This is a genomic window from Shewanella carassii, assembly GCF_002777975.1.
Classification (GTDB): domain Bacteria; phylum Pseudomonadota; class Gammaproteobacteria; order Enterobacterales; family Shewanellaceae; genus Shewanella; species Shewanella carassii.
Genome location: NZ_NGVS01000006.1, coordinates 115,344 through 346,029, shown reverse-complemented (window position 1 = coordinate 346,029; position 230,686 = coordinate 115,344). Strand labels below are relative to the sequence as shown.

The window sequence follows — 230,686 nt, the reverse complement described above, 5'->3', positions numbered from 1 at the left end:
GATATTCGCCCATAAAAAAACCCGCCATCAAGGCGGGTTTTTCAGGATTAATTATCCTTACTTCTTGGCAGCGTTACGTGCCTTGGTTTCAGCGATAACAGTCTCAGCCACGTTGGCAGGACATGGAGCATAGTGAGAGAACTCCATGGAGAACTGACCACGACCAGAAGTCATAGTACGCAGGTGACCGATGTAACCGAACATTTCTGCCAGTGGTACGTCAGCCTTAACGCGTACGCCAGTCAGACCGGCTTCCTGATCCTTGATCATACCGCGACGACGGTTCAGGTCACCGATAACGTCACCAACGTGATCGTCTGGAGTGAACACGTCAACCTTCATCACAGGCTCAAGCAGCTGAGGCTTGGCTTTAGGCATAGACTGACGGAATGCACCCTTGGCAGCGATTTCAAACGCGATCGCTGAGGAGTCAACTGCGTGGTAACCACCGTCAAACAGTTCAACTTCAACGTCCAGTACTGGGAAGCCAGCCAGAGGACCTTCGTTCATCATGTCTTCGAAGCCGCTTTCAACTGCTGGCCAGAATTCACGAGGTACGTTACCACCAACAACGCTGGAGGTGAACTTGAAGCCACTACCAGCTTCGCCTGGACGGATGCGGTAGTCGATCTTACCGAACTGACCAGAACCACCAGACTGCTTCTTGTGAGTGTAGCTGTCTTCAACGGCTTGAGTGATGGTTTCACGGTAAGCTACCTGTGGAGCACCAACAGTCAGTTCAACACCGTGAGTACGCTTCAGGATGTCTACTTTGATGTCCAGGTGCAATTCACCCATACCCTTAAGGATGGTTTCACCGGTTTCTTGGTCGGTTTCAACCTGGAATGATGGATCTTCTGCAACCATCTTACCCAGAGCAACACCCAGCTTCTCAGAAGCGCCTTTGTCCTTAGGAGTTACAGCGATAGAGATCACTGGATCAGGGAAGATCATAGGTTCAAGAGTACATTCGTGCTTAGGATCACACAGAGTGTGACCAGTCTGAACGTTCTTCATACCCACAACGGCGATGATGTCACCGGCTTGGGCAAAGTCGATCTCTTTACGATCGTTAGCGTGCATCTCAACCATACGGCCGATACGCTCGGTCTTACCGGTAGCACTATTCAGGATAGTGTCACCTTTCTTCATCTTACCAGAGTAGATACGGATAAAGGTCAGGGCGCCGAAACGGTCATCCATGATCTTGAACGCCAGCGCGCGCAGTGGCTCGTCGGCAGATACAGTAGCGACTTCACCGGTTTCTTCACCAGTTTCTGGGTCAGTCAGAGGCTGAGGCTCAACTTCTGTTGGAGATGGCAGGTAGTCAACAACCGCATCCAGAACCAGCTGCATACCCTTGTTACGGTAAGCAGAACCACAGTATGTGGGGAAGAATGACAGGTTGATGGTACCCTTACGGATACAACGCTTCAGGTCTTCGATAGAAGGCTCTTCACCTTCCATGTAGGCTTCCATCAGGTCGTCGTCCTGCTCAACGGCAGTCTCAACCAGTTGCTCACGGTATTCTTCAACCAGATCAACCATGTCTTCTGGAACTTCTTCTACAGAGTAGTTTTCTGGCAGACCAGAATCATCCCATACATAGGCTTTACGGTTCAGAACGTCAACAACGCCCTTGAACTCGTCTTCTACGCCGATAGGCAGAGTCATAACCAGTGGAGTCGCAGCCAGAACGCGCTTGATCTGACCTACAACACGCAAGAAGTCAGCACCCATGCGGTCCAACTTGTTTACGAAGATGATACGAGCAACTTCAGATTCGTTAGCATAACGCCAGTTGGTTTCGGACTGAGGCTCAACACCACCGGAACCACAGAATACGCCAATACCGCCGTCCAGAACTTTCAGAGAACGATATACTTCAACGGTGAAGTCAACGTGTCCGGGTGTGTCGATGACGTTGAAACGGTGATCTTTCCAGAAGCAACTTACCGCAGCAGACTGAATGGTAATACCGCGCTCGGCTTCCTGCTCCATGAAGTCAGTAGTAGTGGTACCGTCGTGGCTGTCACCCATCTTGTGGATTTTGCCGGTCAGTTTCAGGATACGTTCTGTGGTAGTGGTTTTACCCGCGTCAACGTGAGCAAAAATACCAATGTTTCTGTATTTTGATAAGTCAGTCATGATTCAACTTCAAATGATTAGTTAATAGGAGACGGAGTATGCCACTTCAAAGCTGCGACAGACGGAACCCCATAAATAAGGCGCGTATTATAACACCGAAACCCCCATAGGCTGCAATCAGCAGTTTCAATTTTCACCAGTTTGTCATCACAGACAGACGTAAAAAATAAAAATCATTTAATTCAAGTTCTTACATATCAATATTTTCAGTATTCGAGTGGTTAACGTCGAAATTGACTGTATAAAAGCGCCTCTCTAACTTGAAACTGATGAATTTAAGCTGATTTTATCCTTCATTTAGATTCGGGATCGCAGCAGATCCTATTTCGGCCCTCCGACTTAGCCCGATAAAGCGCCAGATCCGCCCGGTCAAACGCGCTCCAGATCGATTCACCGGCTTTAAGTTCTGTCAGGCCAAAACTGCAACTCAGGCTGACACCGGCAGAGAAAGGAAACTGTTTCATTGCAGACGCCAGACGCTCACACAAACGCCCCGCCTGCACACAGTCGGTATCCGGGCAGATGATCATAAATTCCTCTCCCCCCCAGCGAGCCACTAAATCATTTTCACGGGCCCCCTCCTTGAGCAGAGTGGCCAGCTCGCTGAGAATCGAATCCCCCACACTGTGGCCATGACGATCATTGATATTTTTGAAAAAATCTATGTCTATCACTATCAATGAAGTATGCCCTTGGGCCGTTTTACTGCGATGTTCGGCGGCGAAGTGTCGGTGGAAATAGTGACGGTTATACAGCTTGGTCAATGGATCGTGGGTCGAAATGAACTCCAGTTCTCTATTGGTTTCCAGCAACTGATTGCGCAATTGTTCCAGTTGTTGATTCTTGGCCGTCAGTTCGCAGTTGTATTTACTGATCCAGCGATTACGAGCCAGCAAGGCACCGAAAATCAATGTTGCCACCGTCAACAATTGCCAGAACATTCGGTAGTCAGTCTGTTCCAACACCGCCATATGGCTCCACTGCCGATATAGTCTGGCCCTGTGCTCATCGGAAACCTGTGCCAACAGTCGATTGAGCTCGGGCAGCATCCATTTGCTATTCTCAGTCACCGCCATCCGGAATTGATCCTCTGGCCCGGCCCAACCGGCGATTTTGAGATTGAACAACCCACTCTGCTGAATGCGGGCGTTGATGGAATACATGGAGCCGATAAACAGATCCGCCTCACCGCTGGAGACCATCTCCAGTCCCTGCTGCTCTGTCTCGGCCAGCATAATGCGGATCTTGGGATAGTTCTGGCGCACATAATCCAGTAAGCGGTAGCCTCTGGGGATCACCAGGCTTCTATCACCGACCTGTTCCATACTTTGCAGAAAGGGTTGTTCACGGCGGGAAACCAATACATTGGGAGAGCGACTATAGATTTCGCTGAAGTATAAGAATTCGGCGCGCCTTGGGGTGTAGTTGAGCATGGGAGTGAATACGCAGCGTTGCTGCTTCAAGTAGGCTAATGTCTGTTGCCAGCTCTCGGTGGGCACCAGCTGAAACTGCCAATCTGTCTGCCGATCGATAAGCTCAAGAAAGCCGGAAGAGATCCCCACATGCTTGCCTTGGTCTATGCCTTCATAGGGCATCCAGTCGGGGTCGACACAATAGGGAATCGTGACAGCATTGACTGCGGCCGTTGCCAGTAAAAGGCTGCCAAACAATATGGGCCGCAAAAATCTCAACAATCTGTCTGCTCCGCCAATTCTGGGTACATTCAATATTAGTTCAAAAACATCGCCCCCAGATGGCGAACACTGTCAGAGAGGAACCCAGCCGTTAAAAGCAAAAGACCCGCACGAAGCGGGTCTTTGGATCACAGGCAATCAGCCTCAGTCTTCCACAGGGGAGACCACAAACAGCAGATCGCCTTGGGACACCTGTTGGCCATTGCTGTTGAGGATCCGCTCGATACGGTATTTCTTATCCTCTGGATACAGCTCGGCGCCTTTGCGGTTAAAGCCTGCCAGTGTCACCTGAGAGAACATCTTCATCGCTTCGGTCAGTGCCAGCGTCTGATCAACAGTCACTATGTCGCCTTCCTTGACGAAGTCGGCTTCGCCCGGCGCCGGAGAGGTATAGAAGATACCCGCGCCCTGAGCCAACACCTTGAGCTCATTGGACTCACCCACACGCAGCGATTCGGTATCCACACCTTGAGTTTCGGCAGCGGCTTCCATTTCGGCGATCAGGGCTGGGATATCCAGCTCGGCCATCAGGCGCGGCAGATAGTTGGTGTCATACACGCCTTCACGGAAGGTCTCGTCGGCCAGGATCCGCTTCAGCAGCGGAATGTTGGTGGCAATACCCTTGATAACCACCTGATCCAGATAGTCATACATCTTGGCAATCACATCGTCCCGGCTTTCACCGCGAATGATGATCTGAGCAATCAGGCTGTCGTAGTATGGCGACACTTCTTTGCCATCGGCCGCGATAGAGATGATTTCCACATCATCGCGCTCAGGCATCACGCACTCAGTGATAAGCCCCGGGTTTGGCACCAACTGCAGAACGCCCTGGCTGTCCAGCGCCGCCTTCTCGGCTGTCACCCGCACTTCCATCGCATAGCCGATTTCCTGCGGCTGCAGATCTTCAATGGAGCGACCTGCTGCCACATCGAATTGGGCGCTGACGATATCAATACCGGAAGTCGCTTCGGTTACCGGGTGCTCTACCTGCAGGCGGGTATTCATCTCCATAAAGTAGACTTCGTTGGCATCCAGGTTATAGATGAACTCAACGGTACCTGCGCCCATATAGTCGGTGGCATCACCCAGAGCACGGGTGTATTCCATCACCTTCTGCTTGAGTTCTTCAGGCAGCATGGTGGAACCGGACTCTTCAATCACCTTCTGGTTGTTACGCTGCACCGAGCAGTCACGCAGACCCAGTACCTTGGTGTTGCCGAACTTGTCACGCAGCAGCTGAACTTCAATGTGACGCAGTGAAGTCACATATTTTTCCAGGTACAGGTCACCGTTACCAAAGGCAGCAGCCGCTTCGGTGGAGGTTTTCTGGAACAGGCCAATCATATCCTCGGGGCGCTTAACCACTTGGATACCCTTACCGCCACCACCTTGTACCGCTTTGAGCAGTACTGGGTAGCCGATTTCGTTGGCCACGTTCACCGCTTGCTCGGCGTTGGTCAGAATACCGTGAGAGCCGGGTACCACGGGCACATTCTGTGCCTGAGAGGTCTTGATGGCGTTGGACTTGTTACCCATGGTTGTCATCGAATGCACACTTGGGCCAACAAAGTTCACCCCGTTGTTCACACACAGGGCGGCGAACTGTGGGCTTTCCGACAGGAAGCCGATACCTGGGTGCAGCGCGTCTACCTGCTCATACTCAGCCACTTTCAGCACTGAGTATGCGTTCAGGTAAGACTCGTCGGAAGTATTACCGCCGAGACAAACCAGCTTGTCGTTTTCCTTGAGCATGTCGGCAGGAACCGACGTCATATCAGGATCGGACGCCACCAGTACCACATTGATGCCATTGTCGTGCGCCTTGCGGATCAGTTTCACCGCTGTACAGCCTCGGGCATGTACCAGCACCTTATCGATAGGCTTCATCAGGGCACGAGGATCGTCCTGAACTATCTCTTCGCTGACCTCTTCTACTTCAACCACCAGAGTCGACAGCGCGTTGGTCAACACGTCACCTATCTCGGCGTTAGGCATAGGCATCAGTGGATCTATGCTCTTGAGCTGTTCATCGAGTTGACTGCTGAATGGGTTGTTGACCAGACCACTCATTGCCCCCGGCACCTTGGACAGGTAGTTGGACAGAGTAGAGGTAGATGGCAGGTAAGCCGGTACCACCATCTGACCGGCAAACGGCATATTGGTACCGGACAGGTAATAGGTTTGCACCAGAGGATGAGTCACGAAGGATGCCTGGGCACCACCGGTACAGTCACCAAAACCGAACATCAGCACAGGCAGTTCGTTGTCACGCACGAAACGGGTAATACGGTCGTTCACCACGGCCATGGAGAACAACGCAGCAGCACCCTCTTTGGTCTGCATACCGCCAGAGCTGATAAAGCAGATCACCGGCAGCTTGCGCTTGGCACACTCAATAAGCAGCGCGGAGAACTTCTCGGCACTGGCCATATCGAAGGCACCGGCCTGGAAGGCGGTGTTGGATACGGCAACCCCAACACGCAGCGCCTTGCCACCATGTTCAAAGTCGGCCAGACCCGTAATCAAACCACAGGGGCGAATGCCCTTGTCGAGTGCATCTTCAATAGAGAGACGGAAACCTGGGAAGTTGAGCAGGTTGGCCGACATCTTGTCGCCATTGAGCTCATCGAAGTTCTTGAAGAACTTAGCGATGATATTTTCCCAGGTCATATTGCCGGCTTTCTTCTCTTCACGCAGCACCTTTTGGATCAGCAGATCCTGGTACCCCATGGTCAAACGGTTCCAGAAGTCCTTACGACGACCGATACGCACCGGGTTGATGGCACCTGTATACTTGCCCTTATCCTCTTCACTGTCGAAGTATTCCGGCAGCAGACGTTCGAAGAAGTAAGTCAAGATCACGAACAGCGAATCGTTCAGTTGTGGGAAACCCACACTCTTCCACTGCTCTGTCTTGGTCAGCAGTTCGGCGCGATTGGACTGCGACATGAAGTACTTCAGCCACTTATAGAACTTGCTCTTATCGTTGGCCGTATCCTGAGTGGAAATCGCCCGGTCGATAGACTTGTGCAACAGACCATCCACAGACTGACGCGACAAGCTCTTGCTCATCATGGCTTCCTTGGCGATAGAGGCCAGGTTACCCACGACATTGTCGTACAGCGCGTTAAAGATCAGGATGTTGTAACACTGCCAAATGAAGTCTTCACGCAGCTCTTCATTGACCACGACGTCCAGTACTGTCAGTTGGTTCAGTTCAGGCCAAGGCGCCTGAGTCACTTCCGCTGGCAGAGTTTCCAGGTAGTGAATAAGCCCCTTGAAGTTGTTGGCGGCATTACTCTTCCAACGGTGATACAGAGACCAACCTATGTTGAACAGCAGCGCCTTACGGGCCTTCTTATAATTCTCTTTCGGCTCACCCAAGATCAGACGGGTCAGCATGTTACGTTCGGTGGAAACGTCTTCACGCTTGGAGATGAAGTTACTCCACAGCTTGTTGAGTTCCTCGTCGTAAACCAGCTTGTCAGGGCTGGACAGCCAAGCCTGGAATACCTTTTCCTGCTCTTTCTGGATCCGGGCCAACAGATCCCCTTCGGGCACACTCACCTTGGACAGACGGCCATACTGATCCATAGAGATGGAGTGAATACGGCTGCGCAAGGTCAAATAACGCAGGTAACGGTAGGCGCTGCCGAACAGGTTAAGGTGCATGGTCGGACTGATGGCAATCGACATTTCCGCATTGGATTCCAGTGCCTTGAGGTTCTTGGAAGGCTCGAGGAAACGCTTGAGGCTGCGATCATAGTGTTCGCGCAGGTCATCTGACTCTTTTACAAACTGCACCGCGGCGCGTTCGATGGCCTCGATGGCGCTGATAATAGCGCGGCGCAGGTTGTGCTGACGCTCATCGCGATCATAAGGAGAGAAATCCACAATGCCGTCGATACAACCCGAGGTGTAGAGCTCTTCCGGAGACACGCCCACGGACTTGGCACACTCCTGCCATGAAAGGTTGTACTTGCGGGCGATGCTCTGCAGGCCCTGAGGCTGAATGGTGTTGAAAATACCATCACGCAGCGACAGCAGTATATTGGCCGCCGCCAGTGGAATAGCCCCGCCCGAATAACCGGCGCCAATCACGATACCCAGAGTCGGCACATCGACGTTGGCACTCTCGGCAATCGCCTTGGAAATAGAATGCGCCTGGTTATGGCTGTTGGCCACCTCACCAGCATCGGCTCCGGGGGTATCAATCAGGTAAACAATGGGCATGGACAATTCGGCGAAATGACGAATCGCCTCACAGGCCTGCAGGTGATGTTCCGGCATCCAGGCACCGTTAGCCGTGGTGCGCTCCTGGGCGATAAAGCCGATGCGACGGTTACGACCACCAAAGTTCAACTCTATTTCGGCACTATAGAAGGGGCCATTGTGGCTCTCGGCGATCATCTTGCCTTTTAGATCGGCAATGATCCTTTTGGCCCCTGGGCGGTTCTTGTCCTGGGTAGGCTGGATAACTTTGGCAACATAGCCATCCACATCCAACTGCGCCAATGACTTTAAGTTACTCTGGATGGCATCGTCATCCAACAGACCCTTTATCTCTTCTGAAAGGCTCTGTTTGCTGTGTTCTGGAAACAGCGAAAAATCCTTAGCCAAATGCTCCGCCTGCAAAAACAGGGGATCCGGAGTCTGGGCTTGAGTCGTGTTTGTGGGCTGCTTTTTGCTGGTCATCTATCGATCCTCTGCTAAGCCTCTGAAATTTTTTAGCCAGTAAATATACCTTTGTTATCCCGTCAAATGCCATTAAACTGCCTTAGACACTTTGTTCCATTTTTGAGACAGTATTAAAAACATGCCAGATTTGAATGGGATGCTCCTATTTGCAGCAGTGGTCAGAGCAGAAGGCTTCTCTCAGGCGGCCCGCAATACCGGCCTGCCAAAGTCAACCATTAGTCGAAAAATCGCCCAACTGGAACAACAGCTTGGGGTACGCCTGCTGCAACGAAATACCCGCTCAATAAGCCTCACTCAGGTGGGTGCGCTCTTTTACCAACACTGTGACAGTATCTGCAACGAAGTGGAAGCGGCCAAGGCCACAATTGAGAATACTCATAATGATGTTTCCGGCTCTTTGCGGATTGCGATTCCGGTTTCCTTTAGCCAAGAGTTAATCGCCAATCTCTGCAGTGGCTTTATGCGTCTCTACCCCGGGGTCGAACTGGATGTTCAGTTTACCGATGCCGATGTGGGCTTGGTGGGCGAAGGTTATGACATCGCCATCAAGTATGGTCCGCTGCAACCTTCTGAACTTGTCGCCCGATTACTTTTTGAACGTCAGCCAATTCTGGTGGCCGGTCCCGGCTATCTCAAGGCCAAAGGGACCCCGGCAACCCCAGGAGATCTGGCCCAACACGATGGCATCTTGCTGGGTACCTCACGCTCGGCCCCCATTTGGCCGCTGGGCAAGGGTAGCCGCAAAACCATGGCCAGCTTCAGGCGTCGCACTCGGGTCAACAGTGCCATCATGGTCAAGCAACTGGCGCTGGATGACTTTGGCATCGCCATGTTGTCCCATTCGGTATGCAAGAACGAATTAGCCAGTGGCGCCCTGGTGCCACTACTGCCGGAATGGCCCATAGAACCCTTCAAGGTCTATGGCGTCTATTCCTCCCGTCGACAACTGGCGACCAATATCAGCGTGTTCCTGGACTTCTTCACCAAACGCTTCAGCAGCCAAGAGTCGCTGCAATCTTTGATGATGTAGCCAATCTTTGCAGATGAACGAAGGCTGAGAAATCAATAACACAGCACACAAGTTGGCCTTCTCTGACTCATTTCTTGGCTCACTAGTACCCTTCATGCTCAAGGCAGCAGTTGTTCCTGCTTGAGCACCTGTTTCACCAGTTGTTGGCGCAACGGTAACTGGCTGGCCGAGGCCAGATCCAGATTAATGGCGAAATAGACAGTGTTGTCGTCCAACTCCAACCAACCGACCCACCAACCTATGGCCGGCGTACGCCGCACACCATAGCCTGTCTTGGCGCGAATGATATAGTCAGTACTCGCTTCGGTCAGCATCATCTGTTTGACAATTCGCTGGCTGCGCTCGGACACAGGCAACTTGTTGCCATGCAGTTGCTGCAGAAAATCCACTTGTTGAAACGCCGTTATCCTAAGCTGGCCGTCGAGCCAGAAACTGTCCGCTTGACCGCCGATATCCTGATTGCCATATTGCAACTGCCGCACCATAGCCGCCATCACTTTGGGGCCTATCTCCCTGGCCAACTGCTGATACACAGGCACCACAGAATACTTCATTGCGGTGCGAAAACTCTGGTCCCGGTTCCAGGCAGCTATTTCACGAACCTTTCCGTCCCAGCTAAAACGACTGGTTTCATCGCGCACCGCCCCGGTTTCCAACGCAATAAGGCTCGAGGGGATCTTGAAGGTAGAAGCCGGAATAAAGCCTTCGGCGGCGCGACTTAAATTGTTGGAGAGCCCCAAAGAACGCTTTTGATCCCAAAGCAACAAACAGCCTTTAACACCTGCGGATTCGAACAGCTTGTCCCAGCGGCGTACCTCTTGCCACCCCTCGGCCGTGGCCTCAGAGCCGACGTCACTGACCTTGGTCTGCTCAGCTGCCACAGCCTGCGTTTGTTGAGCCAATAAACACAGCAACATGGGCAGCAGCAAACGCTTACTCAGGCGCTTTCGGTGCAAACCTTTATTCATCTCATTCCCGTTTTAATCCCGGCGGTCAAAGCAACGAGCATACAGCCCTGGGATGAATAATGGTCTGGCAAAGCCCTGCTCAATTGTGGCGACAATCTGGCAAGGCAACAGATAGCTTTCCAGTTGCTGGCGAGTGTTGCATACTTAACAAACGCATTACTTTACAACTCTATAAGCGAAAGGAACTGCCATGTTTAAGCCCAGCCTGGCCATAACCCTGCTATCGGGAACTCTGGTTTCTCTGTCGGCTCAGGCCGGTGTCGAAGAGGATCGCCTGCCTACCGCCAATGAAAAGATGCCTCAAGTCGTCCAGCGCTATCAGGCATTGACTGATGATTTGTTAACAAAATACCGCCAACATACCGATGAGCTCAAGGTGACCCAAATGGTAGCACACCAGGGGCAACGCCTATGGCAACAGGCGGTCAGAGATGTGCAGTCGGGTCACAGCGACGATCGCTCCCTTTACTGGAGCCGGTTGCAGATGCGCGCAGAGCTGGACAAACAGTCGCCCAAGTTCAATATCGCCTCCTGGCAACGGCAGATACTCACCAAGGCGGTGGAAAAGTCATCTCGAGGTTTCAGCGATATCGACTTTAAGGATGATGCCAGCATCAAGATACTGCTGACCGGATTCGACCCCTTCTTTCTCGATCGTAATATAGAGCAGAGCAACCCTTCAGGCCTAGTCGCCCTGGCATTGGATGGTTACCGCTTTTCGATTAACGGCCGTCAGGCGCAGATAGAGACAGTGATGATACCGGTGCGTTTCGCCGACTTCGATGAGGGAATCATAGAGTCGCTGTTGACCCCGGTTTACCGCGACAAGAGTGTCGACATGGTGGTCACTGTCAGTATGGGGCGCAGCGACTTCGATCTGGAGCGCTTCCCGGGCCGCAACCGCAGCGCCGAAGCCCCGGACAACCGCAATATTTTCACCGGCGCCAGTATACAGCGCCCTCTGCCCCCTAAGCTGGAAAACGATACCCTCAATGGCCCTGAGTTTGTCGAGTTCTCCCTACCGGTAGCGGCCATGCAGAGTGTAAATGGCCGCTGGAAGGTCAACGACAACCATAGCGTCAGCACTCTTTCCCGCGGCGAGTTTCAGGCAAGTAGCCTGAGCGAACTGCAAAACAGCATTTCGGTGGAAGGCTCTGGCGGCGGTTACCTGTCCAACGAGATCTCCTACCGGGCTATCCTGCTGCAGAATCAACTCGGCAGCCGCATTCCCACCGGGCATATTCACACCCCGAGCATTGCCGGTTTTGAAGCCGATACCGAAACGGCAATTGTCGAGCAGGTCAAAGCCATGCTGACAGCAGCGGCCAAAAGTTTATAATCCCTGATTCAACAGAGGCGCGGTTGCGCCTCTGTTTATTTGCCGTCAATTCATACCAATTCGAGTTTCTCATGCTGAGTCAGTTGTTCAGATCCCTTAAAAGCGCCAGCACAGCTGAATACCATCAAGCGTCTGAACCGCAGCCTGAAGCTGCTGCTAGTGAAGCGCAGCAGGCGGTGCTCGATGCAATAGAACTTTGCTATCTCAAGGCGGAGGCCGCGCTGGGGCATGCACTAAAGCGCCCCTCGGTCAGCTTTGCCCTGCGAGGCCGCAGCGCCGGTACTGCGCATCCAACCGAGAACCGCTTGCGTTTCAATCCAGTACTGCTGGAGCAAAACCTGCACACCTTCACCCATGAGGTGGTTCCGCACGAGATCTGTCACCTGCTCTGCTTCCAACTGCATGGCAAGACCCGACCTCATGGCAAGGAGTGGCAGAGCCTGATGCGGCGAATTTACGGCTTGGCGCCGCGTACCACTCACTCGATGGATATCAGTTCGGTCAAACCCAGGACCCTACCCTATCAGTGTGGCTGCGGCGTGGTGGAGCTAAGCATCCGCCGCCATAACAAGGTCATGCGGGGTCAGGCTAAATATCAATGCCGCCGCTGCGGCCAACTGCTAAGCCCTCAGCCATCCTGAGCCAAGTTGCCAAGCCTGGCGGCTTCTTTTACTATCTGCAGCAACAATTCCAAGTCTGACACCTGAAGTATCGGCTGTCGGCATCCTTAGTTATGATTTTAGGGAACAGCGTGATTTCATTCCTTCAGCGGCCGCTTGTGGCCCTGCCGCTGCTTTTGGCAGCCTCTTCTGTGCTGGCTTCGCCCAGTCATCCAAGCAGTTTTTCCGAAGCAAAAAAACGCGCCAGGACTATCTACAGCCAAAACCTGCCGGCGGTCAGTTTCTACTGTGGCTGCGCCATCAAAATGGAAGGCAAGAAATGGCAGCCTGACTTGGAAAGCTGCGGCTATCAAATCCGCAAACAAGAGACCCGCGCCAACCGCATCGAATGGGAGCACATAGTGCCTGCCTGGGAGTTTGGCCATCAGTTACAGTGCTGGCAAAACGGCGGTCGCAAGAACTGCAGCCGTAACGATGAAACCTTTAAGCGCATGGAAGCCGACCTGCATAATCTGGTGCCGGCCGTAGGAGAGGTCAATGGCGACAGATCCAACTTCAGGTTCAGCCAGTGGAACGCCAAGCCAAACCAGTATGGCCAATGCCAAATGACCATCGACTTCAAGGGCCGTAAGGCAGAGCCACCGGCGCAGGCAAGAGGACGCATCGCCCGAACCTACCTTTATATGCAGCAAACCTATGGGCTCAAGATAGCCTCCAGCCAATTAAAGTTGTTCAAGGCGTGGGACAAAAGCTATCCAGTTGATACTATTGAATGCCAACGAGATCAGGCGATTGCCGCCTCTCAGGGCAATCACAATCCATGGGTGCAGGCTGCCTGCAGCCAAAGTGCCTTCAGTGGCAGAACACATTAAGCCTAAGGAACACAGAGCATGAGAGTGCCGAGAATTTATCACCCAGGTCCAATAACCACGGGGCAAGTCCTGTCATTGGATGATGATGCCAGCGCCCATGTCGGCCGAGTACTGCGGATGTCCAGCGGCGAGCAGATAAACCTGTTCAACGGTGATGGCAAAGACTATCCAGCCACTATCGTCAGCGCCGGAAAGAAAGCCGTGGATGTACACGTGCTGTCTGCCATGGACAATCCCTCTGAATCACCACTGGATCTGCACCTGGGGCAAGTGATCTCCCGCGGCGATCGCATGGACTTCACCTTGCAAAAATCGGTAGAGTTGGGGGTTAACACCATCACGCCACTGTTTTCAGAGCGTTGCGGCGTTAAACTCAGCGGCGATAGGTTAGAAAAGAAACTGCAGCAGTGGCAAAAAATTGTTATCAGCGCCTGTGAGCAATCCGGCCGTAGCCGGGTTCCTGAAGTGAGACCCGTCATGGAGCTGGCCGCTTGGTGCGCCGAGCCAACGATGGCATTGAAACTCAATCTGCATCCCAGAGCCGCTCACGGCATCAATGGCCTTGAGCTGCCAAACAACAAGGTGCGTCTCTTGATAGGTCCGGAAGGCGGCCTGTCGGAGCAGGAAATTGCCATGACAGAAACCCAGGCATTTACCGAAGTTCTGCTCGGCCCCAGAGTACTGCGCACCGAAACCGCGGCGCTAACCGCCATTACCGCATTGCAACTCAGATTCGGCGATCTGGGTTAACCATTTTCCGCCCTGTGGGCGTAACGAATAAAGGAAAGGCATCATGATCAAGCTCGGCATAGTGATGGACCCCATCAAGGATATCAACATCAAGAAAGACTCCAGCTTCGCCATGTTGTTGGCGGCGCAGTCTCGCGGCTATGAGCTCTTCTATATGGAGATGCAGGATCTGGCGCTGCTGCAGGGTGAAGCCTGGGCCAAGATGCGGCCACTCAAGGTTCAGGAAGATCCCACTGATTGGTATCAGTTGGGTGAAGCGACCGACACACCGCTCAAGGAGCTGGATGTGATTCTGATGCGTAAGGACCCACCGTTCGATACCGAATATATCTACGCCACTTACATGCTGGAGCGCGCCGAAGAGGCCGGGGTACTGATAGTCAACAAGCCACAGAGCCTGCGTGATGCCAATGAAAAGCTGTTTACCGCCTGGTTCAGCCAATTTACCCCCACCACACTGGTCAGTAGCGATCCGCAGCGGTTACGCGCTTTCCATGCTCAGCATGGCGATGTGATCCTCAAGCCGCTTGACGGCATGGGCGGCACATCTATATTCAGGGTCAAGCAGGATGACCCCAACCTGGGGGTTATTATAGAAACCCTGACAGATTACGGCCAAAACTATGCCATGGCGCAGGTATTTATTCCTGAGATCACCAAGGGTGACAAGCGGATTCTGGTCATCGACGGCGAGCCTGTGCCCTACTGTTTGGCGCGGATCCCCAAGAAGGGTGAAACCCGCGGTAACCTGGCAGCCGGTGGCAGCGGTGTTGCCCAGCCTCTGTCAGAAAGTGACTGGGCCATTGCCAGAGCCCTGGGCCCAGAGCTTAAAAAGCGCGGCCTGATCTTCGTCGGTCTGGATGTGATCGGGGATAAGCTCACCGAAATCAATGTCACCAGCCCCACTTGCATCAAAGAGATTGAAGCGGCTTTCGATGTCAATATCACCGGCATGCTGATGAATGCCATTGAGCAAAGACTGCAACAAAAACAACAAGGATGAGACTCTGATGAAACTGAGCCAACTCACGGGCGCATTACTGGGACTGTCATTGTTGCTGCCACTGGCAGCCGATGCCAATCAGTTGCCCAATCCCGCCCCTTCCAGACCCCAAAATATCGTGATCATGGTCGGTGATGGCATGGGGCCGGCTTATACCAGCGCCTACCGGTATTTCAACGACAACCCGGATACCGAAGAGATAGAACAGACGGTATTCGATCGCCTGTTGGTCGGTATGGCCAGTACCTACCCCGCCAGAGTCAGCGGCTATGTCACCGACTCCGCCGCCGCAGCAACTGCGCTGGCAACCGGGGTAAAAAGCTATAACGGTGCTATCTCGGTCGACACCCAGAAGCAGCCGATCCCGACCATAATGGAAAAGGCCAAGCAGCGGGGCATGAGCACGGGAGTGGCGGTCACTTCCCAGATAAATCACGCCACACCGGCGGCCTTTTTGTCTCATAGCGAAAGTCGCAAGCACTATGTCGAGCTGGCCAACAAGTATCTGGAGACGGATGCCGATGTAATGTTGGGGGGCGGCCAGAAATACTTTGATCAGGAACTGCTGGCCAAGTTTGATGCCAAGGGCTATCAAATTTTGCAGGAGTTCAGCGCGCTTGAAAGCATCAAACAGCCCAAGGTAATGGGCCTGTTTGCCGAAGTGCAACTGCCCTGGGTGCTGGACGACAAGGACGGCCATCGCCTCAGCGCCATGACAGGCAAGGCACTGGAGCTCTTGTCACAAAACAACAACGGCTTTGTATTGCTGGTCGAAGGCAGTCTGATCGACTGGGCCGGTCACAACAACGACATAGCCGCCGCCATGGCGGAGATGGATGAATTTGCCCGTACCATGGAAGTGGTCGAACAGTTCGTGCGCCAAAACCCCAATACCCTGATGGTGGCCACCGCAGATCACAATACCGGTGGTCTCTCCATCGGCAGCAAGGGCAAATATGCCTGGAACCCAGAGGTGCTCAAGGGGCTGTCTGCCAGTATTGATACCCTGGCCGCCGCGGCGTTGACCGCAGAAGACTGGCAAGCGCCGCTGGCTCAAGGCCTGGGTTTTGAGCTGGAACCCGCGTTGCTGGAGCAGTTGACCAAGGCCAGAATGCAAGGCAAAGAGACGCTGGCCAGCGCTATCAAACAGGAAGTGGATCGCCGCTCCAACACAGGCTGGACCACCGGCGGCCATACAGGCACAGATGTGCAGGTGTTTGCTGCGGGCCCGGGCGCCGAGCTGTTTATCGGCAATCAGGACAACACAGATATCGCCTCCAAACTGATAAGCTTGTTGCCCAAGGGACAACACACAACTCAATAGCCTAAGCGAATAAAAGGTTGGAACCGGGCTATCTAGCCCGGCCATGACAGCTATAAGATAAAAACAACCCGGCACTTGCCGGGTTGTTAATTTTCGGGAAATCGCAACCTAACTCTCGACGCCAGATTATTCACAGCGAACTCGTCCAAGCCGAGTGCCATCCAGGGTGTCAAGCGTTAGAGTACACCCTCAAAGCCTGTTAGCTTTTGGCCTCTTCCGGGCAGAAGTTGTCCATCACCAACGCACAAGCGGCATCACCGGTAATATTCAATGAAGTACGTATCATGTCGAATACCCGATCCAGGGCAAATAATAGTGGCAATCCATCAATAGGGATCTTGGCCGCCAACAACACGGCCACAACCAGGAACGAAGGCCCAGGCACCCCGGCCTGGCCAATAGCGCCCAGAGTAGAGGTGAAGATAATCGCCGCATAGGCACCAAGACTCAGATCCACGCCGTACAATTGCGCAAAGAACATGGCGACCAAACCATAGTAAATAGCATTACCGCTCATATTGATGGTAGCGCCAAGGGGCAGCACAAAGGCGGCCGTGGCCTTGGAAACCTTTAACTCCTCCTCACAGGTTTCCATATTTACCGGCAATGCGGCCATAGAAGAGGCAGTGGAGAGCGCCATGACCTGTGGCTTTTTCATCGCACTAATAAATTGTAAGGCAGACACCTTGGAAAACAGTTGCACCACCAAGGGGAAGAAAATAAATCCATAGATCAGGATTGCGACTAAGAATACAACAAACAGGCTAAATACAGATTTCAAAGACCCAAAACCGAAAGTACCAACGGAGTCGGCCATCAAGCCAAATACACCAATCGGAGCCACCAGCATCACACAATTGATCATCCATACCAAGGCTTCTGTAACGGCATTGAGCGCGCCGAGGATCGGCTTGGCACCATCGCCCTTGACCTTGGTCAGTGCTATGCCAAAGAAAATACTGAACACCAGAATTTGCAGAATATTGCCACCGGTCAGCGACTCAAACACATTGGTTGGGATCATGCCGATGAAAGTGTCCATCACCCCTGGCAATTTGCCCTGCTCTTTGGTCACTTCCATCAAATTGGTCACGCCATGGTCGCTAATATCGACCCCCATGCCGGGTTGGAACCAGTTACCTAGGAACAGCGCCAGCGCCACCGCAATACCGGAAGTCACCAAAAAGAAGCCAAAAGTGCCCAAACCTATCTTACCCGCCGAAGGCGTATCCCCCAGGCTGGCGGCGCCAGAAATGATGGCCACGAGCACCAAAGGAATGACCAACATCTTGATCAAATGGATAAAAATAGTCCCTAATGGAGCAAACATGCTGGCATCTTGCCCCAACCACCAGCCGACCCCTGCTCCCAAAAACATGGCGATAACGACTTGTACGCCGATATTGCCAATCCAGTGCTTATTATTCATTTAACTGTCCCCGCCGCCAGAAGGCGTCATCTTGTTGAAAATTTCAAAGCGGGCAAAGGTACCACAATCAACCCTGTTGCTTCCTTGAGTTTTCTCGTTTCAGGCTCAACAATTAGTCAAAAATGGCAAAAGATGCAAAGAGAATTAGAAATATTCAATTCTCTTCACTTAAAAATGAATAAAGCTCAAAAACAACCGAGTTTTACTGCTTGAAAATATAGATCTTTCAAAAATTAAAGCTGGGTCGATACAATCAAGGCCACGGCCAATGCCAGCAGCACTATCCAGACAATGGCACTGCCGCTGCCTGGATCCCTGTCGCTCAACTCCAATTCCGGGTGCCCCTGCAAATAGTCTTCCACCTTCCTTTTGGCCTCTTTTAGGCTCAAATTCTCACTTTTACGCAGGTGTTTAATTGCAAGAATCTTTTGTTTGTCTTCCAGCAAACTGATCACTTCCAGATCCAAGGAGCTTTCTTTGGTGGGGTTCATAGTATCTTCCTGATAGATAGTGGACGTCATTGTCAAAGCACTTTCACTTATCGAGTAACTCTAGCCATAAAAGTATCTATCGCCAAGTAGTAACTTCTTCTCTTTTTTAACTATTCAGTTGTTTTTGGCAAGATATCATGCCAAGCCCAGGCTCAGAAAAATCTCCCTTTGCGACGAGTCTCAATTTGTCAGTTCATCGCCTTCAGTGCAAAGGTGATATCCCATAACAGCTTCATAAAAAAGTAGTTTTACCCGAGTATTTTTACAGTCACCCGTTCTTAATTAACGGCCCAACCTTATTATTAACAAACTTTAATTCCGCCCTCATCTTGACCTCATCTGTAGTTGTTTATTCTGCCGCCGTTTTCAAAATCCCCCGAACTCCAAGGAGAATAAAATGCAAAGAAGCATCTGGCTCATCCCCCTCGTTGCAGGACTGAGTGCCTGTGGAGGTTCTGACTCCAATGAACAAGGCAATCCACAGCCACCGATAACCAATTTAGCCAAGACGATTCAAGGTACTCTGAAAACGGTTGATACCGATACACTTATAGTCAACGATCTAACGATCCCAGCAGCACAGGCTCGTATTGAGATCAATAAAACCAAGGCTAACATTGCCGAGCTGAAACCCGGCATGTTGCTGAGCATTAAGACCGATGGTCGCAGCGCGACAGAAGTCAGCTATGACCCCGTGTTGGTTTCCCCTGTGACTGCTATCAATGGCGAGCAGCTGATGGTCGCCGGTTACCAGGTAACTGGACAGGACTTCGGCAAGATAAAAGCCGGAGATATAGTCGAGATCAGTGGATATAACTTGGGTGATAATCAACTCAAAGCAACTTACTTTGCCATCGACAACGACCGTCAGGAAATGGAAGTTGAAGGCCGGATAAGCAAGCTGGACACTCACCTGAAACAATTCTATCTAGGTAGCATACAGGTAGATTATGGTGCCAACGCCGCTCAGGTAGAGGGGACTCTGGCCAACGGCGCCTGGGTGGAGGTTGAAGGTCAATATCAAGGCGAGGTTCTGTTGGCCTCCGAATTGGAAGTGGATTCAGCTCCGGATGTGGATAATGACAGCGAAGTTGAGTTGGAAGGTCAGGTGACTTGGGTTAACGATCTCAAGACTCGCTTCACGTTGAATCAACAATGGCAGGTCACTCTGGATAGCAATACAGCGTTCAAAGATGGCAAACTGGCACAGTTGCAACCTGGCGCACTCGTTGATGTTGAGGGGCTGTGGCAGGAAGATACCCAAGAGCTGAAGGCCACCGAGATTGACTTTGAAAAACAGAGTCACCCCCCCGTACTGGGCAGCCACAGCTTTGAAGTTGAAGGTAAGGCGGTGTATCAAGCCAATGAATTCAGTATCAATGGCATAACACTGACACTCACACCTCAGACCCGTTTTGATGAAGGTTTGACTGAGGTTAGCCTCAATGGCACCTGGGTACAGGTTGAAGGCTCAGAACAAAATGGCCAATTCCTGGTGATGGAAATCGAACCGGAACTTCAGGAAGCGGGTATTGAGCTTGAAGGTCTGGTCAACGATGATGGCCAAGGCGCCAGCCTCTGGGGCTATAAGGCCAGTGATGACAGCCTTAATCCTCATATCGGTAAGTGGGTTGAGCTCGAATGCCAATTCAACTCACAACTCTTGAGTCAGTGCCGTCTCGATGACTAATTAGTGCCAAATTGCTGAAGATAACAAAACGCCGATCCATCTGATCGGCGTTTTTCATTAGCAGAGCCCATTACAACGGCCTGAAACCACCATAGCTCAATTTCTGCTGACTTGTGCTGACAGGTTTAAGCGAGGATTTTGCCTGGTTATGCCCTCCGCAACCTTTGCTCCCACAGCCAGCTGCAGAGTCATGATCATGACCATGGCAACCACAGCCGCCACCACAACCGCCTTTGGCTTGATGCTTGAGTGATGGGCGTCCGGCCGCAGCACTGGTCAGCCGTAACTGAATATCACTGGCCGCAACCAGCAAAGCCGCGATATCGCTGCTCTCTTTGCCGGGCCGACAAACGCTGATGCCACCATCGAGCAGCTTACCCAACATTCGCTCGCCGATTTGATCCACCAACACAATGCGGCCGCCTTTGTCCTTGATAAGTTGCAGCATCGCCTTTTTGGCGGCGCAATTGCCGCCTGCGGCTGCCGGATTATCCAGGGTAAAACAGTGGTTGTGCTCGTTATCATAAAAGGCCAGCTCTTTGGCCTTGGTAAAATGCCCGGCCAAGCGGCCCCGGCTCATGGGTATCACTATCATCTCTGTTCCTCAGTGTGGGGCAACTCCAGCATCTGCCCCTCTATCAGGGCCTTGGCCAGTTTATGGCGTGCCTGCTTAATCAAGTTGCCAAAGGTCTGCCTGGATATCCCCATCTGCTCGGCGGCCTCTTGTTGCGCCAGACCGCGAAAGTCGGCCAACGCCAGGGCCTCAAACTCATCGGCCGCTAAGGCGACTGCCTCCAGGGCTGAGGCCGGAATGCCGTTGGGTTTGTAGAAGCGGCAGGGCGTGCCATGCTGCAGGCGGCGGCATTTTCTGGGTCTGGGCATGGGAGTATCCTTATTAGTTATTGGCATATGCCAATAACTCTATTCTGACTTTGAACCCGTATGGGATCTGTGATCCAGGCGAGAATTTAGCGCTTTTAAAAGAAAAAGGGATGCTGAGCATCCCTTTGAATAAGTCTAACTTGAGCCTCTTTTTGAGTATCTTCTTGAGCCTCTTCTTGAGTCTCTTTTTGAACCTCTGGGGCTCAGTGTAACCTCTGATACAGGGCGCTGTAGGCGGTCGACTCCTGCAGCAGTTGCTCATGGCTGCCGCTGGCCACTATCTTGCCTTCATCCAACAGGTGAATGGCATCCATCTGCGCCATACCGGTTAAGCGATGGCTTATCATCACCAGCGTCTTATCTTTGGCAAACTGCAACAGCAACTTGAGGATCTCCTGTTCGGTGCGCCGATCAAGCCCCTCGGTGGGTTCATCAAGCAGCAGCAGCGGCGCATCCCGCAGCAGCGCCCGAGCCACGCCGATCCGGCGCTGCTCGCCACCGGATAGCTGACGCCCGCCCTCACCTATCCAGGCATTGAGCCCCTCGCCGTCAAGCAGCCCCTCCAGCCCAACCTGGCGCAGCACCTCGGCTAGCGTGTCATCGGTGACTTTTTCCGGCAAGGCCAGCTGCAGGTTATCTCTGAGACTGGCGCTGAGCAATTGTACCCGCTGACTGACTACTGTCATGGAAGCCCGCAAGGTCTTTTCATCCAGAGAGGCCACAGGTACGCCGCCCAGCAATATCTCCCCCTGCTGCGGCTGCCACTGACGGGTTATCAAGGCCAGCAGACTGGACTTACCCGAGCCGGTTTTACCCAGGAGCGCCACCTTGCTGCCCGCCGAGACCTGCAGCGACAAGCCTTGCAGCACTGGCTGGGTGTCCGTGTAACCGAAATGCAGATCTTTGATGATAAGGGCGCCGCTCTTGGGCACGGTTGCCGAGACGGCAGGAAATTCAATGTCGGAGCGCTGCTCTGTCAACTCGGACACCCGCTTGGCGGCCAAGAGCACAGAAGACAGATGTTGAAAGGCGCCGGCCAGCGGCATCATCATCTCGATACAGGCCAGAGTGGCAAACAAGACCATGGCCAGCAAAGGCCCGGGAGGCACGGCCGGCCCAACACCAGCGGCGGCAAACCAGAGCAACAGCAACACCAACAAGCCGTGACAGAGGATCAACATTGCCTGGCTCAGGCCGGTGATCGCCGCCATCGCCTTCTGACTGGCAAACCAGCTCTGCTCGGCGCGGTCGAGTTCCGCCCGAAAGCTTTGAGCAGCGCCGCCTTTGGCATCGGAAAACAAACTCAGCTCTGCCTGGCCGGACAACCACTCCAGCAGCCGTACCCGGTAGCTGCGCCGCGCTTCAATCAACTCGCGCCCGGGCTGCCTGCCAAGCAGATAAAACACACTCGGCAACAACAACCAACTGAGCAAGAGGCCAGTACAAAGCAGGATAGCCAAGTTGAGATCAAACCAACCAATAAAGGTGGTCAATGCCAGCAGCATCAGCAAGAAGGCCGTCAGCGGCGTCAACAACCTCAGATACAGGTGATCCAGCGTGTCGATATCGGCCACCAAACGGTTGAGCAGATCGCCGCGGCGCATCCCGGATAGATTACGTTCACTCAAAGGCAGCAAAGAGCGCCAGGCCCACAACCTGAGATCGGTCAGGATCCTGAAGGTTGCCTCATGGGTAGCCAGCCTTTCACCGTAGCGGCTTGCCGTGCGGGCAATGGAGAGGAAACGCACCCCGCCCGCCGGAGTAAAGTAGTTGAAGGCTTCCGCCGTCACCAAAGCCAGACCGGCCACTGCGGTAGCAGATAAGAACCAACCGGAGAGCGACAGCAGGCCAATACCGGCCATTAGAGTCGTGACTGTCAGCAACAAGCCGACAAACATCATCAAAGACTGGCGGCGGAACAGCCGGATAAAGGGCAGTAACAGCTTCATCTCAACGCTCCTCCCCTGACTCTGACTTTGACTCTGGTTTTGATTCTGACTTTAACTCGGGCACAGCTTCCGCCTCAGCACTCGCGGCAATCGGCGGCGCCGATGCCTTTGGCGCATCATCGAGGGAAACCGCCAGCGGCAGCTCATCCAGCATCTGTGCCAGTAAGCCCGGCTGCGCTTTGAGTTCGGCAAAGGTGCCCTGCTGCACCAGTTTTCCCTGATCCAGCACCAGAACTCTGTCCATCCGATCCAGTTGATCCAATCTGTGGGTCACCATAAGGCAGCTCTTGCCAGCCATCGTCTGCCACAGCGCGCTAAGCACCAATTGTTCACTCTGGCTGTCGAGGCTGGCGCTGGGCTCATCGAGCACAAACAGCTGCGCCTGACGCCCAAGGGCACGGGCCAACGCCAGCCGCTGCGCTTGACCCACAGACAGGCCACCGCTGTATTCATCCAATTGGTGTGCCAGCCCATCCGGCAAGGCGCGAACATAGTCGGCCACCTTGGCCTGTTGCAGATAATCCCACAATTGCGCCTCGGTCAGTTCGGGCTGGCCGAGACGCAGATTATCGGCGATAGAGCCGTGAAACAGCTGCGGATTCTGGCCAAGCCAGGCGATACGGCTGCGACAGGCGGCAGGATCCAGCTCGGCCAGTTCAATACCATTGAGCTTTAAGCTGCCCTCATAGGGCAGAAACCCCAGCAGAGCGTTGAGCAAGCTGGTTTTACCGGCGCCACTCGGGCCCACCAAGGCCAGCTTCTCGCCCGCCGCTAAGCTAAAACTCAACGGCCCCAGTAAAGGCACGCCGTCTATGCTCAATACCTTGAGATCCCGGGCCTGCAGTTCAATGCTCTCACCGGGGAGGGGCTGTTCGCCACGCTTGAGCGGCTCAGGCAACTCCAGCAGTGCCATCAAGGATTCGGCAGCGCCCACCGCCTGGGCCTTGGCATGGTAGTGAGTGCCCATGTCGCGCAGCGGCTGATAAAACTCAGGTGCAAGAATCAGCACAAACATCCCGGTAAACAGGCTGATACCCATGCCGTAATGACCAAAGTCCAGGTGCCCCAGATAACTGAAGCCGAAATATACCGCCAAAATGGCGATGGATACCGCGGCGAAGAACTCCAGCACGGCGGAGCTGAGAAACGCCATTCTGAGCACTGCCATGGTACGCTCACGAAAATCTTCCGAGGCCTTGCCTATGGCGCGCTGCTCCGCTTCGGCGCGATAGAAAAGCTTGAGTGTCGGCAAAGCCTTGAGGCGATCCATAAAGTGGCCACTCAATTGCTGCAGCGCACCGAAATGCTTGCGGTTGGCATCGGCGGCACCCATGCCGACCAAGACCATAAACAGTGGAATAAGGGGAGCGGTGCCGAGCAAAATCAGGCCACCGGCCCAGTTGATGGGGAACACACATACCAAGATGATCAGCGGAATAAAGGCCGCCAGGCTCATCTGCGGCAGGTAACGGCCATAGAAATCCTGCAAATCTTCTATCTGTTCCAGCACTATACTGGCCCAGCTGCCGACAGGCTTGCCATTGACAAAGGCCGGCCCCAGGCGTTCAAGTTTATTGAGCACGGCGGCGCGCATCTGCTCTCTGAGGCGTCTGCCGGCCTCGAAGCTGACCCGCTCTCTGAGCCAAGCGATAACTGCTCGCAGCAACACCAGAGTCGCAAAGACCAACATATGCGGAATAAATGCCTGCCTATCAAGCTCGTCGATGATCAGCCCCTGCAGCACAGTGGCCAGCACCCAGGCCTGGCCCACCAGCGCCAAGCCGTTGAGCACGCCCAACAACACTGAGAGTTTAAGGAAGGGGCCACAGGCAGATTGTTGCGCTTTGAGCCAGCGACCGAGTTGTTTCTCTAAGGATTTGTCCATGGGATCCTACTGCAAAATCAGCTAATGACGCTATTGCTGCCAAAGCAGCATTGTAATAGCTTGACCTAAGGCGAATCGTTCGGTAGGCAAGCAGTATCGCAGGCATTGCCAAGGGAAGAAACCCGTTGCCCAGGAACTGTTACCGGACTCACAAAATTTGCGCCAGATCAAAAAAACGCACCATAAGCCAAGCAGATTAACCCCAGGTTAACGCCATCCCCACAATCTACTTAATGTTTAGAAGTTCGCTTCGATGGCGCAGCTACCGCTGTGAGCACACAGTGCATACTCACGGCTAATCCCCGCTCAATCGAGACGACCGACCAGAGATGGAGTGCCCTCAGTGGCTGTGACCAAAACGCACCAGCACATGCCACAGCAACTTGAGCTGCTGCTTGAGCTCGGTTTCATTGCCAAGCATGCGCCACTGCTGCGGATCTTTGTGCAGTGCCAGCGCCGCTTCCCCTATCAGACGGGCATCGAGCAGACCATCCGGTGCCACCAAGGCGGCGAGCTTGGGCATGGCGGCGCCGCGAAAGTCCGGCGGCACCTCATCAACCGGCATTTGATAACCCTGATGCCAACACAACTGCAGTCGGTACTTGTCACACAAGCGCTGCATCAGAATCTCCATCTCTGTGCCTTTGAATGCCGGATCGGCCACCAAGTGAGTCAGGTCTTCAGCTATCACCAGCTCACCATGGCATTGAGCCTCAATGTAATGATCCAGGTCACCGCTCATGGGGCGCTCAAACCTGGCTGCCACCCCCAAAGGCAAGGCATCAACCAGATAATCGACCAAGGCCGCCGGGCGCAACTGACCTACGCCCAATGCCGAACTACGTTCAAAGCACTCGTTGAACAGTGCGGCAAAAATATCTTCAAAGCAGGCCGCAGTGCCTTTTTCCCTGGGCTCTCGGCAGGAGTCCAGATAGCTGAATGTGCAGCGATGCAGCAACGCAGGAGATGACAACAGATAACAACTGCCGAAACGAGCCGAAGGGCCGTTTTGATGCATGCCCAAATCCAGGGCGCCGTATTTGGGGCGCCCTCTGGCGCCGCGATAACAGTCACCGAACAGCTGATTTTCCCAATGATCTCGCGGACCACCGACCTGAGGCGAGAGTTTGCCGTTGGATACCCGGGTTTCAAACTGGGTCTTGTAAATACCATCGGCCAGCATACCGGCCAACACAGGCCAGCCGCGGGAGTCGATTCTGTCCGGGTGGAAATGAAAGGCGATACGGCCATGTTGAGCCAGCATATTCAGCCCGAGAGAGAGCCGTGCCGTGTCGATGGCGGACATCGACTGCACATTCTTGATCACGCTCAGGGCATGCTCCCTGCGATGCAGGGCCTGCGCCTGTATATGCTCTAATGCCCCCATACACCTCACCGAGTCGAGGCCTGAATTTGGCTCTTGCTTTTCCAAGATAGGTTAAGCGGCTGCTTTGCAACAGTAAAAGTTAAGACAAGCGTAAAATAAAAGGGTTCAAGTTGGCTGCAATTAGCACTTTAGCCGCAAATGCTGTAAGCTTGCCGCCTTCGCCGCAACGCTGTGCATTGCGGCTCCCATATCTCAGCTCCGCGCTGTCAATTGAGAAGATTGCATGAGTTTTGCCTCCCTGGGCCTGTCGGCCCCGATTTTGAACGCTGTCGCCGAACAAGGTTACTCCACTCCATCCCCCATTCAAGCCCAGGCCATTCCCGCAGTATTGCAGGGACGGGATGTGATGGCTGCCGCCCAGACAGGGACAGGCAAAACCGCCGGCTTTACCTTGCCTTTGCTGGAGCGTCTCAATGGTGGTATTCGTCCGCGGGGCAACCATATCCGCGCTTTGGTGCTGACCCCCACCCGTGAGCTGGCCGCTCAGGTGGCCGAAAGCGTCAGTCTCTATGGCAAGCATCTGGATCTGCGTAGCTCTGTGGTCTTTGGCGGTGTTTCCATTAACCCACAGATGCAGACCTTGAGAAAAGGGGTCGATATTCTGGTGGCCACGCCTGGACGCCTATTGGATCTGTACCAACAAAATGCCGTCAAGTTCGGCCAGCTGGAAGTGCTGGTGCTGGACGAGGCCGACCGCATGCTGGATATGGGCTTTATTCACGACATCAAAAAAATTCTGGCTTTGCTGCCGGCCAAGCGGCAAAACCTGATGTTCAGTGCCACTTTCTCTGACGACATTCGCCGCCTGGCAAAGGGCTTGGTGCACGATCCCGCCGAGATCTCAGTGGCTCCGGCCAATAGCACCGCCGAGCGGGTGAGCCAGAAGTTGCACCCGGTAGACAAGTCAAAGAAATCGGCGCTGCTGACCTCGCTTATCAAAGAGTACAAGTGGCAACAGGTACTGGTGTTTACCCGCACCAAACACGGTGCCAACCGTCTGGCCAAGCACCTGGATGGCAAAGGAATTGGCGCGGCGGCCATCCACGGCAACAAGAGCCAGGGTGCCAGAACCAAGGCACTGGCCGATTTCAAGAGTGGCAAGGTTAAGGTGTTGGTTGCCACAGATATTGCCGCCCGCGGCCTGGATATAGATCAGTTGCCGCAAGTGGTTAACTTCGATCTGCCCAATGTGGCCGAAGACTATGTGCACCGCATCGGCCGTACCGGCCGCGCCGGTGCCAGTGGTCAGGCAGTGTCTCTGGTGAGTGCGGAAGAATTCAAGCAACTCAAAGACATAGAGCAGCTTATCGGCAAGACTATCGAGCGTGAAATCGTCAATGGCTTTGAACCTCAGGAAGCCTTGCCGGAATCGCGGCTCAACCCGAACAAGATAGGCCCGAAAAAGCCCAAGAAGCCGAAAAAGCCCAAAGAGGGACATCAGGATGGCCAGCGCAGCGGCAACCTGGATAAAGGTAATGGCAACAAGCCGGCCAATGCTGAAAACCGCCATCGTCGTCCGGCCCAGGGTGCCAAGACCGAGGGTTCAAGTGCAAGACGCAGGCCCGCAAACGCCAAGCCTCAGGGCGGTCGCTCCCAAGAGAGTAAGCCGCAAGGCACCGGCAAGGGCAATAACGGCTCAGGCCAGCAGCGCAATAACCAGGGCCGGGCATCACAGCAACGCGACTCACAAGCGCGCGGCTCCCGGCAAAGAAATGAGCGCTAAGCTCAATCAAGCCTGAGATTGAAAGCCCACCCGAGTGGGCTTTTTCAATGCTGCAAGATTAGTCTGCCTAAAAACCATCCCCGCCTGTTACAATACCCCTTTACCATTTTTGCTCCATTTGCGAGCCCATAGGACACAGCTTGAGTGATTTACCCTTTTCTAGCCTGCCGTTGAAACCCGCGCTGCTGGCCACCCTGAACGATCTTGGTTTCACTGCCATGACCCAGGTTCAAGCCGCCAGCCTGCCGGCCATTATTGAGGGCCGCGACGTACTGGCTCAGGCAAAAACCGGCTCGGGCAAAACGGCGGCCTTCGGTCTTGGGCTGTTGAATCGACTCAATGTGAAACGTTTTCGGGTGCAGTCCCTGGTGCTCTGCCCCACCCGGGAGCTGGCCGATCAGGTGGCCAAGGAGCTGCGCCGTTTTGCCCGCGGCATTCACAACATCAAGATCCTGACCCTGTGCGGCGGCGTGCCTGTGGGGCCACAGATAGGCTCACTGGAACATGGCGCGCATATTATAGTTGGCACACCGGGACGGGTACTGGACCACCTACAGAAGGGGCGTCTGGATCTGGGCGAATTGCAGCAACTTGTGTTGGATGAAGCCGACCGCATGTTGGAGATGGGCTTTGCCGATGCACTGGAGCAGATAAGCGCCTATATGCCGGACAAGCGCCAGAGTTTGCTGTTCAGCGCTACCTTCCCGGAGCCGATTGCCGAATTGGCCCGCGCCATGATGGATAAGCCGCTCAGCATCAAGTTGGAGCAGCAACATGATCAACTCAGCATAGCGCAGCAGTTTATCGAAGTGACAGACACCACCTCCAGGCTGCAAGCGGTGGAAGCATTGCTACTGGCCCACAGGCCTGAGAGCGCCGTGATATTTTGCAATACCAAAAGAGAAACCCAGGAGCTGGCCGATAGCCTGGAGCAGCAGGGCTTCAGCGTGCGGGCACTCCATGGCGATCTGGATCAGCGCGAGCGCGATCAGGCGCTGGTGCAGTTTGCCCTCAAGAGCGTGGTGGTGTTGGTAGCCACAGATGTTGCCGCCAGGGGGCTGGATATCGAAGCCCTGGATCTGGTGATCAACTATCAACTGGCATTCGATCCCGAAGTGCATGTGCACAGGGTCGGTCGTACCGGCCGCGCCGGTGCCTCGGGCCAGGCCATCAGCCTGGTAGGCCCAAAGGATGGCATGCGAATGGCGCTGCTGGAGGATATTTTCGGTCCGCAAACCATGAGCGAACTGCCACAGCCCGGCAGTTTTTCCTCTGCGCCGATAAGAGCGGCCATGCGCTGCATCCGCATTGAAGGCGGCAAGAAGCATAAACTGCGCCCGGGGGATATTCTCGGCGCAATTACAGCCGACAACCGCCTGACCGGCGCCGATGTGGGCAAAATACAAATTCAGGATATCTGGTCTTATGTAGCGGTGCGCAGCGAGTGCGCCAATACCGCGGTCAAATTACTGAGCGAACGCAAGCTCAAAGGCAAGTCATTCCGCGCCTGGGCGATGAAACCTTAAACCGAAACCCTCAATACCGCCAAAGGCGGTGGTTTAAGGATGATAAAAATGCCTGCATCAATTGCAGGCATTTTTATGCTTATCCACACAGCGGCAGTCTGCTGATGCCGCCAGCCAAATAGCGTTAGGCAAAAACCATCAGCAAGCCTCTGTCATTAGTCAGCAAGTTGGCCGCGTTCAACCGTATTTTAGCGCGTGGAGGCCAAACTCTGTTCGCTAGTGAGATTCAGGCTCTCAAGTCCGGCATTAATATCCCGCGCCAGCTTTTCAAGCCCCTGGGAGAGGCTCTCGACCAGCGCAGGGTATCCGTCTGAAGCCAGGGGCACGTCATAATGAAAGTCGGCCTGCAGTACTTGTTCACCGGAAGAGTTACTGATGCGCCAATCGCCCCCAATCAAAGCATCGCCGCTGTATCGTCCGTGAAACTCGTTGAAACCTAAAGTCAGGGTTAATGGCTGCTGCGCCGGTATATCGACCGAGGCCTCATGCGGGCATTCATGGGCCAACAAAGACGCCATCTTGACCTTTATCTGCTCACTGATATCACCGGCCCACAGATGTTGACGGGCGATAGCCAATTCATGGTTTGAAACCTGATAAACCAAACCATTGCCCGCCAGAAAGTCGGCCATTTCCACCCCGGCGAGGCGCCATTGGCACTGGCGTAGAGGGGGGTTTACTCTCGCTTCAGAAGTTGCCTGCGGCGCTTTACCCAAGAAGTAAGTGGTTACCTGGGGTTGGCTGGAGCAGCCGGCCAATACCAGCAGTAGAGAAAACAGCATAATTCGCATATCAATCGGCCTTTTTCGGTGTCGGATCGGCGGCAGTATCTGCCCCCATGATCAAGAGGTTGGGTTTTTCATTCAGTTGCCGTGACAAGGGTTGCAACTCCCGCATCACAGCCTTGAGCTGTTTCAGGCTGGATTGCAATTCAGCGTACATGGCCGAGTCCTGGCCATAGTCCTGCGCCATCCCTTGAAATTCCCGCAGCGTGTTTTGCAGCTCACCCGGTAACGCCTGCATCTCCTGTTGTTTGAGCAACTGCTCCAATTTTTGCCCCACCTTGTCCCATTGCGCCAAGGCGGCACTGGTGTTTTCCAGGGTATGGTTAACCCCCTGGAAAGTGCTCTCCAGTGGTAAGTTATTTAATTTGCTGATCAGTTGCCCCACCTGCTTTTGTATTTCGGCCACTCCGGCACGCTTGGTGGGAAACAGTGGATACTCCATAAAAGTCCCAGCTTGGTATGGCTCGGCATCCGGATACAGATCCAAGTCGATGAACAGCGCGCCGGTTAACAGACTCCCTGTCTTGAGGCTCGCTCTCAGGCCCGCCCCCAAATCTCTGTCTATTTCTGCGCGCAGCTGCTCAAGCCCAGTCGACTCGGCGTTTTCAAATACCCGTGCCAGCTCAATTCTGACCAATACCGGAATGGTGCCATTGCTGAGTCCTGCACCATGGACACCATACTGCTGCAACGTCAGTGGCGCCTTGACCACTTTACCTATGGTAATACCGCGGAATTCGACGCTGGCGCCTTCATGCAGCCCCCGCACCGACTCATCAAACAACATGACATATTCCAAATACTGGTTGTAAAGACTCTGACTGGCCAGCTCCTGCGAATCATAGAGAGGGAAATTGTCCTCACCATCCTCAACCTTTTCCCCGGCCAAACGCCCCTCAGGCAAGCCAAAGCTGACGCCTCCTCTGAGCAATGACTCCAATGAACCCACTTGCAGATCCAGCCCCTTGGCAGACAGCTGCATATTCAGCCCCGAAGCCAGCCAAAATTGGCTGTTGCTGCGCACCAATTCATCATAGGGTTTATTGATAAACAGCTGGTAAAACGCCTGGCGTTTATCGGTATCAAAGCCGGTGCTTTCCACTCTGCCGACTGTGAAGCCTTCGTAGAGTACAGGGTCGCCAACGCCAAGCTTGCCCGCCTGACGGCTATTGAGCACTACCCTGATGCCCTGTTCATCGGCCGAGGCCACCGGAGGGTTCTCCAGTACATTGAACTCATAGTGGCCGACGGCCGTTCTTCCCGGCTCCAACTCTATGTAGGCACCGGACAACAAGGTATCGAGCCCTGTTATCCCCTCTTTGCCGATCCTGGGCTTCACCACCCAGAAGCGGGCGTCTGTGGTCAGCATTCTCTCGGCGTCCGGGGACACTCTTGCCGTCGCAATAATCGCGCTGTAATCATCACTCAATTTAATGCTCTCAATCACGCCGACATTGACATTACGCGACTTGATAAAGGTTTTGCCTACCTCTATGCCTTCGGCGGTCTTGAGGTGTAGCTTGATCTCACTGCCGAGGTGATTGAAGTAGTCGTAAAGCATCCAGCAACCGATGAGTAATGCAACTATAGGTATCAGCCAAACGGCAGACACCTTGGCGCTGGGGGACTCTTCGGCCCGGACAAATTCGTCATTTAACATAGATTCACTCATATTATTCATGGGCACGCTTTTTGAGCCCTGACTGACTCCAGAGCACCCTGGAGTCAAAACTAATGGCGGACAGCATGGTCAGGATCACCACCATGGCGAAGGAGAGTGCCGCAGGTCCCGGCTTGATGGCCATAAGCTCATCCAACTGAACCAGAGCGGTCAACAAAGCCACCACAAAGATATCTATCATGGACCAGCGGCCGATGAATTCGGTTACCCGGTACAGCGACTGATTGAGACTCTCTTTGCCCTTAACCCGCCCTTTGCCCGCCTGGCGAAACAGATAAGCCAGAGACAGGATCTTGGCGGTAGGGATCACTATGCTGGCCAGAAAAATCACCGAAGCCACGGGATAGGAACCCAGATGCCAAAGCAAAACCACACCGCTGATAATGGTTGAGGCCTCAGTCTGCCCAACGCTGGTGGTATACATGATGGGGTAGAAATTGGCCGGTATATAAAACACCACGGCGGCCAGCAAAAAAGCCCAGGCCGTCTGCATACTTTGCAGTGGAATATAGGGCTGAACCCCAGCGCCGCAGCGGCAGCAGTTTTTACTCGACACCAGATTTAATTGGCCACAGATATGGCAGGAATCATGGTTGTGATTCAGATGGCTGTCACCGCTATGAACCTGGGCAATCTCTTCTCTGGGTGACAAGCGATCCCAGATCCACGAGCTGTCGATGACGGAGACAAACTTCACCAATAGCAGGCTGTAAACGCAAAAAGCCCAGAAAGATGGTCCAAAACCAACATCCGCCAAGGCGATGATCTTCACCATGGCCACCAAGATCCCCACCAGAAACACATCGGCCATCAACCAGGATTCAAACTTGAAAACAAGCTTGCTGCCCACTCGGGCCCAACCTAAAGACACAGCCTTGCCTTGGCTCGCCAGATAACCCAAGCGATAGATGCACATGGCAAAAAGGATATAGATCAGCGGCAAGATCACCACGCACAGTAAGATCACCAGCGCCAATATGCTGTTGCTGGCGTAATGCATGCTGACCAAGGCGCCCCAGAGGCTGACCTTTTGCGACAAGCCCTGGACACTGAAAGACAGAAAGGGAAATCCCAGGCTCAAGGCCAACAGAATAAGGGTCGCCAAACCATAGGCCCAAACCTGCTGAAACGGTGCCTTCAAGGCTGACTGTAAACCGTGATGACAGCGAGGACAGCTCACCTTATTGCCGGGTTTGGGCTCGTTAAAAGCACTCACCAAACCGCACTCTTCACAGGCCTGCAGCTGGGTATTTTGCCCTTGGCGGCCAGCATCTTCCGGCGGGGTATTTAACGGCTTCACAATAACTCCTGTGATTCTCAGTATGACCAGACTCAGCGGTTTACTCTGGAAAAAGCGGGTGCAGGGATAGACTCATCCAAAGCCCCTGCACCTAAGATCAACGCCTTATCGTTGCGACTGGGGTTGCTCCAAGCTCCAGTCGCCCCCGAGCGCCTTATACAGAGTGACGACAGTAGAGGCGGTATTGAGCCTGGCCACCACTTCGGCATCCTGAATGTTGTTTTTGACGTTCTGGGCATTCAACACACTCAAGTGGTTCTCAAGCCCGGCCCGATACAGTGAAGTGGCCTTGGTCACCGCCGTCTCGGCCTGGGCCTCGGCTTTGACTATATGCTTATGATATTCCTGACTATTACCGTAGAGTCTCAGTACAGTTTCCACCTCATTGATGGCATTATTGACCGTCTGTTGGTAACTCATCACGGCAGTCTTGAAGCCACTCTCCTGGATATCGACCATGGCTTGAGTCCGACCGGCATCGAAGATATTCCAGTTGAACCCCGCCGCCAGCGCCCAAGTGGTGGAGCCAGAGGAGAAGAGATCGTCAAAGTGATCTGCCGATATCCCCGGGGCGCCGGTCAGATAAAAGCTGGGGTACTTGGCGGCAATGGCGGCCCCCAACTCCTGGTTCTTGGCGGCAATTTCCCGCTCGGCCAAAGCGATATCCAAACGCCGGGTCAACAATTCAGAAGGCACACCGGTCGGGATCAACTGCTGCATCTGCGGCAATGCGGCATCAGTCAAACGCGCCTGGGTTTGGTTGATATTCTCCCCAAGCAGCAACGCCAGCCGATGCAGATGTGCCTGCTTGGCCGAGTCCAGCATGGGCAGCATCGCCTTGGTCGTCGCCAGCGCAGCCTTGGCATTGGCTACATCCAGGCTGGAGCCATAACCATGGCGCTCCAGCGATTCCACCAGTGCCAACACCTCTGTCTGCTCATTGATATTCTTGGCCGCGATCAGCATCCGCTCCTCGGCGCCGCGATATTGCAGATAGTTATCTATGACTTCGGCCGTCATCAGGGTGGTGAGGTTGGCTTTCAGTATTCTTGCCTGCTCAACCCGAATTTCGGCGGCCCGGCTCAGGCTATCTATACGACCAAACAGATCGGCCTCCCAGGCTATCGTCGCCCCGAGAAAGCTGCTATTGGGGTCTCTGTCCATCAGTTTGACGCTGCCGCCACCGAGGGCGTCGGGCAGGTCGACGCCGGAAACGGCGCCCCCCATCATGGGATCGTTCTCACTGATCCGCAGATCCATATACCCACCACCCAGAGAAACCGAAGGCAACTTCAAAGATGACACTGCCGTTTCATAGGCCTGAGCCGAACGGATCCGCTCGGCGGCGATTTTCAGGTTGATGTTTTGCTGCTGCGCCGCGGCTACCAAGGCATCCAATTGCGGATCATTGAACTGCCGCCACCACTCTTGATAGTCAAGGGCCTGAGCCGCCACACCTTGGGTATCGGCATTGAAATACAGCTCACTGACCTTCACGCTTGGCAACTGATAGTCAGGTGCCATGCTGCAACCACTGACCAGGGTTACGCCGACAATGGCAGCCAAAATATGCTTCTTCATTACTTCACCTCTTTGACTGTCAATACAGGCTGTGATGGGGCTGCCGGCTCAATTTGTTCGGCTTCTCTTTGTTCATCCCTGTGATAAAACAGACGATAAAGAGCCGGCATTACAAACAGTGACAGCACAGATGCCGCTGTGAGACCGCCAATAATGGTGGCCGCCATCTGATCAAACAGGCGATCGGTAAGCAGAGGGATCATCCCCAGCGCCGTAGTCAACGCCGCCATTGAGATCGCCATGGTTCGATTCAAGGTCGCAGCCTTGATCGCCTCGGCGATGCCCAAACCGTTACGACGCTCAAGCTCTATCTGATCCATCAAGACAATACCGTTTTTGATGATCATGCCCGAGAGGCAGATCATGCCGACTATTGCCATAAAGCCGAAGGGTTTATCCAGCAACAACAGGCTCCAGACAATGCCGATGGAGGCCAGCGGCAAGGTGATCATGATGATCAGAGGCTGGCGGAAGGCATTGAACATGGCGACCAGAATGATCAGCATCAACAGGGTGGCCTTGGGATTTTGTTCCAGCAAGTCATCAATGGAGCGCTGCTCGTCATAGTATTCCCCGCCCCACTCCATCTTGTAGCCGGCCGGCAAAGCAATGGCTTCAATCTCGGCGGCAATCTGCTGACGAACATTGGATGCGGTGTCGCCGCTAACTCCGGCCTGAACCGTAATAGCCGGCAGCCGGTTGCGACGCCAGATCATGCTTTCTTCACCCTTGATCTCTATGCTCTCAACCACTTGCCCCATAGGCACGCTGTGAGTGCCCAGCAAAGAGCGCACCGGAATATTCTCAAAGTGCTCCAGAGTCGCGTTGGCACTGCGCAGCTTAATAGGAATAAGGTCATCCCCATGCCTCATGGTGCCCACCTGGCTGCCTTCAGTCACCCGATTGATGGCATTGGCAATATCGGTTCGGGTCACGCCGGCGAGGCGCGCCGCATGCAGGTCCACCATAGGCGTCATCACCTTGCTTTCCTGACGCCAGTCGTCGCGAATATATTTGAGATTGGGGTGTGCTGCCATCACAGCCTTTGCCTCATCGGCCAGGCGATGCAGCACCTCGGGATCCGGGCCGATAAAGCGCGCTTCAACCGAATACTTATCCTTGGTCGCCAGTTTGAGATCCCTGAATCTCGGTTCGGCATAGGGGAATTGCGCCTTTAACCAGGCATCACCACGACTGACCAGGGGTTCAATATCCTCATAGCTGCGGGTGTTGATCAGTATCTGACCATAGCTGGAGTCCAGCGGCTCGGGTTCAACTGTCACCGAAAAGCGCGGCGCACTCTCGCCGACTGAGCTGGAGATACTTTCCACCTCTGGCTGCTGCAATAACCAGGCTTCCACCTTGCGCATATCGGCCGAGGTCTGCTCTATGCGACCGCCATTGGGCAACCAGTAATCCAGAAACACTATCGCCCGGTCCGATGACGGCATGAAGTTCACCTTCAGCAGCGGTGCGGCCAACAGGGTGCCGACCAGTAAAGGGATGACATACAGTAAGGTTTTCTTGGGGTTTTCCACGACCCAATCAACTGCATTTTGATACATCAGCCAATAACGAGAAGGGGCTTTCGCCTTGTCTTGCTCAGCGACCTTACCGAGGAAGAACCAGCACATCAGCGGCGTGACTATCATGGCGATTACCCAGGAAAGCAGCAGTGAACTGCACAGCACCTGGACGATGGACAAGGAGAACTCGGCCGAGTCGGTTTGTGATAGCAATACCGGCGCCGTGCCCATGGCGGCAATCACAGTCGCCGCCAGCAGCGGAACCGCCATCTCCTTGATGCTGTCGACAACCGCCTGAGTGCGCTCTATCCCTTGTTTAATCTTGGCCTGGAACAGATCCACTATCACAATGGCGTTATCCACCAGCATTCCCAAGGCCAGCACAAATGAACCCAGGGAGACCCGCTGCAGATCCACATTGGTCAAATTCATATAAACCAGGGTAAAGAGAATCGTCAGCAGTAAACTGGCGCCGACAATCGAAGCACTGCGCCAGCCCATAAAGATCAGCAACACAACCACAACAATCACAATACTTTCAATAAGATTGCTGATGAAGTTATTGACCGACTTCTGCACCTCTTCCGGCTGATAAGCGATAACCCCGATACCGGCACCCGCAGGCAATTCGGCCTGGTAATCCGCCAGCACCTGTTTGAGGGTGTCGCCTATGCTGACCACATTGATACCGTTGACCGGGCTCACAGCCAGAGTAACCGCCTGTTGGCCATTGAAGCGGCTCAAAGTAGTGGCGGGATCCTGATAATCCATGCTGATATCGGCGATATCGCCCATGCGGATCACCGCCGAGTTCAAACCATTGATCCCGGTTTGAATACTGACGTTACGAATATCATCCACGGTTTGGAAACTGCCGCCCTGCTCTACCCGCAGGTTTTCAATCCCCAGATCAAAATCACCTGTGGTCACTGGCATATTCTGGCTCTGCAACTGATCGATCAGTTGCAGCATGGTCAGGCCGGTTTCGCTCAGACGTTCTTCCGAGATGCGGATATTGACCACCTGCTCGTGAATGCCGTGCAGCTGCACTTTTTTCACGCCCTCAACCGCCTTGATCCGCCGCTGCAACTCCCTGGCGTGGTCTTTCATCTCCGCCATACTCATGTTGTCGCCATAAACCGCAAACAACATGCCGTAGACTTCGGAAAACTCATCCTGGACTATGCTGATCTGCGCCTGCATCGGCAGTTCCAGCTTCACATCTTCCACCTTGCGGCGCAGTAAGTCCCACTGCTGTGGCAGTTCGTCAGAGTTCACCTTCTCTTTGAGATCGACAAAGATCATCGAGCTACCGGGACGGGACAATGAGCGCAGTTTCCACAGCGACTCCATCTCCTCCAGCTTGGTCTCAACCTTATCGGTCACCAACTGTTCCACTTCCTTGGCATCGGCTCCCGGATAGAGAGTCACGATAACCGCGCTTTTAACCGTAAATGAAGGGTCTTCCAACTTCCCCAGATCAAAATAGGAGTAGATCCCGGCAATCATCCCCAGGACAGTGAAAAAAATGACAAAGGTTTTTTGTCTCAGTGCAAAGGTAGACAGACTCATGACTTAACCTGCGCCTCGCCCAATACCGCCACCTTGTGCCCTTCCTCCACAAAGGCGCCACCGGCCAAAATAATGCGTTCGCCCTGCTGGAGTTCACCGGAAACACAGATAGAGTCATCGGTTTGGCTCACGGCTTTGACCGCTACCGCTCTGGCATGCTCATCAACCACCCGATTGACATACAGCTGAGTCTTTTGGCTGGATACCGCCATCGCCGGAATACAAAACACCGGCTTTTGACTGGCGTAAGGCAAGCTTACCGCCACATTGACCGCCTTTCCGGCAACCAACTGCTTAGGCGCTTGTTTCAGGGCAAAGGTCACTTCATAGGTGCGTTTGAGCCTATCGGGGACACTGGCAATCTGGGTGATCTCGGCCGCAACCGAACCTTCAGCATTGAACCAGGAGACTTCACCGTTTGCGCCCTGGCGTAGATTCCAAATTTGGCTTTCAGAGACATCGACCACGGCATTGAGCCTAGTGGGTTGATGTATGGTCACTATCTGGGTGCCGACATCCACCAGCTCATATCGGTCGATGAAGCGCTTACCTATGACGCCGTCATAGGGGGCTTTGAGAGAGGTATAGGCCAGGGAATCCTGGGCCTTTTTCAAAGATTGCTTCAGCAGCTCGACACCGGCATTGGCGCGGGCTTCGGCGCTGATCGCCCGATCCAGCTTGACCCCGGCTATCGCCTTGTCATTCATGGCGGCGCGAACCCGCTTAAGCTCAATGGCTGCCAAGCGATGTGCAGCCTCGGCCTCGCTGAGCCTGGCCTCAAGCTCCATCACACTGACCCGGAAGTCATGGGGATCCAAACGGGCGATGACCTGGCCCTTTTTGACCTCACTGCCTTCATCGGCCAAGATCTGCTCCAGTGTGCCCGGCACCCGAAAAGACAGCTCGGCCGTCTTGTCCGACTCCAGAATGCCACTGAACTGATGCACTCTGTCACTGACAGGAGCCGGAAGCTCCATCACCTGCACCAGAGGAAGCGCGGCCGAGGAGACCTGTGGCTGCTCACTGTTGCCACAACCCCACAGCATGAATACCATGCTACTGCAAAGCAGGCTCACCTTTAGCCCGGTCGGTTTTACTCTTGTCACTGCAATTTCCTAACTACTTGAATCAATTGCGGCACAGAGTAATGCCGGGCTATATCTAAAACAATGGCATATATTTACACATCAATGTCATGAAATTCGTGACAATCTATAGATCCAACTTACGTGCTTCCTCAATAATACTGTCGATCAATAACCTGGCGGCATGGGTCATCCCCTTGCGACTGGGATAAACCAACCAAACATCATCAACATAAACTTCACACTCTGGCAGTACTTCTACCAACTCACCCGATTTAACATGTTCTGCAGCGCTCAGCTCAGCCAACAAACTGATACCGGCCCCATTCATAACTGCATGTTTTACGTAGGAACTATTGTTGGAGATCAGTCGGCTATGGGTGCGGTACTCGCCCTGGTTAAAAGTCCATTTATCTTCCAGCTCGCCGTTAGCCAAACGGTGAATGATCAAAGCATGATTATCCAGATCATCAATCGATGCGGGCATGCCATGCTGCGCGATATAATCCGGGCTGGCATAGAGTTTTCGTAATCCTCTCATCAAGGGACGGGCCACAAAGGAGCTGTCTTTCATCTCACCGATATGAACACAGGCATCCAGGCCATAGGTCAAAATATCGTGGTATCCCAGGTTACTGACATGAGTTTCCAAAGTGATCAACGGATAGGTTCGAAGAAATTCCTGCAACAGGTTGTGGGCGACAATATCGGCATCGCCAATTAAACCCAGTTTTACCGAGCCCGTTGGCATATTCCTTTGGTTCTTTATCGACTCATTTAACGACTCCAATCTGGGAATAATCTCCAGCAACTGCTGATAGTAGATTTCCCCGGTTGGCGTCAGAGTCAGCTTACGTGTGGTTCTGGTAAAGAGTTTGCTGCCTAAATCGGCCTCCAACTCGCCGATACGGCGACTGACAAAAGCCCTTGGAACCCCTATGGAGCCTGCAGCAGCGGCGAAACTGCCCAGATCCACAACCGATAAAAACAATCTGAGATCGTCAATTTTCACTGTTTTCTTCTCGTGCCAAACACAGGTTACACACTATGCCTCTGAAGAGACCAATATGACAAATGCCAAGGCTCAATCATTCATATCGTGCTGAATACGACTCAATGCAGCCTGCCACAAACTTACCAATCTCATTGTAAATCATTAACTCATAAAAAGAGTTATTAAATTCAGACAAAATCCACAGTAAAAAAACAATTCAGCATCAATGAAAACAAAATAATCACAACAATCGACCTCAATAGTCATCACAAATTATAAACCGGAAATAATACTTCCCACATAAAAAATACAACTTTAAATTCTCAAGACCACAATCACATTATTAAATTAAAAAATGAAACCGGCTTAAAAGTTAATGACCCCGGCAATAAAATAAAAACAACTACAAATAAAAGGATGTAACTATGAAAAAAAGCATCATTTCAGCACTAATCATTGCCAGCTTTTCATTGATTGGTGGGTGTCAATCTACCGGGGAAGAGTTCCGTTCAGATTCGTATACAACAGAACAAGTCAACACGGCTATCGAAGCTAGAACGGTCGAAATTATCACCACAATCCCGGCTAAAGTGGCTGTCGACAATACGGAAGGTCAAAAACAAGCAAAATCGGCAGGCATGTTGTTGGGAGCCATTGTCGGAGCGGCTATAGGTTCAACTAATGACAGTCAAAGTGCCGCTATTGGTGGTTTAGCCGGGGGCGCCGCTGGCCATGTTTCAGGCAATTTAGTTGATAACAAGGTCATGGTCGATGGCGTACAAATAACATACAGACAAGAAGTGATAGAAGACTTAGAAGATGTTGTTGATGGCAAGCGAGTCACCCAAGCCGTAAAACATATGAAAACCTTTATCTCGGCCCAAGTTGGACGCTCTTGTGAATATCAACCCGGGGTCGCATTATTGGTTCAAACTGTAAAAGGCAATACTCGAATCCAACCCAATGCAGCCTGTCCAAAACCTAAAGAGGGATAATTGATGAAAAAATCAATGGGTATTGCCCTTTTTGCAATGTTGTTTCAACCTGCATTCGCCAACCCTTTATTAGAGATACAGCAGGCAGAAAAACTCGAAAAAGAAAAAGTTGAATCAGAAATAAATTCACTGCATCTAGAAAAGGAAAAAGAAAAACAAGCTAAGGAAATGGCCGCACTAAAAGCGCAAAAAGAATTAGAAATGGCTAAGTTAAAAGCTAAAGAAATAAAAGCTCAGAATCAAAAAGCCCTAACCTACGAACGCTTGGCGGATAAACATCGCGATCAACAGTACGAAGATGAGCTAAGAGCCCTGGAACTTGAAGAACGCAAAATGATGTTGGCCGAGAAGAAAGCAATGGCGGAAGCCAGAGCCAAAAGGGCGGCAGATTTTGCCAACAACCAGGTCAATGCTGAAAAAGCCGTTATCAGTGAAACAACCGCTACTGCAGATCTGATCCAGTCAAAAGCGGATGCTACCCGAATAAAGGCAGAGAGCAATGCCGAGTTACAGAAAAAGCAGGGCGAGGCCATAGTCATAGATGCCAAGGGTGATGCAACGTTCAAGTCAAAAATTGGAGACGCCGCCATCAAAGAATCAGATAAGTTATTCTAAGAGCCATTAAGCTGTATTAGCTCAGTACACATAATCTCGGACCTGAATTTCTCTCCAGAAAGCAAAGCCCCGCTGGATAGAGCCAGGTCTGAGATTTATCCCCCCTATGGCGCATGCTTGTTTTTGTACTCCCCACATCGGCTCACCAGCCCTCTGGCACCTCAAGCCTGATCTGTTAAAATCGGTTCATTTGAAACGATGAATGCCAGAGAGGATCCACCATGAATCCGATTATTGCCCTGTTAAAAGAGCACAATATCAGCGACGAACAAATAAACAGCCTGTTCCAGAGCCTGACCGAAAATCCCCTGATGGCCATGGGTACTCTGGGTCAGTTGGGATTGCCACCGGAAAAGCTGCAAAGCTTGATGATGCAAGTGATGCAGAATCCGGCGCTGATCAAAGAAGCCGTGGAACAGCTGGGACTGGATTTTTCCAAAGTAGAAGCCGCTAAAAAGCAACTGTCTCCCTCAGCTTGATTCAACTTAGAGATAGCCTGAGTGAATATTCAGGCTATCTCTAACGCATGATCTGCGCCACTACCCAAAAGAAAGGTTTAATACTTACAGCCCCGAACCTTTGTTATTGCCTCCGCCCGAAGCGTTTAAGGCAGCTCCACACTCTGCGCCACAAAGAGGCCTCCCAAAGCAGCAAACGTACTACCCAAGTCGGCATTCCCAAGTCTTCAGCTTGCCGAGCCGACTCAGTAGTCGCGGCAAGTCCGGAAAAGGCCGCACGATATATCTGGGCAACTAATTTGATTTCAAATAAAACCAGAACTATCCCCCCCAAATAACGCACCACCACCAACTCATTCAATAGATTATGCTGCTCTTTCGGGACAAAGTATCCGGCAAGCCAAATCCCAGCACAGCTCAGCGCAATAGCCTTCAATACCGCAGCCTTCCGCCGTTGCCTGTAACAACACCAATAAAGCAGGGGGATAACCAAGACCAGATCAATAATCCAGATAATTTCCAACCAACCTGCAGTTGACAAGTCATGATCAACAAATGTCAAACCATCGCCGATCAACACCAGAGCCACAGCGATAAAAAACCAGTGACGTTGCCAAAAAGGGAGTTCAGATCGAGCAAACGTGTCCATAGCACTCCTTGCTAAATATGAGTATCTTCTCATGCCACCAAACCAACCTCGGGCCAGTAAAGCTTTGAGAGTTGTGGGTTAATTATTAAACACTAAGTATTGAATACTGTCGAACGCAGTGTTGCCTCAGCAACTATTATCGGCTGAAATAGCAAAAACAGGGCATAAGTCACAGTTCCCCTATCATGAATGACAGGCTCTGCTATAATTTGTGCCCAAAATTTTCAGGCATTTCCAGACGAGCGGTAAGTCATGTCCACTACAGGTGTTGAACTCTTTAATCCCGGCCAACAGACACAAGCCCCTGCTGCGGCCCCAAAGCAAATGGTGCAACTGGCCGATAACAAGCTGGAGCTGATGGCGCCGGCCAAGAATGCCGATTTCGGTATTGAGGCCATTCGCCACGGGGCGGATGCCGTCTATATTGGCGGCCCGGCATTTGGTGCCCGTCATACCGCCGGCAACAGCATTGAGGACATTACTCGCCTGTGTCAGTTTGCCCATAGATATCACGCCCAGGTATTTGTCACCATCAACACCATATTGCTGGACGATGAACTGGAAGAAGCCAGACGCCTGATCTGGGCCGTGTACGAGGCCGGTGCCGATGCCATTATCGTGCAGGACTTGGGGTTGCTTGAGCTGGACTTGCCACCTATTGCACTGCACGCCAGTACCCAGATGGATAATCGGGTTCCGGCCAAAGTCGCCTTTCTTGAGCATGTGGGCTTTTCCCAGGTGGTGTTGGCGCGGGAGCTGAGTCTGAGCCAAATTCGCGCCGTGGCCGCCGAGACCAAGATGCGACTTGAGTTCTTTATCCATGGCGCCCTGTGCGTGGCCTACAGCGGCCAATGCTATATCAGTGAAGCCTACACAGACCGCAGTGCCAACCGCGGCGAATGCTCACAACAATGCCGGATGCCGGGTAATCTCAAGACCCGCCAGGGCGACATCATTGCCAGCAACGACCATATGCTGTCGCTGAAGGACAACAACCAGACAGATAACCTCGAAGCGCTGATCGACGCCGGGATCCGCTCCTTCAAGATAGAGGGCCGACTCAAGGACCTCAGCTACGTCAAGAATGTTACCGCTCACTACCGCCAGCAACTGGATGCTATCATGGCGCGTCGGCCCGAGTTTGAACCCTCGTCCCACGGCTGCTGCAGCTACAGCTTCACCCCGGATCCTGACAAGAGCTTTAACCGCGGCAAGACGGACTACTTTGTCAATGAGCGCAAGGCGGACATCGGCGACTTCCGCACTCCGAAATACTTGGGAATAGAGGTCGGCAAAGTCAGCAAGATAGGCAAAGACTTCATCCAGGTCGACTCGGATACCGAGTTCCACAACGGTGATGGCCTGGGCTTCTTCGCCGCCAATTATCAAAAGGCCAGATTGTCGGATGACAAGCTGACAGGTTTTCGGGTCAACCGCGCCGAGGGCAACACCCTGTATCTAAAAAACATGCCGAAAGATCTCTATGTCGGTGCCACCTTGTATCGCAACAAAGATCAAGCCTTTGAAGCCCTGCTGGCCAAAGAGTCTGCCGAGCGCACCCTGTTGGTGGACTTCAGCCTCAGCAATACCCAGACAGGTCTGGCGCTGACCGCCGCCGACCGTCATGGTCATCAGGCGACAGTGACCGCTGACTTCGAAAAACAGCAGGCCAAGGATATTGGCCGCAACCGTGAATCACTCGGCAAGCATCTCGCCAAGCTGGGCAATACCGATTTTCGCCTCGGACAAGTGGATTTGGGCGATGCCGAAGCCGTGTTTGTACCGGCATCCATCATCAATGGCCTGCGCCGTGATGCCGTTGCAGCCCTGGACGAAGCGCGCATTCAGGGGTATCAAAGACCCACGCCCTGGGTACGGGACGACAGCGCCCGCTTCCCGCAGCGCAGCCTGACCTATCTTGGCAATGTGGCCAACCAAAAAGCCAAGGACTTCTATACCCGTCACGGGGTGGTATCCATCCGCGATGCCTATGAAGTGCGGCCGGTGAAAGGCGATGCGCCTTTGATGATCACCAAACACTGCATACGTTACAGCTACAACATGTGCCCCAAAGAAGTGCCGGGGATCAAGGCAGAGCCGCTGGAAATGGAGCTGGGTGGCAAGCAGTTCAAGCTGGTGTTCGATTGCCATAAGTGTGAAATGCTGTTGGTGGGTTAAGGAGAAAAACATGGGTTTTTTGAACGCCTTGATGGGCAACGCCAGTGAAGTGGATCTGGATAAACTCAACGAAGAACTGGCGCCGATTATGGCCGACAGCGAACAGTTGCAGCTGGCCTATAAACTGGTTCGCGACATGTTTGTCTTCACCAACAAGCGCCTGATCTTGATAGATAAACAAGGCATGACCGGCAAGAAAGTGAGTTATCACTCCATCCCCTACAAGGCGATAGTGCACTTTGAAGTGGAAACCGCCGGGCGCTTCGACATGGATGCCGAGCTAAAGCTGTGGATCTCAGGCCAGGCAGAGCCCCTGGTCAAAGAGCTCAAGCGCGGCACTGATGTGGTGGGTATTCAAAAGACCATAGCCAAATTCACGCTCTGAGGTTAAAAAAGTCTAAGATCCGCTATTTGACAGGGAAAGCGCTTCTTCAATGCCGGTCTGCGCCACAAACTCCTCATCGTGACTGACCAGAATAAAAGCGCCAGGGTATGCTGCCAGCGCCGCGGCCAGACGCGCTTTCGATTCAATATCCAGATGATTGTCAGGCTCATCCAGCAGCAGTAAGGGATTGCCCCGCTGATGACTGACATAAAGCATGGCCAGCTTCATCTTTTCACCGCCGCTGAGACAAGCCACAGTGCGGTGCACCTGCTCGGCGCGAAAGCCTATCTGGGCCAGCAGAGTGCGGCGCTGACTGTCATCCATCAGGCTGGGATTCACCTGGTTATGATCAATCGGGCTGCTATCAACTTGAGCACAGCGCTGCAGGGTTTCCAACAGTGTCCACTCTGGCTTGAGTAAGCTGAAATGCTGATCCAGATAGACACTGTGGCCATTGAGTTGCACTTGCCCAGCGCTCAACACCAACCTAGCTTGCAAGACCCGAAGCAAGCTGGACTTACCACTGCCATTGGCCCCCGCCAGACGCAGTTTATCGCCACTGCTGAGGGTTAAATTGATAGGCTCTCGACTGCCATAGGGCAAGACAGCATCCAATAGCCGTACCAGCGTCTGCTTCGCCACTGGCTGGCCAAGGGTTTCACGCCCCAGAGTCAGGTTTTGCCTACGCCTTTGCTCACACTGCTGTTTCAGCCCGGCAAGCTCAGAGTCCAGCAGTCGCTGATGTTGCCGCTCCCGGGTCGCCATGGCCGCCGCATTGGCACCGGCCCGCTCTTTTTGATGGTCGAGCAACACCTTGGCCTGGCTGCCACTGCGCGCCAATTTCTCCCCTTTGGCTGCTCTCTGTTGTGCCCGCTCCCGGCTCAACTGTGCCTGCTTTCTTGCCTGACGCTGTGCCTTGACGGCATTCTCCAACCTGCGTTCAAGCGCTTGCTGTGCCAGGGTGTGCTGATGCCAATAGCTGTCATAGTTGCCGCCATAGGAACCGAGCCCCAAGCTGTTGAGCTCCCAGATTTCATCCATCTGTCGTAGCAGATCTATGTCGTGGCTTATCAGCAGGATCTGCCCTGAAAATGCCGACATCCGCTGCCGCAGCCACTGTCTGCCGCCTCTGTCCAAATGATTGGAAGGCTCATCGAGCAGCAACCAGTCGGCCTCGCTTTGAAACAAACGCCACAGTTTCAACTTGGCCTGCTGGCCACCACTGAGGCGTTCGAACTCAAGCTCGGGCTCTGCCGGCAACCCCAGCTCCCGGCAGAGTTCGCAAAAGGTTTGCCGCACCTGCCAGTCGTCATTGAGCTGCTCAAACCAATGACTGTCACAACAGCCCTGCTCTATTTGTGTCAGCGCCTGTAATCTGGTCGCCAAGCCCAGACATTGGCTCAGACAGCTTCCGGTTTGCATTGTCGGCACTTGGGACGAGGAGCCATCAACCCGGCTTGCTGCGGCCGTTAGCAGCTTGGGTTCTTGCTGCTGCCGGTATATACCGCAAATTCCCCGGCGCTCAACCGTGCCGCTATCCGGCGCTCTCAAACCGCAGAATATTTCGCCCAGCAGACTCTTGCCTATGCCGTTGCGGCCAATGAGGCCGGTCATTCTAGCGCTCAGGCTACAGCTGATATCGGCAAACAATGGTTCAAGGCCATGGGTATAGAGTGAGATTTGTCTTGCACGAAATGCCTGCATCTTGCCTCCTGCAGACAGGGAGGCACGGCGAGATCCGATCCGGGTTTAAGCAGTCATTATATGGCGAATGAGCGCCAACTGACTGCAACAATAAAGACTTGAGCGAACACGCCGACCGACCCTGCCAATCTAATAATGGAAAAGTAAAAAAGATTGGTGATCAGGTGTCAGTTGTTCATTTGGGCGTGAGCTCCAATAGGCGAGGATGGCGGAATTATAACCGTCTGAGACAACAAAGATCCAGCTTGCCCCTTTTGGGGTTGAGAGCACGAGTTAAAAAAGGATGCCGAAGCATCCTTTTTATCAAGCCGATAGCCGGGGCTAACTTATTGCTGCTCGGCCGCTTGGTTTTCCGTGGTTTGCTTCAATAGCCGACTGGTCATGGTACCGGCGGTCATGGAACCGGATACGTTCAAGGCGGTACGCGCCATATCAATCAGCGGTTCGATGGAGATCAACAGCGCCACAATGGCCACCGGCAGCCCCATGGCAGGCAGGACGATCAGCGCCGCAAATGTTGCACCGCCACCAACACCGGCTATCCCGAAGGAGCTGATGGTCACTATGGCAATCAAGGACAGCATGAAATGCAAGTCCAGTGGATCTATGCCCATGCTGGGCGCCACCATCACAGCCAACATGGCAGGATAGATACCGGCGCAGCCGTTCTGGCCGATAGTGGCACCGAACGAGGCCGCCAGATTGGCAATGGCCGGCGGCACATTCAGCTGGGTCACCTGAGCCTCGACATTCAACGGAATAGTCGCCGCCGAACTGCGCGACGAGAAGGCAAAGGTCAGCACGGGCCAAATTTTACGGAAGTAGTCCAGTGGGCTAACACCCACCATGGCCACCAGCATGCCGTGAACAACAAACATCAGCAGGATGGCGACGTAAGAGGCCAGAATAAAACCCAACAGGTTGAGCATGTCAGCAGCGCTGGAAGAGGCGACCACCTTGGCCATCAGCGCGGCAATACCATAGGGAGTCAGCGCCATAATCATCTTCACCAGGCGCATAACAATCGCCTGCGCACCTTCAACAAAGGTCCGTATGGGGGATTCCAGTTGCTCTTTCTCATGCATCACTTTGCGGGCCGCTATCCCGAGGAGGATACCGAAAATCACCACGGCAATGATGGAAGTGGAACGGGTACCGGCCAGATCGGCAAAAGGATTTACCGGAATAAAGCTCAGCAGCATTTGCGGTACAGTCAGATCGGCAATCGAAGCCGCCTTGGTATCCAATACTGCCATTTGCGCCGTTTCCCGGCTACCGGCTATCAGCCCCTCGGCAGAAATCCCTGAGATGGAAGTGACCAGAATACCTATCAAAGCCGCTACGGCCGTGGTCGCCATCAGAATAAATATGGTCAGGGAGGAGATCTTGCCGAGCGAGCCGCCCTTATCCAACTTGACCACTGCCGCGACCATGGACACCAACACCAAGGGCATGATCACCATCTTCAGCAAGGCTACATAACCACCGCCGACTATGGCTATCCAACTGAGCGCCTCTGCTGTGACCTGGCTGTCCACGCCAAAGTAAGACTGCATCAGGAAACCATAGGCACTGCCGAGGATTAAGCCGATCAGCACCAGACGGGATAATTTGTGCTCTTTTTGCTGTTGGAGAAACAGAATAAACAGAACACCGAGAAATACCGCAATGGCTGCGATAACTGCAATAGACATATGGAACCTTATACGGGAAACGGTATATAGAGAGAGAATCTAACGCATAATAGGCGCTTGTTTAAGCACGACAAAATATTAAGTTATTATTCTTTATAGCTTCTAATTATAAATAACTCGGCGAGGAACAAGGTTGAAATCCCCTCCAAGGCTCTGGGTTCAATCAATATTCCTCTGACATCATTCACAGAAAGTTACACAAAATAATCCCATCAAATCCAGCCCGGATAAGCTTGTTTTCATCATCCGGGGATATACTCCCGAGGCAGCCTCAGCTGCCGAATATAATAACTATCTGTATCTAAAGGAGACTTTCCGTGAAGAAGGTTGGAATTCTGTTGCTCTGCCTCTTGATGCCACTGGCATCGGCGTGGGCAGAGTCGGGCAAGCCCTTGTCGGTTGAGCTATTGTGGCAACTCAAGCGTATCGGCAGCCCGGTAGTATCGCCAGGCGGCGAGCATATCATCGCCCCCGTGACCGAGTATGATGTCAAGGCCGACAAAGGGTTGACCCAACTTTGGTACTTTGATGCCGATGGCAAACATCAACGCCCACTGACTGCTGCCGGACTCAAGGTGAGCAACCCGGTATTTTCTCCCGATGGCAACACTCTGGCCTTTGTCAGCCAGCGCAATGAAGACGATGCCGGGCAGATCTATCTGCTGCCAATGAATGGCCCGGGTGAAGCCCAGCGGCTGACAGAGGTGCCTACCGGCGTGTACGGCATCAAATGGGTAGGTAAACATCTCTATTTCATCAGCAACATCTTCCCCGGGCAGGACTGGAAGCAGATGCAAGAGCAGCTGAAAGCCGACAAGGACAACAAGACCTCGGCCAAGCAGTGGAATGCCCTGCCTTATGCCCAGTTCGATCACTGGCTGGATGAACGTCGTCAGGCGCATGTGTTCCGAATTCCCGCCAAGGGCGGCGAGATAGAAGCCATTACTCAAACGCTGGGCCATGAGCTGCCTCGTTCGAGTCAAAGTGCCGGCAGCTATGATGTGTCTGCCGATGAGAAACTGATCGCCTTCAACGCCTACGGCTCCGACAACCGGGTCGATCCCAAGCTGGACATCTTCCTCGGCAAGATAGGCTCAGACAAGGCAGAAAACCTGACGCCGGACAACGAAGCGCCCGATAGCCGCCCCAGCTTCAGCCCCGACGGCAAGACGCTGGCCTTCACTCGCCAGAAGATCCCGGGTTTCTATGCCGACACCTCTAGGCTGATGCTGCTGGATATCCACAGCCGTAAGCTCAAGACTCTGACCGCCAATTGGGACAGATCTGTGTCTCAGTTCAGCTGGACGCCGGATGGTAAAGGCTTCTACGCCGCCATTGATGATGCCGCCACCAGCCGTATCTATCATATCGATGCCAAGAGCGGCAAAGTGAAGGCGATCACCAAGGACACCAACTATGGTCAGCCGCAGATAGGCAAGAAAGGCACCCTGATAGCCCTCAACGACAGCTTCCTTTATCCGGCGCGACTGCTGGCGATCAATCCCAAAAACGGCAAGGGCCAAAGGCTGGAGCAGTTCAATGACGAACTGCTCAAGGATGTGGATCTGGGCAGCTATGAGTCTGTGACCTACAAGGGTTACAACAACCAAGATATCCAGATGTGGGTGCACTACCCACCGGGTTTCGATCGCAGCAAGAAGTACCCGCTGTTTATGCTGGTACACGGCGGCCCACACAACGCCATCAGTGATGGTTTCCACTATCGCTGGAACGCCCAGACTTTCGCCTCCTGGGGTTATGTCACCGCCTGGCCCAATTTCCACGGTTCCAGCGGCTTCGGCCAGGACTTTGCCGATGCCATCAACCCGGACTGGAAAAACAAGTCTCTGGATGATGTCCTCAAGGCGGCCGACTGGTTTGAACAAAAGAGCTGGATCGACAGCGATCGCATGGTGGCCGGTGGTGCCAGCTACGGCGGCTATCTGACCTCCATCATCCTCGGGCAGAAACATCCGTTCAAGGCGCTGTTGATCCATGCCGCCGTGTACGACATGTACTCCCAGATGGCTTCCGACTTCGCCGTGCACAGCACCCGTTTCGGCCACTACTGGGAAAACCCGGAGATCTACCAGTCGATTTCACCCCATTACTTTGCCGCCGGTTTCAATACCCCGACGCTGGTGAGCCATGGTCAGCTGGACTACCGGGTACCCGTAGGTCAAGGTTTTGAGCTGTTCCGCACCCTGCAAAGCCGTGGAGTGGAATCGCGGATGATCTATTTCCCCGATGAAAACCACTGGATCATGAAGCCCAACAACTCCATCTATTGGTATAACCAGGTCAAAGACTGGATGACCCATTATGCCGAGCCGGGCCCACGTTAAGCGCCGATAATCGGCATCCAAGCAAGAAGGCGACTCAGGGTCGCCTTTTTTAGTGTCCCAAATGAGCCTAAATATAAGCTGCAACATCTAAATGAGGCGCCATCAACCCACCACTCTACAATTTGCCCAACTGCAAGATACTGTCATTCAAACAAGAAACCGCATAACAAGCGGTAATGCTGGCGACACTTTTTATCCTTGGGTACCATTGAACAATAAAGAGGCGCTTGGACATGCCAACGCCGGGGAAGATGGATACTTAAATGGAATTAAGATACATGCTGTTATGCATGTTTTTGCTGCTGGCCAGCCTAACGTCTGTTGCAAAAGAACAGGCTAGCCTTCCGGTCATTGACATAGAACACAACAGTGTTGCACTCGAAGAGTTCAAAATTGGCTATTTTATTGATGACAGCCAAAACCTTGGTTTTGAGCAGGCACGCCAGAAGCCTTTCGGCGTAACCGATAATGTCACCACCTTGGGTACCAGTGCCAGAGTCACTTGGTTCAAGCTGAACCTGCACAATAGGCTCTCGCAGGCAAAGCCGCTGTTTTTGCACCTGCCTCATGCTTACCATGTGCAGCAAATCGATATCTATGAAGAAAGCGGTCAACAACTGCAGCGACACGAGCGGTTGGATCTCGAACAGGCCGCCGACAACCCACTCATGTATCGGGGCGCTGTCGTCTACCCACTGACTCTGGCGTCAGATCAGATAACAACCCTGTATATTCGTAGCCATGTTTACTCCCATCAATGGTTTGCCATGACACTGATGGATGAAGACAATTCGCGAAGAGCTCTGGTAAGCACCCATTATGATATTGCGATCATGGTGGGTATGTTGCTGGCATTAGTGTTCTACAACGGCCTGCTGTATTTCGCCAGCAGCAAGAAAGAGAACATCTACTATTCGCTGTATCTGATCTCCGGTCTGGTGTGGATAGCCCTGTCCTATGGTCTAGTCGCCAGCGTATTCAACGCCTACGGTTCGAGCGTCTTTATGCTCAACCTGTCGCTGCTCACCATGCCGATTTTCTTGCTGTTGTTTATGATGGCCATCTTCGAAACCAAGCAATTCTATCCCTCAGAACACAAGGTGTTGCAATTGCTGTTGTTGCTGCTATTTGCCTTTCTGATTTGGGGGCTGTTTGATATCTCTGCGGCACTCAAACCCGCCAGCAGTATGGCGGCAGTCATGATGCTGGTGACCTTCTCTGTGAGTATCTCCCTCTATCTCAAGGGCAATCCTCTGGTGAAGTACTTTCTGGTGGGCCACAGCTTTTTCGTTATCTTCAATGGCATAGCCGTGCTCTTCTACAAGGGCTTGATCTCTCCGAGCTACCTCAGCAGTCATGGAGTCGGTATCGGCATTATGCTGGAAGGCCTAACCCTGGCGTTTATCATCTCCTATAGGATCAAAATTCTTGAAGATATCCGCGCCTCGCAGGAAGAGCTCAAGCGCCAGGCGGCCACAGACCCTCTGACCAAACTCTATAACCGGCGTTATTTCTATTCCGAAGCCGACTATCAACTTAAGCTGGCCGGCCGCAATGGCGAGGCTATCTCTGTACTTATTCTGGATATAGACAACTTTAAACAGATCAACGACAACTTTGGTCATCACTGGGGCGACAGGGTCATAGTCGCCCTGGCCAAACTATTGAAGCAACACTGTCAAGGAGCCGAAATGGCGGCCCGTTTCGGCGGCGAAGAGTTCGTGCTCTTGTTGCCGGGATCCCCCCTAAACCAAGCCTTGCAACGCGCCGAACAGCTACGCTTGGCCATCGAAATGATGCTGATTAACACAGATGAGGGAGACGGGCTCAGTTGCACTGTCAGCATAGGCGTAGCCGAGGTCGAAATTGGCTCGGAGTCGATAGAAGCGGCCGTCAAACGGGCCGACGGCGCGCTTTATCAAGCCAAAAACAGTGGCCGCAATCGGGTCGTTGCCAATTCAAGCGCTAGCGACCAAGAATTAGATACCGGCGTTGAAATCAATCCAGGTCTTTAAGCATTTGCCGTCCCAATTGCCGCATCTGCTGCTGGATCCAGTCGGCGCGGCGGTTCATGTAAGCACTGGGGGGATTGATTTGATATTGCCAGGGATTGGGCAACAAGGCGGCCAGCAAGGCGGCCTCGCGGGACGACAACTGCGCGGCGCTCTTATGAAAGTAGTGCTGTGCCGCCGCTTCGACGCCGTAGATCCCCGGGCCGAATTCGACAATATTCAGATACAACTCAAGGATCCTGGGCTTATCCAACACTAGCTCCAGAAGCAGGGTGAACCAGGCTTCAGCTCCCTTGCGAATAAAGCTGCGCGAAGACCACATAAACAGGTTCTTGGCGGTTTGCTGGCTCAAGGTGCTGGCGCCTCTGAGGCGCTCCCCCTGAAGCTTATCTTCTATGGCATTCTGAATCGCCTTGAGATCAAAACCGGAATGAAGGGCAAAACGCTGATCTTCACTGGCGATCACCGCCAGTTGCATATTGGCAGATATCTGAGTCAGCGGCTGCCACTGGTGTTGCACCTGGCGCTGTACCTGTGTGACCGGCGCCGGCGGAAACCAATAGCGTTCAATCCGCCAGCTCCACAGCGGCGGGTTAACAAACTTAAGGGCAATCACCATCAGCAGGGACAGTATCATCAGCCCCAACAGCAGTTTTATCAGCCAGGCTGTCAGTCGCCTAAACCATCCCTTTTTCGCGGCCAAATTCGCTCCTGATAAATAAGCTCACCTAAAACTGAGTGCACCTGAAACTGAGTGAGCCTGGAAACCCTCAGTGAATAATAATTGAGTATTTTGCCAGGTGCGAACCCGGCCCGGAATGACAATCTGTAGCTTATCCGGAGCATCCGAGCGACTCAGCGGCACTTTTCTTAGCCCCTTAGTCAGGGCCGAAGCGGCCGCGCTCAAGAAAGGCCTGTACCGCTGCCAGCGTATCCTGATGCCAATGTATGGCCTTATGGCACAGGGGCAACACCATCCAATCACTGGCATCATCACAACGGGTAGAAGCTAGGGGTACCCGGCCATCGGACTCGCCGTCAATCAAGGCGCCCAAGGGATCCTGAGTCCCACTGCCGGCGATGATCCCAAGATGAGCCTGACTATCTTCGCGCCAACTTGCCCAGCGCTGCCCCGGCAGCAAAGATTGCAGCGGCTGAAATAACCTGGAATATCCCGGAAGCTTATCGGCCAGGCTCGCCAGCGGAGAACCATCATGGGGCGTGGCAATAAACACACTGTGGCCCAAATTGCCGGGCGGCTGCTCTGCCAGCAGTTGCCTAACGATTAAGCCTCCCATGCTGTGAGCCACAAAGTGCACCCTGGGATACTGCTGCCATTTCTGCTCATCCAGCGCCTGGCGTAAGGTCACTACCGCTTGTTGCAGTGAGCCGAAACGGGTGGGCAATCTGGGGCACAGGATACTGTATTGCCGGGACAAGCCTTGGGCCAAAAATCCCATGTCACGCTCATCTTTGTTGAAGCCATGCACCAGCACTACCAGAGCTTTGTTGTTATCCAGCCTCAAGCAGGCTGGCTCTTGAGCCACTGCTGAAATGCCTGTTTGGGCATGGCACCGGCCTGCTGGGCTATCACTCGGCCATTTTTGAACAGCATTATGGTCGGAATGGAGCGGATCCCATACTGGGCCGCCAGCGCTTGCTGAGCCTCGGTATCCAGCTTGCCGAACCGAAACTCCGGCTCCAGTTCGGCAGCGCTCTGCTCGAATATGGGAGCAAACTGTTTGCAGGGGCCACACCAGCTGGCCCAGAAATCCACCACCAGCGGCAGCTCTGACTTATGGGCATGGTTAGCAAAGTTGGCATCAGTCAATTCTACTGGAAGGCCCTGAAACAAAGGTTGCTTACAGTGGCCGCACTTAGGGCCTTGAGACAGGCGTTCTTCCGGTACCCGGTTCATTCCAGCGCACTGGGGACATGCAATCAACATAGGATTCTCCTCTCAAGCGGCGTTATCGCCGCACACTGTGAAATAGGGGGACGGCATTAAACCGACTCAAGCCAGATGAGGCCGCAACGCAGCCAATACCTGGGGATAATCAGCCTGATTATCCAAGGTCAGACTCAGATAGCCATCGCCGCGAAAGGCCCGGTCCAGTTCCAGCAAGATATGGGTTTGTTCGCCATCGGGAACCAGGGTAAGCTCCACTTCACGCAAAAGGCGGATCCCACGCCCTGTTGGCACAAACTCCAACTCCTGATAGCAGCCTGAGCCACTGCGAAAATCAGCGGTGTTGATATAGCCTTGCTCAACATCGGCTTTTTTAAGGACAAAGCCCAACTCCTCCATGGCCTGCAGCAGGTGCAGCAACAGCTGGGTAGGCTGGATCTGCAGCAGATCCTGATCGCCCGGATCTATGGCGTAATCTATCGCCAGCCCGGTTTGCAGCCAGACCCGGCATTGATTGTTACGCACCGGCAACTGGGTAAATGGGGTCTCAGGGTGCAACTGACCAATGAAAGGCAGTTCTCTCATCTCTCCGGCCTGAAGTTCAAAGCCTTCGCTGATACGCCAGCTGGCCAGACAATGATTGATAAAGTGGCTGCTGTCGCCGTCACTGACCTTGACCCGGGTCATTAAGGCCAGCTCCAGGCCGGCAATATCCTGGCTTACCTCGCCGCCCTTGAGCACAATTCGGGCTTCGAAGGTTTGCCCAGGTTGCAGGCTGGCATTGAGCAAACGAGTATCGACACTGGCGCCGCCAACGCCAACTGCCGCGAGCAATTTCTTAAACATCCTCTGTTCCTGTTTATGTAAAGGCTTTGCCGCATTTAAGCCCCTTTTCTTCGGCGAGTAAAGGGCGAGCACATCGGCTGTAAATTCCCAACCCCAACAAGCAGGCAGCAACAAAACTCATTCTGAGCCAGTTAAAAACCAGAAGCCGGCAAAATCATCGACCTAATCAGGGATGGCGTAAACGGACTTCTGCCAAAATCGGTGTATGGTCGCTCGCCTGGGCATCCAGCTCAAACTGCGGCCGCAGTAGGTGCCTGTCATAGACCCGATAATCCACCACTTCTGCCAGGCTATGCTGGCTACGGGCATCAAACTCCTGACTCAACAACAGATAGTCGACCACACTGCCTTGAGAGCCGTGAAAATGGGTCACGGGGCGAGTCACTGTCATTCGCTCGCCCGTTTGCTCAGAAGCTTCTCGCCAGAGCTGCCAGGCGTCAAACAGTTGAAAATGTGCCAGCTGCAGTTTCAGCCTTTCATCAGGCAGGCCGTAAAGACCCGCAGCGCGAATATCCCCGTTGTAGAGCTGTCCGGCGCCCACCAATAGACCCTTGAGTTCACTGGAATCTATGCCGGCGTTGAAATCCCCCATCAGCACCACAGCGTTGCCGCTTTGCTGGCGCCGCTTGAGTATCGCCTGATACAGCAGCATCGCCTCACTGCCACGCTGCAAAGTGGCTGACCAGCGTCCCAGCGCACTCTCGGCAAGCAGCCCCGCGGCACCTTGCTGCTCGACCGCGCCCTTGGGCAACTTGTTACGAGGTGATTTGAAATGCACCACATAGGTATCACAGTGGCCGAGCCCAGGCAGCATCAAGGTGGCTCTCAGTATCTGACGACTGCTTTGAAACTCATCCTTAAGCCCTAGAGTAAGTGCCAGTTCGGTATCCAGCGCCACCGCCGCCAAAGAAACGATTGGATAACGGCTTGCCAGTGCCACCACACTCTTACGGGCAACAAAACCTTCTATGACAGGCGAATCCACCAGCGCAAAGTGGGCAAGACCGGCTGCCTGACACAATTCGCGTAGCGGCTCGGGGCTGAATACCTCCTGCCAGCCCACCAGATCTGGCTGCGCCTGCTGCAACCAGCGGGCTATCCAGTCACACTTTTGTTGCCACTGTCCTTGGGTATAGATGTTGTTGAACTCATGAAACGCCAGCGGCGGCATGGCAAAGTTGAACAGATTCAGGCTGGCGATGCGGATATTGGAAGACATGAAAAACGCTGCGGCTCCGGTAACTCTGCTGAGTGATAGTGTTGATATTAAGCCGGTGAGGAGATTTGTCCAATAACGCCCACCAACAACCTTCCGGCCACCCATTTCACCCAGATACGGCCCAGCGATTCAACAAAGAGGTAACATAAAACCGCTGTTTTTGACCCCAACACCTTGTTTGACACCCTTTTTCAATCTCCCGCTTGACTTGTTTGCTTGCGACCATACAATCGCCGCTGAATTAACCATACGGAGACCCACTGTGGACACACACATAGGTGACAGTAGATGTCCTGTCAGTCAGACAGGATTATTTGCCCGGCACTAGTCTGCAGCTTCGCAAACTACTGCCGAGCCTGGCAGTAGCGTATTAAAGAATCCTTTTTCCGTTACTCCCCATAAAACCTTGTTGAGCTTGACATGCTCACGCATGCCGCAGTGTTCTCCTGTGGCTGCAAACTAATGCAACCACAAAGGTTTTTACTTAGGACAGCCTTGCTGCCCCATCTACGACCTTGAGTGTTCCCCCACACAGGAGGAACAAGCATGAAACTCAGATATACCAATGCGCTGCTGCTGGGCGGCCTGCTCTGGCATGGACAACTGCATGCTGGCATTCAGTTGCTGGAAGAGCCCGATATTGCCGCTGCCACAGAACTCGCTGTCGACTGGCAACGACAAGCGGGCAACAACGGCTTTGCCCTGGGGCTCAACCAAACCGTCTTTGGCAGCGAATTGGCGCTGGAACTGCAAACAGACAACCGGGATGCTCTCTGGGACAGGCATGAGAGCCGCGGCTGGCAACTCGGCTACAAACAACCGCTGGCCACAAACGGCTTATCCCAGGTTCAGACTCAGGCTCTGGCACTGGAGCTAGGGCGTCATCACAGAGATGGCTGGCAGGGTCACGCCCTAGTCAGTAGCGATCTGCCGATTGCCACCCAGGGCTTCTTTGTGCGCAACAACTTGGGGCTGAGCCTGGAGTCGGGTGAAGGCCCGGCAATGATTTTTGGCCTGGGAGCCGGCTTCAAAGTTCAGCAGCAAACCCTGCTGTTTGAAAACCAGTATCTGGGCCAAGGCGACTATGGCTACCAGCTACTCTGGCAAAACCAGCCCAACGCCCATTGGCAGTGGCAATTGGGCTATGGCAATCAGTATGGCGGTGGCGCCCGCCAATTTGGCGCCGGCATACAATTTTTCTTTTCTTGATAGCTCATTGGGAGAATGACCTATGAACAGCAACAACATCATACTCAACCTGCACCTTATTCTGGCCAACAAAGACGCCAAGGCGATGCAGATGCTGGCATCCGAGCTGCACCCGGCGGACATAGCCGCCGTGCTGCCGGCCTTCGACAGCCAGCAAACGGCCTCAATACTGACCCTGTGCCAGCCCAAAACCGCAGCGGCGCTGCTGCGGTATCTGTCCCATCAGCAGCAAAAGCTGCAGGCGGAAGCACTGGATCATCAAACCCTTGGGAAAATTATCATGGAGATGGCGGCGGACGAACGCGCCGACCTCTACAACGAGTTGGATATTGAGCAACAAGCCCTGCTGCTGCCGACACTGGCCAAGGCGGAGCGCGAGGACATGCGTACCCTGGCGGCCTATGATGACTCCAAGGTCGGCTCCATTATGACCTCCGACTATGCCCTGCTGCGGGTCAATCAAACCGCAGAAGAGGCCATAGACAGCCTGAGGAAAGTGGCAGCGGATCTGGAAACCATCTACCAGACCTATGTGGTGGATGAGCGCGGCCGCCTGATAGGCAATGTGTCGCTGCGTCAGCTCATCATCGCGCCGCCCAAGGCGTTGGTGAAAGACTTTATGAAAGAGCAAACCATTGCCATAGAAGCGGAAGCCCTCAAAGAAGAAGCGGCGCAGATGATAGCCCACTATGATCTGCTGGCGCTGCCGGTGGTCAACAGCAACGACCAACTGGTCGGCATAGTCACTTATGATGATGCCATGGATGTAGCCAGTGCCCAGGCCGATGCTGAATTCAACAAACACGGAGCTGTGGGGCAGTTGGCATGCTCTTTCAAGGAAGCCAGCATTGGCATGCTTTATCGTAAGCGAGTCTTTTGGCTGGTGTTGCTGGTGTTCGGCAATGTGTTATCCGGCACAGGGATCGCCTACTTTGAAGATACCATCACAGCCTATGTTGCTCTGGTGTTCTTCTTGCCACTGCTCATCGGCAGTAGCGGTAACGCCGGTTCGCAGTCTGCCACCTTGATGGTCAGGGCGCTGGCTACCGGGGAGGTCGTCCTCAAAGACTGGCTGTCGCTGCTGGCCAAAGAGCTGTTTGTCGCCGGCTTGCTGGGGGCCACCATGGCCATTGCGGTATTTACCCTGGGTTATTGGCGCGGCGGTGATATCGCCTTGGTGGTGGCTCTGACCATGCAACTTGTGGTGATTATCGGCAGCCTGATAGGCATGTCCCTGCCCTTCTTGCTGAGCAAGTTCAAGTTGGATCCGGCCTCGGCCAGCGCGCCGCTGGTGACTTCGATAGCCGATATCATAGGTGTCATCGTCTACTTCAATGTCGCCACCGCTATTTTGGATTTTCCGCCTGTCAGTGGTTAATTGACCTGGGCACAACCTATGCGAAAACCAAGCTAGGTTGTGCCATCCCCAAACGGCCTAATCCCACTCTTCGATGATCTTAACGCCATGTTTTTCGGCTGCCGCAATAAAACCTGCGCTCAGGTTGTTAAGGTCAGTGGTGGTGATCAATTTAAGATTGGGAAGCAGGCTTAAGTCTTCAGCCGCGATATCCTTCACCGCTAATATGCTGTCGCCGCATCCGAGATCCCAATAAGGATTGATATTGTAATAGACCTCAGCCCCACCGGATAAACCATCGTCCTGATAGAGCTCGGTTACCTTTGCCAGTTCCGTATCGGCGATATCCAGCGCCTGATAAAAATCTATCACCTGTGGTATCTCCCCGGCATCATTGCGCTCAATTTCGCCACCACAATACTCTGCGGCAAACTCCGCCAATGAAAACTTGGGCGAAAGCGAGTCTTGTTTATACATAAGTTCTTCAATAACCAGCAACTTCAACCCGAAATCTTTAAAACTATTCACCGCAGTTGACGCGGGGGCAAACTTTTTCGGGCCGTTGGCAAAGCGATTGGCCTCGAGCAGTAGCTCAGACAGCTGTCTGGCCTTGTCATTGATGGCAGCATATTGCCCGGCAACGCGGCAAGCAAAATCATAAAACTTCCGGGACACAGCCAACTTGCGAGCTGCCTCCTGGCGATTGAGGCTAATAAACTCCGGATAATGATGCTCAATATACTCGGCCTGTTGCTTATAATATTTTTTGTCCGACTTGTTCTTGAACAACTTGGCAAGCCTATGATTCGATTCAATTAACTCTGCCTGGCTGCGCATTTCCAAATCAAGAGGCTCAATGAGCAAACGTTCAATAAGATAGCCGAGTTCAGATGCATCCCAGCTCTCTTTGAAGGAGATAACTTTCTCAAAGACTTTCAAAGAGTGCTTATACAAAAAGCCTTTGTATTCACCGGCCGCCAGCATATCTCTGGCAATATCGGCTATTGCAGGACAACGCCGATAGATGTCACGATTGAGCATACAGGCATATATCACCCTCGCATAAAGGCTCTCGGCTTGCGGATGACAGGAGAGACACCCCAGCGCCAGGGAACAATCAAGGTTAGGGTACAACTCCAGCATTTTTACCACAGTCGGAGCTATCGAGGCGCGGGTCTGCGGGTCTGAATAAGCATGATAGAAATAAAGCTGGCACAGGGTCAGGGCCAGCTCTACCGAGCTGAAGTTAGATTTGGGATCAGCGATAAGCTCACACTCCCCTCGATCCAGAAGAGTATTGGTAACGGCGATAATATCGGGGGATTTGGCAGAGATGATACTTGAAGCAATGGATATTTTTGATGAACACAAGGCAACGGCAACCTTGGCACACAATTCGGCTTCAGCGTGATTGCTCCAATCAGTCGTTTTCAATAGAAAAACAAACTTATCCAGGCAAGGCCTTACATTGTTCCCCGACCAGATTTTTCTGGCTCTATCCAGGGCAGACTTGTTACGGAACTTGGCCTCGGCTACTAACTTGAAACCTTCCTCTATTGCTTCCATGCGCACCACACTGCCTCCCATACTCGTGTGAAAAAGACGAAATAACGGCACAGATGCCTGCATCGGCAAGCTCTGTCACCGCGAGATGTTACCGGAAACCTTGTCAGTGTGGAAATCGAGTAAACAACGGGCTACCTCAAATATTTTCCCTAACAAACTTTGCCAAAAAGCCTGCCAATGGAATAATCTCCGGCGACCATTTCGTTGACAAGCTCAATCTAGGCAGACTCGGCGAAATAACGCTCAGGACAGGCCTCAAGGCCGCCATGACAGGGAAATATATGCAAGGTATTGCACAGTGGCAAAGCGCCCAACCCACCGACGAAGTACAACGCTATCTCAATCGACTCGACGACTATGACGCTCCTTATATGCTGATTATCCAGCTGAATACTGAGGTGGCCGCATCAATCGAGATACTCAATACACTCATTACTGAATTTGAGCTCGACGCCGAATGTGTCGAAAAGCTCAGCGATTCAATGCTTTTCTTAGCGCTTGAGTATTTATCCGGCGACGATGAAGCCGGGCAGATACAGGCATTTGCCCGGGAGTTTCAGACCCGGCTCACAGCCCTTGGCATACTCAGCCACGGCGCCATAGTGCACCACAACTGTCTGGGCCAAGCAGAGCAGAGCTTTCGCGACTGTTTGTCACTGGTCAAACGCATCATTGACGGTGCGGCAAACCAAAGCGAGCTGGCCATCATGGATTTCGGTGATAACAGCCCCAGGTTCATAAAGTAAAAACGACTCCAAATGGCGCTAGTGATAGGGGCAATCTCTCACACTTGCTGTCCCTTTTGTCCGGTTTATCAATGGACTTAGACCCTTTAGTGTAATCACGCCCGCAAGGCGGTGATGCAGTTACAACATCAAGAGACTAATCAATGGAACATTTCACGGAAGACAGCCGCAGCTTAGGCGGTGCGCTCAAGGATCACATTCTCAACCAGGATCTGGTGGCTATCAGCCAAATTGTCAGCACAGACAATGTCGATCACAGCCTGGTTCAGGACGGACTTCGCCAATGTAGGCCACTGGACTTTGTGCTGGAACAGGCCGATCCCAAGTTTGACAGAGTCGTCCAGCACCTATTAAAACTGGGCGCTGGTATTCGTCACTTGTTGGATAAAGAGCGTAAACCCAATCATCTGCTGCAACGAGCGCTGCGCTCGGCAGAGATGGTGCAGATGCTCAGCGAGCAAGAGGTTAATCTCAATATCCTGTGGCAGGGTGAATTTAACCTCTTGTCATTGGCCGCCTGCCGCGGTGACTATCGTATGGTCAAGGCGGTGTTGGAACAGCAACTGCCGCTTTTGGATGATGAATGTTTCTTCTGGCACTGCTTCAGTCGTAACCCGGCGCTGGAGCAACAAACTGTGCAGTTACTGTTGTCTCACGGCATTGAATATCAAGGCAGTGAAGAGCGCGAATATTGTGATTCACTGCTGTTTCAGCTGTTCAACTCTCCCATGCCAGAACTGAAAATACTCTCCATTTTCAATATGTTGATCGAACAGCAATACGACTGTGACTTAGAGCGACGTTACTCTGGTAACACCTTGCTGGCGATGACGATAAAGAATGGTCAACGCCTGTTGTTGACTCGCCTGGTAGAACTGGGAGCGGATATCAGCCACCATCAGCCGGAAGTGGCGCGCATGCTGCTGAACAAGGAGAAGCTGCAGTCCCGTCTGGTACTGGATGACAGCCTGGATCTGTTTTCTGCCGATGCCGCCGAGGTTGAGCGTTATCTGACAACCCAAGCAAATTTCACTGGCAAGTCGGTTATCGGCCCTATCCTGTGTCACACCAACCTGTCATCCAGCCAACGCTGCCGATTTGCCGAGTTGGCCATTGCCAAGGGCGCCGATGTCAACCAGGCATTCGCTTTCACCACAGCCGGTGGCACCGAACTCTTCTGCACGCCTCTTTATGCCTTGTGTTCCATGGAGCAGGACAGACTGGATGAAGTCGCCATGTTGCTGCGCCACGGCGCCGTGGATCCCGTTGAGAATCGCAGTGCCCTGTTTCTGACTATCAGCCAGGCCAGGCTCGAACTGCTCAAGGTATTGTTGCAAGGTGGCATCAACCCCAACTTTGCTCTGCGCGGCGAGCCGGTGAATGAAAACTGCCGTATGGATGATGAAATGTGGGTAAGCCATTTCTATCCAAGCCATCTCAGGGTTAAGCCCAACCCGGCGCAAAAGCGTGCCATGTTCAGCATGCTGCAGGAGGCAGGGCTCAGCAGCCTGCTGCAGACAGATTCCGCATGGACCGCTCTGGATATCGCCTTGCTTCGCAGAGATCATGAGTTTGTGCAGCAGATGCTGGGCGAAGGTTTCCAGCCGCCCTTGAGCCCAAATACCCTTAACTGGGCGTTCGAATACTGCAGTGACCTGGCCACGCTGGAAACCTTAATTGCCTTGAGTGATACCCAGGTTGAAGTCACAAAGGAGATGGTCTCAGGTTATTTCCACTGTTTCGCCAACAAACCCGAGGAAACCTCTCAGGATCGCGAAGCCATTTTTGAACTCTTGCTGCGTCTGGGATTGGATCTGCAACGGCAATATGACGGAGGTTCACTGCTGGGGCTGGCGATACGCACCCGCAACGAACCTGTAATACGGCGCCTGCTGCAGCTGAGACAACAATTCCAGATCCCGGCCGATGCGGTCGCCTGGGCGATACACTCACTGCAAAGTCCGCAACTTGTGGGCGATATCGTTGCCCTGTTCCCGGATTTTGAACTGGCCGATGTGCATCAGAGCTTCTCTGGCAACCACAAAGCCCCGGCGACGGCAATTACCCTGGCACTGCATAAGAAACGCTGGTCTTTGGCGCAATATCTGTTGCAACGTTTCCCGACAATGCGCGCCTGGACCGAGGTACGTTGGCTGACCGAAGATGTACTGTGGGAGCTTGAAGAGGACGGCCTGGAACTATTCCGGCTTCTGATAGAGCGCGAACAGGATCTGGATCGCCTCTGTTTGGATGGCAATGATGCCTGTCGTTGGAGCCTGTTGTATTTCCTCTGTTTCCGCTACGCCAAGCTCAAACAACACAAACAACTCTATCTCAGTGCGGTGGAAATTCTGCTGGAGGCGGGAGCCGCTGTGGATCAGCCCTACTCCCTGGATGTGGAGCGCACGCCAACCAAACCGGATATCACCCATATTTTCTCCTGCATTCTTTACGATGCGGAAAACGACTTTGAATACTGCCGTCCCATGTTTGATCTGCTGATCGACTATGGTGTCGACCCGACAGTGCCCGTGGGACAGTTCCACGAATCCGGGGTGATGAGCACGGTTCAGAGATATCATTCTATTATCAACGAAGAAACCAGTCTCAAGTTTGTCCGCTATCTGTGGCAAAGAACCGGATTCAACATCCATGAAGTCAACAATCTGGGCAATAACCTGATCTTTGCCGCCGCCATGCCGGGACGCTCGGAACTGCTGCGCTGGTTTGCCGAGCACGGTGCTGACATTCATCATGTCGGCGGCTTCGATCATTCCAATGCCATGCATAAATGTTTGTCCAACTATTCGGACATCAATCCAATCGATCGCGCCAAGACTGTGGCTGCCCTGTTGGATCTCGGAATGGACATAGAGGTACTGGATCCGGATCCCGACTCCAGGGCAACGCCGCTGATGACGGCCTGCACCTTTGGTATTCAATCCTGTATCGACCTTTTGTTGAGCCGCGGGGCCAATATCAATGCCGTCTCGCCTTTGGGCGACACCCCACTGCTGGCGGCCATCACCAGCCAGTACTGTTACGATGCCCACTCTTCTGTCGAAGCCAGCAAGAAGGGGCTGGTCACTCAACTGGTGCAACAGGGAGCCAAGATCAATCAACTGACGCCCGGGCGTAGCCATCCCTTGCTCGAGGCCGCCTTCGCCGATCGCCCCGGGATCTTCGAGTGTTTGCTGGAACTGGGGGCCGATCCCTGGATGCTGGATCCGAATCTCAAGTCAGAATCCTCGGGCAGCATAGGCTTTGTCAAACCGCAAACCCCAGATGCCGATGGCATGAATCCATTGGGCTTTCTGTTGATGCATGGTGAAAAGGCCAGACAATATCTACAAATAATTGCCCGTTACTATGGTGATGACGTCATAGTCTCGGCGATTGCAGACCTTGAGGCCATGCGGCCACCGGTATGCCCGGCGCAGGCAGCGACCAAACTGGCAGAGCTTCAGCAGCCAAAACCACAGCCATCCCAAACACCTCAGGCGCCGGGGGCCGAAATTGAGCCAAGTGTTACCTTTAAAGATAACAAAACCCGGCTCAAATTCCGTCGCATCATCCGCCAATCGGTTACCTTGCAGGGTATCAGCTTTCGCCTGGATCTGGCGTTTGAGGAAACCCGCGCCCTGGGCGCGGCCATCGAGGCCCAGTGCCCTGGTGCCAATATGGATAATCCCGTCAACTGGCAACGCTTTATCTGTGCCGTGTTCAATCAAAGAGCACCTGAGCTGGCGCAAGCGCTGCAGGCCCAGGATGATGAAGGTCTATGTGTCTTCGAGGTAGAGCCCGCCAAGGTATCAAGCCTGACTCAGGTGCAGGCCTTGGGGCAGTTGTTCCGTGAACTGTTTGCCACCCCGAGAGCTGTGCTGGGCGCCCTCGAGGAAGTACAGCATGAGATTGAATGGCAAGCCGTCAGCGCCGCAACTTCAGCCGAGGACAAGACCACAGAAGATTCTGCACAAGCCCCTGATGAGGCCGTACCGTTGGATCTTCGCGATCTGTACCAGATCATGGCCAACTTCGGTTTTGTCAACGTGATCTTCAAGCTGGACTCGACCACTATGAAACAGCTGGCCGCCAGTGTGCAAAGCCTGCTGCCACTGGAGATGAACGCCGAAGACTGGAGCAGGATCATCCAGGCCATCTGCCAAAGCCAATTTGGCGAACAGACAGATCTCATCTCCTTTGAGGCCATAGGCAACTACTTCCGGGTGGTGCTTGAGGATGAACCCGGGGTCAAACATGAGCTGGTGAAAAACTTCCGTCAACTGCTGCGGCAACTGTTCCACACAGAGCAGAGCTTCATGCAACAGGTAATGGCCGTACGTCAGCATCTACCGACCGAGGCCTGACTTGAAGGCCATCAACTGGCTGCTGTATGCCCTGCTGATATTGCTTAGCTTGCCGGTAGTTGCACGCTACTACTTGCCGGCCAAACTGGCAGGGCTCAAAGCTACCTGGGTTTGTCGGCGCCATTTCGGCGCCGACCTCAGAGTGAGTGACTGCCGCCCCTTTTCTGTCGGCGGCGAGTTGGTGCCCCGTAAGGGGCGCTACAATCTGGAGCTCTACAGCCAAACCCTGGGTGAATACCTGAATCTGTACCAGCTTAAACGCGAAGAGATATCGGTTGAGCGCTTGTCGCAGGCGCTGGCAAAGCAGCGGCAGCAGGCCCAAGCCGAGCGGGCGAGGCTCAAAGAGCTGTCCGATCTGCTCGGCGGCCCACTGTGGCTGTTTCGTCATCTGCGCGCCAACGAGCTCCACCAGCAGCAACTCTTGCTGGTGATGCCACCAGAAGACCGCGAGCCCCTGACGCCTTGGCTGCAACGCTTGACCCGTCTACTGCTGGATAACCCGGATTGCTGCGCTTATTTGATCCCCAAGGAGCGGCAAGCCAACTTAGCAAGCGAGTTGGCGCCGACGTTGCTGCCTGAGCGGCTCGGGGACAATGTCCGCCTCAAGTTAGGCCTCAAGGAGCGCAAATTAAATTCGGCTCTGGCGCCATATCAACTGTTTGAGGCCCGGGCTTGCCTCAAAATCTATCGACCAAGGAAGTTTGGCAAGCTGCAGCCGGAAACACAGGGCATAGTGCTTCAAGCGCTGTCTTTGGACAGCGAGCTTCTGAGCCGGGCCTTTCCCTCACTGGTCTTCAGGCCACTGTCGCAAAGCCGCCAAGAAAATTGAATTTAACCATCAATAACTTACACCAACCAAGAGGGACCTATGCCGACAACCTTTATATCCAGTCACAGACTGGGCAATGAAGCTTGCCCCGAAGATTTGGCCTTCCTGCTTAAACATTGCCGAGACTGGTTTGAAAGCGAGCTGTTCGTCCGCTTTCCTGAAGATGAAGATTGGGCGCCGTGGGAGGATACCAGTTACCTGAATGAAGATGACTGGGCCGACCCCGAAGTAGCTGCCAACGTTAAAGCCATTAGTGATACCTGCAAGCACATCGCCTTTGTGGCCGAACTGCCCTATGGTGAGTACCTGGGTTACTGGCGCGGTGAAGCCAAGCGCCCGATAGCCGAGAGCCCGCTGGTCAAATACAGCAATGACGGCTGCTTCAGCCTCTGGGGCACGAGTATGCTGCAGGCATTGCATTTCGACATGGAAGAAGCATTCTTGGATAAACTGCGGGAAATCGCCGAGCGAGCAGGATGGCAACTGAGCCAAGCCCACTTGAGCGACTACTGCGAGAGCGAAGCGCCGGACAGCCCGGATGAGTTCCATCAGGCCAGATATCAATTCCATCGGCAGCATCCCTGAGCAGGGAAATGACTTTTAGTTCTGCCTGGAACCCAAAAAGAATCGAAAAAACAAGGACAGCCCTGAGCTGTAGTGTCTCAGTCCTGAGCTGTCCTTGTTGTTATCTCAAGCGGTTAGAGGCTTATGTCTTTAGCTTATCGACACTTGAAGCAATAGTCAGCCAAGCAAGATCCCCGGCTTTCCATCCAAAGAGCGGGCAATGGCACGGCGCTCCTCTGCTTCAGTGAAATCTTTGCTCAGAATGCTATCCACGTAGAACCACTCGCTGACCACCTCTTCGCTGCTGAAGGTCAGCGTCATATAACCCCGGTTCAACAGGTTGGCGTATTTAAGGTCATCCACCAGCCCTACAACGGCCGCCTCTGTCGCCGGGATCTGCTCTGGTGGCAGGTTGAGGTAGTACTCAAGCCCAGGAGAAGAAACCGAGCTGGTGGCAAACTCAACCCCAACCATGTTGCCATCTTTGTCCTTGAGATCATTGGCCCAGGCATTGTGAGTATCACCGGCAATCACCACCAGGTTTTTACCCGAGGCCCGGGCAGTGGCCAGCACGACTTCACGCTCATAGGCATAGCCATCCCAGGCATCCAGGTTGTAAGGGATTGACGGCAGTTGCAACAGTGCCAGCACTTCCGGCGTCAGTTTGGCCTGGTTGGCAGCCAGATAGGTCAGCTCCGCTTGGGTCAGAGTCGGATCGCCAGCCTGAGCACGAGCCGCCAGCTGGGCCAATGCCGCCAACTCGGCAAACTGCGGAATAGACAGCTGCTGAGTGGCTATCGCCGCCGGCAACATCATCCGCCCCATCAGAATCTGCTGCCCCAAAAGCTGCCACTTGGCGCTGGATTGCAACAGTTTCCCCTGCAGCCACAGCAGTTGGGTTTGGCCGAGAAGCGTACGCTGAGTATCGGTCACGTCGGCGAGAAACTGCTTATCGTTGAAAGCGCCGGTAGCCGGATCCAGATAGTTGCCATAGTCCAACTGTTTGTCACGGGCCAACACCCGGGTATCCAGCATATGCAGATCCAGCAGATCGCCGAAGCTGAAACTGCGGTAGATCTCTTCATGATTGCCCTCGCGCCATGGGCGGATAGGCAACCATTCGAAGTAGGCCTGCAATGCCGCCTGTTTACGGGCGTCGAAGTCCCCTTCCCCTTGGTTATGGTTTTCGGCGCCATCCTTCCAGGTGTCGTTGGCCACTTCGTGATCGTCCCAGACGGTAATAAACGGCAGCTTGGCGTGCAGCTTCTGCAAACTGGCATCGCCGCGATACTGGCCATAGCGGCTACGGTAATCGCTCAAGGACAGCAGCTCTCCCGCCGGCAACACCTCACGGCCCAGCTCGGCGGCATGTTCACTGGCATAACCACCACGGCCATATTCATAGATATAGTCGCCCAAGTGCAGCATGGCGTCGAGATCGTCCCGCTGCGCCGCCAATTCATAGACATTGAAGTAACCGGCCGGGAAATTGGCGCAGGACATCACCGCCAGTTTGACCGAATCGACCGCGCCCTCGGGCAGGGTCTTGGTCATACCGACTGTGGATGTCTTATCACCCGTCATAAAACGATAGAAGTAGCGGCTGCCGCTCTCCAGCCTCATGGCATCGACTTTAACCGTGTAGTCACGCTCGGCATTGGTCACCATTTCACCTGTGGTCACCAAGTCGCTGAAGGCACCATCACGGGACACCTGCCAGGATACTCTGACATCCCCCGCCGTTTGCGGTGTAACCCGGGTCCAGATAATCACGGCATCCTGAGTGGGATCACCGCTGGCGACACCATGAAGAAAATCGGCGGCGACAGTATTGTCATCATTGTCACTGGAGCAGCCCATCAGGCCATATGAAAGTACCGCGGCGCCAACACCTTTGGCTGAGAGGGCAAGAAAGTCACGACGGGAGAAGTTGCGGGTCATTGTTATTATTCCTTTAAAAACGCTTCATCATGCTGGTATGAGGTCGGATGTCCAGATTGTGAAGTCAAACTATTACACAATTGTGACAATACGGTAAACACTTGTTGGTGTTCAAACGAATTCAGTCAGTTAAACAAAATGGCGTCCGCTTTAAGTCCCTTAACTTGCAGATACTGATAACAGGGGGCAAAATGCCTTACAGGACAGTGAATTACCCCATAGAGGGGCCAGATAAAGGAACAAGACAATGAAAGTCAAAGACATCATGAGTACCCAAGTGGTGTGTATCAGTGACGGCGCCAGCGTCAAGGACGCCCACCAACTGATGCATTCCCGCGGCGTGCGCCATCTGCCGGTGATCTCAGAAACCAGCGGCACTCTGGTAGGAATACTCACCCATAAGAAGATGATTGCCACAGTAGTCAATCTGCTGACCCGCTACGGTCAGGGAGCATTGGAACGAAAGGAACGCGGTACCCTGATAGCCGATCTGATTGAAACCGACTTTGAACCCCTCATGGCCGATGCGCCGCTGACTCAAGTGGTGGATTATTTTATCGCCAACAAACATGGCTGTCTGCCGGTTGTGGACGAGCACAACAAGGTGCAGGGCATAGTCACCTCTTCAGACTTCGTCAAACTGTGCCGGGAATTGCTCAAGGCCTGAACCCATCAAAAAAGCGTGCTTAGAGCACGCTTTTTTGGACAGAGCTTTTGCTTTTGGCGCAAGCTGAACCTATTGAATGAACCGGGTCTTAGAGCTTAATTCTTAGTCCTTAGGCCTCTGGCTCTATCTTATTGATACTGCCCTTATAGCCGGTTTCATCCACCGCCTTTATCAGCGCATCCATATCAAAGCCTTCAGGCACTATCACTCTGGCCTGCTGGGTCTTGAGCGAGGACTTGGCCTTAATCACGCCCTCTGTCTTGCGCAGCGCCTTGTTGATTACCGTGACACACAAAGGGCAGGTCATGCCTTTAACATCCAGGGTGACCACCAGATTGCCCGCCCAGGCAAACGGCGTGCACAGCAGCAGTAAAACCAGTAACAAGCTTCTCATTCAAACACCTCTAACAGCCAAGGTAATACAAAAGGGTAAAGCTGAAACGCCAAGACCACAGGCACCGCCAGCCAATAAAGCAGTAACATACTGGTACGGCTCATGGTTGCGGTGCACAGAGGCTTTTTGGAAAAATACAAACGCCAAAAGCCCAGCAGGATCAACAGCGTCGACAGTGCCAGCATGGGCACTTGCAGCCAGCCCAACTGTTCAACACCCGACAGCGAGGCCGCCGATACCCCAAACACCAGATAGATCAGCGGCCCAATACAGCACAGACTGGAGGCGACCGCGGCAACAACTGCAGCCGCCAGTGTCGCCAAAAACCCCTTAGAGCTGTTCTGTTGACTGGAAATCATAGGCGAAAACTTTAGGATCATAGTAATTCACAGGGTCACCATCCACTTCGGCATAAGGATAGCCAAAGTTGTTCAGCGGCGTCTGTTCGGCCATGGGCGCCAGATCAAAGTCACGACCGAAGTTGAAACCAACCCAGTTCATCTCCCAGTTACCGAACAGATAGTCGTTGACCGCCTGCACATCGGGATCCTGGTGTTGCTTGTTCTCGGTCAAACGCATCTTGGTCACATCCGCAGGGTCGGCCGGCAACCAACCGTAACCCGCCAGATAGAACATGGCGCGGCAGTGCTGACCACCACTGACCTTGGCCAGGCCATTGGCATCACTGCTGCCGAAGGCTTTCTTGGAGTATTTGCCCATCTTAATAGCCTGTCCGACCCGGATCCCGAACATCTCCCGGGCAGGTATGCCAGCGGCGCGAGCCAAGGCCACAAATACCGAGTTGATATCAGTACACTTGCCACCCAGTTTGCCGCTCTCGAGAATAGTGGCCACATCACCCGTGCCGCAGCCGATAACGTCGTTGTCGCGGAACATATTGGCGCTGACCCAGTTGTAGATGAGGCTGGCTTTTTTCAGCGGATCGGTTTCCTTGCCAACAATCTTGTCTGCCGTCTGCTTCACTATGCCATCAATGGGCATATGCTTGGTGGGCAGCAGATAGTGCTCCACATCCACCGGGTACTGGATGGTTTCAGGGGCGCGATAATGTTCGAGTTCACCGTTTTTCAGCGGTTCCCAGTCGAGGGTTTCCAGCTCCATCACCAACTGCAGTTCCATCTTGCCTTTGGCATCAGGCCAGGTGGCAAACAGTGTCTTGGCGCCATAGCTGTTAGCGGCAGTGATATAGGCATCCTGGAAATTGCCTTTGAAGTTCAGCTTACGAACTTGCTGAAACTGAGTGTCTTCCACCAGCGGGATCCACAACTTGACCACGCCCTCTGAGCCCTCGGGTGCGATCAGTTGGTAATCTTGAGTCAGGGTGAAGTGTCTGCGGCCATCGGCGGAATAATGCTCAACGGCCTTGGTCTTCGATGCGGCCGCCATCACAGGGCTGGTGATACCGGCTGTCGACAAAATAGCCGCCGTTTTTAAAAAATCGCGTCTCTGCATTATTCTATTCCTTACGCATGAACAACAAATAAGATACAAAAGTGCCCCGTCAATCGGACGAGGCATTATAGGTGTCGCCCCTTGGCACCGCAACAAAGTCGCAGCTCACAGTCCTGAACTGGCCGAGTCATGGAAGGGGGGGAATCGAGAGAATAGTTAACAAGTTTTCGAGACAAAACAACCATATTGGTCATTTTGTCTCGTTTGAAGTTTTACAAATGTAAAGTTGCGACTGCTGATGGGAAAAACGGTGTTTGCTCACATTATCGCCAGCCTGGTCTATCTCAACCCCACTTCCACATCGCGGATAATGAAGTTCCCCGAATAAAGCGGATGAGGCTCACCCAAAGGTTCCAGGGCAAAGAAGCGTTTGTGCTCTTCACTGAGCCCCTCAAAACCGCCTATCACCTGATAGAGCCAGCTTTCCGGATCCCAGGACAGCTGTTGCTGCTGCAGATATTCCAGCGCCGAAGTGTTGCGGCCCGAGTCAATGACGGCGCAGAAGTACTCATCCACCGCCTCTTTGAGCGGGTTATCCGGCATATCAAAGTCTTCCTGAGGACTAACCGCAACCGGCACATCGTGCTCCTGCAATCTCTTGGGCAGATGGTCACGACTGATAGCCTTGATACGAGCTACCATCTCCATCAGTTGCAGTTCCTGACCGCTGTTGTTCACATCCACAGATGCCGGTGCCAGCAAGGGCTCGGCATGATTGAACAGCACGGGCACCTGCTTGTGCGCCACATGGTCGGCCACCTGATAGTCGGGGTGCAAATCTGTATACAGCAACCAGCCTTTAAGCAAACGGGTACGACCGCGGATCTGCCTGAAGCGTCCCAGCAATTCCAGCAGACGCCCCTGCACCACGCTCAGCTCCTGGGTGCAATCACTGAGAGTGTCCTGCAGCATGGTCACCAGCAGGCGGCGCAGCTCACGGATATCACCGGCAATTTCGCCAAGCTCGGTAAACTCAAACAGCTCCAGGCCGTTAAGCAGTTCCGATACCTGGCTCTGGGCCAGCTCGTTTTCACGGATCTTGGCGTTAATTGAACCCACATAACCGAACTCGTTATTGATCCGGCCCCAGAGCACACGAATGGAGTAACGCAGGCTCTCGGTGAAGCTGAATACGTGTTCGGTCAAGTCCGCCAGATAGGCTTCGGCGGCGCTGTAATCCACACTGGCGCGCGCCTCACGGTAGTGATTGGCCAAGGTCTTGATGGTGGCCAGAGCCGAACCGACGTTGGCGTTGATCTGGCGGTTACGCTCATCCTTGAGGCCCTCTTCCAGCAGGGCCCTGACATTACGCGACAACCTGAGCGGTTCGTCCGGCTCGGGACGCCAGAGAATGCCGTTGTCGGTAAGCTTCTTCAGCAGCGCGGGTTCCTGCTGGGTCTCATCCAAGCTACCGGAAAGATAGGCGTCCATCACCAGTTCGGCGTTACGCCCAAGCAACCTCAGCAGCTTGACCCCGGCCTGATGCAGGTTGCTGCTCATATCAGATCCCTCTGGGTGGCGGTTTCAGCCTGAGCCTCCAGACTGAGGCCCTCGGTTTCATCGATAAAACGGATCACTTCGTAGAGGTAATCCAGCTTGCCGGTGGCGATATAGATCTGTTTTTCCGGATTCGGCCGCACCAGATAACCCAGCTCCTGCAAGCGCTTGAAAACCAGTTTGATCTGGCCATCGACACTGCTTGAGCTGGAGCCGAACAAGCGATACTGGCTCAGCTTGGCCAGTTGCTCGCGAAACGCCGGCGTATCCTCAATGCGGCTCTGCAATTCGGTAAGCCGCACCGCCGCGCCTTCGGTCAGGGGCGCGTCCTGGCCGCTGGCTTCCTGCACCAACACCAACCATTCCACCATGGGGATCAACGCCTGGCAGATATCGCGAAACTGCGCCGAAATCACTTTACGCTCGTCCTCCCCCAACTGCAGATAACCACAGAAAAAGACTTCGCCCTCGGCGGCCTGGGCCACAGTGCGGTTGATTTGGTTGAGATAGGCCTCGACTCTGTCACGGGTGGCCGGGCTCTTGAGTGAGCGCCAGCCTTCCTCATCCGTGGTGCGGCAGATAAATTCACCCTTGAGCAGGCGCTCAATCAGGGCGCCTGAGCCGACGATAGTGCTTTGCAGTTCGCTCATTACACCGCCTCCTTGGCCAAGCGCTCAGAGAGCTTTTGCGCTATGGGATCGACCTTGGGTTTAACCACCTGCAGCCGCTTGGTCTGCTTGTTGATGATGTAGCGGTTGGCAAACAAATTCAGTACCTCGGACTCAGGGTTGGGGAAAGCACCCAACACGCTGATATTGTTGTTTTCACAGGCATCGAAGATCTTCTTCACGTTAGCGTGGTGCAAGGTGCCCAGCTCATCAATCGGCCAGTGCACAGTGACATCCGCCTTGCCCCGCAGCAAGCGGGTAAAGGCCAGCAGGAACTTACAGAGGATCAGATAAGCCATACCATGACTGGATGACTCGTTGAGCTGACGGTCGGTGCGGATCACCAGATCCGAGTTGCCCTCCTTGAGGCGCAGCTCAATCTCCAGCAACTTGGCGATGCCGCCGGTCAGGGCCGAGCGGCCTATGATATCCAGTGCCCGGCGCATGCTGTTGGTATAGTGCTCATCCGGCAGACCGGTGAAGCCTTCGGCCTTCCAGGCACGGAACGCCTTGACGAACAGCTCCAGCTCAGGCCAGAACTCCAGTTCGCTGATCCGCGAGCGGATCCTGACCGCAGATTCAGAGACGCCGTCGAGGAACAGCTCCTCCCCGACTTCGCGGGTAATACGGGCGCTCTGGGAGGCAATACGGCGGTCGATATCGGCCAATACATCGTAGAAGGCGGTCAGGTCGACACCGAAGATCCGGCCCTGTTCACGCAGCGCGGTAATCGACTGCGGCACCATCACATTGAGCAGTTGGGCCAGATGCGGCACCAACTTGCGGTAATCCAGCAGGCGAATGCCCTTGTCATTGATTGAGCTGGACTCCTCACGGGCCTTTTCCCAGAACTCGGATAGGCTGGAGCCTGACTTGCTGGCAATCACCTGATCGAAATGATCCACATACTGCCTGACCGAACCCAGCAGATGCTCGCGTTTGAGCAACAGCTCCTCGCCCTGACGCAGACGTTCACCTAGGCTGCCCTGAGGCTCTTCATCGTTACGCGGCAATTTCAGCTCGGCCAGCTTACGCAGCAAGGCGCGCAACTTGGTGAGGTTTTCCGAGGCCTCTACCTGCGCGGCATCGGACTGGCGCCTTTGTAGCTCCAGTTGCTGGCGGGCATGTTTGACTTCGTTGGCCTTGGTCTTCAATTGCTGATCCAACTCGGAAGCGGCGCGCTTGACTTCGCCCAGGTCGGTCACCAACTTGGGTTTACGCACCAGCCAGGTATGCTGATACCAGTCGTCATAGCGCAGCACTTCACTGCGACGCTGCTCGGCAGCGGCAATAGCACCTTCCAGCTCACGGATTTCCCGCTTGAGGGCGAGAATTTTGTCTTCATCCACCCCACGGGACTTGAGCTCGTTCTTGTACCACTGCTCGCAGGCTTTTTGCTCCTCTTTGGCACGACTGCGGCGCTGATTGATGCTCTCTTTGAGCTGCTCCAGATGCTGCTCCAGCGCGCCGACCACTTCCTGCCAGTAGGCGTTCTTTTCCATTCTGGCATCCAGTGCCTGCTCTTTGAGTTCCTCCAGCCATTCCAGGTGCTGGTTGCGCAGCTGTTTCATCTCCTGATCCAGCAGCGTCAGGCGTTTACCGGCCTGCGCCTTACGCTCAGCCAACGCCTTGTTAATCTGCTCCTGCACAGTGCGGCGCTCCTCGAACAGACGCCGCAAATCGTCACGCAAATTCTTGTATGCCGTGCGGGCAAAGGTCAGCTCACGGCTCAGTTTATCCAGCGCTTCGTTGGCCTGCACCAGTCGCTCTTCCGTTTCTTCCTGCAGCCCATAGGCGTTTTGCAGCGCGTCTTCCGCCTTGGCCAGCTTGGCCCTCAGCTCAGGCTCTGAACTGGCGTATTCGGGGATCTCCAGCGCCTTGAGATCCAATGAGATCCCGAAAAGGCTGTCGCTTTCGGCGCCGACATTGGGGTGCAAGTCGGTGCGGTGCAGCAAGTCGGGATGTACCACCTTACCCAGGTGCTGCTCCCAACCCGGCACTTCTTTTCGCAGGAACTCCAGTAAGGTATGAGACTGGGGGAACAGCATGTGTTTGAGATCGTCCAGCTCGCCCTGGCGCTCCGTGACTCTGAGCGCGGCAATTCTGAGAGATTCGCTGGCCTGATCCCTGAGAGAGCGCTGCTTGCGCTCTTCGCTCATCAGCCGCTCTACCTTGGCGTTGGCGGCCTCCTGCTCGGCATCGGCACGGTCGATACGCTCGTCGAACACCGCCAGGCTGAGCTTCTCCTCCTCGGTATAAGTCACGCTGTCGACCTGCAGCTTGAGCTCGGCCGCATTGAGCTTGAGCTGGTACTCCTGCTCCTGGAATTTGGCCTTGCCGTTTTCCTGCTGCTCACGGAATTCGGCATCGAGGCGCGCCAAGTCTTCTCGGGCCACTTCACGCTGCTTGTCGCGGGCCTCGCGTTGCTTATCCAGCTCCTGCTGCAGCTTTTCCAGCTCCTTATTGAGCTGTTCGCCAATCTTGCTGCGGCGGGCGTTATAGGCGGCTTCTATGTCCTGGTGCTTCTCTGTCTGCAGCTTGTGTCTTTCGCTGAGGTTCTCAAGGTCGCTGCGCCACAGCGGCAGCTGTTCCAGATTGGCCTTGGCCTGTTCGATATCGGCATCGAGAAACGCCGCATGCTGGTTTTCGATGGCGTCGAGTTCATATTCCAGCTTGGCGACATCGCCCTTGGCGGCAGACAGCTCCTGGTTAAGCTCGTCGCGCTGCTCTTTCCACTCATCATCCAATGCTTTGAGACGGAAGTTCAGCTCCCGCGACAGGGTCTGATTTTGCTCCTGACGCTGGGCCTCCAGCACTTCGTCATTGCGATAGCCCTTGGCCAGGCTGCCAAGACGCAGTTCGGCCGACAGCAGCTCGTTGAACTCCTGCTCCAGCTTGTCAAATTCGGGACGGATCTGCTCGAACCCAGCGATCAGCTGGCTCTCGCGGATCCAGGCCTCGACTCGTTGTGGATTGAGCCTTGATGCCGGCGGGTTAACGCCATCCTCTTCCAAAATGGCGGCGATCATCGACTTGACCGTTTCCATTTTGCCTTCTTTGGAATGCACCGCCTTGGCCAGTTTTTCGATATGGCGCAGTGAATGGTCGGCCTCGCACAGAGAGAACAAACGGGCATAGCTGCGCAGCTCGGTGCGGCTGGTGCCTGTGTTGAGCAAGGTGCGGTCATTCTGGATGATGGCGCGAAACTCTCGGGTATTCAAAAGCTTGGTATGGTTCACTCCGGCGCGTTTCATCTCGCGGCCCAGTTCGGCCATGGTATGGCATAAAATAGTGTCGCCGTTTTGGGACTTGATATAGTCTTCCAGTTCAAATCCCTTGGCGATAAAGCGATAGTTGACCCCTTTGCCGTCGCCGGCCGAGGCCAGCACCGCCTGATACAGCAAGCCATCACTCTTTTGGTATTCGTAAATGATATAGCTGGATTCTCTTGGCAGATACCAGCGCTCGAAGCTGTCACGGGTCGAAGGCACGACCCGGCTGGGGTATTCACCGTAAAATACAGGCACCAGACGCTGCAACGTGGTCTTGCCCGAGGCGTTGGTACCACAGATATTGGTATGTCCATCGAGCTTCAGCTCCACCACGCCCGGCAGATGGGTGTCGATCAGCACTATTCGAATCAAGCTTGGCATATAAATCCTTATGCAGACAGCAAGCGCCAAAAGGCCAGAGGCACCGGCACTCGCGGCAACAGGCGGGCAAACCGCCTCAATACAGCAAAACCCTTAAATTAATGGAAAGCCCCACCCTTGGCAATTGAAGGGCCGGTAAAGAAAGCGGGATCCGCTGCGGGTTTTAAAGAATATTATTCAGGTTTGAACAGGCCTATCACTTCACCGGTCGCCTTGTCACTGACCTTGTCATCGGTCTGCTGCTCGCGGTAATCACACTCGACACACTCGACCGTTTCTATGCCGTTCTCCTTGAACAGCACTATGCTGTCCTGAGCCTGACATTTGGGGCATTTGGCACCGGCCACAAAGCGTTTCTTGATCCTGTTCATCTTCTGAGTCTAGTTGATAAGCAATGGCGCTATTTTGCCATATCTGTAGCCGCTGTGGCGCATTTTAAACAGCATTAGGACAATGTTTGCGCCAAGGTGCTGGAAAAGCGGGGGGATCCCTGTGCCGGATGATGACGTTAGCAAAACGGGCCTACTGGTATCCGAAAGCCAAAGTTATAATGAAAATATCTGGCTATCGGGTACAATCGCCTGCTGTAGCGCGGATAGGGAAATCAATAATGGATCTTATTATCAAGCATGACTGGAATATTAGCGAAGTAGAAGCTCTGGCTTTACAAAAAGAGCTGGCAGCCAAAGTCGTAAAGACAGATCAGTTTAATGAAATCAAACTGATCGCTGGTGTTGACGTTGCCTATAAAAAAGATAACGACAACTTAGTAGCTGCTGTTGTTGTTCTCGATGCCAATAGTTTAGAGATTGTTGAAACAGCAACCGCAGAAGACAAGGTTCAATTTCCATATATTCCAGGACTGTTTTCCTTCCGAGAACTACCACCATTAATTCAAGCATTCGCAAAACTTCAGCACTCACCGGATTTGGTCGTGTGTGACGGACAAGGTTATGCACATCCCCGTCGTTTTGGCTTGGCTTGTCATCTTGGCGTTATTTTTGATATCCCCACCATTGGCTGTGGTAAAACACGATTACTCGGCGAACATCAAGATTTAAGTCCAATAAGAGGGGCTATTGCACCTCTTATTGACCACAATGAAGTAATTGGTAATGTGTTGAGAACTCAGACCAGGATCAATCCTATCTACGTTTCAATTGGTCACCGCATTTCATTATCAACTGCTTGTGATTGGATTCTGAAACTTTCACCTAAATATCGTTTACCAGAAACGACTAGGCAAGCAGATCAACTTGTGAACTCTACTATCAAGCAGCTAAGCTAATACATCCTCTCGATTGAACTCGACATAACAATCTGGCTTATCAGATTTAAATAACTTTACGTCATCCAAGTTTATAAAAAATCAAGTCACCCATGATAAAACAATGAATTGCCACTGATTTCTTTCCTAGACACCTTTTAGTTAGATAAACTAGCTAGAAATCATCTTCAACAGAAATAATTCCTGCATTAACCAATGCGTTCTGAGTATTTCTCAATAGATTAACGACTTCAGAATCATTAACACCAATTAAGCGTTCAATTACCTCCAACTGACAACCATTAGCTAGATTACTAATTATGACATCACTAGGTATAGACTGGCTGTTGACTGTAGAACTCACGTATGAAATCCAACCGACACTATTGTCAAACTCCATATCAGGATCTATTTTGCAAGCCAAATCATGAGACGTGAACACTGCAAATTCTGGATTACATTGTGTAACTAAAAACCTCCAAACTTGCCTAAAAAACTGCAATTCATTAACTCTACTTTCAACAGGAGAATCTAGTTTACATACAACAGAATTTCCCGGGCTAGCAGTACCATATGCTCCCGAACTCACTATAATAAAAAAAACTGGCCCACAGTCCAATTTAACTTTCCACTGCGATGTGAACCCCAAAGGGGACAATAGGGAAACGGTCGAATCTTCTTGAACAACTTCTGTATATGCGACATCAGGGTCAAGCACTAAACTAATAATTTTACTCTTTTGTTCGAGAAAATCATCTGGCATCACATCTAGTTTTAGTCCCTTTGAGAGTATTTCAAATGAGCACGGGCGTTCTACCGCTGCCTCAATACCTATGAGTAAATCAATGATGAAAGATAAGTATTCATCTAGGCACTGTTGCCTGTCTTGCCAATAGAATCCCATGTATTCTTTTGCTCTAATCATTATTGACCACCCTTAGGCGTATAAATTGGTTTAATATGTTTAACTTTATTCTCTCTTAACAACTGACTTACAAGATCAAACTTTTCTTGATTAGGTATATGCCACTCGACTTTCGTTTTCACCTGTGATGCTACAGCTGACTGCTTTCTCGCATCTCGCAAAACAACATCAAGCGACCAAGCCTCATCTTTGGGCCATTTATTAAAATCCTTAGCATCAATTAAAACTCCACGTTCAGGGTTGAATCCATCAAATTTGATTTCACCGCTTTTCATTAAATCCGTCTTTACAACATACTCTGTATGCCGTGGAGCACCCGTGACTTCAATTTGATATGCAGCGCCTTTTTCTGGTGTATGTCGACTAGCCCACACACCAAGGCCTCCATCACTTTGCCCATGAAGATATATAGGACATCCTAAACACTTTCTGAGCTATAAGATATATAGGACATCCTAAACACTTTCTGAGCTATAAGGAAAAGGAAAAGCTCACTGCAGAGTGTCAGTCTCTGATAAATAACGACGTATTTTTGGAAATGAGACTCTCCGAGATGAGTAATTTGCATGCTTCATACAAAAACTGCGGTTGTCAGGCATGCCAAAGGCAGGCTTAAGCCTGTTTCTGCAAAATCACCAAGGGGTTAAGGTTAATGGGGATGTATTGCTTGGCTTTGTTGCTTACCCCGGCACCATTTACCGCCATATTTGGCCTTCATGGCACACATTGTATCCCATCGGCCACTCATGCCACTGTACTGACGGCGAAACTCCTTGGCGGAAGTTATCCAGGCATCGTCACTGATACCAAGCTCAAGCAGTAGTTTTGGCCTGGAACAGGCAATAAAGCCACGCTTGTCTTCCCGCACCGCCCGGCCTGTCCAATCAATCAGCTCCAGATAGTCGGCAAAGTGAAACGGAATCCCGACTTGTTCGGCGGCAGTTGCTGCACCATCAAATTGCAGCAGAGGCTTAACTGAAGCGTTGGCAGATGCAGGCTCAGCAACTTCTTCTATGCGCTCCTGAATGGATGTGTAATCAGAAGTTTGCAGTGAATCTGCAATACCGGCGCGAATGGGATTTAAATCCACGTACATCATGCAGGCCAGCAGCGCCTGTTCATCGAGCAGCGCCTGCGACTTAAAGCGCCCTTCCCAGAATACGCCCTTGCAACCATCTTCTCGATTGGCCTTGCGGGCGATATCTTCGTTTAAACAGCGCATAAACCAACTGATACTGCCAAGGCGTTCCTGCCAATCGCTAATCAGCGTATCCAACAGTATTCGCTCACCTTCTGAGAGACTATCGCCCTTGAGGAACTTTGCCGCCACAGGATTGCCACTAAAGAGCTCTGTCCAACGCTCAATGACTTCAAATGGCGACAACGCTTGTTGTGCAGCAAGGTCGATTTTGAGCACCAAATGGTAGTGATTACTCATGACCGCATAAGCGCAAACATCGATGCAGAATATTGACGACAACTGCCGGATTTTATCCACTATCCAGCCACGTCTATGCTCGTAACTGCGCCCCGACAGTTCGTCTTCACCACACAAAAATGCCCTTCTCACGCAACGGTTAATCACGTGGTAAAAGGGCGTACTTTCAGCATCTATCAACTGGCGACGGGCTGTGGTCATAACCAACCTCGACTGAGCTTTGATGGGTATTTCAAAGCCTAGTCAAAGCTGGGCGAAACATCAAAAAGATATGGCTGTCCTGTATTTCGCCGCTTTGTTCGGCGGCAGTGGCTGCACCATCAAATTGCAGCAGCGGCTTAAGTGAAGCGTTGGCAGTTGCTGGCTCAGCAACTTCCTCTATGCGCTCCTGAATGGATGTGTAATCAGAAGTTTGCAGCGAATCGNCAATAAAGCCACGCTTGTCTTCCCGCACCGCCCGGCCTGTCCAATCAATCAGCTCCAGATAGTCGGCAAAGTGAAACGGAATCCCGACTTGTTCGGCGGCAGTTGCTGCACCATCAAATTGCAGCAGAGGCTTAACTGAAGCGTTGGCAGATGCAGGCTCAGCAACTTCTTCTATGCGCTCCTGAATGGATGTGTAATCAGAAGTTTGCAGTGAATCTGCAATACCGGCGCGAATGGGATTTAAATCCACATACATCATGCAGGCCAGCAGCGCCTGTTCATCGAGCAGCGCCTGCGACTTAAAGCGCCCTTCCCAGAATACGCCCTTGCAACCATCTTCTCGATTGGCCTTGCGGGCGATATCTTCGTTTAAACAGCGCATAAACCAACTGATACTGCCAAGGCGTTCCTGCCAATCACCAATCAGCGTATCCAACAATATTCGCTCACCTTCTGAGAGACTATCGCCCTTGAGGAACTTTGCCGCCACAGGATTGCCGCTAAAGAGCAATGTCCAACGTTCAATGACTTCAAATGGCGACAACGCTTTTTGCCTAGCAAGGTCGATTTTGAGCACCAAATGGTAGTGATTACTCATGACCGCATAAGCGCAAACGTCGATGCAGAATATTGACGACAACTGCCTGATTTTATCCACAATCCAGCCACGTCTATGCTCGTAACTGCGCCCCGACAGTGCATCTTCACCACACAAAAATGCCCTTCTCACGCAACGGTTAATCACGTGATAAAAGGGCGTACTTTCAGCATCTATCAACTGGCGACGGGCAGTGGTCATAACCAACCTCGACTGAGCTTTGATGGGTATTTCAAAGCCTAGTCAAGCCTGGGCGAAACATCAAAAAGATATGGCTGTCCTGTATTTCTCCAATAAAGCTCCTGGGCGAAACATCAAAAAGATATGGCTGTCCTATAAAGCTTCTAAGAAAGCTTCTAAGCGTCCCTTGGAGCCCATGTTAGATACTTTTTGCCAACATGGCGATAGCACTTGAAAAGCCATCCCCATGACCAACCCTTGATATCTCAATTCGTTCATTTAACCCTGTATCACTTGTGAAGTTCAAGTCTTCGTATAGGGCTATTGGCAATTCACAATTATCTTTGAAGCGTTTATCTGGACCGCCTCGTTTATTAACATACTTCCAAGTTCTATCAACAACCTTTGCATCTCTAGGTACACTTCCATCTTCAATGAACCGTGTGCTTTCCACCGATATTCGAAGATTCGGATAACTCACGGCTCCAACACCATTTGGCTCAAAAATAAGCACCTTATCAGGAAAGAAATATAAGGTTTGCTTACCAACCGGTATAAATGGAATTGATACATTGGTTTTTACATACGGTGGATTCCCTATACCCAGTGATATTGAGGTTCGTTTGATTACACTCGTTGCACCAGCATTACGTTTTCTGTCTTTGACAGCTCCCTCCGCCTCTACATGCCATTTGCTCGACGATGATGAAAGCTGCTCGAAAGCATCATGCAGTTTCTGATAAAGTGCTTCTATTTCGGGTTCAAGTTCAAAGAATAAAACCGTTGTTTTTCTTAAACTATCCTTGACCGATGCAAAAACAGTGAGCGCGATTGAAACGACTGCTATAACAAGTGCAAGAGTTGAAGTTTCTGAACTCTTAAAGGCAATGAAGGTTAAAATAGCGCCAAGCACTGCGATAAACGGCCAGATTCTTACCTTCTTTCTATTGGCATTCATTTCAGCGACAAGATCAGCCGATGATGAGTCAACCATCTGTGTGATATGCGCGCTCTCTATTTCTCTTAATGGTTCATGCTCAATCTCGGTGTTACCTTGCTGCAATTCAGGGCTATTTGGAGTTTGATTTCTCCCAGTGGAACCAGAGGGCAAAGTTTTTCTGTAATACAAACCTCCGCTTCCCATATGGACGTAGTTGCCCCGAGGCCCAGTTCCAAAACGTAACCCTTTGACTCCAGCTGATACGCCAACGCCGGATTTCGATAAATTGAACCTGAAGGGTCCGACGCTAATTGCTTTGCGAATATAAAATCCCATCTATGGAACTCCCTTCTTTTGCATCTAACTGCTGTATCGTGCGCACGCACGTATTGGTCCTCGGATGAGTGTAAACGCACATCGCTATCTTTTTGTATTAGCTAGATATAATAGAATTTACCCCAAATATCCCTTACAGCGAACCGCGCAACCCCACACCTACCGCACAAGTCCAAACTCTGCTCATTCCTGAATTCCGCTGAAAACGGAAAAATACCACTGCCGCCGACTTTGAGTTTAAGGAAGTGCTAAAGCTAAGCGGTTGAATTAGTTATACAATACCCAGTACTGAATGTTAAAACAATTAGCCAAAGGTCAAGTTTTTGACAAAGGCCACAAAACCCTGATTTGGCTGATTTTTGCAACAGAATTGACTGACTTTTAAGGCTTGAATAACTTTCCCTGTTATTGGGCCTGATTCGGCCGCGCTGGCTGGTGTCGAGCACACTGGTATTATGGCCTGGAACTTTAGCCTTTGAGCCCGATACGGGCGAAATAGATGGCGGTTTTGCCCTCATGGCTTGAGTAGTACACCAGCTTGAGTTCATCGCCGTCCAGCTCGATACCGGCGTAGCTGGTATCTCCGCCGGATGGCAAGGTTAAGAGCTCGGTGACCTTGGCTGTGGCGCTATCGATTTCCACCAGCGAGGTGCGCACCTTATTATCATAGAGGCGCACCACGGCCAGCAGGCGGTCGTTATAGAAAAAGGCTACCGGGCCACCGATACGGCAACTGAGCTGCTGCCATTGCCAAGTTTTGAAAGGTGCCAGGGCTTTGCCGAGCAGCCCGGTTTCTTGTGCGTCCCACACAGGATCGCGCCTTAGCAGGCAAAGCGCTTCTGTGTTTGAAGAGGTTTGATTAGAGCGACTCTGCTCGCCGCCCCGAAACACTCGAAACAACAGTGATGATTCGTTGACATAACCGTCATTTTGCAAGGGGGCGACCCAGGGCGTAAATTGCAGTTTACCAGTTTGTGATGCTTGCAAGCGCTCACTACGATAGAGCCTGACATCACCATCGGCGCCGGGGCGATAGCCCACGCCATAGAGGCCATCTTCGGCCTCGGTCACCCGCCAGAGCCAGTATCCAGTGTCGACAACTTTTTCGGGGGCCGACCAGTTGATGCCATCCAGCGAGTGCCACATCAAGGACTGCAGCGGCGCCTTGCCATGTTTGGAGGCTGCGCCAAAAAGCCATAAACGGCCAGCATGGGCGAGCAGTTTGCCGTCGCGCAGATCGCCAAGCGCACTTTGAATAAGCGCCTCGGCTTGCCAGCTTTGGCCATCGTCGCTGGATTTAAGCACTCTCAGCGCACCGTCATCAGACACATGGGCTTGGCCCTCCCGAAAGACACAGTAGAGCGCCCCCTGCCAGCGGCATAGATCGCAAAAGGCGTTGTGTTCGCCTTGGTCCCAAATTTTTGTGTGTGAGATCAGCTGCATGCCTTGGCTCCCTGAGTTGCTGTTCCTTTATCTTATACCATGACTTAACTGCGCCAAGGTAAGTGGACTTTTTACGGTAAAAAGTGATGGCAAAAAACTTTGGTAAAAAGCTATGGCAAAAACGACGACAAAAACTATGCAAAAAAAGCAGCGAGAAACAGTGGCAAAAAGCTTAGAAAAACAGCAACAAAAAAGGCCGCCGCGGCGACCTTTCATTGCATTGGAATCACATCTTTAGATGGGATTAGACAGGCTATAGACAAGCTTTAACACACTGCCGAAAGCCTTAGCCGTATCAGCTGCGCTGCCGGGTTGGCTTGGGCTTACCCGCCGCCGTCTTGTGTTTACGCACGGCGCGGCGCACCTTGGCACTGCGCACCTTGTTGCGGGCCACGCTGTGTTTGTCGGCGCCCAGCATGGAGCGGGTTTCCGGATCCATGCCCGCCAATTGGCGCAGGTAGTTAACCTGCTCCAGCGGCAGTTCGACCCAGCCACCACGAGGCAGGCTCTTGGGCAGTTCTATCATGCCGTAACGCACCCGAATAAGGCGGCTCACCTGCACTTCCTGGGATTCCCACAGACGACGCACTTCACGGTTACGCCCTTCACGCAGGGTAACGTGCCACCATTGGTTGATGCCTTCGCCACCGGCGGCCTTGATGTGATCAAACTGGGCCGGGCCATCTTCCAGCATAACGCCGCTGCGCAGACGCTGCAGCGCCGCTTCCGGCACTTCACCGAAGGTACGCACGGCGTACTCACGCTCCACTTCATTGGAGGGGTGCATCAGGCGGTTGGCCAGTTCACCGTCTGAGGTGAACAGCAGCAAACCCGAGGTGTTGATATCCAAACGTCCCACTGCGACCCAGCGGCTGTCGCGGGTGCGGGGCAGACGATCGAATACTGTGGGCCGGCCTTCGGGATCTTTGCGCGAGCAGATCTCCCCTTCCGGCTTGTGGTAGGCCAGTACCCGGCAGATCACATCATCGGCAGATTTCAGCGATACCGCACGGCCATCGATACGTACCTTGGCGTCGGCTTCGATGCGATCACCCAGTTTGGCGATTTCTCCGTCAATACTCACGCGACCTGCAGCAATCCATGCCTCCATCTCACGACGGGAGCCATGGCCTGCACGGGCCAAGACTTTCTGCAATTTTTCGCTCATTCAAGTTGACTCTTCTAAGGGTTCCAGCGGTGTTTTCATCCCCGAAAATACCGCCTCTAATGATTCGGCGTCAGACAGAGGCGGCAGATCCGCTATGCTGTCCAGACCGAAGTAAGCCAGAAACTCTGTAGTGGTGGCGTATAACGAAGGCCTTCCCGGCACCTCTTTGTGCCCCACAACGCGGATCCAGCGTCTGTCTGTTAAATTCTTGATAATCTGGCTGCCGACAGCCACCCCTCTGACCAGCTCAATTTCGCCGCGGGTCACAGGCTGACGGTAGGCGATAACCGCCAGGGTTTCCAATGTTGCCCTGGAATACTTGGGCGCCTGCTCCTGCCACAGAGGTTGCAGCAAGGGGCTAAGGCTGTCGCGGGTCTGAAACCGATAACCACCGGCAACCTTGACCAGTTGTACTCCGCGCTCCTGATAATCCAGGGTCAATTCATCCACCGCGGCGCGAATACGCTCGCGGGAGACACTGAAATCGGCCAGCACGGTTTCTCTCAGCGCCTTCAAGGTCATGGGCTTGGCCAGCACAAACAGGCTAGCCTCGATCAGTTGTTTCAGCTGAAGGTCGTTAATCTTCGCCAAGTCGGCTCCCGTCAGTACGCCTTGAGATAAATTCGCGATAAAGGTTCAGCCTGGATCAGTTCCACCAGCAGTTCCTTTACCAATTCCATCAACGCCAGAAAGCTGACCACCACTCCGGCGCGCCCCTCTTCCACCTTGAACAGGGCTTCAAAAGGGGTGTAATGCTCACTGGAGAGCATGGCCAGAATTTGGCTCATCCGCTCCCGGGTAGAGAGCTGCTCGCGCTGCACCTGGTGAGAAGTGCCGGCTTCCACCCGCTTGAGCACTTCGCCAAAGGCCCGGGCCAGTTCGGCCAAAGACACATCCGGCGGCACCAGCAAGGGCTTGATATCCGGCGCCTTGCCCGCTTTGGCCTGGAATACATCCCGCTCGAGCCTTGGCAGTTCATCCAGCCGCACCGCGGCCTCTTTGATGGCTTCATAAGCCTTGAGTTGGCGGATCAGCACGGCTCTGGGGTCTTCCTCTTCCTCGACTTCCAGCTCCGGCCTTGGCAACAGCAAACGCGACTTGATTTCCGCCAATGTTGCCGCCATCACCAGATAGTCGGCCGCCAGCTCTACCCTGGCGCCCTGCAGCAGCTCGATATATTCAAGATACTGGGCGGTGATCCTGTGGATGGGCAGATCTACCACATCCATTTTTTGCTTGCGGATCAGGTAAAGTAGCAAGTCGAGCGGCCCTTCAAACGCCTCAAGAAACACCTCAAGCGCCTCGGGAGGAATAAAGAGATCGGCAGGCAGCTCTCTAAGCGCCTCACCCCGCACTACGGCAAGCGGCAGACTCTGTTGAACGCCTTCACTCAAGCCGTTTTCTCTCCTCTGGCAGCATCCTTAAGGCGGCATAGGCCGACCAAACGCGCGATTATACCTTTATTGAGCGGTTAAAGAAATGGGCTGATATCGCCACTGCCTTCACGGACTATGACCATTTCGCCTTCAGACATGTCTATCACTGTGGTGGGCTTTTCGCCCAGGTAACCGCCGTGGAGAATGGCATCTACCTGATGTTCGAGAATATCGCGGATATGCTCGGGATCCGACTCGGTAAAGTCGTTGCCGGGCAGAATAAGACTGGTGGACATCAAGGGTTCACCCAGAGCTTCCAGCAGCGCCAGGGCGATAACATTGTTCGGTACCCGAATGCCTATGGTGCGTTTCTTTTCATTCTGCAGCCTTCTTGGCACCTCTTTTGTGGCCTTGAAGATGAAGGTGTAACAACCCGGTGTGTTGTTCTTCAGAATGCGAAACGCCTGATTATCGACTCTGGCATAGGTCGACAGCTCAGATAAGTCGCGACACATCAGCGAAAAGTTATGATCATTGTCTATCTGGCGAATTCTGGCGATACGGCTCATGGCGTCTTTATCACCAATCATACAACCCAGCGCATAGCCGGAATCTGTGGGGTAAACTATGACCCCGCCGCTTTTCAGAATGCTCACCGCCTGGCTTATCAGACGGGTTTGAGGATTCACCTCATGTACGTAGAAAAATTGACTCATTTAGTTATTGTCCATTGCTTGCATTGCCAGACCCAGTTCAATCCCTGGGGCCGATACAGATTCTTGCCCAGTTCCAGCCAGCGGCCGGGAAAGTGGAAATCGGATCCCACCGAGGCGTAGAGGCCGTTGAGAGTGGCCAGCGCCCCTAAATTATTTCTGTCGTCTGTGGTTTGCTGCCCAAGCACCACCTCCATGGCATCACCACCGGCGGCCTTGAATTCGCGCACCAGGCGTTTGAGCCACTTGGCCGACAGTTGATAGCCACTGGGGTGGGCCAACACGGCCACGCCACCTGCGTTGTGAATTACCTCTATGGCCGTCGCCATCTCGCCCCAGTTGTTGGGCACATAGCCTGTTTTGCCGCGGCCGAGAAACTTCTTGAACACGCTGGCGCTGTCCGGCGCGTGCCCCTGCTCGGCCAGGAAACGGGCGTAATGGCCACGGCTCAGTGCCGCATCACCGGCGAGCGCCCTGGCGCCTTCGTAGGCCCCTGGAATACCGGCCTTTTCAAGCCTTGCGCCTATTTCGCGAGCCCGCTCTTCCCTGAGCTCACGTTGACGCTCGAGAAAGACAAGCAGGTTTTCGTCGTGGCGGTCGATATCCAGCGCCACGATATGAATATCATAGGCGTGCCAACGGGTAGAGATCTCAACCCCGTCCACCAAAGTCAAAGGCGCGCTCTGCCCGGCATTGAAGGCATGGGCCTCATCCAGCCCGGCGACTGTGTCATGATCGGTAATCGCCAGCAGCTCAACCCCCTTTTCCAGGGCGCGCTCGAGCAGCAAAGACGGTGTCAGTTGGCCATCTGAGGCTGTAGTATGGCTGTGAAGATCGGCCAAAGTATTTTCAGTTATCATAGCGCTATTGTACTTGGTTTTGTTGGCAAAATGCGATTTATCTCCGCTGGGCGACGGCAAATTGGCATAAATTTGCATAAATTAAAAATATTCAATTGACATTGGCGGGCAGCTGGGTTTTTCTATAGGTCAAACGTCGAGAGGACAAATTTTCAATGACACACTTCAACGCTTCACTCAACATCATCTGGTGGTGGCACTTCCCTTAACGCGGGTAGTGTGAAGCGCTGTGCACGATTGAAAATAACGCAGCTAAATTCAACAAAAAGCCCGCAAGAGATTGCGGGCTTTTTTGTGCTTAACGGTCAGGAAAACTCCGCAGCCAGGCTAAACAGCGGAACAACAGGAAGAACAGATGAACAGAATCGAGCCAATCGCCAGAGTACACCGCCAGACGCGGTCACTGCCCTATTACGACGATCCCCTGAAACTGTATCAGCAACTGACGCGGGACAAGCCTCACAGCATGTTGCTGGAGTCGGCTGAAATCGACAGCAAGGATCACCTGAAAAGCATTATCCTCAGCCACGCGGCGCTGGCCATTCGCTGTGACGGGTCGACCTTAAGCTTCGAGGCTTTAACAGACAACGGCGCCGGACTGCTGCCCGCCATTCACGACTTCTTTAACTCGCGCGGTGAGGTCAGCCTGGAGCAGCAGAGTCTCAAGGTCCTGCTGCGCCCCATCACTGCCGAACTGGATGAAGATGCCAGACTCAAGGCAGGCTCGCCGCTCGATGGCCTGAGATTACTGCAGCAGGGTCTGGTTGATGAAAACGAGAGCCAGTTTGAAACCGGATTTCTGGGCGGCGTTTTAGGGTACGACCTTATAGCCAGCACAGAGCCGCTGCCAAGCGTAAGCCAGGGCGCCAACCACTGCCCCGACTATCTGTTTTATCTAGCTGAAACCCTGATAACGGTAGATCACCAAAAGGGCTGCGCCGAAGCCGTGGTGATGGAGTTTAATGGCAACAGCGAGGTGCAGGCCGAACTTGACGCCAGACTGGATGCCATAGAAACCAACTGCCAGCTGCTGGAAGATGTCGCCCCTTTGAGCGGCGTACATGCCGAGGCCAGCGTCAATATCAGCGACGCCGATTTTTGCCGCCAGGTGAGCCGCCTCAAGGAGCATATCTGCGCCGGTGATATCTTTCAGGTTGTGCCATCACGCAGTTTCAGCCTGCCCTGCCCCAATACTCTGGGCGCCTATCGGGCACTGAGACTGACCAACCCCAGCCCCTATATGTTTTACCTGCGCAGCGCCGACTTCACCCTGTTTGGCGCCTCTCCGGAAAGCGCCCTCAAGTATGAAGCCGAGGGCAATCAGGTTGAGGTTTACCCCATCGCCGGTACCCGCAAACGCGGCAAGACCCCAGATGGCGAGATAGATTTCGATCTCGACAGCCGCATAGAGCTGGAGCTGAGACTAGATAAGAAAGAGTTGTCGGAGCACATCATGTTGGTGGACTTGGCCCGCAACGATATCGCCCGCATCAGCCAGAGTGGCAGTCGTAAAGTGGCCGAGCTGCTGAAGGTAGACAGATACTCCCATGTGATGCATCTGGTCAGCCGGGTAACCGGGCAGCTTAGGGAAGATCTCGACGCCCTGCACGCCTATCAGGCCTGCATGAACATGGGCACCCTGGTGGGCGCCCCCAAGGTGCGCGCCGCCCAACTCATTCGTGAAACCGAGCAGCAACGCCGCGGCAGCTATGGCGGAGCCGTAGGTTATCTCAACGCCCTTGGCGATATGGACACTTGCATAGTGATCCGCTCCGCCTTCGTCAGCGAAGGCATGGCGCACATCCAGGCCGGGGCCGGAGTGGTCTATGATTCAGATCCCCAGGCCGAGGCCGACGAGACCGCGCAAAAAGCGCAGGCAGTGATCAGTGCAATCAAGATGGGAGGTGGCCTGTGAAACTCTATCTATTGGATAACTTCGACTCCTTCACCTACAACCTGGTGGATCAGTTCCGCAGCCTGGGCTTTGAAGTGCTGGTGTACCGCAATAATGTCAGTGCCCAGTTGCTCGCCGAGCGGATGCTGGCGGAGCCGGGTCAGGCGGCGCTTATTTTGTCTCCCGGCCCGGGCGCCCCCAGAGAAGCCGGTTGCATGATGGAGCTTATTGCGCTGCTGGCCGGCAAACTGCCGATTCTCGGTATCTGCCTTGGTCACCAGGCCCTGGTTGAACATTACGGCGGCAAGGTTGAACGTGCCCCCCAAGTGGTACACGGTAAGGCCAGCCCGGTAGAGCACAACTGCGATGGCCTGTTTGCCAACCTGCCATCTCCCTTGCCTGTGGCCCGCTATCATTCACTGGTGGCAACCAAGGTGCCCGACTGCCTGGAGGTGATTGCCACTACAGAAGGCATGCCTATGGCCATCAGCCATCGCTGTGATGCCGCCGTCGGCTTCCAGTTCCACCCCGAATCGATTCTCACCACCCTCGGCAGCACCTTGCTGGTGCAAACACTGCAATACCTGACCATGAGCCGCGAGGAAACCTGCCATGACTGAACTGCAACCTCTGTTCGACCGCCTGTACCGGGGCGAGTCTTTGAGCCGTAGCCAGGCCGCCAGCCTGTTTGCCGAACTTATCGACGGTAAGCTCAGTGAAAGCCAGATGGCAGCCATGCTGATCGCGCTCAAGCTCAAGGGCGAAACCATAGACGAGATCAGCGGCGCCGCCGATGCCCTGCTGGCCGCCGCCAAGCCGTTTCCGCACCAATGTCAAAGGGTAGTGGATATTGTCGGCACCGGCGGTGACGGCCACAACACCATCAATATCTCTACCACGGCCGCCTTTGTTGCCGCCGCAGCCGGGGTCAATGTTGCCAAACATGGCAACCGCGGAGTATCCAGTAAGTCGGGTTCTTCCGATCTGCTGGCACAGTTCGGCATAGACTTGACCATGTCGCCCGAGTGCGCCGCCAAACACCTTGCAGACAACGGCCTGTGTTTTCTGTTTGCACCCCATTATCACGGTGGAGTGCGGCACGCTGTGCCTGTACGCCAGGCGCTCAAGACCCGCACCCTGTTCAATGTACTCGGCCCGCTGATTAATCCGGCTCGCCCCGACTATATGCTGCTTGGGGTCTACAGCCCGAGCTTGGTTCGCCCCATCGCCGAGGTGTTGCGGGCCCTTGGCGTCAAAGGCGCCATGGTCGTTCACGGCAGCGGCCTGGATGAAGTGGCGCTGCACGGCGAAACTCAGGTGGCCGAACTCAAGGGTGAAGAGATAGTGGAATATCGACTCAGCCCGGCAGACTTTGGCGTGCCCCAAGCGACGCTGGCCGAGCTGGAAGGCGGCACCCCGGCAGAAAACGCCCTTATTACCCAAGCACTGTTCGCCGGTAAAGGCAGCGCCGCCCAGCGTCATGCCGTGGCTATCAATGCCGCCTGCGTGCTCTATCTCGCCGGCAAGGCTGATAATCTCAAGCAGGCCACCCAACTGGCACTGGCCACCCTGGATGATGGCCGCGCCTGCGCCAAACTCAACGCCCTGGCGGACAAGGCCCACCAAACCCAGACTGAAAACAATGACGCCAACTCACCACAACCCAGCAAGGCAGGAGCTATATCATGAGTAACGTGCTTGAGCGTATCGTCGCCACCAAGCAGCAGCATATTGAAGCCCTCAAGCTGCGTTTTCCCGAAGAGAGCCTGACGCCCAAGACGTCGGATCGCAGCCTGTATCAGGCACTCAGTGCAAAAGGCGCCGGCTTTATTCTGGAATGCAAGAAGGCCAGCCCCTCCAAAGGGCTTATCCGCAAAGACTTCGATCCGGTTGCCATTGCCGATGTTTACAGCCGCTACGCCTCCGCGGTGTCGGTACTGACAGACGAGGCCTTCTTTCAGGGTGACTTTCGCTATTTGCCCAAAGTGCGGGCCAGAATCAAACAGCCGGTATTGTGCAAAGACTTTTTTGTTTCGCCTTATCAGGTTAAGTTAGCGGCCCATCAGGGCGCCGATGCCATCTTGCTGATGCTGTCGGTACTGAGCGATGAGCAGTATAGATTGCTGGCGAGCGAAGCCGAACAATATGCCCTCGACACCCTCACCGAAGTTTCCAACGAGGAAGAGCTCAAGCGGGCGCTGGCTCTGGGCGCGCCGATTATTGGCATCAACAACCGCAACCTCAGGGATCTGAGTACAGATCTGGCGATGACAGAATACTTAGCTCCCAAGATCCCCGAGGGGACACTGATCATCAGCGAATCCGGGATCTACAGCCGTGAGGATGTACGCCGCCTCAGCCCGCTGGTCGACGGCTTTTTGGTGGGCAGCTCGCTGATGGCCGAGGCCGATTTGGATCTGGCCTGTCGCCGCCTTATCTATGGCAACAACAAGGTGTGTGGCCTGACCCGGGAGCAGGATCTGCTGGATGCGGCAAAATCCGGCGCCGTCTATGGCGGCCTTATCTTCGCCGCCAAGTCCCCCCGTTGTGTCAGCCGTGCCCACGCCGCCGAGCTGTGCCGTTATAACGCCGAGCAGCCGCGTAAACTGGCGATGGTGGGGGTATTTGTCAATGAATCACCGACTCAGATGGCCGAGCTGGCCAATGAGCTGAAACTGAGCGCGCTGCAGCTTCATGGCAGTGAATCAAGCGAAGATATTGCCAAGCTCAAGCAGCTGCTTGAGCAAAATGGGCACCAGGCCGAGATCTGGAAGGCTGTTCCGGTCAATGTCGACGGCGGCGAGCTGCCGACCTTGCCGGAAGGCGCCGACCGCTATCTCTATGACAGTAAAAGCGGCGACAGCTTTGGTGGTACCGGCAAACATTTCGATTGGCAGCAAGGGCTTGCCCAGCGTGAGCGTGCCATGCTTGCCGGTGGCCTGAGTCCGGACAACGCCGCCTTGGCTGCCACCCAGGGCTTTTTCGGGCTGGACTTTAACTCAGGGGTGGAAAGCGCCCCCGGCATCAAAGACAGAGCAGCACTGCAGGCGGTGTTTAAGCAGCTCAAAGCCTGACAAGAACAACAGTATTTGCCTGTCAGACAGGCGCAACAAGTATCCTAAGGAAAGCAGTATGAGCGAGTTAAAACTCAACCCTTATTTCGGGGAATACGGTGGCATGTATGTGCCGCAGATTTTGATGCCGGCGCTGAAGCAGTTGGAAAGTGCCTTTGTCGAGGCCCAGAATGATCCCGCCTTTCAGGCCGAGTTCACCGAGCTTTTGAAAAACTATGCCGGGCGTCCCACCGCCTTGACCCTGACCCGTAACCTGTCGCCCAATGACAAGGTAAAAATCTACCTCAAGCGGGAAGATCTGCTGCATGGCGGCGCCCACAAGACCAACCAGGTGCTGGGGCAGGCGCTACTGGCCAAGCGCATGGGTAAAAAAGAGATCATCGCCGAAACCGGCGCCGGTCAACACGGGGTTGCCACCGCCCTGGCCTGCGCCCTGCTGGGCCTTAAGTGTAAAATTTACATGGGCGCCAAAGATGTGGAGCGCCAAAGCCCTAATGTGTTCCGCATGCGTTTGATGGGCGCCGAGGTCATTCCTGTCACCTCAGGCTCTGCCACTCTCAAAGATGCCTGCAACGAGGCGATGCGCGACTGGTCCGGCAGCTATGACAAGGCGCACTACCTGCTAGGTACCGCCGCCGGGCCTCACCCCTTCCCCACCATAGTCAGGGAGTTCCAGCGCATGATAGGGGCCGAAACCAAGGCGCAGATCCTTGAGCGTGAAGGCCGACTGCCGGACGCCGTCATTGCCTGTGTCGGCGGCGGCTCCAACGCCATAGGTATGTTTGCCGACTTCATAGATGAAGCCTCAGTGCGCCTCATAGGCGTTGAGCCGGCCGGAAAAGGCATAGATACGCCGATGCACGGCGCGCCGCTGCGGCACGGCAAGACTGGCATATTTTTTGGCATGAAGGCGCCCTTGATGCAGGACAGCAACGGCCAGATAGAAGAGTCTTACTCCATCTCTGCCGGGTTGGATTTCCCCTCTGTCGGCCCGCAACACGCCCACCTCAACGCCACCGGACGCGCCACCTATGAGTCGGCCACCGATGAAGAGGCGCTGGAGGCCTTCCAGTTATTGGCCCGTAGCGAAGGGATTATTCCGGCGCTGGAGTCGGCCCACGCGCTGGCCTATGCCATCAGGCTGGCCAAAGAGTGCCGCGAAGAAACCATACTGGTGGTTAACCTCTCCGGCCGCGGCGATAAAGACATATTTACCGTTTCCGATATCCTGGCAGAGCGCCAGGCTGCATCTGCATCCGAATCTGAGCCATCACATAAGCCACAGGAGTCACAGGCATGAGTACACGTTATCAAACCACTTTTGCCCGGCTGCAGGCCGAAGGCCGCGGCGCCTTTGTTCCCTTTGTGACACTGGGCGATCCCGGCCCTGAGCTGTCGCTGCAGATTATCGACACCCTGATTGCCCATGGTGCCGACGCCCTTGAGCTGGGCTTCCCCTTTTCCGATCCGTTGGCCGATGGCCCGGTGATCCAGGGCGCCAACTTACGGGCGCTGGCTGCCGGCACTACTCCAGCCAAGTGCTTCGAGCTTATCGCCGAGGTACGCAGCCGTTATCCCGAGTTGCCCATCGGCCTGCTGTTGTACGCCAATCTGGTGTACGCCAACGGCATCGACAACTTCTATCGCCGCGCCGCCGAGGCCGGGGTGGATTCAGTGCTGATAGCCGACGTGCCGGTTGAGGAAGCCGCACTTTTTATAGAAGCCGCCAAGGCCCATGCCATAGCGCCTATCTTTATTGCGCCACCCAATGCCGATGATGATACCCTCAAGGCGGTGAGTGAAGCCGCTGAAGGCTACACCTATCTGCTGTCCCGCGCCGGGGTAACTGGCGCCGACAATAAGGCAGGTATGCCGGTGGATGAGGTACTGGCCAAGCTCAAAGCCTTCGATGCGCCGCCTCCACTGTTGGGATTCGGTATTGCCGAGCCGGCTCAGGTCAGCGCCGCAATTGCCGCCGGCGCCGCCGGTGCCATCTCGGGCTCTGCCGTGGTCAGGATCATTGAGCAACACCAAAATGCACCCGATATGCTACTGAGCACTCTGGCCGACTTTACCCGTGCCATGAAGGACGCCAGCTAATCTCAGCCTTCTTTAATCCTCCAGCCAGGGTATTCCCTGGCTTTTTTATGCTTGCCTTACAATGACTTTGCGCTTGTTGCTTGTGTTGGCACAGGGTAACAAGATACCCTTGAATCATTCTCTATGCGGTTGCAAAGAGAAGCATGTAAAACCGAGATCCTTGTATCAAGCTAATCATCTCGGTTTCCGGGACTTTCGGCCATGTGGTAACCATTGTCTTATAAACTTTTTAAAATACTGTTTTAAAACAATATTTACCAGTAGTACCTTCAAAAGTAATCGCGACTCCAAACGCTTTGCCAGTCGTTTGAAAATCAGCACTCTGGCCGCCTCTTTCACACCAAGGAAATCGGTATGCAGATTGACCTTTTACAGCAAGTTGATGATGACCTGCAAAATGAGCTTATCGACAAGCTCAGAACCTATAATCACGAGTATATGGGCAAGGAGACCAGTCAACCTCTGGCCGCCATCGCCCGCGACTCCAAGGGGCAACTCATTGGTGGCGTGAGTGGCCGCAGCATCTATCGCCAGTTGCTGATTGAGGTGGTTTGGGTCGCGAAGGAGCATAGAGGTTCAGGTCTTGGCAGCCGCTTAATGGCTCTGTGCGAGCAAGAGGCAATCAAACGAGGGTGCCTGGCTGCGCAGCTCGACACTTTGTCGTTTCAGGCGCCGGCATTTTATGCCAAACAAGGGTTTGAAGTTGTCGGCTCGGTCAGCGGAATTCCCGGCAGTCCGGACAGGTATTTTATGTGTAAACGCTTCAATGACTGAAGGCCTGGCTACGACATGCCCCTCCCCTTCAACAAAACGTCGACTGAAGCCGGTATTATCATGCTCCCCCCCAAAATGACAGAGGACGCCATGACACTGACACAACTCAAGAAACTGTTGCAGCAATGCCCCAACGCCACTGCCGACTATCCTTTTGGTCCTGAGGCCAGAGTCTATAAGGTCATGGGTAAGATGTTTGCCCTGCTGGCCGAGCAGGAAACGCCCCCTAGGGTGACACTCAAGGCCAAACCTGCCGACGTGCAGGCACTGATCGATAGCTTTGAGGCGATAGTGCCCGGCTATTACATGAATAAGCAGCATTGGTTCACGCTAACCTTGAATGGTGAGGTCAGCGAGGATATGCTCCGTGACCTGATTGAGGCATCCTACGCCCTAGTTGTCAGTAAACTGACCCAGGCGCAACAAGCCCAGTTGCAACAGCAAAACACCTAAAAATGACTTTTCAGATTGAGGGAACAATCAAGATGCGTGCCAGCCTGCGACAAAAAGTTATCCATGTCTGCCAGCAAAAAATCGCCCAGAAGGGCGAGAATGTTGGCGTCTCCTTCTATGCCTTCTTTGCCAACAAGAATGATGATCCCGAGTTGCTCATGGAGGCCGCTAGCTGGTGGATCCAGACCCACAAACTGGATCACTTTGAGAAGGCCCGCAAAATTCTGCAAATGGTGCAAGCCGGGCAATAACCTATAGTGACAGGATCCTACCGGCATAGAAGCTTTAAACAGATCTCCCGTTCGGCACTCGATGCCATGGGTAAGCCCTTCCCTATTTTGCATCTGTCGCTTGATACCTCAAAAGGATAACTGATTGATGTCCAAGGAAGATGAGTTAAACAAAAAATATCGCGCTCTGCCCCGTGGCGCTCGTTGGCACTTAAAGCTGGATGCCGATGGGCGAGCCTACTTTATTGGCAGACAGCAAACCCTGGCTACAATCTGGGGCTTTATCATGCTGGTTCCCCTGTCGGCCTCAAGTTTAATGGCTGTGGTGCTGACAGGTAAATCACAGGCATTTCATGCCATCTCGGCCTTGCTGTTGTTAACCCTGGCAATTGGCTGTTTGGGGGTAAGAAGGCGTTGGCTGTTTAACCCCAAAAGCGCTGAGATTCAAGAATACACCGGCTGGTGGCGTATAAAAGCCAAGCCCCGCAAAACCCTGCCCTACAGTCAACTCTCTATTCATATTACCCCACTGGCGCAAACGCCAAATGGGGTACAGCTGGTGCTGCTCGGACAGCGCCACACCCTGACAGATATGGCCGAGGCGCTGGCATTGATAAGCTTTTTGCGCGGCTGCGCCGGCCCGCTTGCAGTCAATGAACTTGAAGTTTATGAACTTGAAGTCTATGAAAAAGTCACTGCCTGGCCCGAGTTGAAAGCCGTGCCCTTTGACACAGCTCCAAGCGATTCGGCGCCGGAGGCCGAGAGCCAGGCCGCAACATCCCCCCATACCGAAACCAAGCCTCTGAAAGCCGCGACGCAAACTGGCCAATCCATCAGTCAGTACCGGCCCATTTGGGAGCAACACCTGATGTGGAAACTGGCACTGCCGCTGCCGCTTTTTACCCTGCTCGGACTGCTGATGACACGCTTAGGGAGCTGAGCCATGGCGCACTGGAACAAGTACTCCTCACAAAGGGCCGAGTTGGTGTTTGGCCGCTGGACCTGGTTAATCGGCCTGCCGCTGGCGGCGCTGACTCTGGCACAGGTGTATTTCGGGCTTAACCCTGAATTGCTGCTCGGTTGGGCCATGGGGGCAACACTCGGCTGGCACGCGTTGTTCTGTCGCCATAAAATCTTGATAGACAAAAATACCTGTGTGCTGGAGCACAGCATTCGCAGTATCTACCCCATAGGGCAACTCAAGGTGCCACTGGCCGAAATCAGCGGATTTTGCCTCTGCCCTCACTTCGGCGAGCCCAGATACTGGGACTTGATCTTGATGCTCAAGGATGGTCAGAGAGTGACGTTGCTGAGACGTAAGGGCAAGGCCGCCATGCAGGAGCTGGGTAAAGAACTGGCCGATGTCAGCGGCCTGGCCTATGACGAAGAGTTCAGAGACTGAATCCATAACCGTCTATGCCGGCATAACGGCGATAAAACCATCAGATACCTAGCCATTGATAAAGTAACCGCTTGAGAAATCCGTAGCGCTCCAGTAATTTGGGCCAAGTTTCATTGCTTGGTGCCGTTACCGAGCTTTAAGGAGTCGAGATGCAATCTGCACTGGTAAGCAGCGAGTGGTTGGCCGCTCATCTTTCTGATCCCAAGTTGGTCATTTTGGATGCCAGCATGGACAAGGTGATAGGCCGCGAGCCGATAGTCTACGATGAGCCCTGCTTTATTGCCGGTGCTCGGCGGCTGGATCTGGAGCGGGAGTGCACAGATCTGCAGTCCAGCGAGTTACACGCCCTGCCGAGTCTGGCCCAATTTACCGAGCTGGTGCAGCGGCTCGGCATCGACCAGGACAGTACTGTCGTCATCTATGACAACCAGGGTATCTACTCATCGCCCCGGGGCTGGTGGTGTTTCAAGGTCATGGGCTTTGAGCAGGTGTTTGTTCTCGATGGCGGTCTGCCCAAATGGCTCAAAGAGCAACGCCCCTGTGCCGACAAGCCAGCGACCGAGTTTCCGCTCGGTAACGCCTGTGGGCAATATCAAGCGGAAAAGGTCTGTAACGCCCCCCAGGTATTGGATACCTTGGCAGGCAAGCAGGCCATGATACTGGATGCCAGGGCCAGTTCACGCTTTCTCGGCCAGAGTCCCGAACCCAGAGAAGGCGTGCGCGGCGGCCATATTCCCGGCGCCGTGAATCTGCCGTTTGCCGAAGTGCTGGAGGGCGACAGCCTGAAACCTCAGCCGGCACTGGAGCAGATTTTCTTGCGTCTGGGGGCCATGGACGCCAGACGCAGCGGCAAGCCTTTGATCTTCAGTTGCGGCTCAGGGATCACCGCCTGTATTTTAATCCTAGCGGCCTATCAGGTACGCCTCGATGCCCTGATACTCTACGATGGCTCCTGGGCCGACTGGGGCAGCAAGGCCCATCTGCCGCTGGCAACAAGTTAAGACCAAAGCCGTTATAAACCAAAGCGGTTAAATATCAGGGCGGTTAAAAATCAGGGCTGTTAAAAACCAACTCTCGCTTTCAGCCCAACTGAAGGCGAGCAGCAAACGGTTCTCTAGCTTCACCTTCCCCCTCCATCTCAAGCCTGCTTCCCCAAGCAGGCTTGTTAACATTGTCCCGCCCATCAGCTTCCCCCTCCCAAAGAGAGCCAAGGCTGCTTATGCTTGTCTAAAGAAAGCCTTAAGCCCTTTCCTTAAGGCGCGCCCGGCCAGCAAGGGCAATACGGCTATGCCTATGTGCTCAACAGCTCGGTCAATGAAGTCGTGTGTCACGGGGTTCAGTCGGAGCAGCAGTTGCTGAAGGCCAGCGATATTGTCAATCTGGATATTACCCTCGAAAAAGATGGTTTTATTGCCGACTCCAGCAAGATGTACCTGATGCCACAGGCATCGCCTTTGGCCAAACGCCTGGAACTGCGAGCCGGTATGTGTTTTACCATAGAGCCGATGATCAACCAGGGCGGCGCCAAAATAAAGACCAAGAAAGATGGCTGGACAGTAGTGACCCGGGATAAAAAACTCTCGGCCCAGTGGGAGCACACCATACTGGTGACAGATACCGGCTATGAAGTGCTGACCCTCAGAGATGAAGAGCGCTGAACCACAGCGCTCATCCCAAACGCTTACGGAACCTCAATGAAGCGAGCAACACGCCTCCCAGGGTGAACGCCCCCAGCCAAAAGGCATCTTTAGCCAACATCAGGATATCGGCCTCACGCAGGACTATGGCGCGCACCATACGCATAAAGTGGGTCGCCGGCAGCGCTTCGGCAATCCACTGCGCCGCAATTGGCATAGCTTCGTAAGGAAACATAAAGCCTGACAACAAAATAGAGGGCAGCAGGATAAATACCGTCAGCTGCATCGCCTGCAATTGGGTCTTGGCAATAGTGCTGATCACCAGGCCCAGGCTGAGGCTGGCAAAGATAAACAGCAAAGAGGCCAGCAACAAGCTGTCCAGACCGCCGCGCACAGGCACACCGAACAGGAAGTGACCCACGCTGAGGATAATACTCACCTGAATAAGCCCCACCAGCACATAGGGGATGATTTTCCCCACCATCAGCTCCATGGGTTTGACCGGGGTGGTGATCAGAAACTCCATATTGCCCTGCTCTCTTTCCCTGACAATGGCGGCAGAGGTGAACATGATCATTGTCATGGTCAAAATCACCGCCAGCAAGCCGGGCACTATGTTAACCACAGTGCGCTGCTCCGGGTTGAAATACTGCACCACCTCAAAACTTGGCACCCGGTTTTGGCTGCTGAAACCGGCCACTTCATCCAGCGGCATGCTTCTCAGGCTACGGATCGCAGCGGCGATAACCGTATCCGAGCCATCCACCAGCCACTGGGCCACGGGCCGGGTAAGCTGGCTGTCGCTTTGACGACGGTCGAAGGCTGGATGAGTCACCAGACGGGCATTGAGATCCGCCGGCAAATAGAGCACGGCGCGCACTTCCCCCGAGGTGATGGCCGCCTCGGCCTGTTCGATAGAGGCGTATTTTGCCTTGAAGTCCACCACCTGGGTGGCCTTCACCGACTGCACCAAGGCCCGGCTGTAGCTGCTGGGGGACATATCCACCAAGCCGGCGGGCAGATGCCTGGCATCGGTATTGATGGCGTAGCCAAACAGCAACAGCTGCACCAGGGGGATCATCACTATCATGCCGAAGGTCATCCTATCCCGCGACAGCTGCCTGAGCTCCTTGAGCATGATCGCCAATATCCTAGCCCACATGTCGACCTCCGGTGCAGGATACAAACACATCTTCGAGACTGGGGCGCGCCATGGCGAGCTTGTGCCCATCGCAATAGGGGCTGAGAAAGGCGATGGGATCTGTGTCATCACGCCGCACCAACACCCTGAGCCGGGTGCCTACCTGAGCGGCAGAAACAACCTCAGGCAAGGCCACCAACTGCTGTTTGAGCGCCCTTAGCTGCTCACCGCTCACTTCCACCACGCTGGCGTCCATCTGCTGCATCAATTCGGCCGGGGAGCCATCGGCCCGCTTGGCGCCGCGCTCAAGGATTGCCAATGCATGGCAGCGCTCCGCCTCGTCCATGTAGTGGGTTGACACCAAAATAGTGGTTCCGGCGGCGCAGAGATCGAACAACCGCTCCCAAAACTCGCGGCGGTTTTCCGGATCGACCGCCGAGGTGGGTTCATCGAGAAACAACAGCTCGGGGGAGTGCAGTGTGGCGCAGGCTAGTGCCAGACGCTGCTTCTGACCACCACTCATGGAGCCGGCCAACTGAGACTCCCTGCCCTCCAGGCTATACAGATGCAGCAGCTCTTCAATGCGCGCCTTGCCGCGGCGGCCGAACAGGCCATAAATACTGGCGACAAATCTAAGGTTCTCCAGCACAGACAGATTATCGTAGAGAGAGAACTTCTGGGTCATATAACCTATACGTTGCTTGAGCGCCTCTTCGTTACCGGCAAGCGGCTCTCCCAATACGGTTACCTCACCGGCATCCGGCAACAACAGGCCGGTAAGCAGCCGGATCGCAGTGGACTTGCCGCAACCGTTGGGGCCGAGAAAGCCGTAAATACTGCCACGGGGGATGGCAAGACTGAGATTATCCACCGCGGTCAACTCACCAAAGCGCCGGGTCAGTCCGTGAGCTTCAATGGCCAGGGGAGCTTCAATGGCCTTGGAAGAATCAATGGACAAGGTAGCTTGAATGGCCGAAGAAGCACCGGCATCAGCTGATTGAGTCATGGCAGTCGTACCTCCAGCGCCAGCCCTGAGGGCAGAGACTCGGCGCCCTCGACATCGATATCTGTCAGATACATCAATCTGGCACGATCGCGCTCATTGAGGGCATAAAACGGGGTAAAGGCTGGTTGGGAACGGATATTTCTGACTGTGCCTTTGAGCGGCTGCGCCACCCCATCGACCCAGACCTCCAGCTTGTCGCCGCGGGAAAGCTTACTGATGGCCGTTTGCGGCAGATAGACTCTGGCATAGGGTTTATCCAGTGCCAAAAGCGCGACAAGTTGAGTGCCCTGAGCCACTCGATCGCCCCTCTTCCAGGGCAATATGTCCACCTCTGATGCCAGCGGCGCCCTGAGACTGAGGTCGTCCAAGGCTTTCTCCTCGGCCTTGAGCGCCGCCGCTACGGCTGCCACTCTGGCTTCGGCCTGGGCCAGTTGTTCGCTGCGGGTACCGTTTTCCAGTTGCAGCCAGTGTTCATTGGCCTGCTCGACCAAGGCTTTGGTGTGATCCCGCTCGGCGATGGCCGCATCCAGCTCCGCCTGCCCCACCACTTTGGCGATAAACAGCTCGCGGGTGCGCTGATATCTGAGTCTGGCTTCGGTCGCGGCTGCCGTTGCCGCCTCTATGGCGGCTCTGGCCGCCCGCAGCTCTTCTACCCTGGCACCTTGTTGCAGCTCATCAAGCCTGGCGCCGGCCTCAGCCAATTCGGCGCGGCGCTGTGCCACTCTGGCTGCCGCGCTGCGGCTGTCCAATTGCAGCAACAACTGCCCCGCCTCGACCTTGTCACCCTCGGCCACATGGATATCGGCTATCTGCTCGGCAACGGGGGCTGAAAGCTGGATACGATCCCGCTCCAGAGTGCCCATGGCGCGGCTTTCGCCGCTGTCGCCACAAGCTTGCAACAGCAATAGTGTCGCTGTCAGTATCAGGGATATCTTGTTCATTGGGGTTCCTCACTGCCCGGGTTGGCGGCAATATCCTGGCGCAATAAGCCTTGATGCAGGACTTTGGCATTGTGCTCTGCCAGCTGTTTGAGCCAGGTTTCGTTCAATTCGACGCCGAAGTCCCGCATCAGATGGGCCGGGGCGATCAGCGGAAACACCATCAGGCTGACAAAACTCAGCCGCGCCAAGGTAGGGTCCAGGTTGGGATTAAGGCCTTGATGTTGCCCAAGCTGGCGGATCCACAGCCTCGAGCGGCTGAGCATATCACTGAACACGCTGGCAAGGGCATCGAAGGCTTCACTGCCTTCTCTGTGATTCAATACCTGGATGATAAGCCCGGGCAAGGCCGGGTTGGCAGCCATGGCGCGGTAATAGACCTGCATCAGCTCAAATGGCCCGCCAAAACCTGGCTCGGGCCTTTTCTTGCTCGGATCAAGACTCATCTTGCTCCGCTCAGAACCTTTGTTGCTCGGCTCAGGGCTATTGTTACCAAGCTCAAGGCGGCTATTGCTGGGCTCAGGGCTGTTTGCAGAGCCCTCACTGGCAGATTGATGACTTTGCGCGGCATTGTAATGTTTGAAGGCTTCCAGCACTGGAGCGATGGTGTCTCTGACCATGGCCTCAAACAGGCCTGCCTTGGAGCCGAAGTAATAACGGATCATCGCCGCATCCACTCCCGCCTTGCGCGCCAGCTCTCGGGTGGAAACCCGCTCATACCCCTTCACGGTAAAGCAACTGCGCGCGGCTTCTATCAAAGCATCCCTGGCCCCTGAATGGCCTTTAGGACGACCGGCTGTGGCTTTCATCCCCTGCTCCTCAAAAATTCCTCTTGTGATGAATATACTCAGTTTAGTGCTTATATGGCAGTGAGTTAATTCTCCATTCGTGCCTATGTTGGGGAATTTAGTCGGCCCCGTTCAGAGGCATTTGAGCAAGCTTGCTCCACCGTATTCGACTCCCGTCCTTTACTTCTCCGCCGACGGAGCCAATGGGAATTCCATCACTCTTGAGCAAATCGCTCTCAACTCAACCACTCTCAAATCAGCCACTCTCAACTCAGCCCCCCAATGTTGTAAATGCCGTCTTTGTCTGACCAATTTGTGGTTATGGGTACAGGCTTCTAATCAGACCAGTTACATCTTTACACAAATCAATTGAGAATCATTTGCATTTGTATTTGAGTGCATGCTAATTTGTCGCCGCTGTCGTTGATAAACGGATGACAGCAAAAAAGGAATGGCCCAGGGAAAGGCCGAAGTAGTTCCTTATCCCTGGGTGACTTGTCATTGATGACTGACCTCATGTCAGTCGCAAAGGAGGCAAAAGTGACACACCCCAGCATGGAGCCTGAACAGGCGAGCAATGACCCGAGCTATGATGCCGCCGGCCACCTGCCGTTCGCTCCCCACACTGAACTCTTTGGTATCGCACCCGAACACCACTACTCCCGCTTGATGCAACTGGGCATGGATACCCTGAAACACCGTCTTGAACGGCTGGATGGCCCCAGCAGTGGCATTCGCCCCGAAGAGCTGCAAAGCGCATTTTCCGATATCAATCTTGACCGCCCCCTCGGGGACATGAAGCAAGTTCTGGCCGAACTGGACAAGCTCTATCTCAGCCACGCCATCTACTTCCAACACCCTGATTATCTGGCCCACCTCAACTGCCCTGTAATGCTCACATCCTTGTTGGCCGAGCAGTTGAGTTCTGCCATCAATACTGCGGTGGAAACCTGGGATCAGAGCGCCGGCGGGACTCTGATTGAACAGAAGGTTATCGACTGGGCCTGCGAGCGCGTGGGATATCAAGGATTTGCCGACGGTGTCTTCACTACCGGCGGCACCCAGTCCAACCTGATGGCGCTGCTGCTTGCCAGAGAGTTGGCCGGCAGCCTTGAGCCGGGTCACAGAGGCAATGTTCTGGCCGGCCTGGCTGCCAATGCCCGCCGCTACCGCATTCTCTGCTCTGAATTCAGCCATTTCAGCATTCAAAAGGCGGCCGCACTTTTAGGGTTGGGACACGAGGCGGTTGTGAGTGTCGGTTGTGATGCCAATCGGCGCATGGATCCCAAGGCGCTGGCGGGCAAACTCAGGCAGCTCAAAGCGGCAGGACTGATCCCCATCGCCGTGGTCGCTACCGCAGGGACCACTGACTTTGGCGCCATAGATCCCATAGCGCCCATAGCTGCCCTTTGCCGCGAGTTCGGCTGTTATCTGCATGTGGATGCGGCCTACGGCGGCGCCTTGTTGCTGTCACACACTCAGCGCCAACGCCTCGAAGGCATAGAGTTGGCCGACTCTGTTAGCCTGGATTTCCATAAGTCCTTCTTCCAGCCCGTGTGCTGCTCGGCGCTGTTGGTCAAGGACAAAGGCGTGCTCGGTTACCTCACCTACCATGCCGATTACCTCAACCCTGAGTCCCAGGCCCAGGCCGGAGTGCCGGATCTGGTCAATAAGAGCCTGCAAACCACCCGCAGGTTTGATGCCCTCAAGCTGTGGCTGAGCCTGAGAGCCGCCGGGCCGGATGCCATAGGCGAGATGTTCGACACCCTGATTGCCACCACAGCCGAGCTTTATGAAAGCTTTAGCCGTTTCCCCGAGCTGCAGACGGCGCAGCGCCCGTCGCTGACTACCCTGGTGTTTCGCTTCAACGACCCGGCACTCGGCAGCGCCGAACTGGATGAATGCAATCGCCATATCCGCGCCCGTCTGGCCCGTGAAGGCCGCGCCATGATTGCAGCGACCAAGGTGGCCGGCAGCCAATATCTCAAGTTTACCCTGCTCAACCCTCACACCCGTCTCGAGGATATCGAAGCCGTATTGACCGACATCTGCAAAATCGGTCGCGAGCAGGCCCGTCACTACAAGACCAGCGCGCTTTGCAGCGCCTGAGGAGGAACTGATGCAAACCAAAGTCTACGATATCCTGGGCATAGGAATAGGCCCCTTTAACCTGAGCCTGGCGGCCCTGGCCGAACCGCTTGACGGTCTTGAGTGTCTGTTTGTCGATGCCGGTACCGGTTTCGACTGGCATCCCGGCATGTTGCTGGAATCGTCCAGATTGCAGACCCCTGTCATGTCGGATCTGGTGACCATGGCCGATCCCACCAGCCGCTACAGCTATTTGAACTTCGCCAAACAGACAGGCCGACTCTACAGCTTCTATATCCGCGAAAGCTTCTTCCTGCCGCGGCAGGAATATAATCTCTACTGCCAATGGGTCTGCGCCGAGCTGAGTAACCTTAAATTCAATTTCAAGGTCACCCGGGTCAGTTTCGATGCCGAAACCGACACCTATCTGGTCAAGGGGCAGGACAGAGTCAGTGGCCAAGAGCAGAGCCTGCGCGCCCGTCACCTGGTGCTGGGAACCGGTACCCAGCCCTGGATGCCCCACTTCTGCCCCGGCGCCGACAAGCGGGTACTGCACTCGGCCAACTATCTGCACCGTAAACAGGCGCTGCAGAGCCAAAATGACATCACCATAGTCGGCAGCGGCCAAAGCGCGGCAGAGATCTTCGAAGATCTGCTGCTGGATATCGACAAATACGGTTATCGCCTGCGCTGGCTCACCCGCTCGCCAAGATTCTTCCCGCTTGAGTACACCAAGCTGACTCTGGAGATGACCTCGCCGGAATATATCGACTATTTCCACGCCCTGCCCGAGGCACAGCGCCGCGAACTTATCGGCTCACAGAAGAGCCTCTATAAGGGGATCAACGCCGATCTGATCAACAGCATCTATGATCTGCTTTACCAAAAACGCCTGCACTGTGATTTTGATGTACAGCTGCTGACCAACACGGCACTGCAAAGCGTTCACAGCGACGGACAGCAACTGCTGCTGGGTTGCAGACATGCAGAACTTGAACAGGAGTTTGAGCTGACCAGTTCGGCACTGGTGATGGCCACCGGCTACTGCTACCGATTGCCGGACTTTCTCGAGCCGCTCCACTCGCAGCTGCTGTTCGATCAAAAGGGCGAGCCCGATGTCCAGCGTCATTATCACATAGACAAGGCCGGGCGAATTTTCGTTCAGAACCTGGGGCTGCACACCCACGGGCTGTGTTCGCCGGATCTGGGAATGGGCTGCTATCGCAACGCCACCATATTGCGGCAGATCCTGGGCAAAGCACCTTACGAGATAGAGCAACAAATTGCCTTCCAGAGCTTTGGTATTCCCAAGCAAGACACCAGTGCGCCCAAACGCCGGCAAAGCAGCAATCAAGCGTTGCAGCGGGAGGCCAGCTGATGGCCTCTCAAACAGCAGTTAATCCGGCTGCGGACACAGCCGGCTTCAGCGCCAGATACGGCTTTGCGCCGGACAAGCGCCTCAAGGTCAACGACTTTGATTTTTGTGCCTATCGGGAAAGCGAGCACTTTGACACCCTGAGCGACTGGCTCGGCCGCGACTATGCCGCCTTCTGGGGCATGCAGTCCTTAACGCCCACCGAGCGCCGCGTTGAGCTCGCCCCCACTGCAGATAAGTTTGGCCTGATGGCCTATCGCGACGCAGAGCCTGTGCTCTATACCGAGCTGTACGATCCCCGCTTTGATGAAGTGGGCCAACACTTTGACTGCCAGCACGGCGATTGCGGCATGCATTTGCTGCTGGCTCCTCCCACTAAGCCGCAGCGCGGTTTCAGCCGCCAGGCCATCACGGCTGTGGTGTCTCTGATACTGCAGCATCTGGGCTTTGCCCGCCTGGTGGTAGAGCCGGATATCAACAACCAAAAGATTCACCCGCTGAACCGTGCGGTAGGCATCTGCTACAGCCACGCCATTCAACTCGAAAACAAACAAGCCATGCTGGGTTTTTGCACCCTGCCTGGGTTCAGTGCCGCACTGGCAACAGGAGCCACACAATGACAGCATCCATTATCGAACAGACTCGTCTCAGCCATCTGACGCCTGCCATTTGGAACCAGGCAAGCCGCCATCTGCTGGCGAAAATTCTCAGTGAATTCAGTCATGAAAAGCTAATAGCGCCAGAGCTGTTATTGCCAGCAGAGGCAGAGCAAGAGGCCTGTTGGCAGCTCAAGCTGGATACCCGGGATGGCCAGCTCTGCTACCGCTTCAGCGGTCGCCGTTATCAGCTGGATCACCTGCAGATAGCGCCGGATTCCATCGAGTGTTTCAAAGATGGCGAGCAGCAACAGCCGGACGCCATGCTGCTTATCATCGCCCTCAAGGAGAGACTCGGCATAAGCGATGCACTGCTGCCCACTTATCTTGAAGAGATCACCAGCACCCTCTACAGCAAGGCCTTCAAACTCCTTTGGCAGGCAAAGCCGGTGCAGGAGCTGGTGGATTGCGACTATCAGCAGATAGAAGCGGCCATGACCGAAGGCCATCCTGTGTTTGTCGCCAACAACGGCCGCATAGGTTTTGATGTCGATGACTGGCGGGCCTTTACGCCGGAGAGCGGCCAACCGTTGCAACTCGAGTGGCTGGCGGTCAGCAGTGAACATACCAGCCTGGCGCTGATAGCAGGGCTCGATTATCGCCAACTGCTGCAAGATGAGTTGGGCGATGCTTTGCTGCTCAGATTTGAGCAGAAGATCCGGCAACAGGGCAAAAACCCGGACGATTACTTTCTGATGCCCGTTCATCCATGGCAGTGGCGCGAAAAGATCAGCCGCATATTCGCCGCAGATCTGGCCCGCGATCGCCTCATTCACCTGGGACAAGGCCGTGATGAATATCAGGTGCAGCAATCCATCCGCACCTTCTTCAACCTGAGCCAACCCAAGCGCTGTTACGTGAAGACGGCGCTGTCGATTCTCAATATGGGCTTTATGCGGGGTTTATCGCCCTACTACATGAGCCGCACCCCGGAGATCAATGCCTTTGTCGCCGAGCTTATCGACAGCGACCCTTTATTTGCCAAGCAAAGATTTGTGCTGCTCAGGGAAATCGCCGCCATAGGCTATCACCACAGGTATTATGAGCAGGCGCTGGAGAAAGACACCCCCTACAAGAAGATGCTCTCGGCACTGTGGCGTGAAAGCCCTTATGCTCTCAGCTTCCAGGGCGAGCCTTTGGTAAAACCCAGCCAGCAACTGATGACCCTGGCTGCGCTGCTGCACCAGGACAATCAGCAGCAGAGCCTGCTGGCGGCGCTTATCGAGGCTTCCCCCCTGAGTGCCCACGACTGGATGAGCCGGCTGCTGGATCTTTACCTTACTCCCTTGCTGCACGCCTTCTTTGCCTACGATCTGGTGTTCATGCCACATGGCGAGAACCTTATTCTGGTGCTGGATGACAAGGTGCCTGTCACCATATTGATGAAGGACATAGGCGAAGAAGTCGCAATTCTCAACGGCAGTGCGCCGCTGCCGGGACGGGTGGCGCAACTGGCGGTCTCGCTCGAAGAGGAGATGAAACTCAACTACATACTGCTGGATATTTTCGACTGTATCTTCCGCTTTATGGCGCCGCTGCTCGATAGCCACACCAGCCTGAGTGAACAGGGATTCTGGAGCCTGGTGGCCGCAAAGGTACGTGATTATCAGGCTTGCCACCCCCAGTTTGCCGATAAGTTTCGCCGCTACGATCTGTTCCAGCCGACCTTTGTCCGCACCTGTCTGAACCGGATCCAGCTCAACAACAACCAGCAGATGATAGATCTCGAAGACAGGGAGAAGAACCTGCGCTTTGCCGGCGATATCGACAATCCGCTGTACCCCTTTGCCGCCAGCCACAGCTTTGGCGTGACACCCACCCAGGCCGAGCGTCTTGCAGACCCGGCCTTGTAAACCTTCCAGGAAGTAACAGGAAAATGGACACAAACATGCAAACCCTTAATGGCTTCAGGCCGACCCCCATCGCCCTTCTCTGTTCTGTGCTATTGAGCGCCCCGGCATTCGCCGCCGACAAGAGCGAAACACAGGAGAAAGAGATGGAGGTACTGACAGTAGTCGGCGCCAAGAGCCAGCCCATGAGCTACAAGGCAAGTGACATGAGCACGGCCACAGGCATGAAGCTCTCGTTTCTCGAGACGCCGCAGTCTGTCACAGCCGTCACCGCCAAGGCCATTGAAGATCAGCAGCTCAACTCTGTCATAGATGTTATGACCAGTGTCGCCGGGATCAACGCCCGCCCCTCGGACAACGACAGATACTCCATCAGCGCCCGCGGGATCTCGGTCAGCAGCATTCTCTATGATGGCGTGGCAACCACCTATGACACCCGCTTCAACTATGGCGATAACCTGATGGACAGCGCCCTATACGAGCGCATTGAAGTGGTGCGCGGCGCCACCGGCTTGATGCTGGGTGCCGGTAGCCCTTCTGCCGCCATCAATTTGGTGCGAAAACGGCCCACTGCCGAGTTTCAGGGCAGTGTCAGCCTGAGCAGCGGCTCCTGGGACATGCTGCGCGGCGTGGTCGATCTCTCCGGCGGCCTCAATCAGGATGCCAGCATCCGTGGCCGGGTGGTGCTGGCCTATCAGGACAGGGAGAACTGGCAACACAGATATGAGCAGCAGCGGCAAACCCTGTATGGCATCCTGGAAGCGGATCTGGGAGCCAATACCCTGCTGACCCTGGGCAGTGATTTCCAGCATACCAGGCCGGAAGGCACCATGTCCGGCGGCTTGCCGCTGTTTGACAGTGACGGCAACCGCACCAATTACGACCGTCATGTATCCACCGCCCCCAGTTGGGCCTCCGCCAAGACAGATGCGCTCAACAGCTTTGTGACTCTGGAGCATCATTTCAGTTCAGACTGGACCCTTAAAGGCAGCTATATCTATGGCGACAACAGCCTGGAGTTTGATGTGCTCTGGCCCATGAAAAATCCGGATCCCGTCACCAATGAAGGCATGGTCCCCGGCTCTTTGGCCTTTATCGACGGCAGTCGCACCCAGCATACCTTTGATCTCAAGCTGAGCGGCAACTTCAACGCCTTTGGCCGTAACCACCAACTGGTGGCCGGTGCCAATCAACAAAAACAGGATTTTGCCAACCCCTACTATGGCGCTCTCGGTGCCAAACCGCCTCTGGGAGACTTCGGGCAGCCCGGCTTTGATTACCCAAAGCCGCAATGGAGCGATAAGGTGCTCTACGGCTCCTGGGGTGAAACCAAGCAACAATCTGTCTATGTCGCTTCCCAACTTGAGCTGACCGATGCCCTGTCCATGGTACTCGGTGGCCGCCTGGATAACTGGGAAACAGATCAGGATAACTTTGGAGCCAAACATGACTATAAGGTCGATGGTGAGTTCACCGGTTATCTGGGGCTGACCTATGCCCTGAGCGACGAATATGCCCTGTATGCCAACTACACGGACATTTTTACCCCGCAAAGCAAAGTTCAGGCCGATGGTCGTTACCTGGACCCCATCAAGGGCAGCAACTATGAGGCCGGGATCAAAGCCAGCCTGTTCGATGAGGCGCTGGACTTGTCGTTGGCCGCCTTTGAGATCCGTCAGGACAATGTCGGTGAGCAAACCGGCGAAAACCTGCCCAACAGCACGATTCCCATCTACCGCAGTGTCGACGGTACCAAGACTCGCGGCTTTGAGTTTGAGGTCAACGGTTCCATCAATGACAACTGGGATCTTTACCTGGGCTACACCCAGTTTGATACCGAAGATCCCAAAGGGCAAAAGATCAACACCACCAACCCGGAGCGGCAACTCAAGCTCTTTACCACTTATGAATTCGATGGCTGGCTTCACGGATTGCAGCTGGGCGCCGGGGTCAACTGGCAGAGTCGCATCTATAGCCAAGTCTCAAAACCGGACAAGAGTAAAGTCGAAGTGGAACAAGGCAGCTACGCCCTGGTGAAGCTGATGGCGAGATACAAGTTCAATGAACAGTTGAGTCTGAGAGCCAATCTGGATAACGCGCTCGACAAGAGCTATTACAGCCAGCTCGGCTTCTATAACCAATTCCAGTATGGCGCGCCGCGTAACTTCAGCGTCACCCTGGACTACCGTTTCTGAGCCGCGTTATGCCGTGAAACTATCCATAATAAGGAGCGCCCCGCACTGCGGGGCGAATAACAAGTATGTTGTGTGAAGCAAGGCGCCTGTTGGCGCTTGTCGTGTTTCTGAGCCTGGGGCTGACGGGCTGTTATGACCATCCGCAAACCAAAGCCCAAACACCGCCGCAAGACGGTTATCCGGTTTGCATTACCACGGCCCACGGGACCAGCTGTATCGAGTCGCCGCCCAAGCGAGTGGTGACCCTGGGAGCAGGGGCCGAAGACTGGACCCTATCCTTAGGTGTTGTCCCCATCGCCATTGAACCCCATTACTGGGGCGGCGATGCAGAGGGTTATCTACCCTGGTTTCGCCAGGCATTGGAAGCGCAGGAACTGCCGCTGCCCGCCATCATCAGCAGTTACCCCGAGCTGGATGTGGAGCGATTATTGGCCCTGAAACCGGATCTTATTCTGGCGCCCCAATCCGGTATCACCCGCGAAAGCTTTTTGCAGCTGAGCGCTCTGGCCCCCGTCATCGCCTATCCGGACAAACCCTGGCTGACACCGGTTAAGCAGCAGGTGGAACTGATAGCCAAGGCGCTCGGCAAAGAAGTGCAGGCCGAAGCCCTTTTGAAACAGCAACGGGCCTATATCGCCCAAGTCGCCGCCGAAAACCCTGAGTTCAATGCTGTGCGCCTGGCCTATATCAATGCCGCCAGTCGAGTTGGCAATCTCTCGGTTTATGTCACAGGCGATCCCAGAGTGGATCTGCTGTTGGCGCTGGGGTTTGTATTGCCGCCACAACTTTCCGGGCTCAATGCCAGCCGAGGACACTTCGCCGCCCACATCGGACTGGAGCGCGCCGATATGCTGGACGATGCCGAGCTGCTGCTCAGCTGGTACAGCTCGGACAAGGCCAGAGCCGAGGTGGAAGCCATGGCGGTTATCCGTCGTCTGCCCGCCATGCGCCGCGGTCGGTATCTGGCAATAACCGACCCGGCGCTGGTGATGGCCAGCTCCTACGGCTCGCTGCTAAGCGTTAAATGGGCTATCCCCAAGCTGGTGCCGCAACTGCAACAAACCCTGGCAGGGCAACAAGAAAAAACTCGCCAATACCGGCATCCAGACACACAGGCAGGCGCAGATACAGACGCCCATTCAGGTGCAGATACAGGCGCGCAATCGAATAAAAACGGGAGGCCGGGATGACACACCCAAAAATCTTTCTGCAACCTGGAGATACCCAGTCCCAGAACCGTCTTGGACGTAACGCGGTAACCCTGCTTGGGCTGCTGACGATGCTGGCGCTGCTGGTATTGGCCAACCTGCTCTTTGGCGCCCGCACGCTACCGCTGACTATGCTGGGCAAGCTCTGGCAACCGGCCGCAGACGATCATCTGTCGCTGGTGTTACAGGCAAGGCTGCCAAGATTGCTGTGCGGCATGTTGGCCGGCATGGCATTGGCAATGGCCGGTTGCGTTATCCAGGCGCTATGCCGCAACCCCTTGGCGGATCCCGGCCTGCTCGGCGTCAATGCCGGCGCCAGCGCCTCTCTGGTCACTCTGGGGCTGTGGAGCGCAACAGCGGGTTTGAGTCTCTTCTGGCAGGCCTTGCCCGGGGCGCTGCTGGCCAGCGCCTTGGTGTATATGATGTCCAGGGCGCAGCAATCCCAGGGCCAGTCCGCTGCGGTCAGGCTGATCCTGGCCGGCGCCGCCATCAGCGCCGTGCTCGGGGCCTATGTCCAGGCCAGAGTGCTGCTGAACCCACAGCTATTTGATGGTTTCAGGTATTGGATGGCGGGCTCCCTGTCCGGACTGGGCTGGCCGGAGTTTCATGCGCTCTGGCCCTATCTGCTGCCCGCCGCGGCACTCTTGTGGCTGCTGGCGCCGGCGCTGAATCTGATGTTGCTGGACAATCATACCGCCAAGGCGCTCGGTGCCTCACAGGGCTGGCAGGGGCTGCTCGCCTGGCTGGGTGCCACCTTGCTGTGCGCCGCAGCCACCGCCATTGTTGGCCCGTTGGCCTTTGTCGGCCTGGCCAGTGCCCATCTGGCCAGGCGTTATCTGACACTCAATTTCCGCCTGCTATTACCGGGAGCCGCTTTGATAGGCGGCGCCATGGTGTTACTGGCAGATCTGTTGGCGCGGGTATTGATGCCGCCGGCCGAGCTGCTGACCGGCATCATGGTCGCCCTGCTGGGAGCGCCGTTTCTGTACCTGATGGCCCGAGGTCAAAACCTGAAGGAGGCGTCATGAAACAAACCCGTTTTCCCATCTGGCAATGGGGCCCGATAACCTTAAGAGCCCCCTCATCCGGCGCCATTGGAGCCGCCTTGCTGGCCGTAGTCCTGCTTGGCGCTGCACTGCTACTTAGCCTGATGCTGGGACATCAGGGCCTGGCGCCAGTGAGCCTTGCCAAGGCCTTGTTTGCCGAAGCCTCCGACTATGAAAACTGGCTTTTGTGGCAATCACGCCTGCCAAGGGCCCTGTGCGCCCTCGGCGCCGGCATGGCGCTGGGGCTCTCCGGCGCCGTGTTTCAAAGCCTGAGCCGTAACCCGCTGGGGAGTCCGGATATTCTCGGGGTCAATGCCGGCGCCAGCGCCGGCGCCGTCCTCTGGTTATTATGGCTGCCGGAACTGCCATTGCTGCCCGGCGCCCTCTTGGGCACTGGGGTTGTGCTCCTGCTGTTTTTCGCAGGGCTCGGACGCCAATGGCAGTTTTCCCGCAATCTGGTGCTGATGGGCATCGCCATCAACGCCTTTGCCATCGCCCTGGTGCAGTTTGTACTGACACTGGTGCAAAGAGAGCAGGCGCAGCAGATGCTGGGGTATCTGTCCGGCAGTCTGGCACACCGCACCTGGGGTGATGTGCTGCTGATAACCTCAGTGTTACTACTGGCGCTGCCCGCTCTGTTGCTGCTCTCCCGCCGTCTGTCACTGCTGGCTTTGGGCCAGGAACTGGCTCAGGCGCTTGGCAACCCGGTGCGCCAAAGCCAAACACTGGCGCTGCTGTTTGCCACCTTGCTGGCGCTGGGCGCCGTACTCTGCGCCGGCCCGGTAGCCTTCGTCGCCTTGGTGGCGCCGCATCTGGCCCGCTTTGGCAATCGTCAATTGGCACTGCTGCGCTCGGCGCTGATAGGCGCGCTGTTGCTGCTCGGGGCCGACACCCTCACCTTATTGCTGCCGGGTAACCAAAGGCTGCCGGTAGGCGTATTGACCGCCCTCATCGGCGGCGCCTATCTGGCGCTGCTGTTGAGCCGCGAAATCCGGGGACAACCGCAACGGGCCAAGGGACTGAAAGGAGAAAGATCATGACCCAATACCCTGACTATGACATAGCCCTCAGTGGGCATGAGCTTTATCTCGAGTACGGCCAGCGGCCCATCATAAGCGCCATGAACCTGGCCATCCCCAAGGGTAAGCTGACGGTGATCCTTGGCCCCAATGGTTGTGGCAAGTCGACCCTGCTCAAGTGTTTGAGCCAGGTACTGCCGCCCACACGCGGCCAGGTCATGTTGGGTCACACCCCCTTGGCGCAGTTGAGCAACAAGGCCAGAGCCAGGGAGCTGGCACTACTGGTGCAAAAGCCTGAATTGCCGGAAGGAATAGATGTGCAGGAGCTGGTCAGTCGCGGCCGTTACCCTCATCAGAGCCTGTGGCACCAATGGTCAGAGCAAGATGAGCTGGCGGTTGCCCAAGCCCTGGCTGCCACAGGGTTAACCACACTGGCACAAAGGCCGGTGGCCGAGCTCTCAGGCGGCCAACAACAGCGAGTCTGGCTGGCGATGGTGTTGGCGCAGCAAACCGACTTGCTGCTGCTCGATGAACCCACCTCGTTTCTCGATATCCGCGCCCAGCTGGCAGTACTCGACTTTTGCCGGGCGTTGGTGGATCAGGGCCGCACCTTGGTATTGGTGCTGCACGACATCAACCAGGCTCTGCGCTACGGCGATCACTTGCTGTTGATGCGTGATGGCAAGTTGATTGCCGGCGGCGCGCCTGAGTCACTGTTGACCGAGGCCCTGCTGGAACAGGTGTTCGATATCAATGCCAGCATAATCACAGATCCCGAGGCCAACTGCCCGATGATTATCCCCAGACCCAGACCCAGAGCAAAGCCCAGAGCCGCCGGGCACCATGGCGGGGAAGATTCGAGCAACAATGCCACCGGAGGACTGCCGTCATGGGAATGAGTATTGCCAGCGAGCTCAACCAACTATTGGCACAAAAAGCCGCCTTCTATGGCGAGCACTTCAAAGCCATAGAGAGTCTGGAGCAGTTACCCCAAGAAGCCATCAGCTTGAACTCAGTCTTGAGCCAGGCACATTACCCGGCGCTGCTGCAACAATTTGCCCTGAGTTATCAAGCCAAGGTGTCCACAACTTGTGCCACAAAGCCCGAGATAGACGCCCGGGCACTGCACTCCATGTGGAGCCAGTGGTTTTTCGGTCTGCAACTGCCACCCCTGCTGCTGTGGTTGTTTGCCAGTCAGCCCGGCAGCGCACTTAACCGCGCCATTGCGGCTGCAGCTTGCAGTGGCAACTGGTACCTTGAACCTTTTGATAACGGCCGGGCGGAAACCTTCTATCTGCTGCTTGATGCAGATGTCAGCCATCCGGCTCCCGCCGGGCAACTTGCCAGTTGGGAAAGCTTACTCGAGCAGTTGCTCATTCCCATTGTCGAGCGCCTGGCAGAGCTGGGCCCAGTGCCATCAAAGCTGCATTTCAGCCATCAAGCCTATATTGTGCATTGGTATCTGGGTGAGTTGTCACTGCCCGTCAGTTGGCGTAGGCAATTGATAAGAGAGATGTTCGAGCAAGCTGAGCTGCAGCCACGGATTGATATTGCACCGATTGCCCATCCATTTTGGCGTAAGCTAAGGCTCAAGCAGCAGCGAAGCCCGCGTATCGCCTGTTGCCTGCGGCACAAGCTTCCCTGCACCCAAATGTGCGCCGATTGCCCGCTGGATAAAGATGGCCGCAAAGGCAAAGGGCAAAAGGCCTGCGGCTAGTCCTTTGACGGGGCCAACCCTTGGATAATCTGTTGCAAAATAGAATATCCCGCTTTCAAGACGGATCAGGAAAGCAAAAAAAGCGGCAACCCCAAGGTTGCCGCTTTTTCAAGATTTGAGTTGCCTGGCTCAGGCTTAATCCAAAAATGCTTCTTCGTCTTTCTCTACCGGAAGTGACTCAATCACTTCATCCTGCAGCTGATAGTAAGCATCTTGGTACTCATGAATTTCCATAACAACTCCAGTCTATTCTGTAGGGTACAGGGCGCATCTATTTTTGGGTTCCCACTCTTTGGAAGTTGAGGTCCCGCTGACACTTTATGCCCGATTCCGGCTTTTTCGGAGCCTTAGGTGTTCCCCCAAGGCGGCGCCAGTATAACAGGGAGCCACTACGAGTTACAGAAAACTTTCACTTTCGTCACCAATAATGGGTTAAATCGCTTTATATTGCTCAAATTTGAGCCAAAACAGTAATGCAGAGTGAAAGACTTTCAACTTGATATACCCCAGAGTTCTGAAGCGACATTTTTTAAACAGAATGATTCTAGCAACCCGTACGGTAACTGCTATTCCTTAGAGAAGGCTTCCCGGCCCGTAAATCAGTAAGAGGACGATGCCATGAATCATATTGTCGACTTTGAAGCACGCACTCTCGCCACCCTGCTGGCCAGTGGCGATATATTGGGAATGCGCATGTTTATGGAAAGGATGCAGATGCCCTTGGATGTCCAGGACAGGCTACTGCATCAGGCATCCGGCTTGAGCAGTTTTGATGCCGAAGGCATAGCCGCCCTATTGGAAGAAGGCGGCCAATCCCTGATCTCAGAACGCCTCGGTTATTGAGTGTTAGAGTCCGGTTCTCCCTCATAGCGATACAGCAACACCTTCAATGCTCTGTCAGGATCCCGGTCTGCAAAGGCCGGCGGGTTATCTAGCTGCTTAACAAACTCAAGCTCTGGCGCCGCTTCACTGACCTGGCTCTGTAAAAAAGCCCTGTCCAGCTCAGGCGCATTGAGACAGAGCAGCAGCTCGGCCCCTGGGTTCAAAAGTTGTGGCAGATGTCGCAGCAATCGCAGATAGTCTTTGGTTGCCACAAAGCTGCCCTTTTGGTTGCTGGGCGGATCGACAATCAGCAAGTCATAGGGCCCGAGTTTTTTGAGTTTGCCCCAAGACTTGAAGATATCATGCCCCAGAAAGCGGGCACCGGCAGCAAGCCCATTGAGCAAATGGTTTTGCTTGCCGATGGCCAGCGCCCCTTTACTCATATCCATATTGACCACTTCATCGGCGCCGCCCTTAAGGGCGGCCACCGAGAACGCACAGGTATAGGCAAACAAATTCAGTACGTTCCGCTGAGCACTATTGGCCATCACCCACTCGCGGCCGTTTCGCATGTCCAGGAACAAACCATGATTCTGACCGCGCAGCAGATGCAACTGATAACGGCAGCCAAGCTCGCTGGCCAGATGTGGCTCGGGGATCTCGCCGGCAATGAGCTCGGTGCGGGTTTGCCCGGCGGCGCGGTATTGATAGACCAGATTCAGTGCCAATCCCAAGGCTTGCCAGCGTAATTGCAGACGCTCGGTAACCCGCGCCAGCTCTTCCGGCGTCAGGGGTTTAAAGGCGGTCAGCAACACCACAGGTTCAAACCAATCCAGGCATAAGTGCTCGCTGCCTGGATAACGGCCACCGCGGCCATGAAACAAACGGCCACACTCATCGCCTGGAGTCAGGTCGGTGATGGCTTCCAAAAATAACTGCATGAAATCCTCAACTTCTTATTTCTGCCTTTATTCGGCATCGGCTGCCGCTTCTTTATCGGCACTTTCCCGCACGGCAATACTGGCCTCGTCCGAGAGCAAAATTGCCAACCAGTTGCCGCTCTGGCTCGATTCCAGGGCGATCTTGACTATCATGGTGAGCGGCACCGACAGCAACATGCCGACCGAGCCCAAGAGCCAGCCCCAGAAGATCAACGACAGGAAAACCACCAGAGTAGATAATCCGAGGCCACGTCCCATAAATCTGGGCTCTACCAGATTGCCCATCACCATGTTGGTCGCCAGATACAGGACGGCAACCCCACCGGCACCCGCGGTGCCCAACTGCACAAAGGCCAGCAGTACGGCCGGAATGGCGGCGATGATAGAGCCGATATTGGGAATATAGTTAAACAAAAAGGCCACTACGCCCCAGAGCAGCGCATAATCCACCCCCATCAGCGCCAGACCGACACCGACAATAACACCGGTTGCCAGGCTCACCAGGGTCTTGATCACCATGTATTGGTTCACCGATTGCAAGAAACGCTCAATCTGGGATAAACGCATCTCAGGGTCATCCAGCGCCAGATGTACCTTACGCGGCCAAGATTGTGCCTCAAACAACATAAAGACTATGGTGAGCACTATCAGAAATAGGTTGGCCATCACATTTCCGACACCGGAGAGCGTATTAGTGGTCAAAGACAAGGCCATGCCGGGGTCCAGATAGGCCAGCACCTTGTCTTTGGAGATGTGGATATTCAGCTCCTTGAGCTTATCCAATATCCAGGCAAATTGTTCCACCAGCTGCGCGCGATATTGCGGCAGTTGCTGGGAAAACTCGTTGATGGAACTGCCCACCACAGAGGCCAGCCAGAGCCCAAGCAACAAAATAATCGCCACCAACACAAATACAGCCAGGGCGCGGGGCACGCGATAACGGCTCAAGGCATTGATGGCCGGGCTGCAGATAACCGCAATAAAGGCTGACAACACAAAAGGCACCACTATGGCGCTGGCGGCCTTAATTCCCGCCAGCACTATGACCAAGCAGGCCATGACAGCAAATCCTTTTAGCGCCATGGACGGGCGATAGGCTGATGACATAATTGAAATTCCTTGTTGATCTCTGTCACAATCAGCCGTTACATCAACAACGATAAGTAGTGACATGATGAAACCCGAACTAGCTATTATACGCATTAAAAACCTGCGCCTGCGCACTTTTATCGGTATCAAGGAAGAGGAGATCAACAATCGTCAGGATGTGATCATCAATGTTTGCATTCATTACTGTGCCGACAAGGCGCGCAGGAGTGATGATATGGAGCACGCGCTCAATTATCGCACCATTACCAAGGCGATCATTAACCTGGTGGAAGACAACCGTTTCTCCCTGCTGGAGCACCTCACAGGTAAAGTACTGGAAATTGCCAGCGAACATGAATGGGTAGAGTACGCCAGCGTTGAAATCGACAAACCTCACGCCCTGAGGTATGCCGACTCGGTTTCACTGCAGCTGAGCTACCGTAAACCGGCGTAAGCCAGTCTATACTCTGGAGAAACATTCAATAATTCAGGGAGAAGGCATGAATATTCTGCTCACAGGTGCAACCGGGTTTGTCGGTTCAGAACTGGCGCAGCGGCTGGCAAAACGCCATAGGCTGACTATTTTGAGCCGCAACCCCGCGGCGGCCGAGCAAAAGCTGGCGCTGGCACAGACCCGTTACATAGACTCACTGCAAACACCCGGACTGCTTGAGGAGATAGATGCCATCATCAACCTCGCCGGTGAACCCATAGTTGCCAAACGCTGGAGTGATGAGCAGAAACAGCGGATCTGCCACAGCCGCTGGGACATCACAGAGCAGTTGGCTAGGCTTGTCCGCAACAGCCAAAAGAAACCCCAAGTTTTTCTCAGCGCCTCGGCGGTGGGTTTTTACGGCCGTCAGGGGCCGGAGCCCATAGACGAAAACGCCGCGCCCCATGATGAGTTCAGCCACAGAGTCTGTGCCCAATGGGAGCAAAAAGCCCTGGCGGTTGCCGAACTCACCCGGGTCTGTATCTTTCGCATCGGCATAGTGCTTGGCAAAGATGGCGGCGCCTTGGCCAAGATGCTGCCTGCCTTCAAACTGGGCCTTGGCGGCCCGATTGGCCATGGCCGTCAGGGAATGAGCTGGATCATGCGCGAAGACTTGCTGCGCCTTATTGAATTTCTGCTGGAAAATGAAGCCTGCCGCGGCATATACAATGCCACCGCGCCGCAGCCGGTCAGCAATCGCGACTTCAGCAAGGCTCTCGGCAAAGCGCTGCACCGCCCCGCTTGTCTGCCAGCACCGGCATTGGCACTGCAACTGGCAATGGGTGAAATGTCGACCCTGCTGACCGAAGGCCAGTTTGCATTACCGGTTCATGCCCAGGCCGATGGTTTCGAATTCAACTACCCGGAAATCAACCACGCGATGAAAGCCTTATTCAACAAGCGCTAACTGAAGCAGATAAAGGGTAAACAGCCTTTGAGTTGACCGACAAAAACGCCCGCTGCTGCGGACGTTTTTCATCTTAAGCGGTTAGAAACTCAGGCTGGTGCTGGCCTTTTGCTTATCATTGTCGGTCACGGTCAAGGTCACTTCATTGGCACGACCGCCAATACGCATGGCAACCGGACCGTTGAATCTACGCCCATCGTTGAAGCGCCACTGCTGCTTTTTGATATAACCGTCAGGATCATAGCTCTCGGAGATAAACACCTGCAGCAGCCAGAGATCCAGATGGCGGATAACCGCCACAGGCTCTGTCGGCTCAGGGGCTATCTCAACGGTTACCTCACGGCTGACACTGTGCTGGGCACCTTTGTCGTCAGTCACGGTCAGAGTGATGAGGTAGACACCGCTTTGCTGGTATTCATGGCTCACCTGCTCGCCAAAGGCTTGAGTACCGTCACCCAGATCCCACTCCTGGCTCACCAACTCACCGTCGCTATCACTCGAAGTGCTAGAGAGCGCCACCGCGGCACCATTTTGCTGCACTGAGAACTCGGCAACCGGTGCCTGATTGGCCGCGGCAAAGTCCAGGGCGATGATAACAGGGTCGTGATCCGATGAACGGAAGGCATCGTTGCTATAGAAACTTTGCAGTTGCTCCGGCGTCTTGAACTCAGTGTTATAGTCCAGCACCCTGGGTTCATCGGTATTGATATGCCACTCGGTCACATCACGAACATTGGCCAGCATGGCTTCATTGGCCAGAGCATGATCTAGCTGTCCCGACTCACCGGAGAACACATAGGAGTATGCTGAAGGCTTACCAAGCTCGCCAAACAGTTCGGCGTAACCGGCATTGGCCAGGGTTGTGAGTGGGTCTTCCTTGGCATAGGCGTTGAGATCCCCTATCACCAGCACCTTGTCATCCTGATATTCTGCCTGCAGGAACTGGCCTATCGCCATGGCTGCACGGGTTCGGGTCAGATTACAGTTACCCTGGCCGTCGTTCATGTCGGGATCGCCCAGCGCATTACAATCACTGCCCTTGGACTTGAGGTGGTTGACCGCCACCACAAAGCTATCCTCACTGTCGTTGACGCTAAACTTCTGGGTCAGCATGGGACGGTTCTTGCCATCGTTGAACAGCACCTGACCATTGTCATCCAGCGCCGAATTACTGCTGTCCAGAATCGCCGCCACCCCTTCTGGGGTGACTCTGTCCTGACGATACAAAATACCGACGCTGATCTCATCGTTGCCAATGCGATTAACCTGTGGCGCAAGATAGCGATAGCTGTCAGTGCCAATGGCGTCGTTGAGACCGCGGGCCAGATCGGCAATTGCCGAGTTACTGCCGAAACCATCGTTCTCGATTTCCATCAAACCGAAGACATCGGCGTTAATGGTTTTCATCGCCGCGATTATCTTGGCTCGTTGGCGCTCAAACTCATCTTGAGTATCGGCGCCACGGGACGTGGGGAAACCACCGCCCTGGCCATCGCCGTTGAAATAGTTGAGCACGTTGAAACTGGCAACTGTCAAGGCATCGAGACGATTCAACTCAGGCTCGGATGCTCTGGGATTAGCGGCAACAAAGTTGACGGTATCGACCGGCATCAAACGATAAATGCCAAAGCCGTAATGCATCACCGCGGTGAGGTTTGTAACAGTATCACCGACTCTGAGCGGGTTAGCGGCGCTCAGACCCGGGGCCGGATAGATAACAGGATCCGGGTTTTGTGCCGTCAGGCCATCGTCAAGCACTATGGAATCCAGGGCATTGGCTGCCGTGACCGCCAAGGCATCGGCGCCGGGATTGGCTACCTGAGTACCGATAAAGTGACGGCTTGAACCCAACAACACCTCACCATAACGGCCAAGGTTGTAGACTTCATTGACCGTAAGATGCTGCTCAAAGCTGACCAGCATGCCTTCGAAGGCTTCAAGTGCACTGCTGTCATTGACCGGCAGGCTCACTTTGGCTGCACTCGGCAGAGGTTGTGATGTGGCACACAAGGCCTTGGCACTGACATTGGTCAGTTCGGTCAAGCCTTGATATTCAGTGACCTGAGCCCGCACTCGAATTCGGTCTCCTGCATGATAACCACTGGCGCTATTGCCTGTGTACAGGAACACCCCTTCCGAGGTCAAAGGATCGGCATCCGCTTCGGCATCGGCCATCTGCAGGAACAATCCCTTGAGACCCGCTTCCTGGTTACTGGTGACTATTGCTTCCACTTCCAGGGTTTCACCAGCCAATGGACTGGCCTCGCCGCTACCCTGCAATGCATGAATGGGTGTAGCCGCATCGCCGCAAACCAGGGCGCCATTACCGGGATCTGTCGGTTCACCCGGCTCGCCGGCATTACCGCCAAAGGCCCCCAGATCGTCGATATTATCGATGGCAAAGCCGTCCCAACCACTGAGGTCGACCGCATCGAAGGGGTCGAGATCCGCACTCAAGTTGTCCAGCTTACGCCTTATGGTATTGTTTTGAGTGGAAACATCACCGCTGCCCCACTCGGAGCCTGGATCCACCCCAACCTGGCCCAGACTGTCGACCACCTCACCATTACGGCTCAGCACCAGGGCGTCATCACCGTTGAAGAAACTGGCGCTGCTGGTTTGCTGCGCCAACGCCAGGATTGCAGCGTCGGCATCATTGTCGGCCAATACATGAGTGCCTCCGGCGGCCAGCATGCCGCTCAGGGCAATGCTGCTGCCTGCACTGCTACTGCCATTGAAGAAGATATCCAGCTGATACTGGCTGAGATCGACAGCTTGGCTGCCGGCGTTAAAGAGTTCGATGGCCTTATTATTGCCTGAACCTTCAACGTATTCGGAAATGATCACTTGCTCACTCGCCTGAGCCTGGGCAGCAATACTGCCCACGGCCAGGGCAAGCAGACTTGCCTTGGTTAACATATTGACCCCTGAAATATATCCTGATTATAGTGATTTTCTTATTTATCAATAAGTAATGTTATTTCCACATCTCCACATCCGGAGAAGCAGCCACTATAAAGGCCATAAGTTACAACAAGGTTGCAATATGTAAAATATTTATCAAACTTTAGTGCTAGTTAATTAGTCTTATCAATGAGTTAGCTTGGAGGAAAACGTAAAAAAACCTAAGTCACTCTAGTGGTCTAATGAACACAGCCTTACCACTCTTAGGTTCAAAGCGGTTTAAGTTGGCCGTCACGCAGGCCCACTAACATCAGCTCCCCGTCAGTGCCCAATCTCAGCTCGCCATAACGTCCCTGACTGAAATGCTCCGCCTGGCCCTCCTCAAAGAAAAAAGCCTGGCTCGCCAATTGCACATCTCCCTGACGGACTTTAAACGGCAAGCGTCTTTGCTGCTGCAACAAAGGAGCCTCTGGGTCACTCTCCAGCGCCAAAAAAGCGGCGCGCTGTTGCTCATCGAGACTCACTCTGAGCCAGCCCTGCATATTGTCCTGAAACAGCCCTTTTGCGCGCAGCTCATTGGCCAATTGCCGGACCAATTTATAGTCGAGTTGCATATAATCCCCCTGCATCAGCGAACGGGGATCCACAGGTGCAAGCTCAAGCAAGATGGGCTCCCCGTGCTGCCAGAGTTGCTCTTTCTGCCACACGGAAATGTTGATGATTAGCAAACAAAGCATACCCCACACGAGGCACAACCCCATGATTTTGGGCGTCAATTTGGGTTTCATCACTGCTCACCCCCATTCTGCGCCGCCAGCCACTCAGGCCTGTCGCTCAAAGGCTTCAGCGCAAACCAAAGCAGTAGCAGGCTCACGCCAAGCAGCATCAGCAGCAAGGATTTTTCCAACAAGGTTTGCTGCAACGAGTAATAGTAATAACCGCAGTAAACCGGCATCGCCAGTACCCCGAGCCAGAGCAGCAAGCGCTCGGCCAGCACAAAGCCGAAAACCGCCACCAATGCGCCGGCGATAAGCCCGGGGATCCACCAAAACCAAACCAAGGCCGACAGCAGTCCCAGTAGCAATAGCATCTGCGAACGCCCATCCAATTGATGCCGGATTGCGTTCATTCGACTGCCGAAAAGACGCCAAAGTTGCCACAGCAGCAAAGCTTCAAGTAACCATTGCGCGCCCTGCAACATAGCCGGGCTCATACCGGGATCCTTTAACTCCCAGACGCCTTCCAGCCAAACCAATTGCGGCGTTTGACAAAAGAGCAGCGCCAAGGTCATGGCCATGGCAAGGGAGCGCCAGCGAAGCGGCGCCTTGCCCCAGTCGGCCTCATGGCGCCAGAGCAGCACAAAGCCCAGTAGCAGTGCCGGCGTCACCAAGGGTAATAATAAAAGTGTCTGCAGCAGCGCAATCAAGGCCAATAATGCCAGCAGCGCGCAACTGGACCGGGTCAAATAAGGTGGCAGCAGATACCAATGAAGCGAGGCCGCCAGAGCCAGCATCAACCACCAGCGCCAGGAAGCCACTTCAAACAGCAGCTCATCAAAGGCGATGCCATAGAGCACCAAGGCGGCCACGGCAAAGCTCAAGGCAAACTGAGAGATAAACAGTCCACTTTGACCTCGGCTCAAACCAAAGGCCACTGCAGATGCCGCCAGCGCCAGGCTCAGCAGCAACCCAGGCTGAATATCGTCCAACAATAACGCCAGGCCGGTGCCGATGAAACCCAGTAAACAGATCCCGGCTAACCAGCCAAACAGGATAAGCATCGCCTTGAGATACCAGGGACTTTGCAACTCTGGAGTCTCTTGTGCCACATCCCCCGAGACAATGCCTGCCTGCTGCAGCCGTTGCCAGAAAAGGCTGCCCGCATTAGGGACGATTTGCTCATCCTCCCTGGGCTCTGTGTTGGCAGTCGCATCTTTGTGTTTTTGGGCCTGTTGCTCCGGTACCGCGGCCAGATAGTCAGCCTGCAAGCGCTTTAGCAGCAAGGCGGCGACTGAGGCACTGAGCAGCACGCAAAGCGTCATCAGGGCAAACAGCAGTACCACGGCATCACCGTCAAACACTTCAGAAAGCAAGCGCAGCAACCAGAGATCAAATAACGCTGCCGTGCTGAAAAGCCCGAGCGCCATGCCGTAGAGTTTACGCCTTGTGTGGTAGCCTCGTATCAGCGCTGCGGCAACAACCCCGTAGAGAACCACAGCAATAAACTGCTCTTTGCTCAAGGAGTCGAACAGTGTCCAACAACTCGCCAGCAACAAAAAGCCCCAACCGAGCAACCCGCTGGTTACCTCGCTGAGGGGGATGCCTTGCTTGTCTGTCAGCGCAAAACGAAGCAGGCATTGATGCAGCAGCCAATTAAGCGCAAACTGTGACCAAGGGATGGCGAGCCTGTCATCCCCCAGGAAGCTAAACAGGTCTGCAAACGGCAATGAGGTGATCTGCAATAACAAGTACAGGGTCAGGTTCAACAGCAAGATAAGCAGCAGATAACCGGCTTCCAGTTTCAAAAATACCACCCAGGGCAGAATAAGCAGTGCCCACACGGCAAACAACTGCCAGTTGTCGGCCCCTTGCTGATAGCTCTGGCCGATAAAGGCCAGCAAGACGCCGACAAACACACAGGCCACAAACAGGAGCCAGGGCAAAGCGCCTTGTGCCTTGTCGGCGAAGGGGGGCTTTAACCATCGGCTCAATGCAAAGGCCAGCAACAAACAGCCCAGCAAGCCGGTTTCCAATAACGCCAACTTGCCCATGCGCGGCAAAGCGGCCCAGTTGTAGGCAAAAAAGCAGATAAGCGCCGAAGCAAAACAGAGTGCAGCGCTACCCAGCAGCAGAGGGTTAAAAAAGCTCAGGCTCTGCTTGGCCCCGGCTGATGGCAGCAATCCCAAGGCGTTGCGCCACGCAGCCCCCGAGACAAGATGTTGCGAATGCCATAGATAAAGTTGCTGCTTGGCCTGGGCTCTGTGTTGTTGCAAAGCATCCATGAAATGACCTGCCCACTTTCCTTGAATGAATTAAGTTCCTATATTTAATCACAAGATCAAACAGATCAGCACAGTTGTAGGCAGAGCCTGTGTGCCGACAGTTTCTATCCAGAGGAACATCGACACAATGACAATAAAGCGCCTGTCTAACCGTTGCCATTTTTGCAAAACACGCCCTTGCGAGCACCGTCCATGGCGCCAAAACCTCTGACAGCGAAGAAAGAAACCTCTGTCAGTCCCGTTGCAAGGCAATAATGGGATCCAGTTTGGCCGCCTTCTGCGCAGGATAGAGGCCGAAGCCGACCCCGATACTCATACAAACCCCGAGCGCCAGCAGTATCGCAAAGGGAGACCAAGCCACAGGCCAACCGGCCGCAGTTGATATAAGCAGCGCCAGTCCCAGCCCCACGACTATGCCAAACAGACCGCCGGTAGCGGAAATAGCGATACTTTCAATCAAAAACTGCCGGGCGATATCCTTGCGCCTGGCTCCCAGCGCTCGCAGCAAACCTATCTCGGCGGTGCGCTCCAAAATGGTGGCCAGCATAATGTTCATAATGCCAATTCCGCCCACCAGAAGCGAGATCCCGGCGACACAGGCCATGACGATATTGAAGATCTGTTGGGTCTTCTGATGTTGGGCCAAAAGGTCGGCCGGCACCACTATGTCATAGTCCTTCTCACCGCCATGACGGCGCTGCAACAGATGATCCAGGCTCTTGGCCGCCAGCGAAGGCTCAACCTCTTCCCGGAGCGACAGCTTAATCATGTCCAGTTCATCTTCAAGCGCCTTGAACTGCATCTTTTTCAGGGCGCTCGACAGTGGAATGAACACCTGATTGCGCTCGCCCCCAAGCTTGACGCCCTGGATTTTAGACTTACCGCGATTGGCATCGGCCAAGATACCCACCACGGTAAACCATTGATGGTTAATCTTGATGTGCTTGCCAAGGGCATCGCCCTTGGGAAACAGGCTGCGAGCCGCCTCTGGCCCCAACACGGCGACCTGGCGGTAGTAGACCTCATCCTGCTCGGTAAAAATCTGCCCTTCATTGAGCTTGAGCGACGTCAACCCAAAATAGCTGGGAGTCACCCCCATCACACTGGCATCGCTACGCCCTTCGGCGGAAAACAGACTGAAGACTTTTACTTCCTTGGCGGCGCCCCAATCCTGAATAAAAGGCAAGGTATCCCTGGCACTGTCGATATCACGCAGGCTCAGACCGACACTGTGTTCACGAATCGATTTCAGCGCCTCGCCGTCATTGCTGCGACTGTTGACCACCAGATTGCGAACCCCCATGGATTCAATCATCTTCAAGGCTTCACGCTCGGCACCTTCACCGACGCTGAGCATGGCTATAACGGCGCCGACACCGAATATCATCCCCAGCAACGTCAAGGCGGTACGCAGCTTATGGTGGCGCATCTCATCGAACGCCTGGACAAATCCTTGCCATAGCCCCATTAACGAACTCATAGCTGACTCCTCTTGGGTGGAGTTGTCAGGGCTATCACATCACCGGGATTGAGCCCGGCGGTAATTTCGGTGCGGTTAAGGGATCTATGCCCCGGAGTCACATCCCGGCGTACAAAGCCGCCGCCCTGCTTAAGATACACCCAGTAGCGGCCGTCTTTTTGAAACAGGGCCTGATTGGGCACAGTCAATACATCATTGAGATCCAGCACTTGTACCTTGGCGTTCACTTGCCTTCCCGGCTGCATAATGGCCGGCAGAGTTTGATCCAGGCTGATGGTGAACTGGAAGTAGTTCACCGGGCTATCTCTGTCTTTGGGCTTGGCCAGCGCATCGACCTGGGTCACTGTGCCGCTAAAAGGCCTCTCAGGATAGGCATCCAGAGTCACTGTGGCCTGCTTGCCGATGGCGAGCCCCACAGCTTCCGATTCAAGCACATAGACTCTTGCCTGCATCACGGAAGTATCCGGCAATATGCCTATGGGGAATCCGGACCAGATCATGTCCCCCACCACGGGAAAGGCGCCATCCCAGCCTGCCTGATAGACAAACAGCCCGTCGTGCGGCGCGATAATCTCCATCTGTGACAGATTGCCCTGATACCTGTCCATCTTGGCCTGATGGCCTTTCTGTTTCAGCTTGATAAGCGCCTGCTCTGCATCGGCCTGCGCCTGGTGCTGAGTGCTGCCCCATTGGAAATAGTCCAGCTTGGCATCCAAATATTCCTTGTTGCGCATCTGATCTATGATGTCGATTTTGGTGTAGACCCGCTCATCTTCACTGAAAAAACGCTCGGCCAACTGCCGCTCACTACCTGTGACCTTGCCGCCTAGGGTCAAGCTCTGGCTCAAGGTGAGATCTTTCTCTGTCTGGATCTTGGCATCCTGCGCCAAGCGCTCAAAGTCGTAGGCTTCCATCTGCAAGCGAAACGACTCCCTAGTATCATCGAGCCTGGCCACCACATCACCGGCCTTGACCTGGGTAAAGTTGTTCTGGATCCAGGCCAGGGACTGAGGCCCACGTAACCCCGTGGGCACCACAACGGGAGTGGACTGCGCCGCTTCCAACTCACCGCTGGCGGGGATATTAACCTGAAACTCGCCGCGGCTGACTGTCATGGTGAGCACACCATCATTACTGCTCGGTTGGCAGCCACTCAGGGCCAAGGCTATCAAGGCCTGCGTTATCAAGGCCAGAGCGATTAGCGAATGATTCTTCATGGCAGCAATACCTCATCACCCACCTGCAAGCCGGAGAGTATTTCAACCTGATCGCCCCCCATGGCACCAACCCGCACCGACTGTTTGCGAGCCCCCAAGAGCCCATCCAGCAGCACATAAGGATGACCGGCCTCATAATGCACCGCATCCTGAGCCACCAGAGTCCGCTGGCTGTCATCGGCAATTTCTATGCTGATCTTGGCGGTCATTCCCGGGCGCATCAGCTCGGTATCCGGCTCGTCTATGCTGGCAACCGCATCGAACACCACCAGAGGTACCTCCTGGCTTTTATTACGAAAAACTGCACCCAACTCTTTGATTTTTCCAGTAAATACTTTATCAGGATTGGCATCCAGACGGATCTTGAGTTGCTGGCCCAGTTTGACTCTACGGGCTTCTACCTCAGGGATCGCCATATTGACCTGCATGCTGTCGAGATCCGGGATAGACAACACCACATCACCGGCAAACACAGATTGGCCCTCCTTGAGCTTGTTGCCCTGAGGATCGTTGCCATAGACCACCATACCGGCACGGGGCGCCACCAAGGTCATCGAGGCGATACCCTTTTTCAGCGCCGCCACTTCGGCGGCGAACTTCTGCCTGTCTCCGTCGAGCATGGCTTCCCGTTGCCGGGCGCTCTGGGCCTCAAGCACCAGTTGCTGCTGCACCAGAGTCACCTTGTCACGGGCGATCACCGCGTCACGCTGGTACTTTTCTTTATCCAGTGCCGCCACTGTGTCATCAGAGAGGGCAAACTTACGCTCGGCCTTGTCCAACTCCATTTTGGCTTCAGCCAGTTGCAACTTGAGCTCTTCCATCTTCTTGGCATTACGCAGCTTGGAAGTCTGCAAGTCCTGCACTGTAGCCTCAAGCTCAGCCGATTTGACCGACAGCCTTTGGGTCAGTTCAGAGGTATCCAGCTGAGCCACCATCTCGCCACTTTCCACCTCGCTGCCTTCCGGCGCCAGCTGCTTGACCTGGTATTGCCAGATGCGGCGCATCACAGGCGGCATTAAAGACACGGTATCGGCCGCCACCAGCTCGCCGGTGACTTCTATTTTTTGACTCAAGGGCCCCTGCACTACCTGAGTGCTCACCCCATCACTGCAGGCGCTCAGCGCAAGCAGTGCCAGCCAGGCCAAACTAAAGCGCTTCATGTTTGCCTCCGGTTTCCACCAGTACACTCATGCCGGGGATCATGGCGATATCCTCAGGTGCCTTGAAACGGATCCCCACTTCGAACCAGTTACTGCGGCCCCAGGCAGGTAGATTGATGGCCTGGCGACCGATACTGGCAATTTGTCCGGGAAAGGCGCGCTCAATTTCCGCATCCAGACGCATGGTCACGGCTTGCCCGGGTTTCAGGCGATCCACGTCCACCTCATTGACCCAGGCGATCACCTCCAGATCCTCCATGGCAGGTACTGTGGCGATTTGTCGCCCCACTTGCACCGTATCCCCCACCTCGAATTTTTTATTGCTCCAAGGCTCACGCCCAAGCAGCAAGGGGCCGGCCATTTCGGCTTTCAGCTCCAGGCTGTCCAAGTCCTTGAAGGCCTGCGCCAGTTCGAGCGCCGCCTTTTCCTTGTCAATCTTCAGCTGTGCCAGGGTCGCCTTCTCGGTATCCAAGGCTTCGGCCAGAGCCTGCTTGGCCTTGGTCACCTCGGCATTTAGCTGCAGCAGCTTGAACTGATTGTCGGCGTACTCCTTGGCAGCGATAAAATCTGCTGGTACGGCCGCTACCAGTTGCGCCTTTTCCTGCTCCAGTAACTGCTTTTTCAGCTCGAACCTGGCTTGCAATACCTTGGATTTGAGCTCTATGGACTGGCTCTGCTCCTGCGCCGACACCCTGAGCATGCTGGCTTCCAACTGTTCTATCTGGTTGGCCACCTGACTCTTGTCAAACACCACCACCACTTGCCCGGGGGACACCAAAGAGCCCTCGGGTAACATCCACTGAATTTGATAGCGCCAGGCATCACCGGCCTTGGGGACGCTGAAAGTCTGCGACTTAGAGGAACTGACTTTACCTGTCAGTAGCAGCTGCGCGGCGGGCGGCGACTTGGCATCCGCTCTCTTGTCCGTTAAAGGCTCTAATGGAGAAGCTATCAAAGATGGTGATCCGGCTGCTACCGGTATCGCGATTTCTGAAACAGCCAAGCTTGAAAAATTCAGGCCAGAGACCGCCAGGCTCAAAAGTAAAAGAGAATCAAGCCGCATTAGCCCTCCTGTCACTCTGCAGGCAACCATCACGCATGCGGATAACCCGCTGGGCGTAAGCGGCCACTTCCTCTTCGTGGGTCACCAAAATGATGGTTTGCCCTGCGGCATGGAGCTCGGTAAACAGCGCCATGATCTCAAGCGAAGTCTTGCTGTCCAGCGCCCCGGTGGGCTCATCGGCCAGTAAAATGGCCGGGCGATTGACCAGGGAGCGGGCTATCGCCACCCGCTGACGCTGACCGCCCGAGAGTTGGTTGGGCCTGTGATCCAGTCGCTCTCCGAGCCCGACACGTCTCAGTAACTCTATGGCGTGGGTTTCATCGCCCTGCCCCTCTGGACTGTATCTTAGCGGCAGCATCACATTTTGCAGCGCCGTGAGTCTCGGCAAGAGGTGAAAACTCTGGAACACGAAACCTATCTGGCGGTTACGCACCGCAGACAAGGCATCATCATCCAGTTGTCCCACCTCTTCGCCATTGAGCAGGTAACTGCCGCTGCTGGGTTTATCCAGGCAGCCGATGATATTCATCAGCGTCGACTTGCCTGAACCCGATGGCCCCATGATGGCCACAAATTCGTTAGCTTGAATGTCGAAACTGACTTCATCGAGCGCACGCACACAGGCGTCGCCCATCTGATAGGTTTTACAAAGTTGTTGAAGCTTTATCATTGATCTTGCTGGGTATTGCGACCGGCGCTCAACCACTCCTTGTTATTGTCTGCAGCTTTGAACCTTGGATAAAGGTGCAAGTTCCCTATTTAATGCCAAATTCCAGCGCCGGGCCGCAAGCTAATTGTAAGCTCACATTTCAGCGCCCGAGAACCAATGCAGTGATGCCCTCAACCAGCGGGAAGTCGCTGACACATCTCATGCTTTCGTCAGAGCGTAACTGATGACTTCTTGACTTAAGAGCGGGCTTAGTTAGGGCCTGACTTACGGCATAGCCCCTATCCAGGCAAACAGGGCCGCGAGGCCGTAAAGCAGTGGCGGCAACAGGCTCTGGCCACTTTTTTGCCCGCCAAGCAGTCTGGCATGGAGATGCCAGACCATCAAGAGAAGTAGGTTGAGAACAATAAAGAGTATTAAACCAAACACATAAGTTGTCGGCATCAGCTCAAATGCGCAGGCTATCAAGGCCAGAGCGGCAGTAAGCAAGAAGGGCGCAAAGCTGAGATCCACAAAGCAGTCTTGCTGTTCACGCCCGCTGACACGGCCATGGTTTTCCTGCGTCCAAGCTGCCCCTTGCCGGCGTTCGCGGGCTTTGGAACGGATCCTGGGCCAAAACTCAATCACCAGCGCGAACAAGATGATAAAAGCGGCCAATAACAGACTCAAAAGCATAATGCCTCCCCCTTGGACAAAGAGACAGGCTGCGGCCGCATTTTATTGCATCACATGTTGGCCATTATCCAGTAGTCGAGGCGCTTTTGCGGCTCGGCCAAGATGGTTTTGCAGCTGTCTTTGTATTGGCTCATCAAACCGCCCAGACTCTTGCTATTGCCCATGGTTTCCAGCATTTCGGCACGGGCCGCAGCCACGCCTTTCTCAGCATCCTGCGCCGAACTGTACTGGGAGGCTAAAGCTTCGGCATCCTTGGCAGATTGCTTGAGTCTATCTCCAACGGCGGCCATCTGCGGTGCATTCATTGCCCCTATGGCTTCAGAACTTATCTGATAATAGGCGGCGCATTGTTGCAACTCGGCGCTAAAGGCCTCCTCGGCGGGGCCGGCGAACGCATTAGCACTGGAAAACAAGCCGATGGCGGCAAAGACAGACAAAGCAGTTTTATGGGACATCTTGGTGATCCTCTTGATATCGATGAAGGCAAGCTACTTTAGTGTCTGATGAATTTCAAGGTTTTAGAGTCAGACTGTAGTGGAAAAATTCATTGTCCCGGACAAAACCAATGGACTCATAGAGCGCCTGCGCCCTGACATTATTACGCTGGGTTTCGAGGATCAATTCATCAATGCCCTGTGCTTTGGCATAACTTAGCGCGGCATCCAGCAACGCACGACCTATGCCGACACACCTGGCATGTTGAGTGACATAAATATCATTGAGGATCAGCAGCGGCGCCGCCCGCAGCGAAGAAAAGCCGGGATAGAGCTGCACAAACCCCAAGGCCTGGTTTTGCTCATCCGGCAGATAAAAGATCACGGATTCATCCCGCTTAAGCCTTTGGCTGATAAAGCTTAACGCCAGTTCAGGCTCGCCGGGATAACCATAAAACTGACGATACTCATCAAACAGCGGTGAGATAATCTCGGCATCCTGTGACTGTGCCCGAATAACTTGCTTTAGCATGAATGATTTCCCTTCGATTCAATATTGTCCTAAGTAGCGCTCACTCACTGTGCGAGTTCGGCACGGTACTGATCACTGAAAAATGCCAGCCTGTCCTTGAGGTTCTGCTTCACCTCTGACCATTCACTGTCAATGATGGAGTAAACCACTGTATCCCTGACGCTACCGTCCTTGAGCAGTTTGTGATTGCGTAAGATGCCATCTTGCTTGGCCCCCAGGCGGGTGATGGCTTCCCGCGAAGCCTGGTTGTGAAAATGGGTTCTGAACTCCACCGCTATCACATCCAGAGTCTCGAAGGCGTACTCCAGCAGCAACAGCTTGGTTTCGGTATTGATGGCGCTGCGCTGCACACTCTTGGCATACCAGGTATACCCTATCTCCAGCCGGCGGTTAGCCTGATCCCAGTTGCAAATGCGGGTACAACCAACAATTGCACCGCTGCTTCGGCTACGTACCGCAAAGGCCAAGGCTTCACCGCGCTGCTCACTATCCAAAGCCTGATGGATATACTCCTTCATCTCATCCGGATGCGGCACGCTGGTGTACCACAAGCGCCACAACTCACCATCGGCGACCGCCAGCGACAACGCCGGCAGATGATCCTGACTCAAAGGTTCGAGGATCACATGTTCTCCGGTCAAGCATGCTTCCAGTCCCATGATTTGCCTCCCTAATAATGCAAGGTGATGATTTAACACCTATTTGATTACCAGACTAACATGAATAAATCATTAAACCAGCGAAAATGTTAACAAATGGTGTCCCTGTTTACACCGGTCATTGGCTCCAATTAGGGAGGAATAAAGTCAATCACGAGGGGGCTTACCAGCCAGGAGCACAGGCAATGAGAGTGAATGGAATAAATCGGCGTTGGCCGGGTTAACCCAGCCCAATATCAGTTGCTGTTAAGGAAGCCTGGCTTTGACAGGCCCCGGCATGCCTTCAGTCAGCTACTTTGAACGCCAATTGCTGTACAAGCCACTCTCGACAAAAGAGAACGCCACGAGGACTTATTCGCATCTTCCTTAGAGCAGTTCATAGCTACCGGCAACCCGAAACCAACCGGCTATGCTGGCACGATCTTTATGGGTTGGCAGCACTTCATGGGGGAAGCGCTCGCTCAGGAAGATCACCAGAGTGCCCATTCTCGGCGGGATCTGCTCAAGCAGAGTGTCGTCCTCTTCATAAAGCATCAGCTCACCGCCATCACCCTGTTGCCAATCGGGGTTCAAAAAAAATACCGTGGTCAGGATCCGGTTGCGACTGCCCCGCAGCGCATCTAAGTGTTTACGGTAAAAAGTACCAGGGCGATAAAAGGCGTAATGGCTTTCATAATCGAATAGCCCCATAAACAGGCGCCGGTTAAGTCCATGACGCAAGCAGGCCATGTATTCCAAATAGTCGGCATCCGGTTGTTGTTCTTCATGCAACCAGCGGATCCTGTCTGAACGTATCTCCTGCTCACGCACGCGCTCATTGCCTCGGCCGATTTCAGCCCAGCGAAAACTCTCTACCGGCGAGTGGTTAACCTTATCCAGCAATGCGCTACTCAATGTCTCCGGCAGCACGCCCTCAAGCACTATGTATCCCTTGTCTGTAAGTGCATCGGCAATCCTGTCCAATAGTTCATCATTTAACAGCGAAACCAAATGGGTATCCTCTCTGAAATGCTGCGGCTGTTACTGCCTGCTTATTGACAAAGCCACAACCTAAAAAGCCCCCACTTGAATAAAGCGGAGGCCGATTCTGATAGCTGCGGATACTAGAGCATTCGATTTGGGCTGACAATCAAAATAAAACTTTCAATTCATATGGTTACAACACTAAGCATCTATTCTCAAAGAGGCTCTTCAAGCTAAACAGGGTGCAAATTCAAGCGCTTGAGTTGTAGCTTGAATCCATTGGTGGGAAAAATCAGCTCGCGCCTGTGGAGAAGTTAATTATCTTCTATACTCTCAAACAGGATTATGACTGTAAAACAGTGAATTATGGGATCAGAACCTCAACCAACGCGTCAGTTCTATGTTCGTGCCGCCATCATAGCCGCCGAACTGGAAAAGACTCAGGGCCACTGCAAAGAGATTAATATCATCGCCAGCAATGCCCAGGCAGCATCGATTCGTGCCGGCAGTATGGCGCTGGGCTTTAAGGCGCTGACCCACTCCATCGACGAACTGGCGCATTTCACCACCCACTCAGCCGCGAGAATCAATCATCTGGCACAGACCATCAGCCGCCTGACCAGCGAGCAGACCAGAGTCCGCAAGGCGATGCTGCAATTTGCCCGCGCCAGGGAGAAAGCCCGCAAAGCCCGTTATGGCGACAGCATCATGTCTGCGCTGGAGAAGAACAGCCAACACTTTATGGCCCTTGAGCAGCAGTGCAAACGCCTGAGCCTGGATATTGAATTGCAACTGGAAGAACTCTGCCAGCAGCTGAAAACCGCTAAAGTGCTGGCCTCGCTGTGCCGCATTGAAGCCTGCCGGATAAAACCCGCCGATCAGGCCACTTTCAACCATGTTGCCAACCGGGTCGATGCCGCTGCCGGCGCGATCCGCACTCAGGTAGATAAGGCGATTCAATTACTTGAACAATAAGGGAGTACAGGGATGAAGAGCCAACTCTTGTTGGAAACCCATAGCCACAAATGGATCTATTTTGGCCGTGATCCGGACAAACCCGACGGCATCATAGACACCAATCAATATATGTTGGTCACTGCCGAGCAGGCTCTGCTGATGGACCCGGGTGGCATAGAGCTATTTGCCCCCATGCTGGCCAATGTGGTTTGTCACATCCCCATAGAGCAGCTCACCCATCTGTTCGCCTCCCATCAGGATCCCGATATCATCTCCTCCCTGGGGCTGTGGGATCAGACGCTGGAGCGGGCCCAGCTGCACGCGCCCTGGATTTGGGAAGGTTTCATCCGCCATTTCGGGATGGAGCATATCCAATACCAGGCCATTAAAGATCAAGGCGGCAAGCTGACGCTTGATGGCGTAGAGGTGCAGTTTATTCCGGCTCATTATCTGCACGCTTCCGGCAATTTTCATGTCTACGACCCTGTCGGCAAAGTGCTGATGTCGGGCGATATAGGTGCGGCACTGGAAGACACGGATGCCGGGCTATTTGTCGATGACTTTGGCCGTCACACCGAGAAGATGCGCTTTTTCCATCAAAGATGGATGCCCTCCAACCGCGCCAAGCAGGACTGGATAGCCAGAGTGAGAGAGCTGGAGCTGGACTATTTATGTCCACAGCACGGGCGGATATTCAGGGGCGAGCAGATACCTGAGTTTCTCGACTGGTTCGAGCGCCTAGAAGTGGGGGTTGCGGTTACAGGCAACTGAATGCAATAGCTTGATGCCATGAGCTTAGCTCATGGCAAATTCTCCGCCATTGAGTGTCCGGCAGCTATCAGAGATAGCGGGCAAAGGCGCTGCCCTCTTTGGTGGCTTTGAGCGGCGCTTCAACCACAGGAGTGCCCAGATAGAGAAAGCCCACTATCTGATCGCTGCCATCGAGCCCCAACGCCGTATTGACCGTAGAGTCAAAGGCAAAGGCACCAGTGCGCCATATTCCGCCAAGCCCCTGGGCAAATGCGGCCTGCTGCATCGCCATCACGGCGCAGCCGGCTGCCAATTGCTGCTCCAACTCAGGGACCTTGGGATGATCTTTGGTCTTGGCAACCACGGTTATCACCATAGGCGCCCTGAGCGGCATACCGGCAGCCTTGTTGATAAAGCCCTCGTCGGCACCATCTGCTGTTGCGGCCGCCACAAAAATATCCGCCAGGCGATTGAGCCCTTCGCCGGTAGCAATAATAAACTCCCAGGGCGCCAGGCCACCGTGATCCGGTACTCTGGCCGCGGCATCTAGGATAATTTTCAGTTGCGCCTCATTCGGCGCCGGAGCCTGCAGTCGTGGACATGATTGACGGGTAAGAAGAAGAGTAAGTGCGTCCAATGCGCGATCCTCAGCTGAGATATCAATGACTTCACAGGATACCAAATCCGCCCCGGATCGCCAGAGGCAAAAAAGCAGGACGACTTGTTTTAAGCAACAATCAGCCGAGGTTAGCGGTTTTGGGCAGCCATTTACGGCCAATAAAATAGTCCACACTGGTGTAACGGCCGCCGCCCATAAACAGCAATACCAACAGCATAATGAAATAAGTGGCCGCAAACTCAATGCCATTGTTGAGGATCACCAGGTTACCCGAACTGGTAAGCCAGTCGTAATTGCCGTGCTCCTGCAGTATCCCCTTGGCCCTCTCAAGCTTCTCCACCGAAGCCATCACCCTGTCGTTTGCGAGCCAGGATGAGGGATCGGCAATCGCCAGCCAGCCGTTGGACCAGTGCACACTGAAGGCCGCCACCAACATGGTAATACTCATGGGGATAGCCACCAGCCGAGTGGCCAACCCAAGCAGAAGCAACAAGCCACCAAAAAATTCGGTCCCGGCCGCCAGCGCCACCATCACTTCAGGCATGGGCAAGCCCAGCCCCCAGTCCGGATTACCGAACCAGGCCGCTGTGTCGCTGAAGTGGCTGAGTTTGTTGTAACCGGCCTGCACCAGCACCGGCGCCAGATAGAGCCGCAATGCCAACGGTGCCAGGCCATCGAAGTGGCGCAGTGATTTCAAAAATGCCGCATAGGTTTGAATGATGGCTTGCATGAAAACCTCTTATTCGGGGAGTATTCCTGTCATGCTGCAGTTGACCCGACAATAAACGATTTTATTTCAGTCTTTACTTTAGGAAGCTGCAAACAAGTCCCATGCCTGCTCTGCATCGGCTTACGGGCCTGGATGCATGGCGTGGTTCGCGGGCAAATGGTCCAATGCCCGTTCTACAGACCAAAGACCCGCTTTACGACCCCATAAGCTCAGGGCTATGTCTGCCTAATAAGCTCAGGGCTGTGCCTGACTCAGTTCATCCAGATCGTCAATCAAGTTGCCCAGCTTACGCTTGAAGTGTTTTTGCTGGCGCTCACTCAGGCTCTGGTGCAGTTGCAACAACAGCATGCCGAAGTTTTCCGTGTTCTGCGCCAATTTCTGCTTGTGCACATCTGACTTGAGCTCATCGGGCGATGTCATCAGCAGTCGCAAGCGCTGCGCCAACAAGTCAGAATCACTGCGTTGCAGCAAGGCTTGTTTGAACTGCCGGAGCCACTCGTGACGATACTCGAGCCACATATCCAGGGTCGCCAGTCGGCGGCTGTTGTGCTCATGGATCAGGGCCTTTTGCTGCTCACTCAAACGCCCCAGCCAATCGGCAAACAGCTCCTCCAGCCGTTCATCCGCATCTTCAATCAGTTGTTCCTGGTTCTTGTCCTTGTATTCATCCACCAGCTCCTGCTCATCGGCCTCCAGTTTGGCAATCACCTGGGCGACCTGTTTGTCACTCAAAGAGGCGATAAGGGGCCAAAGATCGTCAAACACCTGGGCAAACAGCCGAAACCAGTGATCTCTTGCCGTATCCACATGACGACGCCAACTCTGTGGCGTTAAAGTGCCATCGGCAAGCTCGGTTTGCAGCGTTTTTAACTGGGCACTGTATCTGGGTAGCTCCTGGCGGCGATGCCAGGCGAGAAAAGGGTCGAGAATGGCGTCAAACGCCTGCTCCTGTTGCCGGTCGAGAGTGACATAATCTTCCAACTGCCACTCTATGGCCCAATCGAGGAAATAATAGCTGACCTTGGTGGAGCAGGCACTGAGCGCAATAAGCAGCGCCAGGGCAATAACAATGCGTTTCATCCATTAAATACTTTAAGTTGGCTAAGGCCAGGCGACAGCTTCCCTGCCTGACTCATTGATGCTTTACAAGATGCCAGAAGTCATCAAACCAGTCGAGATAAGACTGCTGCTGATTGTCCCAGGCCATCTGTAAGGCCCAGCAGCAGGCAAACAGCCAGTAGACATCGACGGCTGCAGCCACGGCCTGGTGGGCATCGCCGGTTAAATGCGGATGCTGCTCAAGATAGTGATAAATGAGCCACTGCTGCCCCTCGGCGCTCAGTTGATGGGATGACAGCACCCCGGCCAACTCAAACAGCGGGTGGGAAGCGCAAGCATATTCAAAATCGACGCACTTGAGTCCATCCTCGGCCAGCAGCAAATTATGAGGATTGAGATCCCTGTGACAATACTGCGGCCTCAGCAGACAGGCCTCCAGCCGAGTGTTGCACTGCTCGAATAACCCTTGGGCCGAATGAAGTTGCATGAGCCGCTGTTGCCAGCTTGAAGGCTGCCCCCGGCTCAGTGCCATGTCATCGAGCCGCTCCAGATAGATGCGCCACTGCTCGGCAACACTGATTTCGAGCTTGGGGGCCGGTAAGCCCCTCAGCCCCAACAGCAACTCCAGCAGTAAGGCCTGAGGTGATTTGCCTTGCCTGGCTCCCAATACAGCGCCTGAGCCAACGTCATGTTTAGGCTCATGTTTAGAATCATGTTTACGCTCAGGCAGGTCAGAGAAGCTGTTGCGATTAACAAAGGCATTATGAGCCGCGCTTGCGATCTCGGCCGCGCCTTTGGATGCGAGTAACTGCTGCCAGTTGGCTTGCGGCGCTTGTTCGATAAAGCGGCTCAGATATAACACCTTGTCAGCGCTGACCCAAATCAGCCCTGGTGCCAAATTCGCCTTCTCGGCAACCCGCCAACATGCCAGTTCGTTGTTTCTGTCGCAGATACGGTCTGAGCCCGGGGAATTGACTCTCAACACCAATGACTCGCTACCGGCCTGCAAGAGCCAGTTTTGGTTGCTTAGCCCAAGGGTGAGCGGCTTGGCCCCCTCAAGCGGCCACAACTGTAGCCGCTTGAGGGCGGCGTTGAGCTCGCAGCTCAAACCTTCGCCCAGACTGGCTTCAAGTTCTGTCAGCGGTTTGCCTTTCATGCCGCGCCGCTTTCAAGCTGTGAGGAGTCGCGACCGCGGGACTCCTGAGCTCTGGCGCGCCAGATAAAGTATCCGGCTACCGCCATCCCCACGTAGAGCACAAACAAGAGTGAGGTCAACATCAAACCCTTGCTTAAATAGAGATAGATGGACACCAGATCGATAACCACCCAATAGAGCCAGTTTTCCAGCACTTTGCGCGCCACCAGAAAAGTCGTCATCACAGCAAAACAGCTGGTTGCCGCATCCAGGTAGGGGAAGGCTGCCTGAGTGAAAGTCGCCATCATATGACCGACAAACAGGGACACCAACCCAGTCAACAAAATCAGTACCAGGTGCCGCTGCCAGGGCCAGGAGGTCACGGCCACTCCTTGATGGTTTTCCCCACCCCGGCGCCAGAGCCAGTATCCGTACAGCGCCATCGCCATGTAATAGACGTTGAGCACTGACTCCATCAGCAGCGCGACTTTCCAGAACAGCACAGTGTAGATGGCGGTGCTGGCAAAGGCCGCCGCCCAACACCAGATATTGGCTTTCATGGCCAGCAGCAGATAGGCCAAGGCCAATACCACGGCTACCGCTTCCCAGGCGCCCATGCCCTGGGCCTGAGAGCCGGCCTCGGCGAGCCAGTGCCAGAATTCACTCATGGGTTATTCCCTGTGGCCCAAGTTCAGCTCACCACCGATAAATTTACAGACAAACACCGCCTTGCCAAATTTCTCGTGCGCTGCCTGCATCTCGGTGGCCAGCATGGCCATCACCTCGGCATAATCACCGCACACCTGAGTCGCCATGGCATTGGTGGTTCTCTCTATGTTGGCATAACTGTCCAGGCGCTTGATAAACCATTGAATAGGCTCCAGATACTCATCGTGGAGCGGATACATGCTGATTTCGGCAGTTAACTTCATTTTACATCTCCTGTAATGAACCGGGGCGCTGCAACACGCCCCGGCCGACAACGGCTTATGCCATCAGATAAATTTGACGTTGAAGGTCACACCAATCTGGCGTGGATCCCCGTAGCGGATATATTGCTTCTCGGCCCAGTTTTGATCCGGCTCATTGCCGAAGTAGAAACCGCGCACGCCGTATTTTTCATCGAACAGGTTGCGGCCCCAGAGGTAAACCGACCACTTGTCTGCCTCATAGCCCACCTTGGCGTTGACCACTTGATAGTCTTCAGAGCGGGAGTCATTGCTGTCTGAATAGTAGAACGCACTCTTGCCACTGCTGTTGAGGTTGGCAAACCAGCCCATGTCATTGCGCCAGGTCATGCCGAGACTATAGGTCCATCTCGGCGAGTGGGCCAGTTCACGGCCGCTGAGATCCACAGGATTCTTATCTTCATCCAAGTATTGGTAATCACCGTATTCTGTCTGCAGATACCCAAGGCTGGTGTAGAACTGTAGTGAATCTGTGGGATACCAGTTGGCTTCCAGCTCGGCACCATAGTTATTGGAGCTGCCGGCGTTTTCGGTGAACAGAATAAAGCGCTGGGGATCGACAGGATCCTGCAGTGAGGCCGCTACCTGCTGATCTTCTCTGTCCATAAAGAACAGTGCCAGACGTGTATCCAGCAAGCCATCGGCCCAGCTGGATTTCAGCCCCAGTTCATAGTTGTAGAGGATTTCGGTATCGAACTCTTTCTTGTCGGCCAGCTCCTGGGGCAGCGTCATATTGAAACCACCGGCCTTGTAGCCCCTGGCTATCCGAGCATAGGCTTCATGGTGTTCAGCCAGTGCCTTGGATAGGGCGATATGGCCGCCCCACATGTTTTCCGATGGGCTAAAGGCATCACCATTGCTGTCGCTGTAGTCACTCTCACGTCGCTCGAGACGAGCACCGATAGACAGGCTGTAGCCCGCCCCCAGATCTGAGTCCAACTGGGCAAACACCGCATAGTTACTGGCGCTGTAGCGGGAAGTCAGCACTTCATCCGGCCCGCCGTTGTATTCAGAGTAAAGATCGTTGTCCTCATCGAGATCCATAAAATAGAGCCCGGCCAGCCAGTCTGTACTGCCGCCGAAAATCCGCCCGGCCTCGTTGGAGCTGAATCTGAACTCCTGTGACAGAGTGCGCCGCTCGCCGCGTTTATCCCAAGTGTAATCGTACTCACAGGGTGCGCCGCCGCACTCTTTGCCGGCCCAGTAATCCGGGTTGGCCCAGTCACCGTCGTAACCGTGGTGATGATCTGTTGCAGCATAGCTTGACAGGGACACCAGCTCAAAAGCCTCAAAGCCGGTATAGCTCAGCTTGAGGCTGGAACCCGTGGTGCGCTGCTTGTCGACGCCCGGCGCATCGGTAATGGTATCGAAGCCGTTATTGTCCAGGGTCCAGGCATCATAACCATTGTCAAAATCGGCGTGCAGTAGAGTGAAGTCCGCCTGCAACTTGTCGGTGGCGTACCAGCGCAGCTTGATACGGCCGCTGAATTCATCACGCTCATTGGTATCGTCACGGCCCAGATACAGGTTGTCGCGATAACCGTTCTGCTTGTGTTGCTGCAGCGCCACACGATAGAGCAACTTGCCGGAATCTGTCACTGGGCCGGAGCTGAAGCCGCTGAAGGTTTGCAGATTATCATTACCGAGCGAGACTTCGGCGCCGTGCTCGAACACGTCTGTAGGATCATTGCTCTTGAGATAGATAAGACCGGCCAGAGCATTGGCGCCATAGCGGGTGCCCTGGGGGCCGCGCAGCACTTCAAACTGCTGCAGGTCGTACAGGCTGGAAACGCTGCCCAGCCCGGAGAGATCGATATCATCGATAATAAAGCCCACAGAGGAGTTGGGCGCTCCCTGGTATTGCTCCTGCTCACCTACCCCGCGGATCTGGAAGTATCTTGGCCGGGAGCTGGCACCTGACCAGTTGAAGTTGGCTACGTTACCCAGCATATCTTCGAAATGCTCGGCGCCTTGATCTTCAATGCGCTGCTCATCGATAACAGTCACGCTGGAGGGCATCTTCTCCAGCGTCAGGCCACGAAAGTCGCCGCTGACGACTATCACTTCCATGGCTTGTTGCTCATCTTGCTTTTCAACGCCGGGATTATCGGCGGCATGAACGGGTGCCCACAGCAGCATCTGAATGGTACTGGCGAGCAGAGTAGGTACGGTAAACTTGGACATAGGACCTCAAATATTCACAGTTTGAGATCCGGCAATAAGAAAGCGAGTTGAAAGTGCACGAATTGTGGCCCATTCCTACGCCGGTACTAGCCGGATCAGGTTCTAAGGGTTCGTCATACGACATCTCAGTCAACCGCAATGCGGTAAACACCCCTTGGCGAGCGCCAGTATACACCAGTTAAAAATAAAAGTGATCCGTATGTAACATTCTTTAAAGGTTATGGGCCATACAGCAATTTCTCATCAAGCAGTGACATTTTTTTATTGGTTAATATTATAATCAGCATCGATTCTAATGTTCTTCGGGAGAAAATAATGAAAATCAGTGCACGTAATTGTCTTGGCGGTACCATCAAAGCCATCGAAGAAGGTTCTGTAAACAACGAAGTCACCATTGAGCTGGCTCCAGGTGTCGAGCTGACTTCCGTGGTCACCAAGGCCTCCTGTGAACGTTTGGGGCTTAAAGTCGGCGACAGTGCTTATGCACTGATCAAAGCCAGCAGCGTAATGTTGGGTGTAGACGAGTAATCATTGAGCAGCGCCGCAAGGCGCTGTTTTTTTGTTATGCATACGGATATCAGTTGGGCCAAAGTGCTGGGCCCGGAAAAACAACAAGCCTATTTTCAAGAGACGCTGGCTTATATCGACGCCGAGCATGCTCGGGGAAAAGTCATCTACCCTCCCAAGAGTGACACCTTCAACGCTCTGCGTTATACGCCATTATCAGAAGTCAAAGTAGTGCTGCTGGGGCAAGATCCCTACCATGGACCAGGCCAGGCCCACGGACTGTGCTTCTCTGTGCCCAAAGGGGTGATGCCACCGCCATCATTACAGAACATGTTTCAGGAGCTGGTCAATACAGTCCCGGGGGTTCGCTATCCAAGCCATGGCAATCTTTGCCGCTGGGCCAGTCAAGGCGTATTGCTGCTCAATACTGTGCTCAGTGTCGAGCGTGGTCAGGCACATTCCCACGCTCATCTCGGCTGGGAGCAATTCACCGACAGAGTGATAGAGGCCGTTGATCAATATACAGAAGGCGTGGTGTTTCTGCTTTGGGGTAAGCATGCCGGGCTCAAGGCTCAGCGGGTTGATGGCAACAAACACCTTATCTTAAAGGCCCCTCACCCCTCGCCGCTCTCGGCTCACAGAGGGTTCTTCGGCTGCAATCATTTCAATCGAGCTAACGATTATCTCATAGCCAAAGGCAAGCCTCCCATAGACTGGCGCTTGCCGGATTAACTTATTGTCCCCACAAGTTCCAGCGGCAAAGTTAACCGCTGGACATAAATACTAAACATAAAAAAACCGGTCACTTTGACCGGTTTTTTACACTAAATCAATGAGTTGATTTACTCATCATCCTCCGGATAAACGATTTCAGCCTTGGCCTTCAACATATCGATAACGGCACGATAGTCATTCTCACCGTACTGGCTGTTGAGACCTTGCTTGATAGCCGCAACCTGATCGGCCGGTGCGCTTTCTGCGTCATGAATAGCATCCAATACCACCACCGCATAACCGGTCGCCAGCGATACAGTATCAACGCTCAAGCCCTCTGTGGCCTTGGCCATCTGGAATGCCTTGCTCACCAACGCCGAATCTACGTCCTGGGTGAAACGTCCCAGGTTAGCACGGCTCTGCAGGGCGATATCGGCATTACCCTCTTTGAGCTTGACCATGTATTCCTGCGCCTTGTCACGAGCAATCTCATTGGCCTTTTGTTGCTTGAGACGCGCTTCAATGGCAGGCTTCACTTCGGCGAATTCCAGTGTACCGGCTTGCTGATGCTCTTTGATGCGAATAACGACAACATGATTGCGATCAACTTCAAGCAGCTCACTGTTCATGCCCCCCAGCACATCGCTGGAGAACGCGGCCTTGGACAGCTCTGGCTTATCAAAAGGAGCTGGTGCGTTGTCACGGCCAAACAGTCGAGTCGTCTTGATCTCTGCCCCTACGGCCTTGGCCGCTTCCTGCAGATTATCAGGAATTTCATAGCTGGTATCGGCCAGCTTCTGCTGCAAACCATAGAATTGGTTAACTGCTTCATCCTGCTTGAGCTGGGCGACAATCTTGTCTTTCACTTCGGCGAAAGGAGCCGTCTGGCCGCTTTGGATATCCAGCAACTTGATGATATGGAAACCAAAAGGTGTCTTGACTACTTTGGAGATATCACCCTTGTTCAACGCAAACAAGGCTTCGTCGAACGCAGGGTCCATCACACCGGGTTCAAACCAGCCCAATTCACCGCCCTTCTCACCGCTCAGGGTATCCTGAGAGTCTGACTTGGCAAGCGCAGCAAAATCAGCGCCATTTTCCAGTTGCTTGTGAAGGTCCTCGGCCTTGGCTTCGGCGTTGTCGGTAGATGCGTCGATCAGAATATGGGCCGCCAGACGCTTTTCAGCAGTCTGGTATTGATTCTGATGCTCATCATAGTAAGTCTTGGCTTGTTCATCGCTGATCTGAATGCCATTGGCCAAATCTTTGGCATCGAGCTCAACATACTCAAGACTGACCATTTCCGGACGTTCAAATTGGGCCGGGTTGGTGTCATAGAATGACTTAACTTCTTCCTCGGTCACAGTAGCCTCGGCCAGGAAAGGCTCTGCATCTACCATCAGATAGCGGATATCCCGGGTTTGTCCCTGCAACTTGGCCAGCGATTCTGCCTCACCATTGAGAACAAACTCACTGCCAATCAAAGCGCTGATCAGCTGACGACGTGTCATGTCCACCCGCATGCTTTCACGGAAAGTCGCTTGTTGATAGCCCAGTTGACGTAGAATCGCTTCAAAGCGATCGTTGTCGAACTTACCTTCAGTTTGGAAAGCGGGCTCTTGTCTAATCGCTTCTACGATTTGAGCATTGGATACTCTCAGACCCATCTCTGCGGCGGCTTGATCCAGCAGCTTTTGTGCTACCAGGCGTTCAAGCACCCCTTTCTTGATACTGGCCAGATAGGCATCATTGGCCGCCAGAGCGTCAAACATCTCGCCCAGTTGTTGTTCCAGACGGGCACGCTCGCTTTGATAGGCCTGGTCCAGTTCGGTCGTGGAAATCTCTTCACCATTGACTGTGGCGGCCGGAGCCACTGAGGAGGAACCCAGGTAACTGCTTACACCAGCAAATGCAAAGGAAAGTATCACCAGTACCAAAATAGCTTTGGCTATTACGCCCTGTGACCCTTCGCGAATCTTCTCTAACATCAGACGTCTCGCTTATGCGATTAATAGTAAAAAAAAGGCGCATCTCTTGTGGGATGCGCCTATCTGTAACATGAATGGAGTCTGCAGACGCTACTTCAGCTTATCCTCACACTCCGAAACGTCGGCTAATCCGGCGCTTCCAATCCGTAAAAAGCACTGCCTGGCAGTGCTTAATCTTTACGAAAGCCCTACAAAGGCTGCGATGTTAATTAGTTAACAGCGTCTTTCAGAGCTTTACCTGCTTTGAATGCAGGGATCTTAGCTGCAGCGATTTTGATCTCTTTACCGGTCTGTGGGTTACGACCAGTACGCTCAGCGCGTTCACGCACTTCAAAAGTACCGAAACCAACAAGAGAAATTTTGTCACCTTCTTTCAGACCTTCAGTCACAGCTGCGATGAAAGAATCCAATGCACGGCCGGCAGCGGCTTTAGAAATATCAGCACCAGAAGCAATTTTCTCGATTAGTTCAGATTTGTTCATGTCATCCCCTTGAATGTAATTTTCGCGCCGCAACCAAATCCTTCTCTAGAGCGGTCTGCGGAGGCTTTTATAACAAGCTTGATATCAAAGTTCAAGCACAGTTGGAAAACCAAAGAATTTAAATTGGATACAGCTCAAAGCCAGTCGCCCCAAGGGCTTGGCACAACTGGCTCTCCACAGACCTAGGCTACCACAGGTCTGGGTTTTGTTAAGCCCCTTTTTTCACTTTTTTTAGTGGCATAGGACATTTTCTTGCGTTAGCCCAAATTTTTAACCACTTCAAAGCCCTCGACTGGTCGCTCAAGCGCCAGTTGCAGCACTTCGTCTATCCAACGAACCGGGCGAATCTCCAAGTCTGCCACTACGTTAGCCGGAATTTCTTCCAGATCCCGTTCGTTCTCCTTGGGTATCAATACCAGCTTAATGCCACCGCGGTGGGCCGCCAGCAGTTTCTCTTTCAGACCACCGATAGGCAACACCTCACCCCTCAGAGTAATTTCGCCAGTCATGGCGACCTCACCCTTGACCGGGTTCCCCGTCAGACTGGAAACCAGAGCGGTACACATGGCGGCACCCGCTGATGGACCATCTTTCGGAGTTGCCCCTTCGGGGACGTGCACATGGATGTCGCGCTTCTCGTAGAAGTCAGGGTTGATCCCCAACTGCTCGGCACGCGAACGAACCACTGTCATTGCGGCCTGAATAGACTCCTGCATCACATCACCCAGTGAGCCCGTATAGGTCAGCTTACCCTTACCGGCAACAGAAGTGGCTTCGATGGTCAGTAAATCGCCGCCCACTTCGGTCCAGGCCAAACCTGTTACCTGACCAATCTGATTCTTGGACTCGGCCTTACCATAGTCAAAGCGCTGTACCCCGAGGAAAGACTTGAGGTTGTCCTGATTGACATCCACATGCTTGGTATCTTTCTCCAGCATGATCTGTTTGACCACTTTACGGCAAATCTTCGACAGCTCACGTTCCAGCGCCCGCACCCCGGCTTCACGGGTGTAGTAGCGGATCACCCCGAGAATAGCGCTATCATCGATAGTGATTTCATTCTTCTTCAGGCCGTTACGTTCAATCTGCTTCGGCAACAAGTGCTGCTTGGCAATATTGAGTTTCTCATCTTCGGTGTAACCGCTAAGACGGATAACTTCCATCCGATCCAGCAAGGGGCCCGGGATGTTCATCGAGTTGGAGGTGGCCACAAACATCACATCGGACAGATCGTAATCCACTTCCAAGTAGTGATCGTTAAAGGTGGCGTTCTGCTCGGGATCCAACACCTCCAGCAATGCCGAGGCCGGATCGCCGCGCATGTCCGAGCTCATCTTGTCGATTTCATCGAGCAAAAACAGCGGGTTTTTCACCCCGACTTTGGCCATCTTCTGGATGATCTTGCCCGGCATAGAACCTATATAGGTACGGCGGTGACCACGGATTTCCGCCTCATCACGCACGCCGCCCAATGCGACCCGCACATACTTACGACCAGTCGCTTTAGCAATAGATTGCCCCAGGGATGTCTTACCAACCCCTGGCGGGCCAACCAGACACAGGATTGGGCCCTTGAGCTGTTTCACCCGGCTCTGTACCGCTAAATACTCGAGGATCCGCTCTTTAACCTTCTCCAGGCCATAGTGATCTGTATCCAGTACCTGTTCGGCCTTGGAGAGGTCACGCTTAATCTTGGAGCGCTGTTTCCAGGGCACTGAGGTCATCCAGTCAACATAGCTGCGCACCACAGTGGCTTCGGCCGACATGGGTGACATCATTCTCAGCTTATTGAGCTCGGCAGAAGCCTTCTCTTTGGCCTCTTCCGGCATGCCGGCTTCTTCTATTTTGCGGCCCAAGCTTTCGAACTCGTCATGGCCTTCATCAAGATCGCCAAGCTCCTTCTGGATAGCCTTCATCTGCTCGTTGAGATAGTACTCACGCTGACTCTTTTCCATCTGCTTCTTGACCCGGGAGCGGATGCGTTTTTCTACCTGCAGCAGGTCGATTTCCGCTTCCATCATGGCCATCAGATACTCGAGTCTTTCACCGACCTTGACCATCTCCAGTACAGACTGTTTGTCTGCCAGCTTAAGCGGCATATGCGCCGCCATGGTATCGGCCAATCTGTCGGCCTCTTCGATACCAGAGAGAGAGGTGAGTACCTCGGGCGGAATTTTCTTGTTCAGCTTGATATAGCCTTCAAACTGACTGATAGCGCTGCGAACCAGCACCTCTTCTTCCCTGTCGTCCAGCGCTTCGGACTCCAGGTAGTGTGCGGTAGCAACAAAGAACTCTTCTTCCTGGGTATAGCGTTCGATACGGGCGCGCTTGCCGCCTTCAACCAACACCTTGACTGTGCCATCTGGCAGCTTCAGCAGCTGCAAAATGGAAGCGACTGTACCTACGTCGAAAATATCGTCTATGCCAGGCTCGTCCAGATCCGCATCCCGCTGCGCCACAAGAATGATCTGTTTATCCTGCGCCATGGCAGTTTCCAAACAACGGATGGACTTTTCACGTCCTACGAATAACGGAATTACCATATGGGGATAGACCACCACGTCTCTCAGTGGCAGCACGGGCAATTCGATTCGCGCTTCACGCTCTAGGGTCATAGTTCGATTCCGTTTCAGTTAAAGATTACAGTGAGTATATTGGGACGCTTTCCCGGCTTTCAATGGTAAAGACAAAAAAAGGAGCCCTGATGGACTCCTTAATTTTCAACTTGATAGCTTATTGCTCAGTTATTGGTCACCGGCAGCAGCCTGGGAGTCATTATTCTCGTAAATAAGAATAGGCGCTGACTCACCTTTCACCACGGATTCATCAATAACCACCTTGACCACATTATCCATGGAAGGCAGGTCATACATGGTATCCAGCAGTATCGCTTCAACGATGGAACGTAAGCCACGGGCCCCTGTCTTGCGGGACATCGCCTTTTGCGCTATCGCCTTGAGGGCATCGTCGCGAAACTCAAGTTCGACATTCTCCATTTCGAACAAAGTGGCAAACTGCTTGGTGATGGCGTTCTTGGGTTCGGACAGGATCTGCACCAAAGCGGATTCATCCAGTTCGCCAAGAGTCGCAACCACAGGCAGACGCCCGATAAACTCAGGAATAAGGCCATATTTGACCAAATCTTCCGGCTCGACCTGCAACAGAGTATCTGTGATGGTGGCCTTCTCGGCCTGACCTTTAACCTGAGCACCGAAGCCGATACCGCTACCCACGTGAGAGCGCTGCTCAATCACCTTCTCAAGGCCTGCAAAGGCACCACCACAGATGAAGAGTATCTTAGAGGTATCGACCTGCAGGAACTCCTGTTGTGGGTGTTTACGGCCGCCCTGAGGAGGCACGGCGGCAACAGTGCCTTCAATCAGTTTCAGCAGTGCCTGCTGCACCCCTTCACCGGACACGTCTCGGGTGATGGAAGGGTTATCTGACTTACGGCTGATTTTGTCAATCTCATCGATATAGACAATACCACGCTGCGCCTTGTCAACATCATAGTCGCACTTCTGCAGCAGCTTCTGAATAATGTTTTCAACGTCTTCCCCCACATAACCGGCTTCGGTCAATGTGGTGGCATCCGCCATAGTGAAAGGCACATTCAGGAACCGAGCCAAGGTCTCTGCCAACAAGGTCTTACCACTACCGGTTGGACCGATAAGCAGAATATTACTCTTGCCAAGCTCCACACCATCTTTGGGAGCACTGTTCTTCAGGCGCTTGTAGTGGTTATAAACCGCCACAGACAACACCTTCTTGGCCTGCTCTTGGCCGATAACATAATCATCCAGGTGTGCACGCAGTTCGTGGGGAGTCGGCAGCTTGTCCTGATCCCGGTTGGGCGAAATCTCTTTTATCTCTTCGCGAATGATGTCGTTACACAACTCGACACATTCATCACATACATACACAGATGGCCCGGCGATCAGCTTGCGAACTTCATGCTGGCTTTTTCCGCAGAAAGAGCAATACAGCAATTTGCCGCTATCACCGTTGCCTTTGTTGTCACCCATTACTCTACCTCTTTTGCAGTCTGCTCTACTGCCATACACTTAAGCGTCTTCAATCTGAGCATAGCCCAGCCATAAGCAAAAATCAGCCTTAACGTTTGGTCAGAACCGAATCGACCAAACCGTATTCCATGGCCTGAGAAGCGCTCATAAAGTTGTCTCGGTCGGTATCCCGCTCGATAACTTCCAACGGTTGACCTGTGTGTTCGGCCAACATCTGGTTCAGCTTCTGTTTGATCCCCAGTATCTCTTGGGCGTGGATAGCAATATCCGATGCCTGTCCCTGGAAGCCACCCAAAGGCTGATGGATCATCACCCGTGAGTTCGGCAAACAGTGACGTTTACCCTTAGCGCCACCGGCCAACAGGAAGGCGCCCATGCTAGCTGCTTGTCCGATACATACAGTGCTGACATCTGGCTTGATAAACTGCATGGTGTCATAAATAGCCATACCAGCAGTGACAGAGCCACCTGGTGAGTTGATATAGAGAGAGATCTCTTTATCCGGGTTTTCTGATTCCAAAAACAGCAACTGTGCCACGATCAGATTGGCCATGTGCTCTTCAACCTGACCAACCAGGAAGATCACCCGCTCTTTCAACAAGCGTGAATAGATATCGTAAGAGCGTTCTCCCTTGGCAGTTTGCTCAACCACCATAGGAACGAGTGCATTAAGTACTGATTCTGGCGCGTTATGCATCATTAACTTTCCCTAAATAAAAAAACGGCCCGCATGAGGGACCTCATACGAGCCATTATAAATGGCGAACAACCAAGCAAGTCAAGCTTAGGTTATGCGCGGCCGGTAGCCTTGTTCATAAATTCTTCAAAAGCGACATCTTTCTTAGTCACTTTGGCTGATTTCAGAACCGCTTCAACGGCTTGCTCTTCCAGAGCCAGGTTGCGCATGTTCTGCATCAACTCTTCGTTACCGTTGTAATATTCGATCACTTCTTTTGGATCTTCATAGGCAGAAGCCATGGAAGCGATCAGCGCCTGTACGCGCTCTTCATCGGCTTTCAGCTCGTTGGATTTGATCACTTCGCCCAGCAGCAGACCGACTTTAACACGGCGCTCGGCTTGTTCAGTGAACAGCTCGGCTGGCAGCTCAGGCATGTTGGCACCTTGACCACCGAAACGCTGCATGGCCTGGCGACGCAGAACGTTAACTTCACCGTCGATCAGCGCTTTTGGCAGCTCGATTTCGTTGGCAGCCAGCAGGCCATCAAGCACTTGCTCTTTCACATTGGCTTTCAGAGCTTGTTCCAGCTCGCGGCTCATGTTCTTGCTGATCTCAGCTTTCAGAGCATCGATGCCACCTTCGGTGATACCGAACAGCTTGGCGAACTCGTCGTTAACTTCAGGCAGGTTGGCACCCTTGACTTCTTTCACTGTGATAGCGAACTTGGCGGCTTTGCCTTTCAGGTTTTCGGCGTGGTATTCCTCAGGGAAAGTCACGTCGATGTCGAACTCTTCACCGGCTTTGTGGCCTTTAACGCCTTCTTCAAAACCAGGGATCATACGACCGCTGCCCAGTTGCAGTTCGAAATCTTCGGCCTTGCCGCCTTCAAACTCTTCACCGTCAACACTACCCACAAAGTTGATAACCACTTTGTCACCGTCTTCGGCAGCGCGCTCAACCGCTTCGTAAGTCGCGTGTTGCTTGCGCAGGGTTTCGATCATGTTGTCAACGTCGGCTTGTTGTACTTCGGCAACAGGTTGCTCAACTTCGATACCGTCCAGGCCTTTGATTTCAACTTCTGGATAAACTTCAAAGGTCGCGGTGAACTCAAACTTTTCGGCGTCAGTGGCACCTGGGGTAAAGGTTGGAGCACCGGCAGGGTTCAACTTCTCGGCAATGATGGCCTCAATGAAGTTGCGCTGCATCACTTCACCAGTGATGTCTTGGCGAATCGCTTTGCCATAACGCTTTTCAATCACACTCGCTGGGACTTTACCTGGACGGAAGCCGGGGATACGTGCACGCTTGGCTTCGCGCAGCAGGTTGTCTTTAACCAGTTTTTCGATCTGCTCTGCAGGAACAGAGATGGTCAGGCGACGCTCCAGGCCTTGGGTTGTTTCAACAGAAACTTGCATTGTTTTACCTCGAAATGTGTCTAACGTCCTTTGCAATAGCCGATTGTTTCAACTATTCAGGTATTCGTTTCTTGATCTCTTTAAACTTGACTGGAATGCCCATCAGTAGTGAATTCCGGCACCGGTCGCACAATGTTGATTGTTATCAAGACGCAGCATTATATCGACCGATCTTAGTGGAGTCGAGTCTCAATGCCACAGAAAAAGGCATAAAAAAAGCGACCTAAGGTCGCTTTTTTTATAAAAGAGTGGGGTGACTGATGGGGCTCGAACCCACGACAACTGGAATCACAATCCAGGGCTCTACCAACTGAGCTACAATCACCACCGAAGATGGTACGCCCGGCAGGATTCGAACCTGCGACCATCCGCTTAGAAGGCGGATGCTCTATCCAACTGAGCTACGGGCGCAGGACCTGCAAATTAAATTTGCATCCTAAGCGGTACTGACAATGCTATCCACACTGCCCTTGAAATCTGGTCGGTGATAGAGGATTCGAACCTCTGACCCTCTGCTCCCAAAGCAGATGCGCTACCAGGCTGCGCTAATCACCGAGAATTTTTCTCCAAGCCCGGTTACACCTGCCAGCCTCGAGAACGGAGCGCATCTTAGCCCCTCACCCGACAAGCGTCAACGATTTTTTTAACCATGCCATCTGCTTGGCGAAATTACGTGCTGCTTTGACGAAATTCTGTGTTCTGGAGCCGGTTTGTCCATGACACCCCTAAGCCTCACTGGTAAAATGGCGCCGTTTCTAACATCGCGCCATATAAAAGGATATCCTACACCCATGACAGCCCAACTCATAGATGGCAAAGCGATTGCGCAATCCATAAGACAACAGCTAAAGCAGAAAGTCACTGCACGTCAAGCAGCGGGACAGCGTATCCCAGGCTTGGCTGTTATTCTGGTGGGAGCGGATCCTGCCTCTCAGGTTTATGTCGGCAGTAAGCGTAAAGCCTGCGAAGAAGTGGGGTTCATCTCCCGCTCCTATGATCTGCCTGAGTCCACCAGTGAAGAAGAACTGCTGACCCTGATAGACTCGCTCAATGAAGATACCGCCATAGATGGCATTCTGGTGCAGCTGCCGCTGCCTGAACATATTAAAGAATCCAAGGTCATTGAGCGGATCCGTCCCGACAAAGATGTCGACGGTTTCCATCCTTATAATGTCGGCCGTTTGGCTCAAAGGATCCCGGTACTGCGCTCCTGCACTCCTATGGGGATCATGACTCTTATCAAGTCTACCGGAGTCGATACCTATGGTCTGGATGCAGTTGTGGTTGGTGCCTCCAATATCGTGGGTCGTCCCATGACGCTGGAACTCTTACTGGCTGGCTGCACCACCACCACTTGCCACAGATTCACTAAAGACCTCAAAGACAAAGTCAGCCGCGCCGATCTTCTGGTGGTGGCCGTAGGTAAACCAGGTTTTATTCCGGGCAGCTGGATCAAGCCGGGAGCCATAGTCATAGACGTGGGCATAAACCGACTCGACAACGGCCGCTTGGTGGGAGATGTTGACTTTGATCTTGCCTGTGAGCGCGCCAGCCATATCACCCCGGTTCCCGGCGGCGTCGGTCCGATGACCATCGCCAGCTTGCTGGAAAACACTCTGTTTGCCGCAGAGCAATATCACGACTAAGCAAACACGCACCTATTTAAGACAAAACCCCCGACGATCATTTTCAGACCCTCGGGGGTTTTAAATTAGGCACTCTCACCAAAGTTCAGTTGGAAAAAGCTTCTCTGACATAGACTTCAAAGCGGCTAGCTGTCGGATTCGGCGCCACGGCGCTCACCTGCAACTGCTGTTTACCATGCAGCTTGACCGACTTCCAGGATACACCTTCATCGTCCAAGGTATAACCGCTGGCGTCATACCAGGTGAACTTATATTGAACACGCATATCGGTAGCGACTTTGCTGCTGATGGTGGCAGTGCCTCTAAGCAAACCGCCCTCGCCTCTGGCCATCAAGTCTCCGACACTCACTGAGCGGGCAAAACTGCTGTTGTCGATACGGCTTTCACCGGTCGAGCTAGCATACACTCCGGCCGTATGGTTGGCGCAGCCTGCCAGAGCCAGCAGGGTTGCTGCTATTACCAAGACTTTTTTCATCTGCCAATCCTTTTTCTCAGTCAATCAAAAAGTGTGCCCGGGCGGTTGCTATCAACTGCTTACGGTTGGTTTGCCAACAATCGATATTGACGTTAGCCACTCGCCGCCCCTGACGGGTAATTCGGCACTCGGCGAAACTGTCCTTATGATAACCGGCGCGTAAGTAGTCGATGGAAAAATCAACCACCTTGGGCACCTTACTGGTTTGCATAAACACCATCAGCTGAATGATGGCCGACATCTCCATAAATCCGGCGATCACCCCGCCGTGAATGGCTGGCAATACCGGATTGCCTATGTTGTCATCTTTGGCTGGCAGGCGAAACACCAGCTCATCGCCAAACCTTTCCACCAACATGCCGATAAAGCGAGCATAGGGAACATGCTCAAGCAAATGACTGAAATCATTGGTTTCTGTCACCTTGGCGACTATGCTTTTTACATCCATGGATGCCTTGGCGTCTGTCATTTCGCCTCTTCTCCCATCAGCGCCTTGCGGAAAGTGTCCCCGATCATTTCTGGGCTTATTCGCATAAAGGAGCCAACCGCATGAGCGATGGGGTCGTCTATGCTGTCCTGATAGGCGATGGCCCGGGTGAACGCCACGCTGGATGACAACTTATAACACTCGGCAAAACCATAAACCGGCTTGTGGGGTTCGGCGGGCTTCATATAATCGACCCGCAGATCCAGAGTTGGTGAGATCTCCAGCGAGCCATATTTGTCCTTGATAGCACAAACCACGGCGCAGCCACAGGCGGTATCCATCAATGTGGTGATAACCCCGCCATGGATAACCCCTGTCTCAGGATACCCCACCAACTCGGCACTGTAGGGCAATTCTATCAGTACATGGTGCTCACTGGCCTCATGTACCTTGAGCATAAGGCGACGGCACTGAGCCAACTGGTTGACAAAACGGCTCGCCAGAGTCGTCAGCGGGAAAAACTCCGGATTGACTTTCATGACTCTGGACTCACCATAGGCCCCAAGGCTTTACCGCCAAGCAGATGCATGTGGATGTGGAACACTTCCTGGCCGCCATGCTCATTACAATTAATGATCAAACGGTAACCGTCCTCAGCAATCCCGGCCTCGGCGGCCAGCTTGGCGGCCACTGTAACCATACGGCCGATGGCCTGCTCGTCCGAGGCTTTGGCATCATTGACCGTGGGGATCAGATGATTGGGTACTATCAGCACGTGGGTAGGCGCCTTGGGGTTGATATCCCGAAAGGCAGTCACCAACTCGTCCTGATACAGTATGTCCGTGGGTATTTCACGGCGAATAATTTTGCTGAATATGGTTTCTTCGGCCATTTTGCCACTCTCCGGTGTGTCGGTTCAGGCTCGGCCCAAGAGCCAAACCTCTGTGTTCTTGGCAGTATAATACCATTCGGCCCAGAGATGTAATCGGCCACTGCGATTTGCCCCCAAGCCTTTTAAAACTCGGCAAGTAATTGCCGCAGCCAGGCTTTTTTGGCAGCATTGTCGCTATGCTCAGCCGGATAGCACCCAATTTGGCTCCCGGCACTCGTCAACGATTCATACGGATATTAGATGATCAGTTATCAGATTTGCCCCATAGATCCCCACGCTCACCTGTTTGAGGTCAACATCACCATTCAGGCACCGGCCCCGAGACAGGAACTTTGGTTGCCATCCTGGATCCCGGGCAGCTACATGGTTCGCGATTTTTGTCGCAATATCATAGATCTTAAAGCCTTTGATGAGCTGGAGCGTCCACTCAGCATTACTCAGCTCGACAAGCAGCGCTGGCAGATAGATTCCAATGCCGAATCACTGCAACTGCGCTACTCGGTTTATGCCTGGGATATGTCGGTGCGCAGCGCCCATCTGGATCAAACCCACGGCTTTTTCAACGGCAGCAGCGTCTTTCTGGCGGTGGCCGACAAAGAGCTTGAGCCGCTGGAGCTGGAAATTCTGCCTCCCAAAGAGGAAGCCAACTGGCAACTGGCAACAACCCTGAGTCGAATCGAAGGTGAAGAGTGGCAGTTCGGCCGTTTCAGCGCCGCCAACTATGATGAGCTTATCGACCATCCAGTGGAGATGGGCACCTTTACCCATGGCAGTTTTGAGGCCTGTGGCGTGCGCCATGATGTGATACTGACTGGGCGTCACCGCTGCCATATGCCCAGGCTGCTTGACGATCTCAAGGCTATTTGCGAGAGCCAGATCCGCCTCTTCGGTGAAGCGCCGTTTGAACGCTACCTGTTTATGACTCAGGTATTGGGCAATGGCTTTGGAGGACTGGAACACAGAGCCTCCACCGCCCTGCACTGCTCCCGTAAGGATCTGCCGCTGAGTATGGAGATGCCGGTTAACAAGGATTACCGCACTTATCTGTCGCTCTGCAGTCACGAATACTTCCACAGCTGGAACGTCAAACGCATTAAGCCTGCCAGCTTCATTCCCTATGCGTTGGAGGCTGAGAGCTACACCCGTCAATTGTGGGCTTATGAAGGTATCACTTCTTATTATGATGACCTGATGACACTCAGAGCCAACAGGGTTTCCAATGAACAATATCTGGAGATGCTATCCCAGACCATGACCCGGGTGTATCGCATGCCGGGCAGGCAGTTGCAGAGCCTGACAGAATCGAGCTTCAATGCCTGGACCAAGTTCTACAAACAGGATGAAAACGCCGCCAACGCCATCGTCAGCTATTACACCAAGGGAGCTTTGTTTGCCCTGTATCTGGACTTGACTCTGAGACTGGAAACCCAGGGGAAATACACCCTAGATAACCTGATGCAAAAGCTGTGGCAGGCCTTTGGCAGCCAGGGTATAGGCACTGAAGATGACTCCCATCGCCGCCTCTATGAGGAGCTGCTTGGCCGGGATGCCAGCGCAGAATTTGCCTTTCTGGATAATACCCAAGAGTTGCCGCTGGCGCCCCTGCTGGCGCAATTCGGAATCGAGATGCAGCTTCGCAGTGCCCAAGGCGCTCAGGATCAGGGCGGTGGGGATGTTGAGGGGCAAAAAATCGGCTTCGGAGCCCGCTACAAGGCTGAAGCCCTGGGGTTAAGGATTGTGAGTGTGACCAACGGCAGCGCGGCTCACAGCGCCGGGCTCGCGGCCGAGGACCTGTTGATTGCCGCCAATGGTCTGCAGGTCGGCGCTCAGTTTGAAAATGAACTGCAGCAATATGAGCCCGGCGATAGTCTGGAGCTGCACTTCTTCCGCCGTGATGAACTGATGACAGGCCAACTGCCTATCAACCCGGCGGCAATAGATACTGTGTCACTCAAGCTCACCGATCCAGCCAAAGCCAAGGCCTGGCTGGGTTAAGGAAGGTGCGAACAAGTCCCATGCGTGCTCTGCGTAGGCTTACAGGCTTGGATGCAAGGCGTGGTTCGCAGCAAATGGCCCTAGTCCTTTGCAAGAAGCATAACACAGCAGGCAAGCCTGTAAGTCATGCCCTTTGAGGCTTTCACAGCAACCGGCTCTCTGCGTTATCCGACTTCGACAGACCCCGGCATGCCTTCAGTCAGATGCCTTGAACGCCAATTGCTGTGTAAGCCAGAGTGTCGCGAGGACTTATTCGCACCTGCCCTAACTGCCTGAGCCTTGACTCTCGGCCACATCGGCCATCAAGTGGCGCTGAGCCCAGGCCATCGCCTGGGCCCGGTTGCTTAAATTCAGTTTGCGAAATACCCGATAGAGATGGGTCTTAACCGTACTCTCACTGACATACAGGGAAGTGGCAATCTGTTGATTACTGAGCCCGGCCAGTAGCGCCTGCAACACCTCCCGCTCCCTGAAAGTCAGCACATCGCCACTAAGTTCTCCCTTGGCCAGCCGAGATTGCAACTCAAAAGGAATATCGCAGCCGCCCTTCTGCACAATATCCAGGCCACGGCCTAGCTGTGCCAAGCTCGCCTCAGGATAGAAAACCGCCTTGACCACAGACGGCAACAACAGGCATTCATACTCCACCCTTCTGGGATAATGCAGTAACACCACTTTGCAACCGCGGCTCTTGGCGGCCTGTTTAAGGATTTTATAGCCCAAGGCCGACTCCACTGTAGCCAAATCCAGCAGCAGCATGTCGACATCGGCTCCCAAGGCATCAATGTGCCATCGCTCGGGGGAGAAACAGGATAAGCGCACCAAAAACTCCTGCGGCCAACGGCTATCCATCAGCTCGGTCAACAGAGCGGACCTGGAAACCACTAACCAGTGCATCACATTGAACATAGGCGGCCCTCGATTGATCACACAAACGAAATTTACATTAAATTAACCTATGTATCAAAATCAGTGATTACTTGAAATAGCAGCACAGCCCCCAGTTTCACACTCAAAATGAATAAGAGTTAACTGAACAAGCGCCGCCACAGGCATTAACATAAAGGGGTAAAACAGATCTGGGGGATCAAATATGGAAACCAATACTGCGGGCGAAGTGCGCCTGTCTCGCTATCAGGCCTGGGATCTTCCCACTCGCCTTTTTCACTGGGTAAACCTGGTGTTAGTACTAATGATGACAATCATCGGCGGAGTAATGATGTTCAAATCCAATTTGGGGATCAGCGGCCTCGACGCCAAAATCGGCTTGAAAACACTGCATGTCTGGATAGGTTATGTCTTTGCCATCAACCTGGCATTCAGATTACTGTGGGGATTATTCGGTCCCATTAAGGCGCGTCTTGGCACACTGCTCCCGAAAAAAGGGGAATTGGCAAGCTATCGCGCGGCTCTCAAGAAAGGCGAAAACCCACAATATCTCGGTCATAATCCGGCGGGAAAACTGGCGGTCATCGCTTTGTTTGGTCTGCTGACCCTGATCATGGTGACAGGTTTGGTGCGAGCCGGTACTGACATCTACTATCCACCGCTGGGCGGCATGGTTCAGGAATATATCGCCGCCGATGGTGTCGAACCTACCAACCTCAAACCCTATGATGACACAGGCGTTAATCCAGACAAGGCTGCAGCGATTAAAGGTGCCAAGGGCTTGGCAGGAAAAGTCCATGTCTACAGCGTATATCTGTTGCTTCTGTTGGTATTGCTGCACATAGCAGCGGTGATCCACGCCGAGCGTAAGCGTCAGCCCGGTATCATTTCGGCTATGTTTTCCGGCAATAAATATCTGCCAACAACGCCGGTGGATAAAGACTAGATTAAGATATCGGCCCATGCTGAACCAGAGATCAGCACAAGCCAGAAACAATAACGCCGGCATTAAGCCGGCGTTGTCATTCGAGCGATACGGGCTTACTTCAGAGCACTTTCCGAAGTACGGCCATCATCGTGGCAGCTATCGCAGGTAGGCTTCTGACCGACATTCATATCGTGAGGGGCATGACAATCGGCACATACCAGTGCGCCATCGTGAGGCTTGTGCACTGCGTCCATTTCTGCCAACGAACCATGGCAGCTTTGACACTGTTCAAATTCATAGGCGCCGTCAGCAGAAGGAGAACCATCGGCGTGACAGCTTTCACAGCCGCCCATATCCGCGTGGAAATCAGACAGCTTTTGATCTTCTGCAAAAGCAGATGGTGACAGGGCCAGTGCGGCCAGACCAGCACCGAACAACACACTCAATAGTTTCTTGCTCACAATAATATCCTCCGATAATGACAGTCGAGCGAAAGTTCTTATGTCAGGTATGACTTTCGTCTCTCTATCAACAAATAGCACGACTTGGATTAACTTAGTCAAGCTTTTGCCAATTGGCAAACTAATTTAAGTCGGCGCCACTTTAGCAACTTGCGCAAAAGCAAAATGTGCGCTGAATCATGTAACCATCGGTTAATTACGGAATTTTACATTTAATTTACCTAGTGACTTCTGTATTAATAAGCGTTTCAACAGCATAAAAAAGGAGGCCAATAGGCCTCCTTGAGAGAAAGTATCGTTGAATTATCCGCGGTTTCTCAACGCTTCAATACGCTTTTCTAGCGGTGGATGACTCATAAAGAGTTCGGTCATTGAACGCTTGCCGTTGATACCGAAGGCCGACATATTGGCTGGCATGGCACCGGTTTCCGGGCCAGTACGCAGACGTTCAAGGGCCGCAATCATCTTATTCTTACCGGCAAGGCGAGCAGCACCTTCATCGGCGCGGAACTCACGAATGCGGGAGAAGTATGCCACCACCATGGAGGCCAGAATACCGAACAGCATATCCAGCACAAATACCACCGCCATATAGGCGATAGTGCCCAGGCCTTCACCTTCTTCATCGTTGCTGGCGACAAAGTTGTTGACGATACCGGCAACCACGCGGGCGGCGAAGATAACAAAGGTGTTTACCACGCCTTGGATCAGGGTCAGAGTCACCATGTCACCGTTGGCCACGTGGCTAACTTCGTGCGCCAGTACGGCTTCGACTTCATCGGCACTCATGCCGTAAAGCAGGCCGGTACTCACTGCCACCAGAGAGTTGTTTTTGCTTGGGCCAGTAGCAAAGGCGTTCAGCTCAGGCGACTGGTAGATAGCCACTTCCGGCATCTTAATCCCGGCCTGCTGTGCCTGACGGGCGACGGTATCGAGCAACCAACGCTCTGTGTTGTCACGGGGCTCAGTGATCACTTCACAGCCCATGGTCTTCTTGGCCATCCACTTGGAAATCGCCAAGCTGATAAAGGCGCCACCGAAACCGAAGATCGCCGCAAACACCAGCAGACCACCCATGGTCTTAGTATTGACACCCAAAATAGACATGACGATCGATGCCACCAGCAAAATGGCAAGGTTAGTCAAAATCAGTAGAAATACACGCTTCATATCAGCTCCTGTAAGGTACCTTCTGTACCGGAATTGCGTCATTGCAGACATAATATGTCTGCTTTGCAGGAATTCAAGGGGAAAAAAATAAATTATTGTTTAGTTTTCCCCACTCAGCCTCTCCCGACGCAGAGGAAGCAGCAGTCTAGGCAGCGTTGATTAAATTAAACTTAATCAACATCCCAAGTGCGGCTTTTTAAGACGGTGAAAAAAGTCGGTCACGATTGTTGAGTGCAAAGGCTTTTTGTTACCATCAAACAACGCAAACAAATCTGAAGGACAGCGACGATTATGACGATAAATGCCCTGCTGCTCAGCAGCTCCCGCGCTGGCGACACCCCCTACCTGGAACATGCCCTGCCCTATATTGAACCCATGACAGAAAAGGCCCGCAAGTGGATATTTATCCCTTACGCCGGTGTCAGCATGAGCTATGACAACTATCTGGAAGCCGTGGTTAATGGCCTGGCGCCATTGAGACTGGATATCTCCTCTATCCATCAACATGGCGACCCCAAGCAGGCTATTCGCGATGCTGACGGCATTCTGGTTGGTGGTGGCAATACCTTCCACCTATTGCATGAGTTGTACCGCTACGATCTGCTGCATCTGATCAAAGAGGAAGTCGCCGCCGGCAAACCCTATATCGGCTGGAGTGCCGGTTCAAATATTGCCGGCCTCAGCATACGTACCACCAATGATATGCCTATTATAGAGCCGCCATCATTCAGTGCCCTTGGCCTGCTGCCACTGCAGATCAATCCGCATTACAGCAACTACAAGGCGCCGGGGCATAATGGTGAAACCCGGGCCCAGCGTTTGCTTGAGTTTACCAGTGTTGATCCCAAGACGCCGGTGCTGGCTATCCAGGAAGGCAGCGCCCTGTTGCTGCAGGACAATAAACTGAGTCTTTTGGGAGATAAGGAAGCTTATCTGTTCAGCGGTGTAGAGCAGGAGATCCCCGTGCCTGTAGGCAGTGATCTTTCCAATCTTTTGAGCTAAAAAACACTTGGCCCTACGGGGCCTTGCTGCTTGTTAACTCCAGGGCTCAACCATGCGCTTTAGCCAGCAAAGGGCTCAAATCCAGGTGCTGAGACATGGCCTCGGCACTGGGATGAGCCAGATGCGGCACCACTCCCAATAGCGGTGCCTGCATCAAGTCTTTAAGACTGGCCAGGTTTTCATCGAAGCGGCTCATATCGGCTTCGGCGCGGTTGGCCACCCAACCGGCGATTTCAAGCCCATCAGCGCGGATCACTTCCTGGGTCAATACGGCATGATTAAGACAGCCAAGCTTCATTCCCACCACCAGAATCACGGGCAGAGCCAGTCCCTGCACCGCTTCCGATAAGAAACGCCCCTCCCCCAAAGGCAAACGCCAACCACCGGCCCCTTCTATCAGGCAGAAATCGGCCATGGCATACTGGGTGAAATCCAGCGCTGCTAGTACCGCCTCAGGGCTGATATCCAGGCCGAGATCAGCGGCAGCAATATGAGGGGCAATCGCCGGCTCAAAACTGAAAGGATTCACCTTGTCGTATTGCAGTTTCAGAGTGGACTCATCCATCAGGGCCAGGGCGTCCGGGTTTCTCAGCCCGTATGGGGTGTTGTGGCAACCCGAGGCCAGGGGTTTGACCCCCAAGGTTTTCAAGCCATGCTCGACTCGTGCCTTATGCAGCAGCGCAGCTCCGACCTGAGTCTTGCCACTGTCGGTATCTGTACCTGTTACAAAAAAAATCATCGCTGAACTACCCCTACAGCCTAAACATCAATGGTTATTTTTGGGCCTGAACCATTACTATCCTGTATGTCAGCGGCATTCCCTTGTCCGTTCTAAGGACCTCGGCCTGCCCGTTAAGTGTATGCCAAAAACCCTTTCCCTTGAGCCCGGCACCTGAGTTTTTGTCGGCGCCGACTGAAGCGCCGACCCCCTTGATGGAGTAAAGCAATTCCCTGAGATTGGCGAAATGGCACTGAAAGATATGGCTTTGCGTGTGCAAGCTCTGCCAGGGATGCTGGCCCAGCGCTTGCTCCAACATATCCTCGGCTGCAAACGCCTTGACTCGCAGCCCCAACGTCTGTAATTCGGGCAAACTGCCCAGGGCCACTATGGCAAGGCGTACCGAACCGCCCGGGCGCATGACCCGAAAAATCTCTGCCAAGGCGGCCGGAATATCGCCGCACCACTGCAGCGCCAGATTGGAATAAACCGCATCGAAACTATTGTCGCCAAAGGGAAGCTGCTCGGCATCGCCACAAACAGCCTGATAATCGGGGAAGTTTCCCTTCAGCTGCTTGAGCATTCCGCTGGCGATATCCAGGGCGGTCACGCTTTGGGGCCTGAGCGTGGCAAAAGCCGTGCCCGGACCTGCACCTATATCCAGCAGTTGTCCTGAGTGTGGGCAATCGTCCCAGTCAAGTAAGGCTTCGGCCGTCAGACGCTGCACCTTATTGTGGCGTTCATAAGCGCTTGCCGCCTTGGAAAAACGCCCGGCGACATCCCCTAGCGGCACGGATTGCACCAGGCCTGTGTGACTGGCCAGAGGTTCGTGACTGATGTTGCTCATGCCATCAGCTCCGCCAGTGTCGAGGCCAAGGCCAGTATATCCTGCTCCCTGTGCTCGGCGCTCAGGGTAATACGCAGTCTGGCACTGCCTTGGGGGACTGTGGGTGGCCGAATCGCCCCCACCAGGAAACCGCGTTCCAAAAGCCTTGCCGCCAGCGCCATACACTTGCCACTCTCACCCACCAACAGAGGTTGAATTGGCGACTCAGATGGCATCAAGGAGATCCCCGCCGCTTGGCAGCTGCGGCGAAACAAAGCGATATTGGCGTTGAGGCGCTCGAGCAAAGGCTCTTGCTGGATCAGCTCCAGAGCCTCGAGCACGCCCATACAGCAGGCCGGTGACAGCGCGGTGGAATAAATGTATTCACGGGCATTGGCCACCAGATAGTCTATCAATTCCTGCGAGCCCACAATCGCCGCGCCCTGACCACCGAGCGCCTTGCCAAAGGTCACCAAGCGGGCAAATACCGGCAAGGGTGAAGACTCAAATAGAGCGAAACCGTGGGCATCATCGAGAATAAGCGGGCTGCCATGCGCTTGGCACAAGTGACTCAATTTACCGAGCGGCGCCCTGTCGCCATCCATGCTGAACACGGTTTCGGTGAGCACTGCGCTGCCGGGATGCCGGGCCAAAAGCGCTGTGGCGGCCGCCATATCGTTATGGGCAAAACGCCGTATTTTGGCCTTTGAGTCGCGCAGGCCATCTATCATGGAGGCATGCACCAATTTGTCGGCAATCACTGTATCTTCGGCGCTAAACAGGGTTTTCATCAGCGCAGTGTTGGCGGCAAAACCACAGCTGAACAGTAACGCCGCTTCTGCACCGAGTGCCCGGCACAGACCTTGTTCGAGCTTGAGATGCGCCTCGCTGTAACCTGAAACCAGAGGTGAAGCGCCGCTGCCGCAGCCATAGAGAGTTGCCCCCTTGGCAAGCGCAGAGATGACCTTGGGATGACGGGCTAGGCCCAGATAATCATTGGCGGCAAAATCCAGCAATGGTTTGCCTGTGGCTTGGGCAACAGGATGCAATAGTCGCTCACGGCCGGACGCTGCGGCGAAGCAGCGTCTTTGCCTGAGCAAGCCGCCGCGCGCAAGCTCTTCACGGCGGCGGGCCATTTTGTCCAGCAATGAGGTCAAGTTACAGGGCTCCGGCGTCGTAAAACTGTCCCTGAGCCTTGTTATTGATAGCCTCTGCCTTGGCCGCGACGCGGGCTATTTCGGCGCCCTCTTCCTCGACCGTGGCGGCCTTGCCTTGCTCCGGGGTCAATCCCAGACGGCGGAACAGGCTCATATCGTCATTTTCTTCCGGGTTGGCGGTGGTCAACAACTTGCACCCATAGAAAATCGAGTTGGCGCCGGCAAAGAAACACATGGCCTGCAGCTCATCTGTCATATTTTCACGCCCGGCCGACAAGCGAACCCGCGACAAAGGCATCATGATTCTGGCCACGGCTATGGTGCGCACAAACTCCAGTGGATCCAGGTCGTCCAGGCTGTCCAGCGGCGTACCGGCCACCTTGACCAACATATTGATAGGCACAGAGTCGGGATGTTGCTCAAGATTAGCCAACTGTTGCAGCAAACCCGCCCTGTCGGTGGCCTGCTCGCCCATGCCGACAATCCCGCCGGAGCACACCTTCATACCGGCGGCGCGCACATTGGCCAGGGTGTCCAACCGCTGCTGATAGGTGCGGGTGGTGATGATGTCACCATAGTATTCCGGCGAGGTATCCAGGTTATGGTTGTAGTAATCCAGCCCGGCTTCGGCCAGCTCGTTGGCCTGGTTTTCGCTGAGCATACCCAGAGTCATACAGGTTTCCATTCCCAGGGATTTAACCTCCTGCACCATCTGCTTGAGATAAGGCATATCGCGTTCATGCGGGTTACGCCAGGCGGCTCCCATGCAGAAGCGGGTCGCACCGGCGGCCTTGGCACTTCTGGCCTCTGTCAGTACCTTTTCCATCTCCAGCAGACGCTCTTTTTCCAATCCTGTGTCGTAGCGGGCGCTCTGGGGGCAATATTTGCAGTCTTCCGGACAGGCACCCGTCTTAATTGACAACAGACGGCTGACCTGAACTTCATTGGGATTGAAATGGGTTCTGTGCACGCTGTGGGCACGAAACAACAAATCATTCATCGGCAGGGCAAAGAGGGCTTCAACCTCTTCACGGCGCCAGTCATGGCGCAGCTCTGTATTGGACATATTCTGTGTTACCTGAGTCTGATCTATTTGTTGCTGAAGCCGATTTTGCCGATTAATCCATCGGGATCCGGGTTCAGCTGGCTGCTTGAAGGCCTGAATTATTTTCGTTAGCATACCCGCGACGCCCTCACTGTCAACGCCAACCAGTTGCACAGGTTTACCTTTGGTTAATATATGAGCATAGATTATTGTTTTGACCGTCAGCATATCTGGCATCCCTACACTTCCATGAGCCACACCCTACCCGTTTATGGGGTTAAAGCCGCCGAAGGCGTACGCCTGACGCTGGAGGATGGTCGCGAGCTTATCGACGGCACCAGCTCCTGGTGGGCCTGCGTCCATGGTTACAGCCACCCGGCAATTCTCAGCGCCATGGAAGAGCAACTCAAACGCCTGAGCCATGTGATGTTCGGAGGGATCACCCATGAGAGCGCCATAGAACTGTGTCGCCAGCTCATCACTATCACCCCGGAACCGCTGACCAAGGTGTTTTTGGCTGACTCAGGTTCCATTGCGGTGGAGGTGGCGCTGAAGATGGCGCTGCAGTACTGGCAAGGGCAAAACAAGACAGAGAAAAACCGCATCATGACGGTCAAGCAGGGCTACCATGGCGACACGTTCGCCGCCATGAGCGTCTGCGACCCGGAGGGCGGTATGCACACCATGTTTGGTGACAATGTGGCCCGGCAACTGTTTGCCCCGGCGCCGAGCACACCCTTTGGTGAAACCGCTAAAGCAGATGACATCGCCGGACTCGAAGCCATGCTGGCCGAGCACGGCAAGCAAACCGCCGCGCTAATCCTCGAGCCCATAATGCAAGGTGCCGGTGGCATGTGGTTTTACAGCGCCGACTATCTCAAGGCGGCAAGAGCCCTGTGCGACAAGTACGATGTACTGCTGATCCTGGATGAAATCGCCACAGGTTTTGGCCGCACCGGTAAGCTGTTTGCCTGCGAACACGCAGACATAGCGCCGGACATCATGTGTGTCGGCAAGGCGCTCACCGGCGGCTATATCAGTCTGGCGGCGACGCTGTGCAGCGATAAAGTGGCGGCGGGCATAGACAGCTCCCCTGCCGGCGTATTTATGCATGGGCCGACCTTTATGGCCAATCCTCTGGCCTGTAGTGCCGCCCGCGCCAGCCTAGCCCTGCTGGCAAGCGGTGAGTGGCAAGCTCAGGTCAAGGCCATTGAAACTCAGCTTAAACAGGAACTGGCACCGGCAGCGGTACTGCCGGGAGTCAAAGCGGTACGGGTACTTGGCGCCGTTGGGGTACTGGAGATGCACAAACAGGTCAATACCGCTGCGCTGCAGGCCGAATTTGTTGCCCGCGGCGTGTGGATCCGTCCCTTTGGCAAACTCATCTATATCATGCCGCCCTATGGTATCAGCGCAGAAGAGCTAAGCTGCCTGAGCCGGGCCATGCTGGAAGTGGCCGCACTGACGAGCGAGCAAAATCAAGATGACAGCGCCTTCGTCAGCCACGGCTGAATATGCTTAAACAGCAAAATGATAAACAGGTGAAATGTGTTATCAGGGTCTTAGCTTAGTTGCCACTACAAACAAAACCGCTTTCAGAATCTGTTATGTTAATTGTTGAAATAAACCAGCCATTCTTTGAATGGATTTAAGACTGACGCCGTGTTTGTTTCGCTTGGCACATTCACGTTGATGTGTGTTACTGCGCACATCACCAATCTGTTGAATATGCACTCGATAACCTAAAGCCCTCGCAGCCACCTGATAGGCCGCAAACTCCCACAGTGCCATGTTGGTATTATCACAAATAACCACTGGCACACCGGTTGCCAACGCCTCGATGAAGCGGCTCAGGTTGAGCTGGTGAAATTCCGGCAAACGGGCAATGTCGAAGCAGTAGCGGTTATTTTGGTAAAAGAAGCTGTCGGTTGAGCACAGGCCTCTCTCAGTGACATTCTGAGCAAGCCTCGCTGGTAGTTCCTGGATAAACTGCCGAACCCAGTAAGATTTGCCGCTGCCCGGCAGACCGCGCATGATGATCGCCAAGCGGCTGTTACCATCAATCGTCCCGGGGTCAATAACCTCCTTGAAGCCCTGGATATTACGCACACTTGAAATACCGATAGGCGGCTCAAGTAGGCTGACATCTGTTTTGGGCTCAGGCATCAACTATGGCCGGTTTGATTGCAGATAGACTGACCGGCAAGGATACGCTCCACCAGTGCCGGGACCATCTCACTGGCCTTGCCTTGCAGATGAATTTGAAACTGGCTGTGTCTGTCTGCCGGCATCAGATTGACCTCGACGGTCAGCGCACCATGATGATTGGCGCTGTCGACAAAGCCGGCAGCAGGATAGACAGTGCCTGAAGTGCCAATGGCAATAAAGAGATCGCAGTGATCCAGCGCATCGTGAATTCTATCCATTCCCAGAGGCATTTCACCGAACCAAACCACATGAGGCCGCAGACGCTGCGCCGGAATACAGCAGGTACAGGTATTTTCAGGCCCGAAGGGTTCATGCAGGGTAAAGGTTTGCCGGGAGCGCGGACAACGCCCCTTGGAAAGTTCACCGTGCATATGCAGTAAGCGCCTGGAACCGGCTCTCTCGTGCAGATCGTCAATATTCTGGGTGACTATCAGCAGCTCACCGTCAAACTCCTGCTCTAGGCGAGATAGCGCCGTGTGAGCAGCGTTGGGTTCTATATTGCCCGCGTGCAGTTGCTGCCAGCGGCCATTGTAGAAGCGCTCGACCAACTCAGGGTCACGTTCATAACCTTCTGGGGTCGCCACATCTTCAATATGATGCTCTTCCCATAGGCCATCCTGATCCCTAAAGGTACGCAGTCCGGACTCGGCAGAGATCCCGGCGCCGGTTAAAACCACGATTCGTCGATGCATCTAGTGTCCTTTTTGTTTTTAGTCCATCCTGCCAACGATGAACAAAAGCTGCAATTATGCCTTGGTATAACCATACAAAAAGTATGTTTAAATTGCTTGTTTTTATTCAAATTTATGTCGATTATAGCCAAGTTGCCCCACAGAAGTACCAAAAGCCAGATCAGAGGTTTAAGTTTTAGAACAGTACACATATAATGGGGTCTATTATCCACGGACGAACCTATGTGTAATATCAAGGTTCTGCAATCAAGAGATTAGCCATGACAGATGGAAATCAAGCGCTGAAAAAAGCGGGTTTGAAAATCACCCTGCCACGAGTCAAAATCCTGGAGCTGATGCAAGAACCGGAAAACCAACATATCAGCGCCGAAGACTTATATAAGAAACTGCTGGATATCGGTGAAGAGATAGGTCTGGCTACCGTCTATCGGGTACTGAACCAGTTTGATGATGCTGGCATTGTCAGCCGTCACCACTTCGAAAGTGGCAAAGCCGTATTTGAGCTCTCCACCCAGCATCATCACGACCATCTGGTTTGCCTGAGCTGTGGTAAAGTGATCGAGTTTTCCGATGAGCTTATTGAGCGCCGCCAACATGAAATCGCCATGCGTCACAATATCAAGCTCACCAATCACAGCCTCTACCTCTATGGCGTCTGCACCAACGACAAGTGCGACCACGGTGAAGAGTAACAGTTAATAAAAAACCAGCGCCAAGCGCTGGTTTTTTTATTGCCGGTAATCTGAGGTTACCAATTCAAAGCCAGAGGCTCGCCCTTCTTCCTTGGGCAGGCATGGCTGAAAAGTGTTGGATCCGCATAACAAAGAAAACGGTTATTGGCAAAAAGCCTGAACAACCAATCTCCCTCTTCGGCAAACTGCGCCGGTGGCGTCAGGTTACCTACATGTCCGGGCTCCAATCCGGCAAACTGCATCAGTTTGTCGGCATCCTGTTCACTGATCAACTGTGGATCCGCCGGTAATTTACCGCTGCCGGCAGAAAAACCATTGTGGACAAAGTACTGCTTCATCTTTATCTCCATTCCCTGTCGTTGGTGCATTCTGAGTGACTTAGATGTATGTCACTCCCGTATCCGTCCGAGAGCCTTACCGGCTCCGGTGCTCAGCGGTGAAAATCACCTGAGCGCTCCGGTTGATAGATAATCTCTTCAATCCGCACTTTCACTGTGCCGCCACCCGGCCCCGGCCACTCAATTTCATCCCCCTGGGCCAAGCCCAGTAAGGCGCCGCCGACCGGCGCCAGAATCGAAATTTTACCGGCACTGCCATCGGCATCTTTTGGATAAACCAGACGCAAGGTGAACTCTTCATTGGAGGAAGACATACGAAAACGAACTTCAGAGTTCATGGTCACTACATTGTCCGGCATATCCTTGGATGGCCTGATTTCCGCCCGCTCAAGTTCAGCCTCAAGCGCTTGATGGCCGGGAAAGGCGTTGGCAGGCAATGAATCGAGCAAACGCTCCAGGCGCTCCAGATCCACTTCAGAAATTACGATATTAGGTTGTGTACTCACAGCAATCCTCTACTTTTCAGAAAAGCCGCCTGAGCGGCCCCACATCGGGTCATCCCTTCCCCCATTGAGGGTTGACACCAATACCCAATAGCTGAAATCGCCCGATAGGCGTTTCAGACTCATTCAGCTTGATCTACGAGTTTCGAGCGCTTTCGCCCCCGAATTGCACTTCAGCGCCGCATCGGACGAACCAATACGGCGCTGAAGTCTTTGTTAACACGGCATCAATTCTCTGGTTCTGCAGAGCTCCGCCTCTTGGCTGACGGCTTTCTCTCATTTCAGGCTGGAGTTCCAGATAGCAACAGAACGACAACCCCAGGGAAAAGATTAATAACAATTTGAATTTTTTAAATTTTTAGTGCATGAATACTCTGCATCACCCCAAAGGGATCGACTAGACCCAATCTAACCTTTTCCCAATCAAATATCCAGCCGGGGGCACCTGAGCTTCATCACAGCTACCAATAAAAAAGGCGCCTCTCGGCGCCTTTTGTGAGCTTAACGACTGTGCTTACCAGCCGGTCTTCTCACGCAGCGCGCTGCCGATTTCGGCCAGCGAGCGCACGGTAGTCACGCCCGCGGCTTCCAAGGCAGCGAACTTGTCGGCGGCAGTCCCCTTACCACCGGCAATGATGGCGCCCGCATGGCCCATACGCTTACCTGCTGGTGCAGTCACACCGGCAATGTAAGAGACCACAGGCTTGGTGACGTTGGCCTTGATGTAAGCCGCCGCTTCTTCTTCGGCAGTACCGCCGATTTCACCGATCATCACGATGGCCTCGGTCTGAGGATCGTTCTGGAACATTTCCAGTACGTCGATGAAGTTGGTGCCAGGGATCGGGTCACCACCAATGCCCACACAGGTAGACTGGCCGAAACCTTCATCAGTAGTCTGCTTAACGGCTTCGTAAGTCAGAGTACCGCTGCGGGAAACGATACCCACTTTACCTGGCTTGTGGATGTGACCTGGCATGATGCCTATTTTACATTCGCCGGGGGTGATAACGCCGGGGCAGTTAGGGCCAATCATGCGCACACCGGTTTCTTCCAGCTTCACTTTTACCTGCAGCATATCCAGAGTCGGGATACCTTCGGTGATACAAACGATAAGCTCGATACCGCCATCTATGGCTTCCAGGATAGCGTCTTTACAGAAAGGCGCAGGTACATAGATAACAGATGCAGTAGCGCCGGTGGCGGCAACAGCGTCTTTCACTGTGTTGAATACTGGCAAGCCTAAGTGAGTGGTGCCGCCTTTACCAGGAGACACACCGCCGACCATCTGAGTACCGTAGGCAATCGCCTGCTCAGAATGGAAAGTACCCTGACCACCGGTGAAACCCTGGCAGATAACCTTGGTATCTTTGTTGATTAAAACAGACATTATTTGCCCTCCGCAGCTTTAACTACTTGCTGAGCAGCGTCGGTCAGACTTGTCGCAGCAATGATATCCAAACCTGATTCGGCCAGTACTTTAGAGCCCAGCTCGGCGTTGGTACCTTCCAGACGCACAACCACAGGCACTTTCACACCGACTTCTTTCACTGCACCGATAATACCTTCGGCGATCATGTCACAACGCACGATACCACCGAAAATGTTCACCAGAACGGCCTTCACATTGCTGTCAGACAGAATGATCTTGAAGGCTTCGGCAACACGTTCTTTGGTCGCGCCGCCACCTACGTCGAGGAAGTTGGCTGGCTTGCCGCCGTGCAGGTTCACGATATCCATGGTACCCATGGCCAAGCCGGCACCGTTGACCATGCAACCTACGTTACCGTCCAGCGCCACATAGTTCAGTTCAAACTTGGCGGCGTGGGCTTCACGTGGGTCATCCTGTGAAGGATCGTGCATGTCTTTGATCTTTGGCTGACGGAACAGAGCGTTACCATCTACGCCAATCTTGCCGTCCAGGCAGTGCAGGTTGCCTTCGGTGGTGATCACCAGAGGGTTGATCTCCAGCAGGGCAAAGTCATGCTCTAGGAACATAGTCGCCAGACCCATGAAGATCTTGGTGAACTGCTTGATTTGAGTTGGATTCAGACCCAGCTTGAAGCCAAGGTCACGCGCCTGGAAAGGCTGAGGACCTGTGATAGGGTCGATAATGGCTTTGTGGATCAGTTCAGGGGTCTCTTCGGCCACCTTTTCGATTTCCACACCACCTTCGGTAGAAGCCATAAACACGACGCGGCGAGTGCCACGGTCGACAACGGCACCCAGATAGAGTTCGTTGGCGATATCAGTGCAGCTTTCAACCAGGATCTTGGCAACCGGCTGACCTTTTTCATCAGTCTGATAAGTGACCAGATTCTTGCCGAGCCAATGTTCGGCAAAGGCTCTGATCTCTTCTTTGTCGCCAGTGACTTTAACGCCACCTGCTTTACCGCGGCCGCCAGCGTGCACCTGGCACTTGACTACCCACATGTTTCCGCCAATGCGACCGGCTGCTTCAACAGCTTCCTGAGCTGTGTCACAAGCATAGCCTTCTGACACTGGTAAACCATATTCGGCAAATAGGGCTTTTGCCTGATACTCATGCAAATTCATGATGATCTATCCGTATACTACGTTTTTAAATCCAACCGGCCCCGAGGGGCCAGTCACGAGGTTATTGTCTGGCGGCGCTTACAAGTCCAGCAGCAGACGAGTTGGGTCTTCCAGCAGATCCTTAATGGTCACCAGGAAACCAACTGACTCACGACCATCAATAATGCGATGATCATATGAGAGAGCAAGGTACATCATGGGCAGGATTTCCACCTGGCCATTGACTGCCATTGGGCGGTCCTTGATGGCATGCATGCCAAGGATTGCGCTTTGTGGCAGGTTCAGAATAGGCGTCGACATCAAGGAGCCAAACACACCGCCGTTGGTCACAGTGAAGTTACCACCTGTCATATCTTCCACTGTCAGTTTGCCGTCACGACCTTTAATAGCCAGTTCGCGAACCGCTTTTTCAATATCGGCCAGGCTCATGGTATCTGTGTCGCGCAGCACAGGCGTTACCAGGCCACGAGGCGTGGAAACGGCGATGCTGACATCGAAGTAGTTGTGGTACAGGATGTCGCTGCCATCGATAGAAGCGTTGACTTCAGGATAACGCTTCAGCGCTTCGGTTACGGCTTTCACATAGAAAGACATAAAGCCAAGACGGATGCCGTGTTTCTTCTCAAAGACTTCCTGATACTTCTTACGGATGTCCATGATAGGCTTCATGTTGACCTCGTTGAAGGTGGTCAGCATGGCGGTGGAGTTCTTGGCTTCCAGCAGACGAGTGGCGATAGTCTTGCGCAGACGCGTCATAGGTACGCGCTTCTCGCTGCGATCGCCCGCCAGGGTCACAGGTGCTGTGGCAGCAGCTGCAGCAGGCTTGGCGGAGCTGGACTTCACAAAGGCTTCCACATCTTCTTTGGTGATACGGCCACCCACACCTGTGCCCTTGATTTTAGCGGCATCCAGGTTGTGTTCGGCGATCAGGCGACGTACTGATGGGCTCAGGGCATCGTTACCTTCTGCCGCGGCTTCTTCAGCCTTTGGCGCAGCGGCTTCAGCCTGCTCTTTGCTCACTTCCTGACCGGCAACCGCGCCGGCAACGAAGTTGGCGATAACCTGTTCGGCCAGGACGGTATCCCCTTCCTGGAACAACAGTTCGCTGATCTGACCATCTTCGGGTGCTACAACTTCCAACACCACTTTATCAGTTTCAATATCAACCAGGTTCTGATCACGGGAAACCGGCTCACCTGGCTTTACGTGCCAAGTGGCGATAGTCGCGTCGGCAACAGATTCGGGCAGTACAGGTACCTTGATTTCGATACTCATGGAAAGCTTTCCTTTTTATATAAATTTCTATTACTTCAGTTTTAATGCGCTAGTGATCAGTGATTCCTGCTGATGCGTATGCAACTCAGGATAGCCACAAGCCGGCGCTGCAGAGGCATCTCGGCCAGCGTAGCTGAGCTGGGCACCTTTGGGAATGGCTGCCCAGAAATGATGCTGGCTGCAATACCAGGCACCTTGGTTCTGAGGCTCTTCCTGACACCAAACAAAGTCGGTCACATGCTGATAATCTTTCAGGGCGACGGCCATCTCTTCGTGGGGGAAGGGATACAACTGCTCTACCCGCACCAGAGCGACATTATCGATATTCTCTTTGCGGCGACGCTCCAGCAGCTCGTAGTAAACCTTACCGCTACAGAACACTACGCGATCGACCTTAGTGGCATCCAGGGTATCGATTTCACCGATAACGTTCTGGAATTGACCGTTGGCCAACTCGTCCAGGGAAGACACGGCCAGCGGGTGACGCAGCAGCGACTTAGGAGACATGACCACCAGCGGACGACGCATTGGACGCACCACCTGACGACGCAACATGTGGTAGACCTGAGCCGGAGTCGAAGGCACACACACCTGCATATTGTGGTTAGCACACAGCTGCAAGAAACGCTCCAGACGAGCACTTGAGTGCTCAGGCCCCTGACCTTCATAGCCGTGTGGCAGCAACATGGTCAAACCGCACAGACGGCCCCACTTCTGCTCACCGGATGACAGGAACTGGTCAATAACCACCTGGGCACAGTTGGCAAAGTCACCGAATTGGGCTTCCCAGATAGTCAGGCCACCCGGCTCAGCGGTGGCATAACCGTACTCGAACGCCAGCACTGAGGCTTCAGACAACACAGAGTCGGTGATGTCGATAGGGCCCTGCTCGTTCGCCACATGGCGTAGCGGCAGATAAGTCGTGCCATCGTTCTGGTTGTGCAGCACGGCATGGCGATGGAAGAAGGTGCCACGACCCGAGTCCTGCCCGGTGATCCTGACTCTTTGCTTGTCTTCGAGGATGCTGGCATAGGCCAGAGTCTCGGCAAAGCCCCAGTCCATCAGCTTCTCGCCTTTGGCCATGGCGACGCGGTCGTTATATATCTTGGCAACCCGAGAGTGCAGCTTATGACTCTCAGGCACATAGCTTATCTTGTCGGCCAGATTCTGCAGACGCTCCAGCGTCATACCGGATTCAAAAGACTCATCCCATTCGCGGTTGAGATAAGGAGTCCAGTCCACAGTGTGCAGCGTCATTGGACGCCACTCTTTGACCACACAATCCCCTTGATCCAGTGCATCACGATAGCTGTTGATCATGGCGGTGACATCGTCTGCCGCAATGCTGTTTTCGGCTATCAACTTGTCGGCATAGATCTTACGTGGCGTTGGGTGCTTCTTGATCTTGGCGTACATCAGTGGCTGAGTCGCGCTGGGTTCATCGGCCTCGTTATGGCCGTGACGGCGATAACATACCAATTCGATAACCACATCACGCTTAAAGGTGTTGCGGTAATCCACGGCTAACTGAGATACGAAAGCCACGGCCTCAGGATCGTCGGCATTAACGTGGAAAATCGGCGCCTGTACCATCTTGGCGATGTCGGTACAGTATTCGGTAGAACGCACATCCTGGTGGTTGGAGGTGGTAAAGCCCACCTGGTTGTTGACCACGATGCGGATAGAGCCGCCGACTTTAAAGCCGCGGGTCTGAGACATGTTGAATGTCTCCTGCACTATGCCCTGTCCGGCAATGGCCGAGTCACCATGAATGGTAATTGGCATCACCTGCAGGCCATCTTCACTGCCGCGGCGATCCAGTCTGGCGCGCACCGAGCCCATCACGACCGGGTTAACGATTTCCAGGTGTGAAGGGTTGAACGCCAATGCCAGGTGAACATTGCCACCGGGCGTTTCAAAATCGGAAGAGAAGCCCTGATGGTACTTAACATCCCCTGAACCCAGCGTCTCATGATGCTTGCCGGCAAACTCGTCAAAGAGTTCGGCAGGACGCTTGCCCAGAATGTTAACCAGAACGTTAAGACGGCCACGGTGAGCCATACCCACGACTATCTCTTTGGTACCCGCTTCACCGGCGCGATAGATAATTTCGCGCATCATAGGCACCAGCGAGTCGCCCCCTTCGAGGGAGAAACGCTTGGCGCCGGGGAACTTGGCACCCAAATACTTTTCCATGCCTTCGGCGGCATTCAATCCTTCAAGGATCCGGGTCTTGACCGCCTTATCATAGCTGCCCTTACCCAGTGAAGGTTCGAGACGTTGCTGGATCCAACGTTTCTCTTCGGTGTCGGTGATATGCATATATTCGGCGCCGATAGAGCCGCAATAGGTCGCCTTGAGCGCCTTCACCAGCTCACCCAGTTTCAGGGTTTCACCGCCATAAGCAAAAGAACCTGTGTTGAACTCCCGCTCCATATCCTCGCTGCTCAGGCCGTGGAAAGCAGGATCCAATTCGGCAACTGTGTCGCGTTTCCACAGTCCCAATGGATCCAGATTAGCATTCTGGTGGCCACGGAAACGGTAGGCGTTGATCAATTGCAGAACTTTTACCTGCTTGGCATCCACATCAGGATCGGACACACGGCCAGTGCCTTTGCTGCGGCCTTCCTGTGCGAGAGAGCGAAAATAGTCACGGATCTTGGAGTGGGAAGCTTCGGGTACATCAGCAGAGGCACCGTTCACCGGAGGGAGTTGCTCAAACACCGCACGCCAGTCATCAGATACCGAGGTGGGGTCTTCTTGGTAGGCTTCATACATCTCTTCAACGTAGGTCGAGTTCGCCCCACTCAAGTGAGATGATTCGAGCCAGGCTTTCATGCTGCCTTGGTGCATTTCTTATCCTTTCAAACTTGATACACGTGCTTAGCCATATATTCCCTGCTTTGGCAGGGTCTCAGCCGCCCCTGGGACATCCGGATGTTACGGCCTTTTGTAGTCCTTTACATACAAAGAGCCACTTTCTACCCAGAGAAAGTGACTCCCCACGAGCCTATGTTGTTATTGGATTAAGCTCGTCGTCTTGCATTTATACAGCCCGCTTCAGCAGCATGGATTTGATGTGTCCAATGGCCTTGGTTGGGTTCAGGCCCTTGGGACAGACATCCACACAATTCATGATGCCGTGACAACGGAAGACGCTGTATGCATCATCCAGTTCGCTCAGACGTTCTTCGGTCGCAGTATCTCGGCTGTCTATCAAGAAGCGATAGGCGTGCAGCAGACCACTGGGGCCAACAAATTTGTCCGGGTTCCACCAGAATGATGGGCAAGCCGTTGAACAACAAGCACACATGATACACTCATACAAGCCATCCAGGTGAGCACGCTCTTCCGGTGACTGCAGATGTTCACGGGCCGGTTTCTTCTCATCATTGATGAGGTACGGCTTGATCTTCTCGTATTGCTTGTAAAACTGACTCAGATCCACCACCAGGTCACGCACTACAGGCATACCCGGCAGAGGACGGATTTCAATCTTCTTGCCCTTAAAGGTAGACACGGGCGTGATACAGGCCAGACCGTTTTTGCCATTCATGTTCATGCCGTCGGAGCCACAAACCCCCTCACGGCAAGAGCGACGGAAAGACAGGCTTGGGTCCTGCTCTTTAAGCTTGAGCAAGGCATCCAGCACCATCATATCGGTGCCTTCGGCCACTTCCAGGCTGTAATCCTGCATGTAGGGCTTGGTATCTACATCAGGATTGTAGCGATAAACTGCAATATCCAATTTCATCTTCACAACTCCTTAGTAGGTACGCTTCTTCGGCGGAAAGGCTTCACGTGTCTTGGGCGCCATGTTCACTTCACGGGTGGACATGGTTTCGCTGACAGGGTCAAACAGGCTGTGACACAGCCAGTTGGCGTCATCACGCTCAGGGAAGTCTTCACGGCTGTGAGCACCACGGCTCTCGGTACGGAAGTTGGCTGCGTAAGCAGATGCGATAGCTGTTGCCATCAGGTTATCCAGTTCCAAACACTCGATACGCTGAGTGTTGAACTCTCTGGAGTTGTCAGATAGCTTGGCATTGGCCAGACGCTCACGAATTTTCTGCAGTTCTTTCAGGCCTTCGGCCATGGCGTCACCACTGCGGAATACCGAAAAGTTCAGTTGCATGCACATCTGCAGATCTTTACGGATAACCGCTGGATCTTCACCGTCTTTATTGCTTTCCCAACGATTCAGACGCTCAAGAGACTTCTGAATGTCGGCTTCAGTCGCAGCTTTGGGATCTGCGGTTTCATCCAGCGCTTTACCCAGATGTTGACCGGCTGCACGACCGAACACCACCAAGTCGAGCAGTGAGTTACCACCCAGACGGTTGGCACCGTGAACAGATACGCAGGCGATTTCGCCCACGGCGAACAGGCCCTTGATATCTTCTTCAGTCCCATCGGCGTTCTTGTGGATCACCTGACCGGACACCTTGGTTGGCAAACCACCCATCATATAGTGACAGGTTGGGATAACCGGAATTGGGCCATCGGCAGGATCTATGTGAGCAAAGGTACGGGATAGTTCACATACACCAGGTAGACGCGCTTCCAGAGTTTCTTTGCCCAGATGGTCCAGCTTCAGCTTCAGGTGTGGGCCCATAGGACCTTCACAACCGCGGCCTTCACGAATCTCTGTCATCATGGAGCGAGCAACCACGTCGCGGGATGCCAGGTCTTTGGCGTTGGGCGCATAGCGCTCCATAAAGCGTTCACCGTCTTTATTGAGCAGGTAACCGCCCTCACCACGACAACCTTCAGTTACCAGAACACCGGCACCGGCAATCCCGGTTGGGTGGAACTGCCACATTTCCATGTCCTGCAGCTGAACCCCTGCACGGGCAGCCATACCAACACCATCACCTGTGTTGATGTGGGCATTGGTGGTAGAAGCAAAGATGCGACCGGCACCGCCGGTAGCCAATACAGTGGCCTTGGCTTTGAAGTAAACAATTTCGCCGGTTTCAATTTCGATTGCAGTACAACCTACGATGGCACCGTCTTCGTTTTTAACCAGATCCAGGGCATACCACTCGGAGAATACCTGAGTCTTGTTCTTAACGTTCTGCTGGTACAAGCAGTGCAGCAGCGCGTGGCCGGTACGGTCAGCCGCAGCCGCGGTACGAGCGGCCTGCTCACCACCGAAATTCTTGGATTGACCGCCGAATGGACGCTGATAAATAGTGCCGTTTTCGAAGCGTGAGAATGGCAGTCCCATCTGCTCCAACTCGATAACCGCTTCAGGGCCGGTCTGACACATGTACTCGATGGCATCCTGGTCGCCGATAAAGTCGGAACCTTTTACCGTGTCGTACATATGGTGTTCCCAGTTGTCCTCGTGGGCATTACCCAGAGCAACTGTGATCCCACCCTGGGCCGAAACCGTGTGAGAACGTGTAGGAAAAACCTTGGACAAGAGCGCACAGCTCTTGCCTTCTTGAGAAATCTGCAGTGCTGCGCGCATGCCGGCACCACCGGCACCAATCACGACAGCATCAAACTCGCGTACTGGAATAGCCACTTAAACACCCCACACTATTACTATGCCTACCGCCAGATAAACAAAGGCAGTCACGACAAAGACAAACTGTAAAACCCCACGCAGTGCTACGTTTTTGACGTAGTCTGTCAGTACCTGCCAAGTACCGATCCAGGCATGGATCAGCAACGCAATCAGCGCCAGCAGGGTAAAGACTTTCATCGGCAGGGAAGCAAACAACCCATGCCAGACGTCGTAGGTGAGAGGTGAACTGCAAGCGGCAAATCCGACCAGGAATATAGTGTAAACGGCCAGAATGACGGCGCTTGCGCGTAATAGGATGAAATCATGAACACCACTGCGTCCAAAACTCGCTGCATTGGTTACCATACCCAGATCCCCGCTAATACAGAAAACACTGCGGTCAGGACAAATACCGCCTTGGCCGATGCATTACCCGATGCTAACTCCTCCCAGCGACCGGTATCCATTACCAGGTGACGCAAGCCGCCCAGCAGGTGGTAAACCAGTGCGGTCAGAATACCCCAAAGGATAAACTTCATCACTAAGTTATCTAACAAGGATTGTACGCCTTGGAAACTCTCGGCCGACGCCAGCGAGGCGTTCAATAACCAGAGGAGTATCCCAACAGCGAACAGCATGATGACACCGGACACCCGGTGCAGAATGGACACAATTGCAGTCGCCGGGAAGCGAATGGTCTGCAGATCTAAATGGACAGGTCTTTGCTTTTTCACGTTCTGCTCACTCAGCTCCATTGAGCATTTTTTTGTTATGTGAACCGATATTGCTCTTACACAGTTTTGTGACAAGCATCACGGTGAAGGGTTTCACAAAAGAAAGTTAAAACAAAAAGCCAACTTGTTGACAACACACAGAATTAGTTAATTAGTGATATGCTAACCAAGCCCGCTATTTAGCTGCTCTCGCGAGCCGCAGCAAGTATACTCTTCGAAAATGTCAAATACAAACATCACATTATCTAGATTTAGTTTTTGGGTGCATTTTCCCTGATAAGTCCCAGTGTTATCAGGGAAATTGGTCTTACCTATACCATGGTCTAACGAATTTAAACGCTTATTTAAATTGAAATGTGATCTAGATTGGCTGTAAAGTAATGGCGATTTGACATTCCGCACTCACATAAGAATGAAGTAAGGAGAACGGGGTATGGCTGATTTGAAAGCCACTTTGGAATTACCAGGGAACGACTCGATTGAACTGCCAGTGAAACAAGGAACTGCAGGTTTCGACGTAATCGACATCAGTAAGCTCGGCAGTAAAGGCTACTTTACCTTTGATCCAGGATTTCTCGCGACAGCCTCCTGTGAATCAGCAATTACCTATATCGATGGCGCACAGGGCGTATTGTTGCACCGTGGCTATCCGATAGATCAACTGGCAACAGAATCCAATTATTTGGATCTCTGTTACCTGCTGTTGTACGGCGAACTGCCCACCAAGGCAGAGTATGAGAAATTCGCCTACACGGTTAAAACTCACACTATGGTGCATGAGCAGTTGGCCTTCTTCTTCAGAGGCTTCCGTCGTGACGCTCATCCAATGGCCATGCTCTGTGGCGTAACAGGAGCCCTGTCCTCTTTCTATCAGGACTCTCTGGATGTCAACGATGCCCGTCATCGTGAAATCGCCGCCTTCCGGCTGGTTTCCAAGATGCCGACCATTGCTGCCATGTGCTACAAATACTCTACCGGTCAGCCGTTCGTATACCCACGCAACGACCTGAGCTACGCCGGTAACTTCCTGTCGATGATGTTCGCGGTACCTTGTGAAGAATACAAGGTGAACCCAATCGTTGAACGTGCCATTGATCGCATCTTTATCCTGCATGCCGATCACGAACAGAACGCTTCAACCTCTACCGTGCGTCTGGCAGGTTCTTCGGGTGCCAACCCATTTGCCTGTATCGCCGCCGGTATCGCCTCGCTGTGGGGACCTGCCCATGGTGGTGCCAACGAAGCTTGTCTGCGTATGCTGGAAGAAATCGGCACTGTGGATCGTATTCCTGAGTTTATCGAACGCGCCAAAGACAAGGATGATCCTTTCCGACTGATGGGCTTCGGTCACCGGGTTTACAAGAACTTCGATCCGCGCGCCAAAGTGATGCGTGAAACCTGTCACGAAGTATTGGCTGAACTCAAGGTTAACGACCCTCTGATGGATGTCGCCATGGAACTTGAGCGGATCGCGCTGGAAGATGAATACTTCATCTCCAAGAAGCTCTATCCAAACGTCGACTTCTACTCGGGTATCATCATGAAGGCGATTGGTATTCCAACCTCCATGTTTACCGTTATCTTTGCCCTGGCCCGCACCGTTGGCTGGATTGCTCACTGGAAAGAGATGCTGGATCAGCCTGGTCACAAGATCAGCCGTCCACGTCAGCTCTACACAGGTGCCACATCCCGCGACTTCGTGGAACTGGACAAACGCTGAGTCTGACAACGTGTAAGTCTCACTCATTGAAAAAGGCGCCTTGGCGCCTTTTTTGTGTTCAAGCATGTAGTGTGATCAAGGGTAAACTCGCCCGGCTGCGCTTTCGATAACAGGATGCTAACTTTGTTCTGCAAAATGGCCCTCGCCTAACCCACTATCTCTTAAGCTCACTTGCTGTTGTCTCACCTCTCAAAAGCCGGTTCACCCGGTAAAGCCGCATCCTGTACAACTCTTAATGCCACTAATCTTAATGCCACCACCCCTTAGTGGGCGCTTCATGTTAGCAAGCCTCAATAGCGCAGCCTTTAGCGAATGAGTGCCCCCCTCGCTTGCCGTGAACTGTATTACACCGTCAGCGCAGTGCGGTCACTTCCCTGGCCTCAGCTCAGCCGCTTGCGCAGACGCTATACTGAGCAGCATTGGCAAAAATCATCACAAAATAAACTTTTTTGCTACATCGGCATCAAACACCTCAATGCAGCAGACACTAAAACATCATTAACCTTTGTTTTAAAAGGAAATTAAAAATTGGCACCGGTTTTGCTTTATCGCAACAAAGATGAAGATAAGGACTTTCACATGAAGCGTAACCTCACCTACACCCTGAGCACTGTTTTACTGCTTGGGTCTCTGGCCGGCGGCTGCAGCGAACAACAGCAGGAAGAACAACAACAAGCCTTTGCCATTCCGGTCGAGACCAGCATAGTCACTCAAGGCCAGGTTTCCTCCTTCTACGCCACCACAGCCACACTGGAAGCGCCACAAGAAGCCCATGTGGTCAGCCGGATTGCCGGGCTGATAGAAACTCTGCAAGTCGAGGAAGGTGACAGAGTCAACAAGGGGCAGTTGCTGGCGGTGATAGACTCCCGTCGTCAACGCTATGAGCTGGATAAGGCCGAAGCCGAGGTGCAAATCATCGAGCAGGAGCTCAACCGGCTGAAGAAAATGAATAACCGAGAGTTTGTCAGTGCCGATGCCATGGCCAAACTGGAATTCAACCTGCAAGCCGCCAAGGCGCGTCGGGACTTGGCCAAACTGCAGGTGGAAGAAAGCCAAATCCGCTCTCCCATAGATGGCGTGGTCGCCAAACGTTTTGTCAAACAAGGCAATATGGCCAAGGAGTTTGAAGAGCTGTTCTACCTGGTCAATCAGGATGAGCTCTACGGCATAGTCAATCTGCCGGAGCAGCAACTGAGCAGTTTGCGCATAGGCCAGGAAGCCGAAGTTATCAGTTCCCGCCAGCAGCAAGTAGCGGCCAAGGTACTCAGAATAAGCCCTGTGGTGGAAGCCACCAGCGGTACTTTCAAGGTAACCCTTTCGATCCCCAATCAGGATGCCAGTCTCAAGGCCGGGATGTTTACCCGGGTCGAACTCAGATACGACACCCACGATAATGTGATAGTGGTGCCCTATAACGCCGTCATCAATCAGGATGATCGCAAGGCGCTCTATGTTATCGAAGAGGGCAAGGCGCAGCGCCGCGAGGTCAAACTGGGTTACCGCCAGGATGATAAAGTGGAAATCACCGAGGGCATAAGTCCGGGTGAGCAGGTGGTGGTTCGCGGTCAACACAATCTCAAGGATCAATCATTGGTGGAAGTGATAGCTCCGCTGGATCTGGCCAAGGCCAACTAACTGTCACAAGGACCACCTCTTATGTCTATTATTACCACTTCGGTCAAGCGTCCGGTGACCGTCTGGATGTTTATGCTGGCCGTTATCCTGTTCGGCATGGTGGGTTTCTCCCGTCTGGCGGTAAAGCTGTTGCCCGACTTGAGCTACCCCACACTCACCATACGTACCCTCTACGAGGGCGCGGCACCCGTGGAGGTAGAGCAGCTTATCTCCAAACCTATCGAGGAAGCGGTCGGTATTGTTAAAGGGCTGAGGCAGATAAGTTCGATTTCCCGTTCCGGTATGTCCGATGTGGTGCTCGAATTTGAATGGGGCACAGAGATGGATATGGCCAGTCTCGATGTGCGGGAAAAACTCGACACCATAGAGCTGCCGCTGGATGTGAAAAAGCCTTTGTTGCTGCGCTTTAATCCCAATCTCGATCCCATCATGCGCCTGGCACTGCCGGCCCCCAAGGCCACAGAAGCCGAGCTCAAGCGCCTGCGGACTTATGCCGAAGAGGAGCTTAAGCGGGATCTCGAGTCGCTTTCCGGAGTCGCTGCCGTGCGCCTTTCCGGCGGGCTGGAGCAGGAAGTGCATATTCTGCTCAATCAACAGAAACTGGCGCAGCTGGATCTCAGCAGTGAAGCCATTCGCAATCGCATCAGTGAAGAAAACGTCAACCTTTCTGCCGGTAAGGTGATCCAGGGCGACCGCGAATATCTGGTGCGCACCGTTAACCAGTTCCACTCCCTCGATGAGCTGGCCAATGTGATTGTCTATCAAAAGGGCAATACCCTGGTACGTCTTGGCGAAATAGCCGAAGTGAAGGATGCCTTTAAAGAGCGCAGCGATATCACCCGCATCGGCGGCAAGGAGTCCATTGAGCTCGCCATCTATAAGGAGGGCGATGCCAACACGGTAGCCGTAGCCAATAAGCTTAAGAGCCAGTTACAACAGATGCGCTCTGAGGCCAAAGACAGCGCCACGCCAGTGCCTGAAATAATTTACGATCAGTCGGAGTTTATCGAAAGCGCCGTTAGCGAAGTGACCTCATCAGCCCTTATCGGCAGTCTGCTGGCAATGCTGGTGATCTACCTGTTCCTTCGAGACATCATCCCTACCCTGATCATCTCCATCTCTATCCCCTTCTCTGTGATAGCCACCTTTAACATGATGTATTTTGCCGATATCAGTCTTAACATCATGTCGCTCGGCGGTATCGCGCTGGCGGTGGGGCTGTTGGTGGATAACGCCATCGTGGTGCTGGAAAACATCGACAGGTGCAAGGCTCAGGGGATGGATCGCCGTCAGGCCGCCATCACAGGAACCAAAGAGGTGGCCGGGGCGATTTTTGCCTCTACCCTAACCACGCTGGCGGTATTTGTGCCCTTGGTATTTGTCGACGGCATTGCCGGGGCCCTGTTTGCCGATCAGGCCCTGACCGTTACTTTCGCCCTGCTGGCCTCTTTGCTGGTTGCCCTCACCTCGATTCCTATGCTGGCTTCCCGCGAAGGCTTCACTATGTTGCCGGAACTGGTCAAGCGTGACAAACCGCAGCCTCCGGCGGGTAAGCTTGGCAAACTCAAGCATTACAGCGCCACTGTGTTTACTTTCCCTTTCCTGTTGCTGCTCAGCTATCTGCCAAGATTGCTGCTAACGCTGGTGTTAATCGTCACCCGGCTACTGGTGTGGCTGGTATCCCTGGTGATGAAGCCACTGTCCAGACTGTTTAACCTTTGCTACGGCTGGCTGGCCGATGGCTATCGGCCGCTGCTGAACCTGGCGCTCAAGTTCCGAGGCATCACTCTGGCGCTGGCCATTGCGGTCACCGCCATCTCTGGCGTCTTGATGAGCCGCCTGGGAATGGAGCTGATCCCACCAATGAATCAGGGCGAATTCTATGTGGAAATCCTGCTGCCTCCCGGCAGTGAGGTGAGCCAAACCGATGCCGTATTGCAGCGTCTGGCACTGGCTATCAAGGACAGAGAGGACGTGAAACACGCCTACAGCCAGGCCGGCAGCGGTGGTCTCATGACTTCGGATACCCGGCGCGGCGGCGAAAACTGGGGGCGGCTGCAGGTGGTGCTGGCCGATCACCGCGCGTTTGACCAAGTTGCCGCCAAGCTGCGCAGCACGTTGCGCACTATTCCCGAGCTGGAAGCGCAGATCCAATATCCCGAGCTGTTCAGCTTCAAGACTCCGCTGGAAATAGAGTTGTCCGGCTATGAACTGGAACAGTTGAAAACCTCGGCCGCTTCACTGGTTAAGGCGCTGGAGGGCGATCCCCGCTTTGTCGATGTCAGCAGCAGCCTGCGTGACGGTCAGCCGGAGCTGAGTATCCGTTTTGATCACGCCAGAATGGCGGCCCTTGGCCTGGATGCGCCAACCGTGGCCACCAGCATAGCCCAGCGGGTTGGCGGTACCGTAGCCAGCAAATACACCCTAAGGGAGCGCAAGATAGATATTCTAGTGCGCAGCGAGTTGGATGAACGCAATCAGATAAGCGATATCAATGCCATGCTGATCAACCCATCCAGCCCGCAGCCCATCCCCTTGAGCGCCGTGGCCGATGTCTCGCTGACTCTGGGACCTTCGGCAATCAATCGCATCAGCCAGCAGCGGGTAGCCATAGTGTCGGCCAATCTGGCCTATGGCGATCTCAATCAGGCTGTGGCCAGTGCCAAGCACATTCTCAGCCAACTGACACTACCCGCCTCGGTGCAGAGCCGATTCGGCGGTCAGAATGAAGAGATGGAGCATTCGTTCCAATCGCTGAAGATAGCGCTGATCTTGGCGGTATTCCTGGTTTATCTGGTGATGGCCAGTCAGTTTGAGTCATTGCTGCACCCCTTGCTTATCCTGATGGCTGTACCTATGGCACTGAGCGGCAGTATCTACGGCCTGGCGATAACCGGCACCCAGTTGTCTGTCATCGTCTTTATCGGCCTTATCATGCTGGCCGGGATAGTGGTCAATAACGCCATAGTACTGGTAGACAGGATCAATCAGCTCAGGCAAAGCGGCAAACAACGTCTCGACGCCATCAAGCAAGCGGCAGCATCGCGTTTAAGACCCATACTGATGACCACACTGACCACCAATCTGGGGCTGCTGCCCATGGCAATAGGCTTAGGGGACGGCAGTGAAGTACGCGCGCCGATGGCGATCACTGTGATTTTCGGCCTCAGCCTGTCGACTCTGCTGACTCTGGTGGTTATTCCTGTGCTCTATGCCCTGTTCGACCGCAAACAGTTCGCCGAGCCGGCCACCATGGGAGAAGGCGCATGAACCTGACCAAACTGGCGCTCAAGCGCCCGGTGACCACCAGCATGTTCTTTGTGGCCATTTTGCTCTTTGGTCTGGCCGCCAGCCGCTTGCTGCCGCTGGAGATGTTCCCCGGGATAGAGATCCCGCGGATCTTTATCCAGGTGCCTTACAAAGGCTCCTCTCCGGCGGAAGTGGAACGCGACATCACCAATGTACTGGAAGAGTCGCTCGCCACCATGGGTGGACTCGATGAGCTGCGCTCACGTTCCAGCCAGGATGGCAGCGAGATAGAAGTGAGAATTAAGTGGGGTGAAAACGTCGCCGCCCGCAGCCTGGAGGCGCGGGAAAAGGTGGATGCGGTGCGCCATCTGCTGCCAACCGATGTGGAGCGGGTGTTTATCATGCAGTTCTCCACCGCCGACATGCCTATGCTGAATATCAGGATCTCCAGTGAGCGGGAACTCTCCGGCGCCTTCGATCTGCTGGAGAAACAGCTCAAACGGCCACTGGAGAGGGTGGAAGGCGTTTCCAAGGTCACCCTCTATGGCGTGGAGCAAAAACAGATAGAGATACGTCTCGATGCCCAGCGCCTGGCCGCCAGTGGCATGAGTGTTCCCGCCATTCACAAGCGTCTGGCGGCAGAAAACTTTGTGATAAGCGGCGGCAACCTGAGGGACAACGGCCGGGTCTATCAGGTGTCTCCCAAGGGCGAGTTCCGTAATCTCGAAGAGATCAAGGCGCTGGTATTGCTGCCGGGTTTGACCCTGGGCGATATCAGCGAAGTCAATTTCGCCCTGCCTGAAGCCACCGAGGGCCGCCATCTGGATAAGAAATATGCCGTCGGCCTGGATGTGTTCAAGGAATCCGGCGCCAATCTGGTGGAGGTTTCGGCCAGGGTGCTTAAAGTGATTGAGGCCGCAAGAGAGGACAAGCAATTTCAGGGGATCAAGCTGTTTATCATGGAAGATCAAGCCCATGGAGTGAAATCGTCGCTCAAGGACTTGTTGATGTCCGGCCTGCTGGGCGCCCTGCTCTCCTTTGCCGTGCTGTACCTGTTCCTGCGCAACCTGCGCATGACCCTGGTGGTGGTTTCCTCCGTACCCATCTCCATCTGTATGACATTGGCCGGCATGTACTTTCTCGGCTACAGCCTCAATATCCTCTCTATGATGGGGCTGCTGCTGGCGATAGGTATGCTGATTGATAATGCCGTGGTGGTCACTGAGAGTGTGTTGCAGGAGCAGCAACATGGCGCTGCCGGTCACAATACAGATGACAGCCCCAACACCACCGGCGATCGGGCAATCCTCAACGGGGTCGACAAGGTAGCGCTGGCGGTGCTGGCCGGCACCCTGACCACGGCGATAGTGTTCCTGCCGAATATTTTCGGGGTCAAAGTGGAGCTGACTATCTTCCTCGAACATGTTGCCATCGCTATCTGCATTTCGCTGGCGGCCTCGCTGTTGGTGGCCAAGACACTAATCCCCTTGATGCTGTCAAAACTGCAACTCAGGTTTGAGCGGGTCGAGAAAGAATCGCGGCTGCAGAAGTCTTACCACACCAGTCTCAACTGGATACTGCAGCACCCGAAAACCGCTACTTGCCTGGCACTGCTGATGTTGCTGTCAACCGCCCTGCCGCTGTCGTTGGTGAAACAGGACAGCCAGGATAGCCAAAGCAAGGAACGCTTCTACATCAACTACCAGTTGCAAGGACGTCACAGCCTGGCGGTCACCGAGGCCATGGTCAGCCAGATGGAAGACTACCTCTATGCCCATAAGGAAGAGTTCCACATAGATGCCGTCTACAGCTATTACTCTCCCGAGGATGCCTCTTCCACCATACTGCTGAAGCCGGATCTGGAAGAAGATGTCGCCGAGCTGAAAAAGCGGATCCGCGAAGGATTTCCCAAGTTCTCCATTGCCAAGCCTCAGTTTGGCTGGGGCAGCGATGAGTCCGGCGTCAGAGTCACACTGACCGGGCGCTCCACCTCAGAGCTGATTCGCCTCAGTGAACAGGTGATCCCTTTGCTGTCCAACATAGAGGGCCTGCATGATGTGCGCTCTGAGCTCAACGGTGCCCAGCAGGAGGTGATAGTACAGATAGACAGAGAGCTGGCCGCCCGCCTGGGGCTGAGCATCAAGGATATTGCCGGCAGTATCTCCCTGGCACTGCGGGGCGCGGCACTGCGTTCATTTCGCCACGATCCCAGTGGTGAGCTCAGAATCGAACTGGCCTTTGAACGCGACTGGCGTCAGTCGCTGGAGCGGCTAAAACAACTACCCATAGTGCGGCAGGACAGCAAGGTCTATTCGCTGGAGAGTCTGGCCAAGGTGGAAATTGTCCCCAGATTCGATGTCATTCGTCACTATGATCGCCAGACGGCACTTTCCATAGGCGCTAACCTTGAAGATCTCAGCATGGAAGAGGCGCAGAAACAGATCATGGCGGCGCTCAAGCATGTCAACTTCCCCCATGGTTATGACTACTCACTCAGAGGCGGCTTTCAACGTCAGGACGAGGAAGAGTCTGTCATGCTGATCAACATGGTGTTGGCGATTGCCATGATCTATATAGTGATGGCGGCTTTGTTTGAGTCGCTGCTGCTGCCGAGCGCCATCATTACCAGCATACTCTTCTCCATCACAGGGGTATTCTGGGCCCTGTGGCTGAGCGGCACGCCTATGTCAGTGATGGCCATGATAGGCATACTGATCCTGATGGGGATAGTGGTCAACAACGGCATAGTGCTGGTGGATCAAATCAATCAGATGACGCCGCCACTGGAGCAGTTGTCTGAAGTCATCGCCTCTGTCTGTGTCACCCGCTTGCGGCCGGTATTGATGACGGTTGGGACCACAGTTCTGGGCCTGCTTCCGCTGGCGCTGGGAGACACTCAGATAGGTGGCGGTGGCCCGCCATACTCACCTATGGCGATTGCCATCATAGGTGGCTTGAGTTTCTCCACCCTGACCAGTCTCTATTTGGTGCCCCTGTGTTACCAGGCCTTCTTCCGCCTGCGTCATAATGCGGCCATCAGGCTCGGGCAATCGCTTAAACTCAGTCAGCGCCTGCTGCCCTGGACCTGAGCCCAAAAGCGCCGCTGAACAGATAAAAAAGCTGCCATTGCAGCTTTTTTATTGCCCGGACATCAATAGCGAACTAGCTTTATCCCAGCACTCAACTATTTGTTGGAGTTCCCATGCTAGGTTTGCTTAAACGCTTTACATCACTCGTGCTGTTTACACTTGTCAGCTTGGCCACCGCGGCGGAAAACAATTCCTATGCCAAGAATCCCTATGCCGAGGTCATGATAACCACTCATGAACTGCTGCCAGGTCGCTACATGTTGACCGGCGCCGGCGGCAACATAGGTGTCAGTGCCGGGGAGGATGGACTGCTTATCATAGATGACCAGTTTGCGCCGCTGGCAGAGAAGATTTCTGCGGCACTACAGGGTCTCAAGCCGGGCTATCCGGCTTTTGTCATCAATACCCATTTTCACAGCGATCATACCGGCGGCAATCTGTACTTTGGCCAAAACGCCAACATTCTTGCCCACGAGAATGTGCTCAAGCGCTTGAATGAGAAAGCAACCCATAAGAAGGCGCTACCTGTTATCACCTATGACAAGGGACTGAAAATTCACTTCAACAACCAGGTGTTGGAACTTATTCATCTGGGCCCAGGGCATACGGATGGTGACACCCTGGTGCTGTGGCAGGATCGCAAACTGGTGCATATGGGCGATCTCTTCTTTAAAGACAGGTTTCCTTTTATCGATCTCGACCACGGCGGCTCAGTCATCGGCTACAGAGACAATGTCGCGGCCGTGCTTGAACTCATAGATCAGGATACCTTGGTTATTCCAGGTCATGGGGAACTGGCTAATAAGGCCGATCTCCTGAGGTTCAAACATATGCTGGATGACTGCATCAATTGGATGAAAGAGGGCAAGCAGCGCGGCATGACTCTCGAGCAGATGCAGGCCAAGGAACTACCCCAAGCATGGCGGGAATGGGGCTGGCAATTCATCCCCAAGGAGCGCTGGGTCAAAACCCTGTATCTGGGATTAACCGACAAATGACGGTCCTCTCAGTTGTGGGCGTTTATTGACTCGGCAAGGCTCAGGCGGGAATATTGCGAAAATGCCACAACACCCAATAGATGGGCTTGAGATCACGGCCGCCTATATCGCGAAACGGCCTCAGTAGCAGATAGAGCCACTGCCAACTGACCAGGAAACTTCTGGCCTCACGCCAGATAGCTTCACCACCGGCTTGGCGATAACTGGTTATCGCTTGGGCAATCGCCTCGTTGGACGGCCCCATATAGCGGTATAAGCTGTGAATGTACACCAGCAGATCCCTTATCTGCTGCATCAGCATATCTTGACCCTTTTGAGTGGCTTCAAAATCGATAAAAGTCACCTGCCCTTGCTGCCAGCTGATATCCCTGAGCGCCGGACGACCGTGAGCCAGGCCCATACAGTGCAAACCTGCCAGAGCTGCGGCACTGTCATTGAGGATCTGTTGTATGCCCAGCTCGTCTTGTGACTTGATTACCAACCATTCTCTGACAGTTGCACCGGCATCTTCCACCACAAAGTAGCCCTTGTCGGCCTGAACGATACGCGGCACCGGGGCTGAGCAACTGGCCAGATGCTCCAGAGTCTGTTTCTCTTTTTCAAGCGCCAGTTGGGGATTGGGTTTCAACACCCGCATGGCTCCCTGCAGTGTCTCGGCTTGTTTAAGCCAGTATTTTTTACCCTCATATTCAAACGAGCAAATACGTTCCCCGGGATGAGCTTCCAGCACCCGCAGAACATATTGATTGAATTTAGGTTGCGCCATGGAAAGGACTCCATTCCAATAATTTGTAGCAGTTCACAGAAAATTCTTAATAGTATCTTAGGGAAAATGTCCCAAAGCAAACTCATTCAGGCTATCTACCTGCTATTTAACGATTTTTCAGTGACCAAATCTACAAGCAACCAATAGATCAAACAATTTCGCAGCAAAAGAAACATTTTACAAACAAAACAACTAGAACAAAGGAGGGATAAAACAAGGTAAATAAATGGAAAGGCTCCGGCCAATGATGGCTGACCGGAGTTTAGCTACTGGGGTAATTACTGTTTTTCTTGCCAAGGCTCGGCCTTGTCAGCCAGCAAAACAGGGATCCCGTCATTGATAGGATAAGCCAGCCTATCTGCCTTACAGATAAGTTGTTGTGCCTGCTTGTCATATTCCAGTCTGCCTTTACATATCGGGCAGGCTACGATTTCCAATAGTTTCTTATCAAACGCCATCAGACTATCCTTTTTGGTTTGCCTTTTGTTTGTTTGCCATCGCCTCCCGCACCCGGGTCAGCAATTGGGCATCGAATTGGGGTGATAGCTTGGCATTGACGGCCAGATACCACCAGTGTTGTTTTGCAAATTCGCGACACTTGATCGCATCTTTTTCTGTCATCAGCAGTGGCAGCTCGTCACCAAGTGGTGCCAAGGCATCTGGACTATAAGCCTGATGATCAGCAAAGACCTCTTGAGCTTCGAGCTTAAACCCCATCTGAGAGAGAGTTTCAAAAAAACGTTCCGGATTACCGATACCCGCCATGGCCTTAACCGCCATAGGCGCTGTAGGGGGCTGAGCCTGGTTTTCCCCTGCAACACTCAGCACAGCGCCGGGAATGAGCTGCATACCAAACTCTCTAACAGTATCGCTGGCTTCACCGTTGTGAATTACCAAGTCGGCAGTCTCCAAGCGCCAGGCGCCTTCTCTCAAGGGGCCCGCCGGCAATAACATACCATTGCCCAAGCGGCGGCTGGCATCGAGCACCACCACTTCGATATCCCGCCCCAGTCGATAGTGCTGCAAACCATCATCACTGATAATAATATCCACCTCAGTGGACGCCAGCAGCAACTCGGCGGTGGCGATACGATCCACTCCCACGGCCATAGGCACTTGAGTGCGGGCTACTATCATCGCCGGCTCATCACCAAAATCCGTTGGATTGGCCCCGGGAGGCACCAACCTCGGCTCGGTTTGACCACTGCCATAACCACGGCTTATCACTCCGGGCCGATAGCCATAGTGCCTTAGCAGCTCGATCAGATAGATGACGGTTGGCGTCTTGCCGCTGCCGCCGACAGTAATATTACCGACTATGATCACAGGTACAGGCAGAGTTTGTGAGGCCTTGAGTCCAAGCCTAAACCCCAGACGTCTCAGGCCGCTGAGCAAGGCAAACAACCAGGAAAGCGGCCAAAGCAACCACCTTGCCCAATGCTTCTGATACCAGATACGGTTAAGCAGAGCTTCCACTTAACCTCCGAATTGCATCTGATACAGCTTGGCGTACGTCCCATCCTTTTCCAACAGGCTCTGATGCGTGCCGCGCTCGAGGATCTTGCCCTGATCGACCACCAAAATCTGATCGGCACTTTCAATGGTCGACAGTCTGTGGGCAATCACAATCGAGGTGCGATTGCGGCGCAGGTTATCCAGCCCCTTTTGAATCGCCTTCTCGGATTCGGTATCCAGTGCCGAGGTTGCCTCATCGAGGATCAACACTGGGGCATCCCTGAGGATGGCTCTGGCAATGGCGATCCGCTGGCGTTGACCACCGGACAGCATCACGCCGTTCTCACCTATCTCGGTATCCAGTCCTTGGGGCAAGCTTTCGATAAACTCCATCGCATAAGCCAATCTGGCAGCGTTTTCTATCTGCTCCCGGGTAGCCTCGCCTGGGTAGGCATAGGCGATATTATTGGCTATGGTGTCGTTGAACAGGGTGACCTGCTGCGACACCAGCGCGACCTGGCTACGCAGACACTTGAGTGAATAGTCGTAAATACTGATATCATCCAAGGTTATCTGCCCCTGTTTTAGCCCGGTGTAGAAACGGGTTACCAGACTGGCGATAGTCGACTTACCCGAGCCTGAGCGGCCCACCAGTGCCAGAGTCTGCCCCTGACGCACTTCAAAGTCGATATTCTCAAGCGCCAGACGTTCCTGGCCCTGATAACCAAAGCTGACATTATCGAAACGCAGATTGCCCTCAACCCGCTCGACTGTGTGAGTGCCGCTATCGGACTCCCCCGGGGTATCCAGCAGCTCAAACACTGTGGTACAGGCGGCAATACCCCGTTGAAACTCGGCGTTGACTCGGGTCAGGTTCTTGATGGGTTGCAGCATGGCCAGCATGGCGCCCAGGATAGTGGCAAAGGTACCCGCAGTCAGTTCATCCTTCAGACTGTCAAAGCTGGCAGCATAGAGCACAAAGGCCAATGCAAAGGAGCCTATGATCATGATAAGCGGCTGGCTGATGGCCTGGGCCGCCGCCAGTTTCATGTTCTGATAACGGTTGTGATCGTTGACCTTGGCAAAGCGATCGGCCTCAGTCTTCTGACCACCGAAAGACAATACGTTCTTGTGGCCCTTGATCATCTGCTCGGTCACCGCAGTCACCGAGCCCATGGCCCCCTGGATCTGCCGCGATACCTTACGGAAGCGGCGACTGACGACGGCAATCACCACCCCGATGAAAGGACCAATGATCAGAATGCACAGCGACAGTTTCCAAGAGTAATAGAACATCAACCCCAACATGCCAATAACAGTGACGCTGTCTCTCACTAGGGTGATCAGCGCGCTGCCGGAGGCTCTGGCAATTTGCTCTGTGTCGAAGGTCACTTTGGAGATCAAAGAACCCGTGTTTTCCTTGTCCATATAGCTGACAGGCAGCGACAGTATGTGTTCAAACACCTGCTGACGCATATCTTGAATAAGCTTGGCGCTGATATAAGAGATGCCATAGGTAGAGACAAAGTTGGCCAACCCCCGAAGACTGAATAGCCCCACTACCACAAAGGGGGCCATGGTCAACACATCCGAGCTGGCATTAAACCCTTTGGAGGTGCCCAGCTCGACGCCGGCCACGACAGAATTATTGGCAAACCCTTCATCGATAAAAGGTTTCACAAAAGCGATAAAAGTAGCGTCCACAACCCCATAGGTGATCAACGCCAGAATCGAGATGACAAATACCCCTTTGAGGGGCTTGAGGTAGGTCAGCAAACGTCTGAAAACTGTCCAGACTTCACGTTGTTGAGATGTGCTCATCAGCGAAACTATATTTATGACAAAGTCGCCATTCTACTCTGGATTCCCTGCCATACCAAACCCAAACAAGCGGTTATACCAAAATGGCGCCAGATCCTCGCGGTAACTGTGCACTGTGTAACCCTGGCCATCAAAGTGGAGACTCACCTGCCCCAGCTCGCCGGAAATCAAGGCTTGAGCGCCAAAGGCCCGATACCTCAAACGTATCTCTTCCTTGGGAAATCCCCAGCGATTGCCGTATCCGGCCGCAAACAACACCCACTCGGGTGCTATTGCGCCGATAAACTCAGGGTGAGATGAGGTGCGACTGCCATGATGGGGCGCCAGTAAAATATCACTCTCGATTGCGCCTTTTCCATGCAATAAGGCGACCTCACCGGCCAGTTCTATATCCCCCGGCAGCAGCACTCTATGATGACCATCGAAGAGCTGCAGCACGCAGGAGCCATTGTTGCCAGGCTCAGGTACTTGGGGGCCAAGAAAGTTAAGCTCTATCCCTTGCCAATCGAGCATCCCCGGGCGGCAGCCCCTGTGCCAACGCTTTGAATAACGGCTCTTTAGCTCAGACACATCGGTGATCAACCCTGCCTTGTCAAAGGCCTGCATCAGCACTTGGGCGCCGCCTGCATGGTCATTATCGCCATGGCTGATAATCAGGTAATCAAGTTTGGTCACGCCTTTGGCGCCAAGGAAAGGCACTATCACCCTCTCGGCGTAGCTGAAACGCTCGCCAAAGGCCGCACCTGTATCATAAAGCAATGCATGTGGCCCTTTTTGTACCACCACAGCCAGCCCCTGGCCCACATCCAACATATGCATTTGCCAGCCCTTGGGTTTAAGCAGGCCAAGCCAAAGCCCGAGCTGCAGTACAAAGGGTAATATCAGCAGCATCGCCACGCCCCGGCCCTTGGGCAACATACGCCAACAAAGCCATGCCGGAAACAACAACAGCGCTGCGGCGCTGAGAGCCTGCGGCAACATGAGCCAGCCACCGGGAAGCTGACTATTAAACTGCCATAATTTTTGCACCGCCCAGAGACTGAAAGATGCCAATTGCCAAGGCATGAGTGCCACAGCATCCATCCCCAAGGCGGAGAACACCGACCACAGCAGCAGTGCCAGCAGCGCCAGGGGGATCACCAGCAAACTGAACCAAGGCACCAATAGCAAGTTGAGCCACAGGCTGTGAACCGTCACTGCGCCGAAGAGTATCGCCTGCAGTAGCGACAGCCCCAGACAAAGGCGCCACTGTATCGCCCAGAATGCCAAGGCCCAGCGCTTGAGCTTTGCTGGCCAGTGGGTCAGTACTTGCTCCTGCTCCTGCTCCTGAGCCTTAGGATTATGAACTTGATGATTAAGGCTCAGCAAAATTAACGCCAACGCCGAAAATGACAACCAAAAGCCGCCGCTGAGACTGGCCAAGGGGTCAATCAAGAGTACGCAGGCCAGTGCCCACAACAGCCGCTCCCAGGCCGAGCTATAGCGCATCATTAAAGTCGATAACACCAGCAAACACAGCATCAGCAAGGCTCTTTGAGTGGCAATGGCAAAGCCCGCCAGATAGGCATAAAAGAGTGCCATCAGCAATGCAGCCAAAGATGCCAGTACCAGATTGCGCCGCCCATAGACGGGTGCCCAACGCTTGAGCGCTCCCAAACTCAGCAGATAACACCAAAAAGCAACCACCGAAAGATGCAACCCCGAAATCGCTACCAAGTGGGCATTGCCGGATTGGCGCAACTCTTGCCAGCGCGCCTCGGAAAAGAGTGACCGCTCACCCAAGGTCAGCGCCAGCAGCAGATCGCCGCCCTCAATTTCGGCCAAGATTGGAGTTAACTCTGTAACCAATCGGGCCCTGAGCCCAGTTGATGGCAACAGCCGCTCACCTGATATCACCTGGCCTCTGGCGGTTATCCGCTCACCGAGCAGATAGCGCTGACGATTGAAGCCGCCCTGATTGAGCACGGCGGCGAAGGTTCTGGGTTTAACTTCAAACTGCCACACCTCACCCAATTGCGGCGATGGCAATGCATCTCCCTGCCAGCTCAAACGCCACATGGAGGCCAGGGGTGCCAACAGGGTTGCAGAATTATCATCAATTGGCCGAATATCCATACGGATCCAGTCGCCGTTTGCAGAAACTAGTGATATGATTTCGCCCCGCAGTGTCTGAGTAACAGATGTTTCAGAGCTGGATGATGAGTCAGTAAGGCTTTTAATATCAATGACTAACTGACAATAAACACTGACCCACAGCACGCCGCCCAAAGCACCATAGAGCAAAGCACTTCCCTTGGGAACCCAGCTCCCGCTCAAGACTCTGAGGCACAAAACCAGCAGCACTGCAATAATTGGCAATGAGAATAAGGGCGGTATCCAAGGCCAAAGCATGGCCGAGAGTACGGCGATGCAAAAGCCCGATAAGCATTGATTCATCATTGAGTAATTTAAGACAGCAATCTGAGCCTATGCCAAAAAAGATCATTCAGAGATTCATGCCCGATCCGGAGAAACTGAGGAATCACAAGCACCTCAAGATCTTCGGCAGCCTGCTGAACAAACCCAACCTCTGGGCACTGAATCGCCGCTCTGCCCCCGGCGCCTTCGCCATAGGCCTGTTTGTTGCCTGGATGCCAATGCCGTTTCAAATGGTGCTGGCGGCGGCGCTGGCAATCTATTTTCATGTCAATCTGCCGGTGTCGGTCGCCTTGGTTTGGATTACCAACCCAGTAACCATGCCGGCCATGTTTTATCTGGCTTATTTGATAGGTGCCAAGCTGCTCAATCACCCGCCGCAGCAGTTTGTCTTTGAAGCCAGTTGGGCCTGGATAGAATCCTCCATCAGCACCATAGGCCCACCTTTCCTGTTCGGTTGTTTGGTATTGGGTGTGATCAGCGCCCTGACGGGATATTTTGTGATCAAGAGTGCCTGGCAGTACTCCATCTATCTGCAGTGGCAAAAACGACGTAAATAACTGCTGCTGGCAGTAACGTCACTGGAGCGGCACAATTCAGGGATACTTCAGGAGTACTTCAGGGATACATAGTCTTAGCGCTAACCAAACTTGGCAACCCAAAGCATATTCAGCCAACAAAAAGCAAGAACCCGGCCATCGCCGGGTTCTTGCTTTTTAAGATCTGCCTGTCGTTTATCAGCGCCCGGCCAGGGCGGTTGCCGGGGCGATGCGACTGGCCCTGAACGCCGGATACAAGGTAGCCAGCAGACTCATCAGCAGCGCCATAGTGACCACGACCAGTACGTCCGCCAACTCGAGCCTAGATGGCAAGAAATCGATAAAATAGATATCCCCCGAGAGCAACTTATGCCCGGTCAACTGCTCAATCCCCTTGGCGATGGCCGAGAGATTCTTGGCCAGCAATACCCCCAGCAAGGTTCCTATGGCACAGCCGAGCACACCATTGAGCGCGCCCTGGACAATAAATACCAGCATCACGGCGCCGCGCTTAAGTCCCATGGTCATCAAGATGGCGATTTCCGAAGCCTTGTCACGCACCGCCATCACCAGGGTGGAGACTATGTTAAAACAGGCCACACCTATTACCAATGCCAGAACAAGATACATGACGGTGCGCACCAGCTGAATGTCCTGGTAGAGATGCCCCTGGGTGCGGGTCCAGTCGTTGAGATACAAAGTCTGGCTCTGGGCATAACCCAGCTCGCGAATCAGCCGCGGCGCTTCAAATACCCGCTCAACCTTGATTCTCACCCCGGTCACCTCGTCTGCAAGCCCTAGCAGGCGCTGGGCATAGGCCATGGGCACATAAGCCGTGGTGTATTCAAGCTCGCCGCCGAGACGAAAACTGCCGCTTATCAACAACGAATGACTGCGGGCCTGCGCCAGTTGACCACTGCCCTTGCCATGGGGTGATGGCAGATAGAGGGTCAGGCGATCACCCACCTTAAGTCCTAGTTTGTCCAGCATTCCCTGGCCCAGCACGATATGATTGCTGTCGCCCTCAAGGCTCTGCCAGCTTTCCTGTGTCAGATACTGACTCAGGGTCGAAACCCGCGCTTCGGCCTCGGGGTTAACCCCCACCACAGACAAGCCGACAAAACCGCCCGGCTTTTGCACCAAGCCCTGCATGCGTACCAGCGGAGCAGCGGCGCTGATGCCGTCGATTTGCTCGGCGTCCGACACTATCTGACGCCAGTCGTGAATAGGTTCGCGGACCTGGCTCAACTCCCCCTGGGGCACAACCCCGAGCAGGCGCTGCTCCAGCTCGCGCTCAAAGCCGTTCATCGCCGACAGCACCAGAATAAGCACGGCAACCCCGAGGGCGATACCTGCGGTGGAAGCAAAAGAGATAAAACTGATAAAGCTGCTGCTCTGGCGGGCACGGTAAAAGCGCCAGCCGATGATCAGGGGCAGCAAGGCGGGATGCGCCGTCATTGGCCCGCCTCCGGCGCCGACAAACGACCATCGACCATCTGCAGCTGCCTATCCATCCTGGCCGCCAATTGATGATCATGGGTTACCACCACAAAAGCCGTGCCCAGTTGCGAGGCCAGCTCGCGGATAAGCTCATAGACAGCCTCGCCGCTGTGGGCATCCAGGTTACCCGTAGGTTCATCGGCAAGTACCACTTTGGGGCTGTTGATCAAGGCCCTGGCAATGGCCACCCGCTGGCGCTCACCACCGGAAAGCTCCGCCGGGGTGTGATCCAATCTATGTCCCAGCCCCACTCTTTCGAGCAAGGCCCTGGCCTGTGCTCGCACTTCCGCCTTGGGTCGACCGGCAATCAGCCCCGGCATGGCCACGTTTTCCAGGGCATTGAATTCGGGTAACAGATGATGGAACTGGTAGATAAAGCCCATCGCCTGATTGCGCAGCTGTGCCTGGCGGGAGGCCGAGGCCTTGTATAAATCCTCGCCTTCGAGCAACACCTGACCGGCAGAAGGCTTATCCAAGGTGCCAAGAATATGCAGCAAGGTACTCTTGCCCGAGCCCGAACTGCCGACAATAGCCAACTGCTCCCCCGGATACACCTTGAGGTCGACCTGCTCGAGCACCTTGGTGCTGAGCTTGCCTTCCTGATAACTCTTGCTGACGGCTTTGGCTTCAAGGAGCGCGGCTTGTTGCATGGTATTGATTCTCTTATTCATATCTAAGTGCAGTCGCAGGTTCTACCCGGGCGGCCCGAATGGCCGGGTACAAGGTGGCGGCCAGGGTCATCAGCAGAGTGCCGATGGCGATAAGCACCAGCTGCTGCGGTTCCAGCTGCACGGGTAACCTCTGCCCGGCGCCCAATACGGCGATCCCCAGGGTCGACAGCAGCGGATTAATGTTGAGAGTGGCCACTATGCCAACCCCGAGGCCCAGCGCCAGGCCTATCAGGGCGTTGAGGGAGCCCTGGGAGATAAAAATGGTCATGATATCCAGCCTGCCCAGCCCCTGGGTCTTGAGCACGGCGACATCGGCAGTTTTATCCACTACCATCATCACCAGCGCCGAGACGATATTGAAGGCCGCCACCGCGACAATCAGGCTCAACATCAAAGACATCATGTTCTTTTCCATCTTCACCGCGGCGAACAGATGGCCATAACTGTCACGCCAGTCGCTGACGCTCACCTCAACGCCCTTAGCTTCGAACAAATGTTCAACCTTGGGCGCCAGCGCCGGGGCGCTGAAGGGGTCGCTCAGAAACAGTCTGAGATCCTGAATTTGCTTTGGCGACTGACGCATCAAGCGGCGGGCATCTTCATAGTGCAGAAAAGCCACCCCGGCATCGACCTGAGAACCCATCTCAAAAATACCCGCCACTTCAAAAATTCGCTGGCTGGGAACAGGCCCAAGCGGCGAGTACACCACACCATCACCGCTGAGCAGACGCAGCTTGTCACCGGTGGTAACATTGAGCCGTCGTGCCAGCTCTGAGCCCAACAACACCCGGTAGCTGCCGCTGCTGAGCGAATCGAAGGCATCCAGATAGGCGTGTTTGGCTACAACCGAGAGATTTTTCTCGGCCTCGGGGTAGATGCCATAGAGCTGCACCGCACTGATATTATCGGCCGACTGGGCCATCGCCTGGGTGGTCGCCGAAGGCGCCAGCCCGAGCACCCCGGGCAATTGTTGCAAATCGCCTTTAAAGCTTTGCCAGTCGTCAAAAGAGTGGTCTGTATGGACCGTCAGTTGTGGGATAGCCCCCAGGATTCGGGTCTTGAGCTGGCCTTCCAGGCCGTTCATCACAGAGCTGACAATAATCAATGCTGCCACCCCGAGAAAAATCCCGCTGACGGCGAAGAAGGTAATAAAGGAAGCAAAAGCGTTGGCCTTGCGGGCACGCCAGTAACGATAACCTATGTAAAATGAGAGTCCCGGATTCATGAGAGGGATAGCATGTCCTGTGCGCTGCGCTTGCTAAATCAATGAAGTGGGCACGATAATAGGTGGATTGACCGGGTAAATACAAGAGGCGGGACCTTGTTTCCTGAATCCAATCCATACTTCAGCGTGCCCCACGCCTTCGATGTCTATCTCAGCCTCTGGCCCAAGGACACTCCCTTGCCGACCGAGAGCCAACTGCTGGCGATGCAATCCACCGGCTTGAAACTGATGAGCGAGGTCAAGGCGCTGGAAGCCGGCTGTTTGTTGCAGCTAAGGCAACTCGGCGATGAGGGCCGGGCGATAGTCGACTACCTCAAACTCCAGTCCCGTAAGATAGATCTGGTGTTACAGCACGTATTGGAGCAAGAGAGCCGCGAAGGCCAACACTGCCCCGGGGTGCAATTTGGCGGCAGCGGCGTGCGGGTGCAGTTACCCCAGGCACTGGACGCCGGTACATTTTGCAAGCTGACCCTGTTTATTCGCGATGAAATCCTGTCCTTGCAGTGTATCGCCTCGGTGCGGGAATGCCGCGACGACCCAGACCATGAAGGCCTGTTTCTGGCCGATCTCGATTATCGGGTGATCCAGGATGCCGATATCGAACTCTTGGTCAAGGCCAGTCTCAGCGTGCAACAAAAGCAGCTCAAAAGGCGTAAAGCCAGTCAGGATCCCAACTGGCATGAGCCATCCTAAATCTCTACAATGGTGCGCAATCCATTCAGAATGAATCTGTTATCACATCTTCAATGAATAAGTTTTCTGTACTGGCGCCTGCGGGTGCCCCAAAGGCCGGCGAGATCCGCCATCTCGGCCTCGGCGAAGGCGTGGAGCGCGCGCTGACCTTGGCCAACCTCGCCCGCCAACATCAAGGTGTCAGCCTGTTGGTAACAGCGGATACGCCAACCGCCCTGACACTGGAAGCCGAACTCAAATACCTTCTGGGTGATGCCCTGCCCGTGTGGTTGTTTCCCGATCGGGAGACCCTGCCCTACGACAGCTTTTCGCCGCATCAGGATCTGATCTCCCAGCGGCTGGAAACCCTGTCAAGGTTGCCAAGTGCCAAGCGCGCCCTGGTAATAGTGCCCATCAACACCCTGATGGTGCGACTGCCACCCAAGTCTTTCCTGTCGGCCAATGTGATGTTGCTGAACAAGGGCGACAACTATAGCCTGCAACAGATGCGCGAGCACTTGGTCAGCGCCGGTTACCATCTGGTCGGCCAAGTTTATGAACATGGCGAATTTGCCATTCGCGGCTCGATTCTGGATATCTTTCCCATGGGCTCAGCCGAGCCGCTGCGAATTGAACTGTTCGATGATGAAGTGGAATCGATTCGCCATTTCGATCCTGAAACCCAGCTATCCAAGGAACCCCTGTCGCAGGTACGAATGCTGCCGGCCAAGGAGTTCCCCACAGATGAACGGGCCATAGAAGGCTTCCGCCAGCGTTATCGGCGCTATTTTGAAGTATTGGTTAAAGAGCCCGAGTCCATCTATCAGCAGGTGAGCCGCCATTTGATGCCCGCCGGTATCGAAAACTACCTGCCCTTGTTCTTTGACGAAACCGCGACCCTATTCGACTATTTTGCCGGCGATGTGCAACTGCTGACGCTGGGCGACCTGCAGCAGGCCGCCGACACCCATCTGACGCAGGTGCGCAATCGCTATGAAGACAGGCGGGTCGATCCGCTGCGGCCCTTGCTGGCCCCGGCCGACCTATATCTGTTGACCGAGCAGCTGTTTGCCGCCTTCAAGCGCTGGCCAAGACTGCAGCTGAGCCAGGTGGATGCCCAAAAACCGCAGCAATTGGCTGCAGTAAGCGCGCTGCCGGATATCTCGGTCAACCATAAGCTGAAGCAGCCCTTGCAGGCATTGGCCGACTATATCGCCTCGGCAGGCAGAGTCCTGCTCAGCGCCGAATCCGAAGGCCGCCGCGAGGCGCTGATGGAGCTGCTGGCCAAGATAGAGTTGCGCCCGGTACTGTTCCCGCATCTCAAGGCGTTTATCGACTCGGATGCGCCGTTGGGGTTAATCGTCTCGCCCCTTGCCAAGGGCTGCGTACTCAATGAGCCTAAGCTCAGCATTATTTGCGAGACCGAGCTCTTCGGTCAGCGGATCTCCCAGCAGAGGCGGCGGGAAAAACAGCGCCAGATCAGCAGTGACGCCCTGATTAAAAACCTCGCCGAGCTCAAGGTCGGCCAACCCATAGTGCACCTGGAGCACGGGGTCGCCCTCTATCAAGGGCTGGAAACCCTAGATACCGGCGGCGTGGTGGCCGAATACCTCAAGCTGGAATACGCCGGTGGCGACAAACTCTATGTGCCTGTGTCGTCACTGCACCTCATCAGCCGCTACGCCGTGGCGCCGGATGAATCCCCCAACCTCAACAAGTTGGGCAACGAGAGCTGGGCCAAGGCCAAGAAGAAGGCGATAGAGCGCATTCGTGATGTGGCCGCCGAGCTGCTGGATGTTTACGCTCGCCGTCAGGCCCGCCCAGGCGAGGCCTGTGAACTGGATGAAGCCGAATACGCCCTGTTCGCCCAGGGTTTCCCGTTCGAAGAGACAGTGGATCAGGAAACCTCCATCGCCGCCGTTCTCGCCGATATGCAGTCACCGGTGGCCATGGACCGTCTGATCTGTGGTGACGTGGGCTTTGGCAAGACAGAAGTGGCCATGCGCGCCGCCTTTGTTGCCGTCAACGCCGGCAAGCAGGTGGTGGTGTTGGTGCCCACGACGCTGCTGGCTCAGCAGCACTATGAAAACTTCAAGGACAGGTTCGCCGACTGGCCGGTGCAGATTGAAGTTATGTCCCGTTTTCGCACCGCCAAAGAGCAGCAACAGGTGATTGCCGACCTGGCAAACGGCAAGGTGGATATTGTTATCGGCACCCATAAGCTGCTCAACAGCGAGGTGAAATTTGACGCCCTCGGCCTGCTTATCATAGATGAGGAGCACAGGTTCGGGGTACGGCAGAAAGAGAAAATCAAGGCGCTCAGGGCCAATGTGGATATTCTCACCCTGACGGCGACCCCTATTCCCCGCACCCTGAATATGGCCATGTCCGGCATGCGGGATCTGTCGATTATCGCCACCCCGCCTGCCAAACGCTTGGCGGTGAAAACTTTTGTGCGCGAATACGACAAGGCCAGTGTCCGTGAGGCCATAGAGCGGGAGATCCTCCGTGGCGGCCAGGTCTATTACCTGCACAACAATGTGGAGAGCATAGAGAAACGCGCCGAGGAGCTGCGCGAGTTGTTGCCCGATGCCAGAGTGGTAGTGGCCCACGGCCAGATGCGCGAGCGCGAGCTGGAGCGGGTAATGTCCGATTTCTACCACAGACGCTACAACGTGTTGGTGTGTACCACCATTATTGAAACCGGTATCGATGTACCGAGCGCCAACACCATCATCATAGAGCGGGCCGATACCTTCGGATTGGCGCAGCTGCATCAGCTCAGGGGCCGGGTTGGCCGCTCCCATCACCAGGCTTATGCCTATCTGATGACCCCGCATCCGAAACGCATGACCTCAGATGCCCGCAAGCGCCTAGAAGCGATTGACGCCCTGGAGGATCTCGGCGCCGGCTTTATGCTGGCGACTCAGGATCTGGAGATCCGCGGCGCCGGTGAATTGCTGGGGGATGAACAGAGCGGCCATATCTCCAAGATAGGCTTCAGCCTCTATATGGAGATGCTGGAGTCGGCGGTCAAGGCGCTGAAACAGGGCAAGGAGCCATCCCTGGCGCAAATGCTCAACCAGCAGTGCGAAATCGAGCTGAGGATCCCGGCGCTGTTGCCGGAAGACTATGTGGGCGATGTCAATATTCGCCTGTCGCTCTACAAACGGATAGCCAACTGCACTACGGAAGCGGCACTGGATGAACTCAAGGTGGAACTGATTGACCGTTTCGGTTTGTTGCCTGAAGCCACCCGTAACCTGATGCAACTGACACTGTACAAGCATCAGGCCACTGCGCTCGGGCTGAAGAAACTGGATTTTCACGCCCGCGGCGGCAGTGTCGAGTTCGGTGACGATCATATTATCGATCCCGGCTTTATCATTGGCCTGTTGCAATCCCAGCCACAAATCTATCGAATGGATGGACCGAATAAGTTAAAGTTCACCCTGGCGGCCGAAAGCAGTAAAGAACGCCTGGAGATGGTGGGTCTACTGCTGCAACAACTGGCACAACACACTGTGGGAGAAAAATAGTGTATCGAAATATGCTGGCAACCCTGGCTCTGGGGCTGACACTTTCGCCTGTATTGCAGGCGGCACAATACCCTTGGTACGAAGTCGAGGTATACCTGTTTGAGCGCCCCGGGCCAAGCACGGAAAAGTGGCCGGATACGCCGCTGGAGCTCAAGCTGAACAAGACCATAGACTTGATCACTCCCCAGGTCGCCACCGAAATCAGCTCAGGCAGCATGGCTGTGGGAGACTGTGATCCGCAATGGCAATCTCAATCCGCAGACAGCGCAGCAGATAAGGCTCTCAATAACGATACCTTTGACTCACAGCGCGGCCGTCCCCTTCAGGCAGGCCAAGTGATATCTCTGGCCCAGGCCGATAACACGACTCAAGCGGATGCCACCGCTTTGCCTTGCCAACAGCGGCAAGCGGAAATCCGTATGCCCAAGCAGTTGCCTGTGAATATCAGCCCCAGAGACAGCAGCACAGCCGCCCAACCCGGCGCTTTGCTGCTCAGTGAAAGTCGGGCCCAATTTGGCGGTGTTATCAATGCCCTCAAGCGGCAGAGCGGTTTGAAAGGGCTTTTGCATCTCACCTGGCAGCAACAGATGAAACCCCGCCACAGAGCCGAGGCGATGCATCTCTTTGGTGGCCGCAACTTTGGCTCGGACTTCAAGCTTTCAGGCTTGCCCCAGAGCCAGTTAGACACGGCTTCGAACTCATCTTTGAATGGTTTATCAGAAGGCTTGTCGGAAGACAAACTGCCTGGGCAGGCATTGGACAATGGCCTGAGTGAAGCAACTCAAATAGGCAGTGAGGAATATGCAGCGCTTGGGAGCTTGATGGTGCCGCAAACGCCCAAGGCGGTGTGGGAGTTCGATGGGCTTTTGAATATCTATCTCAGCCACTATCTCTATGTGGAAACCCGCTTCAATTTGAGGGAGGCCGGCTTTAAGTCTCTGGCGACCCAAGAAGGTGAGCCTGAACTGCAAACCCCCTTTCTTTACAGCATTCCCATGGAGCAAAATCGCCGTATTCGCAGCGGGGAAATACACTACTTCGATCATCCCCGTATGGGTATGATCCTGCAGGTAAGGCGTATGGCTCAGCCGGGCAGCCAAACTCAAGCCGATAGTAGCGAAGAGCTCTGATCAATCACTGATAGAGAAGTCGAGGTAGATCTCATCTGCCTCGTCTTCCTCTACATACACCCCATCGACCCGAGCCTGAGGTGGCCCTTGCTCGCACCAGGCAATCAAGTGGTCAACTGCCGGATAAGCCCCCTGCGCCAACACTTCTACCGAACCATCTTCTTTGTTACGCACATAGCCAGTCACCCCCAGTGACTGAGCCTTTTGCTGGGTAAAGCGTCTGAAACAGACTCCCTGCACCTTGCCTTTTACAGTCAGCAGCACCCGCTTCATGGGCGTCTCCTTATTGTTTCGGTGACCTTGTGTTGCCATGCTTATAAATCAAGCAGTTGATTAACAAAAAAGCAAAAAAAACAGCTAACAAAAGAGTGTTAGCTGCATCGGGCGACATACGCAAAAGGTTTGACGCGTTGCGAACAACGGAATGTAACATTCTGTATCAAACTCGCCACGAGCCGTAACTTTACACAGTCAATAGCTCAATGCAACCAGCAAAACAGATAGAAAAACACCCCTGAGACGCTCTCGTGACCCAAGTCACAAAAAGAATCCGCTTTACCGTATGAGTGGATATTTATCCTACCCGCTCAACACCCTCTGTCTGCTTGAAGGCTTTTATCTGAGTCAAATGGCTCGCCAGCGAGGCAAACTTATGACTCTGCTGCTTATCCCAAATTACTTCATAATAGCGGCTAAGCAAGGCATGACTGCGGGTGCTGTCCAATACCTCATCCTCGGTCGACAGCAGGCACAGGGCGCGGTTACGGTTCTTGCTGCGAAAATCGGTCACACACTTGCTGGCAATATCGGCGTACTCTTCCGGCCTGTCTATCTTGCCGGGCATGTTTTCCTCCGGCCACAGATTGGGGTTGACCAATACCGCCTTGAGCCCGGACAGAAAAGCGATCCGCTCGGCCCAATAGGCACCCAGCCCCACACCTATAATCAATGGCTTGGGATCATCAGTGAGTTTGAGCTGTTTACTGACCTCATTCAGCAGATGCTGCATGTCGTGTCTGGGATGCTGGGTGCTGTAGCTGATGAGACGCACATCATCATCAATAAACTGTAACTGCCTGACTTTTTCATGATTACCCGGGCTGGTGGCATCAAATCCGTGAAAATACAAAATCATTTTGTTTCCTCAAGTCTCATTCCAGTCATGGTTATACAGGTTTCAAACTAACCAAGTTAGTTTGCGCCTATATTGTGCCAAATCAATTTTTTGTGGATGAAATCCTTGCCGCCAGCTCGCGGGCTCGCTCCCATCGTACTTCATCCTGCAATGCACGCATCACCTTAACAGGGTCGGCCCTCAACGTTGCAGCCGGGAAAGGATTGCTCTCTGGCCAAGGGAAGTCTCCCAGAAGGCTTCTGGCGCCCTCAGGGTCATTGCATACCAATACCATGTTACAACCGGCATCCAGCGCCGCCCTGGCCCTTGCCTGATAGTCCCCGGCTACCGCCGCCCCTTTCATGCCAAGATCGTCCGAGAAAATCACCCCGTTAAAGGCCAGTTTGCCGCGCAGTTCCTGCTGGAGCCAAAAGGATGAAAAACCGGCGGGGTTTGGGTCTACTTCGGGGTAAATCACATGAGCCGGCATAATGCCTTGGAGCATCTCTTTGGCGATCAGCTGTGAAAAAGGCTGCATGTCGCACTCGGCAATCTCTTGATAGCTGCGCGAGTCGACCGGCTGGGCAATATGGGAGTCGGCCTCGACGCTGCCGTGGCCGGGAAAATGTTTGCCCACCGCGGCCATACCGGCCTCAGTCATGCCTTCAATAAAGGCTGTTGCCAGCGCGGTGACCTGCTCGGGCTTTGAGGCGAAACTGCGAGTGCCTATCACCTGACTGATACCATTGAGATCGAGCACAGGGGCAAAGCTTAAATCTATGTCGCAGGCCAAGAGCTCGACGGCCATCAGGAAGCCCAGCTCTTTGGCCCAGGTTGTCGCCAGCTCAAGCGAACCTGCGGCGGCCGGCAATATATCGCCCATGGCCGGGATTTGGGTAAATCCCTCGCGAAAACGCTGTACCCTGCCCCCTTCATGATCGACGGCGATCAGCAGTTCGGGACGCACACTGCGAACCGCGCGGATCAGGGCTATCAGTTGCTCTCTGTCTTGGTAATTACGGCTGAAAAGGATTAGGCCGCCAACGGCCGGGTGCTGCAGGACAGAGGCCTCCTCTGGCGTCAACTCGACAGAGGCAAGATCCAGCATTAAGTGACTCATAAACATCTCCAACAGGGTACCGCGCATAAAAGCGACTGAAAAAGGTACGAAATGGTGTTAGCCCAGATACAGGTATGGCAGCCAGGATAGCGCAACCAGGGTCAATCCCATTGTTAGCAAGGCTAATGCGACCATAGCTTGATAAAAATAACTAATGATATTCCAGGCCCAAAGTATGGGATACTTGCCCATGGGCAGAGTAACTCTGGGTCAAGGTTACTCCGAAACCTGCGTATGCGCGAGCAATGCGCCTCCCAATGACTAAAATAACAACGAAACAACAACAGGGTTAACCAAATGATTAGCGTATTCGATATGTTCAAGATAGGTATAGGACCCTCCAGTTCCCATACCGTGGGTCCGATGAAAGCGGGCAAAATCTTTATCGAACAACTGGCTGCAGATGACTTACTTGGACAGGTCGACGAACTGCAGGCCGAGCTTTTTGGCTCTCTTGGGCAAACGGGCAAGGGCCACGGTACCGGCAAGGCGGTGATCCTGGGATTGATGGGGGAAGATCCGGAAACCGTCGATACCGACAGCATAGAGGCGATTCTGGCAGAGGTAGCCGACAGCCAGACACTGACACTCAGCGATGGCCGTAAGGTTAAGTTTACCCGCGAAGATGGCATCACCTACCACAGACGCAAGACACTGCCGGCACACGCCAACGCCATGACACTCTACGGCCTCAAGGCCGGAGAGTGTTTGTATCAACGCACTTACTATTCGGTCGGCGGCGGTTTTATTCTCGATGAGGATGAAATTCAGCAGCGTAACGCTTCTCCGGCGACTCCCATCGCCCAGGCGCCTTACGATTTCAATACCGCCAGCGAGCTGTTGGAACTGTGCAGCGACAATGGCCTGAGCATCTCTTCATTAATGATGGCCAATGAGCTCAGCATAGCCCCAGAAGATGAAGTCAAAGCCAAACTGTGGCATATCTGGCAAACCATGAAAGCCTGCGTGGAAAAAGGCTATCAGAAAGAAGGCATTTTGCCCGGCGGTCTTAAACTGCGCCGCCGCGCTCCGGCGCTGCATCGCCGCCTCAAGGCCGAAGGCCGCAACAATATCGATCCCCTCAATGCCATGGATTGGGTGGACTTGTTTGCCCTGTCTGTGAATGAGCAAAATGCCGCCGGCGATCGTGTGGTAACGGCGCCCACCAATGGCGCCGCCGGCATCATCCCCGCCGTGCTCTGCTACTACGACACCTTTGTTCAGGAAGTGGATGAAGATGTCTGTTGCCGTTTTCTGTTGACGGCGGCAGCCATAGGGATTCTGTACAAGAAAAACGCCTCCATTTCCGGAGCCGAGGTTGGCTGTCAGGGCGAAGTCGGCGTAGCTTGCTCCATGGCCGCCGCCGCGCTGACCGAGATCATGGGCGGTACAGTCGAGCATGTCGAAAACGCGGCGGAAATCGGTATGGAACACAATCTGGGGTTGACCTGCGATCCTGTCGGCGGCCTGGTACAGGTTCCCTGTATCGAGCGTAATGCCATGGGCGCCGTCAAGGCAATCAACGCTTCACGCATGGCGCTGCGCGGCGACGGAAATCACAAGGTTTCCCTGGATAAGGTGATCAAGACCATGATGGATACCGGCAAAGATATGCGCAGCAAGTACAAGGAAACCGCCAAAGGTGGGCTGGCGGTCAATATCGTTGAGTGTTAACCGATAGCATTTCATCACTCTGCCAAACAGAATTGGGGAGCCGCAGCTCCCCAATTCTTAATCTAGTCCCCATGCTGGATTGAACTGACAGACATCGAAAGCCTATCGGCAGTCTCCCATGTTAACGCAGCGGTAATTCAACATCGGCAAACATCTGTTCTATTAACTGGGCATCACGCAGGGCAACCGCCTTTTCCACCACATCCCGGGTCAAGTGCGGCGCAAAACGTTCAATAAAGTCATACATGTAACTACGCAGGAAACTGCCCTTTCTGAAACCTATCTTGGTGGTGCTGTGGGCAAACAGATGGCTGGCGTCTATAGCCACCAGATCCTTATCGATTACAGGGTCGATCGCCATGGAGGCGATTACGCCCACCCCGAGTCCCAACCTAACATAGGTCTTGAGCACGTCGGCACTGGTGGCACTGAAAACCACTCTAGGTTCGAGCCCTGCCCCGTGAAAACCCCGTTCAATTTCCGAGGCCTTATCAAAACCAAACACATAAGTGACCAAGGGGAAACGCGCTAATTCTTCAATGCTGATCCGGCTGCGGCTGGCGAGCGGATGATCCCTGGATACCACCACAGAACGATTCCAGTGATAACAAGGCAACATGATGAGATCGGAATAGAGGTGCATCGCCTCTGTGGCAATGGCAAAGTCGGCATCACCACGAGCGGCAGCTTCACTGATCTGTGAAGGCGTACCTTGATGCATATGTAGATTCACCTTGGGGTAACGCTCAATAAACTGACGAATGATCAGCGGCAAAGCATAGCGGGCCTGGGTATCTGTGGTGGCAATGTTCAGCTCTCCCTGATCCGGCTTGGTGTATTCTTCGGCTACTTTCTTGATACTCTCCACCTTACCGAGAATATCGTTGGCAATTTTGATAACCTGTTCACCGGCCGGTGTCACATGAGTCAAGTGTTTGCCACTACGACCGAAGATCTGGATCCCCAACTCATCCTCCAACATACGGACTTGTTTACTGATCCCTGGCTGAGAGGTATAGAGGTTTTCGGCGGTCGCGGAAACATTGAGATTGTGATTGACTACTTCTGCAATGTATCTGAGTTGTTGCAACTTCATCTTAGATCCTTGATATTCCGCTCTCTTTGGAGACAGAATTGAGTGTTGGGGTACCGGACATCTATAATTAATCGTTATAGTATAAAGCAATAACTAAATCAAACAGGAATATAGCCACGAATGCGAACTATCTTCAGGACAGATACCTCATGCTGAACTAAGATAACTAGGCTAGTTTATTGATTTATTGTAGCATTAACAGAACGATAAAATTTACGGAAAGGCTATGGCATTCACTCTTGTACTGCTGCTGATAGGCGCGCTTCTTCTGCTGGTGATCGGTATCAATGTGATTCAGCAACAAAAAGAACGAGCCGAGGCCGAACGTCGTACCGAACTGGCCCGTCAACGGGCTATTCTGGACGAAACCGAAGAAGTCCTCTCCAATACCGGCATGTTTCCCTGCTCTTCACATGTTGTCTTGGTACTCTATAAACGCATCAAGGATGCGGCCAAGATCGCGGTGACGCTGAGCAAAGCCAATCAGAAGGGAGACTATGAGCGACGGCTGACCGATCTGGAAGCGCTGATCAATAATCTGCAAAGCAGTCCCGCTCAAACACCGGCCATAGAAAACTTTCGCCTGCCGGACAACGACCGTCAGGTATTAGTGCTGGTTCAAACCTTGAAGAAACTCAAGGCAATTTTGCGGGCCGAACACAACAAGGGCAAAGTCGATCCCACAGTATTTGCCAACGAAGAGGGGCGTATTGACAGCCTGCAACTCAGGATCAATGTGGAGAGCATGCTGTCTCGGGCCCGCGCCGCCAGTTATATGAAACAATACGGTTCTTCGAAGCAGATGGTGACCAAGGCACTGAGCACTCTGCATACCATTAAGGCACAAACCCCAAATGATCCCTTTATTGCCCGTAAAGTGGATGAAGCCAAACAACTGCTCGATGAAATCATGGGTGCGCAAAAGATGTCTCAGCCCAGCGCACCCAAACAGAAAAATGATGAAGATGATATCGATGTGTTGTTCCAGCCGAAGAAGAAGTGGTAAGCCATCACCTATCTGCTTAGGCGAACTCCACTAAAAAAGCACCTTAAGGTGCTTTTTTAGTGCCGCGTCCAGTTGCCGCTAACATTCTCGGTTAACGCTATCCCGGCGAATCCAAGCACGTACAAATAACTGCCAATAAAGGCCAAACCCAGGCAGCCAGATACAAGAAAGCCCTACAACAGCAGGGCTTTCTTAACTCAAGTCTTGGCTTAAAGCTTAGCTCTTGGCTTTCTTTTTCTTGGTGTTTTCAGCAAACCACTTGCCATCGCGGAAATGAGCGACCCAGCCGGTTGCCTTGCCGTCAACTTCGCTGGCCACATACTGCTCTTTAGTCTTGCGACTGAACTTCACCAGCGCCGGGTTGCCTTCATCATCTTTCACCGGCGCATCGGCCAGGAACTGATACTTGGGCCACAGCAACTCGCGGTACTCCACCAACTCAGAGACCAATGGTGCACGGGTCTCTCGGGACCTTGGGAAAGTACTGGCAGCCAGGAAAATCCCCGAAGCCCCATCACGCAACACAAAATGAGCGTCTGATTTACTGCACTTGAGCTCAGGCAAGGGAATAGGATCTTCCTTAGGTGGCGCCACTTCGCCATTCTTGAGCAGTTTACGGGTGTTCTTGCACTCGCTGTTGGTGCAGCCAAAGTACTTACCGAAACGGCCGTTCTTCAGCTCCATATCACTGCCGCAGCGATCGCACTCTATCACAGGGCCTTCGTAGCCTTTAAGCTTGAACTGTCCCTTCTCGACTTCATATCCAGGACAAGCAGGATTGTTACCACAAACATGCAGCTTGCGAGTTTCATCCAACAGGTAGCTGTCCATGGCGGTGCCGCAGATGCCACAGCGGTGCTTGGCTCTGAGTGCCTCGGTTTCGGCATCTTCACCTTCACTTATCGCTTCTTCACCCGGGGTCAGGTTCAGCGTGGTCTTGCAACGCTCTTTGGGGGGCAGCTCATAGCCGGAACATCCCAGGAACACGCCTGTAGTACCGGTACGGATCCCCATGGGGCGCCCACAAGTAGGACAGGCTATGTCTGTCAGCACCATCTGGTTGGGGCGCATACCGCCCTCTTCCGGTGGCAGCTCGGCATGTTGCAACTGCTTGGTGAAGTCTTTGTAGAAGCCATCAAGCACCTGTTTCCAGTCGAGTTGTCCCTGAGCAACGTTATCCAGGGTCTGCTCCATTCCGGCGGTAAAGTCGTAGTTCATCAGGTTGGAGAAGTTTTCCACCAGACGTTCACTGACAATTTCACCCATCTTCTCGGCGTAGAAACGACGGTTTTCCACCTTCACATAACCACGGTCTTGGATGGTAGAAATAATAGTCGCATAAGTGGAAGGACGACCTATGCCGCGCTTTTCCAATTCTTTAACCAGAGAGGCTTCGCTGTAACGCGCCGGAGGCTTGGTAAAGTGCTGTTTAGGATCCAGTTGTTTCAGATCCAGCTTATCGCCTTCGGCCAGATATGGCAGAGTGACTTCTTCTTCATTCTTGCGCTTGACGGCAGATTGTACCCGGGTCCAACCATCAAATTTCAGGGTACGACCACTGGCCTTCAGCTCAAACTCACCTGCTTTAACCGTGAGTCTGGTGGCATCATATTGAGCCGGAGTCATCTGACAGGCAACAAACTGGCGCCAGATAAGCTCATAGAGCCGCTGAGCGTCACGCTCCATGTCGGTCAGTGACGCAGCGTGTACAGAGACATCTGAAGGACGAATCGCTTCGTGAGCCTCTTGAGCGCCCTCTTTGCTGCCATAACGAATAGGTGCATCAGGCAGGTACTTATCGCCGAACTCTTTGGCAATCATGGTTCTGACGTTATCCAGCGCTTCCTGACTCAGATTGGTAGAGTCGGTACGCATATAAGTGATATGACCCGCCTCATAGAGACGCTGGGCCATCATCATGGTCTTCTTCACTCCAAAACCGAGACGGGTACTGGCGGCTTGTTGCAGTGTCGAGGTAATAAAAGGAGCGCTAGGCTTGCTTTGAGTGGCCTTATCTTCGCGACCAATTACCTCATAACTGGCCGATTGCAGTGCGGCCACCGCGGCCAGTGCCTGGGATTCATTGACCGGCTCAAATGCTTTGCCGTTTTGCTTGACCACTTGCATGGTCAAGGCATCATCTGTAGCAGTCGCCAATTGTGCATGCAGATCCCAGAACTCTTCCGGCACGAAGGCTTTGATTTCGGCTTCCCGCTCAACCACCAAACGCACGGCTACCGACTGAACCCGTCCTGCAGAGAGGCCTCTGGCGACCTTTTTCCACAGCAGTGGCGAAACCATAAAGCCCACCACTCGATCGAGGAATCGCCGAGCCTGCTGAGCATTGACCATGTTGTTGTCAAGATCACTGGGTTTACTGAAGGCATCCTGAATGGCGCTCTTGGTGATCTCGTTGAACACCACCCGCTTATAACGCGAATTGTCGCCGCCAATCACCTGCTGCAGGTGCCAGGCAATCGCTTCCCCTTCTCTATCCAAATCCGTCGCGAGATAGATTTCATCGGCAGAATCGGCCAGCGCTTGTAGTTCTTTTACCACCTTCTCCTTGCCAGGCAGAATTTGGTAGTTGGCTTTCCAGCCGTGCTCAGGATCAACCCCCATACGGGCGACCAGAGCCTTTTTCTCTTTCACCTTCTTGTACTTGGCCTTTTCTTCAGGCGACATCTTACGCACTTCAGCGGCGCTTTTGGCTTTACCATTAGTGTCGGCAGAGGAGGAGGAAGTCGGCAAGTCACGTATGTGACCTACACTCGACTTAACGATGAATTCTTTACCAAGATATTTGTTAATAGTCTTGGCTTTGGCCGGCGATTCGACAATAACTAGCGATTTACCCATAGTGTGATTTGCGCCAAACGATCTCGGAACGGTGAAAATTGGCACCATATATAGAGGGTTGTCCTCGGACTTTCAAGTTAATCCCTCTTTTATGTGTACCGGCGACTCAATTTTTAAGCATGGTTAAAAATTTGTACAAAATAATATTGCGTAATTAAAAACTAATATTTCATTATTCACTGGCAAGCAAGTAATAGTTATGCATTTGTGACAAAAAAGCCGTTTTGTTGCGGTTCGGAGCAGCTTGAGAAGCCAAGGCGCTCAAGTATACTGAGGCCAGTCCAAGGCTAGGATTGGCTCCTATAACAACCTCAAATACTCTAAAAGGACACGCAATGAAGCATTTTGAAGCGAATTTTGACGGATTGGTGGGCCCTACCCACAACTATGCTGGCCTGTCATTCGGCAATGTCGCCTCCCTAAGTAATGCCGCCCAAGCCGCCAACCCCAAGGCCGCGGCCAAGCAGGGCTTGCAAAAAGCCAAGGCGCTGGCCGATATGGGGATGGTCCAGGGCATGTTGGCGCCGCAGGAACGCCCCGATCTGCATACACTGCGCAGAATAGGCTTCAGTGGCACAGATAAAGAAGTGCTGCAAAAGGCGGCCGAGCAGGCACCTGCAGTTCTGAGAGCCTGTTGCAGCGCCTCCAGCATGTGGACCGCCAATGCGGCAACCGTATCTCCGAGTGCCGATACCCATGATGGCCGCGTTCACTTTACTCCGGCCAACCTGGTGGATAAGTTGCATCGTTCAATCGAGCCGCAAACCACTGGCAACATTCTCAAGGCCATTTTCAGCGACAGTCGCTATTTTGTACACCACCAGCACCTGCCGGAACACAGCAGTTTTGGGGATGAAGGCGCCGCTAACCACACCCGTCTGTGTCAGGAATATGGTCACGCCGGGGTCGAAGTCTTTGTTTACGGCCAGGAAGCCACCAACCCTCAAGCCATAAAACCGAAGAAGTTTCCCGCCAGACAAACGCTGGAAGCCTCACAGGCCATCGCCCGCTTACATCGTCTCGATGAAGATAACACTGTCTTTATTCAACAAAATCCCGAGGTGATAGATCAAGGCGTATTCCATAATGATGTGATCGCTGTCGGTAACCGCAATGTGCTTTTCCATCACGAGCAGGCCTTTGTCGATACCAAGACCAAGCTGGCCGAGATCCGGGCCAAGCTGGAAGGTGATGTCCATTTCATTGAGGTGCCGACGGCCAAAGTCAGTATTCAGGATGCGGTCAAATCCTACCTGTTCAACACCCAACTATTGAGCATGAGTGACGGCAAGATGGTCATCATAGCGCCAACCGACTGTGCCGAGAATCCGGCGGTAAAAACCTACCTCGATGAACTGCTGACTCTGGATACACCGATTCAAAAAGTTGAATACTTTGATGTAAAACAAAGCATGCAAAACGGTGGTGGCCCGGCTTGCCTACGTCTACGAGTCGCCATGAATGATGCCGAATTGGCAGCCATCAATCAGCATGTACTGCTCGATGATAGTCTGTTTACTCGCCTCAACGCCTGGGTGGACAAACACTACCGCGATCGCTTGTTACCCGCAGACTTGGCCGACCCACAACTGATAATCGAGTCTCGCACCGCGCTGGATGAACTGACCCAGATAATGAAACTCGGCAGCGTCTATCAGTTCCAGCGATAAGTTTTTACTTCGCGCTAGCATTGCAACTCACATCTAGATCCAATTGGCCTCATGAACTGAGGCCAATTTTTTAACTGATAAAAAAGTGCCTGATGTTTCCATCAGGCACTTGGTCTCCTGTCAGAAGGTATCTATTCCCTTAATGAATAACCACTGGAATAGCCGGCAGGTTGGTCGTCACCCCATTGGGAGTGATGATTTCAATCAGCAGACTACCGGCATCGGCTTGGTCGGCACCTTTCACCATGACACTGTATTTTAAGGCACCATTTTGGTTGCTTGAGAGTACAGTAAAGTCTCCTTGGCTTGCCAAACTACCGGCGGTGGTGACGAAAGTGATCTTAGTGCCAGATGGCAAGGGTTGATTATGGAGATCGCCGATAATGATTGATACTGCGCCAACAGATTTACCTATGATATCCAAGGTTTGGTTATCATTCAGGCCATCACATACATCCACTTGTGTCTTATCATCGGTACAGCTATCGATAATCTCGGGGGTCGAAGCAACCGGATCGCTTCCCGACATCACCAACACAATAGAAGCCCTGACATTGAGCGACTTGTCAGTCGCTGAGCACCCTTCGTGAGGATTATTGCTGGCATCAAGCTGACAAAGGCTGCCGTTATAGACGCCATCCGACTTATCAAAGCTACCGCTATTGTTAAAGTCAGCAAAGGTTTCCAAGCCACCGCCATCTTCACCAGCATCAACCGGGTTATAAAGACCATCTTCATTATGATCAACAAAGGCTTCCGACAAATCGAAGGGAAGACCGGAAACATCTTGCTTAGTCTTGAAGTCATTCCACTCAACCAAGTCGAATCGGCCATTACCATTGAGATCCGGGAATGATTCTTCACCAATTGCCGTTGCCAGAATGGTTACCCGTCCACCGTAGGGTTGTCCAGGGGCATCCAGGGACGGTTGATCTCCGGCACCAAGAGTGCTGCCTGTAGGGCGAGGGTTTTGACTGGTCCAGGTCACCATACAAGCACCGGCCGTTGTTGTGCATGAAGACTCAATGACGCCACCTTCTGTGGTAAAGCTAACCGCAGTGCCATCCGGAACCGGGTTGTTGAAAGCATCAGCTAACCTGGCCGTTACCTTGACCTCAATACCATCAAAGTTCCAACCTTCCGGGTTATAGTTATCAGCAGCGAGAGAGAAAGAATCCTGATCCGGAAGGCCGGTCGATATCACCAACTGGCTGGACTGGGATGAGATCAATGGAGAGCTGCCATCGACGACCGCGGTTACCCTGACGGAGGTTGATACGGTTCCTGAGTTAATGACGGTTTGAGCTATCCCTTGTGCATTGGTCATCGCGAAAACAGGATCTATCTCGATACCACCGACGTCTGTATTGAGGGAAAAGTTAACTCTTTGGTTACTAACGGGATTATTGTTCTTATCCAGGACTTTAAATCTAACCGTTGATGATTCCGCCCCACCCGTACCTTTTAAGCGGATAGTTTGCGGAGTCGCATCAACGAAAAAGATGCTGCCCACACTCGCAGGCAAAACATTCACCACGGCTTTGGCGGTCAGTGATTTCCCACCGACATTAGCGCTGACATTAATAGTGTCATCACCGACACACCCCTTGGCGAGATAGGTACTGGTAGCAACACCATTGACGGCAATGACAGGTGAACTAATTTCCGCTTCCAAAGGCGTTTTACCGGCACAGACTGACGTAAACTTAACTTCAGCGGGTTCGGTAAAAGGAATGCCGTTATCATCCTGTAATGTCACACTGACACTCGCGGTACCACCAGCAGAGACAACGGCGGGAGCCACAGAAGCAACCCCATCCTGGAATGGCGAGCCGCTGCCCATAAACACATTGGTTGCGCCCACTTTAAATACCAAGGACGTCTCTTCGCCGGACAACAAAGTGGCGGTTGCAATCCCGGCTCCAGGTTGAGTCCCCGCCAAGATTTGAACATAGGCCTTGCCATTATTTGTCGCCGCCGTATCTATGGGGATTTCGCCCCTGTCACTGGTAAACTTGACAATGGTCTGTTTGGAAATCCCGCTGACATTGGCCACCAAGTAACCCGGCGTTAATGAGGTGATCGCTTCCAAAGGGGTTGTACTGTCAGGATCAGCAACAAGCACCAAGGATATCTGAGCTCCTCCGGTATCGGCGCCACCATCCCCCTTGGTATTGAATGAGACTTGAGCTTCAGCACCATCGCCACTGCTAGGAGTATAATTGGCTGTCACAGTCCCTGACCCAAGCTTATCTCCGGGAAGTAAATCAATTCCAACCATCCCTTGCGCATCCGAGACCCCGCTATCAGGGGCCAACACACCTTGGCCTTCGATGGAGAAAGTGATCCTTCCCCCCTCCAGAGGAACCGCGTTTTTGGTCAAGGTCGCAACCAGCTTCCCCGGTACGGCATTGGACACTTCCGCTAAAGGATCGCCATTAGCATTCGTTAATTTAAGACTAATGGCGTAAGCATCTGAGGGTATTGTGGGCGTCGAACCATCTCCGGTATCTGAAATACTGCCCCCACCACCGCAGGCGAATAGAAGAAAACTAGCTAATAAAGTGAAGTAAAACTTAAACGCTGACCTCATTGTCAGACTCCCTGTTACTCAACAAATACTGAATACATACTTACGCATTACTTATAGAGCAACATTACACAATTTTCACTAAACATTTCCACAACAAACGCACCAATATAGCCATTATTAGCGACAAACTTTAACTAGTATACCATTTCCTCTGAAGCGCTTTCTTGTTAGGCTTTAGTGCGCCAAATTACAAAAGTACAAAAATTAAACAGGAAAATTTATGGCACTTACTCTATTCAAGAAACTCGGCCTAACCGGCAAGATCCTTATCGGGATGATCACCGGTATTGTATTCGGCCTTATTCTGAGAGCGTTTTTCCCCGCGGGTGAGTTGGATTCACCTCAAGTCCTGCAAGATCCCTATTTCATCTTTGTGCAGGATTACATCACCGAAGGCTTTCTGAATGTCATAGGTACCATCTTTATCTCCAGCTTAAAAATGTTGGTGGTACCTCTGGTATTTATCTCTCTGGTATGCGGTACCAGCTCTCTGAGTGATCCCTCAAAACTGGGACGTTTGGGTGGCAAAACCATCGCCTTCTATCTTTTCACCACCGCCATTGCCCTGACACTGTCGATAATGGCGGCAGTGATGATCCATCCTGGCCATAGCAGCATGTCTACCGCGGGTAACAGTTTTGAAGCCAAGGATGCCCCCAGCTTGGCGGAGGTGTTGATCAACATAGTGCCCACCAACCCAATGCAGGCGCTGAGCGAAGGCAATATGCTGCAGATCATCATCTTTGCGGTGATCTTCGGTTTCGCCATCTCTCATGTAGGCGACAAGGGCAAACGAGTTGCGGCGCTGTTTGAGGACCTCAATGAAGTGATCATGAAAGTGGTCACCCTGATCATGCATCTAGCGCCTTACGGGGTATTTGCTCTCATGGGTAAACTGGCGCTGACACTCGGCGTAGAAACCTTCAGCAGCGTGGTCGCTTACTTCTTTGTGGTTCTGGGCGTACTGCTGGTCCATGCTTTTATCACTTACCCTATTCTGCTCAATCTGCTGTCAGGGCTGAATCCGTTCACCTTTATCCGTAAGATGCGCGACGTACAGCTGTTTGCCTTCAGCACCGCCAGTTCCAACGCTACTCTGCCGGTCACTATCGAGACGGCCGAGCATCGCCTGGGCGTTGATAACAAGATAGCCTCGTTCACCTTACCCTTGGGCGCTACCATCAATATGGATGGCACCGCCATCATGCAAGGGGTGGCAACGGTATTTATCGCTCAGGTTTACGGTATCGACCTGACAATTACCGACTATATTACTGTAGTTGTCACGGCTACTCTGGCCTCTATCGGCACGGCCGGGGTACCGGGTGTGGGCCTGGTGATGCTGGCCATGGTGCTCAATCAAGTAGGTCTACCGGTAGATGGTATAGCACTGATTATCGGGGTCGATAGATTGCTGGATATGGTGCGCACCGCGGTGAACGTCACTGGTGATGCTGTCGCAACCGTGGTGATCGCCAAGTCGGAAAATGAGTTCAATGAAGAGACCTTCAATGACCCCAAAGCCGGCAAAACCAATGTCAGTTTCCATAAGGAACACCACACTCCCATGTAAGGCCTAGCCCTTATTTGGGAGACAAAGGCCAGCCTGCAGTTGTGGCTTGGTTTTCAAACCTCCAAGGGAACGAGATACAAAGAGGGCGCTCATTTGAGCGCCCTCTTCTATTAAGAATCCACCTATGGATAACGCTCTTAACGCTCCCAGTAGGCTTCTTCCAGGCTATCTTCCCGCTCGGGCAAACCTCTTGATAGGCGTGGGCTATGCTGCGCCAGCACCTCGTAAGCCACCCGGTTGGCATACTTACAGATTTGTGAAAACGAGGAGTAACACAAGCCATCGCGCTTATGCTTACTGGAGCCCGGCACATTGGTCTTGTGGAAGGTGTTGGCCGCCAAGTCATGCAAGAGAGCAGACAGGGCGCCATCACCAGCGCCATTGGTATTGTGAATTTTCTCCGGACCACCCATGTAAGGCGAAATATGAGCATACACCTTGATGGGCTGATCACAGTCTTTTTTCAATTTAGGGCGGGAAAACTCATAACGGTTGAATTCAGGTATCGCTCCGGGAAGCAGTGTATGAGCCGTCTCGCGTTTCTCGGCGTCATCGGTATAGCCTGCGGTGTAAAGCCCGGAGGCGCCCGCAGTAGTCAACACCATGTCACACCATTCAAGTGCCGCTTCACTGGCCAGCAAGGGATCGGCAAATCCAGTCAGCGCCTCACCTTCATCTTCATTCATCGCCAGCACAGTCACATGTTGGCGAATAAACTCCTGCCACCACTTGGGATCTTCGGCAATCAGAAAGCGGGTTCCCAAGGTCAGTACCACCGGCACTTCGGCTTCCTGGGCGTAGCGAATCGCCGTCAGCGCCGCTTCACCTATCTGATCGCCATCGCTGGCCCGCATCAGATAAGCTGTCAACACCAAAGCAGAGCTGCCCTGGATCACTTCTTTATCGATAAACTCCGGGCTTAACTTGTCCATTGAGCCCTTGCTGATGGCAAAAGTGCGCTCACCGCCATCGGAGATCAGAGTAAAGCAGCGACCTATCGGGCCTTCAACCGGCTGCAGATAGTTGAGATCCACCTTGGATGAGGTATTGCACAGATAGCGATAGGCGTAACTGCCTACTTCAATATGCTTGCTCATCACACCAAAGAGCACAGATCTGTCATCGGCGAGAATAGAGTAGTTGTGGATGGTATTACCGATAGTCCCACCGGCAAACTCATCGCTGATCAACTCACGACTTTTAAGCTCCTGATACAGCTGATGGGCACTGGTATCATCAATCAGAGTCGAGTTACCTTTGGGTAAACCGTAGCGCTGCAGCAGTTCATCTTCAACCTTGGCTTCAATATCCACCAAAGTCTGATCTATCCCTGAAATCCAGGTGCTGAAAGGTTGTGGCTGCTGGGTCAACTGCGCCAGCAGGGGATCACGGGTTTTGACCGGGAAATAGTGTTTAGATTTACGCTGACCGGGAAATTTCATATTGGGCTCTCATTTTCATCGTCCCTGAGTAGCGTACTGTCTGAGTACACTTTCCTGATAATGATCTTAGGTCAGGCTGACGGAGCTGCCAGCGACCACTTAAAATGGCGGCAGATTCTATCACAAATCTACCGCCAAACCAGTGTATGTTCGCAGCTTCAGTGCCAGTTTTTAGTGTGAAACTTCACCAGGTCGGCAAGAAAGCGCATATGAGCCGATTGTGCATTGAGACAAGGGATAAATTGATATTGTTTCCCACCGGCTTCAAGGAAGCTTTCGCGGCCCCCTTGAGCTATCTCTTCCAATGTTTCCAGACAATCGGCGGCGAAGGCAGGACTCATGATATCGACCGAGGTAATCCCTTGTCCCGGCAAAGATTCGAGCAGTTCATCGGTATAGGGTGTTAGCCAAGGTTCCTTGCCAAAGCGGGATTGGAAGCACAGCTGCCATTCACCTTCGCCCAGGCCAAGCTCGGCGGCCAACAACTTGGCCGTGGTTTCGCATTGACTGCGATAAGGATCGCCCTCCTTGATGTAGCGCTCAGGCACCCCATGAAACGACATCAGCAGTCTTTGCCCCCGCCCTTCTCGCTGCCAATGGCTACGGACACTGTCAGCCAGGGCCTGAATATAACCTGGCTTGTCGTGATAATCTCGCACAAACCTCAGTTCAGGCAGATTGCGCTCCATTTTCAGTGCTGCGGCAACACCGTCAAACACGCTGGCCACAGTAGAGCAGGAATATTGAGGATAGAGAGGCAACACCAGCACCCTGTCCACAGCGGCATTTTTCAGCGCCGTCAGGCCATCATTCAAGGACGGACTGCCATAACTCATCCCCAGCTCAACGGGAACGGTTACGCCCGTTTGCTCCCGAAGCAAATCCGCTAGGGCTTGTCTCTGCTGTTTACTGACCACCATTAACGGCGAGCCTTCCGCCTGCCAAATAGATTGATACAACTTGGCGACTTTCGCCGGACGGGTATTGAGAATAATACCTTGTAACAGGGGTTGCCACAGCCAGGGGGACAGATCCACCACACGTTGATCGCTGAGGAACTGCTTTAAAAAAGTACGTACTGCCGCTTTGGTTGGCGCAGCGGGAGTACCCAAGTTAACCAAAAGCACACCAAATGGAGGACGGGGATCCTGCACTGTTTTATTCCTGTTTCAAGAGAGATGGCGCCAAGTTAACATCGCTAATATTATAAAAAAAGCCCGCAATAGCGGGCTTTTTTCGATTATGAGAACCGGTTCTGATAATTAATCAGCCCAGCGCCTTCACAATGGCTTCGCTGACGGAAGCAACACTCTGGGTACCGTCGAACTTGCTGTACTTGGTATCCCCCTTGGCAGCCATGGCGCCATAGTAATCCACCAGAGGTTTGGTTTGTTCGTGGTAGATGCCCAGGCGCTTACGTACTGTGCTCTCTTCATCATCGGGACGGATAACCAGTTCTTCACCAGTGACGTCATCCTTCCCCTCTTCTTTAGGCGGATTGAAGACCACATGGTACACCCGACCAGAACCAGGATGCACCCGACGACCACTCATGCGCTTGACGATTTCTTCATCAGGAACATCGATCTCAATCACATGATCAACATGGATACCGTTAGCCACCATGGCATCAGCCTGTGGAATAGTGCGTGGGAAACCGTCCAGCAGGAATCCCTTGGCGCAGTCGTCCTGAGTAATGCGCTCTTTGACCAGACCTATGATCAGCTCATCTGAAACCAATTGTCCGGCGTCCATCACTTTCTTGGCTTCCAGTCCCAAAGGTGTACCGGCCTTAACGGCAGCACGCAGCATATCGCCGGTTGAGATCTGTGGAATGCCATACTTTTCCATGATGAACTGGGCCTGGGTACCTTTACCGGCACCTGGGGCGCCCAATAGGATAATGCGCATATCAAGAGTCCTCTTTTCGCATTGATATTCTTGTTAGGGCGGCGATCTTCGCACATCTGACCGCCCATGAGAAGGCTTTTGGCTTCGACTTTAGCCACAGAAACGCCAAATAAACCTCACAGCTCTGACCTGTTGAAAACGGTCAAAACCGTTCAGGCAGTGGCTTGGGCTATCAAGCTTGACTCTATCAGTAGAGTAAACTGTAGAGCTTGCGACGATAGCCACTCGCCAGTGCATTTCCCTGGCCAAGGGCTGAAAGTATCGTCAGAAACTGTTGTTTCAGTTCGCCATTGCCAACGTTGAGATCTTGCTGCAGTTGGGCAAAAAGCAGCTCCAGTGCCTCTTCGTCTCGGTGCGCCTGATGCAAAGCGGTTGCCAGCTTGCCAAGTACAATCAGATCCCCCGGAGTCGCTTCAAGCGCTTGTTGCAAAGAACGGATTTCCGGCGTATCAGCCGCCTCTTCCGCCAACTTGAGTTTGGCCTGCAAACTGGCGTAATAAGCATCCTGATCTTCAAGCTTAATGTCGGCAAGCAGGCTCTTGGCAGCGGTAATATCACCAGTTAGCAGGCAAGCGTCGGCATAGGGCAAGGCCACCTCGGCGCCATTGTGCTCGCCATAGGCCTCCTTCAACAGCACCAGGGCTGCCGCGGCATCGCCTCTTGCGAGTAATTCTCTGGCGTCAGCGAGTTGCAGCTCCCAAGCCGCGGGCAGATGTTTATCCAGCATGGCCTGAATTTGCGACTCGTCCTGCACTCCGGCAAAGCCATCAACCGGCTGGCCCTGGCTGAGGAACAAAGTGGTCGGCAGGCTCTGGATCTGGAAATAGGAGGCGATTTCCATCTCGGTTTCACAATTAACGGCCGCCAGCAGCAGTTGCCCCTGATAACGACCTGCCAATGCTTCCATGGTGCCGAGCAGCCCCAGACTCTCCGGGCTCTGCTGGGCCCAGAAGACCAACGCGACCAACTGTTGTTTCGAGGCTTCCACCACCTGTTGAATATTGTCGCGGGTCAGTTCGATACGTGTTTCCATAGCAATCCTTGTTGGATGGTCGGGCGATACCCGAGTAAAAAAGGGCCATAAAGGCCCTTTTTTTGATTGGCTTACTTAAGGTTGGCAAGCAGCATCTGGTTCATCAAGCGGATAAACTCAGATGGGTCGGCCAGGCTGCCCTTCTCTGACAACATTGCCTGTTGCAACAACAGGTTACTCCAGTCATTAAAGCGGCTTTCGTCTGTCTCGTCATTGAGCCTGGCCACCAGCGGATGCGTCGGGTTCAGCTCAAATGTTGGTTTGACTTCCGGCACCTGTTGGCCAGCGGCTTGCATCAGCTTGATCATCTGGCTCGACATCTCACCTTCACCGGCCACCACACAGGCTGGAGTGTCGGTCAAACGCATGGTCACCCGTACATCCTTGACCTTATCACCCAGCGCCTCTTTGATACGCTTGAGCAAAGACTCGGACTCGGCCGCCAGTTTTTCCTGTTCGGCCTTTTCATTCTCATCTTCCAGCTCACCGAGATCCAGCTCGCCGCGGGTCACAGAGTGCAGCGCCTTTTCCTTGTACTCGGTCAGATGGTTGATGAGCCACTCGTCGATGCGGTCAGACATCAACAGCACTTCGATGCCCTTCTTGCGCAGCAGTTCCAGATGCGGACTGTGAGCCGCTGCCTCATAGCTGTCGGCAACAATGTAGTAAATCTTGCTCTGGCCTTCTTTCATGCGGCCGATGTAGTCGTCCAGCGATACGGTTTGCGCCGCGCTGTCATTATGGGTCGAGGCAAAACGCAGCAAGCCGGCGACACGCTCGCGGTTGCTCCAATCTTCTGCCGGGCCTTCTTTCAGTACCTGGCCGAACTCGGCCCAGAACTGCTGGTACTTGTCGCTGTCGTCTTTTGCCAGTTTCTCCAGCATGCCCAGCACCCGCTTGGTAATGGCCGAGCGCATGGCTTGAGTCACCTTGTTGTCCTGCAGTATCTCACGGGAGACGTTCAGCGGCAGATCGTTGGAATCGATAAGACCTTTGACGAAACGCAGGTAAGAGGGCATAAACTGCTCGGCGTCATCCATGATAAATACACGCTGAACAAAGAGTTGCAGCCCCTGCTTGCGATCCCGGTTCCAAAGGTCCCATGGCGCCTTGGAAGGAATGTAAAGCAAGCTGGTGTATTCCTGCTTACCTTCGACCCGATTGTGACTCCACAACAGAGGATCGCTGAAGTCATGGGAGATATGCTTGTAAAACTCCTGATATTCCTCATCGGAAATCTCAGACTTGTTGCGGGTCCAAAGCGCGGTGGCCTTGTTCATCACTTGCCATTGACCTTCGGTGGCCGGAATTTTTTCACCATCAGGGCCTTCGGACTCGGGCGAACCTTCCTGCCACATCTCTACCGGAATGGAGATATGATCTGAGTACTTGGTGATGATAGAGCGCAAACGCCAGTCATCGGCAAACTCTTTTTCCTCTTCGCGCAGATGCAGAATAATCTCGGTCCCGCGGCTTTCTTTAACTATGTCCTCAACGGTAAAGTCGCCTTCACCGGCAGACTGCCATTGCACGCCCTCATCGGCCTTGTGACCGGCGGCGCGGGTTCTCACCGTTACCTTGTCGGCCACAATAAAGGCCGAATAGAAACCCACACCGAACTGACCAATCAGCTGCGAGTCTTTGGCGGCGTCGCCGGAGAGGTTTTTGAAGAATTC

The 230,686-nt window shown here is 53.8% G+C and carries 192 protein-coding genes, 3 tRNA genes, 2 pseudogenes and 1 riboswitch (1 of these 198 running past the window's edge); of the genes and pseudogenes, 74 read left to right on the top strand and 123 right to left on the bottom strand.

All coding sequences use genetic code 11. The annotated features are described in order from the left end of the window. Positions 1-57: 57 nt before the first annotated feature. From fusA to CBE72_RS04570, 3 genes are all read right to left on the bottom strand, one after another. Positions 58-2,148: an elongation factor G gene (gene fusA / locus CBE72_RS04580; protein ID WP_100142503.1), complete on the bottom strand. Its 2,091-nt coding sequence runs from the start codon at positions 2,146-2,148 to the stop codon at positions 58-60. Positions 2,149-2,441: 293 nt separating this feature from the next. Beyond that, positions 2,442-3,842, bottom strand: coding sequence for a diguanylate cyclase (locus tag CBE72_RS04575; RefSeq protein ID WP_100142502.1), 1,401 nt, complete (start codon positions 3,840-3,842; stop codon positions 2,442-2,444). Between the two features lie 144 nt (positions 3,843-3,986). Beyond that, positions 3,987-8,540 (bottom strand): ATP-binding protein, encoded by a 4,554-nt coding sequence (locus CBE72_RS04570; RefSeq protein ID WP_100142501.1) that lies wholly within the window; start codon positions 8,538-8,540, stop codon positions 3,987-3,989. Between the two features lie 121 nt (positions 8,541-8,661). Here CBE72_RS04570 and CBE72_RS04565 point away from each other — a divergent pair, with 121 nt between their 5' ends. Next, positions 8,662-9,573, top strand: a complete 912-nt coding sequence (locus CBE72_RS04565) for a LysR family transcriptional regulator (protein ID WP_100142500.1) — start codon at positions 8,662-8,664, stop codon at positions 9,571-9,573. A gap of 98 nt (positions 9,574-9,671) precedes the next feature. On the opposite strand, the gene blaOXA is transcribed toward CBE72_RS04565, so the two are convergent. Then, entirely contained in the window at positions 9,672-10,541 is an 870-nt protein-coding gene (gene blaOXA / locus CBE72_RS04560; RefSeq protein ID WP_157929037.1) for an OXA-55 family carbapenem-hydrolyzing class D beta-lactamase, read from the bottom strand. A gap of 190 nt (positions 10,542-10,731) precedes the next feature. Between blaOXA and CBE72_RS04555 the strand changes: the two genes are divergently transcribed. The 6 genes from CBE72_RS04555 (at position 10,732) to CBE72_RS04530 (ending at position 16,449) form a co-directional block, all read left to right on the top strand. Then, positions 10,732-11,880, top strand: coding sequence for a pyroglutamyl-peptidase I (locus tag CBE72_RS04555; protein WP_100142499.1), 1,149 nt, complete (start codon positions 10,732-10,734; stop codon positions 11,878-11,880). A 71-nt stretch (positions 11,881-11,951) separates the two neighbouring features. Beyond that, a complete protein-coding gene (locus CBE72_RS04550; RefSeq protein WP_100142641.1) occupies positions 11,952-12,521 on the top strand; it encodes a SprT family zinc-dependent metalloprotease in 570 nt (189 codons plus the stop codon). Positions 12,522-12,634: 113 nt separating this feature from the next. Then, complete coding sequence (locus tag CBE72_RS04545; protein ID WP_229671874.1) at positions 12,635-13,372, top strand: endonuclease; 738 nt, start codon at positions 12,635-12,637, stop codon at positions 13,370-13,372. A gap of 18 nt (positions 13,373-13,390) precedes the next feature. Further along, a complete protein-coding gene (rsmE, locus tag CBE72_RS04540; protein ID WP_100142497.1) occupies positions 13,391-14,122 on the top strand; it encodes a 16S rRNA (uracil(1498)-N(3))-methyltransferase in 732 nt (243 codons plus the stop codon). 43 nt (positions 14,123-14,165) lie between these two features. Next, on the top strand, positions 14,166-15,125 hold the full coding sequence (gshB, locus tag CBE72_RS04535; RefSeq protein ID WP_096140986.1) for a glutathione synthase: 960 nt from the start codon (positions 14,166-14,168) through the stop codon (positions 15,123-15,125). A 7-nt stretch (positions 15,126-15,132) separates the two neighbouring features. Further along, entirely contained in the window at positions 15,133-16,449 is a 1,317-nt protein-coding gene (locus tag CBE72_RS04530) for an alkaline phosphatase (protein ID WP_100142640.1), read from the top strand. 199 nt (positions 16,450-16,648) lie between these two features. On the opposite strand, the gene CBE72_RS04525 is transcribed toward CBE72_RS04530, so the two are convergent. Next, positions 16,649-17,878, bottom strand: a complete 1,230-nt coding sequence (locus CBE72_RS04525) for a dicarboxylate/amino acid:cation symporter (RefSeq protein WP_100142496.1) — start codon at positions 17,876-17,878, stop codon at positions 16,649-16,651. 233 nt (positions 17,879-18,111) lie between these two features. Continuing rightward, positions 18,112-18,369: a hypothetical protein gene (locus CBE72_RS04520; RefSeq protein ID WP_100142495.1), complete on the bottom strand. Its 258-nt coding sequence runs from the start codon at positions 18,367-18,369 to the stop codon at positions 18,112-18,114. A 397-nt stretch (positions 18,370-18,766) separates the two neighbouring features. Here CBE72_RS04520 and CBE72_RS04515 point away from each other — a divergent pair, with 397 nt between their 5' ends. Then, complete coding sequence (locus CBE72_RS04515) at positions 18,767-20,059, top strand: DUF5666 domain-containing protein (protein ID WP_100142494.1); 1,293 nt, start codon at positions 18,767-18,769, stop codon at positions 20,057-20,059. A gap of 70 nt (positions 20,060-20,129) precedes the next feature. On the opposite strand, the gene CBE72_RS04510 is transcribed toward CBE72_RS04515, so the two are convergent. The 5 genes from CBE72_RS04510 to CBE72_RS04490 form a co-directional block, all read right to left on the bottom strand. Beyond that, positions 20,130-20,654 carry a NifB/NifX family molybdenum-iron cluster-binding protein gene (locus CBE72_RS04510; RefSeq protein ID WP_100142493.1) on the bottom strand — a complete coding sequence of 175 codons (525 nt, stop codon included), beginning with the start codon at positions 20,652-20,654 and terminating at the stop codon, positions 20,130-20,132. Beyond that, positions 20,651-20,941 carry a DUF134 domain-containing protein gene (locus CBE72_RS04505; RefSeq protein ID WP_025888568.1) on the bottom strand — a complete coding sequence of 97 codons (291 nt, stop codon included), beginning with the start codon at positions 20,939-20,941 and terminating at the stop codon, positions 20,651-20,653. Before CBE72_RS04505 ends, CBE72_RS04510 begins: the two co-directional genes overlap by 4 nt. A 203-nt stretch (positions 20,942-21,144) precedes the next feature. Continuing rightward, a complete protein-coding gene (gene cydC / locus CBE72_RS04500) occupies positions 21,145-22,890 on the bottom strand; it encodes a heme ABC transporter ATP-binding protein/permease CydC (protein ID WP_100142492.1) in 1,746 nt (581 codons plus the stop codon). A 1-nt stretch (position 22,891) separates the two neighbouring features. Continuing rightward, complete coding sequence (gene cydD / locus CBE72_RS04495) at positions 22,892-24,775, bottom strand: heme ABC transporter permease/ATP-binding protein CydD (RefSeq protein ID WP_100142491.1); 1,884 nt, start codon at positions 24,773-24,775, stop codon at positions 22,892-22,894. Positions 24,776-25,115: 340 nt separating this feature from the next. Beyond that, positions 25,116-26,162, bottom strand: a complete 1,047-nt coding sequence (locus CBE72_RS04490) for a DUF3626 domain-containing protein (RefSeq protein ID WP_100142490.1) — start codon at positions 26,160-26,162, stop codon at positions 25,116-25,118. A 223-nt stretch (positions 26,163-26,385) separates the two neighbouring features. On the opposite strand from CBE72_RS04490, the gene CBE72_RS04485 reads away from it, so the two are divergent. Both CBE72_RS04485 and dbpA read left to right on the top strand, forming a co-directional pair. Beyond that, positions 26,386-27,885, top strand: a complete 1,500-nt coding sequence (locus CBE72_RS04485; protein ID WP_028780520.1) for a DEAD/DEAH box helicase — start codon at positions 26,386-26,388, stop codon at positions 27,883-27,885. A 140-nt stretch (positions 27,886-28,025) separates the two neighbouring features. After that, positions 28,026-29,411, top strand: a complete 1,386-nt coding sequence (dbpA, locus tag CBE72_RS04480) for an ATP-dependent RNA helicase DbpA (protein WP_100142489.1) — start codon at positions 28,026-28,028, stop codon at positions 29,409-29,411. Between the two features lie 188 nt (positions 29,412-29,599). On the opposite strand, the gene CBE72_RS04475 is transcribed toward dbpA, so the two are convergent. The 7 genes from CBE72_RS04475 to CBE72_RS04445 all read right to left on the bottom strand — a co-directional run bounded on the left by CBE72_RS04475 (position 29,600) and on the right by CBE72_RS04445 (position 39,953). Beyond that, complete coding sequence (locus tag CBE72_RS04475) at positions 29,600-30,202, bottom strand: PqiC family protein (RefSeq protein ID WP_100142488.1); 603 nt, start codon at positions 30,200-30,202, stop codon at positions 29,600-29,602. Between the two features lies 1 nt (position 30,203). Further along, positions 30,204-31,877 (bottom strand): intermembrane transport protein PqiB, encoded by a 1,674-nt coding sequence (gene pqiB, locus CBE72_RS04470; protein ID WP_229671860.1) that lies wholly within the window; start codon positions 31,875-31,877, stop codon positions 30,204-30,206. Then, complete coding sequence (locus CBE72_RS04465) at positions 31,870-33,177, bottom strand: paraquat-inducible protein A (protein ID WP_229671858.1); 1,308 nt, start codon at positions 33,175-33,177, stop codon at positions 31,870-31,872. Before CBE72_RS04465 ends, pqiB begins: the two co-directional genes overlap by 8 nt. A 105-nt stretch (positions 33,178-33,282) precedes the next feature. Beyond that, a complete protein-coding gene (locus CBE72_RS04460; RefSeq protein ID WP_100142487.1) occupies positions 33,283-34,758 on the bottom strand; it encodes an efflux transporter outer membrane subunit in 1,476 nt (491 codons plus the stop codon). Further along, positions 34,758-37,856: an efflux RND transporter permease subunit gene (locus CBE72_RS04455; protein WP_100142486.1), complete on the bottom strand. Its 3,099-nt coding sequence runs from the start codon at positions 37,854-37,856 to the stop codon at positions 34,758-34,760. The genes CBE72_RS04460 and CBE72_RS04455 overlap by 1 nt, the downstream gene beginning before the upstream one ends. Next, complete coding sequence (locus tag CBE72_RS04450) at positions 37,853-38,962, bottom strand: efflux RND transporter periplasmic adaptor subunit (RefSeq protein WP_229671857.1); 1,110 nt, start codon at positions 38,960-38,962, stop codon at positions 37,853-37,855. Before CBE72_RS04450 ends, CBE72_RS04455 begins: the two co-directional genes overlap by 4 nt. Positions 38,963-39,068: 106 nt before the next feature. After that, a complete protein-coding gene (locus CBE72_RS04445; protein WP_100142484.1) occupies positions 39,069-39,953 on the bottom strand; it encodes a LysR substrate-binding domain-containing protein in 885 nt (294 codons plus the stop codon). Between the two features lie 407 nt (positions 39,954-40,360). Here CBE72_RS04445 and CBE72_RS04440 point away from each other — a divergent pair, with 407 nt between their 5' ends. The 3 genes from CBE72_RS04440 (at position 40,361) to CBE72_RS04430 (ending at position 42,024) form a co-directional block, all read left to right on the top strand. Next, positions 40,361-40,930: a glycine zipper domain-containing protein gene (locus CBE72_RS04440; protein WP_100142483.1), complete on the top strand. Its 570-nt coding sequence runs from the start codon at positions 40,361-40,363 to the stop codon at positions 40,928-40,930. A gap of 3 nt (positions 40,931-40,933) precedes the next feature. Then, positions 40,934-41,545, top strand: coding sequence for a DUF5384 family protein (locus tag CBE72_RS04435; RefSeq protein WP_157929036.1), 612 nt, complete (start codon positions 40,934-40,936; stop codon positions 41,543-41,545). A gap of 221 nt (positions 41,546-41,766) precedes the next feature. Beyond that, positions 41,767-42,024 (top strand): DUF2999 family protein, encoded by a 258-nt coding sequence (locus tag CBE72_RS04430; RefSeq protein WP_100142481.1) that lies wholly within the window; start codon positions 41,767-41,769, stop codon positions 42,022-42,024. Positions 42,025-42,127: 103 nt separating this feature from the next. On the opposite strand, the gene CBE72_RS04425 is transcribed toward CBE72_RS04430, so the two are convergent. Beyond that, positions 42,128-42,685, bottom strand: a complete 558-nt coding sequence (locus CBE72_RS04425; protein ID WP_157929035.1) for a hypothetical protein — start codon at positions 42,683-42,685, stop codon at positions 42,128-42,130. A gap of 291 nt (positions 42,686-42,976) precedes the next feature. Here CBE72_RS04425 and CBE72_RS04420 point away from each other — a divergent pair, with 291 nt between their 5' ends. After that, positions 42,977-44,830 carry a peptidase U32 family protein gene (locus tag CBE72_RS04420; RefSeq protein WP_167387641.1) on the top strand — a complete coding sequence of 618 codons (1,854 nt, stop codon included), beginning with the start codon at positions 42,977-42,979 and terminating at the stop codon, positions 44,828-44,830. 10 nt (positions 44,831-44,840) lie between these two features. Further along, the gene (locus CBE72_RS04415; protein WP_093982368.1) at positions 44,841-45,215 is read left to right on the top strand and encodes a PH domain-containing protein; all 375 of its coding nucleotides are present in this window, start codon (positions 44,841-44,843) and stop codon (positions 45,213-45,215) included. A gap of 12 nt (positions 45,216-45,227) precedes the next feature. Here the strand turns inward: CBE72_RS04415 and CBE72_RS04410 are convergent, their stop codons facing one another. Next, the gene (locus CBE72_RS04410; protein ID WP_100142478.1) at positions 45,228-46,919 is read right to left on the bottom strand and encodes an ATP-binding cassette domain-containing protein; all 1,692 of its coding nucleotides are present in this window, start codon (positions 46,917-46,919) and stop codon (positions 45,228-45,230) included. Positions 46,920-47,245: 326 nt separating this feature from the next. Then, positions 47,246-48,613: an L-cystine transporter gene (locus tag CBE72_RS04405; protein ID WP_100142477.1), complete on the bottom strand. Its 1,368-nt coding sequence runs from the start codon at positions 48,611-48,613 to the stop codon at positions 47,246-47,248. Between the two features lie 317 nt (positions 48,614-48,930). Here CBE72_RS04405 and CBE72_RS04400 point away from each other — a divergent pair, with 317 nt between their 5' ends. Next, complete coding sequence (locus CBE72_RS04400) at positions 48,931-50,958, top strand: S9 family peptidase (protein ID WP_100142476.1); 2,028 nt, start codon at positions 48,931-48,933, stop codon at positions 50,956-50,958. A gap of 263 nt (positions 50,959-51,221) precedes the next feature. Beyond that, positions 51,222-52,973, top strand: a complete 1,752-nt coding sequence (locus tag CBE72_RS04395) for a sensor domain-containing diguanylate cyclase (protein ID WP_100142475.1) — start codon at positions 51,222-51,224, stop codon at positions 52,971-52,973. Here CBE72_RS04395 and mtgA read toward each other — a convergent pair. From mtgA to CBE72_RS04370, 5 genes are all read right to left on the bottom strand, one after another. After that, a complete protein-coding gene (gene mtgA, locus CBE72_RS04390; RefSeq protein WP_100142474.1) occupies positions 52,957-53,673 on the bottom strand; it encodes a monofunctional biosynthetic peptidoglycan transglycosylase in 717 nt (238 codons plus the stop codon). The genes CBE72_RS04395 and mtgA overlap by 17 nt on opposite strands. Positions 53,674-53,848: 175 nt before the next feature. Then, on the bottom strand, positions 53,849-54,517 hold the full coding sequence (locus tag CBE72_RS04385) for an alpha/beta hydrolase (protein WP_157929034.1): 669 nt from the start codon (positions 54,515-54,517) through the stop codon (positions 53,849-53,851). Next, entirely contained in the window at positions 54,493-54,918 is a 426-nt protein-coding gene (gene trxC, locus CBE72_RS04380) for a thioredoxin TrxC (RefSeq protein WP_100142472.1), read from the bottom strand. The genes CBE72_RS04385 and trxC overlap by 25 nt, the downstream gene beginning before the upstream one ends. A gap of 66 nt (positions 54,919-54,984) precedes the next feature. After that, a complete protein-coding gene (locus CBE72_RS04375; protein WP_100142471.1) occupies positions 54,985-55,725 on the bottom strand; it encodes a sporulation protein in 741 nt (246 codons plus the stop codon). 166 nt (positions 55,726-55,891) lie between these two features. Continuing rightward, complete coding sequence (locus tag CBE72_RS04370) at positions 55,892-56,944, bottom strand: endonuclease/exonuclease/phosphatase family protein (protein WP_100142470.1); 1,053 nt, start codon at positions 56,942-56,944, stop codon at positions 55,892-55,894. Positions 56,945-57,490: 546 nt separating this feature from the next. On the opposite strand from CBE72_RS04370, the gene CBE72_RS04365 reads away from it, so the two are divergent. Next, positions 57,491-58,153: a hypothetical protein gene (locus tag CBE72_RS04365; protein WP_100142469.1), complete on the top strand. Its 663-nt coding sequence runs from the start codon at positions 57,491-57,493 to the stop codon at positions 58,151-58,153. 22 nt (positions 58,154-58,175) lie between these two features. After that, positions 58,176-59,531, top strand: a complete 1,356-nt coding sequence (mgtE, locus tag CBE72_RS04360; RefSeq protein WP_100142468.1) for a magnesium transporter — start codon at positions 58,176-58,178, stop codon at positions 59,529-59,531. Between the two features lie 57 nt (positions 59,532-59,588). Here the strand turns inward: mgtE and CBE72_RS04355 are convergent, their stop codons facing one another. Then, the gene (locus CBE72_RS04355; protein ID WP_157929033.1) at positions 59,589-61,076 is read right to left on the bottom strand and encodes a DUF6892 domain-containing protein; all 1,488 of its coding nucleotides are present in this window, start codon (positions 61,074-61,076) and stop codon (positions 59,589-59,591) included. Between the two features lie 281 nt (positions 61,077-61,357). On the opposite strand from CBE72_RS04355, the gene CBE72_RS04350 reads away from it, so the two are divergent. The 4 genes from CBE72_RS04350 to CBE72_RS04335 all read left to right on the top strand — a co-directional run bounded on the left by CBE72_RS04350 (position 61,358) and on the right by CBE72_RS04335 (position 67,603). Next, on the top strand, positions 61,358-61,822 hold the full coding sequence (locus CBE72_RS04350) for a hypothetical protein (RefSeq protein WP_100142466.1): 465 nt from the start codon (positions 61,358-61,360) through the stop codon (positions 61,820-61,822). Positions 61,823-61,965: 143 nt separating this feature from the next. Further along, positions 61,966-66,189 carry an ankyrin repeat domain-containing protein gene (locus CBE72_RS04345; RefSeq protein WP_100142465.1) on the top strand — a complete coding sequence of 1,408 codons (4,224 nt, stop codon included), beginning with the start codon at positions 61,966-61,968 and terminating at the stop codon, positions 66,187-66,189. Position 66,190: 1 nt separating this feature from the next. Further along, on the top strand, positions 66,191-67,018 hold the full coding sequence (locus tag CBE72_RS04340; RefSeq protein WP_100142464.1) for a hypothetical protein: 828 nt from the start codon (positions 66,191-66,193) through the stop codon (positions 67,016-67,018). A 39-nt stretch (positions 67,019-67,057) separates the two neighbouring features. Then, positions 67,058-67,603: a hypothetical protein gene (locus tag CBE72_RS04335; protein ID WP_100142463.1), complete on the top strand. Its 546-nt coding sequence runs from the start codon at positions 67,058-67,060 to the stop codon at positions 67,601-67,603. Between the two features lie 156 nt (positions 67,604-67,759). On the opposite strand, the gene CBE72_RS04330 is transcribed toward CBE72_RS04335, so the two are convergent. Beyond that, a complete protein-coding gene (locus tag CBE72_RS04330; RefSeq protein ID WP_100142462.1) occupies positions 67,760-69,523 on the bottom strand; it encodes an alkaline phosphatase D family protein in 1,764 nt (587 codons plus the stop codon). 247 nt (positions 69,524-69,770) lie between these two features. On the opposite strand from CBE72_RS04330, the gene CBE72_RS04325 reads away from it, so the two are divergent. Beyond that, positions 69,771-70,190, top strand: coding sequence for a CBS domain-containing protein (locus tag CBE72_RS04325; RefSeq protein WP_100142461.1), 420 nt, complete (start codon positions 69,771-69,773; stop codon positions 70,188-70,190). A 109-nt stretch (positions 70,191-70,299) separates the two neighbouring features. Here CBE72_RS04325 and CBE72_RS04320 read toward each other — a convergent pair whose 3' ends face one another. From CBE72_RS04320 to CBE72_RS04290, 7 genes are all read right to left on the bottom strand, one after another. Then, a complete protein-coding gene (locus CBE72_RS04320) occupies positions 70,300-70,584 on the bottom strand; it encodes a heavy-metal-associated domain-containing protein (protein WP_025011288.1) in 285 nt (94 codons plus the stop codon). Further along, on the bottom strand, positions 70,581-70,898 hold the full coding sequence (locus CBE72_RS04315) for a membrane protein (RefSeq protein WP_039034985.1): 318 nt from the start codon (positions 70,896-70,898) through the stop codon (positions 70,581-70,583). Before CBE72_RS04315 ends, CBE72_RS04320 begins: the two co-directional genes overlap by 4 nt. 16 nt (positions 70,899-70,914) lie before the next feature. Beyond that, positions 70,915-72,057: a transglutaminase-like domain-containing protein gene (locus CBE72_RS04310; RefSeq protein WP_100142460.1), complete on the bottom strand. Its 1,143-nt coding sequence runs from the start codon at positions 72,055-72,057 to the stop codon at positions 70,915-70,917. Between the two features lie 279 nt (positions 72,058-72,336). Then, positions 72,337-73,557 (bottom strand): phosphoenolpyruvate carboxylase, encoded by a 1,221-nt coding sequence (locus CBE72_RS04305; RefSeq protein WP_071476737.1) that lies wholly within the window; start codon positions 73,555-73,557, stop codon positions 72,337-72,339. After that, positions 73,554-74,204 carry a hypothetical protein gene (locus CBE72_RS04300; protein WP_025011291.1) on the bottom strand — a complete coding sequence of 217 codons (651 nt, stop codon included), beginning with the start codon at positions 74,202-74,204 and terminating at the stop codon, positions 73,554-73,556. Before CBE72_RS04300 ends, CBE72_RS04305 begins: the two co-directional genes overlap by 4 nt. Then, complete coding sequence (locus CBE72_RS04295) at positions 74,204-77,875, bottom strand: ATP-binding protein (RefSeq protein WP_100142459.1); 3,672 nt, start codon at positions 77,873-77,875, stop codon at positions 74,204-74,206. The genes CBE72_RS04300 and CBE72_RS04295 overlap by 1 nt, the downstream gene beginning before the upstream one ends. A 173-nt stretch (positions 77,876-78,048) precedes the next feature. Next, the gene (locus tag CBE72_RS04290) at positions 78,049-78,246 is read right to left on the bottom strand and encodes a YheV family putative zinc ribbon protein (protein ID WP_039034984.1); all 198 of its coding nucleotides are present in this window, start codon (positions 78,244-78,246) and stop codon (positions 78,049-78,051) included. 239 nt (positions 78,247-78,485) lie between these two features. On the opposite strand from CBE72_RS04290, the gene nfi reads away from it, so the two are divergent. Further along, a complete protein-coding gene (gene nfi, locus CBE72_RS04285; protein ID WP_100142637.1) occupies positions 78,486-79,163 on the top strand; it encodes a deoxyribonuclease V in 678 nt (225 codons plus the stop codon). Between the two features lie 154 nt (positions 79,164-79,317). Here the strand turns inward: nfi and CBE72_RS04280 are convergent, their stop codons facing one another. The 11 genes and pseudogenes from CBE72_RS04280 to rnm all read right to left on the bottom strand — a co-directional run bounded on the left by CBE72_RS04280 (position 79,318) and on the right by rnm (position 89,545). Next, positions 79,318-80,067, bottom strand: a complete 750-nt coding sequence (locus CBE72_RS04280) for an Imm52 family immunity protein (protein ID WP_100142458.1) — start codon at positions 80,065-80,067, stop codon at positions 79,318-79,320. After that, positions 80,067-80,441, bottom strand: a complete 375-nt coding sequence (locus CBE72_RS04275) for a Tox-REase-5 domain-containing protein (RefSeq protein ID WP_157929032.1) — start codon at positions 80,439-80,441, stop codon at positions 80,067-80,069. The genes CBE72_RS04280 and CBE72_RS04275 overlap by 1 nt, the downstream gene beginning before the upstream one ends. 275 nt (positions 80,442-80,716) lie before the next feature. After that, positions 80,717-81,706 (bottom strand): transposase, encoded by a 990-nt coding sequence (locus CBE72_RS04270; RefSeq protein ID WP_100142456.1) that lies wholly within the window; start codon positions 81,704-81,706, stop codon positions 80,717-80,719. Positions 81,707-81,932: 226 nt separating this feature from the next. Then, positions 81,933-82,730, bottom strand: a pseudogene (locus CBE72_RS04265) (transposase); the annotation flags it as partial. A 178-nt stretch (positions 82,731-82,908) separates the two neighbouring features. Further along, the gene (locus tag CBE72_RS04260; RefSeq protein ID WP_100142455.1) at positions 82,909-83,985 is read right to left on the bottom strand and encodes a DUF4236 domain-containing protein; all 1,077 of its coding nucleotides are present in this window, start codon (positions 83,983-83,985) and stop codon (positions 82,909-82,911) included. Between the two features lie 468 nt (positions 83,986-84,453). Continuing rightward, positions 84,454-85,428 (bottom strand): sialidase family protein, encoded by a 975-nt coding sequence (locus tag CBE72_RS04255; RefSeq protein ID WP_100142454.1) that lies wholly within the window; start codon positions 85,426-85,428, stop codon positions 84,454-84,456. Between the two features lie 295 nt (positions 85,429-85,723). After that, positions 85,724-86,596 carry a 23S rRNA pseudouridine(2605) synthase RluB gene (gene rluB / locus CBE72_RS04250; protein ID WP_025010665.1) on the bottom strand — a complete coding sequence of 291 codons (873 nt, stop codon included), beginning with the start codon at positions 86,594-86,596 and terminating at the stop codon, positions 85,724-85,726. Next, positions 86,597-87,187, bottom strand: coding sequence for an SMC-Scp complex subunit ScpB (gene scpB / locus CBE72_RS04245; RefSeq protein WP_100142453.1), 591 nt, complete (start codon positions 87,185-87,187; stop codon positions 86,597-86,599). An 11-nt stretch (positions 87,188-87,198) separates the two neighbouring features. Next, complete coding sequence (locus CBE72_RS04240; protein ID WP_100142452.1) at positions 87,199-87,990, bottom strand: segregation and condensation protein A; 792 nt, start codon at positions 87,988-87,990, stop codon at positions 87,199-87,201. 77 nt (positions 87,991-88,067) lie between these two features. Continuing rightward, positions 88,068-88,688 carry an L-threonylcarbamoyladenylate synthase gene (locus tag CBE72_RS04235; RefSeq protein ID WP_025010668.1) on the bottom strand — a complete coding sequence of 207 codons (621 nt, stop codon included), beginning with the start codon at positions 88,686-88,688 and terminating at the stop codon, positions 88,068-88,070. After that, a complete protein-coding gene (gene rnm, locus CBE72_RS04230) occupies positions 88,685-89,545 on the bottom strand; it encodes an RNase RNM (protein ID WP_028780247.1) in 861 nt (286 codons plus the stop codon). Before rnm ends, CBE72_RS04235 begins: the two co-directional genes overlap by 4 nt. A gap of 355 nt (positions 89,546-89,900) precedes the next feature. On the opposite strand from rnm, the gene CBE72_RS04225 reads away from it, so the two are divergent. The 13 genes and pseudogenes from CBE72_RS04225 to CBE72_RS04155 form a co-directional block, all read left to right on the top strand. Beyond that, positions 89,901-91,460, top strand: coding sequence for an anthranilate synthase component 1 (locus tag CBE72_RS04225; RefSeq protein ID WP_100142451.1), 1,560 nt, complete (start codon positions 89,901-89,903; stop codon positions 91,458-91,460). Next, entirely contained in the window at positions 91,457-92,059 is a 603-nt protein-coding gene (locus CBE72_RS04220; RefSeq protein WP_025010670.1) for an aminodeoxychorismate/anthranilate synthase component II, read from the top strand. The genes CBE72_RS04225 and CBE72_RS04220 overlap by 4 nt, the downstream gene beginning before the upstream one ends. Next, complete coding sequence (gene trpD / locus CBE72_RS04215; RefSeq protein WP_100142450.1) at positions 92,052-93,128, top strand: anthranilate phosphoribosyltransferase; 1,077 nt, start codon at positions 92,052-92,054, stop codon at positions 93,126-93,128. The genes CBE72_RS04220 and trpD overlap by 8 nt, the downstream gene beginning before the upstream one ends. After that, the gene (trpCF, locus tag CBE72_RS04210) at positions 93,125-94,513 is read left to right on the top strand and encodes a bifunctional indole-3-glycerol-phosphate synthase TrpC/phosphoribosylanthranilate isomerase TrpF (RefSeq protein ID WP_100142449.1); all 1,389 of its coding nucleotides are present in this window, start codon (positions 93,125-93,127) and stop codon (positions 94,511-94,513) included. The genes trpD and trpCF overlap by 4 nt, the downstream gene beginning before the upstream one ends. Positions 94,514-94,571: 58 nt before the next feature. Continuing rightward, positions 94,572-95,813 carry a tryptophan synthase subunit beta gene (gene trpB / locus CBE72_RS04205; protein ID WP_100142448.1) on the top strand — a complete coding sequence of 414 codons (1,242 nt, stop codon included), beginning with the start codon at positions 94,572-94,574 and terminating at the stop codon, positions 95,811-95,813. Continuing rightward, the gene (trpA, locus tag CBE72_RS04200) at positions 95,810-96,613 is read left to right on the top strand and encodes a tryptophan synthase subunit alpha (protein ID WP_100142447.1); all 804 of its coding nucleotides are present in this window, start codon (positions 95,810-95,812) and stop codon (positions 96,611-96,613) included. Before trpB ends, trpA begins: the two co-directional genes overlap by 4 nt. A 354-nt stretch (positions 96,614-96,967) precedes the next feature. Continuing rightward, on the top strand, positions 96,968-97,387 hold the full coding sequence (locus tag CBE72_RS04195) for a GNAT family N-acetyltransferase (protein ID WP_100142446.1): 420 nt from the start codon (positions 96,968-96,970) through the stop codon (positions 97,385-97,387). A 60-nt stretch (positions 97,388-97,447) separates the two neighbouring features. Beyond that, on the top strand, positions 97,448-97,840 hold the full coding sequence (locus CBE72_RS04190) for an MmcQ/YjbR family DNA-binding protein (protein WP_229671806.1): 393 nt from the start codon (positions 97,448-97,450) through the stop codon (positions 97,838-97,840). A 32-nt stretch (positions 97,841-97,872) separates the two neighbouring features. After that, positions 97,873-98,091: a DUF6500 family protein gene (locus CBE72_RS04185; RefSeq protein WP_039032896.1), complete on the top strand. Its 219-nt coding sequence runs from the start codon at positions 97,873-97,875 to the stop codon at positions 98,089-98,091. 127 nt (positions 98,092-98,218) lie between these two features. After that, positions 98,219-99,010 (top strand): hypothetical protein, encoded by a 792-nt coding sequence (locus tag CBE72_RS04175; RefSeq protein WP_100142445.1) that lies wholly within the window; start codon positions 98,219-98,221, stop codon positions 99,008-99,010. A 3-nt stretch (positions 99,011-99,013) separates the two neighbouring features. After that, on the top strand, positions 99,014-99,472 hold the full coding sequence (locus CBE72_RS04170; protein WP_039032841.1) for a hypothetical protein: 459 nt from the start codon (positions 99,014-99,016) through the stop codon (positions 99,470-99,472). Positions 99,473-99,621: 149 nt separating this feature from the next. Beyond that, the gene (locus CBE72_RS04165; RefSeq protein ID WP_100142444.1) at positions 99,622-100,473 is read left to right on the top strand and encodes a sulfurtransferase; all 852 of its coding nucleotides are present in this window, start codon (positions 99,622-99,624) and stop codon (positions 100,471-100,473) included. A gap of 261 nt (positions 100,474-100,734) precedes the next feature. Continuing rightward, a pseudogene (locus CBE72_RS04155) lies at positions 100,735-101,130 on the top strand (M24 family metallopeptidase); the annotation flags it as partial. A gap of 10 nt (positions 101,131-101,140) precedes the next feature. On the opposite strand, the gene CBE72_RS04150 reads toward CBE72_RS04155, so the two are convergent. From CBE72_RS04150 to CBE72_RS04135, 4 genes are read right to left on the bottom strand one after another with little or no spacing between them, the layout of a single operon-like run. Continuing rightward, complete coding sequence (locus tag CBE72_RS04150) at positions 101,141-102,271, bottom strand: ABC transporter permease (protein ID WP_100142441.1); 1,131 nt, start codon at positions 102,269-102,271, stop codon at positions 101,141-101,143. Next, positions 102,261-103,256: an ABC transporter ATP-binding protein gene (locus tag CBE72_RS04145; RefSeq protein WP_100142440.1), complete on the bottom strand. Its 996-nt coding sequence runs from the start codon at positions 103,254-103,256 to the stop codon at positions 102,261-102,263. Before CBE72_RS04145 ends, CBE72_RS04150 begins: the two co-directional genes overlap by 11 nt. Then, complete coding sequence (locus CBE72_RS04140) at positions 103,253-104,197, bottom strand: HlyD family secretion protein (RefSeq protein ID WP_100142439.1); 945 nt, start codon at positions 104,195-104,197, stop codon at positions 103,253-103,255. The genes CBE72_RS04145 and CBE72_RS04140 overlap by 4 nt, the downstream gene beginning before the upstream one ends. Further along, on the bottom strand, positions 104,194-105,003 hold the full coding sequence (locus tag CBE72_RS04135) for a TetR/AcrR family transcriptional regulator (RefSeq protein WP_100142438.1): 810 nt from the start codon (positions 105,001-105,003) through the stop codon (positions 104,194-104,196). The genes CBE72_RS04140 and CBE72_RS04135 overlap by 4 nt, the downstream gene beginning before the upstream one ends. A gap of 519 nt (positions 105,004-105,522) precedes the next feature. On the opposite strand from CBE72_RS04135, the gene CBE72_RS04130 reads away from it, so the two are divergent. From CBE72_RS04130 to CBE72_RS04080, 11 genes are all read left to right on the top strand, one after another. Then, positions 105,523-107,091 (top strand): pyridoxal phosphate-dependent decarboxylase family protein, encoded by a 1,569-nt coding sequence (locus CBE72_RS04130; protein ID WP_206191786.1) that lies wholly within the window; start codon positions 105,523-105,525, stop codon positions 107,089-107,091. Between the two features lie 10 nt (positions 107,092-107,101). After that, on the top strand, positions 107,102-108,448 hold the full coding sequence (locus CBE72_RS04125; RefSeq protein ID WP_100142436.1) for a lysine N(6)-hydroxylase/L-ornithine N(5)-oxygenase family protein: 1,347 nt from the start codon (positions 107,102-107,104) through the stop codon (positions 108,446-108,448). Beyond that, positions 108,448-109,065 carry a GNAT family N-acetyltransferase gene (locus tag CBE72_RS20220; protein ID WP_167387638.1) on the top strand — a complete coding sequence of 206 codons (618 nt, stop codon included), beginning with the start codon at positions 108,448-108,450 and terminating at the stop codon, positions 109,063-109,065. Before CBE72_RS04125 ends, CBE72_RS20220 begins: the two co-directional genes overlap by 1 nt. Then, positions 109,062-110,954 (top strand): IucA/IucC family protein, encoded by a 1,893-nt coding sequence (locus CBE72_RS04120; RefSeq protein ID WP_167387637.1) that lies wholly within the window; start codon positions 109,062-109,064, stop codon positions 110,952-110,954. The genes CBE72_RS20220 and CBE72_RS04120 overlap by 4 nt, the downstream gene beginning before the upstream one ends. A 35-nt stretch (positions 110,955-110,989) precedes the next feature. Further along, a complete protein-coding gene (locus CBE72_RS04115) occupies positions 110,990-113,146 on the top strand; it encodes a TonB-dependent siderophore receptor (RefSeq protein WP_229671808.1) in 2,157 nt (718 codons plus the stop codon). 65 nt (positions 113,147-113,211) lie between these two features. After that, entirely contained in the window at positions 113,212-114,336 is a 1,125-nt protein-coding gene (locus tag CBE72_RS04110; protein ID WP_100142434.1) for an iron-siderophore ABC transporter substrate-binding protein, read from the top strand. After that, complete coding sequence (locus tag CBE72_RS04105) at positions 114,333-115,382, top strand: FecCD family ABC transporter permease (RefSeq protein WP_100142433.1); 1,050 nt, start codon at positions 114,333-114,335, stop codon at positions 115,380-115,382. Before CBE72_RS04110 ends, CBE72_RS04105 begins: the two co-directional genes overlap by 4 nt. Then, entirely contained in the window at positions 115,379-116,440 is a 1,062-nt protein-coding gene (locus tag CBE72_RS04100; protein WP_100142432.1) for a FecCD family ABC transporter permease, read from the top strand. The genes CBE72_RS04105 and CBE72_RS04100 overlap by 4 nt, the downstream gene beginning before the upstream one ends. Further along, positions 116,437-117,318: an ABC transporter ATP-binding protein gene (locus CBE72_RS04095; RefSeq protein ID WP_100142431.1), complete on the top strand. Its 882-nt coding sequence runs from the start codon at positions 116,437-116,439 to the stop codon at positions 117,316-117,318. The genes CBE72_RS04100 and CBE72_RS04095 overlap by 4 nt, the downstream gene beginning before the upstream one ends. After that, a complete protein-coding gene (gene fhuF, locus CBE72_RS04090; RefSeq protein ID WP_100142430.1) occupies positions 117,309-118,136 on the top strand; it encodes a siderophore-iron reductase FhuF in 828 nt (275 codons plus the stop codon). The genes CBE72_RS04095 and fhuF overlap by 10 nt, the downstream gene beginning before the upstream one ends. 618 nt (positions 118,137-118,754) lie before the next feature. Further along, the gene (locus CBE72_RS04080) at positions 118,755-118,979 is read left to right on the top strand and encodes a hypothetical protein (RefSeq protein WP_100142428.1); all 225 of its coding nucleotides are present in this window, start codon (positions 118,755-118,757) and stop codon (positions 118,977-118,979) included. Here the strand turns inward: CBE72_RS04080 and CBE72_RS04075 are convergent. Both CBE72_RS04075 and CBE72_RS04070 read right to left on the bottom strand, forming a co-directional pair. After that, complete coding sequence (locus CBE72_RS04075) at positions 118,973-119,899, bottom strand: class I SAM-dependent methyltransferase (protein ID WP_100142427.1); 927 nt, start codon at positions 119,897-119,899, stop codon at positions 118,973-118,975. The genes CBE72_RS04080 and CBE72_RS04075 overlap by 7 nt on opposite strands. Positions 119,900-119,926: 27 nt before the next feature. After that, complete coding sequence (locus CBE72_RS04070; RefSeq protein ID WP_100142426.1) at positions 119,927-121,006, bottom strand: AI-2E family transporter; 1,080 nt, start codon at positions 121,004-121,006, stop codon at positions 119,927-119,929. A 67-nt stretch (positions 121,007-121,073) separates the two neighbouring features. Here CBE72_RS04070 and folX point away from each other — a divergent pair, with 67 nt between their 5' ends. Both folX and CBE72_RS04060 read left to right on the top strand, forming a co-directional pair. After that, positions 121,074-121,442: a dihydroneopterin triphosphate 2'-epimerase gene (folX, locus tag CBE72_RS04065; protein ID WP_096141612.1), complete on the top strand. Its 369-nt coding sequence runs from the start codon at positions 121,074-121,076 to the stop codon at positions 121,440-121,442. A 46-nt stretch (positions 121,443-121,488) separates the two neighbouring features. Then, positions 121,489-122,388 (top strand): TIGR01777 family oxidoreductase, encoded by a 900-nt coding sequence (locus CBE72_RS04060; RefSeq protein ID WP_100142425.1) that lies wholly within the window; start codon positions 121,489-121,491, stop codon positions 122,386-122,388. Positions 122,389-122,469: 81 nt separating this feature from the next. On the opposite strand, the gene CBE72_RS04055 is transcribed toward CBE72_RS04060, so the two are convergent. From CBE72_RS04055 to CBE72_RS03995, 13 genes are all read right to left on the bottom strand, one after another. Further along, a complete protein-coding gene (locus CBE72_RS04055; protein WP_100142424.1) occupies positions 122,470-125,307 on the bottom strand; it encodes an ExeM/NucH family extracellular endonuclease in 2,838 nt (945 codons plus the stop codon). Positions 125,308-125,561: 254 nt separating this feature from the next. Then, entirely contained in the window at positions 125,562-126,080 is a 519-nt protein-coding gene (locus CBE72_RS04050) for a GDYXXLXY domain-containing protein (protein ID WP_100142423.1), read from the bottom strand. Beyond that, a complete protein-coding gene (locus tag CBE72_RS04045) occupies positions 126,080-128,293 on the bottom strand; it encodes a DUF2157 domain-containing protein (protein ID WP_100142422.1) in 2,214 nt (737 codons plus the stop codon). Before CBE72_RS04045 ends, CBE72_RS04050 begins: the two co-directional genes overlap by 1 nt. A 232-nt stretch (positions 128,294-128,525) precedes the next feature. Continuing rightward, a complete protein-coding gene (locus tag CBE72_RS04040) occupies positions 128,526-129,773 on the bottom strand; it encodes an ABC transporter permease (RefSeq protein WP_100142421.1) in 1,248 nt (415 codons plus the stop codon). Next, positions 129,770-130,990 carry an efflux RND transporter periplasmic adaptor subunit gene (locus CBE72_RS04035; RefSeq protein WP_100142420.1) on the bottom strand — a complete coding sequence of 407 codons (1,221 nt, stop codon included), beginning with the start codon at positions 130,988-130,990 and terminating at the stop codon, positions 129,770-129,772. The genes CBE72_RS04040 and CBE72_RS04035 overlap by 4 nt, the downstream gene beginning before the upstream one ends. Beyond that, on the bottom strand, positions 130,987-132,150 hold the full coding sequence (locus CBE72_RS04030) for an efflux RND transporter periplasmic adaptor subunit (protein WP_100142419.1): 1,164 nt from the start codon (positions 132,148-132,150) through the stop codon (positions 130,987-130,989). Before CBE72_RS04030 ends, CBE72_RS04035 begins: the two co-directional genes overlap by 4 nt. Further along, on the bottom strand, positions 132,137-133,105 hold the full coding sequence (locus CBE72_RS04025; protein ID WP_229671810.1) for an HlyD family secretion protein: 969 nt from the start codon (positions 133,103-133,105) through the stop codon (positions 132,137-132,139). The genes CBE72_RS04030 and CBE72_RS04025 overlap by 14 nt, the downstream gene beginning before the upstream one ends. A 97-nt stretch (positions 133,106-133,202) precedes the next feature. Continuing rightward, positions 133,203-133,883, bottom strand: a complete 681-nt coding sequence (locus CBE72_RS04020) for an ABC transporter ATP-binding protein (RefSeq protein ID WP_025887136.1) — start codon at positions 133,881-133,883, stop codon at positions 133,203-133,205. Positions 133,884-134,147: 264 nt separating this feature from the next. Then, positions 134,148-134,555: a hypothetical protein gene (locus CBE72_RS04015; RefSeq protein WP_100142417.1), complete on the bottom strand. Its 408-nt coding sequence runs from the start codon at positions 134,553-134,555 to the stop codon at positions 134,148-134,150. A 50-nt stretch (positions 134,556-134,605) separates the two neighbouring features. Continuing rightward, positions 134,606-135,010: a hypothetical protein gene (locus tag CBE72_RS04010; protein ID WP_100142416.1), complete on the bottom strand. Its 405-nt coding sequence runs from the start codon at positions 135,008-135,010 to the stop codon at positions 134,606-134,608. A gap of 55 nt (positions 135,011-135,065) precedes the next feature. After that, positions 135,066-135,521 (bottom strand): GNAT family N-acetyltransferase, encoded by a 456-nt coding sequence (locus tag CBE72_RS04005; protein ID WP_100142415.1) that lies wholly within the window; start codon positions 135,519-135,521, stop codon positions 135,066-135,068. A gap of 44 nt (positions 135,522-135,565) precedes the next feature. After that, positions 135,566-136,180 (bottom strand): GNAT family N-acetyltransferase, encoded by a 615-nt coding sequence (locus CBE72_RS04000; RefSeq protein WP_100142414.1) that lies wholly within the window; start codon positions 136,178-136,180, stop codon positions 135,566-135,568. 366 nt (positions 136,181-136,546) lie between these two features. Continuing rightward, positions 136,547-137,170: a 2OG-Fe(II) oxygenase gene (locus tag CBE72_RS03995; protein ID WP_100142413.1), complete on the bottom strand. Its 624-nt coding sequence runs from the start codon at positions 137,168-137,170 to the stop codon at positions 136,547-136,549. A 339-nt stretch (positions 137,171-137,509) separates the two neighbouring features. On the opposite strand from CBE72_RS03995, the gene CBE72_RS03990 reads away from it, so the two are divergent. Both CBE72_RS03990 and CBE72_RS03985 read left to right on the top strand, forming a co-directional pair. Beyond that, positions 137,510-138,118, top strand: coding sequence for a chemotaxis protein (locus tag CBE72_RS03990; protein ID WP_100142412.1), 609 nt, complete (start codon positions 137,510-137,512; stop codon positions 138,116-138,118). Positions 138,119-138,130: 12 nt separating this feature from the next. Then, positions 138,131-138,871: an oxygen-binding di-iron domain-containing protein gene (locus CBE72_RS03985; RefSeq protein ID WP_100142411.1), complete on the top strand. Its 741-nt coding sequence runs from the start codon at positions 138,131-138,133 to the stop codon at positions 138,869-138,871. 67 nt (positions 138,872-138,938) lie between these two features. Here the strand turns inward: CBE72_RS03985 and CBE72_RS03980 are convergent, their stop codons facing one another. The 7 genes from CBE72_RS03980 to CBE72_RS03950 form a co-directional block, all read right to left on the bottom strand. Next, on the bottom strand, positions 138,939-139,487 hold the full coding sequence (locus CBE72_RS03980; RefSeq protein ID WP_025887130.1) for an NAD(P)H nitroreductase: 549 nt from the start codon (positions 139,485-139,487) through the stop codon (positions 138,939-138,941). Positions 139,488-139,587: 100 nt separating this feature from the next. Next, entirely contained in the window at positions 139,588-140,199 is a 612-nt protein-coding gene (locus CBE72_RS03975; protein ID WP_100142410.1) for an HvfX family Cu-binding RiPP maturation protein, read from the bottom strand. A 234-nt stretch (positions 140,200-140,433) separates the two neighbouring features. Then, the gene (locus CBE72_RS03970) at positions 140,434-141,279 is read right to left on the bottom strand and encodes a DUF6279 family lipoprotein (protein WP_100142409.1); all 846 of its coding nucleotides are present in this window, start codon (positions 141,277-141,279) and stop codon (positions 140,434-140,436) included. 52 nt (positions 141,280-141,331) lie between these two features. Continuing rightward, positions 141,332-142,414 (bottom strand): phosphotransferase, encoded by a 1,083-nt coding sequence (locus CBE72_RS03965; protein ID WP_100142408.1) that lies wholly within the window; start codon positions 142,412-142,414, stop codon positions 141,332-141,334. Further along, on the bottom strand, positions 142,411-143,061 hold the full coding sequence (gene pnuC / locus CBE72_RS03960; protein ID WP_025011200.1) for a nicotinamide riboside transporter PnuC: 651 nt from the start codon (positions 143,059-143,061) through the stop codon (positions 142,411-142,413). The genes CBE72_RS03965 and pnuC overlap by 4 nt, the downstream gene beginning before the upstream one ends. Positions 143,062-143,064: 3 nt before the next feature. After that, positions 143,065-143,325, bottom strand: a complete 261-nt coding sequence (locus CBE72_RS03955; protein ID WP_025011199.1) for a hypothetical protein — start codon at positions 143,323-143,325, stop codon at positions 143,065-143,067. A 63-nt stretch (positions 143,326-143,388) separates the two neighbouring features. After that, positions 143,389-145,545 carry a TonB-dependent receptor gene (locus CBE72_RS03950; protein ID WP_100142407.1) on the bottom strand — a complete coding sequence of 719 codons (2,157 nt, stop codon included), beginning with the start codon at positions 145,543-145,545 and terminating at the stop codon, positions 143,389-143,391. Between the two features lie 55 nt (positions 145,546-145,600). Further along, positions 145,601-145,710, bottom strand: a riboswitch (TPP riboswitch). Between the two features lie 150 nt (positions 145,711-145,860). On the opposite strand from CBE72_RS03950, the gene CBE72_RS03945 reads away from it, so the two are divergent. After that, positions 145,861-146,073: a TOBE domain-containing protein gene (locus tag CBE72_RS03945; protein ID WP_025010701.1), complete on the top strand. Its 213-nt coding sequence runs from the start codon at positions 145,861-145,863 to the stop codon at positions 146,071-146,073. A gap of 36 nt (positions 146,074-146,109) precedes the next feature. After that, the gene (gene ung, locus CBE72_RS03940) at positions 146,110-146,784 is read left to right on the top strand and encodes a uracil-DNA glycosylase (RefSeq protein ID WP_100142406.1); all 675 of its coding nucleotides are present in this window, start codon (positions 146,110-146,112) and stop codon (positions 146,782-146,784) included. 110 nt (positions 146,785-146,894) lie between these two features. Here the strand turns inward: ung and CBE72_RS03935 are convergent, their stop codons facing one another. The 9 genes from CBE72_RS03935 to CBE72_RS03895 form a co-directional block, all read right to left on the bottom strand. Continuing rightward, positions 146,895-148,754: a SurA N-terminal domain-containing protein gene (locus CBE72_RS03935; protein ID WP_100142405.1), complete on the bottom strand. Its 1,860-nt coding sequence runs from the start codon at positions 148,752-148,754 to the stop codon at positions 146,895-146,897. A 209-nt stretch (positions 148,755-148,963) separates the two neighbouring features. Continuing rightward, the gene (gene hupB / locus CBE72_RS03930) at positions 148,964-149,236 is read right to left on the bottom strand and encodes a nucleoid-associated protein HU-beta (protein WP_100142404.1); all 273 of its coding nucleotides are present in this window, start codon (positions 149,234-149,236) and stop codon (positions 148,964-148,966) included. A 257-nt stretch (positions 149,237-149,493) separates the two neighbouring features. After that, a complete protein-coding gene (gene lon / locus CBE72_RS03925) occupies positions 149,494-151,851 on the bottom strand; it encodes an endopeptidase La (RefSeq protein WP_100142403.1) in 2,358 nt (785 codons plus the stop codon). A 129-nt stretch (positions 151,852-151,980) separates the two neighbouring features. Then, positions 151,981-153,261 (bottom strand): ATP-dependent protease ATP-binding subunit ClpX, encoded by a 1,281-nt coding sequence (clpX, locus tag CBE72_RS03920; RefSeq protein WP_100142402.1) that lies wholly within the window; start codon positions 153,259-153,261, stop codon positions 151,981-151,983. An 88-nt stretch (positions 153,262-153,349) separates the two neighbouring features. Beyond that, positions 153,350-153,958 carry an ATP-dependent Clp endopeptidase proteolytic subunit ClpP gene (clpP, locus tag CBE72_RS03915; RefSeq protein WP_100142636.1) on the bottom strand — a complete coding sequence of 203 codons (609 nt, stop codon included), beginning with the start codon at positions 153,956-153,958 and terminating at the stop codon, positions 153,350-153,352. A gap of 92 nt (positions 153,959-154,050) precedes the next feature. After that, positions 154,051-155,355 (bottom strand): trigger factor, encoded by a 1,305-nt coding sequence (gene tig / locus CBE72_RS03910; protein ID WP_100142401.1) that lies wholly within the window; start codon positions 155,353-155,355, stop codon positions 154,051-154,053. Between the two features lie 249 nt (positions 155,356-155,604). Further along, positions 155,605-155,680 (bottom strand) — tRNA-His (locus CBE72_RS03905). A 9-nt stretch (positions 155,681-155,689) separates the two neighbouring features. Beyond that, positions 155,690-155,766: transfer RNA gene (locus CBE72_RS03900), tRNA-Arg, on the bottom strand. Between the two features lie 67 nt (positions 155,767-155,833). Then, positions 155,834-155,910: transfer RNA gene (locus CBE72_RS03895), tRNA-Pro, on the bottom strand. 236 nt (positions 155,911-156,146) lie between these two features. On the opposite strand from CBE72_RS03895, the gene folD reads away from it, so the two are divergent. Further along, the gene (gene folD, locus CBE72_RS03890) at positions 156,147-157,001 is read left to right on the top strand and encodes a bifunctional methylenetetrahydrofolate dehydrogenase/methenyltetrahydrofolate cyclohydrolase FolD (RefSeq protein WP_100142400.1); all 855 of its coding nucleotides are present in this window, start codon (positions 156,147-156,149) and stop codon (positions 156,999-157,001) included. An 85-nt stretch (positions 157,002-157,086) separates the two neighbouring features. Here the strand turns inward: folD and CBE72_RS03885 are convergent, their stop codons facing one another. From CBE72_RS03885 to hinT, 4 genes are read right to left on the bottom strand one after another with little or no spacing between them, the layout of a single operon-like run. Beyond that, complete coding sequence (locus CBE72_RS03885) at positions 157,087-157,476, bottom strand: YcfL family putative periplasmic lipoprotein (RefSeq protein WP_100142399.1); 390 nt, start codon at positions 157,474-157,476, stop codon at positions 157,087-157,089. Between the two features lie 16 nt (positions 157,477-157,492). Further along, complete coding sequence (locus CBE72_RS03880) at positions 157,493-157,945, bottom strand: PaaI family thioesterase (RefSeq protein WP_100142398.1); 453 nt, start codon at positions 157,943-157,945, stop codon at positions 157,493-157,495. Further along, on the bottom strand, positions 157,942-158,442 hold the full coding sequence (locus CBE72_RS03875) for a PaaI family thioesterase (protein WP_100142397.1): 501 nt from the start codon (positions 158,440-158,442) through the stop codon (positions 157,942-157,944). The genes CBE72_RS03880 and CBE72_RS03875 overlap by 4 nt, the downstream gene beginning before the upstream one ends. Further along, entirely contained in the window at positions 158,439-158,795 is a 357-nt protein-coding gene (gene hinT, locus CBE72_RS03870) for a purine nucleoside phosphoramidase (RefSeq protein WP_100142396.1), read from the bottom strand. Before hinT ends, CBE72_RS03875 begins: the two co-directional genes overlap by 4 nt. A 240-nt stretch (positions 158,796-159,035) precedes the next feature. Between hinT and CBE72_RS03865 the strand changes: the two genes are divergently transcribed. Next, entirely contained in the window at positions 159,036-160,790 is a 1,755-nt protein-coding gene (locus CBE72_RS03865) for a M61 family metallopeptidase (RefSeq protein WP_100142395.1), read from the top strand. Positions 160,791-161,054: 264 nt separating this feature from the next. Here the strand turns inward: CBE72_RS03865 and CBE72_RS03860 are convergent, their stop codons facing one another. Further along, on the bottom strand, positions 161,055-161,699 hold the full coding sequence (locus CBE72_RS03860) for a helix-turn-helix transcriptional regulator (RefSeq protein WP_100142394.1): 645 nt from the start codon (positions 161,697-161,699) through the stop codon (positions 161,055-161,057). A 184-nt stretch (positions 161,700-161,883) separates the two neighbouring features. On the opposite strand from CBE72_RS03860, the gene CBE72_RS03855 reads away from it, so the two are divergent. Further along, complete coding sequence (locus CBE72_RS03855; RefSeq protein WP_100142393.1) at positions 161,884-162,624, top strand: cytochrome b/b6 domain-containing protein; 741 nt, start codon at positions 161,884-161,886, stop codon at positions 162,622-162,624. A 95-nt stretch (positions 162,625-162,719) separates the two neighbouring features. Here CBE72_RS03855 and cctA read toward each other — a convergent pair whose 3' ends face one another. Together cctA and htpX are read right to left on the bottom strand one after the other, a co-directional pair. Further along, positions 162,720-163,067, bottom strand: coding sequence for a tetraheme c-type cytochrome CctA (gene cctA, locus CBE72_RS03850; RefSeq protein ID WP_100142392.1), 348 nt, complete (start codon positions 163,065-163,067; stop codon positions 162,720-162,722). A gap of 303 nt (positions 163,068-163,370) precedes the next feature. Then, positions 163,371-164,237 carry a protease HtpX gene (htpX, locus tag CBE72_RS03845; protein WP_100142391.1) on the bottom strand — a complete coding sequence of 289 codons (867 nt, stop codon included), beginning with the start codon at positions 164,235-164,237 and terminating at the stop codon, positions 163,371-163,373. A 291-nt stretch (positions 164,238-164,528) separates the two neighbouring features. Here htpX and pepE point away from each other — a divergent pair, with 291 nt between their 5' ends. Beyond that, a complete protein-coding gene (gene pepE, locus CBE72_RS03840) occupies positions 164,529-165,239 on the top strand; it encodes a dipeptidase PepE (protein WP_100142390.1) in 711 nt (236 codons plus the stop codon). 46 nt (positions 165,240-165,285) lie between these two features. Here pepE and bioD read toward each other — a convergent pair whose 3' ends face one another. Genes bioD through bioB form a run of 4 tightly spaced genes read right to left on the bottom strand, consistent with a single transcriptional unit; the run spans position 165,286 to position 169,006 of the window. Then, on the bottom strand, positions 165,286-165,975 hold the full coding sequence (bioD, locus tag CBE72_RS03835) for a dethiobiotin synthase (protein WP_100142635.1): 690 nt from the start codon (positions 165,973-165,975) through the stop codon (positions 165,286-165,288). A 37-nt stretch (positions 165,976-166,012) separates the two neighbouring features. Further along, on the bottom strand, positions 166,013-166,804 hold the full coding sequence (locus CBE72_RS03830; RefSeq protein WP_100142389.1) for a methyltransferase domain-containing protein: 792 nt from the start codon (positions 166,802-166,804) through the stop codon (positions 166,013-166,015). Continuing rightward, the gene (locus CBE72_RS03825) at positions 166,801-167,940 is read right to left on the bottom strand and encodes an aminotransferase class I/II-fold pyridoxal phosphate-dependent enzyme (protein ID WP_167387636.1); all 1,140 of its coding nucleotides are present in this window, start codon (positions 167,938-167,940) and stop codon (positions 166,801-166,803) included. The genes CBE72_RS03830 and CBE72_RS03825 overlap by 4 nt, the downstream gene beginning before the upstream one ends. 1 nt (position 167,941) lies before the next feature. Further along, complete coding sequence (gene bioB / locus CBE72_RS03820) at positions 167,942-169,006, bottom strand: biotin synthase BioB (protein WP_039032871.1); 1,065 nt, start codon at positions 169,004-169,006, stop codon at positions 167,942-167,944. Positions 169,007-169,180: 174 nt separating this feature from the next. Between bioB and bioA the strand changes: the two genes are divergently transcribed. Then, a complete protein-coding gene (gene bioA / locus CBE72_RS03815) occupies positions 169,181-170,497 on the top strand; it encodes an adenosylmethionine--8-amino-7-oxononanoate transaminase (RefSeq protein ID WP_100142388.1) in 1,317 nt (438 codons plus the stop codon). 93 nt (positions 170,498-170,590) lie between these two features. Here the strand turns inward: bioA and CBE72_RS03810 are convergent, their stop codons facing one another. Next, entirely contained in the window at positions 170,591-171,019 is a 429-nt protein-coding gene (locus CBE72_RS03810; RefSeq protein WP_229671837.1) for an AAA family ATPase, read from the bottom strand. Between the two features lie 131 nt (positions 171,020-171,150). Next, complete coding sequence (gene cobB, locus CBE72_RS03805; protein WP_100142386.1) at positions 171,151-171,885, bottom strand: Sir2 family NAD+-dependent deacetylase; 735 nt, start codon at positions 171,883-171,885, stop codon at positions 171,151-171,153. Between the two features lie 260 nt (positions 171,886-172,145). Here cobB and fur point away from each other — a divergent pair, with 260 nt between their 5' ends. Next, on the top strand, positions 172,146-172,577 hold the full coding sequence (gene fur / locus CBE72_RS03800) for a ferric iron uptake transcriptional regulator (RefSeq protein WP_100142385.1): 432 nt from the start codon (positions 172,146-172,148) through the stop codon (positions 172,575-172,577). Between the two features lie 56 nt (positions 172,578-172,633). Here fur and CBE72_RS03795 read toward each other — a convergent pair whose 3' ends face one another. The 10 genes from CBE72_RS03795 to sdhC all read right to left on the bottom strand — a co-directional run bounded on the left by CBE72_RS03795 (position 172,634) and on the right by sdhC (position 183,516). Further along, complete coding sequence (locus CBE72_RS03795) at positions 172,634-172,915, bottom strand: hypothetical protein (RefSeq protein ID WP_100142384.1); 282 nt, start codon at positions 172,913-172,915, stop codon at positions 172,634-172,636. Between the two features lie 92 nt (positions 172,916-173,007). Then, positions 173,008-173,421: a nucleoside diphosphate kinase regulator gene (gene rnk / locus CBE72_RS03790; RefSeq protein ID WP_100142383.1), complete on the bottom strand. Its 414-nt coding sequence runs from the start codon at positions 173,419-173,421 to the stop codon at positions 173,008-173,010. A 511-nt stretch (positions 173,422-173,932) separates the two neighbouring features. Continuing rightward, entirely contained in the window at positions 173,933-174,805 is an 873-nt protein-coding gene (gene sucD / locus CBE72_RS03785; protein WP_025011011.1) for a succinate--CoA ligase subunit alpha, read from the bottom strand. Further along, complete coding sequence (sucC, locus tag CBE72_RS03780; protein WP_039032727.1) at positions 174,805-175,971, bottom strand: ADP-forming succinate--CoA ligase subunit beta; 1,167 nt, start codon at positions 175,969-175,971, stop codon at positions 174,805-174,807. The genes sucD and sucC overlap by 1 nt, the downstream gene beginning before the upstream one ends. A gap of 78 nt (positions 175,972-176,049) precedes the next feature. Beyond that, positions 176,050-177,246 carry a 2-oxoglutarate dehydrogenase complex dihydrolipoyllysine-residue succinyltransferase gene (gene odhB / locus CBE72_RS03775; protein ID WP_028780473.1) on the bottom strand — a complete coding sequence of 399 codons (1,197 nt, stop codon included), beginning with the start codon at positions 177,244-177,246 and terminating at the stop codon, positions 176,050-176,052. A gap of 30 nt (positions 177,247-177,276) precedes the next feature. Further along, positions 177,277-180,099, bottom strand: coding sequence for a 2-oxoglutarate dehydrogenase E1 component (sucA, locus tag CBE72_RS03770; RefSeq protein WP_100142382.1), 2,823 nt, complete (start codon positions 180,097-180,099; stop codon positions 177,277-177,279). A gap of 193 nt (positions 180,100-180,292) precedes the next feature. Next, positions 180,293-181,000: a succinate dehydrogenase iron-sulfur subunit gene (locus CBE72_RS03765; RefSeq protein ID WP_045282660.1), complete on the bottom strand. Its 708-nt coding sequence runs from the start codon at positions 180,998-181,000 to the stop codon at positions 180,293-180,295. 12 nt (positions 181,001-181,012) lie between these two features. Beyond that, positions 181,013-182,779 (bottom strand): succinate dehydrogenase flavoprotein subunit, encoded by a 1,767-nt coding sequence (gene sdhA, locus CBE72_RS03760; protein WP_100142381.1) that lies wholly within the window; start codon positions 182,777-182,779, stop codon positions 181,013-181,015. Next, positions 182,780-183,127, bottom strand: a complete 348-nt coding sequence (gene sdhD, locus CBE72_RS03755; RefSeq protein ID WP_100142380.1) for a succinate dehydrogenase, hydrophobic membrane anchor protein — start codon at positions 183,125-183,127, stop codon at positions 182,780-182,782. Next, a complete protein-coding gene (gene sdhC, locus CBE72_RS03750; protein ID WP_100142379.1) occupies positions 183,121-183,516 on the bottom strand; it encodes a succinate dehydrogenase cytochrome b556 subunit in 396 nt (131 codons plus the stop codon). Before sdhC ends, sdhD begins: the two co-directional genes overlap by 7 nt. 412 nt (positions 183,517-183,928) lie before the next feature. Between sdhC and CBE72_RS03745 the strand changes: the two genes are divergently transcribed. The 5 genes from CBE72_RS03745 to CBE72_RS03725 all read left to right on the top strand — a co-directional run bounded on the left by CBE72_RS03745 (position 183,929) and on the right by CBE72_RS03725 (position 194,186). Beyond that, positions 183,929-185,215 (top strand): citrate synthase, encoded by a 1,287-nt coding sequence (locus CBE72_RS03745; protein WP_100142378.1) that lies wholly within the window; start codon positions 183,929-183,931, stop codon positions 185,213-185,215. 528 nt (positions 185,216-185,743) lie between these two features. After that, positions 185,744-186,850, top strand: coding sequence for an efflux RND transporter periplasmic adaptor subunit (locus CBE72_RS03740; protein WP_373289218.1), 1,107 nt, complete (start codon positions 185,744-185,746; stop codon positions 186,848-186,850). Between the two features lie 21 nt (positions 186,851-186,871). After that, complete coding sequence (locus CBE72_RS03735) at positions 186,872-190,120, top strand: efflux RND transporter permease subunit (protein ID WP_100142377.1); 3,249 nt, start codon at positions 186,872-186,874, stop codon at positions 190,118-190,120. Continuing rightward, entirely contained in the window at positions 190,117-193,188 is a 3,072-nt protein-coding gene (locus CBE72_RS03730; protein ID WP_100142376.1) for an efflux RND transporter permease subunit, read from the top strand. The genes CBE72_RS03735 and CBE72_RS03730 overlap by 4 nt, the downstream gene beginning before the upstream one ends. A 113-nt stretch (positions 193,189-193,301) precedes the next feature. Continuing rightward, complete coding sequence (locus tag CBE72_RS03725) at positions 193,302-194,186, top strand: MBL fold metallo-hydrolase (RefSeq protein WP_100142375.1); 885 nt, start codon at positions 193,302-193,304, stop codon at positions 194,184-194,186. Between the two features lie 40 nt (positions 194,187-194,226). Here the strand turns inward: CBE72_RS03725 and CBE72_RS03720 are convergent, their stop codons facing one another. The 5 genes from CBE72_RS03720 to CBE72_RS03700 all read right to left on the bottom strand — a co-directional run bounded on the left by CBE72_RS03720 (position 194,227) and on the right by CBE72_RS03700 (position 200,619). Next, the gene (locus CBE72_RS03720) at positions 194,227-194,952 is read right to left on the bottom strand and encodes a BUD32 family EKC/KEOPS complex subunit (protein ID WP_100142374.1); all 726 of its coding nucleotides are present in this window, start codon (positions 194,950-194,952) and stop codon (positions 194,227-194,229) included. A gap of 278 nt (positions 194,953-195,230) precedes the next feature. Then, positions 195,231-195,410 carry a Trm112 family protein gene (locus tag CBE72_RS03715; protein ID WP_025011023.1) on the bottom strand — a complete coding sequence of 60 codons (180 nt, stop codon included), beginning with the start codon at positions 195,408-195,410 and terminating at the stop codon, positions 195,231-195,233. A gap of 4 nt (positions 195,411-195,414) precedes the next feature. Further along, the gene (gene lpxK / locus CBE72_RS03710; RefSeq protein WP_100142373.1) at positions 195,415-196,428 is read right to left on the bottom strand and encodes a tetraacyldisaccharide 4'-kinase; all 1,014 of its coding nucleotides are present in this window, start codon (positions 196,426-196,428) and stop codon (positions 195,415-195,417) included. Next, positions 196,429-198,228, bottom strand: a complete 1,800-nt coding sequence (gene msbA, locus CBE72_RS03705; protein ID WP_100142372.1) for a lipid A export permease/ATP-binding protein MsbA — start codon at positions 198,226-198,228, stop codon at positions 196,429-196,431. A 33-nt stretch (positions 198,229-198,261) separates the two neighbouring features. Beyond that, positions 198,262-200,619 carry a DNA internalization-related competence protein ComEC/Rec2 gene (locus tag CBE72_RS03700; protein WP_100142632.1) on the bottom strand — a complete coding sequence of 786 codons (2,358 nt, stop codon included), beginning with the start codon at positions 200,617-200,619 and terminating at the stop codon, positions 198,262-198,264. A gap of 77 nt (positions 200,620-200,696) precedes the next feature. Here CBE72_RS03700 and CBE72_RS03695 point away from each other — a divergent pair, with 77 nt between their 5' ends. Further along, positions 200,697-201,203: a DUF2062 domain-containing protein gene (locus tag CBE72_RS03695; RefSeq protein ID WP_100142371.1), complete on the top strand. Its 507-nt coding sequence runs from the start codon at positions 200,697-200,699 to the stop codon at positions 201,201-201,203. A 177-nt stretch (positions 201,204-201,380) separates the two neighbouring features. On the opposite strand, the gene lolE is transcribed toward CBE72_RS03695, so the two are convergent. The 3 genes from lolE to CBE72_RS03680 are packed head-to-tail and all read right to left on the bottom strand — an operon-like array spanning position 201,381 to position 204,578. Next, a complete protein-coding gene (gene lolE, locus CBE72_RS03690; protein WP_100142370.1) occupies positions 201,381-202,640 on the bottom strand; it encodes a lipoprotein-releasing ABC transporter permease subunit LolE in 1,260 nt (419 codons plus the stop codon). Continuing rightward, positions 202,637-203,353: a lipoprotein-releasing ABC transporter ATP-binding protein LolD gene (gene lolD / locus CBE72_RS03685; protein WP_044734777.1), complete on the bottom strand. Its 717-nt coding sequence runs from the start codon at positions 203,351-203,353 to the stop codon at positions 202,637-202,639. Before lolD ends, lolE begins: the two co-directional genes overlap by 4 nt. Beyond that, positions 203,346-204,578, bottom strand: a complete 1,233-nt coding sequence (locus CBE72_RS03680) for a lipoprotein-releasing ABC transporter permease subunit (RefSeq protein ID WP_100142369.1) — start codon at positions 204,576-204,578, stop codon at positions 203,346-203,348. The genes lolD and CBE72_RS03680 overlap by 8 nt, the downstream gene beginning before the upstream one ends. Positions 204,579-204,674: 96 nt before the next feature. On the opposite strand from CBE72_RS03680, the gene CBE72_RS20395 reads away from it, so the two are divergent. Genes CBE72_RS20395 through CBE72_RS03665 form a run of 3 tightly spaced genes read left to right on the top strand, consistent with a single transcriptional unit; the run spans position 204,675 to position 209,919 of the window. Beyond that, entirely contained in the window at positions 204,675-205,271 is a 597-nt protein-coding gene (locus CBE72_RS20395; RefSeq protein WP_100142368.1) for a hypothetical protein, read from the top strand. Between the two features lie 53 nt (positions 205,272-205,324). Next, complete coding sequence (gene mfd, locus CBE72_RS03670) at positions 205,325-208,789, top strand: transcription-repair coupling factor (protein ID WP_100142367.1); 3,465 nt, start codon at positions 205,325-205,327, stop codon at positions 208,787-208,789. Then, complete coding sequence (locus CBE72_RS03665) at positions 208,789-209,919, top strand: CsiV family protein (protein WP_100142366.1); 1,131 nt, start codon at positions 208,789-208,791, stop codon at positions 209,917-209,919. Before mfd ends, CBE72_RS03665 begins: the two co-directional genes overlap by 1 nt. Here CBE72_RS03665 and CBE72_RS03660 read toward each other — a convergent pair whose 3' ends face one another. The 3 genes from CBE72_RS03660 to nagZ all read right to left on the bottom strand — a co-directional run bounded on the left by CBE72_RS03660 (position 209,920) and on the right by nagZ (position 212,153). Next, on the bottom strand, positions 209,920-210,192 hold the full coding sequence (locus CBE72_RS03660) for an acylphosphatase (RefSeq protein WP_100142365.1): 273 nt from the start codon (positions 210,190-210,192) through the stop codon (positions 209,920-209,922). Between the two features lie 301 nt (positions 210,193-210,493). Further along, the gene (gene ycfP / locus CBE72_RS03655; RefSeq protein WP_096142278.1) at positions 210,494-211,054 is read right to left on the bottom strand and encodes an alpha/beta hydrolase YcfP; all 561 of its coding nucleotides are present in this window, start codon (positions 211,052-211,054) and stop codon (positions 210,494-210,496) included. A gap of 82 nt (positions 211,055-211,136) precedes the next feature. After that, on the bottom strand, positions 211,137-212,153 hold the full coding sequence (gene nagZ, locus CBE72_RS03650; protein ID WP_100142364.1) for a beta-N-acetylhexosaminidase: 1,017 nt from the start codon (positions 212,151-212,153) through the stop codon (positions 211,137-211,139). Between the two features lie 297 nt (positions 212,154-212,450). Here nagZ and CBE72_RS03645 point away from each other — a divergent pair, with 297 nt between their 5' ends. Beyond that, positions 212,451-213,827, top strand: coding sequence for an L-serine ammonia-lyase (locus CBE72_RS03645; protein ID WP_100142363.1), 1,377 nt, complete (start codon positions 212,451-212,453; stop codon positions 213,825-213,827). A gap of 121 nt (positions 213,828-213,948) precedes the next feature. On the opposite strand, the gene cysB is transcribed toward CBE72_RS03645, so the two are convergent. After that, a complete protein-coding gene (cysB, locus tag CBE72_RS03640) occupies positions 213,949-214,923 on the bottom strand; it encodes an HTH-type transcriptional regulator CysB (RefSeq protein ID WP_100142362.1) in 975 nt (324 codons plus the stop codon). Between the two features lie 226 nt (positions 214,924-215,149). Here cysB and CBE72_RS03635 point away from each other — a divergent pair, with 226 nt between their 5' ends. Beyond that, positions 215,150-215,929 (top strand): hypothetical protein, encoded by a 780-nt coding sequence (locus CBE72_RS03635; protein ID WP_100142361.1) that lies wholly within the window; start codon positions 215,150-215,152, stop codon positions 215,927-215,929. A gap of 216 nt (positions 215,930-216,145) precedes the next feature. On the opposite strand, the gene topA is transcribed toward CBE72_RS03635, so the two are convergent. Continuing rightward, positions 216,146-218,788, bottom strand: a complete 2,643-nt coding sequence (topA, locus tag CBE72_RS03630) for a type I DNA topoisomerase (protein WP_100142360.1) — start codon at positions 218,786-218,788, stop codon at positions 216,146-216,148. 335 nt (positions 218,789-219,123) lie between these two features. Between topA and astB the strand changes: the two genes are divergently transcribed. Next, positions 219,124-220,458 (top strand): N-succinylarginine dihydrolase, encoded by a 1,335-nt coding sequence (gene astB / locus CBE72_RS03625; RefSeq protein ID WP_100142359.1) that lies wholly within the window; start codon positions 219,124-219,126, stop codon positions 220,456-220,458. A gap of 139 nt (positions 220,459-220,597) precedes the next feature. On the opposite strand, the gene CBE72_RS03620 is transcribed toward astB, so the two are convergent. Beyond that, the gene (locus tag CBE72_RS03620; RefSeq protein ID WP_100142358.1) at positions 220,598-223,051 is read right to left on the bottom strand and encodes an Ig-like domain-containing protein; all 2,454 of its coding nucleotides are present in this window, start codon (positions 223,049-223,051) and stop codon (positions 220,598-220,600) included. Positions 223,052-223,271: 220 nt separating this feature from the next. Here CBE72_RS03620 and CBE72_RS03615 point away from each other — a divergent pair, with 220 nt between their 5' ends. Continuing rightward, positions 223,272-224,624, top strand: a complete 1,353-nt coding sequence (locus tag CBE72_RS03615; RefSeq protein ID WP_100142357.1) for a dicarboxylate/amino acid:cation symporter — start codon at positions 223,272-223,274, stop codon at positions 224,622-224,624. A 137-nt stretch (positions 224,625-224,761) separates the two neighbouring features. Here CBE72_RS03615 and CBE72_RS03610 read toward each other — a convergent pair whose 3' ends face one another. The 5 genes from CBE72_RS03610 to htpG all read right to left on the bottom strand — a co-directional run. Continuing rightward, positions 224,762-226,066 carry an inosine/guanosine kinase gene (locus tag CBE72_RS03610; RefSeq protein WP_100142356.1) on the bottom strand — a complete coding sequence of 435 codons (1,305 nt, stop codon included), beginning with the start codon at positions 226,064-226,066 and terminating at the stop codon, positions 224,762-224,764. Positions 226,067-226,224: 158 nt separating this feature from the next. Next, positions 226,225-227,220: a ferrochelatase gene (gene hemH, locus CBE72_RS03605; RefSeq protein ID WP_100142355.1), complete on the bottom strand. Its 996-nt coding sequence runs from the start codon at positions 227,218-227,220 to the stop codon at positions 226,225-226,227. 112 nt (positions 227,221-227,332) lie between these two features. Then, positions 227,333-227,977 (bottom strand): adenylate kinase, encoded by a 645-nt coding sequence (gene adk, locus CBE72_RS03600; protein ID WP_025888745.1) that lies wholly within the window; start codon positions 227,975-227,977, stop codon positions 227,333-227,335. 187 nt (positions 227,978-228,164) lie between these two features. Beyond that, entirely contained in the window at positions 228,165-229,010 is an 846-nt protein-coding gene (locus tag CBE72_RS03595; RefSeq protein WP_100142354.1) for a tetratricopeptide repeat protein, read from the bottom strand. A 71-nt stretch (positions 229,011-229,081) separates the two neighbouring features. Continuing rightward, positions 229,082-230,686: the 3' portion of a molecular chaperone HtpG gene (gene htpG, locus CBE72_RS03590; RefSeq protein WP_100142353.1), read on the bottom strand. 309 nt of this gene lie beyond the right edge of the window; 1,605 of the gene's 1,914 nt are visible here — the last part of the coding sequence; its start codon lies off the right edge, out of view; the stop codon is at positions 229,082-229,084.

What these genes read in the sequence shown, in the direction of transcription:
- fusA (WP_100142503.1), bottom strand. Translation starts at nt 2,148, where the DNA reads ATGACTGACTTATCAAAATACAGAAACATTGGTATTTTTGCTCACGTT.
- CBE72_RS04570 (WP_100142501.1), bottom strand. Translation starts at nt 8,540, where the DNA reads ATGACCAGCAAAAAGCAGCCCACAAACACGACTCAAGCCCAGACTCCG.
- CBE72_RS04565 (WP_100142500.1), top strand. Translation starts at nt 8,662, where the DNA reads ATGCCAGATTTGAATGGGATGCTCCTATTTGCAGCAGTGGTCAGAGCA.
- blaOXA (WP_157929037.1), bottom strand. Translation starts at nt 10,541, where the DNA reads ATGAATAAAGGTTTGCACCGAAAGCGCCTGAGTAAGCGTTTGCTGCTG.
- CBE72_RS04555 (WP_100142499.1), top strand. Translation starts at nt 10,732, where the DNA reads ATGTTTAAGCCCAGCCTGGCCATAACCCTGCTATCGGGAACTCTGGTT.
- CBE72_RS04550 (WP_100142641.1), top strand. Translation starts at nt 11,952, where the DNA reads ATGCTGAGTCAGTTGTTCAGATCCCTTAAAAGCGCCAGCACAGCTGAA.
- rsmE (WP_100142497.1), top strand. Translation starts at nt 13,391, where the DNA reads ATGAGAGTGCCGAGAATTTATCACCCAGGTCCAATAACCACGGGGCAA.
- gshB (WP_096140986.1), top strand. Translation starts at nt 14,166, where the DNA reads ATGATCAAGCTCGGCATAGTGATGGACCCCATCAAGGATATCAACATC.
- CBE72_RS04530 (WP_100142640.1), top strand. Translation starts at nt 15,133, where the DNA reads ATGAAACTGAGCCAACTCACGGGCGCATTACTGGGACTGTCATTGTTG.
- CBE72_RS04525 (WP_100142496.1), bottom strand. Translation starts at nt 17,878, where the DNA reads ATGAATAATAAGCACTGGATTGGCAATATCGGCGTACAAGTCGTTATC.
- CBE72_RS04520 (WP_100142495.1), bottom strand. Translation starts at nt 18,369, where the DNA reads ATGAACCCCACCAAAGAAAGCTCCTTGGATCTGGAAGTGATCAGTTTG.
- CBE72_RS04515 (WP_100142494.1), top strand. Translation starts at nt 18,767, where the DNA reads ATGCAAAGAAGCATCTGGCTCATCCCCCTCGTTGCAGGACTGAGTGCC.
- CBE72_RS04510 (WP_100142493.1), bottom strand. Translation starts at nt 20,654, where the DNA reads ATGATAGTGATACCCATGAGCCGGGGCCGCTTGGCCGGGCATTTTACC.
- CBE72_RS04505 (WP_025888568.1), bottom strand. Translation starts at nt 20,941, where the DNA reads ATGCCCAGACCCAGAAAATGCCGCCGCCTGCAGCATGGCACGCCCTGC.
- cydC (WP_100142492.1), bottom strand. Translation starts at nt 22,890, where the DNA reads ATGAAGCTGTTACTGCCCTTTATCCGGCTGTTCCGCCGCCAGTCTTTG.
- cydD (WP_100142491.1), bottom strand. Translation starts at nt 24,775, where the DNA reads ATGGACAAATCCTTAGAGAAACAACTCGGTCGCTGGCTCAAAGCGCAA.
- CBE72_RS04490 (WP_100142490.1), bottom strand. Translation starts at nt 26,162, where the DNA reads ATGGGGGCATTAGAGCATATACAGGCGCAGGCCCTGCATCGCAGGGAG.
- CBE72_RS04485 (WP_028780520.1), top strand. Translation starts at nt 26,386, where the DNA reads ATGAGTTTTGCCTCCCTGGGCCTGTCGGCCCCGATTTTGAACGCTGTC.
- CBE72_RS04475 (WP_100142488.1), bottom strand. Translation starts at nt 30,202, where the DNA reads ATGCGAATTATGCTGTTTTCTCTACTGCTGGTATTGGCCGGCTGCTCC.
- pqiB (WP_229671860.1), bottom strand. Translation starts at nt 31,877, where the DNA reads ATGAATAATATGAGTGAATCTATGTTAAATGACGAATTTGTCCGGGCC.
- CBE72_RS04460 (WP_100142487.1), bottom strand. Translation starts at nt 34,758, where the DNA reads ATGAAGAAGCATATTTTGGCTGCCATTGTCGGCGTAACCCTGGTCAGT.
- CBE72_RS04455 (WP_100142486.1), bottom strand. Translation starts at nt 37,856, where the DNA reads ATGAGTCTGTCTACCTTTGCACTGAGACAAAAAACCTTTGTCATTTTT.
- CBE72_RS04440 (WP_100142483.1), top strand. Translation starts at nt 40,361, where the DNA reads ATGAAAAAAAGCATCATTTCAGCACTAATCATTGCCAGCTTTTCATTG.
- CBE72_RS04435 (WP_157929036.1), top strand. Translation starts at nt 40,934, where the DNA reads ATGAAAAAATCAATGGGTATTGCCCTTTTTGCAATGTTGTTTCAACCT.
- CBE72_RS04430 (WP_100142481.1), top strand. Translation starts at nt 41,767, where the DNA reads ATGAATCCGATTATTGCCCTGTTAAAAGAGCACAATATCAGCGACGAA.
- CBE72_RS04425 (WP_157929035.1), bottom strand. Translation starts at nt 42,685, where the DNA reads ATGAGAAGATACTCATATTTAGCAAGGAGTGCTATGGACACGTTTGCT.
- CBE72_RS04420 (WP_167387641.1), top strand. Translation starts at nt 42,977, where the DNA reads ATGGTGCAACTGGCCGATAACAAGCTGGAGCTGATGGCGCCGGCCAAG.
- CBE72_RS04415 (WP_093982368.1), top strand. Translation starts at nt 44,841, where the DNA reads ATGGGTTTTTTGAACGCCTTGATGGGCAACGCCAGTGAAGTGGATCTG.
- CBE72_RS04410 (WP_100142478.1), bottom strand. Translation starts at nt 46,919, where the DNA reads ATGCAGGCATTTCGTGCAAGACAAATCTCACTCTATACCCATGGCCTT.
- CBE72_RS04405 (WP_100142477.1), bottom strand. Translation starts at nt 48,613, where the DNA reads ATGTCTATTGCAGTTATCGCAGCCATTGCGGTATTTCTCGGTGTTCTG.
- CBE72_RS04395 (WP_100142475.1), top strand. Translation starts at nt 51,222, where the DNA reads ATGGAATTAAGATACATGCTGTTATGCATGTTTTTGCTGCTGGCCAGC.
- trxC (WP_100142472.1), bottom strand. Translation starts at nt 54,918, where the DNA reads ATGTTGATTGCATGTCCCCAGTGCGCTGGAATGAACCGGGTACCGGAA.
- CBE72_RS04375 (WP_100142471.1), bottom strand. Translation starts at nt 55,725, where the DNA reads ATGTTTAAGAAATTGCTCGCGGCAGTTGGCGTTGGCGGCGCCAGTGTC.
- CBE72_RS04370 (WP_100142470.1), bottom strand. Translation starts at nt 56,944, where the DNA reads ATGTCTTCCAATATCCGCATCGCCAGCCTGAATCTGTTCAACTTTGCC.
- CBE72_RS04365 (WP_100142469.1), top strand. Translation starts at nt 57,491, where the DNA reads ATGAAACTCAGATATACCAATGCGCTGCTGCTGGGCGGCCTGCTCTGG.
- mgtE (WP_100142468.1), top strand. Translation starts at nt 58,176, where the DNA reads ATGAACAGCAACAACATCATACTCAACCTGCACCTTATTCTGGCCAAC.
- CBE72_RS04355 (WP_157929033.1), bottom strand. Translation starts at nt 61,076, where the DNA reads ATGGAAGCAATAGAGGAAGGTTTCAAGTTAGTAGCCGAGGCCAAGTTC.
- CBE72_RS04350 (WP_100142466.1), top strand. Translation starts at nt 61,358, where the DNA reads ATGCAAGGTATTGCACAGTGGCAAAGCGCCCAACCCACCGACGAAGTA.
- CBE72_RS04345 (WP_100142465.1), top strand. Translation starts at nt 61,966, where the DNA reads ATGGAACATTTCACGGAAGACAGCCGCAGCTTAGGCGGTGCGCTCAAG.
- CBE72_RS04335 (WP_100142463.1), top strand. Translation starts at nt 67,058, where the DNA reads ATGCCGACAACCTTTATATCCAGTCACAGACTGGGCAATGAAGCTTGC.
- CBE72_RS04330 (WP_100142462.1), bottom strand. Translation starts at nt 69,523, where the DNA reads ATGACCCGCAACTTCTCCCGTCGTGACTTTCTTGCCCTCTCAGCCAAA.
- CBE72_RS04325 (WP_100142461.1), top strand. Translation starts at nt 69,771, where the DNA reads ATGAAAGTCAAAGACATCATGAGTACCCAAGTGGTGTGTATCAGTGAC.
- CBE72_RS04320 (WP_025011288.1), bottom strand. Translation starts at nt 70,584, where the DNA reads ATGAGAAGCTTGTTACTGGTTTTACTGCTGCTGTGCACGCCGTTTGCC.
- CBE72_RS04310 (WP_100142460.1), bottom strand. Translation starts at nt 72,057, where the DNA reads ATGCAGAGACGCGATTTTTTAAAAACGGCGGCTATTTTGTCGACAGCC.
- CBE72_RS04305 (WP_071476737.1), bottom strand. Translation starts at nt 73,557, where the DNA reads ATGAGCAGCAACCTGCATCAGGCCGGGGTCAAGCTGCTGAGGTTGCTT.
- CBE72_RS04300 (WP_025011291.1), bottom strand. Translation starts at nt 74,204, where the DNA reads ATGAGCGAACTGCAAAGCACTATCGTCGGCTCAGGCGCCCTGATTGAG.
- CBE72_RS04295 (WP_100142459.1), bottom strand. Translation starts at nt 77,875, where the DNA reads ATGCCAAGCTTGATTCGAATAGTGCTGATCGACACCCATCTGCCGGGC.
- CBE72_RS04290 (WP_039034984.1), bottom strand. Translation starts at nt 78,246, where the DNA reads ATGAACAGGATCAAGAAACGCTTTGTGGCCGGTGCCAAATGCCCCAAA.
- nfi (WP_100142637.1), top strand. Translation starts at nt 78,486, where the DNA reads ATGGATCTTATTATCAAGCATGACTGGAATATTAGCGAAGTAGAAGCT.
- CBE72_RS04280 (WP_100142458.1), bottom strand. Translation starts at nt 80,067, where the DNA reads ATGATTAGAGCAAAAGAATACATGGGATTCTATTGGCAAGACAGGCAA.
- CBE72_RS04270 (WP_100142456.1), bottom strand. Translation starts at nt 81,706, where the DNA reads ATGACCACAGCCCGTCGCCAGTTGATAGATGCTGAAAGTACGCCCTTT.
- CBE72_RS04260 (WP_100142455.1), bottom strand. Translation starts at nt 83,985, where the DNA reads ATGGGATTTTATATTCGCAAAGCAATTAGCGTCGGACCCTTCAGGTTC.
- CBE72_RS04255 (WP_100142454.1), bottom strand. Translation starts at nt 85,428, where the DNA reads ATGCAGCTGATCTCACACACAAAAATTTGGGACCAAGGCGAACACAAC.
- rluB (WP_025010665.1), bottom strand. Translation starts at nt 86,596, where the DNA reads ATGAGCGAAAAATTGCAGAAAGTCTTGGCCCGTGCAGGCCATGGCTCC.
- CBE72_RS04235 (WP_025010668.1), bottom strand. Translation starts at nt 88,688, where the DNA reads ATGAGTCAATTTTTCTACGTACATGAGGTGAATCCTCAAACCCGTCTG.
- rnm (WP_028780247.1), bottom strand. Translation starts at nt 89,545, where the DNA reads ATGATAACTGAAAATACTTTGGCCGATCTTCACAGCCATACTACAGCC.
- CBE72_RS04225 (WP_100142451.1), top strand. Translation starts at nt 89,901, where the DNA reads ATGAACAGAATCGAGCCAATCGCCAGAGTACACCGCCAGACGCGGTCA.
- trpD (WP_100142450.1), top strand. Translation starts at nt 92,052, where the DNA reads ATGACTGAACTGCAACCTCTGTTCGACCGCCTGTACCGGGGCGAGTCT.
- trpCF (WP_100142449.1), top strand. Translation starts at nt 93,125, where the DNA reads ATGAGTAACGTGCTTGAGCGTATCGTCGCCACCAAGCAGCAGCATATT.
- trpB (WP_100142448.1), top strand. Translation starts at nt 94,572, where the DNA reads ATGAGCGAGTTAAAACTCAACCCTTATTTCGGGGAATACGGTGGCATG.
- trpA (WP_100142447.1), top strand. Translation starts at nt 95,810, where the DNA reads ATGAGTACACGTTATCAAACCACTTTTGCCCGGCTGCAGGCCGAAGGC.
- CBE72_RS04195 (WP_100142446.1), top strand. Translation starts at nt 96,968, where the DNA reads ATGCAGATTGACCTTTTACAGCAAGTTGATGATGACCTGCAAAATGAG.
- CBE72_RS04190 (WP_229671806.1), top strand. Translation starts at nt 97,448, where the DNA reads ATGCTCCCCCCCAAAATGACAGAGGACGCCATGACACTGACACAACTC.
- CBE72_RS04185 (WP_039032896.1), top strand. Translation starts at nt 97,873, where the DNA reads ATGCGTGCCAGCCTGCGACAAAAAGTTATCCATGTCTGCCAGCAAAAA.
- CBE72_RS04175 (WP_100142445.1), top strand. Translation starts at nt 98,219, where the DNA reads ATGTCCAAGGAAGATGAGTTAAACAAAAAATATCGCGCTCTGCCCCGT.
- CBE72_RS04170 (WP_039032841.1), top strand. Translation starts at nt 99,014, where the DNA reads ATGGCGCACTGGAACAAGTACTCCTCACAAAGGGCCGAGTTGGTGTTT.
- CBE72_RS04165 (WP_100142444.1), top strand. Translation starts at nt 99,622, where the DNA reads ATGCAATCTGCACTGGTAAGCAGCGAGTGGTTGGCCGCTCATCTTTCT.
- CBE72_RS04150 (WP_100142441.1), bottom strand. Translation starts at nt 102,271, where the DNA reads ATGTGGGCTAGGATATTGGCGATCATGCTCAAGGAGCTCAGGCAGCTG.
- CBE72_RS04145 (WP_100142440.1), bottom strand. Translation starts at nt 103,256, where the DNA reads ATGACTCAATCAGCTGATGCCGGTGCTTCTTCGGCCATTCAAGCTACC.
- CBE72_RS04140 (WP_100142439.1), bottom strand. Translation starts at nt 104,197, where the DNA reads ATGAACAAGATATCCCTGATACTGACAGCGACACTATTGCTGTTGCAA.
- CBE72_RS04135 (WP_100142438.1), bottom strand. Translation starts at nt 105,003, where the DNA reads ATGAAAGCCACAGCCGGTCGTCCTAAAGGCCATTCAGGGGCCAGGGAT.
- CBE72_RS04125 (WP_100142436.1), top strand. Translation starts at nt 107,102, where the DNA reads ATGCAAACCAAAGTCTACGATATCCTGGGCATAGGAATAGGCCCCTTT.
- CBE72_RS20220 (WP_167387638.1), top strand. Translation starts at nt 108,448, where the DNA reads ATGGCCTCTCAAACAGCAGTTAATCCGGCTGCGGACACAGCCGGCTTC.
- CBE72_RS04120 (WP_167387637.1), top strand. Translation starts at nt 109,062, where the DNA reads ATGACAGCATCCATTATCGAACAGACTCGTCTCAGCCATCTGACGCCT.
- CBE72_RS04115 (WP_229671808.1), top strand. Translation starts at nt 110,990, where the DNA reads ATGCAAACCCTTAATGGCTTCAGGCCGACCCCCATCGCCCTTCTCTGT.
- CBE72_RS04110 (WP_100142434.1), top strand. Translation starts at nt 113,212, where the DNA reads ATGTTGTGTGAAGCAAGGCGCCTGTTGGCGCTTGTCGTGTTTCTGAGC.
- CBE72_RS04105 (WP_100142433.1), top strand. Translation starts at nt 114,333, where the DNA reads ATGACACACCCAAAAATCTTTCTGCAACCTGGAGATACCCAGTCCCAG.
- CBE72_RS04100 (WP_100142432.1), top strand. Translation starts at nt 115,379, where the DNA reads ATGAAACAAACCCGTTTTCCCATCTGGCAATGGGGCCCGATAACCTTA.
- CBE72_RS04095 (WP_100142431.1), top strand. Translation starts at nt 116,437, where the DNA reads ATGACCCAATACCCTGACTATGACATAGCCCTCAGTGGGCATGAGCTT.
- fhuF (WP_100142430.1), top strand. Translation starts at nt 117,309, where the DNA reads ATGGGAATGAGTATTGCCAGCGAGCTCAACCAACTATTGGCACAAAAA.
- CBE72_RS04080 (WP_100142428.1), top strand. Translation starts at nt 118,755, where the DNA reads ATGAATCATATTGTCGACTTTGAAGCACGCACTCTCGCCACCCTGCTG.
- CBE72_RS04075 (WP_100142427.1), bottom strand. Translation starts at nt 119,899, where the DNA reads ATGCAGTTATTTTTGGAAGCCATCACCGACCTGACTCCAGGCGATGAG.
- CBE72_RS04070 (WP_100142426.1), bottom strand. Translation starts at nt 121,006, where the DNA reads ATGTCATCAGCCTATCGCCCGTCCATGGCGCTAAAAGGATTTGCTGTC.
- folX (WP_096141612.1), top strand. Translation starts at nt 121,074, where the DNA reads ATGAAACCCGAACTAGCTATTATACGCATTAAAAACCTGCGCCTGCGC.
- CBE72_RS04060 (WP_100142425.1), top strand. Translation starts at nt 121,489, where the DNA reads ATGAATATTCTGCTCACAGGTGCAACCGGGTTTGTCGGTTCAGAACTG.
- CBE72_RS04055 (WP_100142424.1), bottom strand. Translation starts at nt 125,307, where the DNA reads ATGTTAACCAAGGCAAGTCTGCTTGCCCTGGCCGTGGGCAGTATTGCT.
- CBE72_RS04050 (WP_100142423.1), bottom strand. Translation starts at nt 126,080, where the DNA reads ATGAAACCCAAATTGACGCCCAAAATCATGGGGTTGTGCCTCGTGTGG.
- CBE72_RS04045 (WP_100142422.1), bottom strand. Translation starts at nt 128,293, where the DNA reads ATGGATGCTTTGCAACAACACAGAGCCCAGGCCAAGCAGCAACTTTAT.
- CBE72_RS04040 (WP_100142421.1), bottom strand. Translation starts at nt 129,773, where the DNA reads ATGAGTTCGTTAATGGGGCTATGGCAAGGATTTGTCCAGGCGTTCGAT.
- CBE72_RS04035 (WP_100142420.1), bottom strand. Translation starts at nt 130,990, where the DNA reads ATGAAGAATCATTCGCTAATCGCTCTGGCCTTGATAACGCAGGCCTTG.
- CBE72_RS04030 (WP_100142419.1), bottom strand. Translation starts at nt 132,150, where the DNA reads ATGAAGCGCTTTAGTTTGGCCTGGCTGGCACTGCTTGCGCTGAGCGCC.
- CBE72_RS04020 (WP_025887136.1), bottom strand. Translation starts at nt 133,883, where the DNA reads ATGATAAAGCTTCAACAACTTTGTAAAACCTATCAGATGGGCGACGCC.
- CBE72_RS04015 (WP_100142417.1), bottom strand. Translation starts at nt 134,555, where the DNA reads ATGCTTTTGAGTCTGTTATTGGCCGCTTTTATCATCTTGTTCGCGCTG.
- CBE72_RS04010 (WP_100142416.1), bottom strand. Translation starts at nt 135,010, where the DNA reads ATGTCCCATAAAACTGCTTTGTCTGTCTTTGCCGCCATCGGCTTGTTT.
- CBE72_RS04005 (WP_100142415.1), bottom strand. Translation starts at nt 135,521, where the DNA reads ATGCTAAAGCAAGTTATTCGGGCACAGTCACAGGATGCCGAGATTATC.
- CBE72_RS04000 (WP_100142414.1), bottom strand. Translation starts at nt 136,180, where the DNA reads ATGGGACTGGAAGCATGCTTGACCGGAGAACATGTGATCCTCGAACCT.
- CBE72_RS03990 (WP_100142412.1), top strand. Translation starts at nt 137,510, where the DNA reads ATGGGATCAGAACCTCAACCAACGCGTCAGTTCTATGTTCGTGCCGCC.
- CBE72_RS03985 (WP_100142411.1), top strand. Translation starts at nt 138,131, where the DNA reads ATGAAGAGCCAACTCTTGTTGGAAACCCATAGCCACAAATGGATCTAT.
- CBE72_RS03975 (WP_100142410.1), bottom strand. Translation starts at nt 140,199, where the DNA reads ATGCAAGCCATCATTCAAACCTATGCGGCATTTTTGAAATCACTGCGC.
- CBE72_RS03970 (WP_100142409.1), bottom strand. Translation starts at nt 141,279, where the DNA reads ATGAAACGCATTGTTATTGCCCTGGCGCTGCTTATTGCGCTCAGTGCC.
- CBE72_RS03965 (WP_100142408.1), bottom strand. Translation starts at nt 142,414, where the DNA reads ATGAAAGGCAAACCGCTGACAGAACTTGAAGCCAGTCTGGGCGAAGGT.
- pnuC (WP_025011200.1), bottom strand. Translation starts at nt 143,061, where the DNA reads ATGAGTGAATTCTGGCACTGGCTCGCCGAGGCCGGCTCTCAGGCCCAG.
- CBE72_RS03955 (WP_025011199.1), bottom strand. Translation starts at nt 143,325, where the DNA reads ATGAAGTTAACTGCCGAAATCAGCATGTATCCGCTCCACGATGAGTAT.
- CBE72_RS03950 (WP_100142407.1), bottom strand. Translation starts at nt 145,545, where the DNA reads ATGTCCAAGTTTACCGTACCTACTCTGCTCGCCAGTACCATTCAGATG.
- CBE72_RS03945 (WP_025010701.1), top strand. Translation starts at nt 145,861, where the DNA reads ATGAAAATCAGTGCACGTAATTGTCTTGGCGGTACCATCAAAGCCATC.
- ung (WP_100142406.1), top strand. Translation starts at nt 146,110, where the DNA reads ATGCATACGGATATCAGTTGGGCCAAAGTGCTGGGCCCGGAAAAACAA.
- CBE72_RS03935 (WP_100142405.1), bottom strand. Translation starts at nt 148,754, where the DNA reads ATGTTAGAGAAGATTCGCGAAGGGTCACAGGGCGTAATAGCCAAAGCT.
- hupB (WP_100142404.1), bottom strand. Translation starts at nt 149,236, where the DNA reads ATGAACAAATCTGAACTAATCGAGAAAATTGCTTCTGGTGCTGATATT.
- lon (WP_100142403.1), bottom strand. Translation starts at nt 151,851, where the DNA reads ATGACCCTAGAGCGTGAAGCGCGAATCGAATTGCCCGTGCTGCCACTG.
- clpX (WP_100142402.1), bottom strand. Translation starts at nt 153,261, where the DNA reads ATGGGTGACAACAAAGGCAACGGTGATAGCGGCAAATTGCTGTATTGC.
- clpP (WP_100142636.1), bottom strand. Translation starts at nt 153,958, where the DNA reads ATGCATAACGCGCCAGAATCAGTACTTAATGCACTCGTTCCTATGGTG.
- tig (WP_100142401.1), bottom strand. Translation starts at nt 155,355, where the DNA reads ATGCAAGTTTCTGTTGAAACAACCCAAGGCCTGGAGCGTCGCCTGACC.
- folD (WP_100142400.1), top strand. Translation starts at nt 156,147, where the DNA reads ATGACAGCCCAACTCATAGATGGCAAAGCGATTGCGCAATCCATAAGA.
- CBE72_RS03885 (WP_100142399.1), bottom strand. Translation starts at nt 157,476, where the DNA reads ATGAAAAAAGTCTTGGTAATAGCAGCAACCCTGCTGGCTCTGGCAGGC.
- CBE72_RS03880 (WP_100142398.1), bottom strand. Translation starts at nt 157,945, where the DNA reads ATGACAGACGCCAAGGCATCCATGGATGTAAAAAGCATAGTCGCCAAG.
- CBE72_RS03875 (WP_100142397.1), bottom strand. Translation starts at nt 158,442, where the DNA reads ATGAAAGTCAATCCGGAGTTTTTCCCGCTGACGACTCTGGCGAGCCGT.
- hinT (WP_100142396.1), bottom strand. Translation starts at nt 158,795, where the DNA reads ATGGCCGAAGAAACCATATTCAGCAAAATTATTCGCCGTGAAATACCC.
- CBE72_RS03865 (WP_100142395.1), top strand. Translation starts at nt 159,036, where the DNA reads ATGATCAGTTATCAGATTTGCCCCATAGATCCCCACGCTCACCTGTTT.
- CBE72_RS03860 (WP_100142394.1), bottom strand. Translation starts at nt 161,699, where the DNA reads ATGTTCAATGTGATGCACTGGTTAGTGGTTTCCAGGTCCGCTCTGTTG.
- CBE72_RS03855 (WP_100142393.1), top strand. Translation starts at nt 161,884, where the DNA reads ATGGAAACCAATACTGCGGGCGAAGTGCGCCTGTCTCGCTATCAGGCC.
- htpX (WP_100142391.1), bottom strand. Translation starts at nt 164,237, where the DNA reads ATGAAGCGTGTATTTCTACTGATTTTGACTAACCTTGCCATTTTGCTG.
- pepE (WP_100142390.1), top strand. Translation starts at nt 164,529, where the DNA reads ATGACGATAAATGCCCTGCTGCTCAGCAGCTCCCGCGCTGGCGACACC.
- CBE72_RS03830 (WP_100142389.1), bottom strand. Translation starts at nt 166,804, where the DNA reads ATGAGCAACATCAGTCACGAACCTCTGGCCAGTCACACAGGCCTGGTG.
- bioB (WP_039032871.1), bottom strand. Translation starts at nt 169,006, where the DNA reads ATGTCCAATACAGAGCTGCGCCATGACTGGCGCCGTGAAGAGGTTGAA.
- bioA (WP_100142388.1), top strand. Translation starts at nt 169,181, where the DNA reads ATGAGCATAGATTATTGTTTTGACCGTCAGCATATCTGGCATCCCTAC.
- CBE72_RS03810 (WP_229671837.1), bottom strand. Translation starts at nt 171,019, where the DNA reads ATGCGCGGTCTGCCGGGCAGCGGCAAATCTTACTGGGTTCGGCAGTTT.
- cobB (WP_100142386.1), bottom strand. Translation starts at nt 171,885, where the DNA reads ATGCATCGACGAATCGTGGTTTTAACCGGCGCCGGGATCTCTGCCGAG.
- fur (WP_100142385.1), top strand. Translation starts at nt 172,146, where the DNA reads ATGACAGATGGAAATCAAGCGCTGAAAAAAGCGGGTTTGAAAATCACC.
- CBE72_RS03795 (WP_100142384.1), bottom strand. Translation starts at nt 172,915, where the DNA reads ATGAAGCAGTACTTTGTCCACAATGGTTTTTCTGCCGGCAGCGGTAAA.
- sucD (WP_025011011.1), bottom strand. Translation starts at nt 174,805, where the DNA reads ATGTCTGTTTTAATCAACAAAGATACCAAGGTTATCTGCCAGGGTTTC.
- sucC (WP_039032727.1), bottom strand. Translation starts at nt 175,971, where the DNA reads ATGAATTTGCATGAGTATCAGGCAAAAGCCCTATTTGCCGAATATGGT.
- odhB (WP_028780473.1), bottom strand. Translation starts at nt 177,246, where the DNA reads ATGAGTATCGAAATCAAGGTACCTGTACTGCCCGAATCTGTTGCCGAC.
- sucA (WP_100142382.1), bottom strand. Translation starts at nt 180,099, where the DNA reads ATGCACCAAGGCAGCATGAAAGCCTGGCTCGAATCATCTCACTTGAGT.
- CBE72_RS03765 (WP_045282660.1), bottom strand. Translation starts at nt 181,000, where the DNA reads ATGAAATTGGATATTGCAGTTTATCGCTACAATCCTGATGTAGATACC.
- sdhD (WP_100142380.1), bottom strand. Translation starts at nt 183,127, where the DNA reads ATGGTAACCAATGCAGCGAGTTTTGGACGCAGTGGTGTTCATGATTTC.
- sdhC (WP_100142379.1), bottom strand. Translation starts at nt 183,516, where the DNA reads ATGGAGCTGAGTGAGCAGAACGTGAAAAAGCAAAGACCTGTCCATTTA.
- CBE72_RS03745 (WP_100142378.1), top strand. Translation starts at nt 183,929, where the DNA reads ATGGCTGATTTGAAAGCCACTTTGGAATTACCAGGGAACGACTCGATT.
- CBE72_RS03735 (WP_100142377.1), top strand. Translation starts at nt 186,872, where the DNA reads ATGTCTATTATTACCACTTCGGTCAAGCGTCCGGTGACCGTCTGGATG.
- CBE72_RS03730 (WP_100142376.1), top strand. Translation starts at nt 190,117, where the DNA reads ATGAACCTGACCAAACTGGCGCTCAAGCGCCCGGTGACCACCAGCATG.
- CBE72_RS03725 (WP_100142375.1), top strand. Translation starts at nt 193,302, where the DNA reads ATGCTAGGTTTGCTTAAACGCTTTACATCACTCGTGCTGTTTACACTT.
- CBE72_RS03720 (WP_100142374.1), bottom strand. Translation starts at nt 194,952, where the DNA reads ATGGCGCAACCTAAATTCAATCAATATGTTCTGCGGGTGCTGGAAGCT.
- CBE72_RS03715 (WP_025011023.1), bottom strand. Translation starts at nt 195,410, where the DNA reads ATGGCGTTTGATAAGAAACTATTGGAAATCGTAGCCTGCCCGATATGT.
- msbA (WP_100142372.1), bottom strand. Translation starts at nt 198,228, where the DNA reads ATGAGCACATCTCAACAACGTGAAGTCTGGACAGTTTTCAGACGTTTG.
- CBE72_RS03700 (WP_100142632.1), bottom strand. Translation starts at nt 200,619, where the DNA reads ATGCTTTGGCCTTGGATACCGCCCTTATTCTCATTGCCAATTATTGCA.
- CBE72_RS03695 (WP_100142371.1), top strand. Translation starts at nt 200,697, where the DNA reads ATGCCAAAAAAGATCATTCAGAGATTCATGCCCGATCCGGAGAAACTG.
- lolE (WP_100142370.1), bottom strand. Translation starts at nt 202,640, where the DNA reads ATGACGGCGCATCCCGCCTTGCTGCCCCTGATCATCGGCTGGCGCTTT.
- lolD (WP_044734777.1), bottom strand. Translation starts at nt 203,353, where the DNA reads ATGAATAAGAGAATCAATACCATGCAACAAGCCGCGCTCCTTGAAGCC.
- CBE72_RS03680 (WP_100142369.1), bottom strand. Translation starts at nt 204,578, where the DNA reads ATGAATCCGGGACTCTCATTTTACATAGGTTATCGTTACTGGCGTGCC.
- mfd (WP_100142367.1), top strand. Translation starts at nt 205,325, where the DNA reads ATGAATAAGTTTTCTGTACTGGCGCCTGCGGGTGCCCCAAAGGCCGGC.
- CBE72_RS03660 (WP_100142365.1), bottom strand. Translation starts at nt 210,192, where the DNA reads ATGAAGCGGGTGCTGCTGACTGTAAAAGGCAAGGTGCAGGGAGTCTGT.
- ycfP (WP_096142278.1), bottom strand. Translation starts at nt 211,054, where the DNA reads ATGATTTTGTATTTTCACGGATTTGATGCCACCAGCCCGGGTAATCAT.
- nagZ (WP_100142364.1), bottom strand. Translation starts at nt 212,153, where the DNA reads ATGAGTCACTTAATGCTGGATCTTGCCTCTGTCGAGTTGACGCCAGAG.
- CBE72_RS03645 (WP_100142363.1), top strand. Translation starts at nt 212,451, where the DNA reads ATGATTAGCGTATTCGATATGTTCAAGATAGGTATAGGACCCTCCAGT.
- cysB (WP_100142362.1), bottom strand. Translation starts at nt 214,923, where the DNA reads ATGAAGTTGCAACAACTCAGATACATTGCAGAAGTAGTCAATCACAAT.
- CBE72_RS03635 (WP_100142361.1), top strand. Translation starts at nt 215,150, where the DNA reads ATGGCATTCACTCTTGTACTGCTGCTGATAGGCGCGCTTCTTCTGCTG.
- topA (WP_100142360.1), bottom strand. Translation starts at nt 218,788, where the DNA reads ATGGGTAAATCGCTAGTTATTGTCGAATCGCCGGCCAAAGCCAAGACT.
- astB (WP_100142359.1), top strand. Translation starts at nt 219,124, where the DNA reads ATGAAGCATTTTGAAGCGAATTTTGACGGATTGGTGGGCCCTACCCAC.
- CBE72_RS03620 (WP_100142358.1), bottom strand. Translation starts at nt 223,051, where the DNA reads ATGAGGTCAGCGTTTAAGTTTTACTTCACTTTATTAGCTAGTTTTCTT.
- CBE72_RS03615 (WP_100142357.1), top strand. Translation starts at nt 223,272, where the DNA reads ATGGCACTTACTCTATTCAAGAAACTCGGCCTAACCGGCAAGATCCTT.
- CBE72_RS03610 (WP_100142356.1), bottom strand. Translation starts at nt 226,066, where the DNA reads ATGAAATTTCCCGGTCAGCGTAAATCTAAACACTATTTCCCGGTCAAA.
- adk (WP_025888745.1), bottom strand. Translation starts at nt 227,977, where the DNA reads ATGCGCATTATCCTATTGGGCGCCCCAGGTGCCGGTAAAGGTACCCAG.
- CBE72_RS03595 (WP_100142354.1), bottom strand. Translation starts at nt 229,010, where the DNA reads ATGGAAACACGTATCGAACTGACCCGCGACAATATTCAACAGGTGGTG.